201 protein-coding genes and 1 other RNA gene (2 of these 202 cut by a window edge) are annotated in these 230686 nt (G+C 48.8%); 104 read left to right on the plus strand and 98 right to left on the minus strand.

Annotated features, from left to right (window positions below):
• Positions 1-211: the start of an NUDIX hydrolase gene (locus AC2T0J_RS12175; protein ID WP_489806090.1), read on the minus strand. It extends 347 nt beyond the left edge of the window; only the first 211 of its 558 coding nucleotides appear in the window; the start codon lies at positions 209-211; its stop codon lies beyond the left edge, outside the window.
• A 65-nt stretch (positions 212-276) separates the two neighbouring features.
• Between AC2T0J_RS12175 and AC2T0J_RS12180 the strand changes: the two genes are divergently transcribed.
• Together AC2T0J_RS12180 and AC2T0J_RS12185 are read left to right on the plus strand one after the other, a co-directional pair.
• Positions 277-1344: an efflux RND transporter periplasmic adaptor subunit gene (locus tag AC2T0J_RS12180; RefSeq protein ID WP_489810329.1), complete on the plus strand. Its 1068-nt coding sequence runs from the start codon at positions 277-279 to the stop codon at positions 1342-1344.
• Positions 1345-1347: 3 nt separating this feature from the next.
• Positions 1348-4449, plus strand: a complete 3102-nt coding sequence (locus tag AC2T0J_RS12185; protein WP_489806091.1) for an efflux RND transporter permease subunit — start codon at positions 1348-1350, stop codon at positions 4447-4449.
• 537 nt (positions 4450-4986) lie between these two features.
• Here the strand turns inward: AC2T0J_RS12185 and AC2T0J_RS12190 are convergent.
• Complete coding sequence (locus AC2T0J_RS12190) at positions 4987-6549, minus strand: sodium:solute symporter family transporter (protein ID WP_489806092.1); 1563 nt, start codon at positions 6547-6549, stop codon at positions 4987-4989.
• Positions 6550-6728: 179 nt separating this feature from the next.
• Between AC2T0J_RS12190 and AC2T0J_RS12195 the strand changes: the two genes are divergently transcribed.
• Both AC2T0J_RS12195 and tsgA read left to right on the plus strand, forming a co-directional pair.
• On the plus strand, positions 6729-7262 hold the full coding sequence (locus AC2T0J_RS12195) for a DUF3750 domain-containing protein (protein WP_489806093.1): 534 nt from the start codon (positions 6729-6731) through the stop codon (positions 7260-7262).
• A 31-nt stretch (positions 7263-7293) separates the two neighbouring features.
• Entirely contained in the window at positions 7294-8505 is a 1212-nt protein-coding gene (gene tsgA, locus AC2T0J_RS12200) for an MFS transporter TsgA (RefSeq protein WP_489806094.1), read from the plus strand.
• A 20-nt stretch (positions 8506-8525) separates the two neighbouring features.
• Here the strand turns inward: tsgA and AC2T0J_RS12205 are convergent, their stop codons facing one another.
• The 4 genes from AC2T0J_RS12205 to AC2T0J_RS12220 all read right to left on the minus strand — a co-directional run bounded on the left by AC2T0J_RS12205 (position 8526) and on the right by AC2T0J_RS12220 (position 14116).
• Positions 8526-9266, minus strand: coding sequence for a gluconate 2-dehydrogenase subunit 3 family protein (locus AC2T0J_RS12205; protein WP_489806095.1), 741 nt, complete (start codon positions 9264-9266; stop codon positions 8526-8528).
• 1 nt (position 9267) lies between these two features.
• Positions 9268-10941: a GMC family oxidoreductase gene (locus tag AC2T0J_RS12210; protein WP_489806096.1), complete on the minus strand. Its 1674-nt coding sequence runs from the start codon at positions 10939-10941 to the stop codon at positions 9268-9270.
• Entirely contained in the window at positions 10941-11636 is a 696-nt protein-coding gene (locus tag AC2T0J_RS12215) for a 3-keto-disaccharide hydrolase (RefSeq protein ID WP_489806097.1), read from the minus strand. The genes AC2T0J_RS12210 and AC2T0J_RS12215 overlap by 1 nt, the downstream gene beginning before the upstream one ends.
• A gap of 65 nt (positions 11637-11701) precedes the next feature.
• Positions 11702-14116, minus strand: a complete 2415-nt coding sequence (locus tag AC2T0J_RS12220; protein WP_489806098.1) for a S9 family peptidase — start codon at positions 14114-14116, stop codon at positions 11702-11704.
• Between the two features lie 246 nt (positions 14117-14362).
• Between AC2T0J_RS12220 and AC2T0J_RS12225 the strand changes: the two genes are divergently transcribed.
• Positions 14363-15187 carry a hypothetical protein gene (locus AC2T0J_RS12225; protein WP_489806099.1) on the plus strand — a complete coding sequence of 275 codons (825 nt, stop codon included), beginning with the start codon at positions 14363-14365 and terminating at the stop codon, positions 15185-15187.
• 58 nt (positions 15188-15245) lie between these two features.
• Here AC2T0J_RS12225 and rpoD read toward each other — a convergent pair whose 3' ends face one another.
• The 4 genes from rpoD to rpsU form a co-directional block, all read right to left on the minus strand.
• Complete coding sequence (rpoD, locus tag AC2T0J_RS12230) at positions 15246-17084, minus strand: RNA polymerase sigma factor RpoD (protein WP_489806100.1); 1839 nt, start codon at positions 17082-17084, stop codon at positions 15246-15248.
• 416 nt (positions 17085-17500) lie between these two features.
• Positions 17501-19291 carry a DNA primase gene (dnaG, locus tag AC2T0J_RS12235; protein WP_489806101.1) on the minus strand — a complete coding sequence of 597 codons (1791 nt, stop codon included), beginning with the start codon at positions 19289-19291 and terminating at the stop codon, positions 17501-17503.
• 110 nt (positions 19292-19401) lie between these two features.
• The gene (locus AC2T0J_RS12240) at positions 19402-19845 is read right to left on the minus strand and encodes a GatB/YqeY domain-containing protein (RefSeq protein ID WP_489806102.1); all 444 of its coding nucleotides are present in this window, start codon (positions 19843-19845) and stop codon (positions 19402-19404) included.
• Between the two features lie 87 nt (positions 19846-19932).
• Positions 19933-20148: a 30S ribosomal protein S21 gene (rpsU, locus tag AC2T0J_RS12245; protein ID WP_012517258.1), complete on the minus strand. Its 216-nt coding sequence runs from the start codon at positions 20146-20148 to the stop codon at positions 19933-19935.
• A gap of 250 nt (positions 20149-20398) precedes the next feature.
• Between rpsU and tsaD the strand changes: the two genes are divergently transcribed.
• Genes tsaD through AC2T0J_RS12265 form a run of 4 tightly spaced genes read left to right on the plus strand, consistent with a single transcriptional unit; the run spans position 20399 to position 23890 of the window.
• Positions 20399-21412 (plus strand): tRNA (adenosine(37)-N6)-threonylcarbamoyltransferase complex transferase subunit TsaD, encoded by a 1014-nt coding sequence (gene tsaD, locus AC2T0J_RS12250; RefSeq protein WP_489806103.1) that lies wholly within the window; start codon positions 20399-20401, stop codon positions 21410-21412.
• Between the two features lie 47 nt (positions 21413-21459).
• Positions 21460-22674 (plus strand): alkaline phosphatase family protein, encoded by a 1215-nt coding sequence (locus AC2T0J_RS12255; protein WP_489806104.1) that lies wholly within the window; start codon positions 21460-21462, stop codon positions 22672-22674.
• Between the two features lie 17 nt (positions 22675-22691).
• Complete coding sequence (locus AC2T0J_RS12260; RefSeq protein ID WP_489806105.1) at positions 22692-23042, plus strand: carboxymuconolactone decarboxylase family protein; 351 nt, start codon at positions 22692-22694, stop codon at positions 23040-23042.
• A 23-nt stretch (positions 23043-23065) separates the two neighbouring features.
• The gene (locus tag AC2T0J_RS12265; RefSeq protein ID WP_489806106.1) at positions 23066-23890 is read left to right on the plus strand and encodes a redoxin family protein; all 825 of its coding nucleotides are present in this window, start codon (positions 23066-23068) and stop codon (positions 23888-23890) included.
• 3 nt (positions 23891-23893) lie between these two features.
• Here AC2T0J_RS12265 and plsY read toward each other — a convergent pair whose 3' ends face one another.
• Positions 23894-24496 carry a glycerol-3-phosphate 1-O-acyltransferase PlsY gene (gene plsY / locus AC2T0J_RS12270; protein WP_489806107.1) on the minus strand — a complete coding sequence of 201 codons (603 nt, stop codon included), beginning with the start codon at positions 24494-24496 and terminating at the stop codon, positions 23894-23896.
• A 196-nt stretch (positions 24497-24692) separates the two neighbouring features.
• Here plsY and folB point away from each other — a divergent pair, with 196 nt between their 5' ends.
• The 5 genes from folB to AC2T0J_RS12295 all read left to right on the plus strand — a co-directional run bounded on the left by folB (position 24693) and on the right by AC2T0J_RS12295 (position 27553).
• A complete protein-coding gene (gene folB / locus AC2T0J_RS12275; protein WP_489806108.1) occupies positions 24693-25049 on the plus strand; it encodes a dihydroneopterin aldolase in 357 nt (118 codons plus the stop codon).
• Position 25050: 1 nt separating this feature from the next.
• Complete coding sequence (folK, locus tag AC2T0J_RS12280) at positions 25051-25557, plus strand: 2-amino-4-hydroxy-6-hydroxymethyldihydropteridine diphosphokinase (RefSeq protein WP_489806109.1); 507 nt, start codon at positions 25051-25053, stop codon at positions 25555-25557.
• Positions 25554-26354 (plus strand): undecaprenyl-diphosphate phosphatase, encoded by an 801-nt coding sequence (locus AC2T0J_RS12285; protein ID WP_489806110.1) that lies wholly within the window; start codon positions 25554-25556, stop codon positions 26352-26354. Before folK ends, AC2T0J_RS12285 begins: the two co-directional genes overlap by 4 nt.
• Before the next feature lie 29 nt (positions 26355-26383).
• A complete protein-coding gene (locus AC2T0J_RS12290) occupies positions 26384-26752 on the plus strand; it encodes a histidine triad nucleotide-binding protein (RefSeq protein WP_489806111.1) in 369 nt (122 codons plus the stop codon).
• A 531-nt stretch (positions 26753-27283) separates the two neighbouring features.
• A complete protein-coding gene (locus tag AC2T0J_RS12295; protein ID WP_489806112.1) occupies positions 27284-27553 on the plus strand; it encodes a hypothetical protein in 270 nt (89 codons plus the stop codon).
• A 374-nt stretch (positions 27554-27927) separates the two neighbouring features.
• Here the strand turns inward: AC2T0J_RS12295 and AC2T0J_RS12300 are convergent, their stop codons facing one another.
• Complete coding sequence (locus AC2T0J_RS12300; protein WP_489806113.1) at positions 27928-29598, minus strand: DUF8614 domain-containing protein; 1671 nt, start codon at positions 29596-29598, stop codon at positions 27928-27930.
• Positions 29599-29985: 387 nt separating this feature from the next.
• Between AC2T0J_RS12300 and AC2T0J_RS12305 the strand changes: the two genes are divergently transcribed.
• Positions 29986-30822, plus strand: a complete 837-nt coding sequence (locus AC2T0J_RS12305) for an HDOD domain-containing protein (RefSeq protein WP_489806114.1) — start codon at positions 29986-29988, stop codon at positions 30820-30822.
• 37 nt (positions 30823-30859) lie between these two features.
• Here the strand turns inward: AC2T0J_RS12305 and AC2T0J_RS12310 are convergent, their stop codons facing one another.
• Positions 30860-32038 carry a benzoate/H(+) symporter BenE family transporter gene (locus tag AC2T0J_RS12310; RefSeq protein ID WP_489806115.1) on the minus strand — a complete coding sequence of 393 codons (1179 nt, stop codon included), beginning with the start codon at positions 32036-32038 and terminating at the stop codon, positions 30860-30862.
• A gap of 288 nt (positions 32039-32326) precedes the next feature.
• Between AC2T0J_RS12310 and AC2T0J_RS12315 the strand changes: the two genes are divergently transcribed.
• Entirely contained in the window at positions 32327-33559 is a 1233-nt protein-coding gene (locus AC2T0J_RS12315) for a DUF418 domain-containing protein (RefSeq protein ID WP_489806116.1), read from the plus strand.
• On the opposite strand, the gene rdgC is transcribed toward AC2T0J_RS12315, so the two are convergent.
• Positions 33560-34468 (minus strand): recombination-associated protein RdgC, encoded by a 909-nt coding sequence (rdgC, locus tag AC2T0J_RS12320; RefSeq protein WP_489806117.1) that lies wholly within the window; start codon positions 34466-34468, stop codon positions 33560-33562.
• Between the two features lie 99 nt (positions 34469-34567).
• Complete coding sequence (locus tag AC2T0J_RS12325) at positions 34568-36295, minus strand: sensor histidine kinase (protein ID WP_489806118.1); 1728 nt, start codon at positions 36293-36295, stop codon at positions 34568-34570.
• A 600-nt stretch (positions 36296-36895) separates the two neighbouring features.
• On the opposite strand from AC2T0J_RS12325, the gene phoB reads away from it, so the two are divergent.
• The 13 genes from phoB to AC2T0J_RS12390 all read left to right on the plus strand — a co-directional run bounded on the left by phoB (position 36896) and on the right by AC2T0J_RS12390 (position 54421).
• Entirely contained in the window at positions 36896-37585 is a 690-nt protein-coding gene (gene phoB / locus AC2T0J_RS12330; RefSeq protein WP_105932924.1) for a phosphate regulon transcriptional regulator PhoB, read from the plus strand.
• Positions 37586-37652: 67 nt separating this feature from the next.
• Positions 37653-38957, plus strand: coding sequence for a phosphate regulon sensor histidine kinase PhoR (gene phoR, locus AC2T0J_RS12335; protein WP_489806119.1), 1305 nt, complete (start codon positions 37653-37655; stop codon positions 38955-38957).
• A 1-nt stretch (position 38958) separates the two neighbouring features.
• A complete protein-coding gene (locus tag AC2T0J_RS12340) occupies positions 38959-39912 on the plus strand; it encodes a PstS family phosphate ABC transporter substrate-binding protein (protein WP_489806120.1) in 954 nt (317 codons plus the stop codon).
• Positions 39912-40715: a prolyl hydroxylase family protein gene (locus AC2T0J_RS12345; RefSeq protein ID WP_489806121.1), complete on the plus strand. Its 804-nt coding sequence runs from the start codon at positions 39912-39914 to the stop codon at positions 40713-40715. Before AC2T0J_RS12340 ends, AC2T0J_RS12345 begins: the two co-directional genes overlap by 1 nt.
• 214 nt (positions 40716-40929) lie before the next feature.
• A complete protein-coding gene (locus tag AC2T0J_RS12350) occupies positions 40930-44988 on the plus strand; it encodes a hypothetical protein (protein ID WP_489806122.1) in 4059 nt (1352 codons plus the stop codon).
• A gap of 105 nt (positions 44989-45093) precedes the next feature.
• Positions 45094-47847: a TonB-dependent receptor domain-containing protein gene (locus AC2T0J_RS12355; protein WP_489806123.1), complete on the plus strand. Its 2754-nt coding sequence runs from the start codon at positions 45094-45096 to the stop codon at positions 47845-47847.
• A gap of 153 nt (positions 47848-48000) precedes the next feature.
• Positions 48001-48756 (plus strand): DUF3450 domain-containing protein, encoded by a 756-nt coding sequence (locus AC2T0J_RS12360; RefSeq protein ID WP_489806124.1) that lies wholly within the window; start codon positions 48001-48003, stop codon positions 48754-48756.
• Positions 48757-48769: 13 nt separating this feature from the next.
• On the plus strand, positions 48770-50134 hold the full coding sequence (locus AC2T0J_RS12365) for a MotA/TolQ/ExbB proton channel family protein (protein ID WP_489810330.1): 1365 nt from the start codon (positions 48770-48772) through the stop codon (positions 50132-50134).
• A 5-nt stretch (positions 50135-50139) separates the two neighbouring features.
• Complete coding sequence (locus AC2T0J_RS12370) at positions 50140-50655, plus strand: MotA/TolQ/ExbB proton channel family protein (RefSeq protein ID WP_489806125.1); 516 nt, start codon at positions 50140-50142, stop codon at positions 50653-50655.
• Positions 50656-50711: 56 nt separating this feature from the next.
• Positions 50712-51119: an ExbD/TolR family protein gene (locus tag AC2T0J_RS12375; RefSeq protein WP_489806126.1), complete on the plus strand. Its 408-nt coding sequence runs from the start codon at positions 50712-50714 to the stop codon at positions 51117-51119.
• 13 nt (positions 51120-51132) lie between these two features.
• Positions 51133-51744 carry an energy transducer TonB gene (locus AC2T0J_RS12380; protein WP_489806127.1) on the plus strand — a complete coding sequence of 204 codons (612 nt, stop codon included), beginning with the start codon at positions 51133-51135 and terminating at the stop codon, positions 51742-51744.
• A 1-nt stretch (position 51745) separates the two neighbouring features.
• Positions 51746-53065, plus strand: a complete 1320-nt coding sequence (locus tag AC2T0J_RS12385) for a tetratricopeptide repeat protein (protein WP_489806128.1) — start codon at positions 51746-51748, stop codon at positions 53063-53065.
• A 195-nt stretch (positions 53066-53260) separates the two neighbouring features.
• Complete coding sequence (locus AC2T0J_RS12390) at positions 53261-54421, plus strand: energy transducer TonB (RefSeq protein ID WP_489806129.1); 1161 nt, start codon at positions 53261-53263, stop codon at positions 54419-54421.
• Positions 54422-54485: 64 nt separating this feature from the next.
• Here AC2T0J_RS12390 and AC2T0J_RS12395 read toward each other — a convergent pair whose 3' ends face one another.
• Entirely contained in the window at positions 54486-55796 is a 1311-nt protein-coding gene (locus AC2T0J_RS12395) for a DUF2254 domain-containing protein (RefSeq protein ID WP_489806130.1), read from the minus strand.
• 126 nt (positions 55797-55922) lie between these two features.
• Here AC2T0J_RS12395 and AC2T0J_RS12400 point away from each other — a divergent pair, with 126 nt between their 5' ends.
• The 3 genes from AC2T0J_RS12400 (at position 55923) to AC2T0J_RS12410 (ending at position 59976) form a co-directional block, all read left to right on the plus strand.
• On the plus strand, positions 55923-56711 hold the full coding sequence (locus tag AC2T0J_RS12400) for a hypothetical protein (protein ID WP_489806131.1): 789 nt from the start codon (positions 55923-55925) through the stop codon (positions 56709-56711).
• 153 nt (positions 56712-56864) lie between these two features.
• A complete protein-coding gene (locus AC2T0J_RS12405; protein ID WP_489806132.1) occupies positions 56865-58187 on the plus strand; it encodes a hypothetical protein in 1323 nt (440 codons plus the stop codon).
• A 139-nt stretch (positions 58188-58326) separates the two neighbouring features.
• Positions 58327-59976 carry an alkaline phosphatase D family protein gene (locus AC2T0J_RS12410; RefSeq protein ID WP_489806133.1) on the plus strand — a complete coding sequence of 550 codons (1650 nt, stop codon included), beginning with the start codon at positions 58327-58329 and terminating at the stop codon, positions 59974-59976.
• A 6-nt stretch (positions 59977-59982) separates the two neighbouring features.
• Here AC2T0J_RS12410 and AC2T0J_RS12415 read toward each other — a convergent pair whose 3' ends face one another.
• A complete protein-coding gene (locus AC2T0J_RS12415) occupies positions 59983-60498 on the minus strand; it encodes a hypothetical protein (protein WP_489806134.1) in 516 nt (171 codons plus the stop codon).
• Between the two features lie 174 nt (positions 60499-60672).
• On the opposite strand from AC2T0J_RS12415, the gene AC2T0J_RS12420 reads away from it, so the two are divergent.
• From AC2T0J_RS12420 to lysC, 4 genes are all read left to right on the plus strand, one after another.
• Positions 60673-61809 carry a PQQ-dependent sugar dehydrogenase gene (locus AC2T0J_RS12420; RefSeq protein WP_489810331.1) on the plus strand — a complete coding sequence of 379 codons (1137 nt, stop codon included), beginning with the start codon at positions 60673-60675 and terminating at the stop codon, positions 61807-61809.
• A gap of 209 nt (positions 61810-62018) precedes the next feature.
• A complete protein-coding gene (gene acnB / locus AC2T0J_RS12425) occupies positions 62019-64631 on the plus strand; it encodes a bifunctional aconitate hydratase 2/2-methylisocitrate dehydratase (protein ID WP_489806135.1) in 2613 nt (870 codons plus the stop codon).
• A 118-nt stretch (positions 64632-64749) separates the two neighbouring features.
• A complete protein-coding gene (locus AC2T0J_RS12430; protein ID WP_489810332.1) occupies positions 64750-65169 on the plus strand; it encodes a DUF192 domain-containing protein in 420 nt (139 codons plus the stop codon).
• Between the two features lie 34 nt (positions 65170-65203).
• Positions 65204-66553, plus strand: a complete 1350-nt coding sequence (gene lysC / locus AC2T0J_RS12435) for a lysine-sensitive aspartokinase 3 (RefSeq protein ID WP_489806136.1) — start codon at positions 65204-65206, stop codon at positions 66551-66553.
• 103 nt (positions 66554-66656) lie between these two features.
• Here the strand turns inward: lysC and AC2T0J_RS12440 are convergent, their stop codons facing one another.
• Both AC2T0J_RS12440 and AC2T0J_RS12445 read right to left on the minus strand, forming a co-directional pair.
• Complete coding sequence (locus AC2T0J_RS12440) at positions 66657-68339, minus strand: diguanylate cyclase domain-containing protein (protein ID WP_489806137.1); 1683 nt, start codon at positions 68337-68339, stop codon at positions 66657-66659.
• Position 68340: 1 nt separating this feature from the next.
• On the minus strand, positions 68341-69849 hold the full coding sequence (locus AC2T0J_RS12445) for a bifunctional metallophosphatase/5'-nucleotidase (RefSeq protein ID WP_489806138.1): 1509 nt from the start codon (positions 69847-69849) through the stop codon (positions 68341-68343).
• Between the two features lie 155 nt (positions 69850-70004).
• Here AC2T0J_RS12445 and arfB point away from each other — a divergent pair, with 155 nt between their 5' ends.
• On the plus strand, positions 70005-70418 hold the full coding sequence (gene arfB, locus AC2T0J_RS12450; protein ID WP_489810333.1) for an alternative ribosome rescue aminoacyl-tRNA hydrolase ArfB: 414 nt from the start codon (positions 70005-70007) through the stop codon (positions 70416-70418).
• 32 nt (positions 70419-70450) lie between these two features.
• Here arfB and AC2T0J_RS12455 read toward each other — a convergent pair whose 3' ends face one another.
• On the minus strand, positions 70451-72871 hold the full coding sequence (locus AC2T0J_RS12455) for a porin family protein (RefSeq protein WP_489806139.1): 2421 nt from the start codon (positions 72869-72871) through the stop codon (positions 70451-70453).
• 384 nt (positions 72872-73255) lie between these two features.
• On the opposite strand from AC2T0J_RS12455, the gene AC2T0J_RS12460 reads away from it, so the two are divergent.
• A complete protein-coding gene (locus AC2T0J_RS12460; RefSeq protein WP_489806140.1) occupies positions 73256-73855 on the plus strand; it encodes a hypothetical protein in 600 nt (199 codons plus the stop codon).
• Positions 73856-74337: 482 nt separating this feature from the next.
• Here AC2T0J_RS12460 and AC2T0J_RS12465 read toward each other — a convergent pair whose 3' ends face one another.
• The 7 genes from AC2T0J_RS12465 to AC2T0J_RS12495 form a co-directional block, all read right to left on the minus strand.
• Entirely contained in the window at positions 74338-76362 is a 2025-nt protein-coding gene (locus tag AC2T0J_RS12465; protein WP_489806141.1) for a methyl-accepting chemotaxis protein, read from the minus strand.
• A 319-nt stretch (positions 76363-76681) separates the two neighbouring features.
• Complete coding sequence (locus tag AC2T0J_RS12470) at positions 76682-77488, minus strand: symmetrical bis(5'-nucleosyl)-tetraphosphatase (protein WP_489806142.1); 807 nt, start codon at positions 77486-77488, stop codon at positions 76682-76684.
• A gap of 9 nt (positions 77489-77497) precedes the next feature.
• The gene (apaG, locus tag AC2T0J_RS12475) at positions 77498-77896 is read right to left on the minus strand and encodes a Co2+/Mg2+ efflux protein ApaG (RefSeq protein ID WP_489806143.1); all 399 of its coding nucleotides are present in this window, start codon (positions 77894-77896) and stop codon (positions 77498-77500) included.
• On the minus strand, positions 77871-78689 hold the full coding sequence (gene rsmA / locus AC2T0J_RS12480; protein WP_489806144.1) for a 16S rRNA (adenine(1518)-N(6)/adenine(1519)-N(6))-dimethyltransferase RsmA: 819 nt from the start codon (positions 78687-78689) through the stop codon (positions 77871-77873). The genes apaG and rsmA overlap by 26 nt, the downstream gene beginning before the upstream one ends.
• The gene (pdxA, locus tag AC2T0J_RS12485; RefSeq protein WP_489806145.1) at positions 78686-79669 is read right to left on the minus strand and encodes a 4-hydroxythreonine-4-phosphate dehydrogenase PdxA; all 984 of its coding nucleotides are present in this window, start codon (positions 79667-79669) and stop codon (positions 78686-78688) included. Before pdxA ends, rsmA begins: the two co-directional genes overlap by 4 nt.
• 15 nt (positions 79670-79684) lie before the next feature.
• Positions 79685-80968 carry a peptidylprolyl isomerase SurA gene (gene surA, locus AC2T0J_RS12490; RefSeq protein WP_489806146.1) on the minus strand — a complete coding sequence of 428 codons (1284 nt, stop codon included), beginning with the start codon at positions 80966-80968 and terminating at the stop codon, positions 79685-79687.
• A 56-nt stretch (positions 80969-81024) separates the two neighbouring features.
• Positions 81025-83253: an LPS-assembly protein LptD gene (locus tag AC2T0J_RS12495; RefSeq protein WP_489810334.1), complete on the minus strand. Its 2229-nt coding sequence runs from the start codon at positions 83251-83253 to the stop codon at positions 81025-81027.
• A gap of 376 nt (positions 83254-83629) precedes the next feature.
• Between AC2T0J_RS12495 and djlA the strand changes: the two genes are divergently transcribed.
• From djlA to mazG, 11 genes are all read left to right on the plus strand, one after another.
• Entirely contained in the window at positions 83630-84463 is an 834-nt protein-coding gene (gene djlA / locus AC2T0J_RS12500; RefSeq protein WP_489806147.1) for a co-chaperone DjlA, read from the plus strand.
• A gap of 8 nt (positions 84464-84471) precedes the next feature.
• Entirely contained in the window at positions 84472-85374 is a 903-nt protein-coding gene (xerD, locus tag AC2T0J_RS12505) for a site-specific tyrosine recombinase XerD (protein ID WP_489806148.1), read from the plus strand.
• A gap of 196 nt (positions 85375-85570) precedes the next feature.
• Positions 85571-86302, plus strand: a complete 732-nt coding sequence (dsbC, locus tag AC2T0J_RS12510) for a bifunctional protein-disulfide isomerase/oxidoreductase DsbC (RefSeq protein WP_489806149.1) — start codon at positions 85571-85573, stop codon at positions 86300-86302.
• A gap of 97 nt (positions 86303-86399) precedes the next feature.
• The gene (recJ, locus tag AC2T0J_RS12515) at positions 86400-88130 is read left to right on the plus strand and encodes a single-stranded-DNA-specific exonuclease RecJ (RefSeq protein ID WP_489806150.1); all 1731 of its coding nucleotides are present in this window, start codon (positions 86400-86402) and stop codon (positions 88128-88130) included.
• 9 nt (positions 88131-88139) lie between these two features.
• Positions 88140-88409: a hypothetical protein gene (locus AC2T0J_RS12520; protein WP_489806151.1), complete on the plus strand. Its 270-nt coding sequence runs from the start codon at positions 88140-88142 to the stop codon at positions 88407-88409.
• Between the two features lie 2 nt (positions 88410-88411).
• A complete protein-coding gene (gene recO, locus AC2T0J_RS12525; protein WP_489806152.1) occupies positions 88412-89110 on the plus strand; it encodes a DNA repair protein RecO in 699 nt (232 codons plus the stop codon).
• Positions 89111-89165: 55 nt separating this feature from the next.
• The gene (gene pdxJ / locus AC2T0J_RS12530; protein WP_489806153.1) at positions 89166-89912 is read left to right on the plus strand and encodes a pyridoxine 5'-phosphate synthase; all 747 of its coding nucleotides are present in this window, start codon (positions 89166-89168) and stop codon (positions 89910-89912) included.
• Positions 89913-89930: 18 nt separating this feature from the next.
• A complete protein-coding gene (acpS, locus tag AC2T0J_RS12535; RefSeq protein ID WP_489806154.1) occupies positions 89931-90311 on the plus strand; it encodes a holo-ACP synthase in 381 nt (126 codons plus the stop codon).
• A 9-nt stretch (positions 90312-90320) separates the two neighbouring features.
• Positions 90321-91679: a 23S rRNA (uracil(1939)-C(5))-methyltransferase RlmD gene (gene rlmD / locus AC2T0J_RS12540; protein ID WP_489806155.1), complete on the plus strand. Its 1359-nt coding sequence runs from the start codon at positions 90321-90323 to the stop codon at positions 91677-91679.
• 9 nt (positions 91680-91688) lie between these two features.
• The gene (relA, locus tag AC2T0J_RS12545) at positions 91689-93869 is read left to right on the plus strand and encodes a GTP diphosphokinase (RefSeq protein ID WP_489806156.1); all 2181 of its coding nucleotides are present in this window, start codon (positions 91689-91691) and stop codon (positions 93867-93869) included.
• Complete coding sequence (mazG, locus tag AC2T0J_RS12550) at positions 93847-94659, plus strand: nucleoside triphosphate pyrophosphohydrolase (protein WP_489806157.1); 813 nt, start codon at positions 93847-93849, stop codon at positions 94657-94659. The genes relA and mazG overlap by 23 nt, the downstream gene beginning before the upstream one ends.
• A 17-nt stretch (positions 94660-94676) precedes the next feature.
• On the opposite strand, the gene AC2T0J_RS12555 is transcribed toward mazG, so the two are convergent.
• Positions 94677-95579 carry a hypothetical protein gene (locus AC2T0J_RS12555; protein WP_489806158.1) on the minus strand — a complete coding sequence of 301 codons (903 nt, stop codon included), beginning with the start codon at positions 95577-95579 and terminating at the stop codon, positions 94677-94679.
• Between the two features lie 271 nt (positions 95580-95850).
• Between AC2T0J_RS12555 and rplM the strand changes: the two genes are divergently transcribed.
• The 10 genes from rplM (at position 95851) to AC2T0J_RS12605 (ending at position 103367) form a co-directional block, all read left to right on the plus strand.
• Positions 95851-96279: a 50S ribosomal protein L13 gene (gene rplM, locus AC2T0J_RS12560; protein ID WP_489806159.1), complete on the plus strand. Its 429-nt coding sequence runs from the start codon at positions 95851-95853 to the stop codon at positions 96277-96279.
• A gap of 12 nt (positions 96280-96291) precedes the next feature.
• Positions 96292-96684, plus strand: coding sequence for a 30S ribosomal protein S9 (rpsI, locus tag AC2T0J_RS12565; protein WP_105936543.1), 393 nt, complete (start codon positions 96292-96294; stop codon positions 96682-96684).
• Between the two features lie 414 nt (positions 96685-97098).
• Complete coding sequence (petA, locus tag AC2T0J_RS12570; RefSeq protein ID WP_489806160.1) at positions 97099-97731, plus strand: ubiquinol-cytochrome c reductase iron-sulfur subunit; 633 nt, start codon at positions 97099-97101, stop codon at positions 97729-97731.
• Position 97732: 1 nt separating this feature from the next.
• The gene (locus tag AC2T0J_RS12575) at positions 97733-98998 is read left to right on the plus strand and encodes a cytochrome b (RefSeq protein WP_489806161.1); all 1266 of its coding nucleotides are present in this window, start codon (positions 97733-97735) and stop codon (positions 98996-98998) included.
• Entirely contained in the window at positions 98995-99729 is a 735-nt protein-coding gene (locus tag AC2T0J_RS12580) for a cytochrome c1 (RefSeq protein WP_489806162.1), read from the plus strand. Before AC2T0J_RS12575 ends, AC2T0J_RS12580 begins: the two co-directional genes overlap by 4 nt.
• Before the next feature lie 120 nt (positions 99730-99849).
• Entirely contained in the window at positions 99850-100482 is a 633-nt protein-coding gene (gene sspA, locus AC2T0J_RS12585) for a stringent starvation protein SspA (RefSeq protein ID WP_489806163.1), read from the plus strand.
• Positions 100479-100922: a ClpXP protease specificity-enhancing factor gene (locus tag AC2T0J_RS12590; protein WP_489806164.1), complete on the plus strand. Its 444-nt coding sequence runs from the start codon at positions 100479-100481 to the stop codon at positions 100920-100922. Before sspA ends, AC2T0J_RS12590 begins: the two co-directional genes overlap by 4 nt.
• Before the next feature lie 187 nt (positions 100923-101109).
• Positions 101110-101823 carry a spondin domain-containing protein gene (locus AC2T0J_RS12595; protein WP_489806165.1) on the plus strand — a complete coding sequence of 238 codons (714 nt, stop codon included), beginning with the start codon at positions 101110-101112 and terminating at the stop codon, positions 101821-101823.
• Between the two features lie 8 nt (positions 101824-101831).
• On the plus strand, positions 101832-102542 hold the full coding sequence (locus AC2T0J_RS12600) for a spondin domain-containing protein (protein WP_489806166.1): 711 nt from the start codon (positions 101832-101834) through the stop codon (positions 102540-102542).
• Between the two features lie 111 nt (positions 102543-102653).
• On the plus strand, positions 102654-103367 hold the full coding sequence (locus AC2T0J_RS12605; protein ID WP_489806167.1) for a response regulator transcription factor: 714 nt from the start codon (positions 102654-102656) through the stop codon (positions 103365-103367).
• Between the two features lie 72 nt (positions 103368-103439).
• Here the strand turns inward: AC2T0J_RS12605 and AC2T0J_RS12610 are convergent, their stop codons facing one another.
• Both AC2T0J_RS12610 and mgtE read right to left on the minus strand, forming a co-directional pair.
• The gene (locus AC2T0J_RS12610) at positions 103440-105635 is read right to left on the minus strand and encodes a prolyl oligopeptidase family serine peptidase (protein ID WP_489806168.1); all 2196 of its coding nucleotides are present in this window, start codon (positions 105633-105635) and stop codon (positions 103440-103442) included.
• A 113-nt stretch (positions 105636-105748) separates the two neighbouring features.
• The gene (gene mgtE / locus AC2T0J_RS12615) at positions 105749-107107 is read right to left on the minus strand and encodes a magnesium transporter (RefSeq protein ID WP_489806169.1); all 1359 of its coding nucleotides are present in this window, start codon (positions 107105-107107) and stop codon (positions 105749-105751) included.
• 242 nt (positions 107108-107349) lie between these two features.
• Between mgtE and AC2T0J_RS12620 the strand changes: the two genes are divergently transcribed.
• The gene (locus AC2T0J_RS12620; protein ID WP_489806170.1) at positions 107350-109365 is read left to right on the plus strand and encodes a cache domain-containing protein; all 2016 of its coding nucleotides are present in this window, start codon (positions 107350-107352) and stop codon (positions 109363-109365) included.
• A gap of 13 nt (positions 109366-109378) precedes the next feature.
• Here the strand turns inward: AC2T0J_RS12620 and AC2T0J_RS12625 are convergent, their stop codons facing one another.
• On the minus strand, positions 109379-110113 hold the full coding sequence (locus AC2T0J_RS12625; RefSeq protein ID WP_105936555.1) for a helix-turn-helix domain-containing protein: 735 nt from the start codon (positions 110111-110113) through the stop codon (positions 109379-109381).
• A gap of 115 nt (positions 110114-110228) precedes the next feature.
• On the opposite strand from AC2T0J_RS12625, the gene AC2T0J_RS12630 reads away from it, so the two are divergent.
• From AC2T0J_RS12630 to AC2T0J_RS12645, 4 genes are all read left to right on the plus strand, one after another.
• Positions 110229-110570: a hypothetical protein gene (locus AC2T0J_RS12630; protein ID WP_489806171.1), complete on the plus strand. Its 342-nt coding sequence runs from the start codon at positions 110229-110231 to the stop codon at positions 110568-110570.
• 25 nt (positions 110571-110595) lie between these two features.
• Entirely contained in the window at positions 110596-111387 is a 792-nt protein-coding gene (locus tag AC2T0J_RS12635) for a DUF2145 domain-containing protein (RefSeq protein ID WP_489806172.1), read from the plus strand.
• 14 nt (positions 111388-111401) lie between these two features.
• Positions 111402-111860, plus strand: a complete 459-nt coding sequence (gene yiaA / locus AC2T0J_RS12640) for an inner membrane protein YiaA (protein WP_489806173.1) — start codon at positions 111402-111404, stop codon at positions 111858-111860.
• Positions 111861-112643: 783 nt separating this feature from the next.
• Positions 112644-113678 (plus strand): mechanosensitive ion channel family protein, encoded by a 1035-nt coding sequence (locus AC2T0J_RS12645; RefSeq protein ID WP_489806174.1) that lies wholly within the window; start codon positions 112644-112646, stop codon positions 113676-113678.
• Between the two features lie 711 nt (positions 113679-114389).
• On the opposite strand, the gene AC2T0J_RS12650 is transcribed toward AC2T0J_RS12645, so the two are convergent.
• The 11 genes from AC2T0J_RS12650 to AC2T0J_RS12700 all read right to left on the minus strand — a co-directional run bounded on the left by AC2T0J_RS12650 (position 114390) and on the right by AC2T0J_RS12700 (position 122177).
• Positions 114390-114662, minus strand: a complete 273-nt coding sequence (locus AC2T0J_RS12650) for an HPr family phosphocarrier protein (RefSeq protein WP_123323583.1) — start codon at positions 114660-114662, stop codon at positions 114390-114392.
• On the minus strand, positions 114662-115507 hold the full coding sequence (gene rapZ, locus AC2T0J_RS12655; protein ID WP_489806175.1) for an RNase adapter RapZ: 846 nt from the start codon (positions 115505-115507) through the stop codon (positions 114662-114664). Before rapZ ends, AC2T0J_RS12650 begins: the two co-directional genes overlap by 1 nt.
• Before the next feature lie 24 nt (positions 115508-115531).
• Positions 115532-115990, minus strand: a complete 459-nt coding sequence (gene ptsN / locus AC2T0J_RS12660) for a PTS IIA-like nitrogen regulatory protein PtsN (protein ID WP_489806176.1) — start codon at positions 115988-115990, stop codon at positions 115532-115534.
• A 15-nt stretch (positions 115991-116005) separates the two neighbouring features.
• Entirely contained in the window at positions 116006-116293 is a 288-nt protein-coding gene (gene hpf / locus AC2T0J_RS12665; RefSeq protein ID WP_489806177.1) for a ribosome hibernation promoting factor, read from the minus strand.
• Positions 116294-116317: 24 nt separating this feature from the next.
• Positions 116318-117796 (minus strand): RNA polymerase factor sigma-54, encoded by a 1479-nt coding sequence (locus tag AC2T0J_RS12670; RefSeq protein ID WP_489806178.1) that lies wholly within the window; start codon positions 117794-117796, stop codon positions 116318-116320.
• A gap of 67 nt (positions 117797-117863) precedes the next feature.
• Complete coding sequence (lptB, locus tag AC2T0J_RS12675; RefSeq protein WP_105936567.1) at positions 117864-118589, minus strand: LPS export ABC transporter ATP-binding protein; 726 nt, start codon at positions 118587-118589, stop codon at positions 117864-117866.
• On the minus strand, positions 118586-119158 hold the full coding sequence (gene lptA, locus AC2T0J_RS12680) for a lipopolysaccharide transport periplasmic protein LptA (RefSeq protein WP_489806179.1): 573 nt from the start codon (positions 119156-119158) through the stop codon (positions 118586-118588). The genes lptB and lptA overlap by 4 nt, the downstream gene beginning before the upstream one ends.
• Positions 119127-119690, minus strand: a complete 564-nt coding sequence (gene lptC / locus AC2T0J_RS12685; RefSeq protein ID WP_489806180.1) for an LPS export ABC transporter periplasmic protein LptC — start codon at positions 119688-119690, stop codon at positions 119127-119129. Before lptC ends, lptA begins: the two co-directional genes overlap by 32 nt.
• The gene (gene kdsC, locus AC2T0J_RS12690; RefSeq protein WP_489806181.1) at positions 119687-120241 is read right to left on the minus strand and encodes a 3-deoxy-manno-octulosonate-8-phosphatase KdsC; all 555 of its coding nucleotides are present in this window, start codon (positions 120239-120241) and stop codon (positions 119687-119689) included. Before kdsC ends, lptC begins: the two co-directional genes overlap by 4 nt.
• Complete coding sequence (locus AC2T0J_RS12695; RefSeq protein WP_489806182.1) at positions 120241-121221, minus strand: KpsF/GutQ family sugar-phosphate isomerase; 981 nt, start codon at positions 121219-121221, stop codon at positions 120241-120243. The genes kdsC and AC2T0J_RS12695 overlap by 1 nt, the downstream gene beginning before the upstream one ends.
• Complete coding sequence (locus AC2T0J_RS12700) at positions 121221-122177, minus strand: calcium/sodium antiporter (protein WP_489806183.1); 957 nt, start codon at positions 122175-122177, stop codon at positions 121221-121223. Before AC2T0J_RS12700 ends, AC2T0J_RS12695 begins: the two co-directional genes overlap by 1 nt.
• A gap of 650 nt (positions 122178-122827) precedes the next feature.
• Between AC2T0J_RS12700 and mlaF the strand changes: the two genes are divergently transcribed.
• The 7 genes from mlaF to murA all read left to right on the plus strand — a co-directional run bounded on the left by mlaF (position 122828) and on the right by murA (position 127477).
• Positions 122828-123628, plus strand: a complete 801-nt coding sequence (gene mlaF, locus AC2T0J_RS12705) for a phospholipid ABC transporter ATP-binding protein MlaF (RefSeq protein WP_489806184.1) — start codon at positions 122828-122830, stop codon at positions 123626-123628.
• A complete protein-coding gene (gene mlaE, locus AC2T0J_RS12710) occupies positions 123625-124401 on the plus strand; it encodes a lipid asymmetry maintenance ABC transporter permease subunit MlaE (RefSeq protein WP_489806185.1) in 777 nt (258 codons plus the stop codon). The genes mlaF and mlaE overlap by 4 nt, the downstream gene beginning before the upstream one ends.
• A gap of 15 nt (positions 124402-124416) precedes the next feature.
• Positions 124417-124887: an outer membrane lipid asymmetry maintenance protein MlaD gene (gene mlaD / locus AC2T0J_RS12715; RefSeq protein ID WP_489806186.1), complete on the plus strand. Its 471-nt coding sequence runs from the start codon at positions 124417-124419 to the stop codon at positions 124885-124887.
• Positions 124888-124949: 62 nt separating this feature from the next.
• Positions 124950-125624, plus strand: a complete 675-nt coding sequence (locus AC2T0J_RS12720) for an MlaC/ttg2D family ABC transporter substrate-binding protein (RefSeq protein WP_489806187.1) — start codon at positions 124950-124952, stop codon at positions 125622-125624.
• The gene (locus AC2T0J_RS12725) at positions 125624-125917 is read left to right on the plus strand and encodes an STAS domain-containing protein (RefSeq protein WP_489806188.1); all 294 of its coding nucleotides are present in this window, start codon (positions 125624-125626) and stop codon (positions 125915-125917) included. The genes AC2T0J_RS12720 and AC2T0J_RS12725 overlap by 1 nt, the downstream gene beginning before the upstream one ends.
• A 21-nt stretch (positions 125918-125938) precedes the next feature.
• Positions 125939-126196 carry a BolA family protein gene (locus AC2T0J_RS12730; RefSeq protein ID WP_489806189.1) on the plus strand — a complete coding sequence of 86 codons (258 nt, stop codon included), beginning with the start codon at positions 125939-125941 and terminating at the stop codon, positions 126194-126196.
• A gap of 18 nt (positions 126197-126214) precedes the next feature.
• Complete coding sequence (murA, locus tag AC2T0J_RS12735; RefSeq protein WP_489806190.1) at positions 126215-127477, plus strand: UDP-N-acetylglucosamine 1-carboxyvinyltransferase; 1263 nt, start codon at positions 126215-126217, stop codon at positions 127475-127477.
• 14 nt (positions 127478-127491) lie between these two features.
• Here the strand turns inward: murA and AC2T0J_RS12740 are convergent, their stop codons facing one another.
• The 5 genes from AC2T0J_RS12740 to AC2T0J_RS12760 all read right to left on the minus strand — a co-directional run bounded on the left by AC2T0J_RS12740 (position 127492) and on the right by AC2T0J_RS12760 (position 131383).
• Positions 127492-127965, minus strand: a complete 474-nt coding sequence (locus tag AC2T0J_RS12740; protein WP_489806191.1) for a hypothetical protein — start codon at positions 127963-127965, stop codon at positions 127492-127494.
• Positions 127966-128045: 80 nt separating this feature from the next.
• Entirely contained in the window at positions 128046-129086 is a 1041-nt protein-coding gene (locus AC2T0J_RS12745) for a trypsin-like peptidase domain-containing protein (protein ID WP_489810335.1), read from the minus strand.
• A gap of 35 nt (positions 129087-129121) precedes the next feature.
• A complete protein-coding gene (locus AC2T0J_RS12750; protein ID WP_489806192.1) occupies positions 129122-129307 on the minus strand; it encodes a hypothetical protein in 186 nt (61 codons plus the stop codon).
• Positions 129308-129494: 187 nt separating this feature from the next.
• Entirely contained in the window at positions 129495-130862 is a 1368-nt protein-coding gene (locus AC2T0J_RS12755; protein ID WP_489806193.1) for a DegQ family serine endoprotease, read from the minus strand.
• A gap of 80 nt (positions 130863-130942) precedes the next feature.
• Positions 130943-131383: a ZapG family protein gene (locus tag AC2T0J_RS12760; RefSeq protein ID WP_489806194.1), complete on the minus strand. Its 441-nt coding sequence runs from the start codon at positions 131381-131383 to the stop codon at positions 130943-130945.
• Between the two features lie 444 nt (positions 131384-131827).
• Here AC2T0J_RS12760 and zapE point away from each other — a divergent pair, with 444 nt between their 5' ends.
• The gene (zapE, locus tag AC2T0J_RS12765; protein WP_489810336.1) at positions 131828-132928 is read left to right on the plus strand and encodes a cell division protein ZapE; all 1101 of its coding nucleotides are present in this window, start codon (positions 131828-131830) and stop codon (positions 132926-132928) included.
• A gap of 105 nt (positions 132929-133033) precedes the next feature.
• Positions 133034-133756, plus strand: a complete 723-nt coding sequence (locus AC2T0J_RS12770; RefSeq protein WP_489806195.1) for a YebC/PmpR family DNA-binding transcriptional regulator — start codon at positions 133034-133036, stop codon at positions 133754-133756.
• A 49-nt stretch (positions 133757-133805) separates the two neighbouring features.
• On the opposite strand, the gene AC2T0J_RS12775 is transcribed toward AC2T0J_RS12770, so the two are convergent.
• A complete protein-coding gene (locus tag AC2T0J_RS12775) occupies positions 133806-134711 on the minus strand; it encodes a LysR family transcriptional regulator (RefSeq protein WP_489806196.1) in 906 nt (301 codons plus the stop codon).
• A 110-nt stretch (positions 134712-134821) separates the two neighbouring features.
• Between AC2T0J_RS12775 and AC2T0J_RS12780 the strand changes: the two genes are divergently transcribed.
• Both AC2T0J_RS12780 and rnpB read left to right on the plus strand, forming a co-directional pair.
• Positions 134822-135526, plus strand: coding sequence for a pirin family protein (locus tag AC2T0J_RS12780; RefSeq protein ID WP_489806197.1), 705 nt, complete (start codon positions 134822-134824; stop codon positions 135524-135526).
• Positions 135527-135566: 40 nt separating this feature from the next.
• An RNA gene (gene rnpB / locus AC2T0J_RS12785) (RNase P RNA component class A) lies at positions 135567-135923 on the plus strand.
• A 91-nt stretch (positions 135924-136014) separates the two neighbouring features.
• On the opposite strand, the gene AC2T0J_RS12790 is transcribed toward rnpB, so the two are convergent.
• The 4 genes from AC2T0J_RS12790 to AC2T0J_RS12805 all read right to left on the minus strand — a co-directional run bounded on the left by AC2T0J_RS12790 (position 136015) and on the right by AC2T0J_RS12805 (position 141698).
• Positions 136015-137430 carry a DUF945 family protein gene (locus AC2T0J_RS12790; RefSeq protein ID WP_489806198.1) on the minus strand — a complete coding sequence of 472 codons (1416 nt, stop codon included), beginning with the start codon at positions 137428-137430 and terminating at the stop codon, positions 136015-136017.
• 232 nt (positions 137431-137662) lie between these two features.
• A complete protein-coding gene (locus AC2T0J_RS12795; protein WP_489806199.1) occupies positions 137663-139591 on the minus strand; it encodes an alpha-amylase family glycosyl hydrolase in 1929 nt (642 codons plus the stop codon).
• Positions 139592-139712: 121 nt separating this feature from the next.
• The gene (locus AC2T0J_RS12800; protein ID WP_489806200.1) at positions 139713-140456 is read right to left on the minus strand and encodes a sulfite exporter TauE/SafE family protein; all 744 of its coding nucleotides are present in this window, start codon (positions 140454-140456) and stop codon (positions 139713-139715) included.
• A 102-nt stretch (positions 140457-140558) separates the two neighbouring features.
• Positions 140559-141698 (minus strand): HD-GYP domain-containing protein, encoded by a 1140-nt coding sequence (locus AC2T0J_RS12805; RefSeq protein ID WP_489806201.1) that lies wholly within the window; start codon positions 141696-141698, stop codon positions 140559-140561.
• A 218-nt stretch (positions 141699-141916) separates the two neighbouring features.
• Here AC2T0J_RS12805 and AC2T0J_RS12810 point away from each other — a divergent pair, with 218 nt between their 5' ends.
• Together AC2T0J_RS12810 and AC2T0J_RS12815 are read left to right on the plus strand one after the other, a co-directional pair.
• The gene (locus AC2T0J_RS12810; RefSeq protein WP_489806202.1) at positions 141917-143215 is read left to right on the plus strand and encodes an aminotransferase class V-fold PLP-dependent enzyme; all 1299 of its coding nucleotides are present in this window, start codon (positions 141917-141919) and stop codon (positions 143213-143215) included.
• Positions 143216-143398: 183 nt separating this feature from the next.
• Positions 143399-145744 (plus strand): TonB-dependent receptor, encoded by a 2346-nt coding sequence (locus AC2T0J_RS12815; RefSeq protein ID WP_489806203.1) that lies wholly within the window; start codon positions 143399-143401, stop codon positions 145742-145744.
• 184 nt (positions 145745-145928) lie between these two features.
• Here the strand turns inward: AC2T0J_RS12815 and AC2T0J_RS12820 are convergent, their stop codons facing one another.
• Positions 145929-146660, minus strand: coding sequence for a queuosine precursor transporter (locus tag AC2T0J_RS12820; RefSeq protein ID WP_489806204.1), 732 nt, complete (start codon positions 146658-146660; stop codon positions 145929-145931).
• Between the two features lie 413 nt (positions 146661-147073).
• Between AC2T0J_RS12820 and AC2T0J_RS12825 the strand changes: the two genes are divergently transcribed.
• Together AC2T0J_RS12825 and AC2T0J_RS12830 are read left to right on the plus strand one after the other, a co-directional pair.
• Positions 147074-147598, plus strand: a complete 525-nt coding sequence (locus tag AC2T0J_RS12825) for a PolC-type DNA polymerase III domain-containing protein (RefSeq protein ID WP_489806205.1) — start codon at positions 147074-147076, stop codon at positions 147596-147598.
• Between the two features lie 67 nt (positions 147599-147665).
• Positions 147666-148376, plus strand: coding sequence for an aspartate/glutamate racemase family protein (locus AC2T0J_RS12830; RefSeq protein ID WP_489806206.1), 711 nt, complete (start codon positions 147666-147668; stop codon positions 148374-148376).
• Here AC2T0J_RS12830 and AC2T0J_RS12835 read toward each other — a convergent pair.
• On the minus strand, positions 148373-148885 hold the full coding sequence (locus tag AC2T0J_RS12835; RefSeq protein ID WP_489806207.1) for a hypothetical protein: 513 nt from the start codon (positions 148883-148885) through the stop codon (positions 148373-148375). The two genes, AC2T0J_RS12830 and AC2T0J_RS12835, sit on opposite strands and share 4 nt — an antisense overlap.
• 479 nt (positions 148886-149364) lie before the next feature.
• Here AC2T0J_RS12835 and AC2T0J_RS12840 point away from each other — a divergent pair, with 479 nt between their 5' ends.
• Complete coding sequence (locus AC2T0J_RS12840) at positions 149365-149865, plus strand: CYTH domain-containing protein (RefSeq protein ID WP_489806208.1); 501 nt, start codon at positions 149365-149367, stop codon at positions 149863-149865.
• Positions 149866-149915: 50 nt separating this feature from the next.
• Here AC2T0J_RS12840 and metK read toward each other — a convergent pair whose 3' ends face one another.
• Positions 149916-151061 carry a methionine adenosyltransferase gene (gene metK / locus AC2T0J_RS12845; RefSeq protein WP_489806209.1) on the minus strand — a complete coding sequence of 382 codons (1146 nt, stop codon included), beginning with the start codon at positions 151059-151061 and terminating at the stop codon, positions 149916-149918.
• 457 nt (positions 151062-151518) lie between these two features.
• On the opposite strand from metK, the gene tkt reads away from it, so the two are divergent.
• From tkt to AC2T0J_RS12870, 5 genes are all read left to right on the plus strand, one after another.
• Positions 151519-153510 (plus strand): transketolase, encoded by a 1992-nt coding sequence (gene tkt / locus AC2T0J_RS12850; protein ID WP_489806210.1) that lies wholly within the window; start codon positions 151519-151521, stop codon positions 153508-153510.
• Positions 153511-153540: 30 nt separating this feature from the next.
• Positions 153541-154557 carry an erythrose-4-phosphate dehydrogenase gene (epd, locus tag AC2T0J_RS12855; RefSeq protein ID WP_489806211.1) on the plus strand — a complete coding sequence of 339 codons (1017 nt, stop codon included), beginning with the start codon at positions 153541-153543 and terminating at the stop codon, positions 154555-154557.
• A gap of 37 nt (positions 154558-154594) precedes the next feature.
• The gene (locus AC2T0J_RS12860) at positions 154595-155770 is read left to right on the plus strand and encodes a phosphoglycerate kinase (RefSeq protein WP_489806212.1); all 1176 of its coding nucleotides are present in this window, start codon (positions 154595-154597) and stop codon (positions 155768-155770) included.
• A 200-nt stretch (positions 155771-155970) separates the two neighbouring features.
• A complete protein-coding gene (locus AC2T0J_RS12865; RefSeq protein WP_489806213.1) occupies positions 155971-156867 on the plus strand; it encodes a fructose bisphosphate aldolase in 897 nt (298 codons plus the stop codon).
• Between the two features lie 701 nt (positions 156868-157568).
• Positions 157569-158720, plus strand: coding sequence for a GGDEF domain-containing protein (locus tag AC2T0J_RS12870; protein WP_489806214.1), 1152 nt, complete (start codon positions 157569-157571; stop codon positions 158718-158720).
• Between the two features lie 11 nt (positions 158721-158731).
• Here AC2T0J_RS12870 and ppx read toward each other — a convergent pair whose 3' ends face one another.
• From ppx to AC2T0J_RS12885, 3 genes are all read right to left on the minus strand, one after another.
• Complete coding sequence (gene ppx / locus AC2T0J_RS12875) at positions 158732-160267, minus strand: exopolyphosphatase (protein WP_489806215.1); 1536 nt, start codon at positions 160265-160267, stop codon at positions 158732-158734.
• Complete coding sequence (ppk1, locus tag AC2T0J_RS12880) at positions 160268-162337, minus strand: polyphosphate kinase 1 (protein WP_489806216.1); 2070 nt, start codon at positions 162335-162337, stop codon at positions 160268-160270. It lies immediately after the preceding gene.
• Positions 162338-162448: 111 nt separating this feature from the next.
• Entirely contained in the window at positions 162449-162955 is a 507-nt protein-coding gene (locus tag AC2T0J_RS12885) for a glycine cleavage system transcriptional repressor (RefSeq protein ID WP_489806217.1), read from the minus strand.
• Positions 162956-163071: 116 nt separating this feature from the next.
• On the opposite strand from AC2T0J_RS12885, the gene AC2T0J_RS12890 reads away from it, so the two are divergent.
• From AC2T0J_RS12890 to AC2T0J_RS12925, 8 genes are all read left to right on the plus strand, one after another.
• A complete protein-coding gene (locus AC2T0J_RS12890; RefSeq protein ID WP_489806218.1) occupies positions 163072-165222 on the plus strand; it encodes an ABC transporter permease subunit in 2151 nt (716 codons plus the stop codon).
• Positions 165215-166807: a phosphate ABC transporter permease PstA gene (gene pstA, locus AC2T0J_RS12895; protein ID WP_489806219.1), complete on the plus strand. Its 1593-nt coding sequence runs from the start codon at positions 165215-165217 to the stop codon at positions 166805-166807. Before AC2T0J_RS12890 ends, pstA begins: the two co-directional genes overlap by 8 nt.
• Positions 166808-166810: 3 nt before the next feature.
• Positions 166811-167617 (plus strand): phosphate ABC transporter ATP-binding protein PstB, encoded by an 807-nt coding sequence (pstB, locus tag AC2T0J_RS12900; RefSeq protein ID WP_489806220.1) that lies wholly within the window; start codon positions 166811-166813, stop codon positions 167615-167617.
• 23 nt (positions 167618-167640) lie between these two features.
• Positions 167641-168357: a phosphate signaling complex protein PhoU gene (gene phoU / locus AC2T0J_RS12905; protein ID WP_489806221.1), complete on the plus strand. Its 717-nt coding sequence runs from the start codon at positions 167641-167643 to the stop codon at positions 168355-168357.
• A 343-nt stretch (positions 168358-168700) separates the two neighbouring features.
• Positions 168701-169969, plus strand: a complete 1269-nt coding sequence (locus AC2T0J_RS12910) for an inorganic phosphate transporter (protein WP_489806222.1) — start codon at positions 168701-168703, stop codon at positions 169967-169969.
• 306 nt (positions 169970-170275) lie between these two features.
• Complete coding sequence (locus AC2T0J_RS12915) at positions 170276-171478, plus strand: porin (protein WP_489806223.1); 1203 nt, start codon at positions 170276-170278, stop codon at positions 171476-171478.
• Between the two features lie 585 nt (positions 171479-172063).
• Positions 172064-173047, plus strand: a complete 984-nt coding sequence (locus tag AC2T0J_RS12920) for a universal stress protein (protein WP_489806224.1) — start codon at positions 172064-172066, stop codon at positions 173045-173047.
• A gap of 62 nt (positions 173048-173109) precedes the next feature.
• Positions 173110-173406 carry a GIY-YIG nuclease family protein gene (locus tag AC2T0J_RS12925; RefSeq protein WP_489806225.1) on the plus strand — a complete coding sequence of 99 codons (297 nt, stop codon included), beginning with the start codon at positions 173110-173112 and terminating at the stop codon, positions 173404-173406.
• A 227-nt stretch (positions 173407-173633) separates the two neighbouring features.
• Here the strand turns inward: AC2T0J_RS12925 and AC2T0J_RS12930 are convergent, their stop codons facing one another.
• The 4 genes from AC2T0J_RS12930 to AC2T0J_RS12945 all read right to left on the minus strand — a co-directional run bounded on the left by AC2T0J_RS12930 (position 173634) and on the right by AC2T0J_RS12945 (position 176792).
• Complete coding sequence (locus tag AC2T0J_RS12930; RefSeq protein ID WP_489806226.1) at positions 173634-174590, minus strand: coiled-coil domain-containing protein; 957 nt, start codon at positions 174588-174590, stop codon at positions 173634-173636.
• 20 nt (positions 174591-174610) lie between these two features.
• On the minus strand, positions 174611-175273 hold the full coding sequence (locus tag AC2T0J_RS12935) for a hypothetical protein (protein ID WP_489806227.1): 663 nt from the start codon (positions 175271-175273) through the stop codon (positions 174611-174613).
• A complete protein-coding gene (locus AC2T0J_RS12940; RefSeq protein WP_489806228.1) occupies positions 175266-175808 on the minus strand; it encodes an RNA polymerase sigma factor in 543 nt (180 codons plus the stop codon). The genes AC2T0J_RS12935 and AC2T0J_RS12940 overlap by 8 nt, the downstream gene beginning before the upstream one ends.
• Positions 175809-175883: 75 nt before the next feature.
• Positions 175884-176792, minus strand: a complete 909-nt coding sequence (locus tag AC2T0J_RS12945; RefSeq protein ID WP_489806229.1) for a hydrogen peroxide-inducible genes activator — start codon at positions 176790-176792, stop codon at positions 175884-175886.
• Positions 176793-177405: 613 nt separating this feature from the next.
• Between AC2T0J_RS12945 and AC2T0J_RS12950 the strand changes: the two genes are divergently transcribed.
• Positions 177406-177594 (plus strand): hypothetical protein, encoded by a 189-nt coding sequence (locus AC2T0J_RS12950; protein WP_489806230.1) that lies wholly within the window; start codon positions 177406-177408, stop codon positions 177592-177594.
• Between the two features lie 20 nt (positions 177595-177614).
• Here the strand turns inward: AC2T0J_RS12950 and AC2T0J_RS12955 are convergent, their stop codons facing one another.
• Positions 177615-177803: a hypothetical protein gene (locus AC2T0J_RS12955; RefSeq protein WP_489806231.1), complete on the minus strand. Its 189-nt coding sequence runs from the start codon at positions 177801-177803 to the stop codon at positions 177615-177617.
• 22 nt (positions 177804-177825) lie between these two features.
• Here AC2T0J_RS12955 and AC2T0J_RS12960 point away from each other — a divergent pair, with 22 nt between their 5' ends.
• Positions 177826-178137 (plus strand): hypothetical protein, encoded by a 312-nt coding sequence (locus AC2T0J_RS12960; RefSeq protein ID WP_489806232.1) that lies wholly within the window; start codon positions 177826-177828, stop codon positions 178135-178137.
• A 184-nt stretch (positions 178138-178321) separates the two neighbouring features.
• Entirely contained in the window at positions 178322-179329 is a 1008-nt protein-coding gene (locus AC2T0J_RS12965; RefSeq protein ID WP_489806233.1) for a hypothetical protein, read from the plus strand.
• Positions 179330-179381: 52 nt separating this feature from the next.
• Here AC2T0J_RS12965 and AC2T0J_RS12970 read toward each other — a convergent pair whose 3' ends face one another.
• Positions 179382-180239 (minus strand): PEP-CTERM sorting domain-containing protein, encoded by an 858-nt coding sequence (locus tag AC2T0J_RS12970; RefSeq protein WP_489806234.1) that lies wholly within the window; start codon positions 180237-180239, stop codon positions 179382-179384.
• Between the two features lie 406 nt (positions 180240-180645).
• Positions 180646-180990 carry a hypothetical protein gene (locus AC2T0J_RS12975; protein WP_489806235.1) on the minus strand — a complete coding sequence of 115 codons (345 nt, stop codon included), beginning with the start codon at positions 180988-180990 and terminating at the stop codon, positions 180646-180648.
• A gap of 75 nt (positions 180991-181065) precedes the next feature.
• On the opposite strand from AC2T0J_RS12975, the gene AC2T0J_RS12980 reads away from it, so the two are divergent.
• Positions 181066-181518, plus strand: coding sequence for a GDP-mannose mannosyl hydrolase (locus AC2T0J_RS12980; RefSeq protein WP_489806236.1), 453 nt, complete (start codon positions 181066-181068; stop codon positions 181516-181518).
• A 100-nt stretch (positions 181519-181618) separates the two neighbouring features.
• On the opposite strand, the gene AC2T0J_RS12985 is transcribed toward AC2T0J_RS12980, so the two are convergent.
• From AC2T0J_RS12985 to AC2T0J_RS12995, 3 genes are all read right to left on the minus strand, one after another.
• Positions 181619-182758, minus strand: a complete 1140-nt coding sequence (locus tag AC2T0J_RS12985) for a hypothetical protein (RefSeq protein WP_489806237.1) — start codon at positions 182756-182758, stop codon at positions 181619-181621.
• 277 nt (positions 182759-183035) lie between these two features.
• Positions 183036-184133, minus strand: coding sequence for a hypothetical protein (locus AC2T0J_RS12990; protein ID WP_489806238.1), 1098 nt, complete (start codon positions 184131-184133; stop codon positions 183036-183038).
• Between the two features lie 212 nt (positions 184134-184345).
• Positions 184346-184771 carry an organic hydroperoxide resistance protein gene (locus tag AC2T0J_RS12995; protein ID WP_489806239.1) on the minus strand — a complete coding sequence of 142 codons (426 nt, stop codon included), beginning with the start codon at positions 184769-184771 and terminating at the stop codon, positions 184346-184348.
• 105 nt (positions 184772-184876) lie between these two features.
• Here AC2T0J_RS12995 and AC2T0J_RS13000 point away from each other — a divergent pair, with 105 nt between their 5' ends.
• Together AC2T0J_RS13000 and AC2T0J_RS13005 are read left to right on the plus strand one after the other, a co-directional pair.
• Complete coding sequence (locus tag AC2T0J_RS13000; protein WP_489806240.1) at positions 184877-185317, plus strand: MarR family winged helix-turn-helix transcriptional regulator; 441 nt, start codon at positions 184877-184879, stop codon at positions 185315-185317.
• 185 nt (positions 185318-185502) lie between these two features.
• Positions 185503-185685 carry a hypothetical protein gene (locus AC2T0J_RS13005; RefSeq protein ID WP_489806241.1) on the plus strand — a complete coding sequence of 61 codons (183 nt, stop codon included), beginning with the start codon at positions 185503-185505 and terminating at the stop codon, positions 185683-185685.
• 46 nt (positions 185686-185731) lie between these two features.
• Here the strand turns inward: AC2T0J_RS13005 and ccoG are convergent, their stop codons facing one another.
• The 29 genes from ccoG to AC2T0J_RS13150 all read right to left on the minus strand — a co-directional run bounded on the left by ccoG (position 185732) and on the right by AC2T0J_RS13150 (position 222835).
• The gene (gene ccoG, locus AC2T0J_RS13010; protein WP_489806242.1) at positions 185732-187090 is read right to left on the minus strand and encodes a cytochrome c oxidase accessory protein CcoG; all 1359 of its coding nucleotides are present in this window, start codon (positions 187088-187090) and stop codon (positions 185732-185734) included.
• Positions 187091-187164: 74 nt separating this feature from the next.
• Positions 187165-188586: an aminotransferase-like domain-containing protein gene (locus AC2T0J_RS13015; protein ID WP_489806243.1), complete on the minus strand. Its 1422-nt coding sequence runs from the start codon at positions 188584-188586 to the stop codon at positions 187165-187167.
• A 210-nt stretch (positions 188587-188796) separates the two neighbouring features.
• The gene (locus tag AC2T0J_RS13020; RefSeq protein WP_489806244.1) at positions 188797-189501 is read right to left on the minus strand and encodes a hypothetical protein; all 705 of its coding nucleotides are present in this window, start codon (positions 189499-189501) and stop codon (positions 188797-188799) included.
• 14 nt (positions 189502-189515) lie between these two features.
• Positions 189516-191213 (minus strand): assimilatory sulfite reductase (NADPH) hemoprotein subunit, encoded by a 1698-nt coding sequence (gene cysI, locus AC2T0J_RS13025; protein ID WP_489806245.1) that lies wholly within the window; start codon positions 191211-191213, stop codon positions 189516-189518.
• A gap of 236 nt (positions 191214-191449) precedes the next feature.
• Entirely contained in the window at positions 191450-192199 is a 750-nt protein-coding gene (locus AC2T0J_RS13030) for a SapC family protein (RefSeq protein WP_489806246.1), read from the minus strand.
• Positions 192200-192340: 141 nt separating this feature from the next.
• Positions 192341-195397, minus strand: a complete 3057-nt coding sequence (locus tag AC2T0J_RS13035; protein ID WP_489806247.1) for a TonB-dependent receptor — start codon at positions 195395-195397, stop codon at positions 192341-192343.
• Positions 195398-195957: 560 nt separating this feature from the next.
• The gene (locus tag AC2T0J_RS13040; RefSeq protein ID WP_489806248.1) at positions 195958-196428 is read right to left on the minus strand and encodes a protein-tyrosine phosphatase family protein; all 471 of its coding nucleotides are present in this window, start codon (positions 196426-196428) and stop codon (positions 195958-195960) included.
• A gap of 24 nt (positions 196429-196452) precedes the next feature.
• Positions 196453-197088, minus strand: a complete 636-nt coding sequence (gene trhA / locus AC2T0J_RS13045) for a PAQR family membrane homeostasis protein TrhA (RefSeq protein WP_489806249.1) — start codon at positions 197086-197088, stop codon at positions 196453-196455.
• Positions 197089-197227: 139 nt separating this feature from the next.
• Positions 197228-197827, minus strand: a complete 600-nt coding sequence (locus AC2T0J_RS13050; protein WP_489806250.1) for a YigZ family protein — start codon at positions 197825-197827, stop codon at positions 197228-197230.
• Between the two features lie 42 nt (positions 197828-197869).
• Positions 197870-198577 (minus strand): sulfotransferase family 2 domain-containing protein, encoded by a 708-nt coding sequence (locus AC2T0J_RS13055; RefSeq protein WP_489806251.1) that lies wholly within the window; start codon positions 198575-198577, stop codon positions 197870-197872.
• Between the two features lie 11 nt (positions 198578-198588).
• Positions 198589-199800: a rhamnosyltransferase WsaF family glycosyltransferase gene (locus AC2T0J_RS13060; protein ID WP_489806252.1), complete on the minus strand. Its 1212-nt coding sequence runs from the start codon at positions 199798-199800 to the stop codon at positions 198589-198591.
• Positions 199801-199928: 128 nt separating this feature from the next.
• The gene (locus AC2T0J_RS13065) at positions 199929-200759 is read right to left on the minus strand and encodes a sulfotransferase family protein (RefSeq protein ID WP_489806253.1); all 831 of its coding nucleotides are present in this window, start codon (positions 200757-200759) and stop codon (positions 199929-199931) included.
• A gap of 13 nt (positions 200760-200772) precedes the next feature.
• Positions 200773-201654 carry a glycosyltransferase family 8 protein gene (locus AC2T0J_RS13070; protein ID WP_489810337.1) on the minus strand — a complete coding sequence of 294 codons (882 nt, stop codon included), beginning with the start codon at positions 201652-201654 and terminating at the stop codon, positions 200773-200775.
• Between the two features lie 5 nt (positions 201655-201659).
• Positions 201660-202520, minus strand: a complete 861-nt coding sequence (locus AC2T0J_RS13075; protein ID WP_489806254.1) for a hypothetical protein — start codon at positions 202518-202520, stop codon at positions 201660-201662.
• A gap of 288 nt (positions 202521-202808) precedes the next feature.
• On the minus strand, positions 202809-203270 hold the full coding sequence (locus AC2T0J_RS13080) for a RidA family protein (protein WP_489806255.1): 462 nt from the start codon (positions 203268-203270) through the stop codon (positions 202809-202811).
• A 127-nt stretch (positions 203271-203397) separates the two neighbouring features.
• A complete protein-coding gene (locus AC2T0J_RS13085; protein ID WP_489806256.1) occupies positions 203398-206550 on the minus strand; it encodes a CHAT domain-containing protein in 3153 nt (1050 codons plus the stop codon).
• Positions 206551-206562: 12 nt separating this feature from the next.
• A complete protein-coding gene (locus tag AC2T0J_RS13090; RefSeq protein WP_489806257.1) occupies positions 206563-207060 on the minus strand; it encodes a hypothetical protein in 498 nt (165 codons plus the stop codon).
• Positions 207053-208606 (minus strand): peroxidase family protein, encoded by a 1554-nt coding sequence (locus tag AC2T0J_RS13095; RefSeq protein WP_489806258.1) that lies wholly within the window; start codon positions 208604-208606, stop codon positions 207053-207055. Before AC2T0J_RS13095 ends, AC2T0J_RS13090 begins: the two co-directional genes overlap by 8 nt.
• On the minus strand, positions 208606-209238 hold the full coding sequence (locus tag AC2T0J_RS13100; RefSeq protein ID WP_489806259.1) for a hypothetical protein: 633 nt from the start codon (positions 209236-209238) through the stop codon (positions 208606-208608). Before AC2T0J_RS13100 ends, AC2T0J_RS13095 begins: the two co-directional genes overlap by 1 nt.
• A 95-nt stretch (positions 209239-209333) precedes the next feature.
• Positions 209334-209960 carry an RNA polymerase sigma factor gene (locus AC2T0J_RS13105; RefSeq protein WP_489806260.1) on the minus strand — a complete coding sequence of 209 codons (627 nt, stop codon included), beginning with the start codon at positions 209958-209960 and terminating at the stop codon, positions 209334-209336.
• A 165-nt stretch (positions 209961-210125) separates the two neighbouring features.
• Positions 210126-211835: a M1 family metallopeptidase gene (locus AC2T0J_RS13110; RefSeq protein ID WP_489806261.1), complete on the minus strand. Its 1710-nt coding sequence runs from the start codon at positions 211833-211835 to the stop codon at positions 210126-210128.
• 154 nt (positions 211836-211989) lie between these two features.
• A complete protein-coding gene (locus AC2T0J_RS13115) occupies positions 211990-212634 on the minus strand; it encodes a GntR family transcriptional regulator (RefSeq protein WP_489806262.1) in 645 nt (214 codons plus the stop codon).
• 329 nt (positions 212635-212963) lie between these two features.
• Positions 212964-213647 (minus strand): DUF2202 domain-containing protein, encoded by a 684-nt coding sequence (locus AC2T0J_RS13120; protein WP_489806263.1) that lies wholly within the window; start codon positions 213645-213647, stop codon positions 212964-212966.
• Between the two features lie 182 nt (positions 213648-213829).
• The gene (locus AC2T0J_RS13125; protein ID WP_489806264.1) at positions 213830-214522 is read right to left on the minus strand and encodes a cupin domain-containing protein; all 693 of its coding nucleotides are present in this window, start codon (positions 214520-214522) and stop codon (positions 213830-213832) included.
• A gap of 138 nt (positions 214523-214660) precedes the next feature.
• Positions 214661-215644: a FecR family protein gene (locus AC2T0J_RS13130; RefSeq protein WP_489806265.1), complete on the minus strand. Its 984-nt coding sequence runs from the start codon at positions 215642-215644 to the stop codon at positions 214661-214663.
• Positions 215634-216203, minus strand: a complete 570-nt coding sequence (locus AC2T0J_RS13135; protein WP_489806266.1) for an RNA polymerase sigma factor — start codon at positions 216201-216203, stop codon at positions 215634-215636. Before AC2T0J_RS13135 ends, AC2T0J_RS13130 begins: the two co-directional genes overlap by 11 nt.
• A complete protein-coding gene (locus tag AC2T0J_RS13140; protein WP_489806267.1) occupies positions 216187-217500 on the minus strand; it encodes an aminotransferase class V-fold PLP-dependent enzyme in 1314 nt (437 codons plus the stop codon). The genes AC2T0J_RS13135 and AC2T0J_RS13140 overlap by 17 nt, the downstream gene beginning before the upstream one ends.
• A gap of 91 nt (positions 217501-217591) precedes the next feature.
• A complete protein-coding gene (locus AC2T0J_RS13145) occupies positions 217592-220012 on the minus strand; it encodes a TonB-dependent receptor plug domain-containing protein (protein ID WP_489806268.1) in 2421 nt (806 codons plus the stop codon).
• 147 nt (positions 220013-220159) lie between these two features.
• Complete coding sequence (locus tag AC2T0J_RS13150; RefSeq protein WP_489806269.1) at positions 220160-222835, minus strand: TonB-dependent receptor plug domain-containing protein; 2676 nt, start codon at positions 222833-222835, stop codon at positions 220160-220162.
• A gap of 415 nt (positions 222836-223250) precedes the next feature.
• Here AC2T0J_RS13150 and AC2T0J_RS13155 point away from each other — a divergent pair, with 415 nt between their 5' ends.
• Positions 223251-224888 carry a Na/Pi cotransporter family protein gene (locus AC2T0J_RS13155; RefSeq protein ID WP_489806270.1) on the plus strand — a complete coding sequence of 546 codons (1638 nt, stop codon included), beginning with the start codon at positions 223251-223253 and terminating at the stop codon, positions 224886-224888.
• 3 nt (positions 224889-224891) lie between these two features.
• Positions 224892-226310, plus strand: coding sequence for an MBL fold metallo-hydrolase RNA specificity domain-containing protein (locus AC2T0J_RS13160; protein ID WP_489806271.1), 1419 nt, complete (start codon positions 224892-224894; stop codon positions 226308-226310).
• Positions 226311-226738: 428 nt separating this feature from the next.
• Here AC2T0J_RS13160 and AC2T0J_RS13165 read toward each other — a convergent pair whose 3' ends face one another.
• Positions 226739-228838, minus strand: a complete 2100-nt coding sequence (locus tag AC2T0J_RS13165) for an EAL domain-containing protein (protein ID WP_489806272.1) — start codon at positions 228836-228838, stop codon at positions 226739-226741.
• A gap of 685 nt (positions 228839-229523) precedes the next feature.
• Here AC2T0J_RS13165 and tnpA point away from each other — a divergent pair.
• The 3 genes from tnpA to tnpC all read left to right on the plus strand — a co-directional run.
• Positions 229524-229838, plus strand: coding sequence for an IS66 family insertion sequence element accessory protein TnpA (tnpA, locus tag AC2T0J_RS13170; RefSeq protein ID WP_489806273.1), 315 nt, complete (start codon positions 229524-229526; stop codon positions 229836-229838).
• Positions 229835-230185, plus strand: a complete 351-nt coding sequence (gene tnpB, locus AC2T0J_RS13175; protein ID WP_489806274.1) for an IS66 family insertion sequence element accessory protein TnpB — start codon at positions 229835-229837, stop codon at positions 230183-230185. The genes tnpA and tnpB overlap by 4 nt, the downstream gene beginning before the upstream one ends.
• An 86-nt stretch (positions 230186-230271) precedes the next feature.
• Positions 230272-230686, plus strand: partial view of an IS66 family transposase gene (gene tnpC / locus AC2T0J_RS13180; protein WP_489806275.1) — the start only. The gene runs 1088 nt beyond the window's last position; the window shows 415 of its 1503 coding nt (coding positions 1-415); it begins with the start codon at positions 230272-230274; its stop codon lies beyond the right edge, outside the window.

A 230686-nucleotide genomic window follows, 5' to 3' on the forward strand; every position in this document is an offset into this window, starting at 1 on the left:
TCATCAAAACACTATTCTCGATGCGAATAAGGCATGCCGCAGCATTGGCTTTAAGTGAGTCGGGCAACTGTCTGGCATTTTCAGTAATTCTGCAACTCGTGGCAGACGGAGGGAGGGGCTGACAACCTAAAAACGTTAAAACACAGATTATTGCTGTTAAACGCGCTCTCTTGGTGAGGTTATCGGGTAAAATTAAGCCGTTGGTTAACATTTATTATTTAATTCCGGTGCCCGCTGATGACAACAATGTTGGGTACCAGTATAGCAGGATTGATTATGGCATTGGGTAAAAAGCTGTCGCCGCTGTTGTTGGGGTTGGTGTTACTGGTTGGGTTGCTGGCTTTTTTAAACTGGCCTCAGGAGCAGGTCAGTCAGACGATGGCAAAAAAACTGACACCGGTTAAAGTCCACAAAGTCAGTAAGAAGTTGTTCCCGGTCACGATTGATGCGTTGGGAACTGCTACGGCAAACGAATCCGTCACACTTACCGCTCAGGTCACCGACACAGTGACCCGCGTCTTATTCAATGACGGTGATGAGGTAGAAGCTGGTCAACTGTTGGTACAACTGAATAATACCGAAGAAGTGGCACGTGTGGCTCAGTTACAGGTAAGTCTTGAAGAAGCCAGGCGTCAGCTTAGCCGGATTAAAAACCTGGCCAAAACCAGTGCGGCTTCCGAGCAATTACTGGACGAACAGCAGGCGCTGGTAAATTCGCTGGAAGCGCAAATAGCGGTGGCCAATGCGCAGTTGGATGATTTGCAAATCAAAGCGCCTTTCAATGGCCGTCTCGGTATCCGTCGGGTCAGCGTTGGCTCACTGGTTCGCCCTGCTGATGAAATTACCACGCTCGATGATATCAATGTTGTTAAGGTCGATTTTAATGTCGCCGAAAATCATTTGGCCAGTATTGCACTGGGCCAGAAAATAACGGCTACATCGGTGGCTTACCCGGGTCGCGAGTTCAGCGGTGATATTGTGGCGATAGACTCACGTATCGATCCGGTAACCCGCTCTATTTTATCGCGTGCAGTTATCAACAACCCAGAGTCGGAACTGCGCCCGGGCATGCTTCTGCAGGTGACTATTGAAAAACAGGTACTCGATACTCTGGTGATCCCGGAAGAAGCGCTGGTACCCAACGCCGATAAACAGTTTGTTTACGTGGTGGCCGAGAATAACGTGGTTTCCGAACGCGAAGTGATCGTAGGTGAACGCCGTCCGGGCTGGGTACAAATAGTCAGTGGCCTGAATGTTGGTGAGCAAATTATTGTGGAAGGCACGTTGCGGGTACGCGACGGTTCAGAGGTAAGAGTGCTTAATCGCGATACGCTGGAGAGCTAAATCATGTGGTTATCAGACGTATCGGTAAAACGCCCGGTTTTTGCCTCGGTAGTCAATTTGCTGTTGATTATTTTTGGTATCGTGTCTTTTTCTATGCTGTCACTGCGGGAGTATCCGGATATCGATCCGCCCATCGTCAGCATTAATACCAACTATCCAGGGGCCTCGGCCAACATTGTCGAAACCCGCATTACTCAATTGCTTGAAGATCGTATCAGCGGCATTGAAGGGATTAAAAATATTACTTCAACCAGCCGTAACGGGCGCTCTGATATCACCATCGAATTTGAATTGTCGCGGGATATCGATGCCGCATCAAATGATGTGCGGGAAAGGGTCAGCCGTGCCTTGAACAATTTGCCGGATCAGGCCGATCCGCCTGAAGTGTCCAAGTCCAATTCCGATGAACAACCCATAATGTGGTTTAACCTGCGCAGCACCAACCTTAACACCATGGAGCTGACCGATTACGCCGAGCGTTATCTGGTCGACCGTCTGTCGATTGTGAATGGCGTAGCACGAGTGCAAATTGGTGGCGGCAGGACCTATGCCATGAAAGTGTGGCTAGACAGAACTGCTATGGCTGCCAGAGATGTAACCGTGGCCGATGTTGAATCGGTGATCCGCTCTGAAAACGTGGAGTTGCCAGCAGGACAAGTAGAATCGCTAAATCGGGACTTTGAGGTACGGGTAGCCCGCAGCTTCCTGACCCCGGAGGATTTTGCCGCACTTACCGTAGCCATAGGTGCCGACGGCTACCTGGTGCGTTTAGGTGATATCGCCAAGGTTGAACTTACCGCGGTAGAGGATGAAACCGAGTTTCGCGGCGATGGCGTTAATATGATTGGTTTGGGGATCATTAAACAGTCGAAGGCTAACACGCTGGAAGTGGCGCGCTCCGCCCGCGAGCAAATTGCCCGCATTGAACAAAGCTTGCCGGACAATATTTTTATTGTGCCAAGCTACGACTCATCGGTGTTTATTGAACAGTCTATCTCCGAGGTTTATAACACTCTTGGCATTGCCATGTTGCTGGTGGTTGTGGTCATCTACCTGTTCTTAGGTAACGTGAGTGCCACACTGATCCCGGCGGTTACCGTGCCGGTTTCCCTGATTGCTGCGTTTATTGTAATGCTGGCGCTCGGGTTCTCTATTAACCTGCTGACCCTGCTTGCCATGGTGCTGGCAATTGGTCTGGTGGTGGATGACGCCATCGTGGTACTGGAAAACATTCACCGGCGCATCGAAATGGGCGAACCAGCCATTCTGGCGGCATACCGCGGCACCCGTGAAGTGGGATTTGCGGTTATTGCTACAACGCTGGTACTGATATCGGTGTTTGTGCCACTGGTTTTCCTGGAAGGGAATGTGGGCCGCTTGTTTACCGAGTTTGCCCTGGCTATTGCTGCTGCGGTAGCGTTTTCCAGCGTTACTGCACTGACGCTTTCGCCCATGCTGGGCTCCATTCTACTGAAGAAAAGTGAGCGCTCCGGGTTTGGCAACTGGCTGGATAACAGCTTCAGAAAACTTGAGGGTAGCTACTTTAACAGCCTGGGTAAAACCATACACCAGCCGATAATGATGATGTTGCTGCTGGCGGTGGCTGTGGTGCTGATTTACCAGTTTCAGCAACGTATTCCTGCCGAGTTTACCCCTAAGGAAGATCGCAGTAATTTCTTTATTATCATGCAGTCTCAGGAAGGCGCGAGCTTTGAAAGTAACTCCCGCAACCTGAAACAAATCGAAGATATTGTCATGGAATACCGTGAGGCCGGTGAGCTCGACCGTGTGCTGGTGCGCGCGCCAGGCTGGGGTGGTCGCGCGGGTATTGTGGTGGTGGGGGTTGTTCCCTGGGATGAACGGGATCGTAGCTCTTTTGAAATCATGGACGAAATCAGCGAACGGCTGAATGTCATCCCCGATGTACGCGCGTTTGCCATAATGCGGGCTGGCATTGGTGGGGGCGGGTTTAACCGCCCGGTACAATTTGTATTACAGGGTGATACTTACGAAAATCTTGCCGAGTGGCGCGATATTCTTATCGAAAAAGCTTCAGAAAATCCAAGACTTGTGCGAATCGACTCGGATTACAAGTCGACCTCGCCACAGTTACTGATAGAAATAGACCGCGATCGCGCGGCCGATCTGGGCGTGTCCATCAGCGATGTGGGCCGCACTCTTGAAACCATGCTGGGCCAGCGCCGGGTCTCCACCTTCCTTGACCGTGGCGAAGAATACGATGTGATCATGGAAGGGGTGGAATCTGAATTCAGGAGCCCCAACAGTATTGAAAACCTCTATGTTCGTTCTGGTTACACCGGCAAGCTTATCCCACTGGATAACCTGCTTTCCTTCAAAGAGCAGGCGACCTCGGCACAGCTTAACCGTTATAACCGTATGCGCTCGGTCACCATATCGGCGAATCTGGCTGGCGATTATTCGTTAGGCGAAGCGCTGGCTTATCTGGAAAATATTGTTGAGACAGAACTACCTGATTCCGTCTCTATTGATTACAAAGGTGAATCCCAGTTGTATCAGGAGTCAGGCAATTCTTTTGTGTTTGTCTTCTTACTGGCATTGTCGATTACCTATCTTATCCTGGCCGCCCAGTTTGAAAGCTGGGTGCATCCACTGGTGATCATGATGACCGTGCCGCTGGCCCTGCTAGGGGCATTTATCGGGCTGTATTTCGCTGGCATGACGCTCAATATCTATAGTCAGATTGGTTTGGTTATGCTTATTGGTTTGGCGGCCAAGAACGGTATTCTTATTGTCGAGTTCGCCAACCAGTTACGTGATGCCGGTGAGGAGTTTGAGCAGGCTTTACGTAAGGCGTCAGCGATGCGCTTGCGGCCCATTGTGATGACCGGGTTTACCACCGTATTCAGCAGTATACCGCTGGTTATAGCCAGCGGTGCCGGGGCGGAAAGCCGCATGGCCATAGGTATGGTGATCTTTGCCGGGGTTCTGGTCTCAGCCTTTTTGACGTTGTACATAGTGCCTACCGCTTATTACTGGATGGCGCGTCATACCGGATCACCGCTTAAGCGTACTCACAAGCTGGAAGAGTTGGATGAAGACATTCCGTATGTAAAAGGGGAGTGATACGGCAAATTGTCGTATCCGCATTTTGTCGGGTCGTCCGCCGACAGTGACCAGGGGTGCAGTGAGACCACCTCTGGACCCCACTCAGTTCTACATTGCGAAAAGCCTATTGAGAAACAAAAAGGGTAAACTTAACGATGCAGAGCGGGCGGCCAGCCCGCGCTGCCCTGGCTCGTCGTCCGTGATGGGCCTGCGGATTATCGGAAACGTTTTGTTTCTCAATCGTTCGCAATAACCGAACGGGTAAAAAAGCAGTTGTATCAAACCGATAAGAAGTCCCCAAAATTCAGTCATACCCGCCGCCGAGCCGGTATCTCTCAAACCGGCTGTCGCACTACGCCCCTTAGTGCAGTCGGCACCCCGACAGTATGTAGAGATTACCGAAGATGTTGATATCAATCTTTTTGACTGAACAAACCTTTTCAAGAGCTACCGGATAGCTGCCGAGGCAGCTTCCGGCATGACAGTTTCTTTTTCGTCGTACCTGCTCGTGGGCCGATGAATGACATTTCTTTTGATGATGCAAACTCTCTATCATCAGGCCAGCCAGTCGGATAAATTGATACAGATGAATAATAGTATTGCGCTCCAACCTGCCAACACCACTATCATCCGGGGATTTAAACCGGCATAACTGGCCTGCGGTGTGGCTTTATTACTGGTGGGGATTAAGCGGTTCGCCAGATGACCGCTGACAACCGTGACGGCAAACCCAATCGCATTCCACCAGAACCAGAAAATGGGGTTATCGCTGAGCCACAAAAAGGTATTACTGAAGACGCCGAGTAATAAACCAACGTTGGCCGCTTTGGCGGTAATGGTTTTACTGTGGATCCCGAGTAAAAAGGTAGCCAGTACCGGGCCGTAAAATACGGATCCGATTTTATTAATGGCCTCAATGATGGTGGGCGCAATGTCACCGGCAAACAAGCTTAACACCAGTGTTACCAGCCCCCAGCCGATGCCGGCAGTGCGAGCGAAGTGCATGTATTCATCATCACTGGGTTCGTGGCCTTTGTAGCGGCAGAAATCTTCGGTAGTAACCGCTGCCAGGCTATTAATGGCTGAACTTAAAGACGACATTGCAGCCGCCATAATGGCCACTACCAGCAAGCCAATAACGCCTTCAGGCAGATAGTTAATAATGAAAACCGGCATCATCCAGTCGGGTTGCTCAGGCGGGATCTGTGCTGCCAGTGACGGCGTATTCAGCACCAGTGCGCCTATCACTAAACCTGTAGTGCAGTAAATGACCGTGATGGGAAAACGGCTGAGCGCAACGGTATACATCACCTTACGAAGGTCCTTTACGCTATGAGCGGAAAGCGAGCGTTGGGCCTCTGACTGGTCACAGCCATAATAAGAAGCGTACAGCACAATCCCGCCAAAGAGCATGGGGAGGAGCCCGAAATCGTTTCCGCTCAGGCCCAGTGAGTCGACGTTTACTGCTTTCATACGATCACTGTCGATAAGCGTCAGGGCGGCATCCACACCACCAATCACATCCAGTGCAACAAACAAACAGGTAAGAGCGCCAGCCAGAATAATCATCATCTGTATCGCATCGCCGAATACCACCGCTTTCATGCCGCCCATGGCAGAATAAATCAGCGTTATTACCCCAATCAACACAATACTGTGCCATTGCTCCAGCCCCATTGTGCCCTGCAAAATGAGTGAGATAGCGTAAATCATAATGGCAGTGGCAAAGGAACGGCTGAGCTGAAACACAAAACTGATAAGCAAACGGGTTGAGCGTTCAAAACGGCGTTCGAGGAAATCGTACACACTCACCACGCCGCTTTGGTGCAATGTGGGTAGTAAGCGCCATAACATGAGTAACACTGCAATGGGCAAAGCCAGTTCGTAGGACAACCAGATAAGACCACCGCCTTCTCTTAATCCGACAAATGCCGGGGCAGAGATAAAACTGATGGCAGAGAGCTGCGTGGCCATAACCGATAGTGATAACGCCGGCCAGGGAATCGTCCGGCCGCCCAGGAAATACTCCCGGCTGTTATGCTGATGGCGAAAAGCCAGTCCCATAGCGAGTAAACCAACAAGATAAATAGCAATGATTGTGTAATCAATCCAGCCCAAAGCGTGCTCCCTGATTTGCTGTTTGTTAAACCAGTATGCTGATTTACCAGTACAAATTCCAGTTGTGCTGATTAAAGTTTATCCTGAGCAGACGGTGTTTGGTCGGCACTGGCTTGCATAACCTTATGGCGGCTGATTAGATAGCTAGCGAATTATTGTAACCACTAAAGGTATAAAGAATGGGCAGGCAACTGGCCGCTGTTTTATTGATACTGTTTGCCACGACTTCCTGTAGCAACAGTGACTGGCGCACCGCCAGCCGGGAGCCTGCGGGTATCGCCCCATCGCCTGAATTGGTTCAGGATGCGGTGATCGAAGTTTATGCTGCCGATGCCTTTAGCTGGCGTGGCTGGTTTGCCGTGCATACCTGGCTGGCATTTAAAGAGCAGGGCGCCAAAGAATACCAGGTATATGAAGTGGTTGGCTGGCGCGTTAGAAGTGGCCTTCCGGCACTGCGCAACTTTAAAACCACCAGTCCGGACCGTTACTGGTATGGGGCAAAACCAGAAAAGGTGTTGTCGATTCAGGGCGACAAAGCGCGCCGCCTGATCCCAGATATTGTTGCGGCTATCGACAGATATCCCTGGGCTAACGAATACACTGTCTTTCCAGGTCCTAATAGTAATACTTTTCCTGCCTGGATAGGGTTGCAGGTGCCCGAGTTGGAGCTGGATATGCCCTTTAATGCCATCGGTGCCGGCTATGCTGACTAACTTTCCCGATCAACAACAGGATAACGCTTAATTGAGCAGCCAGATTCGGTTAACCCTGATAGCGTTTATTAGCTATATGATCATGTCTGGACTGTTAACGCAGGCCGGGGTAATTCTCAACGCTATCGCGGCGCAGCTGGGCATGTCGGCAGCCCAAACGGTGAGTATTTTTTCCTGGTTAACCGGCGGAGCCCTTATTGGTACGCTTTTTTCTATGTATTTGTATACCCGGTTTAGTGTGCGTCGGTTGCTGATAACCACATATTCTGTGTTGTTGCTACTGGGTATGGCGTTACCGTTATTCACCACGGTTGGCTACTCTGCACTGGCTGCCGTATTTATGGGTTTAGGCGTTTGTTGTGGTTGTGGCTTATCCGGTGGCGCAGTCATTATCTCCCGAATCTACCGGGCACAGCGCAGGGCATCGGCCTTTATCGCCACAGACTGTGCGTTTAGTGCCGCCGGATTTATTTTTCCCACACTGGCAGGCTGGTTGCTGCTAAAAGAGATAGACTGGACGCTGAGTTATCTGGCGGTTGCCTCACTGGCTGTTGTCATATTGTTTCTGGCGGTAACCACGACTTTTCCTGACGGACATCAGGCGACAGATGCAGCGAATGCCGGACAGCCTGAGCGAGAACCAGCGCTGGTGCAGTTAAAACGCATTCTTACCCCTCGGGTGCTGTGTTTCGCGGTGGGCGTTTGCCTTTATTTGATTGCGCAAACGACTTTTTTAACCTGGGCGCCGAATTATCTGATGGCCTACTTTGAGGCAAAGCCAGAAGTTGCCGGCCAGGTAGTCGGCAATTACTGGGGATTTTCCATTTTTGGCTTGCTCACGTCGGTGGTGCTGGTAAACCTTATTCCAACCCGGCTTATGTTGTTGGTGGTCTCGGCTATAGCCATTGCCTGTACTTCTGCATTTTTGCTTATTGAGTCTGTGGGCGTATTTCTGAGTCTTGGTCTGGCTTTTGGGTTACTGACCACCTGTATTTATAAAATTGCGATTTCGGTTGGCACCCAGCAGATTGCTGATTCACCACCGATGCTGGTAACACTGATGTTATTCAGCGGCAGTATTGGCAGCACGCTGGCACCGGTTATTTCTGGTATGGTAGTCGATAGCAGCAACGAAAAAGGGGCGCTGATGCTTTCATTAGCTGGTTTCATTACCATGCTGTTGTTGTTTATCACTGCAATGCTATTGGAGCGCCGGGCGAAATGCCAGACGCTCCCTGCATAGCGCACGAGTTGAAGTCGTGCTTATTGCTGATAGGCGTACTCACTTAAGCCTAGTTCATCGAGAATGTCGACGAGGTGGGCTTTAGCTTCTGGTGTTGGGCCCGGGTAATCGCCGCTGATAGCCACATTCCCCTGATATCCAATCTCGCGGCTGCCTGCTTCAGAGCAAAAGTACGCGGCAAGTACCAGTGAGCGCAAACGGTCGAATACCGCTGCCGGTTGTTGCAGGCGCTGTTCAATATTGTCTCTGTCGTAGGCAATGTCATCGAGCAGGGCAAATTGCCGGGTGCTGTTAAGCGCCAGAAACGGCTGGCCAAAACGTCGTACCGACTCTTCATCAAGCCAGATCAGCAAGCGCAGGATACTGTCCCGATCGCGCTGTTGTTGAGCGTAAGGTGCACTGATCCACTCATCAATAACATCCGCTGCACCTATTTGTAACGCGCCCGGCTGATCGTTGCTCGCTGGCACCAGAATATCCGTCAACCGTGAGACCAGGGCAATCTGCTCCTGAGTCAGGGTTTTTGGCCACGGCGAGGACGGTGGCATAATTAAATTGGGATCCTGCCCGTAACCGGCCACTTTAATCGGTTCGATGTGCAGCGTTGGCCAGTCGGAGGTAATGCCACTGACTTTGCTTTCGCTGGTGGCACATCCGCTAAGCGCAGGTACGGCGGCACTGGCCAGCATCATGCCAAAAAGCTTTAACGACTGACGACGGGTTAACCCGTGAGAAAGATTGTTTGGGTTACAATTTGCCATATTACAAAGCTCCTTGTTGGATCTGGCCTGCCAGCCAGTTAGCGTTTCGCATGGCCAGCGTCATAATAGTGAGCGTGCAGTTTTTATGCGGGTTGGAAGCAAATACACCGCCGTCCATGACAAACAGGTTAGGGCAGTCCCAGGTTTGCCCCCATTGATTGGTTACCGAATCTGTCGGTGAGCTGCCCATTCTGGCAGTGCCCACCTCATGGATAATCTGGCCACCTTTGGCGATAGCTTGCTCTGGTGGTGGCAATTCACCCACAGTTGCGCCCATGGTTTCCAGCAGCGTTTTAGCGGTTTGCAGGCCGTGAGCGACCTGATTAAGCTCGTGTTCGGACCATTGCCAGTGAAAACGGGCAACCGGAATGTCCCATTTGTCGGTGACAGCTGGGTCAATATCCATGTAGCAGTTATCATTAGGTAGCATTTCGCCACGCAGGGCGAAGTATACACTGGCGCCGTAATTGGCCTTGGCTTCGTCTTTTAACGTCTCGCCATACCCCGAAAAATCGCCCGACACCCAGGCGCCGGGCTCTCTGAAACCGATACCCAGCTCAAAGTGATAACCACGGGGAAAGTTCAGTTTATGTTGTTCTTTGTGGCCCCACCACGGAATAAACAAGTGGTTAGCGGTATGGCCATCTTCGTTGTAGCGCGGGCGGTTTTTTAACGCTGGAATGGTGGCTCCCAGTCCGGCGCCGGTAGAGTCCATCAGATTACGGCCCAACTGACCGCTTGAATTGGCCAGGCCATTGGGATGACCGGGCGATGCCGAGTTCAGCATAATTCTGGCAGACTCACAGGCGCTGGCGGCCAGAATAACCACTGCCGAGTTCAGGAGAACCTTTTTACTGCTGGCTTTATCAATGTAAGTGAGTCCGGTGACCTCGCCTTTGTCGTTGGTATTTACCTGTTTGACCATAGCACCGGTGATCAGCTTGAAATGCCCGGTTTTACGGGCCATGGGAATCAACGATGTGGTAGTTTGAAACGCCGCGCCTATTGAGCAGCCATGGCCACAGGGCGTGGCATAGAAACAGGCTGCACGGTCGTCTTTAGGCCGGGTAAGTACCGCACGGTGCATGGGAACGGCGGTAATGCCATGCTTTTTCGCGGCCGCGGCCACCAGTAATTCCGGGATCCGTGGCGTGGGCGGCGGCTGCAACACGCCCGGCGCAGAATCGGGCATGTCGTCGAGCCCGGTATTGGTGCCACAAACCCCTACCAGGCTTTCGGTTTTATCGTACCAGGGAGCAATGTCTGCATACTCAAAGGGCCAGTCTGCACCCAGGCCGTCGCGGCTTTTGCCTTTAAAGTCATGCTCGCTGAAGCGCAGGGAATAGCGGCCCCAGTGATTTGTGCGGCCGCCAAGCATGCGAGCCCGCCACCATAAAAAATCGGAGTCATCATCGGTGGTATAGGGCTCATCGGGTACCGACCAGCCACCATCCACGGTTGCATCATAGTAGCCAAAGTTTTTATCGGTCGTGGAAGCCCCCATTAATGGCGCGTCGGCATTGCGCTTAAACATGGGAGTTTCGGTTTTAGGGTCATAATCACGGCCGGCTTCGAGCATTAGTACGTTAATGCCTGCTTTGGTCAATTCATAGGCGGCCATAGCACCGCCTGCGCCTGAGCCAACGATAACCACCTGATGAGCGAATTCTGCCATTAGCGTAACTCCCGTATTTTTATATTTTTAAACCACACTTTGTCACCGTGATCCTGGAGCCCGATATGGCCTTTGGTTTGTTCACCAAAACCGTCCCACTTGGCAAATTTACTGGCTGCGACAAGTTTGTTCCAGGTCGACGAATGCATCACGATGTGGACGGTCATCACGCCGTTTTGCCAGACTTCCAGCACATCATTGTGCAGCTTAATGCGCAGGTTATTCCATTCTCCGGCGTTTTTATAAGCCGCAGGCGGTGCAACCACCATATCGTACAGCGAACCTGAACGGTGCGAGTCGAGCTTACTGTCGGGATGTTTTTCGTTGTCGATGATTTGGATTTCAGGTGCATGGAAGAAAATGTACTGTTCACTCTCATCAGCCAGAAAGAAAACACCGCTATTACCGGCCTCGGAAATCTTCCAGTCCAGGCTCAACTCGAATTCGGCATACTGTTTTTCTGAAATCAGGTCGCCACTGCCCTCTTTGGTGAGGGTGATGGTACCGTTAATGACCTGCCAATTGTTGCCGGCTTCATCCTGCTGATAGTTCCGCCAGCCTTTAAGTGATTTACCGTCGAACAAACTTTCCCAACCCTGTTGCTGTTCTATGGCTGAAACTGTGTTATCGCCGGCGAAGACCGTATTGGAAACGCTTACAAGTAATCCGGCGAATAGAGTAATGAGTGCTTTCATCGTTGTTTTCCTGTAGCAATATGCTGCTGAGCACACAGACCCACCGGGCCTGTGTAATGCAGGGGTTACTTAGCTTTTACGTGTTGTTCCAGCCACTGATCCTGTTCCCATAGCATGTGCAGGATACTTTCTTTGGCGCGATAGCCGTGGGATTCTTTAGGCAGCATCACCAGTCTTGCCGTGGCACCAAGCCCCTTGAGCGCATTAAAATAGCGCTCACTTTGCATGGGGTAGGTACCACTGTTGTTATCGGCCTCGCCATGAATAAGCAGTAACGGGGTTTTCATTTTGTCGGCATGCATAAATGGCGACATGGCGTAATACACCTCAGGGGCTTCCCAGTAGGAACGCTCTTCAGACTGGAAGCCAAATGGGGTGAGGGTACGGTTGTATGCACCGCTGCGTGCTATGCCGGCAGCAAATAAATCAGAATGAGAGAGCAGATTAGCGACCATAAAGGCACCATAGCTGTGACCACCCACTGCCACGCGCTGTCTGTCGATAAGGCCGCGGGCATCTACGGCATCAATGGCAGCCTTTGCGTTGGCCACTAATTGGCTGCGGAAGCTGTCATTGGGCTCTTCGTCACCTTCGCCTACAATGGGAAAGGCCGCACCATCGAGTACTACATAGCCTTTGTTTACCCAGTAAATGGGCGATCCCCAGAATGGATAAGTAAACTCATTAGGGTTACTGGTATTCTGTGAGGCGCTGTTTTGATCTTTATACTCTCGCGGGTAAGCCCACAGGAGCATCGGATATTGCTTACCTTCCTGGTAGCCAACCGGTAAATAAAGCGTGCCGGAAAGTTCCAGCCCGTCGTCACGCTTATAAGTGATGACTTCTTTTTTAACGCTCTGAATGGCCTTAAACGGATTTTCAAAGTCAGTCAGCTGCGTGAGTGTTTGGTCGGTCAGGTATCTGAAATAGCGGTTAGGGTATTCACTTTTCGACTCAATACTCACGGTGAGTTTTTGCTCATCTACCTTGTAATCGTAAAGCTCTTCCAGTTTGTCGGTATAGGCTGACTGGTATAGTCGGTTCTTTTCCAGTGTTTGCAGATTAAGACTGTCGAGGAAAGGGAATTGTCCTTTGTCAGAATAGCCATCGCCGAGTAAAAAGACCTTAGCGCCATCCATTGCCAGCACGCTTTGGCCAAACTCATTTCGCTCAGTTACAAAGGCGCCCGGATCGCTGTACGCATCCTGGTAATTGCGATCGAAAATAACCGTCGGCGCAACACTGCTATCGCCTGGGTTAAACGCATAGGCTTTGGTATTACGGGTATTCCACCAGTAATCCTGGGCGATAGCATGGCTGTCGTTACCCCACATGACGCGTGAAAAACGATGATGGGTTTTAAGTAGTAGCGACGGGTTGCCATCAAACGGCGGTTCTAACGAGTACACGGCATCGCGATATTCAACCTCGATAGCCGGATCGCCTTTATCCTGCGCTTCGGCAAAGACCAGCGTAGCCGGCTTATCATCGCGCCACTGGACAGAGCGACGACCTTCACGGGTCGCCATAAAGCCCTTGGGCAAATCCTCAATCAGCGGAACCGAGACGATGTCATTAACGAATTTGCCCTGTTGGGTATACACACTGGTGACCGATGGAAAACGGTTGTATTGCACCAGATAGCTGAACGGCTTCTTGTAGCGGGTAACCAGTACATACTGGCCGTTGGGGGAGACATTAATATTGCCGTACATTGCGGGCGCCAGCCAGTTGGAGGTGTTGCCGTTAAGGTCTACTTTTACCAGCGTGGAGCGGGTTAACTGCTCAAAGTTAAATTCGTCATTTTTGTTTTTCAGCAGGTCCTGATAGGTGCGGTTCTGGGCTTTTTTACCGTCACTTATCGATACTGTGGGGCCGGTCGGAGTAGCAGATTCGGTATTAATCAGCGGCTGGCGATCCTCAGGAACCACTTTTACCAGCAATGCCGAGCCGTCGGCAAACCAGTTAATTACATCACGCATGTTGGCGTTGAGGGTAGCTTTGGTCAGACGTTTCGCTTTAGCCGTTTTTAAATCCACAACCCACAGCTCTATGCCATTCGGGGTTTTATGGGTCATGGCCATTTTCTGTTGATCTGGCGACCAGGCAAAATTGGATAAGCGTGGGCTATCGGGTAATCCGGCTATTTCTACCGTTTGCTGGCTGTTGATCCGCTGAATTTTAAGGTCGTTATAGAAGGTATCACGACTGCCGATATTGGCTTTGGGATCAATACGTAACCCGCCCAGTCGCAGCTCCTCCTCGGATAACTCGGCGATAGTTTTATACGTATCGCGGTATAACATCAACGCAGTATCCTGACTATCATTCATCAGAAAATAGGGCGCGCGCTTGACATCGACGAGCTGGAGAATTTCCTCTGCCGGTTTTTGATATTCGGTGGCAGCCGGGACGGTGGGAGAGAGGATAACTGCAAAACAGAGTGCAGCAGCTCTCAGGTGTAACCTGTGAAATGGCATGTGATTCCCTTTTCGTTATTAGTTCTTCGTATCTGTCGTTATTCTTCGCGGTAAAGTGACTTTAACCACTGTGTATCTTAGCCTGATTTATTTATACAGGCGAATAGGCCAAGGCTGAATAACATTTACATACGGTTAACTTCTCCTTCGACGCAGACATACAAGTGACTTGGTGTTGAAATTATATACAACGATGATTATATTTTAGGGTGTTTTACGTTGAAAATTATTCAAGGACGAATATCCATGAGACGTCATCTTACCCGCAGGCTTGTCTTTATTTTGCTGGCCACTATAGCCGTAGTTAAAGTGGTTTATGCAGGCGATGAACCCATAACCCTAAAGTTTGAAACCAACCCTTATGGCCTGATATTTACAAATGTTGAGGCTAACGGTGAGCCATTGTTAGCGATGATTGATATTGGCGATCAGCAAAGGCTGCAAATCGCTGCGACAACTGCTGAAGGGTTGGCTATTCCACTTGAAAAAACAGGCTTTAGAGCCGGTGACATCAATGGCAATCAATGGGATGTATACCGCGGCACGTTAAACACATTTAAGCTGGGGAAGCAGATATTTTCTGACGTCAGTTTTACTAGTTCCCGTGGCGATATCGAAGGTGTGGCAGAGCAAATTTCTACAGACTTTGAGGCTGTTATAGGCTGGGGCTTTCTTCGAAATTATATCGTAGAGTTTGACTATACGAACAAGCGCATCCGCCTATACGAACAGCAACCGCAAGCATTCCAATCCACCATGACAGTGGCCTATGAAGACCAGTACGGCCCGCTTATTTTCGATGTGTTGCTGGCGGGAAAAATACAGCGCGTTATGCTTGATACCGGTGCCAGCGTATCGGTATTCGATCCGCAGTGGGTTGAATTCAGCAAAGACAACGAAGTGAGTTTTACCCTTGGCGGTGAGGCAATTACGCTGACCGGCTACGAGCAGAATTTGGCGATGCTGGCCGATCTTAAGGTAGTTGGTATCCTGGGCAGTGATTTACTGCATCTTTATAAGGTTATCATCAACCCGTTTAGTCACCAGGTGCACTTTGTCAAATACGGTTAGGCACACAAAAAAGCCAGTCGCGAGGACTGGCTTTTGCTAGCTATCATTACGAAACGGTTTATTCGTCCAGGAAGCTGCGTAGCTGTTCAGAGCGGCTTGGGTGGCGTAGTTTACGCAGTGCCTTCGCTTCAATCTGACGGATACGCTCACGGGTAACATCGAACTGTTTACCCACTTCTTCCAGCGTGTGGTCGGTATTCATATCGATACCAAAACGCATACGCAGTACTTTGGCTTCACGGGCAGTCAGACCAGCCAGCACTTCCTGGGTAGCGTCTTTCAGGCTGCCGCCAGTCGCTGAATCGAGAGGCTGAATAATGGTGCTGTCCTCGATAAAGTCACCCAGATGCGAATCTTCGTCATCACCGATGGGGGTTTCCATCGAGATAGGCTCCTTCGCAATCTTCAGTACCTTACGGATTTTATCTTCTGGCATCAGCATGCGTTCAGACAGTTCTTCTGGCGTAGGTTCACGGCCCATTTCCTGCAGCATCTGACGAGAGATACGATTCAGCTTATTAATAGTTTCAATCATGTGAACCGGGATACGGATAGTACGCGCCTGGTCGGCGATTGAACGGGTAATAGCCTGACGGATCCACCAGGTTGCATAGGTTGAGAATTTGTAACCGCGACGGTATTCAAACTTATCCACTGCCTTCATCAGACCAATGTTACCTTCCTGAATAAGGTCGAGGAACTGCAGACCACGATTGGTGTATTTCTTAGCGATTGAAATAACCAGACGCAAGTTTGCTTCAACCATTTCTTTCTTGGCACGACGGGCTTTTGCCTCACCAATCGACATGCGGCGGTTGATATCTTTTATGTCGGCAATCACCAAACCGGTTTCTTGTTCAACCTGAGAAATCTTGCTAACACTACGCTCGATTTCTTCTTTATAAGACTGTAACACCTGGGCATAAGGTGCATTGCCAGCGAGGATCGTTTCCAGCCATGCTGTAGACGTTTCATTACCCGCAAAAGCTTTGATGAAATCTTTCTTCGGCATCTTTGCGTGCATGACGCAGTACTTCATTACCAGACGTTCCTGGATCCGCACCCGATCCATCATCTCGCGCATATTGCGAACCAGACGATCGAACTGTTTTGGTACCAGGCGGAATTCTTTAAAGATATCGCTCAGGGCATTAATTTCTTTGCGCGAATCGGCATGACTACGACCTTTCGTTTCGATGACATCGCGAGCAACCTGATACTGAGCGCGTAATTCTGCAAACTTCAGACGCGCTTCTTCCGGATCAATACCGGTATCGTCTTCGTCATCATCGTCATCGTCGTCATCATCGTCATCATCTTCGTCGTCCAGTTCTTCCTGTGAAAGTTCCGAACCAACATGTGTGGCGGTGGGGGCGAGATCTTCTTCATTATTCGGGTCAACAAAACCAGAAATAATATCGCTTAAGCGAATTTCTTCTGCTTCGTAGAGATCCCATTGATCGAGCAGATAGGTAATTGCTTCAGGATATTCTGCAACAGAACACTGAACCTGATTAATACCGTCTTCGATACGTTTGGCGATTTCAATTTCGCCTTCACGGGTAAGGAGTTCAACGGTCCCCATTTCACGCATGTACATGCGGACTGGGTCAGTAGTACGACCAATTTCGCTTTCAACAGTTGCCAGCGCTTGTGCTGCCGCTTCTGCAACTTCTTCGTCAGTGGTGGTTTCCTGCATTAACAGTTCATCGGAATCCGGGGCTGATTCTGCTACCTGGATACCCATGTCATTGATCATGCGGATGATATCTTCTATCTGATCCGAATCGACAATGTCTTGAGGCAGATGGTCGTTGACTTCAGAAAACGTCAAATAACCTTGTTCTTTACCTTTCGCAATCAGGAGTTTAATCTGAGACTGCTTGCTTTGCGCCATATACCCTACACTTTTCAAAAATTAACCATTGCAATATGACCCGCCTGGATGTAAATCTATGACGGACCGAGGTACTAACGTTACAACTTACCTACGGTATACTGCTTTTGCTGGTTTACGTTTAATTGCCTGCCCATTGCGACGACGGCAGCGAATTACACAGTATAACAGAAACACGGTTATTTTGACTACTATGCGGGCTACTTTTACCGCATCTAATTTGCCGATAAGCCTTTCAAATCTTGCCTGTTCTGCTTCAATTGTGGTGTTAATTCGCCGTTTATTTTGTTTGCTGGTCGCAAACCCTTTGCTTGCGACTGATGCCGAAGTCGGTTCCGGAATCGTTGTTGCTAAGGTTTAAAGCCTTCATTGCAACTTTCAATACTTGTTACTAATGCTTATGTTGCTGCGATGATTTAACTGCTTTGCCGTTCCCGCATGAGCATGTTTAATTCCTGTTTTTCGTCGCTGCTAAGCGCCTGAATTCTTGATTTTGACAACAATTGGTCAATGCGGCTATCGAAATGCCAGTCTAACAGGCGGGCAAAACAGTCCCGAAAAACTCTTTGTGCATCGGCCTCATCAATAAAGTGCTCCTGCACAAGCAACCGACCCAGACTCTTTGAATAGGGGTGCTCGCGGAAGTTTTCAACCACTTGTGCGGTTTTTGCCTGCGGATGTGTGGCACAAAAACTGAACACGTCCTGTAAAACATTCAAGCCAGCAATCCCTGAACCGTTGAGAAATTCAGGTTGCACGGAATCGGCACACTCTGATGCCAGCGACGGATGCTCCAGCATCAATCTAATCATTACACTAATCGGCGACAGGCGGGTTTTATTGACATTGCTACTGGCATTTTTTTGCTGTCTGGGTGGTGCCAAGCCTGGGCTGGCATTGGCTGCGCGAATATCCCGATCAAGTTTAAAACGATCGTACTCACCCACGTGTTTGCTGAGTTCTTCACTGAGCATCAGCTTTTGCTGTTCGCCTGCTACCTGATCTATCAGTGGCTGAGCAGCTGACTTCAAGGCAATTTTGCCTTCCGGTGTGCCAACGGAATGTTGTTTGAGTAACGCATCAAAGAAAAATGTCGACAGCGGGGTTGCTTTGGCGACCATTTCCTCAAAGGCCTCCTGACCAATCTGACGCACCATGGTATCGGGGTCTTCGCCATCCGGCAAAAACAGGAATTTTAACTGTACGCCATCTTTCAGGGCTGGCAGGGCATTTTCCACTGCGCGCCAGGCCGCGTCTCTACCAGCCCGGTCACCATCGTAACAACACACAATTTCCTGAGTGCCACGCATTAGCATGGTCATATGGTCCTGCGTTGTCGCGGTGCCAAGCGCAGCAGTCGCGTACTGGATACCATACTGACTTAGCGCCACAACATCCATGTAACCTTCAACCACCATGATGCGTTGTAAGTTACGTTGCTGGCGGGTCTGGTAGTAGCCAAACAGCTCGTAGCCTTTGTGAAAGATACGGGTTTCCGGTGAGTTCAGGTATTTCGGGCCATTGCCTTCCATAATCCGGCCGCCAAAACCACACACCCTGCCTCGCTTATCTCGAATGGGAAACATGATCCGGTCGCGAAAGAAGTCATACTGCTTGCCGCTGTCGTTTTGGTTTACCAGTTTAAGGTCGAGCAATTGTTTCCTTAACGAGCTGTCGGTGCCAAAGGTTTTTAGTACCGCATCCCAGTCGGGCGGCGCGTAGCCAATTTCCCATTGTTTAACAATTTCCCCTGACAAACCGCGCTGTTTAAGATAATCCACCGCTTTACTGCCCTGGGCATGGTGTTTAAGCTGGTGCTGAAAAAAGCGTGTAACCTTTTCCATTAACTGGAAATCAGACTCATTTTGCTGCTTGTTTTTATCACTGGTAAAACGACCTGAACCTTGCTCTCTTGGCACTTCGAGGCCGTGCATTTTAGCCAGTTCTTCTATGGCCTCAACAAATTCCAGTCGATCGTAATCCATCAAAAACGAAATGGCATTACCGTGTTCACCACAACCAAAACAGTGATAAAACTGTTTATCCTGGCTGACGGTAAAGGAGGGCGTTTTTTCGTCGTGAAACGGACAGCAGGCTGAATAGTTTTTTCCCGCTTTTTTGAGCCTGACCCGGCTATCAATAATTTCAACGATGTCGGTACGGGCCAACAGATCGTCGATAAATTCGCGAGGGATTTTACCTGCCATAGATTGTACTACGCTGCCATGAAGTATTGGATTGCGGATACTTTATCAGGATATGTGGTTAGCGCAATGATCTGCGCCATAACCATAAATGCCAGCGTGTGTTGGGAAATTTACCCTAAACGCTGTTTGATTTGGGCGCTCAGTGCGCCCATATCGGCCCGGCCTTGTACCTGGGGTTTTAACACGCCCATTACCTTACCCATGTCCTGCATGCCACTGGCACCGGTTGAAGCCATGGCTTCATCGATCAGCGCAGCAATTTCCTCTGCAGTGAGAGGCTGGGGTAAGAAAGACTCGAGTTCGACAATTTCTGTGCGCTCAGTTTGCGCCAGGTCATCACGACCTGCCGATTCGTACTGCGCGGCAGCATCCTGACGTTGTTTAACCATTTTAGTTAAGATTGCCAGGATATCAGAATCGCCTAACGTTACCTGTTCATCGATTTCTTTTTGCTTAATAGCTGCTAACGCCATGCGAATAGTGCCAAGACGGACCTTGTTTTTTGCCCGCATTGCCTCTTTTTGTGCATTTTTTAAATCGTCGATTAGCGCCATAAGTTACTCAGTCGATAGTTGCTTACAGGTTAATTGCTGCATTTCATTGCAGCTGTACTGTACTAAGGGGTGCCCCTAAAGGCTATCCTAGTACAGTTTTACGCGACGTGCGTTTTCGCGAGCCAGCTTTTTCAGGTGACGCTTTTTAGCAGCTGCTTTCTTGCGCTTACGTTCCCAAGTTGGCTTTTCGAAAAATTCACGACGACGAACTTCTGACAGAACACCGGCTTTTTCACAAGAACGCTTAAAACGACGCAGTGCTACGTCAAATGGCTCGTTTTCTCTAACTTTAACGATAGGCATTAAAAATTCACCTCAAAACTTAACAGGATGTCCGGGTTAAAATAGGTACTTTTAAACCACCCGGGTTAAAAATGGTGCGAAATTCTAATCATTCACGCCCACGATGTAAAGCCTTAGTGTTAAAAAAATAGCCAAAACGCCTTTGTAATACACCCTGATGCACCGCAGTGGCCTGAATTCACCAATTCGGGTAAACTTCGCAGCCAGTCACCCCGGCTAAATCAGATTAACTAAAGGCAAACAGAACACTATGCGCGTATTAGGTATTGAGACATCCTGTGATGAAACCGGTATTGCAGTTTATGATGACAATCAGGGGCTTTTGTCGCATACCTTATACAGTCAGGTTAAGTTGCACGCCGATTATGGTGGCGTGGTGCCTGAGCTGGCATCTCGAGATCATGTGCGCAAAATTGTCCCGTTGATCCAAAAAGCGCTGAGCGATGCAAGTTCCTCCTCTGACGATATCGATGGCATTGCTTACACTCGTGGGCCCGGCCTGGTTGGTGCATTATTAGTGGGGGCATCGGTAGGCCGGTCTTTAGCCTATGCCTGGGATGTGCCTACGGTAGGAGTGCATCATATGGAAGGGCACTTGTTAGCGCCAATGCTGGAAGATAGTCCACCGCCTTTCCCTTTTGTGGCGCTGCTGGTTTCGGGCGGTCATTCCATGTTGGTGCGGGTAGATGGTATTGGTAGTTATCAGTCGTTGGGCGAATCCATCGATGACGCAGCCGGTGAGGCCTTTGATAAAACGGCAAAACTGCTGGGGCTGGATTATCCCGGTGGGCCGTTACTGGCAAAACTGGCTGATCAGGGAGACGCCGGGCACTACCGTTTTCCGCGCCCTATGACCGACCGCCCCGGCCTCGACTTTAGCTTCAGCGGCCTGAAAACGTTTGCCGCCAATACCATTCGTGATGCAGACGGCAGTGAGCAAACCAAAGCTAATATTGCTTTTGCTTTTCAGGAAGCGGTCATTGATACCTTGATCATTAAGTGTAAACGGGCGCTCAAGCAAACCGGACTGAAGCGGTTGGTGATTGCTGGCGGGGTTAGTGCCAATACTTCACTACGTGCTGCCATGACACAATTAATGCAGGATATTAATGGTGAAGTGTATTACCCGGGGTTAAGTTTTTGTACCGACAACGGCGCAATGATAGCTTATGCGGGGTTGCAGCGCCTTAAATCAGGCGAAACCACGCCTCTGTCAGAATCAGTGATTCCTCGCTGGCCACTTGATTCATTGACACCAGTGTAATAAAAAAGGTGCTATATTAAGCTTTTTAATTAATATCAAAGCCTTTTATGACACTTTTTTTCTGGCGCAGCCTGCTTAGTTGCCTGATTCTTTTAAGCCTGAACGTATATGCTGAACGCCCTGAGCAACATTTGGTATTAATCTCAATCGACGGTTTTCGCCACGATTATATCGAAAAACATCAGGCCCGGGCGATAGCCGACATTGCTGCTCAGGGCGTGCGGGCTGAAAGCATGCAGCCAGTGTATCCGGCCAATACTTTTCCCAATCACATTTCTTTACTTACCGGCCTGTTGCCGGTCAATCACGGTATAGTGAACAACCGTTTTTACGACAAAACCCGACATGCATACTACTCCATGGGCGACGCGTTTAAAGACAGTACCTGGATCACGGCGATGCCGTTCTGGAATCTGGTTGAAAGCCATGGTTACCCGGCAGCCACTTATTTTTGGCCGGAGTCAGATGCGCGTATTGGTGGTCAGCTACCTTCTTATCATTTTCACTATTCCAAGTATTCAGATTATCAGCAACGGATAGATCAGATTATTGAATGGCTGACCTATCCTGAAGCATCCCGACCAGTGTTCATTGCCGGCTATTTTTCTTTGGTGGACACCATGGGGCACGATTATGGGCCGGATGCACCGCAGACGTTTGCAGCAGTGCAAAAAATCGATGCACTGCTTGGCCAGTTGTATGAGCGTATTCAGGCTTTACCCATTAAGGTCAATCTGATTCTGGTGTCTGATCACGGCATGATTGCGGTAGATAAAAGCCGACTGATCTATCAGGACGAACTGAATATCAGCGATGATTTTCTGGTGCTTAACGAAGGGGAACAAATTCTGCTTTACGCCAAAGACGGCGTAAGCGAGAAAGCGGTTCAGGCTCAGGAGGAAGTGCTTCGAGCGTTGGCATTGCCCGGTGTCAGAGTGTTTGACGAAAATCAACGAAACCACTATCACATGCCGCGTAATCCTCGCACCGGTGATATTATCATTACCATTGATGCGCCGGCCCGGTTTGCTACGAATAAAAACAGCCGTATCGGTCCTGGCGGCCATGGCTATTTACCTGAGCATCCGGATATGGGAGCCATCTTTGTGGCTGCGGGCCCTGCTTTCAAGCAAGGTAAACGACTGCCGCGATTCAGTAATCTGGAGGTGTATCCGGCACTGGCTAAAGTGTTGGGGCTTGAGTTAGTCAGCCCCATCGACGGCAAGCTGGATGTACTTAATCAGGCGCTGGCTGAACAATAACCTAAGGAGTCATGAAAATGAGTAAGTCTTACCCTGAAATAACCCAACGTATTTCCAGTAACTTAAAAGCATTGCGCAGTGATATCAGCGATACCATGCAAGGCTTTTCAGCTCTGGCGCAAGCCGCTACCAAAGACGGTGTGCTGGATAAAAAAACGAAGGAGCTTATTGCCCTGGCCATTGGTGTATCCACTCGTTGTGATGGCTGCATCGGCTTTCATGTAAAAGCATTGGTAGAATTGGGTGCCACTAAGCAGGAAATTGAAGAAACGCTGGGCATGGCCGTTTATATGGGCGGTGGCCCGTCACTGATGTACGCCGCAGATGCCATGCTGGCTTACGAGCAGTTCAGTGAAGCGAGTGCTTGATCACCCTTGCCGGTTGAGCCGGCTTGCATAGTTTGTCGATAGGGCCGGTGGGCCTGGCCATTGATTATGTGCTGGTGTGGGGAGCCTTGTTCCTCGCGCTTGTCTGGCTGCGCCTGTTAGTAAAAGAAAAGCCGTTACGCGCCCGGGTGGAAAACACTTTGTTTAGTGTTTTTGTGGCGGCACTACTTGGCGCGAGGGGCGGGTTTATCTGGCATATGTGGTCACAATACCAATATGACTGGCTGGCTATGCTGGATATCCGCGACGGGGGCTTTTTACCCCAGGCCGGACTGATAGCCGGGATACTGGTACTGGTTTGGCGCATTCAAAAATTGCCCCTGACCCGCAATCCTTCAGTGAAAGTTGTTCTGCTAACTGCAGCTTGTATGCTGCCGATCTACATAGGGGTTAACTGGGTTAATCGTAGCGCGACCATGCCGTTGCCGGTGGTGCATAATACCGCTCATCAGACGGTGGACTTTGCCTCCTTTACTGATAAGCCGATTGTGCTGAATGTTTGGGCTACCTGGTGCCCGCCATGTCGTCGCGAAATGCCGGTGCTTGAACTGGCCCAGCAAAACTATCCCAACATGCATTTTATTTTTTTAAATCAGGGCGAGTCGGCCGTCGACGTCAATGATTTTCTCACAACCCAAGGCCTTAAACTCGAAAATGTACTGCTTGATACCAGCGGGGCAGTGAGTGAAGCCTTCGGCGTGGCCGTATTACCCACCACGCTATTTTACTCTCCTGACGGTCAATTGCTGTATCGCCATGTAGGCGGCGTCTCGGCGGCAAGCCTCGATTACGCGCTGCAACAACTGACACAAAAAACGCCTGAAGGTTAAAGCTTACTCGTTGGCTTTACCTTTATCCCAGACTTTACTCTCTTCACCTTTGCGCAAACGCTGAATATTTTCTTTGTGCCTGAAAATGATCAGTACCGAAAGCATGGTCACCGGGATCGTATACATAGGCTTGATAAACCAGGTAAACACTGGCGCCAGTACCACGGTAACAATAGCGCCCAATGAAGAATATCCCCAGATAAATACCACAACCGCCCAACTGGCAATCAGCGAACCGGCCAGTGCCGGACCAATCGGTAACATGGCGCCAAATGCCGTAGCGACCCCTTTGCCGCCGGCAAAATTAAAATAGAGCGGGAAGATATGCCCCAGACAGGCAGCAATAGCAATGAAACCAAGGGCAACCGGGGCAAGCCCCATAAAGTAGGCAGAATAAACCGGAATGGTGCCTTTCAGTACATCAATGACTAGCACCAGCAGGGCGGGTACCCGACCACCGAGGCGGTAAACATTGGTGGCACCGGGATTGCCTGAGCCATGGCGACGGGGATCGGGCAATTGAAAAGCACGGCTGACCAATACTGCACTGCTAACAGAACCTATCAGGTAGGCAACGCCAATCATCAACAGACTGAGTGCAATCAAGCCAATGCTCCAATTATGTATGAAAAGTGTGCACACACTACTAGAATATCGCCCGCAAAGCCAGATATTGTGATGCTATGGGGGGCAGCTACAATGCGTCCTGAAAGCTGGCCGGACTGGCTATGATTGCCGGGATCGCGTAATCTGCAACGCCAATGCTATACTCGCAAAAAATGTGTTTTAAGGTGCAGTAAATATGCAGCAAATATTTATCGAAGGGCTGGAAGTGCCTACGCTGATAGGCGTATACGACTGGGAGCGTACGGAAAATACGGTGCTGATCGTCGATCTGTTGATCGATGCCGATTTAAGCGCGGCCATGCAGTCGGACGATGTGGCTCACACCATCGATTATGCAGCGGTGGCGGAAACCGTTAAACAGGTGGGGAGTGACTCCTCCTTTGAGTTACTTGAAGCATTTGCCAATGCCATTATCACAGCGGTTTGTCAGGCGTTTCCGATACAAAAACTGCTACTGACGGTTGAAAAGCCGGGAATATTACCGGATGCCCGCAAGGTCGGCATCCGCATTACCCACGAGGCAGGCCAATAAAGTGAGCCTGCATCAGGTTTTTATTGGTATAGGCTCGAACATTGAGCGTGAGTTTCATACCCGCGAAGCTTATCGGGTGCTTCATCAGTACTTTGACAACGTTGTGGTATCACCGGTTTATGATTGTCCGGCTGAGGGCTTTGATGGGCCGGGATTTTATAACTGGGTTGCGCGAGTAGATACCAGCTTATCGCTGGAGGCTATTTATCAGTTATTCAAACAATTAGAAGCCGAATACGGGCGAAAAGACTGGTATAAAAAGCACTGTTCACGCACAATGGATCTGGATTTATTATGCTTCGATCAAATGGTGTGCGATGCTCCGGTAACGTTGCCTAGAGCGGAAATTCTGCAGCGGGCATTTGTCCTGCGACCGCTGGCCGATATTGCCCCTGATATGCGCCATCCGGTAGTAGGAAAAACTTTCTCGCAACTTTGGCAGGCCTTTGATCACAGTGAGCAGCTAACCACGCCTATCGATTTTAAATGGAGTTCACCCCAGGGATGACGCTTTTCGAAATAATTGTTCTGGCCATTATCCAGGGCCTTACCGAATTTTTGCCTATCAGTAGTTCTGCGCATTTGATTTTACCTGCCGAAGTGCTCGGCTGGCGCAATCAGGGCCTGGCATTTGATGTGGCGGTGCATGTGGGCAGTTTGCTGGCGGTAATGATTTACTTCCGCAATGATATCCTGCAAATGACAGGCGCTTTTTTTAAGCACGGGTTCAGCAAACAGCAAACCACCGACAGTAAGCTTGCCTGGTTTGTGGTTATTGGCACTATTCCGGCGGTAATAGCCGGCTTTTTACTCAAAGACCTGATTGAAACCCAAGCACGCAGTGCCGCCGTGATTGCCACTACGACAATCCTGTTTGGCTTGCTCCTGTGGTACGCTGATGTAAAAGCTAAACATGTGCAGAAACTTGAACAGTTAACACTGCGTCAGACAATCATTATCGGACTGGCTCAAATGCTGGCATTAATTCCGGGCACATCACGTTCTGGCATTACAATGACGGCTGGATTGATGCTCGGATTAAACCGCGAGAGCTCAGCACGCTTTTCGTTTTTACTGTCTGTTCCGGTGATTCTTGGCGCCGGATTGTTAGCAGTAAAAGACCTTCTGGAAGCCAACCAAGCGGTAGATTGGTCGGCATTAATTTACGGGGCCGGTTTTTCCTTTGTCAGTGCTTATCTGTGTATCTTTTTGTTCCTGAGCTGGATAAGCCGCATCGGTATGTTACCGTTTGTGATATACCGCTTACTGCTTGGCGCCGTGTTGATTGCCTTTATATTCTGGTAAGCCCTGTATCGATTTGATGGAGATGATAAATGGCTGAAACTATATTTGATAAGATTATTGATAAGTCTATTCCGGCTGACGTTCTGTATGAAGATGACAAAGCGCTGGCCTTTAAAGACATTAACCCGCAAGCCCCGATTCATTTTCTGGTGATCCCTAAAAAGCAGATTGCCACCATGAATGACATCACCGAAGAAGATGAAGCGTTGGTTGGCCACCTTTATACGGTAGCAGCCAGGCTGGCGCATGATATGGGCTTTGCCGAAGAAGGTTACCGGGCGGTTATGAACTGTAATGAGTTTGGTGGTCAGACCGTTTACCACATTCATTTACATGTTCTGGCGGGAAAAATGATGGGCTGGCCGCCGTACACAGATAAGCCTAAACATTTGGAGTAACTTCACGCCCTGTCGTGACGTTATCCTGGAAGCGCCACGGGTGCTATCCGGGATCGCCTTAAACGATATTGGGAATTAAAAAGTGCCACTCTCTGATTATCCACAAGGTGAAGGCACTTCGACTGCTATTCATTTCTTCACATTATGTCGGGGTGCCGACAGCACCCAGGTGGCAGTGAGGCCACTCCAATTTAGCACTCTATAACAGCTTCGCTCAGTTCTATGTGGCGAAACAGCTTACTGACAGACAAAAAGGGGAACCCTACGCTTTCCCAGATCTTTTTGTCAGTCCGTAATTCGCTACAACAGAACTACATAAAAAGCAGGTTGTTTGTCAGCCAATAGCCTTATCAGAAGATAGCGGCTCGTGGGCCGGTATGACGATTACTTTTTGAGGCTACAAAACACCGTGTCATCCCGCTCACAGGCCAAAGAGAAGAATCTCCAAAGCTACAGTCAGCATTATTACGCCTGGCATCGAAAAACAAAGCGCTTGCTTGATATTAACCCGTCGTTGTGCGTGGAATAGTAATGGTTAATTTGGTGCTTAACCTTGTCGATAGCCCGAGTGCCAAAGCCGCCCTTAAAGTGGAGCTGAACTGTGTCGTTAACCCCTCTCTTTTGACATTCAATGCTTCCCTGTATCGCCGGTACTTCAATGGTATAAGGATGCTCGAGATAATTGAGATGGCTGCTGGTTCAGGCATGTTTCAAAGCGTATGTAAAACGATGGTGCGCTCCGATACTGAAGTAAATGTGTCTTTGCTGCCAGCACTTAATCACAAGAAAAGCACCAATTAATACTTTTATTGCCGGCAACATATAAACTGCTATTCCCTCAAGCTTGGTTTGCGATATTAATGAGAATGTCCATAATCCAGCCGCTGCATAGACTAACAGAACGAAAACCAACAATAGTGATGACGACACAAGAAAGGGTTGCCCGGTTTTAATAACCCGCCAGCCTACAAAAATCTGATAGGCAGACATAGCGAGCTATAAAAGTGCACAGAGTTGACTCATATATTGATTCCTTGTCAGATGAAATGGGCCTGAACGATCAGGCCAGATATTAAAGAGCAGACTGTGTTCGTTGTCTGCCTGAGTGCGAGGCGATAGATCACCCCGGTAGATTCAATACTACCGGGGTGATTATTTGTGCCTGGCGCTTTTTCTTATAAACCGAGTTGTGTTTTTCCCTGTTCAAACACAATATCAACCGGGATACTGGCTGCTTTTAAACGGGCTAAATCGGCTTCTAATTGAGGTTTAATAATCCCTTTATCGGCAACCAGCTCAGCTACGCCATCGTAATCGCCGTTGCCTTGCAGGGTGAGAATGAGTTCAGATAAGGAAGAAACCGCTTCCGACATTTTTTCCATATTCACGCTGTAAAGGCCGTCGTTATTACGATCAAAAGCGCCCATGGTGGCAAAATAGTTAAACCGGATCATATTGGCTTTACCGTGTGCGCTGGATGCACCAAAGCGCACTGAGCGGAAGATACCCGCCATAAAGGTAACGTAATAATCTTCCAGGGTTCCCTCGGTTATTTCACCTTTCTCCAACAGGCTTTGCACCATGTAAAGACCAAGAATATCGGCTTTACCTTCTTCCAGCGCCGACGCGTGTTCTTTGAGTGCAGCCCGAACGGTGCCTTTATCGGTAATGGTATTTTTAATCCCCAGGCCATGGGCTACTTCGTGAAACATGGTGTTCGCGAAAAACGCATTAAACGTAATGTGGTCGCGTTGCTCAGGGGCAATAAGCACTTCTGAAATGGGTTTAAGAATATGATCAAACTTGGCCCGCATCGCATTTTTCAGTTGCAGTCGGCGGGTGCCTTTAGCAAGCTGAACCCGCTCATCATTGGGCAGATTGATGGCAATAGTTTTGCTACCTGCATTAGAGTGCCCGGCATAATAAATCACATCATAAGCATTAAGGTCTGCATCCGATCCTGGTGTTTCCTGCTTGTAGGCCTCGTCAACCGGCAATCCTTGTTGCAGTTCAGGCAGGAACTGAGCATATTTCGCTAACCGCTCACTCCAGGCCATGTCTTTGATCAGCACGTAAGATTCGAATGCTGCGCGATAACCATAGAGTTGGTCTTCATAGGTTTCGATGGGACCAATAACCAGTTCAATGGGATTAGTCTTCATATCCATCCAGGCCATGTCTGAGGCGTAATAATCGTCGCTGAGCAGCGCTGCGGCACGCAGTTTCAGGTACTCTGCGAAGGTCTCGTTGTCAGCCAGTTCAGATGCTTCATTAAGTATATCCGCTGCTTTAGTTAGTTCTGCCTGATACTTCTTGGAATAAGGCGTAGCAGTTAGATCCCCGCTTTCAGTACGTTCGACTACAGAGTAGAGGCCATCTTTGTCGGCGAATTCGGCGGCCGCGAACTCCGTTTTGGTCATGTCGTGAGGGTAAAATTCAGCGCCGGTGGCTTTTTCTCCGTAGCCACTCAGGAATGGAGCATCGCCGTTTAGGCGGTCCCAGGGACCATAATTAATGGCTGCAAAAGCTCTGAGTTTCTCATCGGTAAACTGTTGCAGAAACGCTTTTTTGTCGTCAAAAAAAGCCTGTTTCCAGAACAAATCGTCCATAATTTGGGAGGCGTCTATTAATTTGCTGAGCATTTGTTTTTGATTATCATTCAAATGGGATAAATCAGTCGTTAGGGGAACCTGGTGATAAATTTCCAGGCGACTGTCATTAACCAGCGATTTAGGAGCGCTATCCTCGACAATGGATTGTGGCGACTGAGGTTCGGAGCAGCCAGCGAAAAGAAGTGAACTGGCCAGGGCGGTAAGGGCAAACGTTTTTTGCAGTGCTTTGCGCATATAAATTCGTCCGTCGTTTATTAAAAGTTGTTGTTATTGTTTAGCATTTTTATCCGTGATACGGGTTTTTACTGCTATCTTTTATTCCGGCGGGCACTATTGAATGACTGCCCGGGCGATAAAAACAGAAACTCTTTCTAGCATAACCAAGCCGTAAAGCAGATGCTATACTCAATTAAGCAACAAAATTTCTTTTGTCGACCGTACGAAAAAACCAGAAAGTCATTTTTCTTTATACGGGCTGGTCGCATGACAGAAATTTGAACTATGTTATGGTTATACAACAACAACAAACTTTGATTTTCAACAATATAAAAGACAGCGCGCTCCGTTACTGTTAACCGCAACGGATGCGAGATCACACTGACCATCGACAAAGGTAGGAATATGTCTACACAAAATGCGCTACTCACCATTCTGGTTGAAAAGATTAAAAACGATACGTTGGTGCTGCCAACGTTACCCGCTGTGGCGTTAAAAGTACGGAAAGCCGCTGACGATCCGGATATTAACTTACAGAGTATGGGGGAGGTGATTGGCCAGGATCCATCGCTGAGTGCGAGGATGATCAAAATTTCCAACAGCGCCTACATGGGGCGATCGGTTAAAGTGACATCCATCTCCCAGGCGGTAACTCGTATAGGCCTCAGACAAATTAAAAATATTGCAACGGCGTTGGCAATGGAACAACTGTTTGTTTCGAAAAACGAGCTGGTTGGCGAATACATGAAAAAAGAGTGGTCGAATACAGTTGATGTGGTAGCCAATGCCATGGCTGCATTGCAAATGTACACTGCCCGGACCAAAAAACGCGATCTCAGCATCGACACTATGACGTTGATGTCGTTAATTCACAGCATCGGCGTACTGCCTATTTTAACCGAGGCGGAGCGTCACACCGAGGTCTTTGCCAGCCCAAGCTTCCTTGATGATGCCATTGACAAACTAGCCCCTAAAGTGGGCGGTAGCATTATGCGTAGCTGGGAGTTTGGTGATGACTTTGTTGTAGTGGCTGAGCGTTGGCATGATCTGGCTTACATTCCTGAAAAGCTCGGCTATATCGACTTTGTAAGAGTTGGCGCTGCATTAGCCGGCCAAATCGACAGTAAGAAAGATGCAGTGCTTAACCTGGCCATTCAGCGTGGTGTGGTGGAAGATGTTAATTCACTCCTATCTGACGACTTTGCCGAAATGCGGGCTGCCGCTAAACAAATTTTTGCCTGATCCCTCCAGGGGCTGCTCAACGGCCCCGTTTATATTTTTATGGCTTCATCGGCTGTTTCCATTGGGGATGCAACCACAGGGTTACCATTCCAGCTAGTAACCCCCAAACGGGTGCACTAATCCCCGCCAGGCTTAACCCTGATGCACTGCACAGCAACGTTAGAATAGCGCCTTGCCGAAACGGCGTATCCTGCAGACTTCGCAACAAGCTCGACTGCAGGGTGGATAACAGCGCGATGCCCGCCAGCAGGCTGGTTACCACCTGCGGCATCTGCATAAAAACCAGTGTAATGGTTACGGCAAACAGGCCGGCGAGACAATAGCCAATCCCGGCCACGACACCGGCCAGGTAGCGTTTAGCCGGGTTTTCATCCACATTGTCGGCCATGCAAATAGCCGCGGTAATTGCCGCCAGGTTAATCATAAAACCGCCAAAAGGGGCACTGAATAACTGCACCAGCGCGATCCCTGTTAATACAAACCGGTTGTCCGGCTTATAGCCATGGCTATGCTGTATACTGATGCCGGGCAGGTTTTGCGACAAGGTGGTAATCAGATAAAGCGGCAGGCCGACACTTATAAGCGCTGCGCCGTTGAAAGCCGGCATAACCCACTCGAGTGCAGGCAGGGAAAACCGAATAGGTTTGGCGCTGGTATCCGTTAGCATAAGCGCTGCCAGTGCTGCAATCACCAGTAACACCAGCATCAGGTAGCGGGGAAACCAGCGACTGCCAAGCAAATAAATCAGTACAAACAGCATACTTAGCAACGGGTAGTCCTGAGCGCTGGTAAACACACCCAGACAGTAGGGCAGTAAGATACCCGCCAGCATGGCTGCAGAAAGCGCCGGGGGAATACGTTCAATGCCGCGCATCATCAGTCGGCTGCGTGCGGAAATCAGACTCAGAATACCGGCAAATAAAAATGCACCGGTTAACTCGGCAAGAGAAAAACCGTCTGCGGTAGAAATTAAAAATACTGCGCCCGGTGTAGACCAGGCGGTGATCACCGGCATTTTAAAGCGCCAGGAAAAAAACAGGGTGCTCAAGCCCATTGCCAGACCAAGCACCAGTAACCAGCTGATTAACTGAGATTCGCTGGCACCTGACTGTCTGGCCGCTTCCATGACAATCACTACCGAGCTGCTGTAACCCACAATAACAGAAGTTGAGCCAGCGGCTACGTGACTAAGCTGAAGAGAGTGATTGTGTTTCATGGTCATATTCACCTGCATATCAATTCCAGTTTGTGCGTTATAACGTACGCGCTGGGTTAATATAACATTGTACGTTATAGCGCACAATTGGCGGCCTGCCATTAATTGCCATGGTCAAGCCCTTAACAAAAGCCGTTTCTATTCGTAGGGGCAGGGTTTACAGTGACTGATTGATGTATACTGTCGCCACAGGTAACAGCTATGGGCCGGCAGACTGTGTAACTATCACCAGTGCCAACAACACCTAATCGAACCAAAAAAGAAACCGAAAATGCTTGAAGACAAGCAATGAGCCAACAAATACCACCAGCCACCCGCATTATAAGTCTTGATGCGTTACGGGGCGTAGCCTTGCTCGGCATTCTGATGATGAATATTATTGCTTTTGCGTATCCCCGGGCGCTTTATGATAATCCTTTTGCGCTGGGACCTTTAAGTACAGTAAACGAGTGGCAATGGTTCCTGTCGGAAGTGTTTTTCGCAGAAAAATTTTACGCTTTGTTTGCCACTTTATTCGGTGCAGGTATTGCCATGATGGCGCAGCGGCAGCCGGACCCGATAAGCGCTAAGCAGGTGCACTATCGTCGTATGTTCTGGCTACTGCTGATTGGCCTGTTGCATGCCTATAGTTTGTGGTGGGGCGATATTCTGGTGACCTATGCTATCGGCGGACTGCTGATATTCAGGTGCAGAAACTGGTCGGTGAAAAAATTACTCGGCTTTGGTTTGTTTCTGCAAAGCATTCTGATGCTGCTGTTATTGCTGGTGTACTACTCCTGGGGAGGCATGTCTGAAAGTGAACAACTGGAAATTATTCAGAGTATCAGCCCATCAATGGCACAACTCCAGCAAGAAATAGCTGCCTATCAGGGGAACTGGTGGCAAAGAGCGGCGATGCGGGTCGACACGACACTGGATTTTCATGTTAATGCTCTGATCGCAGTAGAGTTTCGAATGTGCGGCCTAATGTTAGTCGGTATGGCGCTCTATAAGCTCGGTATTCTGACGACGAACCGGTCGCTTAAGTTTTACCGGTTAAATGGTTTACTGTGTATATTTATTGGCACTTTGATATGTGGTGCCGGCGCTGCGCTAATCAAACAAAATGGCGTGGTGATACCAGAGTTTATGACCGTCTATCGTTTTCCCAATTACTGGGGGGCACTGGTTTTAGCCTGGGGATATTTGTGCCTGGTGATGTGGCTGGTGAAAGTGGCCGGTAATAACTGGCAAGGGGCGGTGGTGCACTATTTAACACCGGTAGGGCAGATGGCGCTAACTAATTACCTACTGCAAACGGTGCTTTGTTGTGCCATTTTTTATGGCTGGGGGCTTGGTTTATTTGGTGAGTTACAGCGAAGTTCTCTTACGTTAATTGTTATAGCTCTATGGACAGTGCAACTGAGTCTCTCACGCTGGTGGCTTAACCGCTTCAACAGCGGGCCCATGGAGCGTATCTGGCGTAACCTGACCCAACGCCGCTGGCAGCCAGTGCTGCAGCGCAGGGTCAGGCAAAGCTGATTAATTGTCTTTATCGAGGTCCAGCGCTTCGCTCAGGAAATTAACAAAGGCACACATCTCGGCAGACATCAGGCTGAACTCCGCGTCCAGACGCGCTGCAACCTGATCCTTGGGAATATCCTGGGTTTCTTCTTTAATCCGGTCAGTAAATTTAATGCGTTTTACCGAACCGTCTTCCTGGATAATCGCTTCCAGAGTTTCGTCGAAATCGAAAGCGACTTTTTGCACTAGCTTGCCGGCATCCAGATGGAGTTGAATTTCTTCGCTATCCAGCGGCTGGTTTTTACAGCGAATAACGCTGCCTACTTCATCCGTGGATTTAAACTCGGCTTCTTCGAGTAATTCAATTTTGGCGGGTGGCTTGTCGGTTAACCAGTGAGTCAGTTCACTTTGCAGACTGTGGCGAACCAGTGGAACTACCGGCAGTGACCCCAGGGCTTTTCGTACCATGGCCAGAAACGCTTCTGCTTTGCCATCGGCGCTGGCATCCACAATTACCAGGTTATCAGCAATTGAGATAAAGCCGTTGGTATAAGAGTTCTTCACAAAGGCCTGAGGTAACAGGCGGGTAATAATTTCCTGCTTCAGATCTGATTGGGCTTTTTTGCCCACCGGTGAGCCGGTTTCTGCTTCAATCTGGGCCACTTTGTCGGCCAGCTCAGAATTGACAACCGAAGAAGGCAGCAAACGTTCCTGCTTCTTCAGCGTGATCCAGTAACGCAGTTGAGTCTGGTGGAACAACAAGGTGTTTTGGCCAGCGTCGTGTAGCGGCGATACAAAGCCCATTGTTGCGCTTTCCTGGCTGCCACAGGGGCGAAAGGCGAGCTCATTTAACGCCGTTTGTAATTCATCATCATTGAGGGCCAATGGCTGGGTGAGCCGGTAGGCTTTTATATTCTTAAACCACATAAAGAAGATCTGTCATTTTGAAAAGGCCGAAAGGTTAGCAGTGCGCTGGTATCTGCGCAACTATTGTGGTTGATATTGCCGGTCTGCGGAAAGTGCGTATCAGGTTCTGGCCGGGAAGCGAATCTCGTAGCGCAGGCCCTGGCCTGGTTCACTGCTGGCTTCGATATTGCCGTCAAGTGCCTGGGTAACCAGGTTATACATAATGTGGGTTCCCAGGCCGCTGCCGCCCTGCCCGCGTTTGGTGGTAAAGAACGCATCAAAAAGGTGGCCTAGGTGATCGGCCGGGATACCGCAGCCATCGTCCTGGTAGGTGAGCAAGACGTCTTCACCGTCCTGCTGCACGGCAATATCAATATGGCCACTGGGTTTGTCTTCAAAGCCGTGGATAACGGAATTCATAACCATATTGGTGACGATTTGGGCAATAATGCCCGGCGCTGAGCGAATGTACAGGTCATCGGGGCAGTTCACATTTACCTTGTGCTGAGTGTGTTTAAATGACGGGCCGAGAGATTGCAAAATCTCATGCAGGTAATTATTTAAGTTAAATACCCGTTCTGCTTCACTGGTTTGGTCTACTGCCACCTGTTTAAAGCTGGTGATAAGGTCGGATGCCCGGTTTAAGTTAGTCAGTAGCAGATTGGTGGTTTGTTCAGCCTCATCTAAAAAAGATGCCATGGTTTTATTCGTGAGGGATTTATCCTCATAATTCTTACGTACTTCCGTCAGGCGCTCATTGAGAAAGCTGGCGGCGGTAACTCCAACGCCGAGTGGGGTATTCACATCGTGGGCAATACCGGCTACCAGGCCACCAAGAGAGGCCATCCGTTCAGACTCAAGTAGCTGATCCTGGGCCAGCTTGAGGTTTTCCATGGACTGGGCCAGTTCTTTGTTTTTATCCCGCAGCACGTTTTCGATGTACTGACGGTTTTCGTTCTCCTGGCGAAGCTCCCGCTGATTAGTAATCAGTTCATCCTTCTGGCGCTCCAGATCCAGCATAATCTGACTGAGTGAAGCGGTTTTCTTGGCCACCTCCTGTTCCAGCAACAGGTTCTGGTCGTCGAGTTTTTTATTCACCCGCTGTAACTCACTCTGAGTGTTTTTGAGTTGCTGCTGGGAGACAATCAGGTCATCAATTACCTGGTTGTAGGAATATTGTAATAAGCGCAGTTCATTTTCATCGTCGAGGGTTAAATAAATTTTCGATCGTTCCGGATGCTCCGGGTTGAACGCACTCATTTTTTGCGTTACTTCCATCAACGGATCTGACAACATGCGGCGGAAGGCAGTCATAAACAGAAACACCAGAAACGCCGTTTTAACAATTGCGTTGCCGATTAAAAAGAAAATCCCCACTTCGATACGGCCGAAAATAATATCGAAGTTGGAATACAGGGTGACATCGCCCACAGTGGAGGCGCGGTTGGAGAACTCAAAAATCAATGGAAAGCTGTAACTGAACAGACCTCCGTCATGATCTTCCAGTTCGCCACTGGTAAAGGGGGCTCGAATTTGCGCAATGGTTACGCCCAGGTCGGCTATGTAATCACCATTCTCATCGCGAATTTGTACGCCGGTAACAATGGGCAGTTCCATTAACCCTTCGGCAATCGATTGCGCCTGGAGAATGTTTACTTCCCAAATGGCCCGCGTAAGGCTGGTCGAAAAGGTATTCTTTAAGGTTTGCAGTTCAGATTCAATGTGACTTTTGGTGCTGAGATATTCAGTAAAGATCTGGCCAACGGTCACAATGAAAGTCAGAAAGAAGTACACCGACAACACGCGTGTAAGTAGCTTTCTCGACAACCCTGTCTGAACCGACGCCATCTGATACCTATCTAATAATACTGGTGAGTTTTTGAACTCTATCAAGAATATGTGTTAATTACTGAATAGACAAGTTCTTAGCTCGACTTCTTGATGATTAGCGCAATACCTTAATTACCTTTATACAGGGGCTGTTGACCTTTGGTGTACGAATTTTGTTCTAAATGGGAGCCTTTTAATCGAGGAATCGTTCTGCAGGCCCAGTGGACTAAGTCAAAGAACGGTGACAAAGAGTAAAAGGTTCCCATGACGAACCCTTGGGCAGCGTTTGTCGCGCATTTCTGCTACGTCAAGTCTCGTTCGTGTAGATGGCTACACTTCTCAAGCCTTTCCTTGCATAAATACACGACAATTCGCTGCAAAAATGAACACCAAAGGTCAACAGCCCCTAGGTCACGCTTCTCTATATTCAAATTTTCTTTATAATTTCGCTAACCATTATTGGCTCTGGTAAGATGCCGGGCATGTTTATTTACGCAATCATCCTATTAAATCCGATAATCGTAGTCACAAACTTGACATATAAATGTAATCGTTTAATAAAATTGTCACACACCCTGATAATAATAGCGGCGTTTTGTAATGAGCTGGAAAAAATCTATGTCAAGAAGAGTCTTGTTGGTAGAGGATGAAGCGCCTATTCGCGACATGCTATCGTTTGTGCTGGAACAGTCGGGATTCGAGACTATCGAAGCAGAAGATTACGATATCGCGCAACAAAAGCTGGTAGAACCTTATCCTGATTTAATTTTACTGGACTGGATGTTACCCGGTGGTAGCGGCGTTCAATTGGCCAAAAGCCTGAAGCAACATGAGTTTACCCGAGATATCCCGGTAATCATGCTGACGGCTCGCGGTGAAGAAGACGATAAAATCCGAGGTCTGGATGCTGGTGCGGACGATTACATAACCAAGCCGTTTTCGCCCAAGGAGCTGGTGGCTCGCATTAAAGCAGTGATGCGTCGCGTTACGCCAACGTCAAATGAGCAACCCATTGAGTTCAATGGTCTTAAGTTAGAGCCCATCTCTCATCGGGTGATGGCCAATGACGAAGCGCTGGATATGGGGCCTACTGAGTACAAGCTACTGCATTTTTTCATGACTCATCCGGAGCGGGTGTATAGCCGTGAACAACTGCTCGACAATGTTTGGGGTACCAACGTCTACGTTGAAGATCGCACGGTGGATGTGCATATCCGTCGTTTACGCAAAGCCATTGGTGGTCAGGGACACGACGCCATGATCCAAACTGTCAGAGGCGCGGGTTACCGTTTTTCGACTAAGCTTTAATTTGATTTCATCTTTGGGGTAGGTATAGTCTGCCCCATTGTCAGCGCGCAAGGAAGGAACATTCGGGATGTATTACCCCTTTTCGTGGATAAAGTCAGTTGCGCGACTTGTCCTGTTTCTTATCTTCTTTGCGATCATTGGCTGGTATGTGGAAGACATGCTGCTGGCTGTGGCCATGGGCGCTACGGGCTTGTTGCTGGTTAACTACTGGCAGTTATTTAAATTAAACCGCTGGCTATGGCACAGCCGTAAAATGTCGCCACCGTCGGTCAGTGGATTATGGGAACATATCTACGAAGGGATTTATTACCTGCAGCGGCGCAACCGCAACAAGCGCAAGGAGTTGGGCGCGCTGGTTAAACGCTTTCGTGAAGGTTCTGAAGCCTTGCCCGATGCTGCCGTGGTGGTCGACTCCAAAGCCTGTATTATCTGGTGTAACCGCCTGGCTCGGCTGGAACTGGGATTGCGCTGGCCATCAGATGCCGGGCGGCGCCTGGATAATCTGATCCGTCATCCTGAATTTATCGAGTATTTTCATGCCGGTAAATACCACTTTCCCATCGAAGTACCGTCACCGCTCAACCCGTTAAAATCTTTCGAGTACCGGATCATGCCTTACGGTGAAGAGCACCTGTTGCTGATTGCCCGGGATGTCACTCGCCTGAGTCAGCTAGAGGAAATGCGCAAAGACTTTGTCGCCAACGTCTCTCATGAGTTGCGCACTCCGCTAACGGTCATTAATGGTTACCTGGAAATACTGCCGGATGCCGATGAACAGCTTAATCCGTTTGTGAAAAAGGCATATCTGGAGATGAGCACCCAGACCCAGCGAATGCAGAGTCTGATTGAAGACTTATTGGTGCTATCGAGAATTGAAGCCAGTTCAGAGCGCGTGTATGAAAATACGGTGGATATGGCGATGATGCTCAATCAGGTGAAAATTGAAGCCGATGCCCTGAATAAAGACAAGCATCACACCATTGCGTTTCACCTAACGCCCGGGGTGCGCATTTACGGTATTGAAACCGAATTACGCAGCGCCTGCTCCAACCTGATTTTTAATGCCATCAACTATACGCCGGAGGGCGGCAAAATCGATGTGTACTGGTCGGTTACCAAAGCCGGCGTGCGGTTTGCTGTAAAAGATAATGGCGACGGTATCGAGCAACGTCACCTGTCACGCCTGACAGAACGTTTTTATCGGGTGGATAAAGCGCGCTCACGAAAAACCGGCGGTTCGGGGCTGGGCTTATCCATTGTAAAACACGTGCTGAATCATCATAATTCAAAACTTCAAATCACCAGTCGGTTAGGAGAAGGCAGCGAATTCTTTTTTGAATTTGATGCCGAGATGATTGCCAGCCAGGAGTAATATGCACAAGTTTGCTTTTCTGTTACTGCTTATCGGAGTTACCGCAAGTGCTGCGGCCAGTGAAACTGGCTACGAGCGTAAGCCTGGTGTGGCAGGCAATATTACTTCTGTAGGATCAGACACCCTGGCTAACTTAATGACCCTGTGGTCCCAGGAGTTTAAAACGCTCTATCCCGATGTGACCTTTCAGATCCAGGCGTCAGGCTCCTCTACTGCTCCACCGGCGCTAACCGAGGGCACCGCAACTATTGGCCCCATGAGCCGGGACTTAAAGCCCAGTGAGCGGCGTGCGTTTATTCAGGCCCATGGTTACCCGCCAACGGTGATCAAGGTGGCTATCGATGCGATTGCTATTTTTGTTGAGCACCGTAACCCGCTTGAAGGGTTGACCTTGCAGCAGGTAGATGCAATCTTTTCCGTCACCCGCTATTGCGGCGCTGAGGAACGTATCACCAAATGGTCGCAACTGGGGATCAGTGATTATGGCGATTCGGCGCCCATCCGGCTATTCAGCCGAAACTCGGTATCAGGCACCTACGGCCTGTTTAAAATAATGGCGCTGTGTGATGGCGACTTTACCAAATCGGTTAACGAGCAACCTGGCTCTGCGTCGGTAGTATTATCTGTGGCTTCGAGTAAGGGCGGCATGGGCTATGCGGCTTACGGTTATAAAACCGCTGGGGTAAAAGCCCTGCCACTGGGACACTCTGCGGATAAGCTGATCCCGCTGACCAGTGAAACCGTGCAGAATGAAACCTATCCGTTTTCTCGTTTTTTGTATCTGGTGGTTAACAAAGCACCCGGCGAGCCACTACCCAAGCTGGAACGGGAATTTTTGCGTTATGTGTTGTCCACGCGCGGCCAGCAGCAGGTGGAGCGTGATGGTTATTTTCCCATTCGCGAGGACATGTTAAAACGTCAGCTTCGGGTTGTCGGTGAATCTGAGGCACACTGATGCAGTCACAGTGGAAGCAGTGGGTACTAACTAACCTATTACGAACTGTCCCGGTAACGCAGATTTATACCACGTTGCTTGGCGAGGGGTTTGCCCACGCTGAGATCATGGCACTGCTGGGAAATAATATGCCACCCGTCCAGCATCAGACGCTGGCCCGGCAATACGCTGCGCGCTATCCTGAGCCGAAATTTATAGAAAAGGGGTTGCCCGATAACGTTCAGGTTGTTGAATCAGGCCAGGCACAGCTGTATGTGGTGAGGAATTTTCTGGCGTTGTCTACTTGTGAAAACATCGTGGCGCTGAGTAAACAGCATCTCAGGCCATCCACCATTACCACAGCGAACACTGAGGCAGATACCGCGTTCAGAACCTCCAGCACCTGTGATTTAGTCAGCCTCGACAGTGATATCGCCCATCAGGTATCTGCGCATATTATTAATTATTTTGGTTTTGCAAAAGGCAACAACGAGCCAATTCAGGCTCAGCATTATGCGCCTGGCCAGCAATTTAAAGCCCATACGGATTATTTTGAACCCGGTACCAGTGAGTACCGCCAGTTTGCCAGTCTGCTGGGGCAGCGTACCTGGACGTGCATGGTGTATTTAAATGAAGTGGAAGCGGGCGGCGAAACAGAGTTTGTTACACTGGATAAGTCATTTACCCCACACAGTGGCACGGCGGTGATCTGGAACAATTTATTGCCGGACGGGCGACCTAATGCTAATACCCTGCATCATGCCCACCCTGTCATAAAAGGTGAGAAAGTGGTTATCACCAAGTGGTTCAGAGAGGCGCTCTGACCACTGTCATAATTCTCCCTAAAACCGCTCCCAAGCCTGCTAAAGGGGCTCTGTCGACGGTTTTACTGCCTTGAGCTAGTGTTTGAAAAACAATCATCTACTGAAAAGTAAGAAACTTTTATTACAGTCAAATAGTGTAACAAAAGTGTCATTCAAGTCCGGTAGTCTTCTCAGCCATTGAAATAATGACATAAAGTGGTTTTGGAGAATTTTAATGGCTATAAAGCACACATTCAGAGCGTCAGCCATTGCAACTGCACTTATTCTGGCAGGTTGTGGTGGGGATATTAATATCAATGAAGGTGATGTGGTAACGAATCCGGCACCAACACCTACGCCAACCCCGACACCAACCCCAACGCCTACACCAACTGGTGCGGAAAATCCGTTCGACCAGGGGCTTGCCACTGATGTGTCTTCAGAATTTCCTGAAATCACCGACAAACCGGTTTATCGCCTGACTGAAAACGTTGAGTTTAACGAAGAAACCACGCTGACTGCCAATGCACACTGGGTGCTGGACGGTCGTGTTGCTGTCGGTGGCGATGATGAAAACTCTACCGTTCTGAACATTGAAGCGGGTACTACTATTTTTGGTGAAGAAGGTGAAGACTTCTTAGTCGTACGTCGTGGTTCACAGATCAAGGCCGAAGGTACGGCTGCTGAGCCTATCATCTTTACTTCTGTACAGGATGTGACCGGTCAGGAAACTGATATCGGTCAATGGGGTGGTCTGGTACTGCTGGGTAAAGCGCCTGCTAACTCTTGTGGTGATACAGAAGGTAACGCTACCCAGGACGAACTGAATAACTGTGGTGTCTCTGCAGAAGGTGACGCGGGTCAGTTCGGTGGTAACAATCCAACTGATAACTCGGGTGTACTGCGTTACATTGTAGTTAAACACGCCGGCCGTACTTTAGGTAACGGTGATGAATTGAACGGCATCAGCTTTGCGGGTGTGGGTTCAGGTACCGAAGTTGACTACATTCAGGTTCACCAGAACCTCGACGATGGTGTTGAGTTCTTTGGTGGTACCGTAAACGTTAAACACGTTGTTCTGACTGATAACGGTGATGATAGCTTTGACTGGTCTTTTGGCTGGACAGGTTCTGCCCAGTTCGTTTATATCCAGCAAAACACCGAGAATGGCGACAACGCCATTGAAGCTGACAACAGCGAATTTGATGCCACTGCCACGCCATTAACTCAACCTAACATTGCTAACGTCACTATCGTTGGTGATGCGCAAACCAACGGTGTGCGCTTACGGGCGGGTACTGCCGGCTTCCTGACTAATGTGCTAGTGACCGGTCCAACTGGTTATCAAAACTGTCTGCGCGTAAACGGTTCTGAGTCTCAGGAACTGGCTGCTGACGGTGAGCTGGCTATCACCAACTCAATTGTTGCCTGCGAAGATGCCAACAACAACTTTGGTAGCGACACTATCGGTACCATGACCACCGCTGAGTGGTTTGCGTCTCAGTCTGGCAACCAGGTGATGACACCTGCCGAACTTGGCCTGAGCGATGACGGTTATACGCCGGCTCAGGGGTCTGTTCTGCTCACTTCAGGTTCTGATCCTACTGCACTGCACAGCAGCTTTGATTCAGCTAACTACGTAGGTGCTTTTGATGGCGCAACCAACTGGATGTCTGGCTGGACTACAGGTGTTAACGGTGGTTTCCCTGCGGATGTGGATAACGCTTTTGAGCAAGGCTTAGCCCAGGACGTATCTGCCAACTTCCCGGAACTGACTGACAAGCCGGTCTATCAAATCGACGAAGACGTGGTATTTACGGCTGATGTTACCCTGACTAACGATGCGCACTGGGTATTAACCGGTCGTACCGCGGTGGGAGGCGATAACGAAGATTCAGCTACTTTGTATATCGAAAATGGCACCACTATTATCGGTCAGCAGGGTGAAGATTTCCTGGTAGTTCGCCGTGGTTCCAAAATTGAAGCGCTGGGTCTGCCAGGTTCTCCTATCACCATGACGTCTGTTCAGGACGTAACAGGTCAGGAAACCGGTATTGGCCAATGGGGTGGTCTGGTATTACTGGGTAACGCACCGGCGAACTCTTGTGGCGACACTAGCGGTGCCGCTACGGATGATGAACTGGCTAATTGCGGTGTAGCGGCTGAAGGTAACGCAGGTCAGTTCGGTGGTAACCAGCCTGAAGATAATTCAGGTACTATCCAGTACGTTGTGGTTAAGCACGCAGGCCGTACCCTAGGGAACGGTGATGAGCTAAACGGTATCAGCTTTGCGGGTGTGGGCTCACAAACCAACGTTCATCACATTCAGGTTCACCAGAACCTCGACGATGGTATCGAATTCTTCGGCGGTTCAGTAAATGTTCGTTATGTTGTACTGACTGATAACGGTGATGATTCTTTCGACTGGTCATTTGGCTGGACCGGTAAAGCACAATTCGTTTATATCCGTCAGGACTCTGAAGGTGGTGATAACGCCTTTGAATCTGATAACAGCGAGTTCGATGCCTCGGCAACGCCGCTGACTAACCCTACTGTGGCTAACGTAACTATCCAGGGCGCAGCAATGACTAACGGGGTGCGTTTACGTGCTGGTACTGCAGGTGCGCTGTATAACTTCGCAATTACTGGTCCCGAAGGTTACAGCAACTGTCTGCGTGTGAATGGCGTTGAGTCTCAGGCACTGGCCACGGCCGGTGAGCTGTCAATCGCTAACTCAGTAGTCGCTTGTGCTGCGGCCAGCAACTTCAGTGATGCGTTCGCTGAGTCGTGGTTTACCGCTGGTAACAACAACCAGATACTGACTTCTGCTGACCTTAACTTAGGCACCATGGGCCGTATGCCTGGTGCAGGTTCTGCTCTGTTAGGCGCTGGTGCCGACGTGGCAGACGTTGAAGACGACAACTGGTTTGCATCAACCGATTACATCGGTGCCTTCGACGGCGAAAACGACTGGACTGAAGGCTGGGCTTACGGCATGGATCAGTCACTGGTTAGCAATGCTTTTGAACAAGGACTGGCGACAGACGTATCTTCCAGCTTCCCGGAAATTACCGATAAGCCGGTTTATCAGTTAGATGCGGACGTTGAGTTCAACACTGACGTTGCACTGTCTAACGATGCACACTGGGTATTAACTGGACGTACTGCGGTAGGTGGCGATAACCAGAATTCAGCAACCCTTTATATTGATGCAGGCACTACTCTTATTGGTCAACAGGGTGAAGACTTCCTTGTCGTACGTCGTGGTTCGAAAATCCGTGCCATGGGTACCGCTGATGCGCCAATCGTTATGACCTCGGTTCAGGATGTAACGGGTCAGGAGACTGGCATTGGCCAATGGGGTGGTCTGGTATTGCTGGGTAATGCACCGGCTAACTCTTGCGGTGACACAAACGGTGCCGCAACTGAATCTGAACTGGCTAACTGTGGTGTAGCGGCTGAAGGTAATGCAGGTCAGTTCGGTGGTAACCAGCCTGAAGATAATTCAGGCACTATCCAGTACGTAGTGGTGAAATACGCGGGCCGTACCCTGGGTAACGGTGACGAATTGAACGGTATCAGCTTTGCTGGTGTGGGTTCAGGTACTGCGGTTGACTACATTCACGTTCACCAGAATCTGGACGACGGTATCGAGTTCTTCGGTGGTACGGTAAGTGTGAAGCACGTGGTACTGACGGCTAACGGTGATGATTCCTTCGACTGGTCATTCGGCTGGACGGGTACTGCACAGTATGTACTGATTAAGCAGGATTCAACTGGCGGCGACAACGCGTTTGAATCAGACAACAGTGAATTTGATGCATCGGCTACGCCTTTGACTAACCCGACGATTGCTAACGTGACTATCGTGGGTGCAGCCCAAACCAATGGTGTCCGTCTGCGTGCCGGTACGGCTGGATCACTGCACGGTTTTGTTATCACAGGCCCAGCTGGTTATAGCAACTGTTTGCGGATTAACGGTGCCGAGTCTGAGGCGCTGGCCACTGCCGGTGAGCTGTCAATTGCTGACTCAATCGTTGCCTGTGAAGCGAGTAGCAACTTTGGTAGCCAGTTCGCTGAAGACTGGTTCCTGGCCAACGACACCAACGTGACGACTACCGTTGACCAGTTAGGTTTGGCTGATAACGGTTATATGCCAACGGCTGGATCGGTACTGTTAGATTCTTCGTTAACCTTTACCGGCAACGACCTGTTGGAAGACACTGACTTTATTGGTGCCATGGACGCTAGCAATGACTGGACGCAAGGGTGGGTAACTGTCGGTCTCGATTAATCTGCACCGCGCTTAGGAAAAGTCATAAATTAGGAAGGGCGCCGCATGGCGCCTGACCTGTTGAAAATCCAGCAAAAAATTTGAGTTTCAGTGGAGTTTTAAATAATGAGTTCAACAGACCGTCCAATGCCGTCGAAGTCACGGCTTTATAAATCGGTTGCCTTTGCGCTCTGTGCAAGTTCATTACATCCTTTCAGTGCTGTGATTGCGCAGCAGAGTGAGCAGGAAGAAGCGCAGGCTATCGAAGAAGTTGTTGCGACGGGTACACGTTTAAAAGGTACGGCAGCAGCGGTACTACAGGAACGTCAGAATCAGGCGTTTGTCGCCGATATTATGGGCGCAGAACAGATTTCACGTACCGGTGACGGCGATGCCGCTTCCGCCCTGCGCCGGGTAACCGGCCTGACCCTGGTAGACGGCAAGTTCATCTACGTTCGCGGTTTGGGTGAACGTTATTCCAGTACCCAGCTGAACGGTATGGGTGTACCGAGTCCGGATCCAACCCGCTCGGTTGTACCGTTAGACTTATTCCCGTCTGACATTATCGAAAGTTTGAATGTGCAGAAATCGTTTTCGCCGAATATGCCTTCGCACTTCGGTGGTGGTAACGTTAACATTCGTACCAAAACCATCCCGACTGACTTTATTTTCCGCTTAACTGGCGGGTTAGGGTACAACACCAATAACTCTGATGATGGTTTCTTCTATTCTGGCGGCGGTGACGACTGGACCGGCCGCGATGATGGCACTCGTGAACTGTCATCGCTAATTTCAGACAGCCTCGACCGGGCGCAGTCTGACGCCGGTATTCAGGGCTCTAACAGTTACCGTTTAAGCCTGGAAGATCGTAAAGCCATGCTGAGCTCGATGTTCTGGGATATCGGCCCAGATCCAAAGAGCGTCGATCCGGATTTCAACCTGGGCATGACCTTAGGGGATAACTACGATACCGATTACGGTGTATTTGGTTTCCTGTCGGCAGTATCTTACGAAAATGAATGGAACATCAATCAAGGCAGCCAAGGCAATAACCTGGGTACCGTGGGTTGTTCTGACCTGCCGGATCGTTACTCCAAAGACGGCAAGTGTTTCGCACAATTCTTTGAAGGCGTAGATACCGAACAGCAGGTACGCTGGAGCGGCATGCTTAACGTTGGTTGGGAAATTAACAGCAATCATCGTATCGATATGACTAACCTGATCCTGCATGACATGAGCGACCGGGTGCGGGTACGTGAATTTATCGATATTAATGAAACGGTATTTGGCGAAACTGAGTTGCAACGTGTGGACATGCTGTTTGAAGAGCGCCGCATGAACTCAAATCAGATTAAAGGTACGCATAACTTCCCTGAACTCAACTTCCTGTACCTTGACTGGTACGCGGGCACCAGCCGGGCGCGTCGTTCTGCACCAGGTAGTCTGGATGTGACTTATCAGCAAAATTTTGCTGATGGTGCATTTGTCGATCAGCAATTACAGCCTATTGCCGCTACCAGCGTCAACAGGGGTTACCAGGACCTGCGCGACGTAGTAGAAACCTGGGGTTGGAATGTAGGCTACCCGATTATGGCTGAAGGCCTGGAACTGGAAATTAAAGCCGGTGCGGACTTTTTTGAAAAAGCGCGTAAGGCTGAGAATATTCCAATTAATGTGACACACCGGGCGATCTCAAACGATTACCTGTTTGGTAACCGCATTGATGAGATTTTCTCAGATGAAAACATCAACAATGATGATTTCTACCGCAGCGCAACCGGCGCGAATATTTTAGAGTCGGGCATGGCTGACGGTGATGAATTTGCTGCAGGGACTAAGATAGACGCTTACTATCTGATGATGGATGCGTTTATTAATAACACCTGGCGGGTGAGCGGTGGTGTCCGCTACGAAGACTTCCGTCAGGTATCGGTACCTTTTGAGGCGCACTCGAATCAGTTTTCAGTGAGCCCGGAAGAAATCGAACAGTTATTCTTTGAAGAAGACGACTTCTTCCCGTCACTGGCGTTAACCTACATGATGGATAACGACATGCAGTTCCGTTTGAATATGAGTCAGACGACCATTCGACCGGACCTGCGTGACGTAAGTGTCACCTTCTTCATCGACCCGCTCACCGAGTTCCTGGTGCGTGGTACGCCATTGCTGCAAAGCTCCAAGCTGGACAATATCGATTTCCGCTGGGAATGGTATCGTGAAGCAGGCAACAACTTGTCGGTCGCGGTGTTCTACAAGGACATTGAAAAGCCAATCGAACTGATTGAGCTGAACACGGTGGGTGGCGCTGCACCTAACCTGTTAACCGCCAACGGTGAATCGGGTCAGTTGTACGGTCTGGAGGTAGAGTTCCTGCAGGATCTGAGCATTATCAGCAGTGACTTAAGCAATTTCTTCATTACCGGTAACCTGACCATTTCAGACTCTGAAGTGACCTTAGGTGCGGTGGAAGATGATGTGACCAGTTTGTTTGAAACCCAGTTGCTCGATGCCCTCAATGCAACCTCTGCATCGATTACTGTGACCAACAATAAACGTCGTCTGGTGGGTCACTCTGAATGGGTAGCCAACCTGCAGGTGGGTTATGACTCAGATAACGGAGAGCACTCTGCAACCCTGGTTTACAACGCCTTTGGTCCGCGAATTATCGTACCTGGTACGCGTGGGAACGAAGACGCTGAAGAGCAAACTTACCATTCATTGGACATGAACTATACCTACTATCCGGACTTCAATACCCGGATTAAATTTAGTATCAAGAATCTGCTTGATCAGTCCAAGCAAATTCAACAGGAAGGGTTAAACCTACTGATACAGGAAGATGGCGTAGAATTCGGCTTAAGCTACAGTTACCAGTTCTAAGCGTAATCAAAAAGGGGGCCTGCAAGGCCCCTTTTTACTGCCATATTTACATGACAGATATGTAATAAAACTGTCACAGAAACACCCTATCCTACCCGCAGCTAATTTAGTGGTCGGTATTACCGATTTCTTATAAACAAAAGGTTTGAATCTATGAAGCTTTTTAACACCTTGCTGGTGAGTACGGCGTTATTGTCCGCATCAGCCTTTGCTCAGGAGCAGGGGCTAGAACCTGCTATCGAGTCTGCCAAGGAAATCAATGAGTCAGCTGCTAAATCGCAGCAGAAAATTGACGGCATCACCGATCAGATTGACAGCAAACTGCAACAGTTTAAAACGCTGAACAAAGAGATCGAAGGTCTGGAAATTTACAACAATCAGTTGCGTAAGCAAATTGCTAATCAGGAACAGGAAATGGCTGACCTGAATGCGGCAATTGATGAGGTATCCGTTATCGAGCGTCAGATTACGCCGTTAATGATCCGCATGATTGATGGGTTAGAACAGTTTGTACAATTGGATGTACCTTTCTTACCAAGAGAACGTGCCGACCGTATCGCTGGTTTGAAAAGCATGATGGACCGTGCTGATGTTGCTGCTTCTGAAAAATTCCGCCGCGTGATGGAAGCTTATCAGGTAGAAATGGACTACGGCCGCACAATGGAAGCTTACACCGGTATTCATGAAATCAACGGTCAGGAACGAGACGTTGAGTTTTTACGCCTTGGTCGTACTGCACTGATTTACCAAACTCGTGATGCGGGTTTACAAGGTGTTTGGAACAAGCAAACCCGTCAGTGGGAAGAGTTAGACAGCTCTTACCGTACCCAGGTCACCAAAGCATTACGCATGGCCAAAAAACAACTTGCGCCTGATCTGTTAATGCTGCCAGTCGCGCTTACAGACTAAGAGGACGAAGATGATGTTGAAATCGTTTAAGAATATCGTATTTGGTCTGGTTGCTGCGAGCATCAGCGTTAGCGCTGTCGCACAGAATGACCGTGCATTAGATTTAGATGCATTATTACAGCAGCTTGAAGAAGGCAAGTTCGCGCAAACACAGCAGAACAAGCAGCGTGAGCAAGAGTTTATGGCGCAGCGCGCCGAGCAGGAGCGCATTTTGCGAGAAACCGCGCAACTGCGGGATCGCACGCTGGCGACTTCAGAGCAGCTGGAAACTACCTTTGAAGAAAACGAATTTAAACTGGCAGACTTAAACGAAGCGCTGACCAATCGTTTAGGTTCATTAAAAGAGTTGTTTGGCGTACTGCAACAGGTTGCCGGCGATACCAAAAATAAATTTTATAACTCTGTTGTGTCTGCTGAAATACCGGGCCGTGCTGCGTTTTTAGACCAGCTGGCGCAGGACATGGGCTCCAGCTCAAAACTGGCCTCTATCGATGAAATCGAGCAGGTCTGGTATGAAATTCAACGCGAAATGACCCAGTCAGGCAAAGTGACCAGGTTCACTACTGATGTAGTAGAAGCGGGCGGCGCCAAAGTGTCTAAAGAAGTGGTTCGCGTAGGGCCGTTTGCGTTGGTTTCAGATGGTAAGTATCTTGACTTCAACGGTGTTACCGGTACGGTTGCCGAACTGGTTCGTCAGCCGCCTGCACGTTATGGTGAGTCGGCTGCAGAACTCCAGGCCTCTAATGGTGAACTGGTTAAATTTGGTATCGATCCAACCGGTGGTTCAATCCTCGGCTTACTGGTGCAGGCACCTAATCTCAAAGAGCGTGTTGAGCAGGGTGGTGTAGTGGGTTATATCATCCTGATTGTGGGTGCAATCGGTCTGCTACTGGCACTTGAGCGCTTGTTTACGCTGACGATTATTCGTACCAAAGTGAACGGTCAGCTGAAATCCAAAGACATTAAAACGTCTAACCCGCTGGGACGTGTATTAAAAGTGCGCGAAGAGCATCCAAATGCCGACACCGAAGCACTGGAACTGCACTTAACCGAAGCCATTCTGGCCGAAGTGCCTAAGCTGGGTCGTAATCTGGGTATTATTAAGATCATCTCTGTGGTTGCACCGCTGATGGGTCTGTTGGGTACCGTAACCGGTATGATTAACACCTTCCAGGCAATTACCCTGTTTGGCACTGGTGACCCGAAGCTGATGGCAGGTGGTATCTCCACCGCGCTGGTAACTACTGTACTGGGTCTGGTGGTAGCGATTCCGACTACCTTACTGTACGCGATGCTGAATACGCGTAGTAAAAACATTGTTTACATTCTGCAGGAACAAGCTGCCGGAGTAATCGCTGAGCGCGCTGAGAAAGGCTAATCATCATGATTGAGTTTCTGGAAGCAATTCGTGATTTTACAGAAACCGGAGGCCAGGTACTTCTGGTCATCGGTTTGCTGATATTCGTCATGTGGCTCTTGATCCTCGAACGTGCAATGTATCTGCTGGTTTCACACAAGAACTTAAGTAAAACGGCTATTGCTGAGTGGAAAGCCCGGGAAGATCGCACTTCCTGGTACGCTGAGCAGGTTCGTTCAAAGATTATTTCGTCGCTGACCATTCGTTTAAATGGCAGTATCCCGATTATCCAGGCGCTGGTGGCATTGTGTCCGCTGTTAGGTCTGATGGGGACAGTAACTGGAATGATCGAAGTTTTTGATGTAATGGCTATCTCAGGTTCAGGTAATGCCCGTTCGATGGCGTCAGGTGTATCTAAAGCAACTATTCCAACTATGGCTGGAATGGTGGGAGCTCTATCCGGTGTCTTTGCGTCAAGTTGGTTAAATCGTAAAGTCAAAACCGAGCGAGCGCATTTAGAAGAAGCCCTGAGCAAGCGCTAACAACTATTCCGAGAGGGCGGTGTTCATAGCCGCCCGCTAGAAAGGTACGAAAAATTATGAAACAACATTTTCAAAACCTGGTGGATGAAGAAGAAGCCACAATTGATATGACGCCCATGCTGGACGTGGTATTTATTATGCTGATTTTCTTCATCGTTACGGCCTCTTTCGTTAAGGAAGCCGGTATTGATGTAAATCGCCCGGAAGCTGCTACTGCGGTTAAGAAAGACCGCGCTAATATTCTGGTTGCGATTTCTGATACTGGCGAAATTTGGATTAACAAGCGACGTATCGATGTCCGTGCCGTACAGGCGAATATTGAGCGTCTGCACGCAGAAAATCCGCAGGGTACTGTTGTGATTCAGGCTGATAAGCTGGCCACAACAGAAACTTTGATTAAAGTGATGGATGCATCCCGGGCAGCTGGTGTATTTGATGTGTCAATTGCGGCACAAGAGCCATAAGCGAGCATAGACCATGTCACGATTTTTAATCGCATTTGTTGTATCACTGGCGATTACGTTGGGTTTGTTCTTTCTGATGCAGTCGCTAATCAAAATGGGCGGAAGCGCATTAACAGAACCTCCTAAAGGCAGCGTGCTTGATTTCGTGCGCGTTAAGCCTGAAGAGCAGGTGCAGAAGAAAGATCGTAAACCTCGTAAGCCGCCTAAGCCCGAAGAACAGCCGCCACAGATGGATACGCCGCAGATGGATTCACCGAGTCCCGATGCCGATAGTAGTGGTCTGGCTTTTGCCGCCGATGTTGGTGATAGTATGGCACTGGATGGTGGTGGTCTGGCGCTTGAAGGCGGAGATGGTGAGTATCTGCCTATTGTTAAAGTAGCGCCAGTTTATCCTCGTCGCGCATTGCAACGCGGTATTGAAGGCTTTGTTATCGTTGAGTTTACCGTCTCCAAACAAGGTGCCGTGAAAGATGTGTTTGTGATTGAAGCGAACCCGGAAGGCATTTTTGAACAGGCGGCAATGGATGCAGCGAAGAAGTTTAAGTATAAGCCTCGGGTTGTAAATGGTGAGCCGGCAGAAGTTTCCGGTGTACAAAACCGTATTACGTTCCAGATAGACGGGTAAGGTGAGTATGAAACAGACACTTTCTAAATCCCTGTTGTCATTGGCGGTGGCTGGTTTGTTAATCACTGGCACTACCTCGCTGGTGGCAACACCTGCGGCTGCGCAGGAAGAACAAAAAGCCAGCGAGCGACCTACCCGTCGCACACCGGCATTACGCTCGAAGGTTTACGAGCAGTTAGCCCGTGCCCAGGAACAAGCCGACGCCGGTAATATTGCCCAAGCGGTCGGTATCCTCGATGTTGTTAAGGATAAAGCCAGTTCTATGAACAGCTATGAGCTGGCCATGATGTACAACTTTTATGGCTTTATTTACTACAACGATGAGCAGTACGACAAAGCGCTGGAGAACTTTGCCAAAGTGGTCGAGCAACAGCCCATCCCGGAAAGCTTCGAGATGAGCACCTTGTTCAGCCTGGCACAGCTTCACCTGATGCAGGGCAATTACAGCGATAGTATTGCCTATCTGGAGCGCTGGGAAGCGTTGAATACCGGTAAAATCCCACCCAAGAATCTGGTAATTAAAGCCCAGGCTTATTATCAGAACAAGCAGTATGCTGAGGCGTCTGAATTCATTAATCAGGCCATTAAAGGCCATGAAGATGAAGGCATGATCCCGGACGAGGGCTGGTTGATTTTACAACGGGCCATTTATTACGAGCTCAAGCAGCCTGAAAAGGTCAAAGACGTGCTGGTAAAAATGGTGAAGTTGTTTAACGAGCCTAAATACTGGATCCAGCTGGCGGGTATGTATGGAGAGCTTGGCGAAGAGAAAACACAACTGGCGATCATGGAAGCGGCGTATCAGCAAGGTTACGTGACCAACGGCGGTGATATCTTTAACCTGGCACAGCTCTATTATTATCATAAGGCACCTTACAAAGGCGCCCGACTGATGGAGCAGGCCATAAATGATGGCGTGCTGGAAAAGAACCTGCGTAATCTCAAGTTCCTTGGTCAAACCTGGACCCTGGCTAAAGAACAGGAAAAAGCGGTACCGGTCATGGCTCAGGCGGCGGATCTATCCGACGATGGTGAGTTGGATGCTCAACTGGCGCAAATCTACCTGAACATGGAAAGCTGGGATAACGCTATTGAGTCAGCCGATAATGCGTTGAGTAAGGGCGACTTGCGTAACCCGGGTATTCCTTACCTTATCAAAGGCATGGCGCTGTACAACAAAAAACAGTTTGCCGCCGCGTTGGATACTCTGGCCGAAGCTGAAAAATTCAGCTCAAGCAAAGGGATGGCGCAGCAGTGGTCGAAGTTTGTTGAGTCAGAAAAAAGCAGCAGCGAGCAGATTCAGGCAGAACTCGGCTCATAAGTTGTTCATCGCGTAATCGATTGAAAAGCCAGCGATATGCTGGCTTTTTTAGTTAATAACTTAACTTTATACTTAAGTTTGATATTCCTGTTCAGGATGTCGGTAGTTGAGGACTAAACGTGATTAACTGACATGGAGAAAGCTATGCTAAAACGTTATCTCTGACTGGCGACGGCTGTTGCCTTCAGTCTGGGGATGTCTGCTCAGACTCACGCCAGCGAAATGACCAGTGCTTATCAACAGTATCAGCAGGCAGTTAGTACCGGTGATACCACGCAGGCTTTTAAATATGCTTCGCAGGCGTTTAATGCTGGTCAACAGGAATATGCTGCTGATTCTGATAACCTGTTCGCTCTTCAATATAATTACGCTGTCGCGGCCGGACAAGTCGGTAAGTATGATATTGCGGTTGATCAGTTTGAAACACTTGCCAGTAATGCGGCGCAGCAATTCGGAACGCTATCTGCCAAAACGTTGGCAACCAGATTGGATTGGTATAAGGCGCTTATGCAAAAAGAGCAAACACGAAAAGTAAAGTTAAAAGTGAGTGGCGCAACGCTGCTAATGAGAGATATGCTTGATGACCTTGAACAAGCCGCCACTGCCTATCCTGCAGATGCCGCTAACATGTATTACATGGTTGCAAGTACATTACTGCAATATGGCAGTGCACCGTTTTCACAACAGCGTGTAACCGACACGGTCAATCAGGGGCTAATGTTGGCGATAAAAAACTGGGGTGAGCAGGACATGCGTACCCTGGAGCAACGATACTTGCTTGGCCGCCTGAGTTACGCAGCCGGTGATTTTAATCGGGTGGTAGCAACGTTGGAGCCTTTAACTGACACGCTCGACCAGCATCTGGACTATACCCATCCGCTCACATTGCAGGCTCGTGCACTGATGCTAGAAGCTTGCGAGCAATTAGCACAACCAGAGAAAGCGAAACAGCATAGCCAGCATATTGCGCAAATGAAGCCCTGGCAAGCACACCTGGAGCCGGTACTATTAGTACGTAAGATGCCACGGCATCCTCAGGTGGCCACAGACTTAACCGGTGACCCCTCAGTAAAAGTGACCTTTGATATCAGTTCTGCGGGCAACGTTGAAAACGTTCGGGTAAGTGATGATAGTGCCGGTAGTAAAGTGTTCAGGCATTCTGCGATGGAAGCGGTACAGCAATGGCGCTATATGCCGCGGTTTGTTGATGGAAAAGCAGTGGAGACCGAAGGCATGACAGTGTCAGTGGATTTTGATTCAAAATTTGCCGGCTATGATTACCGCTTTAATCATGCCTCGACCGATTACGTAAAGGCTGAAGAAGCGCGTCTTCGCAATCAGTCGAACTCGAAATAAGAACATTTAGAAAGGATTGTCTTTCATAACAAAGGAAAGACAACCCTATCCCGATCCTTCCATTTCAGTCAAAAGGTAACATTGCCTCATTGATCGCTTTTTTATCACAGTCACTGATGGTTATTGTGTCAATTTGTTCTGCAATACTGCGGGCATGAGTCGAAATGGTTTTCTGCTCTGTGGCAGCGCAGCATTGCTGTAATTTTGCCAGACTTTTGAGTAGGTGGATAAGCACCGCAATCTGGTCATTCGCTGATTGCCGGACCTGGCTGTACGCTTTATCGACTACCCCGGCAAAAGTGAATGTGCGGCGTTTCAGCCACACCCCGGACGAAGTGTGAATAAGGTTCTCTGCCGGAAACTCGCGGGTAGCCACCTGCACACAAATGGCCGTTAGCTTATCCACACAGGTAATCGCCGTATGGGGATCATTGATCCCCGGCGACAAAGCTCGCAGCGCAATTTCAACCAACTGACTGATAGCAAACTCCGGATCCTGAATGGGGGTGCGGTTGGCACCAAGCACCACCGCTTGTCGCAACGTCGTAAAATCGGCCTCGCTGGCGGGCTGTTGGCAGTGGACGGTAAACAGTTCTTCACCACATAAAACATGGTCGCCGCTACGAACATGTAACTCACATCCTGCAACTTCAGTGGCATTCTGGTTCAGAAAGCTGGCATAATTGATGGTTTGTACATAGCCGTTCTGAACCGCATTCACACGAACCAGAAAGTCACCTTGAGGTGCAGCCCATTGCTCAGCAATGGCCCGGAATGACGAGCTGGCCTCAGGTACCGGCAATAAAGAGTCAATGTTGCTTTCGAAATGCAGTACACAATTGGCGATCACCTGGTCGGCCTGAATGGAACGGGACACGTGGTGAATAAAATAAATAATGGTGACACAGTCGATGAGTGCCAGAAACACGGTGGCACCGGCTAACATGGAAATAGCATCCTGATTACTGTTTATCGACGACAGGTGGTGCAGGGAAATCAGGCAGAACAAAAAGGTCGAGACCAGAATACCCAACACCATTTGGGTGTTGCGATCCTGCATAAAATTACGAATTAAGCGCGGGCCAAATTGATTGGATGCCAGGGTCAGCGACACCAGAGTCATTGAAAATGCAATACTGGTTACCGTTATCATCGCGCCGGCGACGGTGGAAAGCAGTTGCTGAACGCTGTCCTGGGTGACCAAGGGGATCAACGGCCGCAGCACATCCGGCAGAAAAGCCCGCTCGATAACTGATAAACAGGCATAACAAAGCGCCACGCTAATACTCATCATCAGCAATGGAATAAACCAGTAGCTGGTAGACAATGATTCCCATAGCACCCTGACGCGGGTAGCAAGCAGCCGTAAATTCATCCGTTTTCCTGTGAGCAGTGAGCTTTCCGGTAAAATACCAGTTTAGTACGAATTAACCTATTGATTTGGATTGATTAGTTTTTTTATACCCGGTCGTGTATCGTATTGAAAAGGATAGCCGGTAAGGTGAATGGATTAGTGACACCAGATTACAGTCGTTACACCAAAGCAGAACTCGAAGAAGCCCTCAGCACTATTGATAAGGCGCGGTTTCCTAAGCGGGTGAAACAAATACATCATGCGCTGGCGGCAGTTAATGCCAATAAAGACGACTCACCGACAGCAGAGCCGGAAATACTGCTGCCAGAACCGGAAACACCTGAACAAATGCAATACAAGCTGCTCGGGACATTAGCGCTAGTTTTTGGCGGTTTAATTCTCGGTGCCATGTTACTACCGGTTTACTTTCACTCTTTCCTGCTGAATAACGAAATGGTTACCCCCTTTAAGTGGGTAGCCTTAACGGCAGGCCTGGTGGTATTTGTGGCAACTTGCAAAAAGTTGTTACATAGCAATCATCTGCGTAAAGCGAATGCAGACCGACTGGCGAAGGGCAAGCAGCCCATGAAGGTGGATTCTCCGCGCCGTTTTTTTGGTGCGATTGGCACAGCGTTGCTGGTCGCTTTGTTCGCTGCCTTCGCGGTTTACCGCGGCGCGCCTGTGGCGTTGCATCTTTATATACTGGATGCCAGAAATGCCACCCAGCAGGTGACCATCGCTAAATTACCCCGTCGCTTTCGTAAAAAGCACTGTAACGGTAAAATCTATCTGGCTGAGTACAACGCACAGTTTTTTGATTATGTGTGTCAGGTAACACCCAGAGCGCAGTGGGAGAGACTTCGTCCGGGGCAACCAATCTGCCTGCATGGCAGTCGTTCTGCGCTCGGCTTTCTGGCCCGAAAGACCTCGTTGTAACATCAATAAATCAGGCTCGTCGGCCGTGTGGCCTGCTTATCAATTATTTTGGCGCAGGGCACCGTTACAGGTTAGACTTTAGTGGTGTTTGCCGGTGATTTAGCAACTTCATGATTATACGACCGGCACTTTCTTGATTTCAAAGGATTGGATATGAAATTACTGATTGGTTTGCTTTGGATTGCGACCGTACTTTGCGCCTATTGGTATGGCACATCACAAGTAACACCCTATCAGCCAACCGGCCACACTTCCTCAAACACTGCTGCAGACGCAGCTGAGTCAGACAGGCAAAATGTTGCTGGCAGTGCAGCGTTGCGGGGTTACCCGCAGGAGACTGGCGCGGCGCCTGTTGCAAACGCCGGGAGTGCCGACAGGCCGATAACGGTAGATGACGCCGTAGTGCAAATCCGGGCGTTGTTAGGCGAAATGGGGTGGTCGCCCACCATGGCGAGTATTGCCAAAGCATACGCTATTGTGTCGCAACTTAATTTAGAGCAAACCATAGAGGCGCTCAATCAGCTGGAATACGGTGACTCGCCGGAAGGTCTGCAAATAACCATGATGTTTATTAACCGCCTGGCAGAGCTGTCGCCACTGGAAGCCGTAGATTATGTGAACCTTAATGTGACCGACAAGATGCAAAAAGGCGGTGTGATGGCGTCTGTCATCGCTACCTGGGCAAATGCGGATCCCCATGCAGCGTTGCGGTGGTATTTGAGCCAGCCCGAGGAAAACCGCCAGCAGGGTATGGGCAGATTTGCCCTGGTGGGCTTGTTTTCCAGTCTCGCCAAACAGGATCTGGATGCGGCCATCAGCAGTATTGAAACGGATTTCGATGCCAATGATTTTGAAGCGATTGGGTATGCCGTAAGCAGCACCGCCAGGAACCTGCAAAATACCGAAGATTTTGAGTATTTACTTGAGCGGGTTCAGGCCATGGATAACGACAGGGCGTTACAGGCCGTGTTCTCCCAATGGATTATTCAGCACCCGGATGAGGCACTGGCCAGGCTCGATTTGATGAGTGATCCTAAGCAAAAGCAAGACGTCGAAGAGCGTGCGTTTCGCAGCTGGCTGATGAGAAATCCAGAAGAAGCGGCCGATCGCTTTATGCAAAGGGCGGCGCCGGATCAACGTCAGTCACGGGCCAAAGTGGTAGTTGAATCGATGAGCTTTAATCAGCCCGAACAGGCGCTAAGCTGGCTAAACAGGCAAACCGACATTGACACACAACCACTGACTTCTGATCTAATTAGTCGTTCGGCTTTTCGTAATCCGCAGTTTGCTGACCAAAATCTGCACAGGATCACTAATCAGGATAATCTGATCCACCTGACGTCACGGGTATATAACGGTTACAGTCGCTACAGCCAGGCTAAGGCCGACGAGTTTTTATCCCGTCAGTCGCCGGCAATACGCGAACAGGTATTAACCAGGTTGAAGAAGGGGGAAAAAATCCGATCCCGTGGCTAACCGGTTGGCGTCGGTATTTGGCAGTAATATTACTTAGTAAAGCATTTTCAATGCCTTAGCAAAATGTTCATCGACACTTCATAGGAATGTCACAGAGCTATTGCATAGTCAGGCTCTATTTTGTTGTGCGGACCTTACTATGATTTTCTCTCGTCGCCAGTTTTTAAAAGCCACTCTTGCCTCTGGCGTATTAACCCCTTTTGCTTATCAGGCGGCTGCGGCACCGGTAAATCCACTGTTTGATTGCGGTGTAGCCAGTGGCGACCCCACTCACGACAGCGTTATTCTGTGGACCCACACCCGTGAACCGGTTGCCCTGGCATGGCAAGTGGCCAGGGATCTGGCATTTAAGCAACTGGTGAAAAGTGGTCAGGGGGAGACTTCGCTAACCCACGATTGTACCTTTAAAATCGATGTAACCGATCTGGAGCCGGGAACCACTTATTATTATCGTTTTATGACCAGCAATGGCCAGAGTGAACCCGGGCGTACCAAAACTTTGCCAGTCGGCGAGCAGGATTCGTTGAGCATTGCCGTGGCGTCCTGTTCAAATTACCCGTTTGGCTATTTTAATGCCTATCATCATATTGCCGCGGATGAATCTGTTGATTTTGTATTACATCTGGGCGATTACATTTACGAATATGGTCAGGATGGCTGGGGTGATGATGAAGGACGTAAGCTTAACCGCCGTCATCAGCCCGCCAATGAGATTGTGTCGTTAATGGACTACCGAACCCGACACCGCCAGTATAAAACTGATAATGGTTCGCGGTTAATGCATGCATCACATCCGTTAATTCCCACCTGGGATGATCACGAATCTGCCAATAACCCCTATATGGATGGCGCGCAAAATCACCAGGCCGATGAAGGTGACTGGGCGGCCCGACGAGCAGCGTCGATTAAAGCTTACTACGAGTGGATGCCACTTAGGGAACCTGGTAAAAATACTAACAAAGCGCAATTGTGGCGGCATTTTGAATTCGGTAATCTGGCCACACTGACGACTTTGGAAACCCGCCATACAGGACGCGGCAAACAAATCGATTATGCCGAATACCTGCCACAAATAAAGTCAGAACAAACCTTGCGGCATTTCATTGAATCGGTGTTGGGCGATCCAGGACGCTCGATGTTGAGTGTCGCCATGGAAAATTACCTAAACGAAAAGCTCGCGACCTCTGTTGCCAGAGGGGCTAATTGGCGGCTGATAGGCAACCAGATCCCTATGGCCCGCACCAATGTACCGGACGCCAGTGATTTAACCTTGCCCGAGGTGCTGGCTGATAATGACGCGATTGCCCAGCATTTTGGTTATTTTATGGCGTTAGGTAAGTATGACTTACCTATCTATCTTGATACCTGGGATGGCTACCCTGTGGCCAGAGAGAAATTCTATCAGCTTTGTCAGTCGGCGAAAGCCACCGATTTAATAGTGTTAACCGGTGATAGCCATGCGTTCTGGGCAAACCAGTTATTTGCCGGTGATGGCGATGCCATGGGAGTTGAGCTAGGTACGGCCGGCATTACCTCGCCGGGCGACTTTGAAACCTTTGGGCCGGCGCTGGCAGGGGAGTTTGATCAACGGGTAGCGCAGCATAACCGGGAAATTCTGTGGACGGATTGTCAGCATCGTGGTTATGTGAAGCTGGAGCTTGCTCCTAAAACGGCAATCGCCAGTTTTATTGGCGTATCCAACATTACCAGTGAGCACTATAGCGCGAAAAACCTGCGTCAGTATCAGATAAGCAAAGCGGGTTCGTCGCTGGCAATCGAAAAGATTTAGTTGCAGTTACAGCAGCGCATTCTGGCGCGGCCGCTGGATTACCCAGCGCGCCACGTCCTGGCGTAAAAACTTATACGTTAAACCGCCGGTGACGCCGGCGACTACCTGCCAGAGCTGGCCTTCAAAGGAGCGGGTGCCTGCGATAAGGGTAACGTTTAGCAGCGGTTGCATGGCTATCAATATCAGGGCCATAGCTATGCCACCAGCCAATGGGTGCAACCAGTTGCTGCGGAGTTTGAGCATCCGGCCCGCACGGCCACTCATATACAGCGCAATGCACAAGGCAGCAAACACCGCGGAGCCATATTTGGGCAATAGCCCCCACCAGTCCAGTACGGTATGTTCAAGCCATTGATTACCTGAAATGGTAACGCCGAGTGATTCAAGATCCGCGAGGACAAATTGAGACTGAGACACACTGGCAATGGTGTAGGTCACCAACCAGGTCACCAGCATCGCACCGATTTTGGTAACCGGCCTGATGTCGGACTGAACTTCGTAAACGACGACTTTTTCAGACATTACGGCATACTCTCTTACAACAAGCTTGATTTGTACTCATCTTGCACAGATGACAACACTGCTTACAATAAAGCGCAACACAAATCGTATAATTTCATGCTAAGCTGCCAAGTACAAGTTGTTGATAGTCTAATCGATATGTGCAAAGCGTTACATCAGCGAAGTCAAAAGTTGATGCCCCTTCTGGTGGGGATAGTAAGCCTGTTCGGGGCCTTGTCTGCACAGGCCAATGACCCGCCGCCGTTAACCGGAAATTTCCATCAAACCCAGATTGCCGGCTATCTTGCCTCGCCCTGGGCGGCTGCCGAAAACCCACTCGGCGGCTGGCTGATCACTGAGCGCGGTGGCACTATCATTGAGTATACCAATGCCGGGCAACGCCTTGAGATCCCGCTGCAAATTGAGCAGCTCTATGTAGCCGGGCAGGGCGGCTTGTTGGACATTGTACTGGCGGAAGACTTTACCGAAACCCGGCGGGTTTATCTGAGCTTTGCGGTGGGTACTGACAGCGAAAATTACCTCGCTTTCGGCACGGCGAAGCTGGTAGGCGAAATGCCTGAAGTGAAGCGTTTATTTACGGTTAAATCGGCTAAGGATACGCCGGTACACTTTGGCGGACGACTGCTGAAACTGGCCGACGGCACGTGGTTGATGACCAGTGGCGATGGTTTTGACTACCGCGAGCAGGCACAGCAAAAAAGCAGCTTTTTAGGCAAAGTACTGCGCTTTAACGAAGATGGCAGTGCGCCATTGGATAATCCGTTTTATACCACTCCCGATGCACCGCAAAGTTATATTTATACGCTTGGCCACCGCAATCCGCAGGGGCTGGTCCAGGATCCTGTATCCGGCACGATTTGGCTGAATGAACATGGCCCGGACGGGGGCGACGAGATCAACTTACTGGCGGCTGGCAATAACTACGGCTGGCCGGTGGTAACGCTCGGTAAGGACTACTCTGGGGCAAAAATTTCGCCGTTCACCCATTATGATGGCATGGTGGATCCCATGTTAAACTGGACTCCCTCAATTGCGCCTTCCTCGATGGTGGTTTATCAGGATTCTGCTTTTCCTGAGCTGGCCAATCATCTGCTGGTGAGCAGCCTGAAAGACAAAGCGTTATATGCGGTGGCATTAGACCAAAATCCCATGTCTGCAAGGCAAATCTTTGCTACTATAAATGAGCGTTTACGGGATGTGATAGTGGGTCGTGACGGATCAGTATATGTACTGACGGACGGCGAGCGCGGTCGGTTAATGCGTTTTTCGCCGTTGCGGGCAGAAAACGTACCTGAACACAGTTTGCGCTAACCCAGGCAAAATCCCCGTAAAAGCTAGCAGAAGTGCGGTTGTTACCTCGGCGGTTACAACAATAGTCTGGCTGAATAGCGGCTATAAGTCTGCGAAACTGCATAAAAATTCAAATTCGTTATACATGCCGTTATAATTCCGGCGTTTAAATAGTCACTTCCTGCTCCGGGACCGTTCGAATTGGCAGGAATAACCATGAGGAAAACATCGTGTTAGAAGAATATCGCAAACACGTAGAAGAGCGTGCTGCTGAAGGAATCCCACCAAAACCGTTAAACGCGGAACAAGTGGCCGGATTAGTCGAATTACTGAAAAATCCACCTGCAGGCGAGGAAGAGGTTCTGCTGGAACTAATTTCTGAGCGTGTACCTCCTGGTGTTGACGAAGCCGCTTACGTAAAAGCTGGTTTCTTAAGTGCCATTGTAAAAGGCGAAGTAAGCTGCGACCTGATCAGCAAAGAAAAAGCAGTTGAGTTGCTGGGTAACATGCACGGTGGTTACAACATCGCCACTTTAGTCGAGTTACTCGACGATGCAGCACTTGCGCCACTGGCAGCCAAAGAATTGAAGCACACGCTGCTGATGTTTGATGCGTTCCATGACGTCGAAGAAAAACACAAAGCAGGCAATGAATTCGCCACTGACATCATTAAGTCATGGGCCGAAGCTGAATGGTTCACTTCTCGTCCGCAAATGGCTGAGAAAATAACTTACTCAGTGTTTAAAGTAACCGGTGAAACTAACACCGATGACTTATCTCCTGCACCAGATGCCTGGTCTCGTCCGGATATCCCTCTTCACGCTTTAGCGGCTTACAAAATGACCCGCGACGGTCTTGAGCCGGAAGAGCACGGCGTTAAAGGCCCGATGAAGCAAATCGAAGAAGTGAAGGCTAAAGGCCATCCGGTTGCTTTCGTGGGTGACGTAGTAGGAACCGGTTCTTCACGTAAATCAGCCACTAACTCTGTACTGTGGTTCTTCGGTGAAGACCTGCCAGGTGTGCCTAACAAGCGCGGCGGCGGTGTATGTATTGGTAGCAAAGTCGCGCCAATTTTCTTCAACACCATGGAAGACGCCGGCGCCTTAGTATTTGAAGCCGACGTTGAAAAAATGAACATGGGTGATGTGATCGACATCTATCCGTTTGAAGGCAAAATCACTAACAGTGAAACTGGCGAAGTACTGGCTGAGTACAACTACAAGTCTAAGGTAATCCTGGACGAAGTACGCGCTGGTGGCCGTATCAACCTGATCATTGGTCGTGGCTTAACTGAAAAAGCCCGTGAAGCGTTAGGCTTAGGTCCGGCTGAGCTGTTCCGTAAGCCTGAGCAACCAGTAGATTCTGGCAAAGGCTTCTCACTGGCACAGAAAATGGTGGGTAAAGCCTGTGGTGTTGACGGTATCCGTCCAGGCACATACTGCGAGCCGAAAATGACTACCGTTGGTTCTCAGGATACCACTGGCCCTATGACCCGTGACGAACTGAAAGATCTGGCGTGTCTTGGTTTTACTGCCGATTTAACCATGCAGTCTTTCTGTCACACTGCCGCGTATCCTAAGCCGGTCGATATCGATACCCAGCACACCCTGCCTGACTTCATCATGAACCGTGGTGGTGTTTCACTGCGCCCTGGTGACGGTATTATCCATAGCTGGTTAAACCGTATGTTGCTGCCTGATACCGTAGGTACCGGTGGTGACTCGCACACCCGTTTCCCTCTGGGTATTTCGTTCCCGGCGGGTTCTGGTCTGGTTGCCTTCGCTGCGGCGACTGGCGTTATGCCACTGGATATGCCTGAATCAATTCTGGTTCGCTTTAAAGGCGAGCGTCAGCCTGGTATCACCTTACGCGACCTGGTACACGCGATTCCTTTATACGGCATCAAGCAAGGCCTGCTGACTGTTGAGAAAAAAGGTAAGATCAACGCCTTCTCTGGTCGAATCCTTGAGATTGAAGGTCTGGAAGACTTAACCGTTGAACAGGCATTCGAGCTGTCAGACGCGTCTGCTGAGCGTTCTGCAGCCGGTTGTACCATCAACCTGTCTGAAGAGTCTATTGCTGAGTACCTGCGTTCTAACATCACCATGTTACGCTGGATGATTAACGAAGGTTACGGCGATCCGCGTACCCTTGAGCGTCGTGCACAGAAGATGGAGGAATGGTTAGCTAACCCATCACTGATGCGTGCCGATGCGGATGCTGAATACGCAGAAGTGATCGAAATAGACCTGTCTGAAATCAAAGAGCCAATCGTTTGCTGCCCGAACGACCCGGATGATGCCAAAACATTGTCTGACGTAGCGGGTGACAACGTAGATGAAGTATTCATCGGTTCTTGTATGACTAACATCGGTCACTTCCGTGCTGCCGGTAAACTGCTGGATAACTTCGGTAAGACCCTGCCTACCCGTCTGTGGATTTCTCCGCCGACCAAGATGGACAAAGCCCAGCTGATGGAAGAAGGTTACTACAACATCTATGGTCGCGTAGGTGTACGTACTGAAATGCCAGGTTGTTCACTGTGTATGGGTAACCAGGCACGTGTAGACGCCGGTGCGACTGTACTGTCTACCTCTACCCGTAACTTCCCTAACCGTTTAGGTGATGGTGCTAACGTGTACCTGACTTCTGCTGAACTGGCAGCAGTAGGTGCTATCGTTGGTCGTATTCCTACGGCTGAAGAGTACATGGAATATGCAGGTAAGATCGACTCAATGGCTGCTGACGTGTACCGCTATCTGAACTTCGATAAGATGGATAGCTTTAAGAAAGCAGAAGAAGAGGCGAAGGCTAAGATCATTCCAACGTTGAATGTTGCCTGACTTGACGTATAAACTAGCAAGCCGGGCACCGTAAGGGTCCGGCTTTTTTTATGTCTGTATGTAAGGTAACTAACAAGGAATATAAATGGGTTTGCGCACTATAATAAAACCAAAACTGATGGCGTCAGGCCTCCTGATAGCTGGTTTGCTGCTGAGTGCCTGCAACGTAAACGCTGTTGATTTTGAATCCGCGCGAATTGAAATAAACGACATTGCACTGCAGGTGGAGTTTGCCCAAACATTCGAACAGCGGGCTCAGGGCCTGATGTTTCGCAAAACCCTGTGCGAAAGCTGCGGCATGTTGTTTGAATTTAATCCCGCAAAACAAGCAAGCATGTGGATGAAGAATACCTTTATTCCACTGGATGTGGCATTTATCGACAGAAACGGCGTTATTACTGATATAAAGCCACTGCAACCACAGGACTTAACGTCGGTGGGGGCTTCAAAAGTGGTGAAATACGCGCTAGAAATGAACCAGGGCTGGTTTGCTAAGCATGATATCCATGTTGGCGACCAACTGATTGTCAATCCATAACGCTGATTTGAACAGCGTACAAACGGAGAACACCGTGAGTAACCCGTTAACCATTGCAAAATTTGGCGGCACCAGTGTTGCCAATTATGCTGCTATGCAAAACTGTGCCCGCATTGTTGCTGGCAACCCAGGCACTCGTATTGTTGTGGTAAGCGCCGCAGCGGGCATTACCAATCATCTGGTGGATCTGGCGCATAAAGCCATGACCCAGGAGCAAATTGGTGAAGTTTGTCAGGCGATTACGGATATAGAATTCAGAATTCTGAATGAGTTAAAAGATAAAGACAGCGTATCGGCTAAGCTGGATGATTTGCTGGACGAAGTGAAGAAACTCGCTTTCCACGAAGAGATCCTGCATCGCGCCGATCTGAAAGATCAGCTTTTGTCCATGGGCGAGCGTATGTCATCACTGATGTTCAGCGCTGTGCTGGCGGAACAGGATGTGACTACCATGAACTTTGACGTCCGCAAGGTTCTGCGTACCGACAGTGAGTTTGGTGCCGCTGTACCACAATTGGACGTCATTGCTGAAAACGCCCAGGCGTTATTAAAGCCAGAAATTGAAGATGCCATTGTGGTTACTCAGGGCTTTGTAGGCGCCGACGAAGAAGGCCGCACCACTACGCTTGGACGCGGTGGTTCAGACTTTACTGCAGCCCTGCTGGCTGAAGCGATTGGCGCTGAAGTTTGCGAAATCTGGACTGACGTGACCGGTGTTTACACCACTGATCCACGTATTACCGCTGCCGCTCATCCGTTACCGGAACTGAGCTTTGAAGAAGCCGCGGAAATGGCCACTTTTGGTGCCAAGGTGCTGCACCCGGCCACCATGGAGCCTGCTGTTCGTAAAGATATTAAGGTATTCGTAGGTTCCAGCAAAGAGCCTGAAAAGGGCGGTACTTGGATTGTTAAAGACTGCGAAAATGAGCCGCCATTCAGAGCGCTGACCCGCCGTAAAGAGCAGGTGATGGTAACGGTGAAAACCCCGAAGATGATGTATGCTCAGGGCTTCCTGCAGCAGGTGTTTGCGATTATCGCCAAGCATAGGCTGAGCGTTGATCTGGTCACGACCTCTGAGATCTCGGTGTCTTTTACCCTGGATAACCCGGCCAACTCTGTTGCGCAGCGGTTAAATCGTGAAACCATTGCTGAACTGGAAACCATCTGTAACGTTACCGTGGAGCACGGATTTGATTTGGTTACTGTCGTAGGTAATCACATGCAAACCAGTAAAGGCGTATCGAGCCGGATTTTTGCGGCCGTGTCTGATTACAACCTGCGAATGATTTGTTTCGGTGCTAACCCGCACAATATCTCATTTCTGGTGAATGAGTCAGACAGCACTGAGATTGTAACGGTATTGCATAAAGAGTTATTTGAATAACGTTAACCGTAGCTAAAACCCAACCCAAATAAACAAATAAAGGGGTCAGAGTTAATTAATCTTCATAAATTAATTAACTCTGACCCCTTTATTTTCCTTTATTTTACTGCTGTTCGTCTATATCTGAATCATTCACCCAGCGATTGCGGCCCGTACGCTTAGCTTTGTACAGAGCGTTATCGGCTGCTTCCACCGAGGGCAGGGTGATCCGGCCATCCTGTTGCTGGCCAACAGAAATACCAATGCTCACGGTAACGTGGTCGGCAACGCCACTAAAGTCGTGAGGAATTTGCGCATTTTTAAATGCATCCAGGATATTCCGGGCCACCGTTCTCGCCCCTTGTGTGTCAGTATCGGGTAGCAAGACGGCAAATTCCTCGCCACCGTAACGAGCCAGAATATCGGTTTTACGGGGCATCTGCTGTTTAATTAATGACGCCACCTGTTTTAAACATACGTCGCCCTGACTGTGACCGTAGTTATCGTTGTACTGTTTAAAATAATCCACATCAATCATTAACACGGTCAGTGGCCAGCGTTGGCGGCTAGCGAGATTGAGCGCCTGGGAATAGTAGTCGTCGAAGGCCCGCCGGTTTGCTACATCAGTAAGCGCATCGCGCAGACTCATTTCTTCAAGGGTGTTCTTTTGTAACTCGATAGTGGTGGCAAACCGTTCAAAGCTCTGTGCCAGCTCTGTAATTTCATCTTTGCCACTCACGGTTATGCGGTGGCCTTGTCCAGAGGAGCGTTGTTGTACCTGCTTGTTGAGGGTTTTTAACCGGTTAACCACCACGCGCTGGATAAACACGGCAAATCCAATGTAAGCAAACAAAATGATGATAAACAGCAAGCTGGCTTGCTTCACCTGCTGTTCAACCAGTCGGGATGTCTTCGCGGCCTGGCCCAGCACTGCCTGGTTTAGCTGGTGAGATTCAAATTCATTTAAGCGGGCATAGTCGGCAATCAGGTTGCGAACAAAATTACTCCTGCCCTGCACCCGCCCGAGGATCTTTAACTGTAACTGTCGCAGTGCAATTAACCCGGATTTGGGATGTAATACGGTTTCAGACAACGCCGCAATGGCCTGCTGTGCACTTTGTTGTTGGTCTGCTGGCAGCGTATCGGCTAGTGCGGAGAGTGAGGTGAACAGATTATCCAGGTTACTCTGCCGTTGTCGTATTTCGCTTAACTGGTCGAGGCTGGTAAGTTCAGCTGAGAGCAGCATTATACGGGAAAACAGTAAAGACCAGGATATGCTGGCAGTTGTTGGGTTACCAACAGTCAGGTCGGCATTGATCTGGCTTTGCAGATCGTAGAGTTTTGCAGCCAACCGATCGATTCTGTTATTGATGGCAATGCGTTGCTCTACTAACACATTGAGTTCATCCAGTTCCCGCTCAACGGAACTCAGTTGTGACGTGTTATGGTTGGTTTGCTCATATTCCTGTGACAGTTTGTGTAAGCCTTCTAACTGTCGTGTAATGGCATTCGTAGCAATTCTGCGCATGGCTTCTGAATTGGCCATGGACAATTGTTCGGTGCCGCTTAGTAAGAGGTTCATTTGCGAATACAGTTTGCCTGATTGAATAACGCTGGGCAGCGATTTATCCATCATTGAATTTAATGACTGTTCGAACGAAGACAGTTTCGAATAGGTGGTGTAGGCCAGGATCATGACCGCAATGATTAGCGTAACCAAACTTAAATTAATGATCCCGGATAACGAGTACAATCTCCTCAGCTTAAGCTGTTTGCTGGCGGGCGGCCGTCCCTGTTGGCTATTCATCTCAGCTGTCCCTGCCGTTTATAAAGCTGACTCTGCCCGTTGCGGTAGCAGACAACGTAGACTGACGTCGTAAAACACTGATCACAATGTCGGCAATCAGAGGGGTAACCTGTTGGCTGAAAGGGACTTCCGTTCCTTGTTTGAGGCTGTCATAACCATCACCACCATTTGCCAGGTAATCGGAAGTGGCAAGAGAATAGATACGACCGGGCTCTATGGGCGCCCCGTTAATGGTGAGATCTCTCACGCGATTGCCTGGTGCAGCAGAAAGCTGCACACTAAACTGCATACCGGAAACGTGCGGGAAGCGGCCTGAAACGTCTTCAACCCTACTCACCCCGTTTTCCAACGCCGATTTTAAATCAGCCCCGGTTATCCTCAGCACCCGGATATGATTTCGAAACGGCAGTTCGCTGGTAATATCCTTACGGGTTAACAGGTGTCCCTCACGATAGCTGCGCTCGCCCCGGATAGCACCGCCGTTGATGATTGCCACATCGGTGTGGCTGGCCTCTTTTAGGGCATCGCTTACCAGGTTACCAAAGCCATTCTCACGCGTGCGCACAGCTGTCCGGTTGGTATCCATTTCGGTGGTGAGACGGGCAATCTGTTCGCTGAGCAGCGCGGTAATTCGGTTATCATAAGTGGCTACCTGCTCGGCAATAACCGGATCTACCGGGTAATCCCTGAGTGGCAGTAAGTCCACGTCAAATCGTGCATCAGATGGATTGCCTTCCGGCCATTCAATGTTCACTTTAGCTGCCGTGGCTTCACTGGTTACGATGACGTAATTTGCCCGTGGTTTTTCATCGGCGGCCACTGGCTCCACATAGTAGGGATCGCTGCGTAGCACCAGATCGACTTGCGATTGTCTCAATAGCTTATTAATAAAAGGTAATTCGTCTGAAATCATCAGCACTATCAATTCTGCGCCGCGTTCGCGCAGCGCGCCGGCACGGCTGACAATGGTGTCGTAAGGAGAGTTAATTTGCAGTCTGTTCATTAAGTACTCTTCTGAGGAAACGCTGGCTATCACTGTGAGTATGCCAACCCTGACGCTTCCCCTTTCAAGAATGATATCTTGCCAGGTACCTTCAAGTTCATGCCGGGAGAGTGGATCGGTCACATTGCTTAATACTAACGGGAAAGCAGCTTCATAGGCGCGTAACGACAGTTCATCTTCAAAGTAACTGAACTCCCGCTTAGCTATGCCCATAGCATCCGGTTCGATAGTGTTGAGAATATCGATAATATGCGCACCGCGATCAAAAGATGACAACATGCTGGGTGCCAGGCTACCACCGCCAAATAAAAACAGATTGGGCTGTTGAGCGTTTCTGGTTTGCTTAACCAGCGTAGCGAGATTGGCGTAGCTGCCATGAGGCGGGTTTATGATCAGGGGCAGTTCAGCCGCATAGAGCACGGTAAGTTGTTTAGACTGACACGCAGTAGTAATAAACAGTAAGCTTACACACATCAAACCGACAACAATGGTATAGCAGCGAAACACGTAAAGCTGACCTCTTTGGAGACTTCTTAACCGTTTTCTATCGTAACACTGTTATTTTTATGCTGGGTAGCTAAAAAGCCATAAGGTATAAAAAATAACGCTTTCGCGGTATTATTCGGTATGGATTTATTACAGTTGATGGATATATGAGCAATATGATTGAGATCACGTCGACACTGGCTGTTGCCGAAACCGAAATAGAGCTGCAGGCTATTCGGGCTCAGGGCAGTGGTGGGCAGAATGTTAATAAGGTCAGCAGTGCTATTCATTTACGGTTTGATATCCACAACTCATCCTTACCCGATCCAATTAAGCAAAAGTTGCTCAACTGCAATGACGGCCGGGTGAACTCCGATGGGGTGATGATTATAAAGGCGCAACAATTCCGAACTCAGGAGCAGAATCGAGAAGATGCCATTGCCCGTTTAGTGGAATGGATTAAGGACAACACCAAAGTGCAGAAAAAGCGCCGCCCAACCCGGGTCAGCAGGGCCGTTAAGGCCCGCCGCAAAGATGCCAAACAGGCCAAGAGTCAGCGTAAACAACAGCGTCAGAAAGTGCGCTGGTGATCCCTCAACCAGTCGAACAATCTGATGAGATTTTAAAAGGTATAGCGCAGGCTCAATTTGGCTGTTGTGCCGCTGTACAGATTATTGATAACCCGCTTTTGCTCGGTCAGATAAGAACGGTCCGGGTAGTTTAGAATATTGTTCAGGCTGAATTTTGTACTGAGGTGTTCATTGAACCGCCAACTGAAAGACTGGTTCCATGCTAGGACTTTTTCTCTGATGGTGTCCTGTTGGGCATCGGCGCCTACATCGTCCAGAGCTTCACTTTGCCAGGCCAGATTGGTGGTATATTGCCACTGATCGTTCTTTATCAGCAGGTTGATCATCAAGCGGTGCTCAGCACGTTCAGGCATGGCAATTGAACGGTCGGTCAGATTGGCTTCAGTATCTGAGTAGGTGTAAGACGCTTTAATATCAACCAGTGCCAGCCCTGTATCAGTAAACTGCCTTGACCAGTAGGTCTGCACGCCACGGATAAAACCATCCTTACCATTTTCCACCCGGGTAACATCGTAAACAATGCCGTCGAGTTCTTCAGTGACCCTGGAATCATAAAAGAAATCTGAGATGTCATTGTAGTATATTCCGGCATAGAGTTTACCTACCTGGGTGTGGGTATATTCAAGTCCGGCAAACCAGTTAATAATGGTAGTGGCCTCCAGATCCGGTGAGCCTTCGGTAATGGTGCGGGTAGGAGGATTAATGCGACGGTAGCGCACCGTATCAAAATACTGCGGGCGCATTAACTGCTCAAAATAATTAAATTTTAAACGGGTGGAGGAGGATAACTGATAGCGCAACTCCAGTGACGGCAACAGGTGCTGATAGCTGTTGCCGCCTTCCACAAATGCCGCATCAAAGTGGCTGAAGGTTTCCTCGATACTAAGGCCAGCAACGTCAACGCTGGTGATTTGATCGCCAAGGTTGGCAATACCGGCTTCCGTGGGCCCACTTACTGCACCACGAGTACTGGTTTCGGTTTTTTCATAGCGCAGGCCAAGGCGCCAGAACCAGGATGCCCGTTGCTGGTAAGCATCGATGTAGGCGGAACTCACCGTTTCTTCACTGGTATAAATATCTTGAATAGACTCTAAAAAGGATTGTGCCGGATTAAAGTTAAATTGCTCCGGGTTAGCGGCCAGATAGGGCTCACCTAATAATAAGTCCATACCAGCGGGAATGGTGGTACGGCCTTCCATAATGGCGACCGGCTGATTACTGCCCAGTACCTCGGTGAGGCTGAAACGGTTGTCGGTAGCGGTATAAACCGAGCGGTAATTGTCGTTATCACGTTCTTTATTGCGCCACGTGATACCGCTGCCAACCCACACCGGCCGCCCGGCAACCTTAAACTGCTGGCTCCAATCGGTAACGAATGCATAATCGGTATCTGTTGTGGTAGTCAGGGTCGGCCGGTAGTTGGCAAACAATGACTGATTGGTATCAAATACGTCGGCATTGGTCACGGTGGTAGCTGGCAGATAAGGACTATCAATTGAATAATTAGCCGTCAGCCCCTGATCAACAAAGTTCCAGGGCAGCCAGAGTCGCTCGTTTACCCAGCGGCTGAAGTAGATACCGGCTTCAACAGCGCTGGTATCGGTTTCGTAATTGAAGCCAAGGCGATGGCGATGAATATCCCTGGCGGTTTCCATACGGTGAAAGTAACGACGGATCCGCGAGTCGAACACGCTGACATCGCTTAACGTGGAGCCATCATTACTCAGTTCGGCATTATCAATGGACCCAGCGCCAATTTGGTATTCAAGCCGGTTACGGGTGGCGATATCGTCGTAGTTGGTCGACATGCCTTCGTAGGTAAAAAAGGTGTGCTGTGAAAGTACGTAGTCAGCACGCCATTGCATATTGGTGCTGGTGGTATCAAACTGATCCTGACTGTAGCGTGGGAAGCCCAGCAATAATGCCCGTTGTTCAGGTGCGTCAGGGGCATCAATGGACAGCCAGCGGGCCTCGTAAAAATCGACTTTTCGCTCCAGACTGTTTTTCTGTGCGTTAAACTGCAAGCGCCAGCGGTTAACACTTTTAGCCAGTTTCAGACTGCCGCCAGGCGTAGACTCCTTGGCTACGTCCTGATAACTTACGTTGGCCTCAAGCTCTGCATTGTGGGCTTCGGCCCTCCCTTTTGATAAACGAAACTGACCTCTGAAATCCACGCCTTCGGCATCGCTCACCGCGCTGAAAAAGCGCCCGGGAGCCTCGTTACTCTGATATTCAGAAGCAATGGGGTTGCGTTTGAGTAAGATCCGGTCGCGCTCTCTGGCGCTCTGATTGGTAGCATCATCAGAAGGTCTTGCTACGGGCGAAGCCGTGGTTTGTGCACACACGGTGCCGGTAGCCGACAACGTGGTCAGAATGACAGAGAGTAACGATAGTTTTAACGGTGTACCGACTGCCTTAAGGCTTCTATAGCCTGTTCGGGTATCACTAGACATTAATTTCCCTTCAAAGAAGAACAACAATAAAAATAACGGTCGTTTTCAGGCAATAGGTACTTAATCAGTGGGCGACTGGGCGTGAGTAATTTTTAACTACGCAGCCAATGACCAGTTCTGCTCTATGCGGCAGATTAAACGCGTGGACGGATCGCATTATTATTGTGTTGTTGCGTGCCCGACACTGCACCGATTAGTGGCGTAAAGGTAGCGATTTATCAGGTGAAAAACGAGCTTAATAAGATAAGCACACTGTGAATAACGCTCAATGGGGGTCTGCTTTGTGTAAATTATACGATTGGTTAAGAGTTTTGGACGCCCGGTGCAACGTACCTTTGTGTAAGGTCGTAAGCTGACCAGCATCAATTCGCCACGGAAAATTACATGATGCGATTTAGTTATAAACCTGGTTACCGCGCAGCAGAATTAGTCATTGTCATGGTGTTGTTAGTGAGCAGTCTGAACCAGTTTATCTCGAACAGAGTGAGAGCGGCGGTGGTGCCGGAAGAACCTCATTTTTGTGGCCCGTATCGCAGTGAAGCCGAGGCCTTGTCCGACATTGTGCCGGCTTTATATGAAGTGGTGTCTGGTGCACCAGGGGAGGAACGTAACTGGCAGTTGCTCCACGACCTGTTTGCCCCCACTGCGACTATTACACTACTGTTTCATCGCGAGGGAATGCCGGATATTTCAGTGCTGACACCCCGTGAGTTTGTGGCACTCAATAAATTACTATTTAAGGATGTCGGGTTTTATGAAACCCAAACTCATAATCAAACGATTAAGGTTGGCCATATGGCTATGGTTATCAGCGCTTATGAATCCCGGGAAGCGCCGGATAAATTAGTTTACTCCAGGGGGATTAATACTTTCCAACTGGTGAACGACGGCCGTCGCTGGTGCGTGATCTCGGTAACCTGGGACAGTGACAAAGGCGGTCATGATATTGCCGGGCGTATTGCTGAAGTGTTCGGTACAAACTAGAGGGTGTGCGTGGTGATCTCATTCAAAAAATTGTCATGCCGGCCTTTGAGCCGGTATTTCCTGAACGGTATGACTCATTTATAACAGCTTGCTCTATATTTGGTTCTTTGTATCGCGAAATACTGGTGGCTGGCAGATCAAGTAAAAGCGTAGAGCCGTCATGGATGTCGGCACCGGCCAGCGCGGGCAAGGAAGTCCCCTTTGGGTGCTGTCGGCACCCCGACAGAATGCTGATGCGGGAATTTAGCGCAATTTTTACTGCGTAGCTAAATCGCTCGAAGATTTTTTTGAGTATACGATAACAAGCAAGGGGGTCCCGGATAATTGCTTCGAAAATTCCGGGATGACATTGAGACCCCGGATATCGTTTTCAACGATTCCGGGGTTTAAAAAACGCGCGAGCGATGAGGTTAGTCGGGTGATTTAGGAAATCCCGGGTAACGCCCTTGGCGTTCCCGGGATATAAAAACATTAAGGTGCTTTTAAACCTTAAACTGTCGGATAGAGCTTTGCAGTTCTTCGGCCAGGCGAGCAACTTCTTCGCTCGATTCTGACGTTTGTTGTGCACCCACGGTGGTTTCTTCTGCGATGCCGACAATGGTTTCCAGCTTCTCAGAGATATCCTGTGATACCAGGTTTTGTTCACGGGCTGATTGCTCAATCTGGCTACTTACATCGTGAGCCTGTTTAACGGCTTTAGAGATAATGTCCAGAGCCTGGGTGGCCAGTTCGGTTTGTTCAACACACTTGGCGGTTTGCTGTTTGCCTTGATCCATTACCGATACCGCTTTTTCTGCTCCTTCCTGCAGAACTTCGATCATGGCGTTGATTTCCTGCGTCGATTCCTGCGTGCGGCTAGCCAGTGTGCGGACTTCGTCAGCTACCACAGCAAAGCCACGGCCTTGCTCTCCGGCACGGGCTGCCTCAATAGCGGCGTTCAGTGCCAACAGGTTGGTCTGGTCGGCAATGCCCCGAATAACATCGAGGATGCTGCCGATGCTGGCGCTGTCCTGGTGAAGCTTATGAATTACCAGCGCGGCGTCTTCTACGTCGCGCGCCAGTACTTCAATGGTGGCTTTGTTTTCCAAGGAAATATCACGAACCTTGTTAGACTCCTGATCGGCATTTCGGATTTCAAGCAGAGTATCTTCAGCATTTTGCGAGACCATCTGTGAAGTTGAATGCATTTCTGTTGTCGCCGTTGCTACCAGGCCAATTTGCGCTTTTTGATCCTGGATAGACTTGGTGGTCTGCAAGGTAACGGCTGACGTTTGCTCTGACGCAGCGGCGAGTTGTTCGGCGCGCACGTTAATGCCGCGGATGAGCTCTTTAAGACTGAGGATCAGTTTATTACAGTTTTTCGCCAACTGACCAAACTCATCCTGACTGGAGTCATCCAGGTTATGAGTCAGATCACCGGAGGAGGCGATGTTAAGCAAGTCGTTGACTTTCTTAAGCGGAATAGTAATGGCATTAACGGTTTTATAGCCGGTGAAGAAGGCCAGCACCAAAGAGCCAACAACTATACCGAGCACGATTGTTGTACCAAAGCTAACGTTGCTGTTGACCTGTTCTTCCAGGGTTTTTACCTTGGCATTGGTCAGGTTAAGCAGTTGCTCAAGTTCGCCTACCGCACTGTCCGCCATTTCTTCAGATTTGCCAAGGGCTTTTTCAGTCTGGTTACGCAGTTCCAGGCGGGATACATGCAATTGTACCACGCCATCGCTGCCTGTTACCGCATCGATGGCATCGTTGACCATGGACTCAACTTCTTCCAGCGAGCCGGATGAATCCTCACCATTGGCAGCACTAAGCATCGCGTCGAGCTGTTCACGAATGGCATCCACGGCAAATTTGACTTCGTTGCCCAGTGTATCGGCACGCACCAATGTCTGGGTTTTGATGTAGTCAGACGTTACCGTGATAAGAGTAAGCAGGCGGGTTTCCAGTTCGCCACCCAGTTCTGAGGCGCGACGCAGATTAGCATTGCTTTGTACTTCGCGTAAGTCGCTAAAATCGAGCAAATAAGTAGAGGCGTCGTCGGCGTTATCCTCGACGTCCATTAAGCGGTCTTCGACATCGTTGCGACGGGATAAATAGCTGTTGTGGCTGGCATATAAACCGTTGACCGTGGCCAGGTATTCCTTCGAGATACTATTTACGTTCTGTAACGCCGAACTCAGTTTAGGGTCATTCTTTACTGTTGCTGCCAGCGCACTATAAGCATTCGTAAAGTTCTGACTGGCTTCCTCAAACTGTGTTTGTTTTTCTTTGACTGTTGACAGTTCATCTGACACATAAGCTTCGAAAACCAGACGGCCCATATTTAAAAATGAGGCTTTGAGCGTATTGCTGCCGATAACTGTAGGCACTGCCACGGTGTTAACTTCGCCCACATCATGTTGCAGTGAACGAAGATTAACCAGAGACACTGCGCTGATGATTAGCAGCAGTACACTTATCGTGAAGAAGCCGAGAATAACCCGTGCTTTTACCGTTAAATTCATTGTAGCTCCCAGAGCATTATTATAGTTTTGGCGTTCCAAACAAACAGGAACTGTGCCTGTTCGGAGTCTGGTGTTAACCGGTTTCTTCGGTATTGCAGCGTTGCATCCCCTCAAAGCGAGCAATAAACCGGATAATCTGTTGCAGAGGCGCTTTTTCCTCCGCAAGATTAGTTATACCAATCTTTTAAAACTGATACAAAAGTATTAGAACCTTTTAAGCGGTTTTTTCTATCAGCTATCACTTTCTTATCGGACGGTTCAGCCAATAGTTAAGTGATTTAATTAATGGTTGCTCATGATTATAGTCGCTGAGATGTGGTTACGCAGAAACCGAAATATATTCGCCGGTTTCTTTATGCCAGAGGGTCATGGTATTACCCCACACATAGCCGGTATCCAGCGCGATAAATTGCGGCGAAGAGGTGATGCCCTGCAGGGCTGCCCAGTGGCCAAACAGAATACGTTCATCGGTTTTTATCTGCGGGTTGGCGATGTCAAACCAGGGAAGCAAAGAAGATGGCGCGTCTTTCGGCGCAGATTTTACCGATAAATTAAGTGCCAGTGAGGGGCGGACAAAGCGCATTCGGGTGGTGGCATTAATGATAAATCGTTGACGTTGTTTACCGCTCAGTTTCTTGTTCCACTTAGGTGGACCGTCACCGTACATATTGTCGAGCAACTGACACCATTTTACACTTTTGAGTTGGTCGGCGATTTCCTGACTGTACGTCAGTAATTGTGCCGTCGACCAGCCCGGATATAAACCGGCATGTACCATGGTGTGCTTATCATCAATGGCCATTGCCAGTGGCCATTGCCGCAGCCAGGCGGTAAGCTCCGCCATATCAGGGGCTTTCATTAGCGGCTCAAGGTTATCACTGCGCTTGGCTTTTTTTATCCCTTGCGATACCGATAAAAAGTGCAGGTCATGATTACCCAGAACACTGTAAAAACTACTGCCTAACGAACGCAGATAACGCAGGGTATTCAGCGAGTCCTCACCACGGGCGATCAGATCGCCCACGGCATACAGGCTATCGCGGCCAGGCTCAAAGCTAACGCTGTCGAGCAAACGGCGAAGCCCGGCGTAACACCCCTGAATGTCGCCAATTACATATGATGCCATTACTATAAGTTAGTTGATGATATTGGGTAGCGCGAGGCGAAATGGTTCTATGGGTACCCTGAAAACATCGCCGTCGGCGGTTTTCATGTCGTAATACCCCTGCATAGTGCCTACTTCCGTATCAATGACGGAGCCACTGGTATATTGAAAGCTGTCACCTGGTTCAATGGTGGGTTGTTTACCTACCACGCCTTCACCGCTGACCTCGGTTTGCTTGCCATTTGCATCAGTAACCAGCCAGTAGCGATGAGTAAGTTTTACCGCGAAGCTGTTGTGATTAATCACGGTAATCTGATACGCAAAGGCATACTTATCACTGTCTGAGGGCAAATGTTCTGGTAAGTGCCGCGTTACTACTTTAACGGTAACCAGATCGGCCGGATTATGTTCGGTCTTCGGTGCTGTCATGTTCACTTACCCAATTCGCAATGGTTGCAAAATCATCGAGCGACAGTGTCTCAGCCCGTCGGGTTGGATCAAGGCCAAGCGCTTCTAACTGTGCTTCGTCAATACAGTCTTTCAGACTATTACGTATGGTCTTTCTGCGTTGATTAAACGCCATCGTGCAAACTCGTTCAAGCATTTTTACATCACTTACCGTTACCACCGGGGTTTGATGGGGGGTAAGACGGACAACGGCCGATTCCACCTTTGGTGGCGGCACAAAGGCTCCTGGCGGCACATTGAGTACCGGCTGAACCTTGCAGTAATACTGTGCCATTACCGACAAACGACCGTAATTTTTATTGCCCGGGTTGGCAGCTAAACGGTTAACCACTTCCTTTTGCAGCATAAAATGCATGTCACCAATAATGCCAGCGTGGGAAAACAGGTGAAACATGATAGGTGTGGAAATGTTGTAAGGCAGATTGCCAAATACCCGTAAAGGCGCTTCGGGCTTTGCCAGATCATTAAAATCAACGGTCAGGGCATCCTGTTCAACAATGGTGAGTTTGCTGCCATGAAACGGGTGATGACGCAGACGTTTGGCCAGATCCCGGTCCAGTTCAATGACCGTCAGTGCATTAACCCGCTCACAAACCGGATCAGTCAGTGCTCCCAGACCAGGGCCGATTTCAACAAGATTCTCGCCATCCTGGGGATTAATGGCATCGACAATTTGCTCAATGACAAAGGTGTCGTTTAAAAAGTTCTGGCCAAACCGCTTGCGCGCGGTATGGCCTAAATGGGTTTTATTCATTGTTGATGATGAGCCAGTTCAATTGCTTTATTCAATGCTTTGGTAAAACTGCCGCTGTCGGCCTGACCTTTTGCGGCCAAATCCAGCGCGGTACCATGGTCTACTGAGGTGCGAATAAACGGCAGGCCAAGCGTGATATTCATTGCCGCACCAAAGCCTTTATATTTTAGCACGGGAAGTCCCTGGTCGTGATACATGGCCAGTACGACATCTGCATCCTCCAGATATTTTGGCTGGAAGATGGTATCAGCAGGCAAAGGCCCGGTAAGGTGAATGCCTTCTGCGCGTAATTCGTCCAGTGCAGGAGTAATCGTTTCGATTTCTTCACGGCCAATGTGGCCGTCTTCACCGGCATGTGGATTAAGACCACAAACATAGATATGCGGATTGGTGATATTAAATTTCAGCTTCAGATCGGTATGAATAATGTGAATGACCTTGTGCAGGCGCTCGCGGGTAATCGCTCGGGAAACATATTCCAACGGAATGTGTGTGGTGGCCAGGGCGACATTCAGACCTTCCGTTGCCAGCAGCATAACCACATCAATGGTATTGGACTGATGGGCAAAAAACTCAGTATGGCCACTAAAGGAAATTCCCGCTTTATTGATAATGCCTTTGTTTACCGGTCCGGTGACCACTGCATCGAAGTCGCCTTCGATGTTGGCCTGGCAGGCCTGACGCAGGGTTTCTACCACATAGTGGCCGTTATCGCTGTTCAATACACCAGGCGCAACCGGCACGGCAGTGGGAATAGCCTGAATAAACAGCTCGCCTTGCGCCTGAATTCGTGTCTCGCCATGGGTGTAAGGCGTTAGCTTAAGCGGCATGTTTAATGCCGCGGCGCGTTCCTGCATCATGACTTCGTCGGCAAAAATAACCAGCTGAGCGGGCCATTCCTGTTGAGCCAGTTCGATAACCAGATCGGGGCCAACGCCAGCAGGTTCACCTGGTGTGATGGCAATTTTAAGCGGTGTCATAGTCAGACCTTAAGTTTAATCACTAAGGACTTCGATATAAGCCGAGTCACGCATCTCACGTAACCAGTTCTCACTCTCTTCCGCAAATTTACGGTTAAACAGCAGTTGGTAGGCTTTATCTTCCTTGCGTTGTTCTGTGGCATCATCGATACGACGGTCGAGCAACTGAATTAAATGCCAACCGTGTTGCGTACGTACCGGTTCACTGTACTCTCCGGGCTCCAAATTAGCCAGTGCTTCTTTAAATTCGGGCACATAGATGCTGGGGTCTGACCAGCCCAGTTCACCGCCACGTAATGCTGAACCTGGGTCCGCTGAGTACTCTTTGGCGAGTTCGGCAAAGTCGGCGTCGCCAGCCTGAATCTGTTCTTTAAACTCAACCAGCATGCTGCGGGCGCGTTCTTCACTAAGGATAATGGATGGCTGAATCAGAATATGTCGGGCGTTGACTTCTTCCACTTCCACCACCTCAATACCGCGGGTATCAAGAATCTTAAGGATGTGGAAACCTGCGCCACTGCGGATTGGCCCGATAACTTCACCTTTACGTTTACCTTGTACCGCTTCGGCAAACAGAGTAGGCATGGCGTTAATGTTCATCCAGCCCATGTTACCACCGTCCAGGGCTTCAGAGCCTGATGAGGCCGCAATGGCCAATCGGGAAAACTCAGAACCTTCATCAAGCAGCTTAAGGACTTTATCGGCACGCTCACGGGCATCGGTCACGTCGGCATCGGTAGTTTCCGGCGGAAAACCAATCAGAATGTGACCCAGTTCATACTCTGCCTGAGCAGAACCCTGTTGTTCCATCAGATCAACTAGGTTATCGACTTCCTGCGAGGTAATATAAATGCGACGACGCACGTTTGCACGGCGTACTTCGCCCATAATAATTTCTTCGCGAACCTGTTCACGATAGTCGTTATAAGCAATGCCCTGACGGGTAATTTCATCCCGCAACTGCTCAACGGTTGCGCCTTCTCCGGCGGCTATGTTGGCAATGGTTTGGTCGAGTTGTGGATCACTTACCTGGATCCCCATGCGCTCTGCCATTTGCAGTTGCAGGTTTTTCAGAATCAGGCGCTCAATGGCCTGGGTGCGCAGGGCTTCGTCAGAAGGCAAACGCTGATCCTTGGCAGCCGCATCTGCTTTTACTTCATTAACCAGTGCCTGTACTTCACTTTCCAGTACCACGCCCTGATCAACAATCACCGCTACTTTGTCGAGTAGCTCGGTTTGGGCCATGACTGGTAAGCTCATTACCAGACTTAAAAACAAACCCCGAATAAAATACTTCATAAACTCTCTTGCTTGTTGTTAATACTGCCGTGTTCCTGTGCGGGATAACGGCGCATTTAATTTAACACGTATGGCTGTCGATAGCCGAACATGCCGTCCTCGAGCAGAACCCGATTCGATCGGGATGAACCGATCCCTTTAAAAATAAATTGCAGAGCAATACTTGAGTCAAACTCATTGGTATTTTGCTGGCCCGTTACATCATAACGGTTACTCAGGCTTCGTTGGGCAACAATTCGGATTGCCCAGCAGCAGGACTCATACTGTAACCCAAAATAGTTTTCGATGCTTCTGTCTCGCTCTAAATCGCGATAAGAACGCCCGACTACCTGCCAGTTTTCGCCAATCGGCCAGCTCGCTGATACCCCGAATTGATCAATGGTTTCACCCGACAAATCGCGTACAAACCGGTGACTCAGTTGCACCAGCCGTTTGGCGTCAAGGCGATATTCGAGCGCCATACTGCTGCGTTCAACTTTGTCATTATCGGTGGCAATTTGCACTGCTGAATGAACAAACCAGCTGTCGTCAAAACGCCAGTCCAGTTCTCCGGCCAATGCCGAACGGTTGCGATCGTCCACTGCCGTGGTGACCTGCGAGTCCGACAGGTAGAATATCTGACCCAGGCTGATCACAAATTGTTCCCGGTTGTTGTCATCAATTATTCGTGAGGTTGCCCCCACCGTGATCTGATCATTGTCACTGATACGGTCAAGACCGGTAAATTCCTGGCCGCGGAACAGACCGTTTACATCGGTTAACAGGGCGGTGGTGTCGTATAAGCCGATATTGCTCTGGTCCTTATATGAGGTGTACAGATACTGGACTTTGGGCTCAAAAGTAATGGTTACGTCATTACCAAACAGCCGGTCGTTCTTTTCCAGATACAGCGTACTGAACAAGCGGCCCTGATAAAGGGTTCGATTCACTTCGTCGTCCAGTTCGGTATCGGCTATATTGGTTTGTTTGTAATAGGTATTCATGGCGGTTAATTCGGCCGTTACCTCACCCCAGTAACGCTGATAGGGCAGTGCTACCGTGGGTGCAAGGTGCCAGCGCAGGGCGTCCGGTCTCGACGCCTGGGCGTTATCAAAGTACGCCAGTTCAGAGTCCACCTTAAATGTCAGCAAATCACCGAGGCTGTTGCGCCACTGAAGTTTTGCTTCCGGCAGGGCGCGGTAAATGGCATCAAAATCGCCCAGGGTTTCAAAGTCACGTAAATACAGGCTCATATCGAGCGACGGGCTGTAGTAATCCAAACCAATAGTACGGTTGATGGTAGTATCGGAACGGTTGTAAAAATCGGAACCAAAGTCAACGATGTAGTTGTTATCACTGATACCATTAAAATCTACGTTTAGCTGCCAGTTATCCGACAGCATGCCGTGATGCTGGTAACGGTAAAAATAGCGGCTGTCATCGCTGGCCAGACGCGTATCATTGTTGAGGTATTCAAGGTGCATCTGACCACCGGAGGCGGCAGTCAGATAACGGAATTCCGTTTTTAACTGCAAGCCACGGTTGGTCATCAGCCGCGGCGAGATGGTCATGTCGTAATTCGGCGCAATATTCCAGTAAAACGGCTGCTCATAATCTACCCCGGTAGAGCTGGAACTGCTGATGATCGGAAACAGTAAACCGGTTTGGCGTTGATTACTCACCGGAAAAGCGAAATAGGGTAAATACAGCACCGGCATATCGCCCAGATAAAAGCGGGTATGGCGCGCCTCCCCGAGAGTGTCACCGGGTTCAATACTGATTTTGGAGGCTTCCAGCCGCCAGTCCTGCTGGTCCAGCGGGCAGGTGGTAAAGCTTACATCACGCAGGGCAATACCCTGCTGGGTGCTGATATCAATCTCGCCAGCAGCGCCATGACCTACAAAACCGGTGAGCTGATACTGCGTATTTTCCAGTTTTAAGCTTTGTTGAACCGAATCAACTGATAGCAAGTCGCTGCTCACCGTAAGGTCGGGACTGCGATAGCTTACGTCACCACTGGCCGATAGCGCGCGGCCATTATCGGTAACCTCGGCCGTTTTAGCGTGAATAATGGCACTGTCAGTAACAATATCCACATTGCCCTCAAACAAGGCAAACTTGTTTTCGCGGATCTCTGCGGAGTCGGCGGTTACCTGAACCTGTTTTTTTTGTAGCAGTTGCGAGCGGTCAAAGGGGGCCGGTATGGCCATACACAGTGCATTGTTATCAATAGCGGTCTGAGCATTTGCCCGCCATGCGAGACTGTATAAACCTGCTATAGCAACCCAAACCAGGGCGCCATTCATGCGCCGTTGGCGGCTGATTGGTTGCTTGGGAGCCCGGATGTTTCGTTGGCCATGCTGCTGAGCAAGTTGTGTAGTTTTCGACAGCAAATTATTATTCTCGGTGCTTCAAAGGATTATTCGGCTGGTAGGGGCGCCGATGTTTGTTCTTATAAGGCGCTAATTCTATGCACTTCGCCGCCAATTACCAACAGCAGACCTTAAAAAAATCGAAAAATTCATATCTTATCCTCATTTATTTGCTTTAAAGCAATGGTGTGGGCGACTTCTCAAGCGCATAACCATTGGTTATAGTGCTTAACATCGAGTCTTTTTACTGGTTGGTGCGTCTGTTTATTAACCAGTCAGACGCCGGGCGTCTTAGTTGCAGGGGGAATGCATGCCGATTTGGGGCAGATTACTGGGTTTAATTTTCGGAATGATGTTTTTAAAAATACCGGGTGCCATTCTGGGGTTTTTTGTCGGCTATATGTTTGACAAAGGCTACAGTCAGGATTTCGGCCGTATGGGCGGCTTCGGACGCTTTTTCTCCAGTCAGGATGCGCTGCAACAACAGGCCATTTTTTTCCATAGTCTGTTTGCGGCCCTGGGTCACCTGGCAAAATCGGATGGTAAAGTCACAGAATCAGAAATAAAAGTCGCCTCACGTCTGATGGACGACATGCAATTGCAGGGGCAGGCTCGTCAGGAAGCTCAGCAGGCTTTCCGGGAGGGAAAATCGCGGGATTTTCCAATTGCCGATATTCTTAAACAGTTATACGAGTCCTGCCATGGCCGCCGAGACATTCTACAAGTGTTTCTGGAAATTCTTATTCAGGCGGCATTTGCCGATGGTCGGCTGGCCAATGAAGAATACCGGGTGCTGGAGAAAGTCGCTAAAGCGCTGGGCTTTGTCCGTCGCGATCTCGATTATCTTATTGCCATGTTTGAGGCTGAGGTACGGTTCAGAAGTCAGGGGCGTGGCAGCCACCAACGTCAGGGTAATCAGCAGAATGGTCCATCGTTGGAAGATGCTTATGCGGTGTTGGGCGTGTCGGCCAGTGACGACGAAAAAGCAATTAAACGGGCTTATCGTAAACGTATGTCTGAGCATCATCCAGACAAATTGGCCTCAAAAGGGCTACCGGAGCAGGCCATGGAGATCGCCAAAAATAAAGCCCAGGATATTCAGGCTGCCTACGAGCTGATAAAAGAGCGGCGCGGCTTTAAATGAGTCAGAAAATGCCGGCACCCAGCGTGGCCGACCTTGACCTTATAGAAGCTTTTATCGAAATGCTCTGGCTCGAAAAAGGTTTAAGCGATAATACCCAGCAGAGCTACCGCCGGGATCTGTGCCATGTGGCGGGCTTTCTCACCAGCCGCTCCATCAGTTTGAAGCAGGCCAGCCTCACCGACATGCAGGATTACCTGATGTTTCGTGAGCAACGAGGGTTATCTGCGCGCAGCACCCAGCGCAATATTAGTGCTATGCGTCAGTTTTACCGGTATCTGGTTACCGACAATCAGCGTAAGGATAACCCGGTGAGTCAACTGGCGACCCCCAAAGCGGCCAAAAAGTTACCGGATACACTGAGCGAGGCTGATGTTGAAGCGTTGCTGGAAGCGCCGGAGGTGGAAGAGCCCATTGAGTGTCGTGACAAATGTATGCTCGAAGTGCTTTATGCTACCGGCCTGCGGGTCAGTGAGCTGATCGGCCTGCGGCTGTCTGAAGTCAGTCTGCAGCAAGGCCTGGTGCGGGTGATGGGGAAAGGCAATAAAGAACGCCTGGTGCCATTAGGTGAAAATGCGCTCGATGCGCTGCAGGACTATTTACACAGCGCTCGTCCGCAATTGCTGAAACATCAAACCGACGTGGTGTTTGTCAGTAACCGTGGGGTACAGATGACACGCCAGACATTCTGGTATCGCATTAAACACTACGCAGTGAAAGCCGGGATTGGCGCCGAATTGTCTCCTCACACACTGCGTCATGCGTTTGCGACTCATTTACTCAATCATGGTGCCGACCTGCGTGTGGTGCAAATGCTGCTGGGCCACAGCGATCTGTCAACTACGCAAATTTATACTCATGTTGCCACAGAGAGACTTCAAAACCTGATTACAGAGCATCATCCTAGGGGGTAAAACAATACATCGGCAGGACCGATTCGATGAGCGCCGGGGTAATTGTCGATGGCAATCATCGCCAGGCCGGGATTTTTTGATACACTAGAGCGAATTTTACGGTTAATTTCCGGTCTTAAAGAAAACAATGTGCTGAAAATTCAGCACCCCATAGGCCTTTTAGACCCTAATCAGAGTGGTTTTCAGGAGTGATTAAATGAAAGTGTTTCTTCGCAGTTTACTGGCAGTACTGAGTGTTGTTTCGGTGGCTGCAACTGCAAATGTACTGGCCGATGCGGCAGATAAAGAGAGTGTTAAAGCGAAAATCGAAACCACGCTGAAGTGGCGGGTAGATGCCATCGCCGACTCACCTGTTGATGGCTTGCTGCAAATCAGTACCGAAAACGGCCTCTTTTATGTCAGTGCAGACGGCACTTATTTATTGCAGGCGCGGGTTTACAACCTTGACGAAGAAATGCGTAACGAAACTGAAAGCGCTCTGGCTGAAATGCGTCTGGAAGGTTTAAAGCAATTTGATGATTCCTACATCGAATTTAAAGCCGAAGACGAACAATATGTGGTGACAGTGTTCACCGACACAACCTGCGGTTACTGCCGGAAGCTGCACGAGCAGATTGCCCAGTACAACGAAGAAGGCATTACCGTAAGATACCTGGCGTATCCTCGAGCTGGTTTGAACAGCCCGGTATATCGTCAAATGGTGTCGGTCTGGTGTTCTGCCGATCCGAAAAAAGCCTTGACCAACGCCAAATCGGGCAGCAGTGTAAGCCCTAACAGCTGTGATAACGATATTGCCGAACAATTTCGCTTTGGTCGTAAGATTGGCGTTAATGGTACGCCTAACATCGTGCTCAGCGATGGCAGTATCATTCCCGGCTATCAACCGCCAGAACAGCTTCTTTCGGCACTGAAACAGATCGCCGGTTAATTTATTATCCATTCACCGGGTACCATACCGCACAGGTATCCGGTTGTTTTACCAACCTGATTTCTTTTCAGTTCCAGCAACGAATCACAGTTAAAGTATGAGTTTACACATCAGGCGCCGGCCGTTAACCGATACCTTTGACACGGCACTACATCCGGTTCTTGAGCGGGTTTTCCGTGGACGTCACATTCAGTCTGCCGAGCAATTGAACACCGGTGCCAGAGCACTACTGCATTATCGCGATTTGCTGGGCTGCGACAAAGCCGCTGCGCGCATTGCGGATGCCATTATTGAACAGCAACCTATTACCATTATCGGTGACTTTGATGCTGATGGCGCTACCAGCACGGCGTTGTGTATGTTGGCGCTGGGGCAGATGGGGGCTACCCGACTGGATTACCTGGTACCTAACCGGTTTAATTTTGGTTACGGGCTATCGCCACAAATCGTCGAGGTGGCGGCCGAACGGGGAACACCGTTAATCATTACCGTCGATAATGGTATTTCCTGTCACGCAGGTGTCCAGCGAGCCAATGAACTGGGCATGGAAGTGATAGTGACTGACCACCACTTACCCGGCGAGACGTTGCCTGCGGCCACCGCTATCGTTAATCCCAATCAGCCTGACTGTAGCTTTGCGTCGAAAAATCTCGCCGGGGTGGGCGTGGCGTTTTATCTTATGCTGGCGCTGCGAGCTGAACTGGAAGGGCGCGACTGGTTTACCCGCCAAGGGCTTCAGATGCCTAATTTAGCCAATTTACTCGATATTGTGGCAGTAGGTACGGTAGCGGATGTGGTACCGCTTGATCAGAATAACCGTATTCTGGTGCACCAGGGCTTACAGCGGATCCGCGCCGGGCAATGTCGGCCGGGGATTACCGCTTTACTGGACGTGGCGCAGCGCCACGCGAGTCGCCTGACTGCAACGGATTTGGGCTTTGTGATTGGTCCCCGGCTGAATGCCGCTGGCCGTCTGGATGATATGGCTGCCGGGATTGAATGCTTGCTGTGCAGCGATACCATGGAAGCCCGGTCACGGGCTACCGAACTTGACCGACTCAATCAGCAGCGACGAACCATCGAACAGGAAATGAAACAGCAGGCACAGGAAACGCTGGCTTCGGTGCAACTCGACAGCAGTGCACCACCAGATGCTATCGTGCTCTTCGATGAGCACTTTCACCAGGGCGTCATCGGGATCGTGGCAGGCCGACTTAAGGATGAGTATAAACGACCCACTATCGTGTTTGCCAAACAGGACGATAACACTATTAAAGGCTCGGCACGCTCCATTGCCGGGGTTCATATCCGCGACATACTGGAAGCCGTCAGTGCCGCTCAGCCAGGGCTGATTGAGAAATTTGGTGGTCACGCGGCAGCGGCCGGATTGTCGATTCAGACAGAAAACCTGTCGGCCTTTACCGCCGCATTTACCGGTCATGTTAAAACGGCCCTGGCGGACATCGACGATCCCAATATAATCCTCAGTGATGGCGAACTTGAGCCACACAGACTCAATCTGCCCACTGCGCAGGTTTTACGCCAGGCAGGGCCGTTCGGACAGGGCTTTCAGCCGCCTGTATTCGATGGCATTTTCCAGCTTGTTCAGCAGCGGATCGTGGGTGAGCGTCATCTTAAGATGGTGCTGGCTCATCCTGACAGTGGCGAAGAGTTTGACGCTATCGCGTTTAATATTGATCCGGATGTTTGGCCTGATCCTAATGTGAAGCAGGTACAGTTGGCTTATCAGCTGGATGTGAATTACTATCGGGGCAGGGAATCGCTGCAACTGCTGGCGGAAGCAATGGCTCCTTGGCCTGACAGGTAATGGTTTGATATGAGTGTCGATAAACTGCTAAAACGTCATCAGTCACTGACCCACAGTGAAAATATGAAAGTCGTTTCTCATGTGCAGCGTCAGGATGGCGACTGGGTTCGCCATACCGTGATGATAGAAAATGTCGACGCGCCCTTTGTTTTTAAACGCACCAAACCTTATCAGTCACTGCAGGGAGCACGGGTGAATATGACCTACTACCGCTCGGTGGAAATGGTTGCCGGCATGGAGTTTGAACAAATGAAAGTTGTGCGGATCAAGCGGGCATAATCATGGCTAACAGCTGGTTGAATGCCTATGTTTTGCATCGTCGCCCGTATCGAGAAACCAGTTTTATTGTTGATTTTTTTACTCTCGAACTCGGCCGTGTCAGCGCAGTAGCCCGCGGCGTTCGCAGCGCCAAATCCGACCGGCGAAGCTTGCTACAACCCTTCCAGGCATTGCGGGTACAGTTAAGTGGCAAAAGTGATTTAAAAAACCTTACTCAACTGGAGAGCAACGGAACCCTGCGCATGCTCACCGGTCATGCACTTTATTGTGCACTGTATGTTAATGAAATCACTAACCGGGTATTGCCTGCGGGGGTCGAAGCCACAGAACTATACCGCGCATACGCCGCCGCCCTGGCAGCATTGCAACAGGAACAAGCGGTCGCTGAGTTTATACTGCGTCAGTATGAACTGGCGCTGTTGCAGGAACTTGGCGTCATGCCGGATTTCAACACCGATGCTGCTTCCAATGAAGCCATCGAACCTACTTTTCACTATGAACTGGTGCCTGAGCTAGGCTTTTGTCAGGTTAAACAGCCAACCAGGTTCACCTTTTCCGGTAACGAACTGCTTATGCTGGCTGAGCACGACTTCAGCCCGCCGGGACTAAAGGCGGCAAAGCGCTTATGTCGGCTGGCTCTGCATCCCTTTGTGGGTGACAAGCCATTGAAAAGTCGCGAGCTCTTTTTGGCCTCCCGTTGAATCACTGCTACAATACGCGCCACTTCAGTTTGTAATGTAATCCAGGACCCTGGGAATGAAAGATATTCTGCTCGGCGTTAATATTGATCATATTGCTACGCTGCGTAATGCGCGTGGTACCTCTTACCCCGATCCGGTGCATGCTGCGGATATCGCAGAACGCGCAGGTGCAGACGGTATTACCGTACATCTGCGGGAAGACCGCCGCCACATTAAAGACCGCGACGTCACCCTGTTGGCGCAAACCATTAATACCCGCCTGAATCTGGAAATGGCCGTGACCGAAGAAATGCTCGGCATAGCCGAACAGGTCAAGCCCACATTTTGTTGCCTGGTGCCTGAAAAGCGTGAGGAATTAACCACCGAGGGCGGGCTGGATGTCGCCGGTAACCTTAGTCGCATGACCGATGCGTGTCAGCGCCTGGCCGACGCCAATATCCTGGTATCGTTGTTTATCGATGGTGATGAACGTCAGCTCGAAGCGGCTAAAGCAACCGGTGCTCCGTACATAGAAATTCATACCGGTCATTATGCTGATGCTGCCAGTGAAGCCGAGCAACTGGCGCATCTGGCGCAACTCCGCCGAGGTGTTGAGTATGCCGACAAGCTGGGGCTGCAGGTAAACGCCGGCCATGGTTTGCATTATCACAATGTAAAACCGATTGCGGCTATCCCACAGCTGATTGAACTTAATATTGGCCATGCCATTATCGCCCGAGCCGCGTTTGACGGGTTGCACAAAGCCGTGGCGGATATGCGCAGCCTGATGCAGGAAGCGCGTTTGCAGGCACACATTGGCTAATCATCACCGGAGCTGACCATGGCCATTGCAGGCTTGGGAACTGATATTGTTGAAATTGCCCGTTTTGATATGGAAGACGGCTCCCGGGATCGCCTCGCGCGTCGGGTGCTCACGCCGGATGAATGGGACATTTATACCTCCCATAATCAGCCGGTGCGCTATCTGGCCAAGCGGTTTGCCGCTAAAGAAGCGGCGGTGAAAGCGCTGGGCACCGGTATTGGCCGTGGCATTAGCTGGCAACAGTTGCGTGTCAGCAATGATGAAGCAGGTGCGCCGATCCTGCACTATAGCGGTGAATTTGCCGAGAAGTGTAAGTTAAAAGGTATAGTGGCTGCTCACTTAAGTTTATCTGATGAACACCATTACGCCGTGGCAACGGTGATCCTCGAGACATCGTGAGGCAGGGAAATGGTTAGTATTTATCAAGGCAATGGCAAGCGTCGTGCCGGGAGAAAGCAAAAAAGGCCCGGGCAGATTTCTTCTGCCACCGTGACGCTGGAAAAGTGGGATCCTCGTGGACGTGGTGTCTGCCGAGCGCATCAGCCCGTGCTGTTTGTGGATGGCGCGCTGCCCGGTGAAACCTGTCAGGTAGCTATTACCCGCAGCAAGAAACAAGTCTGTGAAGGTCACGTGACCAAGGTGCTTGAACCGGCGCCGGCGCGACAGACGCCTTTCTGCCCGGTATACGAGCAATGTGGCGGTTGCCAGTTACAGCACGTAGAACGCGACGCGGCGTTAGCCTGGCGACAGCAGGCGCTGGATGAACAAATTCGGCTTACTCATTCGTTAAATGACTTACCCTGGGTCGCGCCGGTAAGCAGTACCCGCGACCAGTACCGGCGAAAAACCCGCCTGGCCATTGATGCCCGCAAGGGCAAACCCATGGCTCTGGGATTCAGGACACAAAAAAGCGATAAGGTTATAAATGTTGCTCACTGTCCGGTGCTAGAGCCCGCACTCAATGATCTGCTACCGCAGTTACACGAACTGACTGAACAGCTTGCAGGCAAGGCCGCGATTGGTCATATCAGCTTACTGAAAGCCCAAAATGGTATCGGCGCAACATTTCGCTGTACTAAGGCTTTGTCGACCGGTGATCGCGCTTTATTGGGATCATTTGCCGAGGCTCACGGGCTCACGCTGAGACTCGACTCAGGAGAGCACAGTGAAACACTGTATGCGACGGTAGATGAATTACTTTGCGCCACAGCAGATAATTTATCATTGGCGGTGACCACCGAAGATTTTATTCAGGTGAATGCTGACGTGAACCTGGCCATGATTGAGCAGGCACTGGACTGGCTGGCACCACAAACCTCACACAAGGTGCTGGACTTATTCAGCGGATTGGGTAACTTCTCATTGCCATTAGCGCAACGTTGCGCCAGCGTCACAGCAGTGGAAGGGGTTTCCACAATGGTGCAAAGAGGTGAAAAAATTGCCCGCCAACAAGGCATTACTAACATTCAGTGGCGCACAGCCGACTTAAGTGATGAGGCAGAACTTAACGCACTGGCGATTAAAAAATACGATAAAGTGTTGCTGGACCCGTCTCGGGAAGGGGCTTTTGAGGCTTGCCAGCAAATTGCCAAAGCCAGGGTTGAGTCGGTCGTGTACGTATCTTGCAATCCGGCAACGTTTAATCGCGATCTGGCACCGCTGCTGCAAGCCGGGTATCGGATTGTGAAACTCGGCATAATGGAAATGTTCCCGTATACCCAGCATATTGAATCGATGGCGTTACTCGAACGCGTCGGTAAAGGGTAAGAGGTAAATATGGTTTCAACCCGCACAGTGCATGAAGAACACCGGCCGCCTTTTGAAGAATGGCTGGCCAGTCTCAACTTGTCTGAAAGTACCGCCCAGAAGCTGCGCGATATTTCGCACATGCCGGATAAACTGCTGGTCGGGCAGGAGATGGTGGAGATCCTTCACCAACTCAATATGGACGATGCTACGCTGCAGGCCGCGCTGGTTTACCCCTATTGTCAGCAGCATGAGTTGTCTGATGCAGAGGTAACGGAAAACTTTGGATCTGAAATAGAGCAACTGGTGGTGGGGGTTCGTCGCATGGAAGCGATTCGGATGCTGCATAACCGCAAACAATCCGAGAGTAAGCTTTCTGCACCCGATGAACAACATATCGACAGTATCCGCCGTATGCTGCTGGCCATGGTGGAAGACGTGCGTGCGGTTGTGATCAAAATGGCTGAGCGGATTTGCGCCCTGCAACAGGTAAAAAAAGCTGATGAAGAAACCCGGGTTATGGTTGCCCGGGAATGTGCCACCATCTACGCACCGCTGGCTAACCGCCTCGGCATTGGTCAGTTAAAATGGGAGCTGGAAGATTTAGCCTTTCGCTATTTACACCCAACCACCTATAAGCAGATAGCCAAACAGCTTGATGGCAAACGTCGAGAACGGGCAGAATATATCGACAATGTGGTGGATTCCCTGCAGGAGCTGCTTAATAACGAACACATCAAGGCCGAGGTTTACGGGCGGCCAAAACACATCTACAGCATCTGGAAAAAGATGCAGAAAAAGCGCCTGACTTTTGAGCAGCTGTTCGATATCAGGGCGGTGCGGATCATCGCCGAGCGGTTGCAGGATTGCTATGCGGCGCTGGGCACCGTGCATGCCCACTTCAAGCATATTCCCAAGGAATTCGATGACTATATCGCCACCCCTAAACCGAATGGCTATCAGTCGATTCATACGGTTATTGTCGGCCCGGAAGGTAAACCGGTTGAAATTCAGATCCGCACTCAGAAAATGCACCAGGATGCTGAACTGGGTGTAGCGGCTCACTGGAAATACAAAGAGGGTAGTGCTGGTAAGGTTTCTGGCTACGATGAACGTATTAACTGGTTACGTAAAATCCTGCAATGGCAGGAAGAGGTGGCCGAGTCGGGTGATTTTGTTGAAGAACTGCGCAGTCAGGTGTTTGACGACCGGGTATATGTCTTTACGCCGCGCGGTGATGTGATTGATTTACCGCAGGGGTCCACGCCGGTAGATTTTGCCTACTACATTCACAGTAATGTGGGGCACCGCTGTATCGGCGCTAAAATTAACGGCCGTATTGTACCATTTACCTATCAACTGCAAAGTGGCGATCAGGTGGGTATCCTGACCGGAAAAGAGCCCAACCCTTCGCGTGACTGGCTGCATCCCGGTTTGGGCTATGTCCATTCGTCACGGGCCCGTGCAACGATTCATAGTTTCTTTAAAAAACAGGATAAAGAGAAAAACCAGCAGGCGGGGAAAGAACTGCTGGAGCGTGAACTTCAGCGCGCTGGCCTGCCGGTTAAAACGGCGGCCGATGCCTGTGAACGCTTCAACGTGCCCAGTACAGACGAGCTGTTTGCTGCAATAGGTGCCGGCGATGTGCGGGTAATGTCGGTGGTGCATCATCTGCAACAGTTACTGGCGCCGTCACCAGAAGTTGAAGAACTGAGTCCCAGGGTCAAAACCCGTAAAGCCGCGCGAGGCAAAAATAAGCCCGATAGCGTGGTGGTGCAGGGGGTTGGTAATCTGATGAGCCAGTTGGCAAACTGTTGTCAGCCGGTGCCAGGTGATCACATTTTAGGTTACATCACTCAGGGGCGCGGGGTTAGTGTGCACAAAGACACCTGTGAGCAATTGCAGAACCTGCTCAATCAGCATCCGGAACGGCAAATTGAAGTCAGCTGGTCAGAAGACCTGAAAGTAGGCTACGAAGCAAATCTGGATATTGAATGTAATGATCGCACGGGCCTGCTCCGTGACATTACCACTGTGCTGGCCAATGAAGGTGTAGCGCTGTTGGGGGTGAATAGTCTGAGCGACAAGAACAGCCATACTGCACTGATATCCGTGTCGGTAGAAGTCTCCGACGTAGAGGCCCTAGGCCGCCTGACGAATCGCTTACGACAACTGAAGGACATCATTGATGTCAGACGAAAGACCAACTGAGCCGGGAGCGGCGTTAGCCCGTTTACTCGATATCATGACGCGCCTGCGTGATCCGCAATCAGGCTGTCCATGGGATGTGACACAAACCATGCAGTCGCTCACTCGTTACACCATCGAAGAAGCCTATGAGGCGGTTGATGCCATAGAGCGGGGGACTCCCGATGAGATTAAGGATGAGCTGGGCGATCTGCTGTTTCAGATCGTCTTTTACGCGCAAATCGGTAACGAATCACAGCAGTTTGATTTTACTGACATCGCCAACGCAATCAGCGATAAGATGGTGCGCCGCCATCCCCATGTGTTTGGCGAGGCAACCACCGATAATGCTGGATTAACGGAACAATGGGAAGCGATTAAGGCGCAGGAGCGTAAGCATGCTTCAGGTGCATTACTGGATAGTGTTCCCACCGGGTTACCAGCGCTCATGTATGCTCAGAAAATTCAAAAGAAATGCGCGCGGGTTGGATTTGACTGGCCGGATGTTGCCCCGGTGGTCGACAAAGTACGCGAGGAAGTGGCGGAAATACAGGCGGAGCTGGATGCGCCAGTGCGCGACCCGCAGGCGCTCGAAGGCGAAATTGGTGATGCATTATTTGCCATGGTAAACCTGGCACGTCATTGTAATGTGGACGCTGACGCCGCCCTGCGCAGGGCCAGTAGCAAGTTCGCCAGCCGGTTTGCTGCCGTTGAAGCGATGGCAATAGTGGAAAAGGGGGGGCTTGAAGCGCATTCGCTTGATGAACTTGAGGAATTATGGCAGCGGGTAAAACGTAAAGAAATCAGCGCCTGACGGTGCGTTTACCTCTGTTACTCGGCAACCCGGGCTTCAAGATAAGCGCGCATGGAGGCCGGACTCACGCTCCAAAGTGGATTTTCAAAGATCTGGGTAATGCCTGGGTTTTTCAGATCGAAAACTTTGCGCGATTCCAGAGTGGCTAACTCCAGGGCCCGGTGGTGGTTATAATGCTTGTCAAAAAGCGTTTTCAGCTCACCACTATCCAGCATTCTTAGCAGTCCCGTATACAGCCGTTTTAACAGCTCCGGATGTTTGGGTGATACAAAAAAATACTCGTAGCTGGGATAGCGCAGCAGTACGTTATCTTCGAGTTTGACTAACTTATCGGCATGGCGCTCGAGGTCGTTGGAGACTTCGATAACATTCCGCGGGAAGTAGTCCACCAGGCCCTTTTCCAACGAAATAAACATATTGGCAAACCATAAACTCCAGGGCAGGCCTTCCACCTGATAACCATTGTGTTTAAGAACCGTTAAATCAGGCCAGTCTGCCCCTTGTACGCCAAGGTAGGATTGCAGGGTCTGTTCACTAATATCTGCCGGATAGTTACCTTGTTTATATTTGTGGATCACCAGCACCCGGTAGCCGGCAAGGCCCTGTAATAATGGAAAACGCACAGTGAGTAGTTGTTCTTCACGCGCTGCTGAGGTCGCGCTCCACATCACCTGCGCCTCGCCGCTCTGAAGCTTAATAATTTGTCTGGCCTGGGGCATGGGTTGGGGGTGCGGTTCTGCCACTGCATCACCAAACTCCGGCGTTAGTTCCAATACCCTTGAAAGGATCTGCGCGTGATAATACCCGTAGGCTTCATCAGCAAAGGCGCGAGTGAAAATAACTTTTTCAGGCGCGTCGTTAGCGAGGCCTGTGGGGCTGAACAACAGTGCAAACAGGAGTAAAAATGAAAAGGGTTTCATATACAACAATGTATGTTTGATTTCGCTTTCAAGACTAGTAGACGAATCGGGCTTGCGCCAATTTATTTTTTTGCTTTATAGGGGGTATGCTTTTTGTGCAAATGCTGTATAATTCTCGCCCTGCCCAGTTACACCCACCTGTGGGAAGGTGGAAGAATCGCCAGACTCGAAGGGGTCAAAAGGTTGATTTTAGGTGGTTTAAGGTAGTTTTAAACAGATTAACTGGTTTTAAACCAAGTAACGACGAATTATTTTCGGGTGAATTTTAAAAATGAAAACTTTTGTTGCAAAGCCAGAAACGGTAGTCCGTGACTGGTATGTGGTAGACGCCACAGACAAAACTCTGGGTCGCTTGGCTTCTGAAATCGCACTGCGTTTACGTGGTAAGCATAAGCCTGAGTATACTCCTCACGTTGACACTGGTGACTACATTGTTGTTATCAACGCTGAGAAAATTACCGTAACGGGTAACAAGGCGCAGGGTAAAATGTACTACGCTCACACCGGTTATCCTGGTGGTCTGAAAGAGACTAACTTTGAGAAGCTACTCGCTCACAAGCCAGAAATGGTTCTTGAAAAAGCGGTTAAAGGTATGTTGCCTAAAGGTCCTCTGGGTCGTGCAATGTTCCGTAAGCTAAAAGTTTACGCAGGCACTGAGCACAAGCACACTGCTCAACAACCTCAAGTATTGGACATTTAAGGAGCTAATCACATGGCAGATACTCAATATTACGGCACTGGCCGTCGCAAAAGTTCTACTGCTCGTGTATTCCTGCGTCCAGGTTCAGGAAACATCACAGTAAACTCACGTGCTCTTGATGAGTACTTTGGTCGTGAAACCGAGTGCATGGTTGTTCGTCAGCCACTCGAACTGGTAGAAATGACTGAAAAGTTCGACCTGTACATCACTGTTAAAGGTGGTGGTTCAAACGGTCAGGCTGGTGCAATCCGTCACGGTATTACCCGTGCATTGATGGAATATGATGAAGCACTTCGTCCGGCGCTGCGTAAAGCCGGCTTCGTTACTCGTGACGCACGTCGCGTTGAACGTAAGAAAGTGGGTCTTCATAAAGCACGTAAGAAGCCACAATTCTCAAAACGTTAATTCGTTTTTACAGAATACAAAAACCCGGTTTATACCGGGTTTTTTTATGTCTGTTGTATAGTGATTTTTACGCTTTGAGATAAACCTCAAAGGGAGTGGTGCATAATTATGATAATTAATTGTAAAAATATTGTGTAGAGTCGGATGTCAGACTACGACTTTCGTCTCAAGCAGCTTTCCCGGCCTGATTTGACGCAAATATTTATCCAGTTAATTCCAGTAATTCCTTGTGTTTTGAGGGGGTTTTCTTTTATCATTTTCGGTCGAAAATTATGACAATCTTTCGTGCTAAATCGCCATATTGCCGAAACGCTATGGTGATACAGACACGACAAGTTTAATGAAAGCCTGTCAAACCTGCCCGTGGCGGTGGTTTGCGGGTTTTCATATTATCCAAAACCTGGAGAAAAGTGGATGAGCAATGTATCTGTAGATGCAAAAGAGTCTGCGCTGAGTGATAACAAACCGCAAGATAATCCGCGTCGTCGGTTTTTAACCGTTGCGACGTCGGTTGTCGGTGGTGTGGGTGTAGTAGGTGCGGCTGTACCTTTCGTTGCGTCCTGGAATCCGAGTGCAAAAGCGAAGGCGGCAGGTGCTGATATTGAAGTGGATATCAGTGCAATAGAACCTGGCCAGCTGATTCGAGTCATGTGGCGAAGCAAACCAGTGTGGATCGTACGTCGTACACCTGAGATCCTGGCTGAACTTGGCAAACACGAGGATCGGTTACGTGATCCTAACTCTGAGAATGAGCAACAACCCGCTTTTGCGCAAAATCAGTATCGCTCAATGAAAGAGGAATACCTCATCCTGGTAGGTATTTGTACACACCTTGGTTGCTCTCCACAATACAAGAAAGAAGGTGCCTTTGAAGAGTTTGTAGAAGGCGTACCGGATGGTTTCTTCTGCCCGTGTCATGGATCTAAATTCGATATGGCGGGCCGGGTTTTCCAAAACGTTCCTGCGCCATTAAACCTGGTGGTACCACCGTATCAGTTTGTTGATGACACAACAGTGATCATTGGTTCAGAAGCGGAGGTTGCGTAACATGCAAGCATTTTTAGCCTGGATTGAAGCACGTATCCCAATGATGCGTGTCGCCAACATGCACGCCATCCAGTATCCGGCACCCAGAAACATGAACTTCTGGTATGTGTTCGGGTTCCTGGCCACTATTGTACTAGTAAACCAAATTGTCACCGGTATCTGGTTAACCATGAACTTCAACCCAACCTCTGAAGGAGCCTTCGCGTCGGTTGAATATATCATGCGTGAAATCGACTACGGATGGATAATCCGTTACATGCACAGTACCGGCGCATCAGCGTTCTTTATTGTGGTGTATCTGCATATGTTCCGTGGCATGATTTACGGGTCTTATCAAAAACCACGCGAACTGCTGTGGATCTTTGGTATGCTGATTTACCTGGCACTAATGGCCGAAGCCTTTATGGGTTACGTACTGCCATGGGGTCAGATGTCTTACTGGGGCGCACAGGTAATCGTATCGCTGTTTAGTGCCATACCGGTGATTGGTCCGGATCTGGTTCAGTGGATTCAGGGTGACTACGTTATTTCCGGTGCCACGCTTAACCGCTTCTTTGCGTTACACGTAATTGCCTTACCTCTGGTCATTGTTATTCTGGTCTTCCTGCACATCATTGCATTGCATGAGGTAGGCTCTAACAATCCTGATGGTGTGGCTATCAAGCACAAGAAAGGCAGCCTGTCAGAAGACGAAAAAACCAAGTTTGAAATCCACGAGTACTACACCAGCAAGTACGACATTGCCGATGACGTCGTGCCATTCTTCCCGCATATCGTGCTGAAAGATTTAGTGGCGTTTTCTATCTTCCTGGCGGCGTTTACTTACATCATGTTCTTTGCGCCGGAAATGGGCGGTAAATTCCTTGAACATCCAAACTTTGAAATTGCTAACCCGCTGAAAACGCCTGAGCATATCTTCCCGGTATGGTACTTCACGCCGTTCTACGCGATTTTAAAAGCAGTTCCGGATAAGCTGTTTGGGGTTATCGCCATGTTTGGTGCCATTATCTTCCTGTTCCTGTTGCCTTGGTTCGACCGCGGTACCGTGAAGTCATGGCGCTATCGTAGTGGCCTGCACAAGCTGAACCTGCTTGTATTTGCCGGCGTGTTTATTTTCTTAGGTTATTTAGGCGGTACGCCTCAGGAAAACTGGAAAATCACGGCGTCGCAAATCTTAACGGTGATGTACTTCGGTTTCTTCATCCTGCTGTTTATCTACAGTAAAAATGAAACAACTAAGCCTGTACCAGCGAGGATCCCTAAATGAGAAAACTAATTTGTGTACTGGCGTTGCTGTTGCCTGGGATAGCTCTGGCCGCTGGCGGTAACGTTCATCTCGACAAAGCAAACTACGACTTAAGCGATAAAGCGTCGTTGCAACGTGGTGCGAAATTATTTATGAACTACTGTCTTGGCTGTCACGGCCAGCAGTATCAGCGCTACCAGCGTACGTTTAATGATTTGGGGATTCCCGAAGAGCTGGCTCAGGAAAATCTGCAGTTCACCGGTGATAAGATCTCTGACTACATTGAGCGTTCAATGCCGGCTGAATCTGCAGCTCAGTGGTTTGGTGCGGCACCGCCGGATCTGACCCTGGTTGCCCGGGTTCGTGGTGCAGACTGGATTTACACTTATCTGCGCTCTTTCTATGTGGATGAGTCGCGTCCGTTTGGTGTAAACAACACCGTATTCCCTGAAGTAGGTATGCCGCATGTGCTGCAGCCTCTGCAGGGCACGCCTCGCATGGTTGAGGAAGAAGCGCTGGTAGATGGTGAAACAGTGACTCGTCACGCTGGTATTAAAACCGATGGTGACGGTGCGCTGACAACCGAAGAGTACGACCAGGCGATTCTGGATCTGGTTAACTACCTGGAATACACCGGCGAACCGTTCCGTCTGGAGTCTGAATCCATTGGTAAATGGGTACTGATCTTCATCCTGGTACTGTTTATATTTGTGTTCATGCTCAAGAAAGAATTCTGGCGAGACGTTCACTAATCGTCAGGGTTTTATAGTATAATAAATGACAGGGGGCCTCTCGCCCCCTTTTTTTAGTTTATGTTGGCCGCAAATTAGCGTTCAACCATGCTCGATTTAATGTATCTCGGAGGAGAATGAATGGCCGTAGCCGCGAATAAGCGTTCAATCATGACGTTGTTCTCAGACACGATTGACATCTATAGTCATCAGGTTCGTATTGTATTGGCCGAAAAAGGCGTTGGCGTTGAGATCAGCTATACTGATCCCACTAAGATGCCTGAAGACCTGATGGAGCTGAACCCCTATGGAACAGTGCCCACCTTGGTTGATCGTGAATTAGTGCTGTATAAGTCTCACATCATCATGGAATACCTTGATGAGCGTTTTCCTCATCCGCCACTGATGCCCGTTTATCCGGTATCCCGTGGTCAAAGCCGCCTGATGATGCACCGCATCGAGCAGGACTGGTACAGCCTGGCAGCGCAAATTTTCCGCGGTGAAGGGAATGTGGAAACAGCCCGCAATGATCTGCGCGAGGCGCTGTTAAGCCTGGCGCCGGTGTTTGCTGAAATGCCTTACTTCATGAGTGAAGAGTTCAGTTTGGTAGATTGCTACCTGGCGCCGCTGTTATGGCGTTTACCTGCGCTGGGTATTGAGCTTAACGGTGGTGGTGCCAAGGACATCCACGCTTATATGAACCGCATCTTCTCAAGAAGTTCGTTCAAAGCGTCACTGACTGATCAAGAACGCGAAATTCATAACCCGTTATGAGTCAAATGACCTCCAACCAACCGTATTTGTTAAGAGCGTTTTTCGACTGGATTGTTGATAACGATCTCACGCCCTACATTGTTGTAGACGCCACAAATAATCTGGTTGATGTGCCGCAGGAATTCGTTAAAGACGGTCAGATAGTGCTGAACATCTCGCCGTCTGCCTGTGTAAATTTCTATCTGGATAAAGATGGTTTGTCGTTTCAGGCCCGTTTTAGTGGCCAGCCTCGTAGCCTGAGTATGCCATGTGAAGCGGTTCTGGCTATCTATGCGCGTGAGAATGGGGCCGGTACGGTATTTGCCCCTGAAGGCATGCCGGCTGATGAGTCCGAAGCAGACAGTGCCCCGGTTCTGGAAGAGGCCAAAACAGACGCTGAGGTGCCGCCTCAGGCGCCACCAAAACCTCGTGGTAAACCTAATCTGAAGGTCATTAAATAATCTGGCGCGAAAGTGTAATCAGAAAAACCGGCTTAATCGCCGGTTTTTTTATGCCTGAAATTTGTGATTTTTCTGTGAAACTTTTGCGAACTTTGTCCGCCATGCTTAGGGCTATGAAGACCTGAGCCGCTGCTGATTCATCCGGCTTCTGGTGTTCAATGTCTTACTAAGCGCAAAAGGAATCTTTATGAAACTAAAGCAACTCACTACTTTGATGGTCGCCAGCGGCCTGACAGCACTAAGCGGATATACACAAGCTGCTGAACTTGAAATTACCGTCCAGAACTTAACCCGTGGTATTTATTTTACGCCCATCATAATCACGGCTCATAGTCCCGAGCAGCCGCTTTTCAATGTTGGTGAGGCAGCCAGCACAGAGCTACAGGCAATGGCCGAAGGGGGCGATATTTCCGGCTTGGAAACAGCCCTGGATGCATTAAGTGCCGACACAGCAGCTAACCCTGCCGGCGGTTTATTGATGCCTACCGCAGTAACTACAACCTCACTATCCACTACGGACGGGAACACCGCATTGTCCATTGTTGCCATGATGCTGCCGACCAATGATGGCTTTATTGGCCTTAATAGCTGGAAGATTCCCGAAGAGCCCGGCACTTACACAGTTTACCTGAATGCCTATGATGCCGGTACCGAGGCAAATGATGAAATTCGCGGCGGTGGTGCTCCGGGAGCGCCTGGTTTACCAGTACCGCCACCGCTGGAAGATTTGGTGGGCACCGGTGGTAGTGGTGTTACCAGCGAAATAGCCAACGCAACGGTTCATATTCATCCCGGTAGCCTGGGTGATGACGATGCCGCGGGAGGTATGTCTGATATTTCCAATACTGTCCAGCGCTGGCTAAACCCCGTTGCAATGGTTACCGTTACAGTATCTGAATAGGAGGTCCTATGGTTATACAACAACGATTCGGACTTTCACTGCTGGCATTAAGTTGCCTTGGACTATCAGCCTGCGATTTTAACGACAATGATGGTGCTCTGGCGCCGGTACCGCCAGCAGATGTCTCTTATAGCTATGAGATTACAGTACTGAACATGACACACGGACAACCGCTGTCACCCGTAGGTGTGACATTGCACGGCGAAGCTGTGATGTGGGAAATTGGCATGCCAGCCTCTGAGGCGCTTGAAGTGTTGGCCGAAGGAGGGGATAACAGTGATTTTACTGCAACTGATGGCGTATTGGCATCGACTTCAGGTGTTGCACCGATTGCCCCTGGTAGTAGTGAAACCATCACTGTTACAGTGGTCAATGAACCCGATACGTTTATTAGCGTAGCCACCATGCTGGTAAATACCAATGATGCGTTTGCCGGCATTACCGGCCACGGCCTGGGTGAACTCGAAGTTAACCAGACCATAACGATGGTATTGCCAGTTCTTGATGCGGGGACAGAAGCCAACAGTGAAGTTGCGGGTACTATTCCCGGACCTGCCGATGGCGGGGAAGGCTATAATGCTGAACGGGACGATGCCGATTTAGTGAGTTTTCATCCTGGCGTGGTATCGGCAGAAGATGGTCTGACGATGTCAGTACTGTCTTCCGCTCATCGCTTCGATAATCCGGCGGTAAGGCTCACCATTACTCGTATTGAATAAAAAAGTGGAATAAAGTGTCCTGTCTTCCGGTCTGTTGATTAATAACAGGTACGCTGACTACCATGATTGTAATCACTACAACGGTAGTCAGACAACAGACCGGGAGAGGGAATGATTCTAATTGTCAGCGATAATCGTCATCATTGTCGGCCGCTGCTCACTTGCGTTGAGCGGGTTAGCGAAAACTATGAACTGGTATGCACCTCATCCGGGGTTATTCAGCGATGCCTGCAAAAACGCTACCCGGTAATTATTATCGACAGCTACAGTAAGCTTGCCGAACACTTTGAGCTGATCGCCCAGCTTCAGAACAAGTTACCCGGCAGCGCGATTATCGTGATGGCCCATCAGGGGTGTGAAGCAGAACGTATTGTCAGCCTTGAACTCGGTGCCGAGGACTACATTGAGTATCCGTTTAACCCCGCCGAAGTGCAGGCCCGGATAAGGGTTCAGTTGCGTCGCGCAGCCGGTCGTGCCGGGGAGGATAAAAGCAGTGAACAGCCGGTTCGTATCGGTCGCTTTTATATTGATAACAGCTATCATCGGGCCGAGCTGGACGGTCAGACATTACCTCTTACTGCAAAAGAATTCTCGTTGCTACATTTCTTAGCCAGTCATCCGGATCAGGTCTTTTCCAGAGAGCAATTATTAACGTCAGTCTGGGGGTATCATTATGGTGGCTTTGAACACACGGTGGCCAGTCATGTGAACCGTTTGCGTGCTAAACTTGGCAAAACCAAAGCCGGCGCACACCTGGTTGAGACCGTGTGGGGCGTGGGGTATAAATTTAACAGTGACTGTTTGCAGCTATCCCAACCTGCCTAGGGCATAGTTTCGCGCATGTGAAATAAAAAAAGCCCGTCACAGTAACGGGCTTTTGGGGCGCTGTTACAAGGCTTAATTAGCGCTTTTAGCCATGAGTTTCTCTGTCAGGTAGGTGAACTCGAGCGCCACCCGTTTAGCGGTTTCCTGCTGGTTTGCTGCCGCTGAGTGACCACCGTCAATGTTCTCGTAGTACAAAAAAGGCTTGCCCGCGGCTTCAAATAACTTAGCCATTTTACGGGCGTGTCCGGGATGTACCCTGTCATCCTTGGTAGACGTCACAAAGAAAGGTTCCGGGTACTCAGTATTGACATCGAAGTTGTGGTAGGGCGACATTTTTTCCAGCCATTCGCGTTCTTCGGGCACTTCCGGTGAGCCATACTCGCCAACCCAGCTGGCCCCGGCCAGCAGCAGGTGGAAACGCAGCATGTCGAGCAGCGGTACCTGAACAATCACCGCATTCCATAGATCCGGGCGTTGGGTGAGCATCACGCCCATTAACAGGCCACCGTTAGAGCCACCTTGAATTCCCAGGTGTTGGGGAGAGGTTAGCTTGTGCTCAATCAGCCACTCGCCAACCGCGATAAAGTCGTCATAAATCACCTGACGATTGGTTTTCAAACCGGCCTGATGCCATTTAGGCCCAAACTCACCACCACCACGGATATTAGCCAGCACAAAAGCACCGCCCCGTTCTAACCATAGTTTGCCTCTTAAGCCACTGTAGCTGGGTCGCATGGAAATTTGAAAGCCGCCATAGCCATACAGCAGGGTAGGTGTTTTGCCATCGTGCTTAATGCCTTTTTTGTGGATCACGAAAAAGGGGATCATGGTACCGTCTTTTGATTTAGCTTCTTTTTGCTCCACCACCAGATCGTCTGCATTAAACCAGCTCGGCAGGCTCTTTAAGGTTTTTACCTCACCGCTTAATGGTGAATAACTCATTAATGAATCAGGCGTGAGGAATCCCTCGTAATTAATCAGAACGGTGGCTTCATCCTTGTCGGCGAAGGAAACAGAAAGCGTACCATTGGCTGGCAGGTCGAGTTGGTTAAGTTGCCAGTTGCTATCGCGCTTGGTAATCGCAAACACTTTGCCTACCACGTTGTCACTCAGGGTCATCAGCAGTTGCCCCTGAGTTATCGCAACAGCTTCAATGGCCTGCCGGTCGTTTGGCTCAAAGATTATCTCTGGCATGGTGGCTGGGGTAATTTCGCTCTCGCCGGTGAATGGCATGGCCAGCAGGCTGCCTGTTGAATAATCGGAGGTCGTGTTGCCTGCCTCTACGGTCCAGTTCTGTTTGATGGTAAATACCAGTTGTCCGTCAAATAAACCTACAATATCGGCTTTTTCCGGCAGTGGTAAACGTACAGCATTGCTGCCGCCATCCGGGAAAATATAAGTTTCGCGAGTAAAAAAGGTGGGGGCGACCACAACTCCTTCTATGCGAGTGCCATCATCCTGCTCCTGTGTATAAGGGAATGCGCCAACATCGGTATTTTTGCCGCTAAACAGAGTTGTAGCTTCGTTCAATGCTGTGCCTCGCTGCCACCGTTTCACGGTAGATGGGTAGCCTGATTCGGTCAGGGTACTGCCATCACTGCCCCAGTCTGTTGCCACCAGAAGGGTATTGTAATCAACCCAGGCGACGCCGGATTTAGCTTCAGGCAGGGTAAAGCCTTCTTTTACAAAACGTTTGGTGGAAAGATCAAATTCACGGATCACCACGGCGTCTTTGCCGCCATTTGACAGGCTTATCAGGCATTTGTAATCGGCTTTTGCTTTGGCGGTGTAACAGCTAGCGCCTTTATAAACCCAGTTTTTACCTTCGGTTTCGGCCAGTTTGTCGAAGTCCAGGATAGTTTCCCATTGAGGCGCTTCAGTGGCATAACTTTCGAGTGTGGTGCGGCGCCACAGGCCTCTTACATTAGTCGCATCCTGCCAGAAGTTGTACACATAGCCATTACGGATGGTGCCGTAGGGAATACGTTCAGAGGAGTTAACCACTTCCAGCGCTTTAGCATTCAATTCGGCATAGATTGGATTAGCCTGAAGTGAGGCCAGGGTGCGCTGGTTCTGGCTACGTACCCAGTTGAGTGCTCTGTCGCCTTGAACTTCTTCCAGCCACAGGTAAGGATCTTCAGTAGTGGCAGAGGCGGTTGGGGTTGCCGCATTGGCGGTGTCCTCTGTAGCGCTGTTTTGCGGCGTCATGCAACCACTCAGCGTGAGTGCGGCGGCCACAGCAATGCTCAAAGAGCGGATCAGTTCCATGTATTCTCTCCTTTGACAGGTGCGCCGGTCACAGCTCAGCAACCGGGGTGATAACGGCGCACTTTTCTATTTATTGGTTGTTACACTTTAAGCGTAGACGGGGTGCGGTACCGCTACACCAGAAATAGCGTTGCGGTGCCTAAAAAGGCAAAGATACCCACCACGTCGGTGATGGTAGTCAGGATGACACTACCGGCCAGCGCGGGATCTATGCGCAGCTTTTTCATTACAATGGGTAGTGTAGCGCCTGACAGCGCCGCGGCAATCATGTTCATGAGCATCGCAAAAGCAATGATAATACCGAGTGTAAGGTCTTGTTTCCACGCGGCAATTACGGTGGCAATCAGTACTGCCCAGATCACACCATTGAGCAGCCCGATGGCAAACTCCTTGGTGATTAGCCAGCGCGAGTTAGACGGATTAACGTGGCCCAGCGCCATACCGCGGATCACCAGGGTGAGGGTTTGGTTACCCGCTACGCCACCCATACTGGGCACAATGGTATTGAGAATGGCCAGGACAGCCAGTTGACTTAGCGTCGCTTCAAATAAATCGCTCACCGCGGCGGCCATCAGTGCGGTAAGCAGATTTACGCCCAGCCATACGGAGCGCCGACGGGTACTTTGCCATACCGGGGCAAAGGTATCTTCTTCATCATCCAAACCGGCCATACTCATCATGGAGTGTTCGGCGTCTTCACGAATAATGTCCACCACGTCATCAATAGTGATCCGGCCGACCAGACGGTGTTTATCGTCGACTACTGGTGCCGATAGCCAGTTATACCGTTCAAACATGCTGGCCACTTCGTCATCGGGCATATTCACCGGGATGGCTTCTGGCTCTTCGTCCATGACATCAGATACCTTGGCTTCCGGATCGGTCGTGAGTAGCCGTGTTACAGGCACAATGCCCACCAGATTATCCGTGCGGCTGACTACGTAGAATGTATCAGTGTTTTCCGGCAACCCGCCCTTCAGGCGCAAATAACGCAGCACCACATCAATGGAAACTTCCGGGCGCAGTGTTATGGTGTCGGTGTTCATGATGAAACCGGCAGTTTCCTCACCGTAAGACATGGCTTGTTCTGCGCGATGGCGGTCCTGGGCATCCATGGACTGCAAGACATCCTGTAAGACTTCTTCCGGCAGACTCGACAGGGTTTCAGCGAGATCGTCGGTGTCCATGTCTTCGAGGGCATCGACCACCTTGGCGGGCATCATCTTGGCAATGATGCCGTTACGGACTTCTTCGGAAAGTTCTTCGATGACATCGCCGTGAAAATCACTGTCGAGTAATTCCCACAAATCATCACGGGTTTTAGTGGGACTGGATTCAAGGATCAGGGCAACGTCGCTGGGGGGCATTTCGTGCAATTGCTTTCGCACAGAAACAAAGCGACCCTCAGACAGCGCCTGATTGATGGCACGTAACTGCCCACGCGCATAATTCGCTTCAATCGCTTCTGCCACCCGTAGTCCTTAAGAATATCGCTCTGTCTGTAAGGGTAACTCAGAGGCTGATTTCTGTCATGGATTAAAATGTTAAGTGACGCTTTTTTATTCTATCTGACAGGTTTAAATGTGATTGTTATAGCTAAAGGTTATGGTTTTTGACATAAATTATACGATATTTTATTTTTCCATCTGTTATAAAAGAGTGTTGATATTCTATGTAAAACAATCATTTATACTAAAGTTGTGGGTGCTGCGCCGTGGAAACTTTAAATACCAGGAATAATAATGCGCTGGCAGTGGTCTTTCCTTCTGTCAGAGAACATCAAGCCAACCTGATAAACCTCAACCGCTGGTGGGATAAAGTTGCTCTGGTCGGCAAAATTAATAGCCTTAATGTGCCTCAGAGTTTGTTAGCCAACATGCTGGATACCAAAGGAGAATTTGCTGACCTGCAGGCGTTACTTATTGAAAATCTGTTGGCTGAACAGCTACAACAGCTGGGTCGCAAACACCGCTCCATTGCCCAAACCTTAGTTGACATTCTTAACCGCAATTTATTTGAACGTACCGCAGATGTGGGCTTTCTGGCCACTGATGCCCGGTTTGTTCGTTTTTTAAAAGCGCAGTACAACGCAGCCGATAACCAAACCGCAGCCGATACCCAAATCATCGTACAACACATGCAGGAATACGCGGCGAAATATTCCGTGTACGATGATGTGATATTACTCGATCCCCAGGGCCGCGTAAGAGCCAGAATGAATAGCACGGTAGCCGGGCAATTAGGCACAGATCCGGCAATTCAGGAGTTGCTCACCAGTGGTAAAGACTACGTCGAGATTTGCCGGTATTCTGCACTGTGTCCACATAAAACGATTGCTTCATTGTTTCTCGCGCCGGTCAGGGAGCCTCACAGCAAAGAGCTGCTTGGTGTGCTGTGTTTAAGCTTTAAACTTGAAGGTGAAATGGCTTCGCTGTTTGCTGATTTGGACGATGGCAGCGGACTGGTGATGGCGTTACTGGATGCCCGCGGCAAAGTTCTGGTGGCCAGTCAGCCGTCGCTATTATCGCGGGGAGAGTCGGTCGTCAGAAACGGTAAGGAGCAGCTAATTACGCTTAATAATCAGCAGTATTTTTGCACTGTGGCAGCAACTCGGGGTTATCAGGGGTATACCGGTTTATCCTGGCAGGGTTGCGTGTTAATGCCTTTTTCACATTCCGCTAATCAACATGATCAGGCAGATACAGCACCGGCTGAGCAGGACGTCGTCCGTTGGCAGGGATTTTCTGCCACACTCAGCAATATTCAGCACCGTTCCCGGGTCGTTACGGATGATCTCGATCTGGTGGTACTAAACGGCCGTATTGCGGCGGCCCGCACCGGTGCCGATGAGTTTATTCCGATACTGGAAGAAATTCGCCAGATTGGCCGCCAGATGCAGAGTATTTTCAGCCGTTCCGTCAGTCAGCTAATGACGACCGCATTTACCACTCACTACACTGCGCTTAGCGCGCAGGCGGCATTAGCCATCGATATCATGGATCGCAATTTATACGAGCGGGCCAATGATTGTCGTTGGTGGGCATTAACCGAAACCTTTACTCAGTTACTGTCTGCGCCTGATGTTTCGTCCGAGGCAGCCCAATCAATAAGCGATACCCTTGCCTACATCAACGATTTATATACGGTGTATCAAGGCATATACGTGTTTGACAGTACTGGCCGGATCACCGCGGTGTCGAAGGCTGACTTAAAGGACTGGCTGGGAACTCAGGCAACAGCGCAAAGTCAGTGGCAAAGCGTAATGGCTCTGAAGGACACACAGCAATACTGTGTGTCAGCTTTTCATCGCAGTGATTATTATCAGCAGCGGCCCACGTATATCTACAGTGCAGCAATTCACGGCAATCATCGTGTAGTTGGCGGTATTGGTCTGGTGTTCGACAGTGAACCAGAGTTTCGTCAGATGCTAGATGATGTGCTCAATAACAGTGACTCGAAACGGATGGGGATTTTTGTTGAGCGTAGCGGTAAGGTGCTCTCCACCAGTAGCAACGCGCTCTGGCAGGTGGGCAATCAACTGACACTCCCTTCGGACATCGTTAGTCATCGCAGCGGAGAACAGGGAGCGGGTCTTTATACTCTTGATGGGCAGCAATACGTGGTTGGTTTTGCCGTATCCAAAGGTTACCGTGAATATAAATCCATGGATGGCTACAACAATGATGTTGTGGCGCTGATTTTTGAAAAAAATAGCGCCCGGACCGGGTGAAGGAAGTGGGGGCTTACTCCCGGCGCATCGCTTCGAACAATGACGGCTCCCAGGGGCGCATGGCCATCAGAAGCCCCATATGGGTCCGTTCACTGATCGGTAAGCGGGCATCCTCTTCATTGAGTTCGGCCGCCTCTCTGGTTAGCTGATTGAGCCGGCGCTGGATTATTTCCACGGAGCTCGCCGAATAGCGCCCGCGTAGGTAAAAGCGAAAGGCCCAGGGTTCGTTTTTCTTCGGTGCCATAAATTTCACCATCACTTCCTGCTCCATAAACCTTTCCAGGGGACCGCCCGGGATCCAGCGAAAATCCTGCGCAATCAACAGACGGTAGCGATTACCGGGCAGGAACTCAATCAGTTTCAGGCGATCCAGTTTTACCATCAGGCGCACGGCTTCAGGCTCGCTGATAGCGTAGTAATCAATGATCTCGTTAAATTGCCAGCCGTCGCGCACGCACACAGCGGCGAGCAGCAGACGTGGATTTTCCAGCAGTTCGCGCTCCTGAGCTTCTGATAGCTGGGAGACCCGTGGCTGGGTCTGCGCGACCTGAATAAACACATCACTCAGGGTCAGCCCCAATGCTTCACAAACCTGCTCCAGGCGCTCCAGGGTAAAACTCTGTTGTGAGAAGCACCGTTTGATACTGGCTTCACTTAACTGCAACTGTTCAGACAGGGATTTATAGGTCATTCCCTGTTCCTTGAGTAATTGCTTTAAACGCTGTGTTACCTGCTTAATCTGACTCATAGTATTAAAATCCGATACCTTTAGTGTAGGAATATACTACAAATTTTAATTTGGTTTACTTATTTTCTACCGAGGCTTAGCTTGAAGGGGAACCAACCAATGAAGGATTATGACCATGAAGAAATTAGTTATCGCGTTACTTACCAGTGTTGTAGTTACCCAGGGAGCTATGGCTGCTGATTCAGTTGATCACAGTGGCCAGGCGAGTAAGCACAGTGTGCTGGCCAGTGTGGAGGGGGTGGCAACCACGGCTTCAGTTGCCAGTGCCGTCGTTGCTGCTCCGGTTATTCTTACCGGTATCAGTGTGGTGGCGGTAGCCGATTCTACTCACCAGTCTGTGAAATCGCTGCATGCCAGGCACGAACAAAATACCAAGCCTCTTACCATTACTACCCGCGTGATCACGCGCGATCCACCGCCTTCAGAGGTCGTGGTAGAGCAAACGGTAAAACACTAAGTATTCACCAGACAAGGAGTAGATTATGCGAGTTATTATTGCAGCATTATTGATTTTACTGACTGCCGGCGCCCAGGCCGGCAGTCAGGCCCCGTCAAAGTCGGTATTCAAGCCTGAGCAAATCATCGACTTTGCTAAGCAGGTAGAGCGGTATGCGGCAGAGCATCAGGCCCATGCCTTTATTATCGGGCGTGTGGGGCGCCCGGAAAAAGAGTTGCCGAAAGGGATTCATTTTACTCACACGGCGGTAGCGGTTTATTCAGCCATTACCCTGGATGATGGGAGTACTGAATACGGTTATGCTATCCATAACCTGTATCAGCGCGCAGACGATCCCGGTCGCAGTGATATCATCGTGGACTATCCGGTAGATTTTTTCTGGGGCGCACAAACCCTGAAGGCCGGAATTGTCATACCCACTGCGGCGGTGCAGGCACGGCTAATTTCGCTAATCAGTGAACAAAAGCACCTTGATTTGCACAATCCACGTTATTCAGTAGTGGCCAATCCATTCAACAGTGAGCGCCAGAACTGTACAGAATTCACTCTGGATATGCTGCAGGCGGCCATGTATCAAACTGAGGATAAAGCGCGGATTAAAACCAACAATGCCGCGTATTTTAAACCTCAGCGAGTCTATATCAGCCCACTAAAACTGGCGGTAGGCAGTATGGTGACAGACGGGGTAACTACTTCTGATCACAAAGGGCGTGTACACACGGCTACCTTTACCACCATTGGCCATTACTTAGCGCAGTTCAACTTATCTCAACATGCCGTGGTGTTGTATGCCAACGGCCGCACGCAAGCCATTTAATCGAGGGTATCAACATGGAATTATCTGCTCAAACGATCACAAACGCACCAACCAAGGCATTTCGTATTGCTGCAGTAGCGGCGCTTATCATCGGTGTCGCCAGTTACCTGATTGGTTTATTTAACGCTTATATGCAACTTAATGAAAAAGGCTATTACCTGACCGTAATGTTACTGGGACTGTTTGCGGTGGTATCCTTACAGAAAACCATCCGCGATAAAATGGCCGGTATCGAAGTTACCCGGGCATACTTTATCGCTTGTGGGGTAGCAACTGTGGCTGCCATTGCGCTGTTAATTGTGGGGCTCTACAACGCGGAACTGGCGCTCAGTGAAAAGGGCTTTTTCGGGATGGCCTTTGTATTAAGTATGTTTGCCGCTATCACCGTGCAAAAAAACGTGCGGGATTGTGCTGAAGCCAAGGCCGGGGCAGTGAATCACCCGTCAGCCACAGTTGTTCCTGAAGCAGAATAAGTAGCCCCTGTGGCTACTTATCCACTATCGCTGTTCAGATTATAAAACAAATAAAGATTGTGTTATGCGTAAAAGGTTTCTGGATAGCGTTAATAGCCGCCTTCATTGTTATTAATGAAACCCTGGTGGACTGAATATTCGCGATATCTGTTGGCGGCTATGGTGCGGCAGAGGGGTTGCGAAGGTTACACGCTTTTTAACAATCGACAGCCTGCTATTTGCTGTAGGTTTCAGAGCAATTCGGGGCTTTACAGGTGGTGGGGCTAACTACCAGCCTGAAGCGCTCCACACCAGGCAAGGCGGGTGGTTGCAGGTTTAGTGGGCCTAAATCAAAAACATCCAAAGCAGTATAAATGGCGCACAAGCGCTGCCCGAAGGGGTCGTCATGAAAGCATTTTACTCTTTGTCACAGCCCTTTTACATAGAACCACTAGGTCTGCAGAGTTGTTTCGCATTAAAATGCTTTCATATAGACCAAAATTCGTACAACAAAAATCAACACGCCCTAGCAGTTGCGGTCATCTATTTTTAGGGATATTGGGGCATGCAACACTCTCACTTTATACACCGGCCCACACCTCCTTAACGTATGCTATGGCACTTATTTTTGTACCGATCCACGTGGGATGGATGGGCGCGCTAACCGGTGGGGCTGCATTTGTGATGACGAAGCTAGGGTTAAAGGTGCTGAAACGCTAAATCACCGGAGAGCCCCCGGTGTTTCTGATCTATTCGGCGCTAAACCGATTATAATTAACAGGATTTGCGCAAAGGAAAAAGACAATGGAATCCTCTACCAGTGAACTGGTTAGCTCTTTAGATACGTTCTGGCAGGCTTTTATGGTTAAGCTGCCCGCCATTGCTCTGGGCTTGTTAGTATTGATGCTGACCGTATGGTTGGCCGGCCGGCTCTCTGCTGCGCTTATAAAACCAATAGGGTATCTTTCTTCAAGTCCGCTATTGCGCTCGGTGAGCCAGCGGGCGTTAAGCCTGGTTTTCATTCTGTTTGCGCTTTACGTTTTTTTAAAACTCTCTGGCCTTACTGAATTTGCGGTAGCCATAATGAGCGGTACCGGAGTGTTGGGATTAATCCTTGGTTTTGCTTTTCGGGATATTGCAGAAAACATGATAGCCAGTTTGTTACTAACGGTGCAGCGCCCATTCCGCATTGATGATGTAGTGCAAATCAACAGTTATACCGGTGTAGTGCAAAAGGTGACCACGCGGGCCACCACGCTGGTGGACTTTGATGGTAATCATATTCAGATCCCCAACGCCGTGATTTACAAAGGTACCATTAAAAACCTTACCGCTAATCCCAAAATGCGCGGCCAGTTTACCTTAGGTATAGGTTACGATGCCGACTGTCAGCGGGCTCAGCAGTTGGCGTTGCAGCTCATTGGCGAACACCCTAATGTACTTAAAGAGCCGGAGCCGTTAGTACTGGTTGATGAACTTGGCTCGGCAACAGTAAATTTGAAGGTGTATTTCTGGATCAACGTAGAAAATACCAGTGTGATTAAAATGGCGTCGGTACTAATGCGCGATCTGGTAAAACGGTTTACTGACGAGGGAATTAGTATGCCGGACGATGCCCGTGAAGTGATATTCCCGCAGGGCGTGCCGGTAACTATGGTGGATATTCAGGATCAGGACACCCCCCCTGAACCGGTCAAACCAAGCCCTGTCAGCAAACCTAAAGCCGTTACAGAGGACACCGCTGCTGCTCATGATGATGTCTCCAGCGAAAATGATGATATCCGCCGGCAGGCAGAAGAAGCGAGAGCGCCGGAGCAAGGCGCTAATATTTTGTCCTAGTGCTTTCCAGCCCCTTATCGTATTAAAAATCCTCTCACAAGGGGCTATGAGACCTGCCAGGCTTCTGCTTTTAATGTTCTGTTAATGTTGCTGCAAAGTTTTATTCATCCTTTCGAACTATAGTTAAATCAGTCAACCAGCAGGAGTTCGATATGACAATTACGCGATTCGTGCCAAACTTTATGACATTGACTATCCTGATGACCTCGTCAGTCGCAGCATCGACTATGAATGGGCGAAACGAACAGCTCATACCACAAGGTGCAGTGGATCTCACTATCAGTCAACAGGCCAGCGGAATTCAGGCGAGCGACGTATATGGAGCGCCAAAGACAGTTTTTGCTGCGCCTGTCTGCAATCCAAATAGTTTCGCAGTGGGCAAGCTAGTAGAGCCATATCGGTTAGTTTGTGAGTACTTTAGCCCCGTGCAGACGCACAGTAAACAGACTTCAATTACAGAGTTCCAAATATCTCCCAGCATAGGGAAAACGGTAACATTCAGAGGCTGGTCTGCATGGAGTAGGGATGGCAATGCTCCACCTCCAGGCCACTACGATACGGATTCAGCGGATAATCGTCATGTGAGACTGGAATTTAGATTTGGATTCCATGTGAATCAAAACGGCCGGCTGCAAATGCAATTAAATGATTAGTCTTCGTCATTCGCAGAGAAACCACAGATAACCACTTCACAGTGGTTATCTGTTTGTGCTACTCATCTTCGTTAAAGCGTCCGACAATCAAATTTTCCACCGCCGCCATGGCGGCTTCGGCATCCGGGCCTTCGCTGATCACATCAACCTGTTCACCCTGATGACTTTCCATCAGCATTAAGCCCAGCACGCTGTTGGCATTGGCTTCTTTATCGCCTTTTTTTAGGGTGATTTCGGCATCAAACTGATTGGCCAGTTGCACTAACTGAGTAGCGGCCCGTGCATGCAGGCCAAGCTTGTTAACAATGGTAAGGGTTTTTTCTACGCGCATTATCGGTTTAACTCCCGGTGACGAATTTGCACATCAGGGTGTTTATCGCCGTATATTTTGGCCAGTGACTGCGCGACAAATACGGAACGATGCTGGCCACCGGTACAACCAATGGCAATGGTGACATAGCTGCGATTATTTCGCTCCAGATGCGGCATCCAGGTATCCAGCAGGTTTTGAATTTGCCAGATAAATTTAGTCACAATGGGCTGTGAACCCAGAAAAGCTTCTACCGGTGAATCCAGGCCGGTAAGGTGCTTAAGATCCGGCTCCCAGTGCGGGTTGGGGAGAAAACGAACATCAAACACGTAATCGGCATCTTTGGGAATACCATGCTTAAAGCCGAAAGATTCAAATACCAGCACCAGCCTGGAACTCTTTTTACCCAGAATACGCTCGCGGATAAGCTCCGCCAACTGATGAATGGATAAGCGGTCGGTATCAATATAGAGGTCAGCCCGCTCGGTGATGGGCGCGAGGAGTTCTTTTTCTGCCTGTATTGCATCAGCCAGGGATTTATTCAGTTTGGCCAGCGGGTGCAGGCGGCGGGTTTCACTAAAGCGCTTCACCAGCATGTCATCACTGGCATCCAGATAGACAATGGTCATCGACCAGGATGAGGGCAGATAGTCGAGAATCTCGACTAATTCATCGGGATCCTTTGGCAGGTTACGCACGTCGATACTCACGGCTACCTGATCGTATTCGTCGACTACGGTATGGGTGAGCGTTGGGAGCAAGTTTACCGGAATGTTATCAACGCAGTAGTAGCCTAAATCTTCCAGGGCCCTTAGCGCAACGGATTTGCCGGAGCCGGAGCGCCCGCTGATAATAATGAGTTTCATGGTTGTGTCAGACTCCCTGCCGGACTATTGTTCAGCCTGGTCGCATAGTGCGGCGATAACCTGTTCCTTCGATTCGGCGTTACGGATCGTTTTTACAATGCTTTTCTGGCTTAACTTACCGGCGATAGTTGCGAGCGTTTGCAGATGCCCTTCGGTTTGGTTTTCTGGCACCAAAATGGCAAAAAAGATATCCACCGGTTTATCATCAATGGCGTCAAAGGCAATAGCCGGGGTGGTTGTTACTACCACAGCTGTTACTTTGGAAAGGTTAGCCAGTCTGCCATGGGGCAAGGCTATGCCATTACCAATGCCGGTGCTACCCATTTTTTCCCGGCTGAGCAGGGCATTGAGGGCGTCTTCTTTTTGAATTTCGGCGTTGGTTTCGGCAGCAATATCACTGATGATTTCTAAAATTCGTTTTTTACTGTTGCACTGGACCGCACATTCAGTGCGATCCAGGCTAACTAAGGCTTGAATATTCATAAGGTTAAATTGGGCCTAGTGCTTTTTGAGCTTTTCCTTATGCTTTATTACCTGGCGATCGAGTTTGTCGATCATACTGTCTATCGCAGCATACATATCCTGATTTTCTGACGAGGCAAATACTTCCGCTCCACTTAAATGCATCGTGGCTTCGGCTTTTTGAGTAAGCTTTTCCACGTTGAGGATCACATGCACATTGGATATGTGATCAAAGTGGCGCTCCAGTTTAGTAAACTTGGTATCAACATAATTACGCAAAGAATCGGTTATCTCGATGTGATGACCTGTAAGATTTATTTGCATAGTTCGTCTTCCTTATATTTCGGCCTAAATAAGGCTCTTGCGTTGGTTAGACGGTGGAATCGACAAGGATTCCCGGTATTTTGCTATTGTTCGCCGGGCAACTTTAATACCTTGATCGGCCAACAATTGAGCAATTTTGCTGTCGCTTAGTGGTTTACTGGGCTTCTCGGCGGCAACCAGTTTTTTGATCAGAGCGCGGATGGCAGTGGATGAACATTCTCCGCCAGACTCAGTGGCTACGTGGCTGGAGAAGAAGTATTTCAACTCAAAAATACCGCGAGGGGTGTGCATGTACTTTTGGGTAGTAACCCGCGAAATGGTGGATTCATGCATATCGACCATCTCGGCTACGTCATTGAGGACCATAGGCTTCATCATTTCCGGGCCGTGTTCGAAAAAACCCATTTGCTGCTGCACAATGCAGTTAGCTACCTTGAGCAAGGTTTCGTTACGCGACTCCAGACTCTTAATGAACCACTTGGCTTCTTGCATGTGCGAGCGAATAAACTGGGAATCTGAACTGTTACGGGCCTGGCGGCTCATGGCAGCGTATTGTTGATTTACGCTCAGTTTTGGCAGACTGTCCGGGTTAAGTTCAACCACCCAACGACCTTTTTTCTTGGTGACCGATACGTCAGGAATAACGTACTCAGGTTCCTGGGTAATTAGCGCACTACCTGGACGCGGATTAAGGGTTTGCAATAAGCGCATCGCTTCTCGCAAATCGTCTTCCTTCAGGCGTGACTTACGCATTAAGGTGCGATAGTCCTTGCTGCCCAGCAGGTCGGCATAGTCTTCGATAAGGATCTTTGCTTCCTTGAGCCATGGCGTGTCGGGAGCAAACTGTTTTAACTGGACCAGTAGACACTCCTGAGGGGTACGTGAACCTGAGCCAATGGGGTCAAACATTTGAATCCGCTTTAGTACGCATTCAATTTCGTCGGCTTCAACCGGCTCTTCCATATCTTCAGTATTGACGCTCTGCAGGATATCTTCAACTGTTACCGTTAAATAGCCTGATTCGTCAATTGAGTCGATAATCGCAATGGCGATTGCGCGGTCTACATCACTGAAGGGCGTCAGGCGCATTTGCCAGAGCAGGTGGTCCTGGATGTTGTCGGTAGTTTCACCCTGAAAAACCTGGTCATCGTCATTTGAAGCCGGGCCAGGCGCAGGCGCCGATGATGCTGAGTAATATTCATCCCAGGTGCTGTCGATAGGGAGTTCATCGGGCAGTTCGTTTTTCTCGAGCGCCTCGTTGGTGTCCATGCTGGTCTCGGTACTGGCCGTTGCGGCGGCATCGGCTTCAGCATCAAGCTTGCTTTTCTCTATAGTATCGTTGTCGCTGGTGTCATCAACTTCCAGTAACGGATTCGAATCGAGTGCTTCCTGGATTTCCTGTTGTAAATCCAGGGTAGAAAGTTGCAGCAGTTTAATCGCCTGCTGCAATTGTGGCGTCATAGTAAGTTGTTGACTAAATTTGAGCTGTAAAGATGGTTTCATCTACTTCTGTTCTTAACGCCTTGCTTGTTATTGATGGGGACAAAACATGTTGTCTTTATGTATCTAACTATAGCCTGAATTGCTCACCCAGGTATACATCCTTGACCTTTTGATTACTCAAAACCTGTTCCGCAGTGCCTTGGGCGATTAATTCACCCTGACTGACAATGTAGGCTTTTTCACAGACGTCAAGGGTTTCCCGTACGTTGTGGTCAGTAATCAGAATACCAATTCCACGGTCACGAAGATGTTGTATGATCTTCTTTATATCATTAACCGAAATTGGATCAACTCCCGCAAAGGGTTCATCGAGCAAAATAAATTTCGGATTGGCTGCCAACGCCCGGGCAATTTCTACCCGACGCCGTTCTCCTCCCGACAAACTCATCCCTGTACTATTACGTATATGGTTGATATTGAATTCATCAAGTAGGGCATCCGCTTCATTTTGCTGTTCGGCAGACGAAAGGTCCTTGCGTGTTTGCAATATTGCCATGATATTGTCAAAAACCGTTAACTTTCTGAAAATAGAGGCTTCCTGGGGTAAATACCCAATCCCATTGCGGGCACGTTCGTGCATGGGCTGACGGGTCAGATCCATCTCGTCGATGCGAATATCGCCTTTATCCAGCGCCACCAGGCCCACAATCATGTAAAACGTGGTAGTTTTGCCGGCGCCATTGGGGCCCAGCAGGCCAACTATCTGGCCGGCAGACACCTCAACACTGACATCCCTTACTACCTGCCGGGACTTATACGACTTAGCTAAGTGGGTGGCGGTTAGGGTGGTCATTCGTTTTCATTATCCTGTTGGTCGCCCGTGTTGTCACGGGCCTTGCTTTCGTCGCGCACGGCTTCAATGTCTTCCAGACTAAATACGGTGCGCACCCGGCCATCCTCACTGCCGCTGCCGTCACCGGTGGCTTTAAGTTGTTCTTTTTCCATGTCGTAAACGATGGTTTCACCTTTTACCACACTGGTATTCTGATTTAATTCGGCATCGCCAGCCAGAGAAATGGTGCGATTAGCTACTTCATAACGGATTTCAAATGCGCGGGCTTCAACTACCCGGCCATCGTCCAGGGTCTGGCTGTAGACAGCAGGTTTTCCGGTAGCGATAAATACTTCCTTGCCTTTGCCGCCGCCGGCTTCTACTTCAACCCGGTCGGCCTTAATGCTAAGTGAGCCCTGGGTAACCTGCACATTATCAATCAGAATGGACTTTTTATTTTTACCATCCAGGAACTGCGACTCGGAAAACACCTCGATGTCTTTTTTGAAATCAGATTTGGCTGCCAGCACCACGGCCGGCGATAGTGCCAGCGACAGGCTAGTTAGCAGGGGAATAAGTCGTTTGCACATGATGATTCAACTCATAAGTTTTATTCAATAGGTTGGCGCGAAGTCCGTTACTCAATATCAGGAAATCAGGCCCCGAAATTTCCACCCTGGCTTCGGACACCATGGTTTGTTGGTCCAAATCTATCTCAAGGTAGTCAGTGGTTACCCGCTGCACAAAGTCAGCCTGGTTTTTACTTACAATAACTACGTTATTTTCCAGTTGTATCATATTGTTATCATACAACGTACCTTCGTCGGCGACTACCTGCCAGGGCGGCTCGTCAGACTCCTGGTAAATCGTATATTGCGGTGCTAAAAACAGCACAAAGCCTAACTGCTCGTAGTTTTCCATGGTGGATGAAAATACTTCATGCACGCGCTGACCTTGTTCATTATATAATGTGGTGGTCAGGTTACGGGCTTTATAACTCGGTGTAATGGCCAGCACATCCTGATCCGGGGTGATCACCGGATCTTCGGCCAGAAAACCGGGCAGGTAAAGCAATGTGGCCAGAATAAACAGGCAGGCAATGCTCAGGCCTACTTTACTCATACACTGGCTCCTAAAATACCGTGTAAACTATCATTGGCTTGCAGCAGGGTGTCACACACTTCCCTTACCGCACCAAAGCCGCCCGGTAGGGTGGTAACCCAGTTTGCCTGCATAATAACCTGTGGATGGGCATCCTTCACCGCAATGTTAACTGCGCTGTGCGTAAACATGCCGGTATCCGGCATATCATCACCAATTGCTGCCACCTGTTCCCGGGTAAGTCCCAGTGAGGCGATTAATTCAGCCAGCGCGTCGGCTTTGTTTTCTTCACCCTGGATAATGTGAGATACCTTTAATGATGTCATACGGTCCTTAACGATAGCTGAACGTCGGCCGGTAATTACTGCCACTTCGACGCCGGCATTAACCAGTGCTTTAACGCCGTAGCCATCGCGGGTGTGAAAGGCTTTTAATTCTTCGCCCTGGTTACCCAGATAAATGCGACCATCTGAAAATACGCCGTCGACATCGCAAACCAGCAGCTTAACCTGTTGCAACTGCTGGTAAAAAGCCTCAGGAAGTTCAGTATACAGGGTTTTTACCAGGCTCATCACAGTACTCCGGCTTTTAACAGCATGTGCATGTTAAACGCTCCCACTGGCTGGTTGTTTTCATCAACCACCAACAGGGCGCTGATTTTATATTGCTCCATTAAATTGAGTGCTTCTACAGCAAGGTCTTCACCATGGGAGGTGATACAACCACGGGTCATCACTTCTTCTACGCGCGTATTATGAATATCCGCCCGGGCATCCAGCAGGCGGCGTAAATCGCCGTCGGTAAATACACCCAGCAGGTTACGCTGCGTATCGGTGATACCGGTCAGTCCCAGGCCCTTGCGGGAGATTTCCAACAGTGCCTCAGACACCGTTGCCTGCTCGGGGACCAGCGGGATTTCATCACCAGAGAGCATAATGTCCGCCACGGTGAGCAGCAATTTGCGGCCCAGGCTGCCACCAGGGTGAGATAGAGCAAAGTCATCCGAGGTAAAGCCGTTGGCGTCCAGCAGAGCAACAGCCAGAGCATCGCCCATTACCAGCGTAACGGTGGTGCTGGTGGTTGGCGCCAGGCCCAGCGTACAGGCTTCCTGTTCTACACCAATGTCGAGTACCACGTCGGCATGTTTGCCCAGGGTACTGTCGGCGCGGTTGGTCATGGCAATCACCGGGACATTCAGGCGTTTCACTACGGGCAACAGGTTGAGTAGTTCACCGGTTTCGCCTGAGTTAGAAATGGCTAACAACACATCGTTTGAACCCAGCATCCCAAGATCGCCGTGATTGGCCTCACCCGGGTGCATAAAAAATGCGGGCGTCCCGGTACTGGCAAGAGTGGCGGCAATCTTGTTACCCACGTGACCGGATTTACCCATGCCACTGACCACCACCTTGCCCTGACAGTCTTTAAGTAGCTCGCAGGCTTTCACAAAGCGTTCATCAAAGCGCTCGCCCAGCGCGGCAATCGCGGCTTGTTCGATTGTAACAACGCGCTTGGCCGATTCTATAAAGGAAGATTGTTGTTGTGACGTCATTAGGCAAATAACCAATACTGATAAACCAGGTAGCAGCCTGCTAGCAAGGCCGCCTCGACACGATTGATTTGTCGTGTCCCACGGAAATTAAAACTAAACACTAATAATAGCAGGGTCAGTCCCAGCATCACCAGCGCATCCCGGTGGGCGGCATTTTCATCAAGCACACCCGGCGCAATAAGCCCCGGCATACCGAGCACCGCCAGCAAATTAAAGATGTTCGACCCGATAACGTTACCCAGGGCGAGGTCGTCTTCTCCTTTCAGCACACCGGCCACACTGGCCGCTAATTCTGGCAGGCTGGTGCCCAGAGCAATTATGGTTAAGCCTATTACCAGATCGCTCATGCCGAAATGTCGGGCGATATGAACGGCGGAGTCTACCATAAACTGGGCGCTCAAGGGCAACAGGACCAGCCCCAGGCCTATCCACATAACGGCATGGGAGGTTTCTACTGCGTCAGGAATTTCATCGCTGGTCTCATTCATCAGCGGATCGCCTTTATCGACCAGTAGAGAAATCCAGGCCATTCCGGCTAACACAAAAACAAACAGTAAAATAAGAATAATGCCTTCCAGGGAGGATAATTCGCCGTCAGACAGGAAATAAACGGCAATCAGGTTGATGATCAGTAACAAAGGGAATTCGCGTTTCAGGGTAGTCGACGACACCAGTAAGGGCTTTATAAGGGCGGTGATGCCAAGCACCAGGCCAATATTGGTAATATTCGACCCCAGTGCATTGCCTACTGCGGTATTGGGGTTACCGTTGATGGATGCCACCGCAGAGACCACAATTTCTGGTGCAGAAGAACCCATGGCCACAATCGTCAGGCCAATCATCATGGGAGATATGCCGATGTTCTTGGCCAGGGCAGAGGCGCCGAAAACAAATTTGTCGGCACTCCAGCTTAGTACCGCAAGTCCGGCCAGAAAAATAGCTATCTGAAGTATCACAAAAAAGCCTGCATCCATCGAAAGTTGTATTCTCGCAAAAAAATACGCTTATTCCTATGTTTAGCCTGCGAGAAAAACGCCTAAACACGGTCTTATTAAAAGTAGAGCGGTAATTAACCCGTGAACTTTATAAACGCCCAGGGCGTTTTAATGACTAAAGAGGAAGCTTTTCTATACGGAAGTCGCATCGTCATGGAACGTATGCTTGTGTAGAGTGTCACAGAGATAGCTGCGGTTACATCTGGTAGCAGTTGGCAAGTAATTGATTAGTCTTCGAATTAAGCACTATGTATAGCTGGTTATTAAATATACCTACATGAATGTATGTAATCAACTTATACTATGGTAGAATCCCGACTCACAGTGAGCAGTACTAGTTTCAGCGAAGATTCAGCATTTATTCTACAGCATAGAACAATGTGATTCGTTAAATAAAACGGAATTTCCGGACGAATAGCGGATAATGAAAACCTAATATACTTCGCTGGCAGGCTGTATCCTGCAGTGGCGTTCGTGATATAAATTGTAACTTTTTCGGTTTAGGCAGATTAAGCAAACCGACATACAATGAACGCACAAAAGATAAACCGGAGTCGGGCAGTGTAACCGGACTTCCAAGGCTAAGGCCTGCACAGGAAATGCAAAGTAACATGGACTATTTAGTCGACGTAAACAATATGACCTTTTCCCGCGGGGAGCGCGTTATTTATGACGGTATCTCCCTACGTGTACCCAAAGGTAAAATCACTGCTGTGATGGGCCCGAGCGGAATAGGCAAAACCACGTTGCTTAAGCTGATAGGCGGACAGCTCATACCTGACGGTGGGGATATTACCTTTGACGGTGAGTCCATCCCGGCAATGAGTCGCAAAGCGCTTTATCATAATCGTCGTCGTATGAGCATGCTGTTTCAGAGTGGCGCGTTGTTCACCGACATGACAGTATTTGATAACGTCGCTTTTCCGCTGCGCGAGCACACAAAATTATCGGAATCTATCATCGCTACCATCGTTGCTCTTAAGCTACAGGCTGTCGGGTTGCGTGGTGCTGCTCAGATGATGCCCAGCGAGCTATCCGGCGGTATGGCCCGGCGGGCCGCGCTGGCCAGGGCAATCGCGCTGGATCCGGATTTAATTATGTACGATGAGCCGTTTGCCGGTCAGGACCCGATTTCCATGGGCGTGCTGGTAAAACTTATTCGCGAGCTTAATGATGCCCTCAACCTGACCAGTATTGTGGTAACGCACGATGTTACTGAGGTACTGACCATCGCTGATTATATTTATATTCTCGCCGACCAGCGGGTAATAGGGGAAGGCACCGCCGAACAAATTAAAGGCAGTGATTCCGAGCTGGTACAGCAATTCTTGCAGGGAAAAGCCGATGGCCCGGTGCCGTTTCATTATCCGGCGGACGATTTGCGCAAGGCATTTTTGGGAGAAAGTGATTGAACTGGATACAACAAACCGGTCGCAACACGCTGGAACGGGTAGCCGCCTCAGGTCGAGCGGGATTAATGCTGTTCGGGGCGCTCTTTGCAGCCCCCAGTCTGAAGAACATTCCACTCACCATTCGTCAACTTTATGTAGTGGGCGTGCAGTCACTGGCGATCATCATTGTGTCAGGCCTGTTTATTGGCATGGTTATGGCGTTGCAAGGTTACACCATTCTCACCGATTACGGTGCGGAGGGCAGCCTGGGCCCTATGGTGGCGCTTTCGCTACTGCGTGAGTTAGGGCCTGTGGTAACCGCCTTATTATTTGCTGGTCGTGCAGGTTCTGCGCTGACTGCTGAAATTGGCCTAATGAAAGCCACAGAACAATTAAGCAGCCTGGAAATGATGGCGGTTGATCCGCTGCGCCGCGTGGTCGCGCCCCGCTTTTGGGCCGGTATAATTGCTATGCCAATGCTGGCGCTCATTTTTTCGGCAGTCGGTATACTTGGCGGGCATCTCGTTGGCGTTGACTGGTTAGGCGTGGATGCCGGCAGTTACTGGTCAATCATGCAATCAACGGTCGATTGGGACAAAGATGTCATAAATGGGGTGATAAAAAGCCTCGTATTTGCCCTGGTTGTGACCTGGGTTGCCATATTTAAAGGATATGATTCGATACCAACCTCAGAAGGTATCAGTCAGGCAACCACACAAACCGTGGTGTTTTCGTCATTGGCAGTATTAGGGTTGGACTTCGTGCTCACCGCCCTGATGTTTGGTATTGAATAAAGGGGGCTGGGTACGATGAATCGTTATAAAACGGAATTAATGGTAGGCGTGTTTGTCTTAATGACAATTGCGGCCTTGTTACTACTGGCATTAAGAGTGGCTAATCAGACGGTGGTAACCGATGGTGATACCTACACCCTGTATGCCAAGTTTGAAAATATCGGTGGTTTGAAAGTGCGCTCACCAGTAAAAGTAGGCGGCGTCACCATTGGTCGTGTGAATGCAATCAAGCTGGATAAAGATGATTACAGCCCGGTAGTGGAACTGACTATCCAGAGCGAATACAACGAGTTTCCTGAAACCAGTTCAGCGTCTATTTTGACCTCAGGTTTACTCGGTGAACAATATATTGGTTTTGAACCCGGTTTTACCATCGATGGGGTTGAGAATCTGGCTGAAGGTGACTATATCGAGGACACCAGCTCAGCGTTAGTGCTGGAAGAACTGATTGGTCAGTTCCTGTTCAGCCGCAATAGTGAAGAATAGTGACAAACTGCCGGTCTTTAATAACAAGATCCGCCGTTATTTGTCAGGTTAGGAGAAAGAAGTTGAAAGCAAAATTTGCCGCATTTTTTACATTACTGATTATGGTTGTTGCGCCAGCCAGTGCCCAGGATACTCTGCCTGAGGTTAACAGCCAGGACCCGTATAAAATGGTGGAACAGGTAGGTAATCGTACCTTTGAACGGATTAAAGCCTCAAAGCAGGAAATTGCCGCTAATCCTGAAATCCTGCGCGAGATCATGGATGAGGAGCTGTTACCCTATATCGATTATCAGTACAGTGCCTTTAAAGTACTCGGCAAGTATTTCGATATGAAGAAAACCGATCGGAAAACTCTGATTGAGTATATTCGCGTGTTTCGCCAGTATCTGGTAACCAGTTACGCGGACGCGCTGAGTTATTACGATGATCAGGAAGTCCTGTTTTCGCCACCACAGGATTTTGACGGTGATAAAACAGTGACTGTACGTGCACTTATCCGGGATGGCGAACGTCCGGACATCAAAGTGGCTTTCAAAGTGCGTAAAAAGGACAAAGAATGGAAGGCTTACGACATGGTGGCCGAAGGTATCAGCATGCTGCAGAATGAAATTAAGCAATATGAGCCGGTAATGCGCACTGAAGGCATTGAAAAAGTGATCGAAATTATGCGCGAGCGCATCGCCAAGCCTATCCAACTCAAATCACTGGATGGCAATACTCGCGAGGCGGGTGAATAGTGACCGATAAACAAACCATCAAACTCAACGGCGCTCTGGATCGTCAGACCCTGAGTCAGGAATGGTGGTCTTCGCTGGGCAATAGTGAACAGCAGCGCCTGCGCGCTGCCAAACATTGCGAATTCGACTTTCAGGATGTACAGCGCGTCGACAGCGCAGGCCTTGCATGGACACTCAACGCCATTCGTGAGGGAAATGCACAAGGGGTTAAAATTACCTTGTGCAACCTGCCGGAAAAAATGCTTAAATTGGCAAAAATCAGCGAACTCGACGACGTATTGCCGGTCGGGTAAAAATCATACTGCCGGAGAGTCATGGATACTAAAGAAATTGAAAGCATGCTGAAAGAAAAACTCGATTTAGCCGAAGTTTATGTAACAGGTGACGGCTCTCATTTTACCGTGATAGCGGTGAGCGATGCCTTTGCAGAAATGAGCCGGCTAAAACGTCAGCAAGCCGTATACGCTCCTCTGAATGCATTCATTGCCAACGGTTCAATGCATGCTGTATCAATTAAAACGTTTACTGAGAAAGACTGGCAGCGCGAGCGTCAGTTTAATATGCCGCAATAAACCACGCAGGATTCACCAGTGGATAAACTCATTATTAAAAAAAGTCCGCCGTTGAATGGCGAAGTGGTTATTTCTGGTGCTAAAAACGCCGCCTTGCCATTGTTAATGACCAGCTTGCTAACGGCGCAGCCCTGCCGTTACAGCAACGTACCTCAGCTTAAAGATATCAGCACCACCCAGGCGTTGCTGAAAGGTTTAGGCGTGGGCGTAGAGCAACAGGGCACCAATACCGTGCTGTTGCACGCTGCCGAACTCTCCAGTGATACCGCTTCTTATGAATTAGTGCGTACTATGCGAGCATCCATTCTGGTGCTCGGCCCACTACTGGCCAGATTAGGTAAGGCTAATGTGTCTTTGCCCGGAGGCTGTGCCATTGGTGCCAGACCGGTTAACCTGCACCTTGAAGGCCTTGAAAAAATGGGCGCGGTTATCAATGTGGACGAAGGCTATGTGCGGGCCAGTGTAGAGGGCCGTTTGAAAGGCGCGCGTATCTTTATGGATATTGTGAGTGTTGGTGCCACCGAAAACCTGATGATGGCCGCGGCACTGGCCGATGGCGAGACCATAATCGAAAATGCCGCCCGGGAGCCGGAGATTGTTGACCTGGCGAATTGCCTGAACAGCATGGGGGCGCGCATCTCCGGTGCCGGCACTGATAAAATTCGTATTCACGGTGTTGAAGCCCTGAACGGCTGTGATTATGCCGTGTTACCAGACCGTATTGAAACCGGTACATACCTGGTGGCCGCTGCGGTGACCGGTGGTCATATTAAATGCTTAAACGCGGCACCCGAAACCCTCGACGCAGTGTTATCTAAACTACAACAGGCCGGGGCTGTTATCACTACGGGTAAAGACTGGATTGAACTGGATCGCCGCACTACGCCATTAACTGCGGTGACAGTCAAAACCGCACCTCACCCGGGGTTCCCCACCGATATGCAGGCCCAGTTCGTGGCACTTAATGCAGTAGCGAAGGGCACCGGGGTGATTACGGAAACCATCTTTGAAAACCGCTTTATGCACGTACCTGAGTTACAGCGCATGGGCGCGGAAATCGCGCTGGAAACTAACAGTGCGGTAAGTAAAGGTGAGTCTTCGTTGAAAGGCGCGCCAGTAATGGCCACCGACTTGCGGGCTTCCGCCAGCCTGATAATTGCCGGACTGGTTGCCGAAGGCGAAACTCATATTAGTCGCATTTATCACCTTGATCGGGGCTATGAAGCCATCGAGCACAAATTAGGCGGTTTAGGCGCAGTGGTAGCGCGGGTTAGTGAATAACCCGGGCTACCCCGTTAGTCACACCGGCCATTGGCCGCCAGAATATGCCGTACCCGCTGTTCATCAAAGTGAATTGCATGATGTCTTAGGACGGGTAGGAAATCATCCAGTGAAGTGCCGGTAATCGCACCGGGAAAAGCTTTTTCAACATTTTGCCGGGCAATATGCAACGACAGGTGGTTGTTACCTTCAGTAAGAAGACATTGCGCCACCATGCCCATTTCAGCGCCCCGGCGGATCACATTAGAGACCATATTAATCGCTTCGGGTGTGCCCAGTTGCCATTCGCTGATAATGGCTATGGATGCAAAATGATTGAGGCCTTGTCCCAGACGAAAACGTGACACGTCGCGAATATAATCTGCCGCACACTTTTCTGACCAGGTGCCCCGGAAAAACAGTAACAACAGGTTACCGCTTATATGAATGGAGTAACTCCCGTACTTAAGGCTTGGGCTGGAGTCGACTTTGGCAACCACTTCTACCATTAAAGTTGTTCCTGAACTGCAGATCAATTACCTCAATAATAGATGACGAATTCGAAAACAACACAAATTTTTACAAAACACTACTGAAGTTGAAGTTCAGCCACGGTAACCTGTATGGTAAACAGGCTGGCATTGCGGCTGACTTCCAGTTCCAGTACTGTGCCGGGTTGGGTTTCCGCAATCATGTCCAGCGCCTTAGAAGCGCTCTCAAGGCGAATACCATCAATCGACATAATAATATCCCCAGGGCGTAAACCGGCCTGAGCGGCGGGAGAATTAGCTGCTACTGCTTTGACTTCAATGCCGGGGCCGCCGCGCAACTCTTCACCGATAAAGCCTAACTGACCGCGGGTGACCTTGCCGTTGGTAATGATAGATTCCATTACTCGTACCGCGAGTTCGTAAGGTACCGCAAAGTTGATGCCGTCGACGATGTAAGTGCCGCGACGCTCATCACGCACCTGGAAATTGGCGTTAGTTATGCCTACCAGGTAGCCGTTACTGTCGACCAGTGCGCCACCAGAGTTACCCTGGTTGAGTACCGCGTCAGTCTGAATGAAATCGACATAACTGTTGGACAGGCCGGTTCTGCCAGCTCGGCTAACAATGCCCTGGGTAATGGTTTGACCGAGATTGTAAGGGTTACCAATGGCCATTACTACATCCCCCACGCGTAAGTCGGGCTCCTCCAACTGGGGAATGACATGCAGGTTGTTTTCGTTCACTTTCAGCACGGCCAAATCGGTTAGTTGGTCGGAACCGATAATTTGCGCTTCGGCTACCCGATTATCCTGTAGCGCCACAAAAATACTGCTGGCGTCTTTAATCACGTGATGGCAGGTAAGAATGTAGCCGGATTCGGTCATGATAACGCCAGAACCCAAACTGGTGCGTTGCCGCGCCTGATTATAATAATTGGGATTGTTCTCAATACTAACGCTGTAGATGTTAACCACAGCGGGAGCGGAGTGACTCAGGGCCGGATAATAGGTCTCCCGCTTGGCACTTTGGGGTGTTGGCGCCAACCAAGTGGTGCCGAAACCGGTACCCTGGCGTAAATCCGGCACCAGAAACAGGATCAGTAAAGCGACTACCAGCCCTAAAAAGACTGAACGAAACATAAATGAAAAGAGTTGTCTGCTCGCCACGTTAATTCTTATTCTGCTTGACGTTGGGCCTGCCACAACCCAGGGAAATTGATAATGGTAATAAGCATAACATTTTCGTCACGAAGGATATAAGTAGTTTTGCCAAACAACTCCAACATCGAGATTTTAACCAATCCTGCAGTCACGGAATTTCCGCAGGAAATATCCGCGATCTCCTGAGCAGCTCTGCTCATTCAGAAGAACCTTTACCGGTAGTCAGGTTGGTAAGCAGGTTCCGGCTCGGAGGGCGGGATGACGTTATTATTTGGGGCCGGGGTGATGCTATTATTTGGAGCCAGTATAACGGCACTCAAAAATCCACAAATTGCAGACACAAAAAAGGCGACACGAAGGTCGCCTTTGTATCAAGTTAAACGTAAATTACTGACGAATTACCACGTAAAGTGATGCATTGCCCCGACGGACGTTCATAGCGATAACACCTTTGGTGTTTTCGATGGCGTCACGGAATTCCATCACGTTGGTTACCCGTTGGCGGCCAACTTGTAATATTACGTCTTCTTCGCGAAGGCCAATGCGCAGCGCCGGTGAACCTTCAGCAATTTCGCTAACCAGTACGCCTGCATTACCGTCGGCATCTTCGCCATTGATAAGTGTTGCACCTTGCAGAGCCGGATGGATTTGCTCGGCAACCACTTCGTTTTGCGTTGCATCGTCCAGGATGACATCCAGTTCCAGCGTCTTACCCTTGCGGATCACGGTGAGTTCTACTTCAGCACCCGCTCCCATACTGGCTATTTTGGCACGTAATTCAGCAAAGCTGTGCAGTTCTTTGTCGTTAACCGCTACAATGATGTCACCAGCCTTAACACCGCCTTTGTCGGCTGCGGAGTCGGGTTGTACTTCACTAACGAATGCGCCTTTGTTCACTTCTGAATTCATCGCTTCGGCCAGGCCCTGGTCTACATTACTGCCCAGAATTCCCAACAAGCCGCGGCGAACTTCACCAAACTCAGTGATTTGATCTACCAGACTCTTCATCATGTTGGCGGGGATAGCAAACCCGATGCCGACATTGCCACCATTGGGACCGAAGATGGCTGTATTAATCCCCACTAATTCACCGTGTAAGTTAACCAGTGCACCACCAGAATTTCCGCGGTTGATCGCTGCGTCGGTTTGAATGAAGTCTTCATAGCCTCCGATGTTCAGACCGGAACGACCAAGCGCACTAACGATACCTGAAGTTACGGTTTGTGACAGGCCAAACGGGTTACCAATGGCCACCACAAAATCGCCGACACGGGCTTTGTCTGAATCGGCCAGTGGCAGGGCAGTGAGGTCGTCGGGTTCAATTTTTAACAGCGCCACGTCACTTTGCTCGTCGGCACCTAGTTTCTTAGCCGTAAACTCACGGCCATCGGTTAGCTTAACGGTAATTTCATCTGCGTTGGCTACCACGTGGGCGTTTGTTACTACATAACCTTTGTCGGCATCGATAATAACGCCAGACCCTAAGCCCCGGAACGGGCGCTCCCGAGCTTGCTCTGAGGGCCCGCCGAAGAAATAACGGAACATTTCCGGCACCTGCTGGCGTGAGGTTTGAGTACCTTCCACGGCGATGCTTACTACCGCAGGCATCGCCTCTTCCAGCATAGGCGCCAGGGTCGGTACTTCTTGTTTACTGTCACTAAAAAACGGAAGAGCAGCTTGCGTGGAAACAGACATACCTAATGTACTGGTAACCACCGCTGATACCAACACAAGCTTTCGAAAAGACTTATTCATAGACACATACACTCCTAGTCTCATTGCGAATCGCAATTACCTATCCACAGACTGTATGTTTGCCTGAAAAGTTCCGTGAGTTATTTTTTCTCATCGGCAGATGGCACAGTATTGCCGACGAATAACCCCGAACTGTGGTTAGCAAAATCCAGTGGCTGGGTATCACTGTTCGCATTTGGTTTGTTTTTCTCCGCACCTTTAAGGTTGTTCCGTAAATAGGCGGTGGTGTGTTCGCCAAAAAACGGTACCGCCGGTGCAGCGTCTGAATCCGTTGTTTCAAGCAGGTCTTCGTATTCAGATAAACTCTGTTTAAGGCCATTACATTGTTTTTCAATAGCCTCGATGGATTGTTTTACCTGAAAAATATGGTGCTGAGACTGCTGTGCGAGCAATTCCTTAATGGCCTTTTCAACGGCCTCGTTGGCTTTAACTGCCCCTTCTTTGGTGTACATAAACCGGGCAACAAAAAAACCAATAATTAAACCAATTGCCAGCATTGCTAAGGGGATAACCACTTCCATTATTTTCTCCAATGTAACTGTTAACCGGAACATCCCGACAGGTTTCATCGTGACTTTCCGCTGCCAAACTTCGACAGTAAACGCATCGTATGCTGCATACTATGCATAACTGAGACTATAGCAAGAGCTAACACACTTTGCCCTGACTTATTGTGGCAAAATGTGTCGTTAATGGCCTTCTTTCGGGCCATCGCTCAGGCTTTGATCGTTCCATTTATCGCACTATCCGTTGCTTTATACGGTGTTGCGTTGGTGTTAGTGCAAATTTAAGGCATAATATCATTCCATTCGGGGCTGAGACGCCCAACCAGTCAGTGTGGCAAAACACTGAGTTGTGCTGGCAAGTTAAAATCACTCTTGTGTTTGTCCCTGTCAATGCAACGTTGATGGTCTGCTACCGGGCCTTATATGAACAAATCAGTCTCTACAGGAGAACAGCAGGCGATGACGCCTTGGGAAAAATATCAGCAAGACCTGACCCGCGAAGACTTTAAACACGATCCGGCTCAGGAAAATGCCGTACGTGAGTTACAGCGATTATACGAAGATTTGCTTCGTCAGCCGGCTTCACAAGGTGGCTTTGCCAGCAAGATAAAGTCGTTGTTTGGTGGTAAGCCGGCCACAACACCAGTGCAGGGCATTTATTTTTACGGTGGCGTTGGCCGCGGTAAAACCTACCTGGTGGATACCTTTTTTCAGTGCTTGCCCTTTGAAAACAAAATGCGGGTGCATTTCCACCGTTTTATGCACCGCGTGCATGAAGAGCTTAAGTTATTAGGCGGAAAGCAGGACCCGTTGGATATTATTGCCACTAAGCTGGCCAGCGAAACCCGGATCATTTGTTTTGATGAGTTTTTCGTCTCCGACATTACCGATGCGATGATCCTGGGTACCCTGATGGAAGCGTTGTTCGCCCAGGGTATTGTTCTGGTCGCGACCTCCAACATCGTGCCTGATGAGTTGTATCGTAACGGACTTCAGCGTGCACGATTCCTGCCAGCCATTGCGCTGATCAACAAACACTGTAATGTGGTGAATGTTGATAGCGGCGTAGATTATCGGTTGCGTACTCTAAAACAGGCCGAAATCTACCATTATCCGCTGGACGAGCAGGCCCTGGTTAACCTCAATAACTATTTTGTGCAACTGGCCCATGGTGAAGGTGACCCGCATGCGACCATTGAGGTGAATCATCGTACCTTGCAAACCCTGCGTGATTCCGACAGCGTATTAATGATCGACTTCAAAGTGCTGTGTGAAGGCCCGCGTAGCCAGTCTGATTACATTGAACTGAGTCGTTGTTACCATACCGTATTACTGGCTAACGTAAAGCAAATGGGGCAGGGCAATGACGATGTGGCGCGACGGTTTATTGCCATGGTTGATGAGTTTTATGAGCGCCATGTTAAGCTCATTATGTCAGCAGAAGTTACCCTGGAAGCTCTCTACACTGAAGGCATGCTCAATTTTGAGTTTAAACGGTGTCTGAGCCGCTTACAGGAAATGCAATCCCATGAATATTTGGGCAGAGAACACTTACCTTAAATCATAAAAGTCGTTAAAATCGGGGCATTAGCCCTGTATAAATGCATTCGCCAGCCTGGGCGCAATGCGTAGCGATCAAGCTGGAAACAACAAGAGATACCTAAGATGGGAAGAGCATTCGAAGTAAGAAAAAACGCCATGGCCAAAACGGCCGGCGCTAAAACTAAAGTCTATTCTAAATACGGTAAAGAAATTTACGTGTGCGCCAAAAATGGTGGCCCGGATCCGGATACCAACCTGTCGCTCAAACGCCTGATGGAAAAAGCCAAAAAAGATCAGGTTCCCAGCCACGTTATTGAAAAAGCAATCGATAAAGCTGCTGGTGGTGCGGGTGAAGATTTTGTGCCGGCTCGTTACGAAGGATTTGGCCCGGGTAACTGCATGGTGATCGTGGACTGTCTGACCGATAACAACAACCGGACTATTACCGATGTACGTAACTGCTTTACCAAAACCGGGGCTAAAATTGGTGCCCAGGGTGCGGTAGCGCATATGTTTGAACACCAGGCGATTTTCATTTTTGCCGGTGACGATGAAGACGAAATCCTCGAAATCCTCATGGAAGCCGATGTAGACGTGACGGATGTGGAATGTGAAGACGGCAAAATCTCGGTTTACGCGCCACACACGGAGTTTTACAAAGTAAAAACTGCGCTGACAGACGCTAAGCCCGAGCTGGAATTTGAAGCCGAAGAAATCAGCTTTATTCCGCAAACCGAAGTCGAAATCAGCGAAGATGACATGCCCATGTTTGAGAAATTCATGGAAATGCTCAACGACTGTGATGACGTCCAGGACGTGTATCACAACGCGATCACGCCAAGCTAAAACGGTTTGCCAATATAGAAGAAGCCCGGTCAACCGGGCTTTTTTGTGCTTACTCGAGCAGAAAATTCTCTTGCTCAAAGGCCGTCTGAATATACTTCACAAACACACTCAGGCGCATGGCCATATGGCGATTAGGCGCATACAGTAACGAAATTAATAACGGCGCAGGTTGCCAGGCCTGGAGTACCGGCACCAGTTGTCCTCTGGCTATGGACTCGCCCACAATGAAGGTTGGCAGCAGTGCTAATCCCATCCCTTTTATCGCCGCCTGCCTTAACACGTCGCCGTTATTGGAACTCAACACGCCGTTAATGCGCACACGCTGTGATTTGTTCTGGTACAACAGATCCCAGTAATTGCCATGCACCAGGTTGCCGTACTGCAGGCATGGCAGTTCTTTTAGTTGATCCGGTGAATGGAGCGTCCCGTGGCGTTGTAAAAACGCTGGCGCTGCGCAGATGCAGCGGGAGGTATAAGTAATATCATGTTCAATTAGGGCAGGATTGGTCTCTGGCGGGCCAATACGTAGCGTCATATCAAACTGGTTCGACAGCGGATCACGTTTTTCATCCGATAGGTCCAGTTGCACCTGAATTTGCGGATACGCCTGCATAAAATCCAGTACTACCGGGGTCAGGTGAGTCAGACCAAACGACATTGGGGCATTAATTTTAATAGTACCGGAGAGGGTTTGCTGGTTTTCCTGCAGTTGTAATTCGGTGTCATCGAGATTTTCCAGCAGCGGCAGGATATTGGTCAGATAGGCTTGCCCGGCATGGGTTAAATCCACTTTTCGGGTAGTGCGATTAAATAAGCTCACCCCCAGGTTATCTTCCAGCCACACCACCTGGCGGTTTATTTGTGAGCGGGACAAACCCATTTGTCGGGCGGCGCTGGCGAAGCTGCCCTGACGAGCAACATTAATGAAGGCGCGCATGGCACCAAGCTTATCCATCTTTTTACTCTATTTTGTTGCATGATATGCGACAGTGTATCTTTAATTTTGGTTATTGTCCTTATTATGGCTGCTGATAAGATCTTCATATCACAATTAAGGAGCCTGTTATGGAAATTCGTAAAGCGGCTGCAAGAGGCCAGGTTAATTTAGGTTGGCTACAGTCACAGCATTCGTTCTCATTTGGTCATTATTATGACCAGCGTTATATGGGCCATGGCCCGCTGCGCGTTATTAATCAGGACGTTGTGCAGCCTGGTAGCGGGTTTGGGGAACATGGTCACGCCAACATGGAAATCATTTCTTATGTACTAAGCGGTGAGCTGGCGCACAAAGACAGTGAAGGCAACGAATCGGTTATCCGCCCCGGTGATGTGCAAAAAATGACAGCCGGTACCGGCATTCGTCATAGCGAGTTCAACCACAGTAAACAGTCGCTGGTGCAGTTTCTGCAAATCTGGGTGGTGCCAGACCAGGCCAATGTCGCACCAGGCTATGTGCAAAAACATTTTGCCGGGCTACTTGAGCCAGCTAAAGCGCCCACCCTGATATTTTCGCGACACGGCGAAGGTGAATCGCTGCGGATTTATCGGGATGTGTCGGTACTCGCCGGAAAACTGCTTGATGGCAGTGACTGGCAATATGCAGGCAATGAAAGCCGCATCGGCTGGTTACAGGTAATCGGTGGTAGTGCGGTGGTCAATGACGAAACCGTATCAGCCGGTGATGGCGTTGCCTTTGCCGCTGGTGAAACCGTTGAGGTGAGCCAGACTAACGATTTGCATATCCTCTATTTTGATCTGCCGGTAAATTAAACCATGGCGTGTGGTGGCGAACTTAGCTACAATGCGCGCCGGAGTTGGCCAGGCAATCGCCGCTTTCGTAAGAAAGGGGAGGAAAGTCCGGGCTCCAGAGGGCAGGGTGCCAGATAACGTCTGGGCGGCGCGAGCCGACGACCAGTGCAGCAGAGAGTAAACCGCCTAAGCGCTTCGGCGCCGGTAAGGGTGAAAGGGTGCGGTAAGAGCGCACCGCGCAACTGGCAACAGTTTGTGGCACGGTAAACTCCACCCGGAGCAAGACCAAATAGGCCTCCTACACGTGCGGCCCGCACGGGAGGCGGGTAGGTTGCTTGAGCCAGTGAGCGATTGCTGGCCTAGAGGAATGATTGCCACTCGTAAGAGAACAGAACCCGGCTTATGGCCAGCTCCCCCTCCTAAATTAAAGGGGTCAGAGTACATTAATCGACTAATTAATGTACTCTGACCCCTTTGTTTCCTTCTTCCTTTTAGGGAAGGGGATGTCGCTAGAAAGGCAGTCCCATGGGCTGACCATTCAACATAGCCTCAGCGTTTTCCATACTAAAGGTGATTTCATAACCTTCATCAGTCTCGCTCAGGATGCCTTGCTGAATAAACGCATTAATGGTTGCCTGAGTTTGCTGTGCGATTAAGGCTTTTTGCTCTTCATCACTCATAACGGCAAATTGGGGGTTAGCCGCCAGCTGGCTTTTTAGAATCAGTTCAGCGATGAATAACGCTGCACCTTCCTCAATGGCTAACTTAGCGTCTACCACGGCGTGCTCAGCCCAAAACCTGGCGTCTTCCATGGTGTCTGGCAGGGCCTTTATGCCTACCAGTTTGCTGTTTGCGTATCCCTCAAATTTCGACTCATTAATAACGCCTTTAATCACCGGTAGATTGATTTCAGGGTCAGCCTGTAACTGAGCAAGACCGGCGTCTTTTAAAAACGCCTGCATTACACTATCAGCCTGTTCAGGCTCGTTCATAATGTCTTCTGTCATTTTTTGATAGGCTTTTAAAAAGCTGCCTTGCAGTTTTGCCATCTCAAAATCAAACTGGATGTTCTGCATTGCAACAGTATCGTTAACAAAGCTGGCTACTTTTGTTGAGAGCAGCACATCACCCAACCCGGCGGTTTTATCGAAACTGGTTACAGAGTCCATAACGATATTGTTCAGCTTGGTTTCTTCACTGGTAGTTGGATCCACAATGATCACTTTACCGATGGTAAAAGAAGCCACACCGTCATACAGAGAGTTGTTCCAGGCCTGCATCAAGCCGGTCTCTAAATCGGTAGCAACAGAGACGTTTTCGATAGTCGCTATTTGGGTACCCTGAACAGATAACGCTAAAGACATCGCCTCAACGGTTTCTGAATCTATCGTGTCTGAGCTTAAACTTGCATAGCCCTGCCAACCGGTGGTTGAGACCGTTAACGCCATTTCAGGATGGGTGAAGGTAAACGCAGGCATCACATCATGGTAGGAAACGGTACCAAACAGGTTCACAATCCCCGTGGCGGAGTAGATATACTCTTCACCCTCGGGCAGTGTAAAGCGACCCTCAGGATCATCGATGGCCATATTCACTTGCCAGTCTATCCAGCCCACGCCTAATCCCGACTGGGTTAACAATGGGCCGTGCTGGGCTTCAATCGGAATGGTCAGGGAAAGCTTTGACTTCTCAACCTCATCCGCCTGAGGGCCAAATGCCGCACCATCCAGACTAATAACTAAAGAGGCGGTGGTTGAAAACCAGCTTTGTTCGCGGCTTACAATGCTGGCCTCATAAAAGGGCTGTTCGCTGATTTTTGCTGCGAAGTCGTCTAACTGCTGGTTAAACGAGTTGCCCGCAAAGTGAGGGCCTACCAGGCCAGCGACGAGCACTAACAGCAAAACTATAAGGGAAATTTTCTTCATTGTACTTCCTTGTTTCATCTACAAATAAAAATATGCAACATTGATAAGACAGCCTGACTGAGCTTAATTCAATGTTAATAACCAAGACTGCTTAAACAACAAATCCATGTGCGTGCACTTTATCGTAAAACTTCACGAAATCAAAAAGGTAAAGTAAATTAAAGGGGTCAGAGTACATTAATTAGAAGATTAATGTACTCTGACCCCTTTAATTTTAGGTTGTGTAATACGTTTAGCGATCAACGGTATACACCACGGAGCCCAGTGGCGGTAAGGTGAGGTGTATCAGGCCGGTTTCGCCATCGACAATTAATGTATTAGTTGTTTGAGGTAGATTGAGGTGTTCTGTTAAAGCAACTTCACCCTGTGTTAACTGCCACTTTAAGAGCAACTTCTTTGGCACGGTGAGCTCAATAGTTGCTGGTGTGGTGGCATTAAAGTTGGCGGCAACAATCATGTGTTGTGTGTCTGACCAGCGGGCAAAGGCCAGCTGTGCCGATGAATAATCGCTGTGGTTGGCGAGGCTCGGTGAATGCAGGCTGGAATAGTTACCTCTCATGGCCGGATAGTGTGCCGATATAGTGAGAACCCGGCGGTAGAAGTCACGCAGTGCGTGCTCTTTTTCTGTTAGTTGGCCGCCATCAAAAGCACCGTTATTCATCCAGCGCTGGTGGGCGGGTACGCCGGCGTAATCAAAGATAGTGGTGCGGGACGGATCACCAAAGCCCATGTCTTCACTGCCATCTTCGCCCACTTCCTGACCAAAGTAGATCATGGTTGGTGAGCGGCTGATTAGCGCCGATACCACCATCGCCGGTTTGCCTTTGTCGGCATCCCCGGCAAATGCAGGAGCGGCAATTCGCTGCTCATCATGATTTTCCAGAAAATGCAGCATATGACGCTCGATATCCTGCATGTCCGTCTGTATGGATACCAGGTCTGCAGTATCGCCCCGGCCCTGCATAACGGCTTTTAGCGAATCATAAAATGCCACTTTATCGTAAAGATAGTCCACTTTACCCAGCTGAAGATAATCACGGTAAAGGTGCGGTTGATATACTTCAGCCAGTAAAAAGGCATCAGGGTTGCGTACTTTAATCGACGAATTTAAATAAGACCAAAACTCAACCGGTACCATTTCGGCCATGTCGTAACGAAAGCCGTCTACGCCTTTATCGAGCCAATAGTGTGTGATATCCCGAAATTTCTGCCAGGAATCAGGCACGTCTTTGTCTTGCCAAAAGGCGGCGTGGGCGGCATGGTTTAGTTGTTCAAAGCCAGTGGGCAGCAATGGAAAGTCTTTACTGCCGTCCGGCCGGATACCGTAATTGACCTTTACGGTTTCATACCAGTCATTGGTATCGGGTTGGGCCGCCCGCGAACCGTTGCCCGTCCACTTAGCCGGGTTTTCATCGAACTTACCGTCAGCTAGTGGGTGGGGCTCGCCACCAAGAGGCTGATATCCGTTATCGGCGGCGGGGACCTTGAATGATTGGCCTACCACGTAATAGAAATTATTGTCCCTGGCATAAGTGACCGCGGTATTATCTTCTGTACCGAAGTCGCTGACACCACCCGGACGCGAAATAGAATGATAGTTGCGCGCCACATGGTTAGGCACAATATCAATGATCACTTTCATGTCATGGGCATGGGTTCGTTCGATGAGCGCTTCAAATTCAGCCAGACGGTTGGCTGGATCAACCGCTAAATCGGGATTTACATTGTAATAATCTTTTACCGCATAAGGCGAGCCAGCACGGCCTTTCACCACATCCGGGTCGTCATCGCTGATACCATAGGTGCTGTAATCATTAATCACCGCGTGGTGAGGCACCCCGGTATACCAGATGTGCGTGATGCCCAGTTCTTTAATGCCTTGTAGCGCATCGTCGGTAAAATCAGCGAATTTACCTACACCATTTTCCTGAAGCGTGCCCCACGGTTTGTTAGTGGTATTTTTATTCCCGAATAAACGGGTGAAAACCTGATATACCACCGGCTTGCCTGCTGCCAGGGAGGCTTGCTGATGCGGTTGTTTGTGGCTGGCAGTCACGTTGGCCTTATTCGTCGTTGGGGATGGATTACACCCTAACAATAACGCAGCCAGAACGCTTAAAGAAAGGCCTTTTCTGGCTTTGCTTCGGTAACAATGGAGCATGGGCTAGGCTCTCTCAATTGACTTTTCCCCAAGCATAGCGGTTGATTTTCCGTAAAAACACATACATACGTATTCAACGATGCAAATCTCTTTTGTGAGATCATGCCAACCATGGTAACAACTAGCCGGGCAATAATGCTGCCGCAGCCAGTAATGTCATGCCAATTACCAGCCAACGATAGTGTTTTTCGTTGATCCGCTTTACCAGCCAGATCCCTAAGTACACACCGGCAATTATCAGGGGTAAGGCGATAAGGTTTAAAGTAAAACTTGGCCAGGAGATGGTTTCCCATACATACACATGGAAGGGTACTTTGAAGATATTGATTACCAGGAAAAACCAGGCAGCGGTGCCAATAAATTCATTCTTAGGCAGGCGCATACTCAGTAAGTAAACGGCCATTACCGAGCCGGCGAGGTTGCCTACCATGGTGGTAAAACCACCAAGCACCCCCGCCAGAATGGCGAACCAGGTATAGTCTGGTACCGCAGATTTATTGCGCTCTAGCCAGAGCATAAGGCCCACACTGGCAAAAATAATCACCGCCATAATTTGCATAAACAGCGCATCGTTAATGTGGTCGCCCAGCCAGGTGCCAATAACTACCCCGACAAATGCTGACGGGAAGAGTTTCATAAGGAACTGCCAGTTAGCATGGCGGTGATAATGATGCACGGCAAAAATATCGGCCATGATCAGCATAGGTAACATTACGCCAGAGGAATGCTTACCGCCAAATAGCAAGGCAAGCAGTGGCACTGATAACAATGTCAGACCGTGGATCCCGGCTTTGGCCAGGCCAACCATAAAACCAATAGCCAGCACCAACGCTATGTCAAAACCAGTGAGTGAAGCAAAAATCAACAGTATATATCCTAAATTAACAACAAGGCCCCGGCACTGCGCCAGTACCAGGGGCCTATTGAACCACAAAGCAAACGGGGTTAGAAAGTGCTTAAATTGCCATTAGTTGGAATGGCGGGCAGGCTCCTGGCTATCACAATATGCGGTAACAATATGCATTGCTTCATTTAATGAGTTTGCCAGTGCAGCTACGCAGTCTTTATCCAGCTTACCCTGCTCAGCCATTTTATGCAGTTCGGCCAGTGAGTCTTCAACCGACCAGGGTTTCTTGTACGGCCGTTTATGGGTCAGGGCATCAAAGATATCGGCCACGGTGACTATCCGGGCTTCAATGGGGACTTGCTCGCCCTTAAGTTTGAAGGGGTAGCCGGAGCCGTCGGGATACTCATGATGAAAAGCAATAATATTGCGCATGATCCGCGCATCATTAAATTCGATCAGATTAAATTCTGCGAGGATGGAATCAATCATATCCACGCCTTTTTGTACATGAGTTTGCATGGTTTGACGTTCGCTATCCGTAAGCTTGCCAGTCTTCAATAATATGGCATCGGGAATGCCTATTTTGCCAATATCATGAAGCGGCGAAAACAGATAAATGTGCTCAATGTCTTCATCGGTGAGACCAAAGTGAGTGGGTAAATTACGGGCAATGAGTTTGCTCAGTTCCGCCATTCTGGTGAGATGCATGCCCGTTTCAAAATCCCGCAGATTGGCAATGCTGCGAATAGCCGATGCGGTGGCAACCAGTAGATGGGCGGCAGCGAGTTCATTGGCAATAGCATCACAAATGCTTGCGCAGCGCATGAGAAGGTCGCGCTGGATACCGGGCGTAAAGCTGTCTCTTTCGAGGCTGTCGATAAATACAAAGCCCAGAAACTGACCCTGACGCAGGATGGGAATGGTAAACGAACTCAAATATCCTTGCTCAAGCAACCAGTCAGAATGCACCGAACCCCCATGAATTTCAGCATTGATATCATCAATGACACGGCTTTGTTGATGATTGGCCAGGTGCAGTAAAGAGGGTGTGTCGTGCAGCTTTACCTCGTAACCGGCAATGGCATGACCCTCACGGGTGCTGTTAATGAAGGTTTTAAGAACATCTGTGGATTTATCATAAATAGCGCAGGCCAGTCGGCAAATATGCGGATAGTCGGCTAACAGTGCTTCGTGAAATCCTTGTAGCTTGCCGGTAAGCGACTGGGAAGTAACAGAATGCAAGGGCTGAAATGAAGTCAATTGAGGATCTCTGAGTAAATATGCACATCTAAAGTATAAAATTAGACCACAATAACGACTCCCTCAAATTTTACCGCACTTTCTTGGCTTTTGTTAGGTTGTAATGTATCTGTAAAATTCGTCGTTTTACCTTAATGGGCTTTTAAGCGATTGTTTTAAGAACGCAACAGTGTAATCGTATAAAAAATACAAATTTAAATTACTCTGGAGTCTCTTACATGTCAGCCCCTTTACTATCCCGGCGCAAACTTTTACAGCAGTCTCTGTTACTTTCTGGCTCTTTAGTTACTGCCCGGGCCCTCGCCGAAACCTGGCCCACCTTGCCGCAATCTGGTTTGCCTGCCGTTGAACTGGCCGGTGATGAAGCCTACTGGCGGTCGGTAAGCGCATTTTATAAAAAGACCGAGGGCATTGTTAACCTGGAACACGGCTACTGGGGCAAAATGTCGTTACCTGTGGAGCAGTCTTATATCGAACTGACCCAAATGGTAAACCATCAACTTTCTTATTACGCTCGTAAAGATTGGTATGCCGATGCAAAACAATCGGCCAGCGCGATAGCAGAGGCATTAGCGGTGTCTGATGAGGAAATTGCGCTCACCCGCAATGCCACCGAAGCCATGCATAATCTGCTGTTTCAGTATAAGGGGATAAAACCCGGCGACACACTACTATGGGCCGATATTGATTACCCTGCATTTAAGCGCACCATGGCGGCACTGGCTGAACAACGCGGTGCAACCGGAATAGAAATCACCTTGCCTGCGCAAGTCTCTAAACAACAATTGCTGGAAGTCTACCAGGAAAAAATCCGCAGCACGGCAAACCTCAAACTGATGATCCTTACCCATGCCTCCAATCAACACGGGATAATATTGCCGGTGGCTGAGATAGCTGCTTTTGCCAAACAGCATGGCGTTGATGTGATCTGCGACTGCGCTCAGTCCTGGGGCCTCATCGACTTTACCCTGCCGGAGTTGAATGTTGACTGGGCGGTATTTAACCTTCACAAATGGATTGGTTCACCGGTGGGGGTTGGCGCTTTATATATGCGTAAAGGCACGCTGGACAAAGTAGCGCCTTATCCTGGTGAGTCCGATCCGAGTAACACCCTGGTACATAAGCGCGTGCATATGGCTACGTCTAATTTTGCTGCTTTTCTTGCTGTACCAGATGCTATCCGTTTTCACAATAAGGTGGGGCCGGCAGCGAAAATGGCCCGCCTCAAATACCTGCGGGAACGCTGGGTGGGCCAGGCCCGTAACATGCCGCACATTGAAGTACTCGGTGCAACGGATGATGCAAGTGCCAGTGGGATGGGGGCTTTTCGCATTGCCGGTGAAACCAATGCTGAGCAAATAAATCAGTTGCAGAAACGGCTGGAAAACGACTTTGGCGTGTTTACCGTGGGTCGTCACGATCTGGTCAGCGGCAGCTGTATTCGGGTTACGCCGCAGGTTTTTACCACCCTACAAGAGATTGATGTTTTGGTAGAGGCACTATCCCGGCTAGCCTGAAACGAGCAGTAAAAATAACCTTATATTGTACGTCTTTTAATCCGGTGTGACTGTTACAAATAGGTGAATTTTATAAATTTTTTGATTCATCTAACTGTCAGAGAATGTTCATGGGTTTGTCATTGTGTGGGGCTAATCTTGCGCGCCAAATATCCCTATAAAATCACACAGGAAAACACACCCATGAACACAACTCAGTTTAAGCAGCGTTCGCTGCTTGCGCTATCGGTTATTGCTGCATTCGCTTCTACCAGCGCGTCTGCTGAAACCCCGCTTGCAACCCCCGAGCCTGCTGAAATTGAAGAAGTCACCGTTGTTGGCCGCAGCGTTTCTTATGCAAACAATGCGACCGAAGAATCTATGCTTAAACAGCAAACCAGCATGACCAGTGTGCTGGCAACCATTGATAACCTGCCTGGTGTGCTGATCAACGAAGGCGATACTTTTGGTTCCGATGACTGGTCTACCAGTATCTCAATTCGCGGCTTTTCGGTTGATATTGACCAACAACAAATTGGTATGACCGTTGACGGCATTGCTAACGGTAACTCTAACTATGGCGGTGGTGCCAAAGCAAACCGCTATATCGATACCGAAAACCTGCGCGCCGTAGAGGTATCACAGGGTACCGCAGATATTGCTTCCCGCTCACACGAAGCGCTGGGTGGTACCATTAACTTCACTACCATCAACCCTGGCGTGGAAGAGCAACTAACCGTTAGCTCAACGTTTGGTGACTATGACGCGCAAAAACTCTTTATGCGCTACGAAACCGGCGAACTGGCTGCCGATACCTATGCGTGGATCAGTATGTCTACCCAGGAAAACAGCGATTGGATGACTAAGACCGGTGAAGCTGAACGCGACCATATGGCAGCTAAGTTTGTCAGTTATATGAGCAATATGGATATTACCGGGTATATTTCTTACGACGATACCCATGAAGACAACTACCAGCGTATTTACAGTCTGGCACAATTTGAGCAAAGTCCGGCGTGGGACGAGCTGACGGCCAACTGGACCGGTACCCCTTATATCGACCAGTCTTACCGTCGTGGCTGGTCAACCCTGCGCGAAAACCTGTTTGCATATCTGGAAGCTAACATGACCTTTGGGGATGTAGACGTGAAAGCGAATGCCTACATGCATAAAAATGAAGGTCGCGGCGACTGGGTACCACCTTATATAGTTGACGTGAATGATGATGGTAGCAACGGCCACTCTGAACTGGTCCATGGTAATACCTATGAAGGCGGTGCGCCTTTAGGGCAAATCTACTTTGTGGATGCTAACGGTAATTCTTTATCGCCTGTGGCCGACTGTGAAAGTTCTCTGACATTCCCTTATGGTGGCGGCGGTGCCGAATACGACCCTGCTTGTTATCCGGCAAACGCGATTCCGGTGGGGTCTTATCGCCATACCAACTACAAAAAGGACCGTGTTGGTATCAATATCGATGCCGTATGGACAGCGCAGATTGGCGATTTTTATAATACCCTGCGTGCCGGTTTATGGTACGAAGACTACGAGCGTAAGGAAAATCGCAGCTGGCAGAAAATCATCGATTCACGGGTAGGCTTCGAGTTTGATGAAACCCCTTATTGGGTGCAGTACAGCAGCGAATTCCCGGTTGAAACGCTGATGTACTATCTGGAAGACGAAATTGATTTAGGTATGGCGACCCTGCGTGTTGGCGCTAAGAAATTTAACGTCGATATCGAGAAAAAAGACCGGTTTGTTCCGGCTAACAGCCTGTCGGTTGAGTCTGACTCTGATGTACTGTTTTCTGCGGGTGTAGTTGCGCCGGTTAATGATGAAATTGAAGTGTTTGCCGGTTTTGCGCAAAACTATGCTGCCATTAAAGACGGCGTACTGGAAAGCAGCTCGGTAGATATCTCGTCGGTTGAACCGGAAACGGCTGACAATATCGACGTAGGTGTGCGTTATGTGGCTTTTGATATCAGTGCCAGCATCACTTACTACAACATCGATTTCGATAACCGCATTACTTACCAAAGTGCTGAAGAGGCTGATGGGGTCGATTACTTAGGCGAGCTGGATGGTACTTACGTTAACGTGGGCGGTGTAAAGTCCGACGGTATTGAGGTCGCCATGGATTATACCATTACCGATAAACTTGGCCTGTATTTCTCGTACACCCATAACAATTCAGAGTACAAGGATCCGGCTGCGTCGACCGGTTTTGTTGATGGTCAACGCGTAGTTGGCTCAGCTGAAGATATGTTTGTGGTAAGTCTGGACTATACCGCAGATGTTTACAATATGGGCTTGTCGACCAAGTATGTGGGTGAGCGCTCAGCCGGCTCTTTTGATGTTGATTCTTACACTGTCGCCGACTTCTATCTTGGTGCGGTGGTCGATTCGCCGGTTCAGGGGATCAGCAATATTGATGTCCGCTTAACTATCAACAACCTGTTCGACAGCAGCTATTTAGGTACAGTGGTTAATGGTGGGGCCTGGATTGGCGCCCCGCGTACGGCAGCCCTGAATTTAAAAGCGAGCTTTTAATTGCGCAACAGCCTGGGGAAGTCGTCTGGACTTCCTTGAATAGGCTACTTCATCAAGCGCCGGTATTTGCCGGCGCGTTTTTTGCTTTGCACATAATGAAGTGCTCCGTTCTGTCAATCTTTGACACAACTGAAAAATGCACGCCTTTAATCGTCAGAACAACAGGCCTTGGGCAACCCGCTGACTATTTAATGGAGAAAGGCGTAAAGTTAGTGTGTTCATCGTATACATCAACGCCCTCTGCACGTTTCAGGACCGCAATAATTTTGTAGGTGACTGGCGTTAACAACACTTCCCAGAGTACTTTTAGCGCATAATTGGTGGCCATTACCGTAAAGATAAGCTCGGTACTCCAGATCCCCCAGAACGCCACAGGATAAAATACGGCGGAATCTACCGCCTGGCCAACAATGGTTGAGCCGATGGTGCGCTGATAGAGTGCCTTTCCTTTGCTGAGCACTTTCATTTTGGCCATCACAAACGCATTGGCAAACTCACCTAACCAGATTGCCAGTACTGAAGCGAGCACAATACGTGGCGCCTGGCCAAAGTTCATGGCAAAGGAATCCTGACGGCTGAGTCCGCCGCCGAGGTCTTCATTCCAACCTGGCGCCGGTGGCATTTCAGTAATAAACCAGGCCATAAAGGCTGCAAACCCGGCGGCAAAGAAGCCCGCCCAGATTGCCCGGCGTGCCCGTTGATAACCATAAACTTCCGTCAATACATCGCCCAGTACATAGGATAAAGGAAAGAAGATTACGCCGGCACCAAAGGTAAAACCGGCAACTTCGGCCACTTTACCCGCGCCGATAATGTTAGAGCACACAATTAAAATACAGGTGGCGGCCAGTACAAAATCAAAAAAACGAAAATGACGGGTGGAAGTGTCGGTAACTTTATTCAGTGACGCTGTCATAAAAGTTAAAGCTAAGTAATGGAAAGGCAATCCAGTGTGGCACAGTCTTCATTACCCGTGCAATACGCAGTGCAACGCAAGCCGGTGTGAGATGCCCGGTATTATTGAAGTGTTGGTCATTACGCTGAAATATGCGGCAGTCATACTGAATCTATAAGCGGGACGTTGGTTTGCATCACCAAGAGGACATTATCGATAGAAAACATGATCCTCTGTTCATTTAAATCGATTGTTTGTACTGGCATGGTAATTGATTGCTTCTGGTATTGAACGTATACCCGGACGCGATGCCAAAGTGCGTTCAACAGCAATGTTGCGCCGGGGCGGACTAAATAAGTACAGCTATATCAGGGTTTACATTTGCATCTGACAAATAACAAACTAGCTTTAAGATACAGACAGGAAAAAGTGGCATGCAAATACCAACCATCATCGACGTGGAAGCCAGCGGTTTCAGCTCTTACAGTTACCCCATCGAGGTAGGTGTGATCAGGACTGACGGTGCGCGTTTTTGTCGATTGATTCGTCCTTACCCCCAGTGGTCACACTGGGATAAAAAAGCCGAGGCGCTTCATGGGTTAAGCCGCGCCCACCTGCAAAAGTGGGGAAATGATGGCCGCGACGTGTGCTTGGCGCTTAATCAATTTCTGGCCAATGGTACTGCCTATACTGATGGCTGGGTAGTGGATCACCCTTGGCTCATTAAGCTGTATGCCGCAGCCGGCCTGGATATGACGTTCAATGTCAGAGCGCTGGAGTACGTGCTTAGCGAACAGCAAATGGACCTCTGGATGCGCACCAAAAACCAGGTGGTGTCGCATTTCAATGGCTGCCGTCATCGTGCCAGTACTGATGCAGAAATAATCCAGCAAACCTTTATACGCACACTCCCCAAACAGGACACCGATCATCACGTCCGCGCCGTTAGTAATGGCTAAACCGGGCTGAGGTGGGTTAACCTGTTCATCACTCATAGCAAACACTTCATTCAGGTAAGGAAGCGAAATGAAAACAGTGGGCCTCATCGGCGGGATGAGCTGGGAATCTTCCCTGACTTACTACCAGCGTATTAATCAGCAGATTAAACAACGCAAGGACGGCTTGCACAGTGCACCACTGATCCTTTACAGCGTGGATTTTGCCCATATTGCCGCGCTGCAGCACAACAATGACTGGCAGCAACTGGCGGAATATCTGGCATCCGTCGGCGAAAATCTCGAGAAAGCCGGAGCCGAGGCTCTGGCGATTTGCACCAATACAATGCATAAAGTGGCGCCCCAGATAGCAAATGTGGTGCGCATTCCGCTGTTGCATATCGGTGACGCCTTGATCGCCGAAAGTCGCATCCGGGGATATCGACGTTTGGGCTTGCTTGGTACTGCCTTCACTATGGAGCAACCTTTCCTGCGCGACCATTTAACCAAGAGCGGGTTGTCAGTACTGATACCTGATGCCGAAGCACGAGCAGATGTGCACCGGGTGATTTATGACGAACTTTGTCAGGGCGTTATCCGTCAGCAATCGCTTAACCGTTACCTGCAAATTATCGATAATCTTAAAGCGAAAGGAGCTGAGGCCGTCGTTTTGGGCTGTACCGAAATAGGTTTACTGGTGGGCGCCGAAGACAGTGCTTTGCCAGTGCTGGATACGGCACTGTTACATGCCGACAGTGTCGCTGACTTTATTCTTAGCGAGCAGACAACAGGACCGGGCTAAAAATAGTAATGCACGCCCATAACCAGCGAATTGATATCAATCTGACCGGTGTCGCGGTATTCGTAGCCCACGGCCACGCCGAAACCGCGCATTTCACCAAACTGCCAGCCCACGCTGGCTGCTCGGTCGCTGTCGCTTACCAGCGGCATAGCACTAGCCTGCGGTGTGAGCGAATACTGAGTTGAGCGAATGGTGGCGTATATCCATTGAGCGGAGTTAACCGGCAACGCCCGACGGGCCGATAAACTTACTGCTTCCAGGCTCACCACAGATAACGGCACAGTGCGCGCGTCGCTGGCAAATCGGGTCGCATAAGAACGATTTATCTCAACACTAAAATTCCACTTGGGCAGGCGCTTACTTTGATAAGCAATAAAATACTGAGTATTTCCCACAGGCTGAGTGACCAGTGAAGAATCTGGCAACATGGCAGCTTGATTGGCCAGTAGCGGACAACTAAACATCGCAACCAAACCAAGCAAAAACAAGCGGAAAGGGGGCTTGTTCATTGTGAGGTCTTCCCATGTGTGAGTGCAAGTAAAGCGTACAGTTTCTTTACGCTGTGTTATTCCAGTATTTTTATAACTGCTTAACGATTTATCCTGCGCATCACGTTACTTCTTGTCGCGAGTTGTTGTGAGCGCCTGAGAGTAAATCGCCGGCTAAAAAGCGCTGCGGGCTTTTACGGCAGCATAGTATCAATATAGACCTAATCAGAGCTGATACCAAGCGTGAAGAGCAGTTTTTTTACCCTCGAATTTTCGTCGATTTGGCTGGCGAAATGGATGCATATCAGCTAGCTTTAAACGTAACAACAGGGATAAAAATGACGCCCTTAAAGGCACATTTTTTCATAAAGATGAATTTTTAATTTTATATAAAACAATAGGTTATTGTAGTCGTTGATGAACATTGTTGCTTTCGGGATTCAATCAATACGGAACCACTGATAAGGCGGCCACGGACGTTGCCCACTGAGGATCAAATAATGCGAGCAGACTGGGAAATTGAACGAAAATTTGTTGTTACTTACTTACCTGAGGGATTACTGGAAACACGGGTGCCAGTGGTAGTCAGACAGGGTTATATTGTTGCAGAAGGTGGCCGGCATATAACAATACGAGATGACGGTGGTGATTACACTATGACAGTCAAACAGGGGGTTGGTTTTAAACATCACGACACTGAAATTTCCATTAGTGCAGAACAGTTTAATGAATTATGGCCACTTACCCAGCACATGCGGGTGGAGAAAAAACGCTATCGAATCGGTTTTTCTGGCCATAAGTTGTTATTAGATGTGTTTACTGGTCATCTCGAACCGCTGATCCTGGTAGATGTGGAATTCGACAATGAAGTGCATAGCCGGCAATTTTTACCGCCGGATTTTGCTGAGCTTGAGGTAACGCACCAGCGTGAATACCAAAATGTTCACCTGGCCAGAATGGGGTTGCCAGATGCGTTAGCGCTGGCGAGTGTGTATTCGTGAAAACAAAAACGCCAGACATGGGTCTGGCGTTTGAAGCAACAGCGCAGAGCTTAAACCGAAGCGCGTAAAGCTTCGGCTTTATCGGTGGCTTCCCAGGGGAAGCTGTCACGACCAAAGTGGCCGTATGCTGCCGTAGGCTGGTAAATTGGGCGTTCCAGGTCGAGCATCTTGATAAGACCATAAGGACGTAAATCAAAGTGCTCTTTAACCAGTGCTACCAGGGTTGCCTCGTCATACTGGCTGGTGCCAAAGGTATCAATGCTGATAGACGTTGGCTCGGCCACACCAATGGCATAAGACACCTGAATTTCACAACGCTTGGCCAGACCCGCTGCGACAATGTTTTTCGCTACATAACGACCAGCATACGCGGCTGAACGGTCTACCTTGGAAGGATCTTTACCCGAGAAAGCGCCGCCACCGTGTCGCGCCATACCACCGTAGGTATCTACAATGATCTTACGGCCAGTCAGACCGCAATCGCCCATGGGGCCGCCAATAACAAAGCGTCCGGTTGGGTTAATATGAAATTTTGTATTGGTCGTAATCCATTCTGCCGGTAACACTGGCTTAATGACTTCTTCCATTACTGCTTCACGTACAGTTTCAGTAGAGACGGAATCACAATGCTGGGTAGACAGTACCACCGCATCGATACCCACCGGCACATTATCTTCGTAAATAAACGTTACCTGGCTTTTCGCATCCGGACGCAGCCATTCGAGCTTGCCCGATTTACGCATTTCTGCCTGACGCTGCACCAGACGGTGAGAATAGGTAATGGGAGCAGGCATTAACACTTCGGTTTCGTCGCTGGCATAGCCAAACATCAGACCCTGGTCGCCAGCGCCTTGTTCTTCCGGGCGAGAGCGGTCTACACCCTGATTGATATCTGGTGACTGCTTACCAATGGCATTGAGTACTGCACAGGAATCTGCATCAAAGCCCATATCGGAATGGGTGTAGCCGATTTCGCGCACAGTTTGGCGGGTCAATTCTTCAATATCCACCCAGGCTGAGGTAGTGATTTCACCTCCAACCAGCACCATGCCGGTTTTTACATAGGTTTCGCAGGCGACTCGCGCCTGGGGATCCTGCCGCAGGATCGCATCAAGTACCGCATCGGATATTTGATCGGCAATCTTGTCCGGATGGCCTTCTGAGACTGATTCGGACGTAAATAAATGGGCTGCCATTACATGCTCCGTGTTTATTTAAATTTATATTCGGGGCGTATTGTTCACCACAACACCGGTAAAACAGTAAACTCACCGCTCTGGGGCAGTTTTACGAAGGCTATGGTCGTTGTAGATCAATACACAGGCGACTATTGTAGCAAGCTAGTGTATAAATACCAGTCTTTACTTCTGGACGTCTAAAAGTCTATTTGTTACGTTTACTTGACAGTCCGATGCTGAGTGCCGGTCAGCACTCAGCGGTGTCGGCATTATTAAATGCTCCGACAAGACCAAAACACATTGAACTGCACTGGCCGGTGGGTAACAATATACAGCCTGAATGTTGTTATGTTTGTTGGGATGCTATGGCGATATAGCCTTCAGCAAACATAAGTACATTTGCCAAACGCTTATGTGTCAATAATAAGAGTTAAACGCCACCAACTGGCACCCAAATTACAATTCAGGAGTTAACATGCCGTCTCGTCGAGAACTCGCTAATGCTATCAGAGCATTAAGTATGGATGCTGTTCAGAAAGCCAAATCAGGTCACCCTGGTGCGCCAATGGGCATGGCTGACATCGCCCAGGTCCTGTGGTGCGATCACCTGCAACATAACCCGGCTGATCCAGCCTGGGCTAACCGCGACCGCTTTGTGTTGTCGAATGGTCACGGCTCTATGCTGCTGTATTCACTGCTGCACCTCACCGGCTATGAACTGCCTATCGACGAACTCAAGCAATTCCGTCAGTTGCATTCTAAAACCCCTGGTCACCCTGAGTATGGTTATGCACCAGGCGTTGAAACCACCACGGGCCCGCTGGGGCAGGGCATTACCAATGCTGTTGGTATGGCGCTGGCTGAAAAAGTACTGGCGGCGCAATTTAACCGCGATAACTTTGCGGTAGTCGACCATTACACCTACGCGTTTTTGGGTGATGGCTGCCTGATGGAAGGCATTTCTCACGAAGCGAGCTCATTGGCTGGCACGCTGGGTCTGAATAAGCTGATTGCGTTCTGGGACGACAACGGTATTTCTATCGACGGTGAAGTTGAAGGCTGGTTTACCGATGATACGCCAAAACGTTTCGAGTCTTATGGCTGGCATGTGATCACGGATATCGACGGTCACGATCCGGAAGCGATTAACAGCGCCATTGAAGCGGCGAAAGCGGAGACCGGCAAACCGACGCTGATTTGCTGTAAAACCGTTATCGGTTTTGGTTCGCCTAACAAGCAGGGTAAAGAAGACTGCCACGGCGCACCATTAGGCGATGACGAAATTGCCCTGACCCGCGAAGCACTGGGCTGGAGTCATGCGCCGTTTGAAGTGCCCGCTGATATTTATGCCGGTTGGGATGGCAAAACCAAAGGCGGAGAAGCGCAACAGGCCTGGAACCAGCTGTTTGCACAATACGCTGAAACTTACCCGGAGTTGGCGACTGAATTAAAACGCCGTTTAAGCGGTGACGTACCGGCAGACTTTGTCGCCAAAGCCGACGAATATATTGCTAAGCTGCAGGCTAACCCGGATACCATTGCCAGCCGTAAAGCATCACAAAATGCGCTGAATGCGTTTGGGCCGCTGTTGCCTGAGTTATTAGGCGGTTCGGCAGATTTGGCCGGTTCAAACCTGACCATCTGGAACGGTTGTAAAGGCATAGAAAAAGACGATGCCAGCGGTAACTATGTCTACTATGGCGTACGTGAATTTGGTATGTCTGCGATGATGAACGGGATTGCACTGCACGGTGGATTTAAAGCCTACGGTGCAACTTTTCTGATGTTCATGGAATATGCCCGTAACGCAGTACGTATGGCGGCATTAATGAAGCAGCCGGTAATCTTCGTATATACCCACGATTCAATTGGTCTGGGCGAAGATGGCCCGACTCACCAGCCGGTAGAACAGGTGGTGGCAATGCGTGCTACGCCAAATCTTGACAACTGGCGTCCTTGTGACCAGGTCGAATCAGCGGTTGCCTGGAAAGAAGCCATTTTACGCACTGACGGTCCGACTTCCCTGATCTTCAGCCGTCAGGGGCTGGCGCAACAGGAACGTACTGAAGCGCAGGTGGCTGATGTAGCCAAAGGCGGCTACGTACTGGTGGATTGTAAGGAGACGCCAGAACTTATCCTCATTGCCACCGGCTCTGAAGTACAGCTTGCAGTGGATGCTGCCGTAAAACTGAGCGAGCAGGGCAAAGCAGTGCGTGTGGTATCCATGCCATCGACTGACGTTTTCGATCGTCAGGATGCTGCATACCGCGAGTCAGTACTGCCACCTACAGTGATTAAACGTGTTGCCGTTGAAGCACTGTCAAAAGAGAGCTGGTATAAATACGTTGGCTTTAATGGGGACATTGTGGGCATGGACACCTTTGGTGAATCTGCACCGGCCGGCGAGCTGTTCAAGCACTTCAACATTACTGTTGACGCCGTGGTAGAAGCTGCGCTGGGGCTTTAATCTGCCCCGGCCTTTAGGCTGCATAAAAATATGGTAAGACTTGCCATTAATGGCTTTGGCCGCATTGGCCGAAACGTACTGCGGGCACTCTATGAGAGTGGCCGCAATCAGTTTATCCAGGTCGTCGCTATCAACGAAATCGCTGATCCCGACGGCATGGCTCATCTTTTAAAATACGATACTTCCCATGGCCGTTTTGCCTGCCATGTGGAGCGTCAGGGCGAACAGCTCACCGTGGCCGGTGATGTGATCCGCCTTTGTCATCAAACCGAAATAACGGGCCTGCCCTGGGCCGAACTGGACGTGGATATTGTGCTGGAATGTACCGGTCAGTATACCGATAAGGCCAGTGGCCTGGCGCACATTGAGGCCGGTGCTAAAAAAGTGCTGTTCTCTCAGCCTGGTGCGCCGGATATGGATAACACTATTATCTATGGGTGTAATGAAGACACCCTGCTGCCAGAGCACAAAGTGGTGTCTAACGGCTCGTGTACTACCAATTGTATTGTACCGGTGATCCAGGTACTCGACGACGCCTTTGGGGTGGAAAGCGGCACCATAACCACTATTCATTCTTCCATGCACGATCAGCAGGTTATTGATGCTTATCATCCCGATCTGCGCCGTACCCGTGCTGCCAGTCAGTCGATTATTCCGGTGGATACCCGATTGGCCCGGGGGATAGAGCGAATCTTGCCTAAGTTTGCCGGGAAGTTCGAAGCTATTGCAGTCCGTGTACCTACAATTAACGTGAGTGCCATGGATTTGAGTGTGACGTTGGCTAATGAAGTCACCATCGATAAAGTGAATCACGCCCTTAGTGCGGCCCGCACCGGTCGCTTGTCAGGTATTCTTGATTATACCGAAGAGCCCCTGGTATCGGTCGATTTTAATCACGATCCCCATTCGTGTATTGTAGATGGTACACAAACTCGGGTGAGTCACCGCCAGTTGGTTAAAACTCTGGTGTGGTGTGACAACGAATGGGGTTTTGCCCATCGAATGCTGGATACCGCGTTGGCGATGTATCAAATGGGCAACGAATAATTTAATTTTGAATTCAACAGGATGAGAAGGAAACCTTATGTCAATCCCAAGCATGTCAGACATTGAGTTGTCAGGTAAGCGCGTACTGATCCGTCAGGATCTCAATGTACCGGTAAAAAGCGGTAAAGTGACATCAGACGCGAGAATTAAGGCGTCTTTACCGACTATCAAAGCGGCGCTGGAAGCAGGCGCTGCGGTAATGGTGATGTCTCACCTTGGGCGTCCGACTGAAGGCGAGCCCGCGGAAGAATTTTCACTGCAACCAGTGGTTAATTACCTTAACGACGTACTGGATGTAGAAGTTAAATTGGTAAAAGATTACCTGGATGGCGTAGACATTGAGGCGGGTCAATGCATGATCCTGGAAAATGTGCGATTTAACAAGGGTGAGAAAAAAGACGATGAGGCACTGTCGAAGCAGTATGCCGCATTATGTGACGTATTTGTAATGGATGCCTTTGGTACGGCTCACCGTGCCCAGGCTTCAACCCATGGCGTGGCAAAATTTGCCCCTCAGGCGGTGGCAGGGCCATTGCTGGCAGGTGAACTGGCAGCGCTGTCGAAAGCGCTGGATAACCCGGCTCGCCCAATGGTGGCCATTGTGGGTGGCTCGAAAGTGTCGACCAAATTAACCGTACTTAAATCTCTGGCAGATAAAGTGGACCAGTTGATTGTTGGTGGCGGTATTGCTAATACCTTTATTGCGGCCCAGGGTCACAATGTAGGTAAATCGCTGGTAGAAATGGACTTAGTTGATGAAGCCAAGCGCTTGATTGACCAGGCGCAGGCGAGTGATGGTGATATTCCGGTACCTACTGATGTGGTAACCGGTAAGGCCTTTGCGGAAGATACCCCGGCAGAACTCAAGCCGGTAAGTGATGTAGCTGACGACGATATGATTTTTGATATCGGTCCGGACAGTTCAGCCGCGCTTGAAGATATCCTTAAAAATGCCGGTACCATTGTATGGAACGGCCCTGTGGGTGTGTTTGAATTTGATCAGTTTGCAAGTGGAACAAAAGCGCTGTCAGAGGCAATTGCCGCCAGTGATGCATTTTCAATTGCCGGCGGTGGTGATACGCTAGCAGCAGTAGATAAATATGAAATTGCAGACAAAGTATCGTACATCTCAACCGGTGGCGGTGCGTTCCTGGAGTTTCTTGAGGGCAAAACTTTACCTGCAGTAGCGATATTAGAAGAAAAAAACCGCTAACAGAATAAGTATGTCCCGGCGCCGGAATAGCAGTATTCCGGCGATACCTGCATAAGGATACGCAGGCTGAATGATCGTTTTTTATAGCGCTGTAAGCACTGCTAAGGCTCTGATATAACGTGATTTCGCATGCCTAATAAATGATTTCTCTTAACCCTACAACCGTTTACAAAACGGATAAGAAATAAGGAGTGTTGCACATGGCATCACAGGCTCAGCAAGCTATGCTGGATAAAATCATCACCCAGAAGGGCTTTATTGCCGCCCTTGATCAGAGCGGTGGTAGTACCCCAAAAGCACTTAAACTCTATGGTATCGAAGAATCAGAGTACTCAAACGACGAGGAAATGTTCGACATGGTACATGCTATGCGTACCCGCATCGTAACCTGCAACGCCTTTTCAGGTGAGCGTGTGCTCGGCGCAATCCTGTTTGAAAACACTCTCGATCGCGAAATCGAAGGCTTAGCCTCTTCTCATTACCTGTGGCAGAAAAAACGCGTAGTACCGTTTTTAAAAGTCGATAAAGGGCTAGAAGCTGAAGCCAACGGTGTGCAACTGATGAAGCCCATGCCACAACTCGATGAGCTACTGGCTAAGGCGAACGCCAAGGATGTGTTTGGTACTAAAATGCGCTCGGTAGTAAAACTGGCTAATCATCAAGGCATTAAGGCGATCGTTGAACAACAGTTTGCCGTTGGCAAACAAATTCTGGCTGCCGGTCTTGTGCCAATTATTGAGCCTGAAGTGGACATCAACAGCCCGGAAAAAGCCGAAGCGGAAGCGTTGCTGAAGCTGGAAATTCTTACCCAGCTGAATCTACTGGGTGACGAAAAAGTCATGCTTAAGTTAACTATTCCAACCGAAGCGAACTTCTATAAAGAGCTGGTAGATCACCCTAAAGTGATTAAAGTGGTTGCTCTGTCAGGTGGTTACTCTCGCGATGACGCCAATGCCAAGTTAGCCGAGAACCACGGGATGATTGCCAGTTTCTCGCGCGCCCTGACAGAAGGTGTGTCTGCGCAGCAAAGTGACGAAGAGTTTGAAGCCACTCTGGATGCTGCAATCGAAGGTATTTATCAGGCATCTTTGACTTAAGGTTTAGTTAAACCAGGGACCATTGTGTCTGAGATTTAAAATATTACAAGGCTGCTTCGTTTGACGCAGCCTTTTTCGTTATAGCCCTGTCATCTTTGTCACCTGCCCTCGTCATCCAGGTTAAATAATCAGTCATCCGTTAATTTCCTCTCTCCCGTCATCCCGGAATTTTCGCAGAAAATATCAGGGATCTTCAGAACAGGCTGGCTCATTCAATGAAGCCGTTATCGTTAGAAAGGCTTCAAGGAGATACCGGCTCGCTGGCCGGAGTCGTCATCCATGACGCCTCTACGTTTTTACTGGATCTGCCCATTTACAGTATTTCGCGATAATAAGAACCAAAGGAAGAGCCAAACGCGCAGGCGCGATCATACGCCAGTCATTTCGTCACCCGCCATTTCCTCTCTCCCGTCATCCCGGAATTTTCGCAGAAAATATCAGGGATCTTCAGAACAGGCTGGCTCATTCAATGAAGCCGTTATCGTTAGAAAGGCTTTTAAGAAGATACCGGCTCGGGAGCCGGTATGACGACTCTATTTATGTACCTAATTCATTACAGCAATCGTAAGCACGCCATATCGATAACTCAATAAGGTATGGCTATCGAACAGATATTAGTCTATATTTTGTAACTAAATTTTTACATAGCCAACAATGATAATAACTGTGTGTTGTACATTTAAACAAGGATATTTAGCCTGATGCAGGACGTGCATATGTATATTCAGGTAGGCGTTATCGCTATCGTGGCAATGATAGGGATTAGTTTCACCTTCGCACTTCCAAAGCCGCGTCATCGTCTTAAGGCAAAATCTGCCAGCTATGCCCGCTGGTTTCTGGTGGCGTCCTGGCTGGTGGTTTTCTGTCAGGCAATTTCTCACATAGGCTACGTTCAGATTGGTTTGCCCGGCGTTTACACGTCAGCGGTAACCGGCGCTTATATGTTGTTGATGTCGGTGTTTAAACGTTATGGCATGGAAGTGTCCCAGCGCAAAAAGTTCGCGGCCGTAATACATATTGTTGGGATTTTTGTGGTTACGTCGGTGCTGGTGGCAACCCAGGCCTCAGCGTGGGTTGCGCACAGCCTGGCATTAAGTAGTGTGGCGTTCCCGGTATGGCAGGCGCTTCGTTGTGTGAAACAACACTTCAGTGCGGAGAACATTGGTGGCCATCTGTTGTTTGGCGTGCTGTCTCTGGTAATTACACTGATACTGCTTGGTGTACCGGCTTATCTGACTATTGCGCCGGCAGACAGTCATTATCACCTGGCCACTACGTCGGCATTTATGCTGGTGATCATGCTTATCTTTATGCTGGCTTTTGCGGTGAATATTCTTCAGTCGCTATTGCTTAAACTACGCTCTCAGGTGCATACCGACCCACTCACCGGTGCAAAAAACCGTCACTTCTTTTATGAAATAGCTCCGAAACTTGGGGCGCATGCACAGCGAAAACATGAAACGCTGTCATTGGTAGCGTGCGATATCGACTATTTTAAAGCCATCAATGATGAGCATGGACATGTGGTTGGCGATATCGCTTTAAAACGTTTTTGTGAAATTATTCAGTCCCAACTGCGGCAGGAAGACACGCTGATTAGAATGGGCGGCGAAGAGTTTTTAATTTTATCGCCGCAGTACGACGGTGATAAAGCCCGTCAGATGGCCGAACGTTTGCGTAAAACTATTTTTGAGAGCACCATCTCAGCACGGGGTGTCAATCTTTCACTCACCGCCTCTTTTGGGGTCATTCAGATGCCGCCGGATGCCGACCTTTTCGCTACGGTAAAAAGTGCTGATCAGGCGCTGTTCGACGCGAAAGCGAATGGCCGTAATAAAGTAATAATGGTGTAATTGCTGACGGATTAGCTTACCGCCAGCACAATATCCACGGTGTTGAGATAACTAATTTCCCGTTCTAAATCCGCGGCCATTATCGGCTTGGAATCTAACCAGCCATCCGGAAAGGCCAGGGTTAGGCCGTCTTTTTTAGCGCTGACCTCAAATTCAGGCAAAAAGCCTTCCTGGCGTTTAATGTTGAGGAGCACAGCCAGGCGCAGCAGCGCAATGAGTTTATAAATATCCTCTTTGCTGTACTGGGTAAAACCGGAAATATCCTGCACGCGTATTTTCTTGCGGTGAAAACGCACCAGGGTGGCCAGTAACTCTTGTTGAGATTGAGTAAAACCCGGCATATCCACATTTTGCAGAATATATGCAGAATGACGCTGTACCCGGCGGGTATTTATCTGCAGTCCCACTTCGTGCAACAGGGCTGCCCAGCTTACAATGGCGCGGTAATCGGCATGTCTGAGTTTCCAGGTTTTCTGACATACATCATAAAGGGTTTTAGTGGTGTTCAGCACCATATTGGCTTGTTCGGTATCTACGTCATAGCGGGCGGCCAGACTGCGTGCCGTGCGGCTGCGAATATCGGTATGATGCAGCTCATCTTCCATCTGATACAGCACCCCCTCGCGCAGGGCCGCCGGCGAGTAGTGTAGTGACTTAATCTTTAAGGCTTTAAAAACGCCTATTAACACCGATAAACCTGCAGGGATAACGGCACGGCGGTCTTCACTGATAGCCGGATCGTCAAGGTTATTAATATGCCCGGCTTCAATAAACTGCTTTTGAATTTGCTTCAACCCTTTAAGGGTGACTTCGGCATCATCGGTAGGTTCACGCTGCCCTTCATGGACCACCAGGTTGCACAGGGTTTTAATGGTGCCGGAGGTGCCTATACAACGTTGCCAGCCAAGCCGGCGATAACGTTCTTCAATTGGCTCCATTTCCTGTTCGGCTGCGGTAATGGCTCGCTCAAAAGCTTTCGCCGACAAATTGCCGGTTTTAAAAAAGCGCTGAGTAAAGCTTACGCAGCCCATTTGCAGGCTGCGACACAGTTTGGGTGTTAAGCCTTCGCCAATAATAAATTCGGTTGAGCCACCGCCAATATCCACTACCAGGCGTTTGCCGTTATCATGACTCGTATGTGCTACACCGGAATAAATTAAGCGCGCTTCCTCCGGCCCGGAAATTACTTCAATGGGGTAGGGCATAATCTCCAGAGCACGCTGAATAAACACCTGGGCATTAACCGCTTTTCTAAGTGTGTAAGTAGCCACTATTCTTATAGAGTCTGGTTCAAAGCCTTTCAGGCTCTCTGCAATGACTTTCAGTGTCGCTAACCCGCGCTCCATGGCCTCTTCAGACAGCACATTGTTGCCATCGAGTCCTTCGGCTAAGCGCACCTTTTGTTTTACCCGATGCAGAATTTGCACCGAGCCGGCCACAATGCGGGCTACTACCAGGTGAAAGCTGTTAGAACCGATATCCAGGGCGGCAACCTTACTGGCTTCGCGACTGTCTACGCTGTCGAAAGAGGCGGGAGTCGGTGTCATTTATTTTTGCTCAAGTTGTTTTAAATAGGCGTAGATTTCTTCCTGCGAACGCAATTTCTTGCGGTTGCCCCTTTTAACATATTGGTTCAACTGGTCTTTGTCGATCTGACGGGCTTTCAGCGTGTCTTTAAACTGAATTTCCATGATATCAACAATGCGTTGTTGCAGGGTTTCATCGTAGATGGGCGCGCCCACTTCAATGCGGTTGTCCATGTTACGGGTCATCCAGTCGGCTGATGAAATATACACTTTGCGGTTACCGCCGCCGTTGAAGATCATGACCCGAGGATGCTCGAGGAAACGATCGACAATGGAGATCAGCTCAATGTTTTCACTGAGCCCTTTAATACCCGGACGTAAACCACACATGCCACGCACAATGCCGCGGATTTTAATGCCAGCCTGACTGGCGCGGTATAAGTCGTCAATCAGCTCTTTATCTACCAGATTATTTATCTTAAACAGAATTTGAGCATCGTGACCTTCTTTTAAGAACTGAATTTCCTGCCGGATTAACGACTGGATCTTGGTACGCGCATTGAGCGGCGATATTTGTAAATGCTGGAACTTAAACCGGCGGTACGGGTAGGAGATCAGTTCAAACACCGAATTGGCTTCTTCTGCCATTTCCTGATTCTTGGTAAACAAGCTGTAGTCGGTATAAATTTTCGCGGTTTTTTCGTTAAAATTACCGGTACCAAAATGGGCATAGTGCATTAACTTACCGCGCTCCTCGCGCGACACAATGCACAGTTTGGAGTGGATTTTAAGTGATGGGATCCCCAGTACCACACGAATACCGGCGTCGGTCATGCGCTTAGACCATTCAATGTTGGCTTCTTCGTCGAATCGCGCGCGCAACTCCACCACCACGGTGACTTTTTTACCGTTGTCCACGGCATCAATTAACGAGCTGACTATTCGTGAGTGGCTGGCAACCCGGTAAATGTTAAGCCGAATCGATTTTACACTTGGATCGAATGCCGCCTGGCGCACAAACTCGGTAAAATGCAGAAAACGGTGATAAGGGTAGTACAACAGAATGTCGTGGGCCGTAATGGCATCAAATACGGTGTTGTAGCCGGAAAAGTCTTTGGTATCGATAGCGGGCAGTTTACTGTTTTCCAGATACTCCCGGCCTACGTTAGGAAAGCCGATGAAATCTTTAAAGTTGCGATAATGCCCGGCCGAATGCAGGGTATCAAGCTTGGTAACCTTCAGGCGCTTTTGCAGATCTTCCACCATGTCTGCAGGCATATCCTGATCGTGAATCACCCGAACCGGCTCGGCAATCAGGCGCTGCTTCATACTTTCCGACATTTTCTCTACATAACTTTCGTCGATTTCGTCGTTAATGGAATACTCCGAGTCGCGAGTCATCTTAAATGAGTAGGACTCCAGGGAGTCAAATTTCACAAAGCCACGGAAGATGTCTTCCATACACAGCTGGATCATGTCGTCGAGCATGATGATGTGTTTGTTTTTGCGGCTCTTCTGCGGCGGGATCAGATGAAAACGTGAAATTTCCCCGGTTGGTACCTGCACAGCGGCAAAGCGCGGATTTTTGCCTTCGCGACGTAATGCCACATACAAATACACCGCTGTGCCGTTTAAGCGGCTTAGCAAGTCGGTTTTCTTGTCGATCAGAATGGGCGCAATATGGCGCAGCACCTTGTTAATAAAATAGTTACGAACCCAGTCGCGCTGATATTCATCCAACTGACTTTTGGGCAGAATATAAATATTGTAGCGGGCGAGGGTTTTCACCACCTCTTTGTGAATAGTGTCGAACTTTTTCGACAATTCCACTACCTTACGCTGGATCTGAATCAATAACCGGCGCTGGTGCTCCGCTTCTTCCTCGTTACCGGCATTATGGGCAATCAGAATTTGGCGCTTTACGTCTGCTACCCGGACCCGGAAAAACTCATCCAGGTTATTCGAGTAAATCCCCAAAAAGCGAATCCGCTCAACCGCCGGATTGTTTTTATCAGCAGCTTCCTGCAAAACGCGTTCGTTAAACGCCAGCCAGCTTAATTCTTTGGGGTAATATAAATCAGTGGATTCCATATTGATAAATCACTATTTCTGCAATCAAAAAAATAGGCTATAGCCTGCCAGCAAAGTGTGACAGACAGTTGACGACACGGCGAATAATCGCCGCTGATGGCCACAGGCAAATTACACAGTGGTAGTAATATCAACAACCAGATCGTTGGCTACCGCTTCCAGCGCGTCCTTCACGTCGTCGCGGTCGACATCAGCTGGAATAGCTACCCGTACGCGAGCTTTAAACATTTCGCTACCCCAGTTAGGCGCACTCTCACAGGTAGAGTTAAAGTGAATAATATTGAGCTCGAAGCGGTTAAGCACATTGGTGAGTTCCTGCACGATTCCTGGGCGATCATTACCCATTACTTCAATGGTGAGTTCGTCCGTATCGGTGGAAGTGGAGTCACTTACCGACTGCGACTGCACCTGCAAGCCGTCGAGGGTGTTAAGAGCGTTAATCAGATCCTGGTGTTTATCTGCCGGCACCAGGGCTTCCACGAAGCCGGCAAACTGTCCGGCCATATGGGCAAAACTGCTGCCCTGCCAGTTGCCGCCGTACTCATATACTTTTTTGGCCACAGCATCAACCAGGCCCGGTTTATCGTTACCGATGATAGTGAAGATGACAGGCTTCATCCCCTTACTCCTTTATTATATCGTGAGTTGGCACGGGTATATTTCACTTGACCTTAAAATATCACAACTTACACTGCTGGGCAGTGCAAATTCACGTAAATCGTTGTTCTATACTCATGAATGTAGCAGACCAGCAGGCAACCTACCTGAAAAAGCGTCATCGCCGCGATCGGATCGCCCGCTCGGTGATTACGGTGTTTGGTTATATTGTGCTGCTTACCATGGTCATGATCATCTGGCATCTGTTTTCCCAGGCTATGGGCATTGCCGGCTCGCCCGACCTGACACCCAAAAAGCAGATAACAGCGTTACCTGAAGGGCGCTTTTTATATGTCGGCGACGTCGCCAACGGGCAGGCCGCCGTTATTGAGGAGCCGGGTTGCAAACTAACGCTGGCTCGACTCGAAAATAATCAGATGACACCAAGCCAGTCGTTACGACGTCCCTGTTCGCATAGCATGGCAGTCACGCTCTCTTATGGCCTGCCTTACGTTACCGATATCTCGGCGACCGGTCAGGTGCGTCTGCTACCGGTGCCAACGGTTAGTCAGCCGCTGCGGCAAACCGGGTTTATCGACACACCTTTAGCCAATGAATTGTCTTTTGCTTTGCCTGAGGAAATATGGGAACAGCAACAAAGCTGGGACTTACAAGTGGGCGAGCTCTGGGTCGCCATGCGTGTGACTACCACCGACACCACCCTGGTACAATGGGTAAATCGCGTCAATCCGGCAGTTACCCGCCGTTTTTATTACGCCCCGACACAGCCAATACTGTTGCTGCCGGATACCCGCCAGGTCATGCTTTTTAATAAAAACACCCTGACGTTTATCGATAACGAAAATCAGCGGTTACACCAGCTAAGCGTTGCCGGAAATGTGCGCTGGGCCGGTACCATAGTGAAAAACCGTTCGATATTTGTTGCCCAGGATAATCAACAGCTCCTGCGGTTAAGCCTGTATAACCAGGCCGGGATTTTACGCTACCAGCCTGCCTTTACACTCCCCCTTAACCCAACAGAAATACCGGTAGCGATGTATTCCCATGCCAGCGTGAATGGCCTTGCGATGATTACCAGTGAGCGTCGATTGCTACTGGTAAACCGTATTAGTGGCGAGGTCGTTGAACAGGCCACTTTGCCTTGGCAGCCACTGGGCGTAAGCTGGTTCGATTCACGGGTATATGTGTATACTGATTCGGCGTACCTTCAGCATGACGTGCACAACATGGCGGGCTTAAGCACTGCCAACAGCTTATTGATGCCGCATTTATATGAAGGCTATCCCAGTGCCGACCAAATCTGGCAAACCAGCAGTGCCTCGGATTATCAGGAAACCAAAATGAGCCTGGTACCTTTATTAGTCGGCAGTTTAAAAGCATCGTCGCTGGCGTTATTAATTGCTATCCCTTTGGCGCTTGGGGCCGCGGTGTACACGGCGTATTTTGCCCGGGCCCGGGTTCGCGACAGCATAAAACCGGTGATTGAGATGCTTGAGGCAGTCCCCTCAGTACTCATTGGGTTTATTGCCGCTATATGGCTGGCACCACTGGCTGAACGTTTTTTATTTTCCTTTGCGGTGTTTATTATCATGCTGCCGGTGATCCTGTTGCTGATAGCGCTGGTTCAGCACCGGCTGGCGCAACTGGTTAGCAGCCGATTACAATATACGGCAGAGATGCTCTTTCCGGTATTGGGGGTACTGCTGTTTGGCTACATTTGTATTGTTTTAGCACCAGATTGGTTACTTAGCGCAACCAGCGCAGAAGACTTCACGTTTTTGGCTCATACCACCGATGTACCGGTAGGCAAAACCACTATTCTGGTGGCCATTGCTCTGGGACTGGCCATTTCTCCCAGCATATATTCACTGGCAGAAGACGCCATTACCGGAGTGCCTCACGGTTTACGGCAAGCCTCTTATGCACTGGGCGCTACGCGGCTGCAGACATTGCGTAGGGTGGTTCTTAAAGTTGCCCTGCCGGGTATTCTGGCGGCCATTATGCTTGGTTTTGGCCGCGCGTTTGGCGAGACAATGCTGGTGCTGATGGTGACCGGCAATACACCTATTGCCGACTGGGATCTCTTCGCCGGGCTTCGGGCTCTCACGGCCAACCTCGCGATCGAACTGCCCGAGGCAGAAGTAAACAGTATTCATTATCAGGTGCTGTTTTTAACGGCCTGTGTGCTGTTCACTTTCACTTTTGTGGTGAATACCCTGGCTGAGCTGCTGCGCCAGCATGCCCGTAAGGTAAGTGGCAATGGGTAGTAGGTGGTCGTTACGGCAATTTTTGAGTAATCGCCAGCAACAGTCGTTTGTGATCAGCCTTGGAGCATTTTGTGCCAGCCTGTTAGTGGTGGTTCTGGCCGGTGTACTGTTACTGATAACTCTGCGTGGGTTGGATTATTTCTGGCCCCGGCCAATACAGAGCATTACGTTTACCACGCCTGATGGCACGCAACAACAGGTGTTCGCGCAAATCAGCGAGCGCCAGATCAACACGTTTGACGATAATAATACGTCTGAGGCGGTGATGTTTCGTTATTCTGATCCCCGCTTTCCTTACGGACGTCAGATGCTGGCAGAGACGGAGGATATCACCAGTATCAGCCTGGCCACTGAGGCTGCCGATATATTGCTTAGCGATGGAACCCGGGTATTCAGCGAACCGGTGGCTATTCATTTACCCGGTGATACCATAGCAGCGTTAAAGGAGCTAGATGTCATCCAGGCCAGGGTGAGCAGCATCCGCGAACAGATTGAAACGGTCAGGTCGCAGCGATTAGCCAGTGTTCATCGCGAACTGTCGAGCCTGGATTTGCGTCAGGTGGCCGAGGATGCGCCTGCCAGGTTACGCTTGTACGAGGCCTTTTCCCGCTGGCAGGCCGAGGTACTCAAGCTGGAAGCTGAGCTGGCTGATTATCAGTTGGTCACCCGCTTTAAAAATGGTAGCGAGTTTTTGCTGCCCATGGATAGTATCGACCGCCTGAGTTATCCGGGACGTCTGGATACGCTGGGCAAACTTATGGTGATGGGGGCCGGTATCGCCGATTTTCTTACCGATGCGCCCAAACAGGCGAATACTGCCGGAGGCGTCTTTCCTGCCTTGTTTGGCACGGTGCTGATGATTTTCGTGATGACCATTCTGGTGACACCATTTGGTGTACTCGCCGCACTGTATTTAAACGAATACGCGCCTAATTCATCGTCTACTGCCGTGATTCGAATTTGTGTCAGCAATATGGCCGGTGTGCCCTCTATTGTGTACGGTGTGTTTGGGCTGGGATTTTTTGTCTATACCGTGGGCGGCAACATTGATGCGTTGTTTTTCTCTGACAGCTTACCCGCTCCCACCATGGGCACCCCGGGCGTATTCTGGGCGTCACTGACCATGGCTATTCTTACCCTGCCGGTGGTGATTGTGGCCGCGGAAGAAGGGCTCAGACAGGTACCCAAAACCCTGAGATCCGGCAGTTATGCGCTGGGGGCAACCAAACTGGAAACCATCTGGTATACCGTACTGCCTATGGCCAGCCCGGGTATAATGACCGGCGTGATTCTGGCCATTGCACGCGCCGCGGGTGAAGTGGCGCCGCTGATGCTGGTGGGAGCGGTAAAATTTGCGCCGAATCTGCCCTTCGACGGCGAGTTTCCATATTTTCACCTGGACCGCCAGTTTATGCATCTGGGTGTATTGATTTACGATGGGGCATTTCACAGCCAGACCGACGTACGCAGTGCGTCACTGATGTTTGCCAGTTGCCTGCTTTTGTTATTGGTGGTGTTTTTTCTTAATATTGTAGCGGTGGTGCTGCGGCGTCGTTTACGTAAGCGTTATTTAAGAGGCTTCTGAAGCATGTTAAAACTGTTCGACAGAGAACAACTCGATTTGGCTAACCTGTCGCCACTACAAACGGCGATAGAGGTGCGCGATCTGTGTTTGCGCTTTGGACAAAAAGAAGTCCTGCATAACATTACCATGCGGATCCCCAAAAATCGGATCACCGCGTTAATTGGCCAGTCCGGGTGTGGAAAATCTACCCTTATCAGCTGCTTTAATCGCATGAATGATTTAATCGATAGCAGTGTTACTTCTGGCGATATTATGATTGACGGCCGCAATATCAACGCTAAAAAAGAGAATCTGTCGGTATTACGTTCGCAGGTAGGCATGGTGTTTCAGCGACCCAATCCGTTTCCGATGACCATTTACGATAATGTGAGTTATGGATTGCGGTTGCAGGGCATAAAGCAACGCCGCATGCTCGACGATGCGGTGGAGCAGGCACTCAAAGAAGCGGTATTGTGGGATGAGGTGAAAGATCGTTTATTTGAATCGGCCACCACTTTGTCGGGCGGGCAGCAACAGCGTTTGGTGATTGCCCGGGCGCTGGCGCTGAAGCCTTCAATACTGTTGCTGGACGAGCCCACTTCCGCGCTTGATCCGCTGACAACTTTAACCATTGAAGAGCTGATGGCGGATTTAAAGAAGCGTTGTACCATAGTGATTGTTACGCACAATATGCAGCAGGCGTCACGGGTGTCAGATTACACCGCCTTTCTGCATCAGGGAGAATTGGTGGAATACAGCGATAGTGACACGCTGTTTACCATGCCGGTGAAGAAGCAAACCGAAGATTATATAACCGGCCGTTATGGCTAAGACAGACCAACGGGGATAATAACATGCGACAGTTTGCCTTAAATACCCATATTTCCGGCCGGTTTAATATTGAGCTGGAAAACCTGCGCAACTCGGTCATGGCTATGGGCGGTGAAGTAGAGCAGCAAATGGCTGACACTCTCAAAGCCATTGGCGCCAATAATCCCGGTTTGGCCGAAAACGTGATTCTCAACGATCTAAAAGTCAACTCGATGGAGATTCAGATAGACGAGGAATGTGTGCGCATTATTGCCAAGCGGCACCCTACGGCAAGCGATTTACGCCTGATTATGATTATTTCCAAGGCGATTACCGATATAGAGCGGATGGGAGATGAAATAGAGCGCATAGCCCGGCTGGTAACGAAAAATAAACTCCCTGCAGATGTATCGATTAAGAGCAGTATGTTGTCGATTGGCCAGCAGGCGCTGGTGATGATGCGTGGTACCTTTGATGCCTTTGCTCGCCTCGACGAGGAGGCGGCGCTGGATGTGTATGATCAGGACAACACTATCGACAGTGAATACAAAAAGCTACTCAGCTATACCGCCGGTGAGATGTCGCGTTCCGAAGAGTCTATGGAAGACTGGCTGGAAATACTGTGGGCGCTACGCTCGCTGGAAAGAATCGGCGATCGCTGCAAGAATATTTGTGAGTACGTAGTGAGTCTCACCCGTGGTACGGATGTCAGACACATGCCGCTGGAAAACATGCAGCAAAAGCTTGAGAATTTATCTTAACACCCGTGCTGGCTTGGATGAAGTATGGTGTGACCGATTTAAGACGGCCCCGATAGCAAAAAAAGACTAAACTGTCATAAAAATGAAATATATGACGAAATTATCAGCGAACAGAACGATTAAAAGCGCAAAATCCGTTAAACATTAAAAATGCGCTATTGCATCGCGTCGTATTAGGCTATCATGCGCCGCAACGACGAAAGTTAGTACGAAAATTGTTCTAATTTGGGTGCTAAACACACATCGTCTGCCAGTAATCCCATATCTGGCAGGCGCTATAAAACCAGCGGCACAAAGCAGTAATGTATGGCACGCTGATAAGTAGAACCAGGAGCATTTGACTGTGGAATTTCTTCAAAGTTATGGCATGATTTTGATAATCATGGCGGCCGTTGTAGGTTTTGTGATGGCATGGGGAATCGGTGCGAATGATGTTGCTAATGCGATGGGTACATCGGTTGGCTCGAAAGCGCTGACGATAAAGCAGGCGATCTTTATTGCTATGATCTTTGAATTTGCCGGCGCCTACCTGGCTGGCGGTGAGGTAACCTCTACAATTCGTAAAGGTATTATTGATTCGGGCTACTTCATTGATATTCCGGAGTATCTTGTACTGGGCATGATCTCGTCATTGTTTGCTGCCGGTATGTGGCTGGCTGTGGCTTCTTATTTAGGCTGGCCGGTCTCAACGACTCACTCGATTATTGGTGCGATTGTTGGCTTTACCGCAGTTGGCGTTAGCGTAGATGCTGTAGCCTGGGGCAAAGTGGGCGGTATTGTAGGTAGCTGGATTATTACACCTGCTATCTCTGGCGTGATTGCCTACCTGATTTATCAAAGCGCACATAAACTCATTTTTCAAACCGATAAACCGTTTCAGAACGCGCAGAAATATGTGCCCTTTTATATGGCGTTTGCCGGTTTTGTAATGGCGCTGGTTACCATCAAGAAAGGCCTTAAGCACGTCGGCCTGGAGATGAGTTCAAGCAATGGTTATCTGGTGGCTATTGCCGTTGCAGTGGTCATTGCCTTTATAGGTAAATGGCTGATTGGCCGTCAAAAGTATAGCCACTCACACGATGCCGAGCTGCAAAAAGCAAACGTAGAAAAAGTCTTTGCTCTGCTGATGATTGTGACTGCCTGTTGTATGGCCTTTGCACACGGCTCAAACGATGTCGCCAACGCCATTGGGCCATTAGCTGCGGTAGTAAGCGTAGTGTCATCAGGTGGTGAGATTGCCTCCAAAGCTGATCTGGCATGGTGGGTGTTGCCGTTAGGTGGTCTCGGTATTGTTGCGGGGTTAGCGCTGTTTGGCCATCGGGTAATTGCTACCATTGGTGAAGGAATTACGCATTTAACGCCAAGCCGCGGATTTGCCGCTGAAATGGCTGCTGCCTGTACTGTAGTAATTGCTTCTGGTACTGGTTTACCTATCTCCACTACGCAAACGCTGGTTGGTGCTGTACTGGGGGTGGGTCTTGCACGAGGAGTATCTGCGCTTAACCTGGGCATCGTGCGTAACATCATTATTTCATGGATTGTAACGCTGCCTGCAGGCGCGGTACTGTCGGTGCTTTGCTTCTTTGCTCTTAAAGCAGTATTTAGCGTTTAACACCTGATACCTAAACCGGCAATAATAGCGCAACGCATTATTGCCGGTTACTTCCTACCTTATTCTCTCTGTCTATTCGCAGCATTATGCTGCCTGACAATATCTCCCGATCCATATTTGCGATTTACACTTCCGTAAACTGTTGCGTGAGTACAATAAGCGATACTCTGCAGCGAAATTTCGATGGACGCATCTTGAAATATTAAACTTTAGTGAATTTTATATGAATTTTATTTGACACTGATAGTTTGGTGCGTACACTTGCCGACCCTAATGATGGCTAATTTATTAGGGTCTACATTCGAGATGATTAAAAACGTTCTGCACACCACGTGCAAAGGCATTTTGATTGGTGCAATAGGATGCGCCAGTGTTAACGCAGTGCAATTGGATGCAGACATTTCTTATCAGGATAAGGGGTTTACGTTCGAAACCTCTGATGACCGTTTTAAGATGCAAATTCAGGGACGTATTCAGCCACGGTTTGCTTCGCCTTCTGACAGCCAGCCAACCGCACTCGACGATTACTATACCTATACCGAAAACGGTAACGAAATGGGTATTAACCGTGCGCGATTAAAAATTAACGGCCACGCCTATCAGCCCTGGCTGAAATTCCAGATTGAGCATGATTTTGTCAACAGCACACTGCTGACCTACGTGATAAAACTGGAAAAGTTCGACTGGCTAAAATTTAAAACCGGCCAGTGGAAATTTGAATATTCCCGCGAGCGCAGTATCAGTAGCGGTGGCCAGCAAATGCTCGACCGTTCTATCATTAACCGCATATTCACTATCGACCGTCAACAGGGCGCGGCTATCTACGGGAATGTGGGAAGCAATAGCGTTGCGAATTTCAGCTATTGGTTAGGTATTGGTACCGGTAACGGCAGAAGCGCAAATTCCGATGATGGTGGCGATCCGCTTTACTACGGTCGTTTACAATGGAATATAACCGGCTCGGAGTTTGGTTTTAAGGCCAGCGATTTAAAATACAGCGAATCGCCAAAGGCCGCTGTGGCCGTGGCATACTCAACTAATGAGAGTGCGTTTACACGCTTTTCATCGTCTGGTGGTGGCCAGTTGGAAGGCTTTGCTCGTGGCACAAACAACCGCTATAAAATAAGTCAGTACAATGTGGACTTTGCACTGATGTACCGTGGCTTAAGTGCTCAGGGTGAATACCACGAAAAAACCATCACTATTAACGCGTCGGGCGATCCGGATGTAGATTATCGTGGATACTATATCCAGGCCGGTTACTTTGGTTACAAGGCGTTTCGCTGGTGGCCGAAGCCGCTGGAAGTAGCAGTGCGCTATGCAACTTACGAGCAGGTAGATAACGCTCTGGATGAAGAGCATTTCGAAAATGCCATTGCGGCCAACTGGTTTTTCAACGGCCATCGAAACAAACTTACTGCCGACGTGACCCGTTTCAGTATGGATCAGACTGATATTGGCTCAATCAACGAGACTCGCTTCCGTTTACAGTGGGATTTATCCTTCTAAACCCGCGCGCTCGGTTTATATGCTGTGGGGCAACCCCAGCAGCAATATAACACCAGATCGTTTACCGGGTTATCATAAATAGTACAGACATAAAAAAAATCCGGTGACGTAAATCACCGGATTTTCTTTGTTGCGTTACGCGTGGCCTGTACCACCTAAGCGGGATACCCTTACCGGGATCCGCTAAAGCTTAATCGTGTGCCAGAAGTTTAGACTTCTTCTCGATTTTGCAATCCAGAATACGTTGCGCATTTTTACGACCAACGTAAGCTGCTACTGCGTACGGGTGCTTGCGTTTAAAGAATTTTGTGAACGTTTTAAGCATTTTTAAGCCCCCCTAGATATTTTTTCACTCTTTAAATTTATATTATTACAGTTATGTGATCAAGCCCTTTGGGTGAGCTGTTTAATGGGAGGAATAGCTTCTTATCTTCCTGTTTTAAGTTAATATACTGATTTTATTAAAAATAAATATTTAAATAAAATTCAAAAATAGTCATTATTTTTTTTCGATAGACTGGATCCCATCGGATCCAGCGATCATAATTAATAGTAAGTAGGACCGATTTTGCAGGAGCGTTTGTAATGCAAGGGCACTTTAATAACATTCTTTGTGTATTGGGCAGCACTCAGGCGCAACAGCCTCTAATAGAGCAGGCGCTGCATGTTGCTGTTAGCCATCAGGCTGAAATTACCTTTCAACTTGCACTGGAGAACCTGCCACCGAACGCCGGGCTGGTTATGGCGTCGTTTGCGTACCTCGAATCAGAGCAATCGCTGCTTGCTAATGCACAGCAGTGGCTCGATGAAACACTCGCCAAGCTCGAATTTAGCGAAAAACCACAAACAAGAGTGACTGTTGGAAAGCCCTTTTACGATGTAATTCAACAGGTACACAGTGGTCAGCATGATTTAGTGATAGCCCAGGCCCGAAGTGGAGTAAGTGGCTTTTTATTTGGGGCCGATGCCATGCATCTGGTGCGTAAATGCCCTTGCCCGGTGTGGCTGGTGCACGAGGCGCAGGTGCGCAATTACAAAACCGTTATGGCGACTGTCGATGTAAACTATCATTTCACTGATGATGAAAATACCATACGGCGACAACTTAACGACGATGTGCTGAAAAGCGCGGCGGAAGTCGCTTTACTCGAAAACGCCTCATTACACATTGTGCATGTGTACGAAGCTGCACCCGAACATATGGTGCGTGACGGGTTAATGCGTATTAATCGAGAACTAATGGATACCGCTCTGGCCGAGATTAAGCACGAGCGGGGTGAGGCGTTGCAGCAGTTAGTGGCGGGTTTACGCAAAGACTTCGACGAAAAAAGCCTCGCGTATCTTAAACCCCAGATACACTTGGTTGAAGGTTATCCTGGCGCTATGATTTGTCGGACAGCTGAAATGCTTAATGCAGATGTAGTGGTAATGGGAACGGTGGCAAGGACAGGGCTCCCCGGCATTTTAATGGGCAATACAGCCGAAGACACCATTCAGAATCTGGGTTGTACATTACTGGCACTTAAACCCCGAAACTTCGAAAGTATAGTACCCAAGGCGGAAAACTAACCTTTTGAACAGTTGAGTTAACTGACGGGATTTATCATTAATAGCCTCAACGGAGGCTACGTATGATTGATAAACACCCAGCGGTTTATATTCTCACCAATTCACATAAAAGTGTGTACTACACCGGTGTAACCACCAATTTGTTGCTCCGCATCTACCAGCACAAAATGCATCTTGCCGACGGCTTTAGTAAAAAATACGGCTTAAAACTGTTGGTGTACTTCGAAATGCACGAAGACATTGAAGCTGCTATTCAACGTGAAAAACGCCTCAGGCACTGGCGCAGGGATTGGAAGATAAAACTGATCGAAAAACAAAACCCCAACTGGCAGGATTTGTACCCTCTGATTCAGGGATGACAATTTATTTTTCGTCATCCCGGCACTGAGCCGGTATCTCCCAGGTATACTGATTAGTCTAATCAGGGGATTTTTTTGACAGAGGACTGTTCAGTAGATCCCGGATAGTTTCTAAGAAACATCCGGGATGACGGGGAGGTACGCAACTTCCGGGCTGACCGGGAAGAATAAATATCCCGGGTGACAGGGAGATAGCTAACTTCCGGTACGTGGGAAGTGAGAGAATCCTAAAAAGTATATACCTGAGCTTTGGCTAGCATATCATCAGCCGACAAGTCTTCGGTTACGCACCGCTTAACGTCTTTTTTGCTGAAGATATATACACGATCAGCGCTTTTCCCTTCTTCACTACGGCCAAAATCATCGAGCACAAACGTAATGTGTTCGCTATCTGGCAATTCTCTTAATCCGGCGCCAAAGCTACAAAGGGTATCGCCAATACTGGCTTCAAAGTTGGCCAGGAAGGTTTTATAGGACTCTTCCTGGGCCTGCTTTTGTTTTTCCAGTTCCGCTTTCTTTTCGGCGGCGAGTTCTTTGGATTCCTGGGCGATCGCCTGTTCTTTTGCTTTAAGCTTTTCGAGCTCTTTTTGCATTTCTTTCATTTCTTTTTCCACTTCTTTCTGGCGCTCTTTGTCGGCCGTTCGAAGTTCAAACTCCAGATCGCGGTTACGGCGCTCCAATTCACGTATTTCCCATTCCACTTCGCGGTGGTCGCTGCGATACTCACGCAGGCGATCGTCGGTTTCCCTGATAATGTGCTCCACTTTGCGTATTACTTGATGGGCAGTGTCTTCCCAGTCGACCGACTCGAAAACAACGTCATAATCACCGTCGGTTTCTACGTGCACCCCATCGGCTACAACGGTAACCGAAGGCGCAGGCGGTGCGGGTGGTGCGCCGGGAATATTGCTTAAAAACTCACCAAAATTAAAATCGAACACCCGGCTCATACCACCGGTGCGAATGGTAAATACCACGCCCTGTTTAGCCAGGTAAGTAGACTCAATACTACGAAAGCGCACTTTGTCTTTACGGGTGTCCTGTTTTAGTGCTGTTTCGATCACGCCAGACATAATAGTGAGTTGACGGTCGAGTTCGGGTAAGTCCTGTGCCATAGCAACAGTGCTTAACGTAGCGCTACCGATTAATGTGCCCAATAGCGTGGCAATAGTGGTCATTTTCATAATAGTGTCCAATAGGTTGGTTATTCGGTAACGGCGGTGTAACCGTCGTCGATGGCGTTAATTTCACGCTGCAACTGGGTGAGCTGACGTGTGTAGTAGCGCTGATCGTCGTCGCGCTGTTGGTTAATAAACTGCACCAGTTCGGCAAAGTCTTCGCGACGCTCCTGGCGGCTCGACTTCAACAGATACTGGGCTAACTGCGCGCTGCTGTCCTGCTGTTGTTGCTGCAGGGCATTGACATACTGGGTAAACATGGCCTGATTAGCCTGTTGGTAATCATTAATACGGTCGGCTACCAGTGCGGCCACTTCGGCTTCAGTAGGGCCTGCTGGTGCACTCTTAGCAAAGCCCATGGTAACGCGGCCCTCTTCTACCTGAACTGAAAAGCCACTCAGTACCATTACCATGGCCGCTGCGGACATGGCCATCGACATTGCGGGCAGCCCTTGCCATTGCCACCACTTAGGTTTATCCGGGGCAATAAAGGTTGCGTTCTTATCCCAGGCGGGCATGGGCGGTGCGCTGAACTGCTCGGTCGCCACATTAAGCTGGGTAGCTGTGGCAACTTGCGTGGCAAACTCGGCATCGCTGATGCACAACGCCTCAAACGCGCTGCGTTCGTTTTCTGTCAGGGCATTATCGAGCCACTGACCAAACAAATATTCAGGGGATTGATTAACCATGTTCTACCTCCAAATCCAGTTTTAACTTCGACAGGGCGCTGTACAGGCGCGACTTTACCGTGTTGCTGGAGAGTCCCAGTTGTTCGGCAATTTCCTCAAAAGTAAACTGGCCAAAAAATTTCAGTTCAATCACAGCCCGTTGGGCAAGCGGTAAGCGCTGCATGGCATGGGTTAACGACTGGCTGGTAATGTCGGTCATTAATGAATGCTCAGGCGTTGGGCGTTCGCAACTTAGCTCTTCGCTATCTTCAAGTGGGGTATCCGGGCGTTTACGCCGGTAAAACTCAATACAACGAAAGTGCGCAATGCGATACAACCAGGCTTTAAAGCTGCCTTCACCTCGAAAGTTCGACAGGCTTTTAAATACCGCAATGAAAATATCCTGCATCAGGTCGGCCGCGTCGTGTGGCGTGCCCGTCATGCGAATACCGTATTGATAAATACCGGTTTCGTAGCGTTTGATTAGCGTGAACCAGGCTTTCTTACTGCCTTTTAAGGCCTGTTCAATAAGTTGTTCATCACGCTTTTCAAACACCGGATATTCCCATTTTTATGATTGTGTTGTGGGTATAGTCGGGGGACAGGACAAAAAAGTTTGCCCTGTTTTAAATTAATTTAGCGTAGGTACTGGTAATAAGGGAGAAAGAATTTCACCTACCCGGCGGAATAGCCGCATCCGCGTGGTACCCGAGCGCCATACCAGGCCTATTTCCCGAAACGCATTATCTTCCGAAGGAAACGACACCAGATTGGTGTTGTTTAACAGATCCTGATTAAGCGCCAGCTCCGGTAAAAAGGTGTAGCCAAGCTTGCTGTTAGCCAGTTGCACCAGGGTGTATAATGAACTGGCGGCCAGAGAGCTAATTTGATCGCTGTGTTGCAAGTTACAGGCACTCACGGCATGGCCGGTCATGCAGTGCTCTTGCTGTAACAGAAAAATACTCTTTTTCGGCAAGCTGGTAATATCCAGCGGCTTAGGTAACTGCCTGGCCAGCTCGCTATGAGCAATTAAATGAAACGGATCGTGCCCCAACACCATTTGTTTGCAGCCTGGCGTTTCCATGGGGAGTGCCAGTACCAGCAAGTCCAGGCTGCCATCGGTTAATTGTTGCAGCAGATTAGCGGTGGTATCTTCCTGTAACTCCAGCTGAATTTCAGGCAGGAAGGCATTAAATGCACCCAGCATGGATTCAAACAAAAATGGCGCGATGGTGGGAATAACCCCTAGCCGCAGTTTACCCCGCTGCCAGTTTCCGGCGTTTTGCGCATATTCAACCAGCTCCCCGGCTTCCTGCAAAATAACCTTGGCACGCTCCACCACATCCAGGCCCAGTGAGGTAAACACAAAGGTTTTATGTTCCCGCTCCAGCAACTGACTGCCAAAGTGCTCTTCCAGATTCTGGATAGCCGTACTGAGCGTAGACTGGCTCACATTACAGCGCTGCGCGGCACGATGAAAATGCTGTTCCTGATGGAGGGTAACCAAATAATGAAGATGTTTTAAATTAGGCCATTTCATGCATTTTACTCGATTGTTATTTCTATTTTTAATCTAGTATATAGATAAAAAGGAAAAATGCATCTTAATATTAAAGTCAACCAAGGCTCCAACTTTGTCATACCGGCCTCTTCATCTTTCCGCTATTCCTGAAAAGAATGGCTCATTTAACATTACCAATAAACCAAGGTATAACTGAAAAGGAGAGCCCGGATAGTTTCTGGGAAACTTCTGCATAACGGTGTCAGACCAAAACCACTTATAAAAACCAATACCTGCTAAACGTCGGTAATAACTAACATCAGAAATTACACTGTATAGTAACTAAACAATGGATAGGTTGTTGTGCCCTCCAGGCAACAATCAGTGTTCCTTCCATTTCTGTGTTGTGTGAACCCTCTATAGCCCCGTTAATCACGGGGCTTTTTTATGCCATAGAACCTGTTATTGCATACCAAATGAACCTCAGGCGCCTGAAAAGCAATCAAAATGCACTAAAAATAAGCGGTTCGCCTATGTCATGTGCATGTCATTAATTTGTATGCTTCGCCATTGTGCAGTTGTTATAGTATGGAGAATGAATATTAAAACTATTAATTACAATTGCTTATAAATAATAAGGAATAACTAAAGCTTGATTAGCCAAAAAGACTTGGTGAAAAATTCGGTGTTACGCGTTACTGAAGCTGGTACTAAGGTTGACGGCGTTATTCTAAACGGGGTGGAGGTCAACAGTAAAACCTCTCAGTATTACGGTTGCTACGATTATTACGGGTATACCGATGAGGGCAGCTCAGACATAGCGAAAGCCAGTCAATTTTAGATAAGAGATTTACATAACCATTAATTGCCGGGTGTTGATGATGGGCAGAGCTTGCCGGCAGTATCGAACTGCTGGAAGCGGCTGAGGATGATGGAATTATCCACTTTAAGGCCACGCTGCATATAAATCCTGGCACGTTTGATAACGCCACGATGGGTATTGCAGGTATTGCGCTGCATTTTGCTGCCGAAGTGCGCCGAACTACCCATTATGTTGCAAACCTGAGTCAACATGATCACCATTAAGGTACGCCTTGATGCGTTCCATAGTGAACTGCAGGATTATATGCAAAAGGCCACTCAAAAGGGCCCGTACAATGAACCTGTAAACTCAGGTATTGCCAAGATGTTCTTATATAACTTGCGTAAGTTTAATGCCGAGATGGCAGCGTTGAGGTTAACTAGCGTTGAGCGTTCCCTGCAGAGCAATAATGTGTTTGAGCTGTACGAGTATTTCAAGCTCACCGGTCATCAGGGTTTACTTTGTCAGCTTATTGAAGTACAGCAATTTGAGCTTAAGGCTGAGATACCCTGCGCGGGGTAAGTTATTTTTTAGGTTTTTGTTTTTAAAGTAATTAAATCTGAAATCCCTGGCCAGAGACTGAGCGAAAATTATCGCCTGTCAATCCCAACATTTTTGCATTCATATTTACTCACTGGCACTATCGTTTATATTATAAATAGCAACCAAGCTGCTTGTGGTGCTTGCGTTTATTTGAGAAGTATAGATGTTAAAGAGTGCCCAGATTGTGGCCCATCAAACCCGACTGTTCCCCAAAAATCAGGGGGCCGATAAGTACCTTATTAACGGCATTGCCGCCCGTTGTGACTGGGTGGTGTTGTCGGATCTACAGGCGCCACAAACTGCGCTGGTAAAGCGTACATCCCATACGCCTAAAACCGTGTTTTTGTCGCTACGGGCACCGTTTGTAGCGATTAAGTATTTTTATGATGAGGTACTGCCACAGCTCACTGCACCTTTTGTGCTGGTGAGTGGTTCGGAAGATATCACCGTGCCCAACCAAACGGATAAGCGCTGGCGAGCCTTTAATGGCCAGGAACAGGCGATGATCGAAGGGATCCTCGCACACCCCAATCTCATTCACTGGTATGCCGAGAATTTGGATGATAGCAGTCAGGCTGGTATGAGCCCGCTACCGTTGGGTCTGGTTCATCATGAGTCAGATGCCACGCCAGACCTGGTTGATCCCACCCCGATACCTTTAAGACGCCGCACGAATACGGTGCTTTGCGCTCACCGTATTCGCAAGGGAGAACAATGGGCTCCTCGCCAGCGCGTCAGCGAGCTGGCAAAGTCTGACTGGGCAGGCTTTTGCCATGTGATTGAAGAGGAGGTCAGCCTGGCGGATTACTTTACGGCACTGCATCAGCACAGTTTTGTGTTGTGCGTGGAAGGCGGTGGTGTGGATCCCTCTCCCAAAGCCTGGCATGCCTTGTTAAACGGTACCATTCCTATTATTTGCTCGCCGGGTTTACGGGCGGCTTACCAAAAGTTTCCGGTGGTGTTTGTGGATGACTGGTCGGCCAACAGTCTAAATGATGCCATGCTGGCTAAGTGGAAGGGAGTACTGCAGCCCTGGTACGATGAACCGGTTTTGCGCCAGCAGGTAATGTACAAGCTGGGGTTAGATTACTGGTGGGATAGCATTAGCAGTCACTATATGCGCCATGCGGTTGCTGTATCGGCCTTCACTGCCTGTTCAGTGCAGGTATAAAAAAACGGCGCTTTAAAAGCGCCGTTTCTGGTATCGGGTAGTTTTTTCTGAGTTATTTCTTAACGCGACGGGCTGCGCCAACACCTATTAAGCCCAGCACGAAGAGCAGTGCAGTAGCCGGAGCAGGAACGCTAACCTGACCAATCGGCTGACCAGTAATACCCACAACAATGTTGTCGAATTCGCCAGCAATACCCGAAGTGGTGACTACCATACGGTCAAACTGTTCTTCGAGTGTGAAATCGATGTTAACGTAAACGTTTGAGCTGTCACCTGTTCTGTCGCCTGCGCTACCGTTTAATTCAGTCAGTAGTTCGGTACCAGTCAGTGAGCCAATCAGGTCCTGACCTGAGTAGAACGCAAAGCTGTTATAGGTATCAACTGAACCCCAGTAGAAGCCCAGGTAAGTAATACCGAATGGGGCTTGTGCGCTGTACATGTTATCGAAGAACGCCAGCATCGGCGAGTAATCGAAGGTTACACTGGACACGCCTGAACCATTATTGGTCAGGTATCCATAACAGGTGTTATCACCTGCTGGTGCTGCAGCAACACGTTGCTTAGTGCCTTTACGTACATTAATCTCGCCAACGTTACCATCGATATTAATGCCCAACGGACTATCGTTAATACTGTTAACCGCACACTCATTTTCGAATCCAGATACAGTGTACTCAGTTGAACCAGGGGATCCTGGAACACCAGTGGCCGCGTCAAAGGTTTCGATCAGGTAATTACCTGGAGTCGATGCGCCGGTGATAGGATCGATGTATTGACTGGTTAAACCTGAACCGTCTGTAGCGGTTGCACCACCAAAAGAGATAGTTGCAGCCTGAGAAAAGGTTGCAACACTGCTTAACAGCAATGCGCTGATTGTTAAAACTTTACGAGATGAAAATAACTTACACATTTTACTACCCTTGTGTCTGTTGACTGCTTTCTTCTCGTTAATAAGCGAATTCCGTGCCATTATTTTATACCATTGATTTTCAACATGTTATTTTGTTTTAGAGACAGGGTCTCATAGCAGTTGTAAAAAAAATTGACTGTATTAACTTTGTACAGGCTAGGCTTTTTCACGTTATCATTATGGCGCTGACTGAACGACTTTTAAGCATGTTTACCCGTGTTATGGTATTAAATATGATAAGTGTGATGAGGCAAAGCCCGCCAGTTGGGCTATTAGGTATGATGATGCATTAGTTCATGTATCAGTGGTATGTGTTCGATAACGATGGCTATCGTTACTAAGAGTAACCAGGTGAGGCGTAAAGATAACTGACGGCCGTTGGAAACAGTAAAACACCGGCACAATGTTAAGCCAAGTAAGGTGCCCAGTTCATTACGCTACGCAGAATATCCCCCCGCTGAATAGCTCGCCCCACCATACTTTGAATACTCTCTACGCTGAGAGTGATGGCAAACACCGCAATTAAAAACAATACAATGCGATATATCAGCGTGGCGTTGGTAAACCGGGAAAAGGTAAAACCAAACAATCCGAAAAAGAGAATATGGCCGGTATTGAGTATGGCTGCGCCTAGGCTTTGTTGTAACAGCTTTGGCACCGGAATAAACAAGAGCACTGATAGCAATAAAAACACCGCGACTAACCCCATGACAGGGCGGATCCGGGAGTGTTGTTCGTCCTGAACTGCCATCCCAAGTCTTGCATTAATAAAGGGAAGGAGCTGCTACTATAGCCCTATAAAAGCCAGTACCACAAGGAGAATCACTTGGCATTTTTAAGCGAGAGCACGTTTCAAACCATTATCGGTGCCACACCGCTGGTTTCTATTGACCTGATTGTGAAAAATGGCAAGGGAGAGGTGCTACTGGGCTATCGCACAAATCGCCCGGCACAGGGCTATTGGTTTGTGCCCGGTGGTCGGGTGCAGAAAAACGAGCGGCTGGATAACGCCTTTTTACGTCTCACCGAGGCCGAGCTGGGTATGTCAATCGAGCTTTCTGCCGCTTCGTTTAAGGGGGTGTTTGAGCATTTATATGAAGACAGCGCCTTTGATGAAACGGTGTCTACTCACTATGTAGTATTAGGCTATGAACTGGTGCTGGATATTGCGCTGGATGAGTTGCCTAGAGAACAGCACAATCTGTATTGCTGGATGGCATGTGATGAACTGCTAAGCCGCGATGACGTGCATGTGCATACTAAATGGTATGTGGAATAGCGGGGCGTAAGTCAAATTTTACCCGGCATACTTTTGATGCACAATAAAGATACTCTGCTGCATGACTGGCCTCCGCAAGGAGGCCGTATCAGTATTGTTCTTATTTAACTGTTGCTTTGGCTCGCGAATCTATGGTTCTGAATATAAATTCCATAAGCTCGGGTTGCCAGATATCGTTGTGGCCTACCATGATACCGTCTTCGGTAAATATATTCATATAAGGGTTGTTCCGCTGTACGCGATTTTTAGAGGTTAATTGTAAACAGGGAGTAACCTTTGTCGATTCGTTCTGAGTGATTGTATTCATAGCGTCAACAGATTCGCAATTCTCGGTTCGGTTCAGAAAGTGGGTAACGTAGGCATCATAGTGCCCGATGCCTGTCATATCAGCCCGCCATTCTTTTACTAAATGGTGGTTAGCCTGGTTGTTGGTCGTCTTGGTTTTAAAAGGGCGGCAGTATTTAGCAGTTGTTTTCTCATGGGTTTCAAACAATACGTTAGGAATTCGTCCCACCGGAAAAGTCCACCTTACCGCCCAGTCTTCTGCTGCGCTCAGCAGCATCAACCGAGGGGGTTGATAGGCTGGATAAGCTCGGCACCCATCTTGCGCAAGATCGTAAAGTGAATGGTATAACATGGCTTCAAATGCGGGATTGATTAACACCACCAGATCGCCAAATCCTGCAACCGCATTAGTTGTGTTAAAAGGCCTGCTTTGTATATATCGCTCGGCTAAAATGCTCTGGATTGAAGAGAATAAAGCAGCGCCACCAAAACTGTGACCAATGGTTACCATAGTATTGTTGGGAGACTGATGCTTAACAATATCTTCCAGCTCCAATAAGGCAGTGATCATGCCGTTTCGGCCTACCTGATGAGCGGTTTGTTTTCTGTCCCAGAACGTCAGGAGGTGGTTAAGGTACCAGGGAAAGCGTCGTCCATGCCAACCAAGGTAAACACCTACCACCTGTTGCTCTGAGTTTTCCTTAGCAAGACGGGTAAGAAGCTGGCGAAGTTTAATAATATCGCCGTCTTCATCGTCGCCATTGGCATTATGGTTCCAGCCGTGAATATAAGTGACTAATAATATGGGTTGGTTTGCGTTGGTAAGCGTTCGTAACTGGTTCATTACGGTCTTTTTATTGGCGGTGCTATAGGCTGCTCCCTGATCGTCAAATTCAACAAAATGCAGCTGATACGTTTCAGTGGAACTCGCACTCGTAGAGGCTGATTTAGTCATACCTGAGTTGGCGCAGGAATTCTCACCTTGGTAAGGGCATATTCGACTATAGTCGTTTCTGAATGCGCCAGAGTTCATGCAGCCTGTGCTTATGAGCGTTACGATTAGTACGCTTAAGGATTTGAAAGTTTTTTTGTGGCGTTGGAATAGGTTGAGTAATCTGGTCATGGAGCGATTCTTATTTTTAATGTAGTTAGAAGTGACTTAACAGTTGGGTATGAGCGAAAAACTGACCGCGTTATTTCACTCATGCCGATACAATTTGTTGTTAATACTATTAATTACCGGTAATAAACGAGCGGATACTGTCGAAGCCTGAACGGTACGCGAAGAATATCCCTACATCATCTGCCCCTTTGCCCAGATTCGCTTTGAATCCCACCACAAAACGGCCTTCGTCCGGATCGGCATCCGGGGCGTTATTTAATTGCCATTCGCCACGTAGTAGCCAGCGTTTTTGATCTTCCAGGCCACCGTATTCCTCAAAATTGAGATAACTTACCCACACCTTGCCACGGGGAATGCTGTTTTTGGCATTGCGGGTACTATTGCCAAAGTATAAGTACTCGCCCAGCAAACCGTAGTAGTGGACTACGGCATCTTGTTCGTCGGTAATGCTGTCGCGGGTTTTAAAGCCCGCCAGCGCCCCAACCGTAAAATAATCCCTAAGCGCATCATCTTTATCGGCCCAGAAGTTGGTGGTCACTTTGGTGTAGATATCTAGCGAGTCGGATACGTCATTGAAGGTGGGTTGACTCGGTTTTGAGGTTTCGTCTTGGGGCATTTCTTCAGACTGGTCGCCTTCAGCTTCACTGGCAGGTTCCGCAGGCGTGCTGTTATCTTTTGATTCGCTGAGAGTCGGGCTGCTGGCAAAGAGTCCGCCGATTTCCCAGTGCAGTGTATTACCGCTCTCAGAGCGCCATCGGCCATCAAAGCCAAATTGGGCAAAAGGGGTTTGTTCTTCCAGACCTTCATGTTCATTATTATTGTTGTAGGATGAGTTAAGTGAGTAGCCCACCATAAATTGGTTCGTCCAGCTTGATCCATCGCTCGGGGTGTAATAAGTATTTGCGCAATTTTTAGTTAAGCTGTTTATCCAATCTTTACGGTTCGTTTCTATTACCGGGGTTGCGGGCGAGCCTGGGTGTTTCTTCACTGCAAAATGGCTAAGGTCAATTGTATCGATCTCCCGGCCAGCAGAGCAGGTATCAAAACTGGCTTCAAAGCTTTTGATCTCTGTTTCTACACAGGTTTGTTGGTCTTTGTCTGCGCAGCGAACAATCAGAGTGGAACTGGCGTTAGCTTTTGTTATAGGTACCGCGGTTAACAGCGTGGTTGTTAGTATAATTAATGGGGAGTATTGAGATTTTTTCATTGCCTTTCCTTGTATGTTTTTTATACAGGTAGATGCAATGGTCGGTTTCTCTCATACAAATTTTAATAATTTAGAATTTGGTGGTGTTAGGTACAAAAGGCAGGTTAAGTGCGAACGGGCGGACAGAGAGTAAATTGGCAAGTCAGATGACCAAGCCTGAGTTTGGTAAAGGCAACGCTTTAACAAAGCGTTGCCTGAATGTAAGCGGTTATTTAAACCACTTCAAACTCTACTTCTACATTACCACGGGTGGCGTTGGAGTAGGGGCATACTTCGTGAGCCTTGGCTACCATGGCTTCTTTATCGGTATCGATATCACCTAAATCCACAATCAGTTTTACTTTAATCGCAAAGCCTGTGGGAATTGGGCCAATGCCTACCTCACCGGTTACTTTAACGTCTGCCGGTAATTTTACTTTTTCCTGGCCGGCCACAAAACCCAGTGCGCCAATAAAGCACGCTGCATAGCCAGCGGCAAACATTTGCTCGGGGTTTGTACCCGGGCCATCGTCGCCGCCCAAACCTTTTGGTACAGAGAGGTCGGTTGATAAACGGCCATCATCTGATTCCGCTTTACCGCCACGACCGCCGGTTGCTGTTGCTACGCCAGTGTAAAGTACATCATCTAACTTATGCATATGGTGTCCTCCTGAAATTTACTTTGCATGCAAAGTAAAAGTAGCAAACCTACAGTTGCCTGACAACTATTTTGTATGCAAAATAATGGCAGAGGTATTTTTGTTATGACAGATGACGATCTGCTAAAGCTGGACAACCAGTTGTGCCACCGTTTTTATTCCGTATCCAATGCATTCACCCGGGCTTATCGGCCGTTGTTGCAAAAAATGGATATTACTTATCCGCAGTATCTTGTGTTATTGGCACTGTGGGAGCATAAACAGCTCACTATTTCTGCGCTGGTAGAAAAAAGCCGGATCGATCCCGGTGGTTTAACGCTTATCCTGAAAAAGCTGGAGCAAAAGGACTATGTTGTTATTCAGCCTTCAGAGCAGGATAAGCGAGTAAAACAGGTTGTACTGACTGCGAAAGGAAAATCTGCAAAGGCCGATGCTGTTGCCATTCCTAAAGAACTGTTATGCCGGATTAAAAACCTCGACATGAATGAGCTGAAGTTACTCAGTGGACTTATTGATAAGCTGTATTGTGATTTAACCCATTCCTGAGGCTTTATATCTGTTCTGTTATCCTGGAAGGCTCCCCTTCCTTTGTCATCCCGGAAGTTTCAAAGAAACTATCCGGGATCTCCCTGGTATGCCTTGATTGTTTGAATGTCTTCTAGGTTAGCTAACCTGTTCAGGAGCTCCCGGAATAAATACTGTGTATTTTACGGGATGACGGGGAGCGGGTTGTGATGGAGGGAGTAGGTTCGAAACCGGTAGAGCGAGGTTGGGGCCTTTGGGTAGCAGCAGGAGCCTCCCGCTATGTTGCCAGCACCGAGCTTTGTACCAGCAAACTGTTGTCGTTTGATTTTTATAGGCTGATTAAAAATACAGAGGTGTTCGACGCAGGTGAAGCCACCTTATATCTGTGATTCACTGCGTCGACAAATTGATGTCACCGTGTATAACGGCACTACACTAGCCAGAAAAAAAGACGGTTGATTTGCTTATTTGTTCATTGCCGGTGTTATCCGTTATTACAAAATTAAAGTGGCTGCGTTTTGCATCAGGCGGATTTGCTGCGGCTACTGATACAGATATTACCCGCTTTTCGCCAGGATATACCTCAATCGGCCCCGTTGCCGAAATAGTGGCTGAGGGTAACCCTTCCAGTGACAACATAAACGCTTTTGGGCTGCGGGATTTATTTAGCAGCGATACAGTAAACGTGTTTTCAATATTGCCTGCGATATTTTCCCGGTACAGAGCATTACGATCTCGGGTTATCCCCACCTCTATGTCACTTCGAATGTAAGCCCAGCCGAGCATCGCGGCTAAAATGGCTACTATGGCAAATCCATACAGCAGGTTGGTGACGTGCCGCCCGGAGTCTTTACCTGCTCTGGTATAACCGATGAGGTTAGGTTGGTAATTAAACTTATTCATTACCTTATTGCAGGCATCAATACACAGACCACAGTTAATGCAGGCGTACTGCAGGCCATCACGGATATCGATACCGGCCGGACACACCTGAACACAAAGTTTGCAATCTATGCAGTCGCCCTGACCGGCTTTAGTTGCATTACGCTTTCTTGGTCCTCGTTTTTCGCCTCGAGCAGCATTATAAGTCACCAGCGACGTATTTTTATCAAACATTGCAGCCTGAAAACGAGAATAGGGGCACATGTGTAAACACATTTTTTCTCTGATCCAACCTGCATTAACATAGGTGCAAGCAGTGAAAAAAAGCGTCCAGCCAGTAATTAATACAGGTGCCGAAAAAGTCAGCAACTCAGTGTATAGGGCGGTAGCCGGATAAAAATAAGACATGAAAACAGCGGCGGTCACTAAGCTTAAAAACAACCACAGGCTATGTTTTGTGGTTTTAAGGAGGCCTTTTTTGAAGGTCAGTGGTTGACTGTCTAATTTACGACTCTGGTTGTGGTTGCCTTCGATTCGGCGCTCAACCCAGTTGAAAGCCAGTGTCCAGACCGTTTGAGGGCAGGTGAACCCACACCACACCCTGCCATAATGGCGGGTTACTAAAAATAATCCAAAAGCGGCTAAAATAAACAGCAGCGCAAATATCATTAGATCCTGCGGGTAAAGCACGTAGGCAAAGAAGGTCAGTGTTTGCTGCCCCACATCAAATAAAATGGCTTGTTCGCCGCCGTAGCGGATGAAAGGCAGCAAAACAAACATCCCTACCAACAGGATATTAAGATAGCGCCGCCACTTTTGATAAAACCCGGTTTCTTCACGAATATAGATCTTACTGTTTTCTGCGGGCACTACGGTGATGATGTCTTCAGGTCTGACTTTTACGGTTGTCATAACATTACTCCAAAATGATTGGGGTAATGGTAAAGCCGCTCAGAATTGTGAATAGAAACAGTTTGAGGGTTTCTTTATAGAACAGAAGCCGTTTCGTTTGGCGTGGTACGTCGTATAAAGTCAGCCAGCTTTATTAGTTGGTTTTTCTTAGCGTCGTTTAACTCAAAAGACGCATTTACCCTGAAACAATGTGTAAATTCGTCATTAAGGCTAAATAAGGTGCCTGGCGCAATCGTCACCTTAAGGCGCAATGCCTCGTAATAGATATCCATTACTTCCATGTGTGGATGACACTCTACCCATAGAAAATATCCGCCCTCGTGGCTATGCACTGTGGCAATATCCTTAAGCAGATCACTTAAAAAACTATGCATTGCTTTTTTTCGGGTTACCAGTTTCTTGCGCAATTGTTTTAAATGTAGCTCATAGTTTTTGGTTGTCAGGTAATCAACCAGCGATAGCTGAATTGGCGCACTGGTTTCAAAAGTACTCATGAGTTGTTGCTTCTGAATGTCCAGAGCACGAGTACCCGCCGCAACCCAGCCAATGCGAAATCCGGCAACCAGTGATTTAGAAAAGGATGAGCACAACATGCTGTTGCCATGTTGGCGGTAGTGTTTTATTGGTAAGGGGGCCGAACTCCCACTATACAGCTCGGCATAGACATCATCCTCAATCAGCGCTATCTGATATTTGTCGAGCAACCCGGCAATTTGTTTCTTTTTCTGCTCAGACAACGAGTACCCCACTGGGTTCTGAAAGTTTGACATCAACCAGCACGCTTTTACGGGATGGCTTTGTATGGCTCGTTCGAGTGCTGCTGGATCGAGACCAGTGGTAGGCGAAACTTTTATGGTAATGGCTTTAAGGCCAAGTCTTTCCAAGGCTTGCATACAACCATAAAAAGTGGGGGATTCGATAACAACCCAGTCACCGGGTTGGGTACAGGCCTGCAAGCTTAAACTTAACGCCTCAAGCGCACCGGCGGTAATGACTATCTCATCCGGCGCAATACTGATCCCCCGGGCTGCATACCGTTTGGCGATCAATTTACGTAAATCAGCATTGCCCGGCGGTAAATTATCGAGTGCGCTGGTGAGGGATATCTGCCGGGCGGCAGCCGCTACCGATTTGTTGAGGTGCTGCCTGGGATAGAGCGACGGATCGGGATAAGCAAAGCCCAGGCTCAACATATGTGGGTTCTTTGATGCCTGCAGGACTTCAAAGACAAAATCGTTAATACTGACTGCCTCGGAGGTTTGTACCAGATTACCTGCGTCAGATTGTGTTTTGGCTGTCACAATGTAACCGGAGCGTTCCTGAGAACTAATATAGCCCTGACTTTCCAGAATTTGATACGCATGAAGTACCGTCATCAAACTGTAACCGGATTGTTCCGATTTTTTACGCAAAGAAGGCAGCTTGTCTTGTTCCATCCAGACCCCGTTTTCAATTTGGGTCTTGATTTGTTCTGCTAGTATTTCGTACTTGGCCATGTTGGATGTCGCTTATTTGCCATGCATCCAAGTATAACAAGATGTCATTAAATCTGTTATGGAAATACTATAAAGTCCTTTGCCTTGACCTTAGTCACGGGCTGTCTATTAGTCGGCTTGTTTGTTGTGTTACCAGCTCGGCCCGTTTTTACGTTGGTGATGGTTTTTGGTTGGTAGCGCATAATGTGCCTGGTACGTTTGCTAATCTGACTACTGAGGGCAATCGCACGGTCCCCAAATTCTTAAAAAGTAGTCAAGAATGGTTAAACTATGCCCGGTATCCGGCCTGTGCTCGAGGATGCTTTCATTACCGGTTAAAAACGCCGAATGGTGATGTAGCCATAACGTCATCCCTGACCATCCCAATGATAGGGATAACGGGGTTGAATAGGTTCGCGCGTCAAACCTGACCAGCATAGGCTCAGACTGCGCTGTGAACGCAAGAATTTCGCTACCATATGGCAGGCTACTGGTTCTTTTGGTGCAAACTGACCAACTCAAAAAACGCGCTGGTAGAACAGATGTCAGAAAGTCATTTGTCTGGTTGTTTTTATGGACGTATTTAAGACCTGGATACTGCGATTTGGTGTTGAGTCCACCGAAAGCCGCATTTAAGACCAAATGCGCAAAGCCGAATGCAAAGATTGGGCATTTGTTTCGCCGTGCCTCCTGTAACCACAGAAAAACACGTGAGGGCAGCGTGCCAAATACCCGACAGTCCCAGACGCCGGATACAATAATGACCGGGCGATGTTTGGTACAGGGCAGGTGCAGAGCGTTATCGGCCAGTAAAAACTGATCGGTGTGCAACGATATGCCCAGGTTCTCGGTTAGCCAGTCTTGTGGCTCACCAATAACCCGGGTTGCTTCTTTGGGCACCGTATCAAGCTGAACAAAGAGTAATGGCGCGTTCAAACCACACTCCTTAGTTAAGCTTTTACATAGAAATCATCCGGCGCATGCACAACCGGTTTTACCACATTACTGTTAATGCAGAAGTCACCAAAGCCCATGGTGTTATCCGGATAAGCGGCCCATTGTTGGATGATGGTGTCCAGTGAAGCCAGGATATCTGCAATCGGCTCATTGGTTTTATACAACCGCGGGATGCGTGTGCCAGTCGCATCACCACCGAGATAAAGATCGTATCGTCCAATAGCTCTGCCAACCAGACCAACCTCAGCCAGCATGGCTCTGCCACAGCCATTTGGACAACCCGTAATGCGAAAGATAAAGCTTCGGTCAGTCATGTTATGCTTTTGCAGCAGCTTATCTATTTCCGCACTTATGTCTGGTAAAACCCGTTCTGCCTCGGCCATTGCTAACGGACAGGTTGGTAATGACACGCAAGCCATAGAGGCTTTGCGCTGCGCAGTGATTGTTTCATCAATGAGATGGTATTTTGTTGCCAGCTTCTCAATGCGTGCTTTATCTGCTTCCTTCACATTGGCGATAATGAGATTCTGATTTGGCGTTAAACGAAAATCCCCCTTATGTATCCTGGCGATTTCTGCAATACCCGCTTTGCGGCGTTTTGCATCCTCGTCGGTCAAACGGCCGCTGGGAATAAACAGAGTTAGATGGTAGGCGTCATCAACACCTGCTACCCAGCCAATGCGATCACCACGTCCGGTAAATTTAAGCGACCGGGGAGGTTCAAAAATGATGCCGGCGCGCTGTTCAACTTCAGCTTTGAAAACCGCCGGACCTACGCGTTCTAAGGTATATTTGGTTTTTGCATTGCGGCGATTGGTTCGGTCTCCCCAGTCGCGTTGGGTCGACACTACCGCTTCAGCAACCGCCAGGACTTTATCGGTTTTCACAAAACCAAAATCGTTTGCTGTTCTCGGCCAGGTTGTCTGATCGCCATGAGTCATGGCCAGCCCACCGCCCACCATTACATTGAAGCCCGCTAAGGCGCCGTTTTTTTCAATCGCGATAAAGTTGAGGTCGTTAGCATGAATATCCACATCATTTTGCGGCGGGATCACCACTGTTGTTTTAAATTTTCGCGGTAAATAGGTATTGCCCAGAATCGTTTCGTTTTCATTGCCATGTTGTACTTTTTCGCCATCCAGCCAAATCTCTGCGTAGGCGTTCGTTTTTGGCAACAAGTGCTCGGAAATACGCTTAGCCCATTCGTAGGCTTCCTGATGTAACTGACTCTCAACCGGATTAGATGTACATAAGACATTTCTGTTGACATCCCCGGCGGTGGCTTTGGCATCCAGCCCAAGAGTATGTAGCAGTTGATGCACGGGTTTAATGTTGTGTTTTAATACCCCGTGTAATTGTATTGCCTGACGATTAGTGATCCGTATTGAGCCGTACTCGGTGTGTTCAGAGGCAAATTTGTCTATACCCAACCATTGTGCGGGAGTCACTATGCCGCCCGGCAGACGAATGCGTAACATAACAGTATGCAAGGGTTCGAGTTTCTGTTTGGTTCGTTCCTGGCGTATGTCTCGGTTATCCTGCTGATACATGCCATGAAAGCGGATGAGTTGAAAGTTATCCCCCTGAAAACCGCCGGACAGTGGATCCTGAAGATCATCACTGATGCTGCCTCTGAGCAGGTTACTTTGTTCTTTTAATCGTTCGTTATCCGACAGTTTTTGCTTACTCATAATGACGCTTCCATCCAATATCAAAGCGCTCATTGTTACTGAGTGTGTTTTTTATAACAGGTACAGAAAACGATTTATATCTGATAACAGATCAAGGGGACATCGTTACATTCAGCCCCAGTTTTTATCAACTAACCCGGGGCGTTTTCGTCAGAGCTGTACTTACTCAACAGTGCGCAAAGAAAGACTCCCTTTGCTGCTGATGCAAACCCTGATGTTTAAAACGTATGCTGAGATTAGTTTTGTACAGCAAGTAATCGGGCATTTTTCAGGTCGACCAACTTGCGAATATTGGCTAATGAAGACGCCGCCATAAAGGCTAGTTTAAGGTAACCTGATTGATTGAGCTGATGTAATTGATTAGCGTCGAGGTTTGCCAGCTTTTCTTCACTGATAGTGTAGTGCCCTGCAATCTGTAGTGCTTCGCCATTTACTAACTCTACATCAACGGAAATTGGTTCAAACAACCCCATATTGTTGAGCATGCTGTACATGCCGTCGGCCTGTTGAAGTCCGTTATGTATAACCATGAGAGCAGTACTGATATGGTTTAAATACTCGCTGTTACCACCCTGTGGGAGAAACAGTTTCTTACCCGATTCAATGCCCACCTTGGGGTGATTCATGTCGATATGTACCATCGGGTTATCATTACCTTGTTCCCGGTGCAGGCCGATCACGAAGGGCCCTTTGGCGATCATTGCGGGAACATAATCGGCCAGCCAGCTGCCCAGATGGTTTGTGAAAGGGGGAACTTCCGATAAAAACAGGTTTTCATCTTTTTGTAGCCCCATTAACACTACTGCCTGAAATTTGTTAAGGTTTTCATCATAACGAAACAGAATAGGGTAATGACGGCTGACACTGACAAACTCGGTGGGAAACGTTAGAGTGCTGGTAATATTATCACCAAACTCATGGCTGTAATGGGCGGCAACGACCGTATCGGCGTGTGTCACATTATCCAATAGTACTGTTGAAACCATGTTTTAACTCCAGATAAACAGGGATTTTTTGTGCGCGTAGAAAGCAAAAACAACCCACGGTAGCAATATAATGTACATTATTTTATCGCTACGATGGGTTGCGTAAAGTGGCATTAACCTGTAGCTAATGCCGGGCTTTCTTTAGAAGGTATATCGTGCACCAATATTGTATCGTGCACCCAGATCCAGCATGTACCACAACTGGTTTTTGTTTCGTGCGTGCTCGCGGGTGTTTTCATTGGTCAGATTGAGCCCTTCAAAAAAGACCGACAAGTTTTCAGTAACATTGTAACTGACATTCATGTCGATTTGTGAGTAGGCTTCAATGTATCCGGGGTTATTCGAACCACCAACGTTGACCCGATTAAGGAACTCATCACGCCAGTTATAAGCAATACGGGCAGTGAGATCGTCTTTTTCGTAAATCAACACGAGGTTGGCGGTATCACTTAGTCCCACCAGTGCAAACTGGGAAACGTCCGGACTACCTTCGTTATCAAAAGAAATGTCACCCCGTACAATAGTGTAGTTGGCCTGAACACCAAATCCACTGTCGCCAAAGAAGTGTTGCACGGCTAACTCCGCACCATACAATTTTGCCTCTTTATTATTTTGTGGCAAATCGGTGCGGAAGACCATTTCCGGGTCGTCTGCATTCGGAACCAGATCCCATCCGGGAGTTTCACCGAGTTGCAGCAGCTGTTCATTGGTACCCGTGTAATCATCTGCGCCATTCGGGAATGCCTGTGGTTGCTCAAGTAACACCATCATTGCAAACAGCGATGTATCATCTACGGCAAATCCACGGTCGCGCAGTGCCTGCGCTGCCGCCTGGGCTCGTGGCCCGACAGTTTGGTCTCGAATACCAAAGAAAGTCATGTCCTGATTACCGGTACCGATAAAGTTAGCGACTCGTTTTTCAAAAAAGCCGATAGACGCATAACTGGTATCGTTGTAGTAATACTCAAGGGACAGGTCGAAGTTATCCGACTCCAGCGGCAGCAGGCCCGGGTTAGACATACTGGCTCCTGGTAGGGCACCGTTTAAAGTAGACCCGGTGGTACCAAAACCTGAGGGTGAGTTACGAAGCGAACCATAGGGGGCTCTTGCAATGGTTTTACCATAAGAGAAACGTCCTTTCACTTCATCGGTCAGCATAATGTCAAAGTCGAAGCTGGGTAACAAGTTATCGTAACTGGACTTAGCTGACAGAGGGATCGTCTCGGTCGCCGGATCGGTATATACGCTAAAGTCGTTGTTGTTTTCCCAAATCAGATAGCTCGGTGGCGTTACCAGTGACGTTGAAGTGACATCGGTGGATTCATATCGAACCCCGGTCAGAATGTTCACCGGCATACCACCCAGTTCACCTTCAAGCTTAACCTGGAAGTACGCTGCGAGGGTATCTTCTTCAACAATATCGTTGTTGGCAATAATCGGGCTAACCCCAAAGAAGGTGCTGTCCGGATACAGTGCCATCGCCTCTCGGGCCAATGCAATAGCATCGCCGGTAAAGCCTAATCCCTGACTCTCACCAATGTCGTAGTCGTCAAACTCTTTATCAAAGTCGATGCGACCTAACAAGCCTTCTGAAAATTCGCCAGGGTTTGCTATCCCCCAGTTGCCTAACGTTTGGTTATCCCCTGCTGTTTGACGTGCATTCATTTCCATGGCACGGCTTTCTACGCCCACGTCAATCGAACCTGCGTCGAAGAAATAGGTTGCATCCAGTTTATACTGGTCGATTTCTGTCACCTGGGAAGCATGTCGGAAGCGCATAATTGACGAGCCAACATCCGCAGCATCGAGTACGCCGTTATTATTGCCTTTGACGCTGTCGTCATACACATTGCGGTAAGTCGGCAGCGTTGGATCAAACCACCACTCCCGTGAAGTAACCGTTGGCGAACCGATACCTACACCAATCTCACCGCTGGCCATATTGCTGCTTGGACCGGCGGGCAAACTTTCCATTTTGGAGTTATGGGCGTCAAAATTGATGCGCAGGTTATCTTTGGCAAACCAATTAATATTTAAGCCGATAGAGTTGAGCGTGTTTTCTTGCTCGCGATAAGCCTGTTCATAACCTTCATCCACAGTCCCAACGTAGTTTTCTGCAACATAAATAGGGGTTGCAACTGCTGAGTCATCAAAAACAACCTTGGTGATGTTAGACCCATTCTGCATCCAGTTACCAATTTGTCCCAGATTTTCTTTGATATGATTCTGAGCATAGAAGTAGTCGAGTGTGGCAGTCACATCATCGTTTGGCGCATATTGAAGTGATAACTGCGCGTTGGTCCGCGTGCGATTGGTGTCTGAAAATTCATAGCGCAAATCGTTAGGGCGCGCATAGAGCTGACCATCTTCCGGTGTATTTTCGAACACACCCATATTTTCTGTATCGTATAGTGTATTCGAGTCGTTAGGATCACCCCAGGTACCAATGTTCCAATCGTTTACGGTTGCACCAATGTAACCTGAGTCACGCTCTTGAATGCTGGCAGCCGCCGAGACGCCAAACGTTGCATCATCGTCAGTCCAGTTGATAATGCCTGAAACTTCTGGTGTGACATCGTTGCCGACTCGATTTGTCGTATCATGTACCGCTTTAATGCCGACACTGGAACGAAATCCTGGATTGTCTAACGGACGGGCAGTCAGGATATTTACTGTTGCGCCAATACCACCGGTAGCAATGTTAGCTTTACCTGTTTTATAGACTTCTACTGCTTTTACACCTTCTGAGGCCAGGTTAGCAAAATCGAAGGCCCGGGTGGCTCCGCCCCGAGTGTTGGTACCACCGCTACCACCACCATAGGTTTGTGCTGCAGGCATCATACGGCCGTTCAGAGTGATCATGTTGTTTGAACCACCAAAGCCGCGGACCGTTACTTCGTTACCTTCACCGTTTGTACGGCTGATGGATACACCTGTGATGCGTTGGAGTGACTCAGCAAGGTTAGTGTCTGGAAATTTACCGATATCTTCGGCGGAAATCGCATCTACTACACCCGAGGAATCGCGTTTAATAGCAGCAGCTTCCTGCAAGCTCGATCGCAGCCCCTTTACCTCGATAACCTCTACGGGTTCATTGGAGTTTTCCTGAGCGATAACGGGTAACGCAAGGCTGGTGCCAAGCACGGCAGAGATTGCCGTAGTCATCACCGATTTATTGAATTGCTTATAAGTTTTCATATATGTGCGTCCTAAATTGATTACCGTTGTCTGTTTAGCGGGCAGTAAACTTCACTTTCCGCAGACGGTGACAAGCCGTCTGAATTTAAATCCATATATTTGTACTATAAATGTTAATGATTTGTGATGATTGCTCTATTATTTTTATGCGTAACTGGGGTGTTATTTCTGGTTTTTATTGCCAAATTTGATTTTTACGACCTCAGTTTACGTCTGAACTGGTGAGTTCTTTTTGGGGATAGAACAAAGGGATGGTTGTCAGACCGTCATATTCTGAATGTAAACAGATCATGGTTTGGTCCGCTTTCCGAGAGCTGCTATCAGTGAGCAGGGCACGTAAGTGTGTCTGATTATGAGTATGGTAACGTTAATATGAAACCTTACTGAACCGTAAAGGCTGTAAAAATCTCTTCTTGGCATTCTGGGAGTTTCGCAGTAATTATCCGGGATCGCCTGGGTTAATTTCGGTATGTATACTGCTTAACAGTGATTGGGAAATCCCGGCTCGGAAGCTTGGAAGACAGCCGTGCAGGGCCGGATGACAGGATACGGGTAATACGTTATGCCACTATCGCTGCGGCCTGCTGGAGTTCGCGGCGGGAAAGCTGATTCGCTTTATCACCACCGAAGCTGTGAATAATGTTATAGGCGCTGCTAGCTGGGATCCTTTGGTGAATACACAGTGCGTAAAGGAATAAGCGGCAGCGCTCGCAGTTGCCATCGCAGTGCAGGTAAACTTTGCCGCCTTCGCGCAGGGTTTCTGCCACTTCCTGTAAATACTGCTGCATAAATGCTTTTTCAGTATCGTTGTTAACAAAAATATCGGCGATGTTGAAAGGAAGCCATAACCAGTGTAGGCCTGCATTGGCTACATCGCTTTTGAGCTCAGGTTTGTTTTCTTCTGATGTCTGAATAGTGGCAATATGAGTAACGCCTTGCCGGCGTAATTGAATGAGATAGTCGGGTGTTGGCCTGGCGCCAAGCGTAATGCGCCCATTGCCGACGGTAAACCAAGAAAGGCTGGTTGTCATAACGAAATACTACGGTTAAGTGCTCTACATGACATAATAGTAAATTGAAAAGTAATGGCAACTGCAGCCGCCAATAACAAACAGGTGCCAGATAGCGTGGGTAAATTTTTTCGATTTAGCGACGTAAAATACTACACCAATACTGAAGCACAATCCTCCGGCCACAATCAACCACAACCCAGAGCCGGGCAGCGCCTGATAAAGGGGGTAAATTAACCCCAGCGCTATCCAGCCCATGATCAGGTAAGTGACTACCGAGACCTTAGGAAAGCGGTGTTTGGCTATTATCTTAAATGCCACGCCGGCAATTGCCAGTACCCAGATAAAGGTCGTGGCTATAACGCCAAGCGTGCCGCCAATGGCTACCAATGTCAAAGGCGTATAAGTGCCCGCAATCAGCAAATAGATGGCGCTGTGATCAAACAGTTTTAACAGGCCTTTTACCTTTTGATGAGTAACCGCGTGGTAGATCGTTGAGGCCAGAAACATAAAAATCAGTGTGCTGCCGTAGATAGCTGAAGCGGTAACACTTACCGACGTTTCTGCACGCAATAACATAAATACCAATCCCACAATGGCCGCCACACAGGCGAGGCCGTGGCTGATGCTATTGAGCCATTCTTCAGCAACAGAATAAGCACGTTTGGGTATTGAAGTCATAACTATCCTCTTATTTCACAACTCAGTGTAAAACTTCAGCGAACAGTTGTACACTGAAATATGTATGACAGTTTTGCTACATAAGCCCGATTTTAGTTGCTATATCTGTGCTAAGTCTTAAGTGGTCTGAGGTCTCTGGTTAATTATTGTTAGCGATGGAAATGCCTTGGTTGCGGCACATCTCGGTGAATCCGTCGATTTCCGGGGCAGGCAGGGCTACTGTCATAGTGACCTGATGACTGTACTGACAATCGCTCACTTCGCCATGCTGCTGTGCAACCCAGTGGCGAATAAACTGTTCGTGCTTAAAGTCGGCATTTACCGTGATTTCATCCAGTGAGACGTGTTGTGTGACTTTGAGGTTTTCCATTACCTGGTGTGCAGCACTGGAGTAGGCCCGCACTAAACCGCCAGCGCCCAGTTTGATGCCGCCAAAGTAACGGGTAACAATGAGCATTACGTCGCCCACGTCTTTGTGCTGTAGTACGTTTAATATTGGTTTGCCTGCGGTGCCGCTTGGCTCACCATCGTCCGAGCAGGCCACGCTTACCGGCATGTCCGGGCGACCCAATAAGTATGCCCAGCAGTGATGGCGGGCATCGGGATATTGTGCTTTTTTTTGAGCGAGCAGTGCCATAGCGGTTTCACGCTCGGGCGCACAGGCGGCAAATGCGTGGAATTTGCTTTTCTTGATTTCGTAGAGCACTTCAAGAGATTGGCTGGGAGTTTGATAAGACATATGGAAAATACGAATTAGAGGTTTAATTTCACGACTAATTTTCTAATAGTTTAATAGCTGATAATCCCTAGTGTAATGTGCCTTGATTTGTCGCCGGATACTGTCATCAAGAATGATATCGGCACTCTTTTTCATTTGGTTTTTCCTGGTTAACTTTGCTTCAACCGTTTTGCCCACCAATTGAGGGCACTTTTGTTTCAACGTAGGGATTAGTGAATCGAGTTCCTCAAAACGAAAGACATCATCAACTAATAGTTGATCCTCATTATTAAAAATAAATTCTGACTGAGGAATGAAATGTTGAAAGTTTTGTATTTCTCTACGTGGTAACCATTCGTAAACGAATTCTTCAAGGGAGTGACAAGGTGAGAGTATTTCCTGATATCTCAAATCAAGAGGTCGCCCCCGGCCACCATTTTTCAGGTAGTTATAGGCAGAGAGTAACCTGTCAGCAGGTTCACGAACAATCGAAAACTTATAGAGTTTATCAAGGCGTTTTTGTCCATAAGCATCTTTGTAGGCCTTGATAGAGTGATGTCCGAATGAATCATCGCCAAAAAGTGACTCAAACAAAGAAACACCAGCACACTTTGGGATATGGATGAACATTGCTTGCTTCTGTGTAAACAAATGCATGCTCTGGTCAACGTTTGTCGCATTCGCAGCTTTTACAATACCGTATCGTCGATAATTTTGTATAAGGTTAGTGATCTTCTTATCGTAATAAGAAGGTGATAGCAAATTCGGCATATGATTATCTATTAAACTGTCTTTGGTTTTAATAAAGCGACGACTGATTTGACTACGGTACCTAAATCTTCCGCATTTGCATCTACTTCAAAGGCCGCCCCTTTGATTCTTGACTCCATATCGTTGCACTTTTGATAGGCCTCTTGCAAGGCGAATTTGATGTGTTCGGCTGAAGGCTCGCAAGTTACGAAGTTATCACTTAATAAAGATAAATCCTTGTTTGCGAATGTATTGGTCACTGTAACGAGACCGCTGGCGGCCATTTCTAACGGGGGATAGCTGGGATGAGGAGACAGCATTAGGGACAGTCCAATATCGTACTGGTTTAACGTTGCCCAGTATTTTTCTGCATCCATTTTACCAAGGCTACGAATTGACCATTTTTCAAACTTTATCTCTTCGTGTGGTTGCCCAGCAGTAAAGATCTCCACATCCGGTTGATATTCATGTAACCAGTCTATGATTCCCTGCAAACCAACCTCGTATAGATTGCGAGGCCTTTTAGGGCGAGCATAAAAAAGCAGTTTTGGGGTTGCGTTTATGCTTGTTCTTGGTTTAAGGCGGTGAAGCTGCAACTGAGGCTTAAATGCGAATGACTGATTCTTATTTATGTAGTCATGTTTAATAAAAAAGTCTCTTAGCAATGATGAATTGAATACCGGATAAAAGTTTTCGGCTTTAAAGCTGACAAGGGCTTTTGCGTATTCATCTGACCACGGAGTAAAGCCAGGAGTAAAATCCTGAATGAAATAGATAAATTTTTTTTGTTCAAAGGGATTGTTGCTCAGTACACTCTGAATAAATAAGGCTGTGTAATACATTGTTGCAATGAAGATTTCTTTCTTCAGCGGGGTTCGGTTCTTAAATTCGCCAATAACCTGAATGTCTTCGGGTAACAATGCAAAATCCAACTGTCCGGAAAGAAGTGTTATTGCCTCTTCTTTTTCTTTTGAGGACAGCGAATAGTCGAACGTAGTGATCTTAATTGGGAAGCCTAAGTCTTTGACTTCTTTTATAAAAGCAAGAGCGGTAAAAATACCTCCAAAAATCACCTTTTTATCTAAAGAAGGAATAAAAATATTGAAGGTAACTGGCCCATCAGCAAGCTCTTTAAAAATGACCTTCTCTGAAGGGGCTGGGATATAAGCATCCTCGAACTGTTGGTTAAGTCTAATCGATGCGTGCTTTAATTTACGCTGAATAGAGCGCTTAAATTGTTTCATTCATGCTACTGCTAAAAATAAAAAATATATTTTGATTGAAATATACTCAGTTAAAGGTGGGCAAAAAGCAACCTGTTGATGTATTTATTTGGTTGTTATTGCGGTGTCCTTTCGCTTGGGTTGTTCCGTTACTTCCAGGAAGGCGGTACCTTTTTATCAATCAGCGATTCCAACAAAGCCAAATCCTCTTTGAAGTATGATTTGTATGCAGTGAGGTCGCGGCTGTTGCTTTGCTTTCTGGCAATAAGCTTATTTTTAAATGCGGTAAAAGCAGCTGTCTTTTTAAGTCTTAGTAACTTTAACCCCCATGGTCGCTTATAGAGATAATTTTGTATTCCCGTAAGTGTCCTATTTAACTTTGCGTTCTTGAAAGCAACCGATGAAGAGTTAAAGTTCTTACCGAAGCTTGGTGGCACAAATGAAGCATCAACGCCAATAAACTCGAACACTTCACTGAGCAACCCCTGTGGATCGCTGGTAATTTGATCATAAAACACGACTTTTACGTTTTTTGGATCAATCAGATTGAATAGGTGTTGTAATTGCTGTCCATAAAGGCTTTTATTGAAAGCTCTATGTTTTTGTTGGTAAACATCATCCAGGCAAGAAATCTCACTTTCCAATGTTTCCCGTTCGCGATAAAGGTTATAGGAGCTCTCAGTTCTGGCAGCCGGTTCGCGGAGAATGACTATAAGTTTAGCCTGCGGGCAATGTCTGGCGATTCGCTCAATGGCGGCTGGATCAGACAAATAATCCGGCGTAAATTCACCCTGTATTCTGCGCTGGTCACTAAATTTGGCATAGTAGCCATCGATATCACTTTCGTTTCCCTGATCAAAAAAGTGTAACTCCTTCCCAGGCATAAATATATCAGGATGTTCCCAGAAACAACTGGCCATCCAACTGGTGCCTGAGCGCTGGGCACCAATTCCAATAAAGTCCGGTCCTTTTTTTATCATTTTATCGGTACTCTTATCTTGCTATGTTCAGATAGTAAAAATAGTAAGCTTTTACGTATAGATAGCGCAGAAGCTGCAGCGGGTAACTATCGTCTTTAGCATGTCTCAATGTTCCCTGATAATACTGTCTGAACAGATTTACCAGTGGATGTGGGTCAAATTTGTCCCATGGCTTTATGCCAGATGAATAGTGAACGATTGTCGCGTTTTTCATTATGTTTCTATAATAGCGGCGTTCTTCAGGAGTAAAACGATGTATTTTACGAATGAAAAAAGTCTGGAAATTGTATATTTCGTTTAATTTTACAAACTGCCCGTTAACCAGGTGGTTAAAGACATCCTGATCGTGAAACATCAGCTTGTTACTCGATTGCTCAATATAGTCATGCGCTTTTTGATAAAAGTTGTCCTCGCGCATTTTAACCAGGTTCAACAATAAAATCCCGGCATTGAAGTAAATGGCATTGGAGTCCATGTCGAGCGCATTCTGACGATTGGAGAATGGATTTTCCACTGCTGCTAAATAACAATCTTGGATCTCAGTTTGCCACAGGGGAGCCAGATTACCATTTACTACAATATCACCATCCAGATACAACACCTTATCGAGTTCAGGCAATGCATTTATAAGTTCAAATTTTACAAATGTCGCTTTGGAAACGTGATTTTTGGGTCCAACACCATCAACAACTACATTGGTGGGTCTGCAATAAATAGTCAGGTTTTCCGTTTCCACTGTTTTGAAGCGGGATTGGTTTTGCTCATTTAAATCGTTAAACACTAAGTAGATATTGATATCTTGATCAGGATTAGTACGAGCTATCGAGCGAATAACAGCAAGAATTTGCTCGACATAATTATTATCTAAACAAAAAGCAATGTGCATCGTTTCCATACTCACTAATTGTCCTTAGTGGGGTAGGGTTTACTAAATTTAGCCAGTATTACAGCGTGATACAGCGCGCTAAAAAACAATATTTTTATGCTGGGAAGCAGCGTTGAAAAAATACCGGGTGATTTTTTACTACCGTATTCTATTTTTTTATAATTACGCTCAATGCCCAGCTTTGCGGCTTTTACATCCCAACTCTTCATGCGATCCTGAAAACTGATAGCAGTGTCAATTTCTCTCACGCCGCCTTTGGCTATTTGATCCCGAGGATTACAGCAGGGGATAATGTCAAAAATGGCAATTTTTTCTTGCGATTTATCCAACTTGGATATGAGATCTGAATACCAGTAATCGACACCGATTCCTGCAACCTCGGCGTCATAAACGTTTAGGAACTGAAGGAGTATGTCGATATTAAATAAAGGCGAATTTACTTCAACGAAGTTGGTATAACGTAAATAACTGAAGGGCCTTGCAAGGTTAATGTAGTGATTTACCTTGCCTCTGTGGTGAAAAGCTAATTGTGATAACCACAAATTCTCGTCGGCATGCAATGCAAAGTGACGATTAATGTTGTCGGCAGTTAATAGCAGATCGTCATCTAAAACTAACACCCGTTCGTACTGCTCAATCAGTTCCGGCCAGTTTTGGTAAACCCAGAGTAGGTTAGGAAATTTCGCACCTTTGTGACATGCAAAATAGTCACTAAGTGCCAATAACGGTTGTTCTTTGCCAGATGCATAATAAACGCAAAACAGGTCAAAATCTCTTTGTCCGTTAGTCCACAGTGAGAGTGCCGATTTATTGCCCGCTGAAGTGAATACTAAATTTTTCTTTGGGCGAACTGTTTTTTTCAGTAACTCGGCCAACGGTAACTCCTTTAATAATATCCTAAACAGAAAAATTCACCGCGCAAAATCCGAACCAGCAAAGTAAAGATGTTTTGAGAGCGAAACTGTTTAATAGTGAACCATTTTTTGTATTAAAAAGATTCAGTTTTTAGCAGGTTGAAGCGTAAACCAGTTTTCTATAAGAATGCAAGGTGATATCGAGCCCGGGCCCTGGGAATGAAGCAATTGATTGAGTTGGGTTAAGCCGTTTAGTGTAGCGTTACTTGAAATAATGATGGCGCAATCAATACGCCATCCTCACAAAGCTTACATGCGGCGCATATGGGCCATACACTCTACCTCGACCATGGCGCCCATTGGCAGGCCGTCTACGCCAAAAGCGCTGCGGGCTGGTAAGGCACCCTTGGTAAAAAAGGTGGTATAAACGGCATTAAAATCGGGCCATTTGCTAATGTCGTCGATCATTACCGTGCACTTGAACACATCCTCCATACCGAGCCCCAGCGAATTAAGGGCCTGCTTAACGTTAAGCATCACCTGCTTGGATTGAGCCGGCATAGTGGCAGGTATCTCGCCGTTTTCATCCAGCGGGATCTGACCAGAAAGATACACAATATTATCTACCTGTGTGGCCAGCGAATAAGGGGCGTTTTCATTGGGATGGGGAAAGTATTTTAACTTTGCCAGCGCGAACTGGCTGAAGCTTATCAGTACTGCAATCAGGGTTAACTTAGTTAAGTTCACCACAATCTCCTGTTTATCTGTCATTAAATTATTTTTATACAAATCTATAGTTACGTAGTAGCGATTAAACAACAAGTCCTAGGATTTCATATCAGTCCAACTAACCTTTTTTTACGATCAGTTTCGGTTACATCTGTCCTGTTGATACAGGCTACTGTAGCGAGAAAAACTCTGCTTCACGCTTAACCACTGTGAGCGTAAAGCCTGCCCAGTGCATGGGGTGTTTAAAGCGTGGGTGGCGTTGCATCTGTTGGCGCGCCAGGCGTAGCGCTTCAACACTGCTACCGGTTTGTTTAAGCCCGAGATAAAAAAACTGCATAAAGGTGGCGGTGGGTTTATCTGATACTTTCCAGCGGGTACTGATTACCGAATTGGCACCGGCTGTTAATACGCCGTAGGCCAGGCTTTGCAGGCCGTCGTGGGCCATCATTTTGCCCAGCGAGGTCTCGCAGCCGCTGAGCACGACCAGTTGATTATAAAACGGCTCGCCCAGTAGTGCGCTTTGCGATAAGAAGCCGTTGCCTTCGAGAGTGGTTGAAGTGTTTCTGGCAACGGCAAGTCCCACAATAACTGGCTCTTCGGGGTCAAAATAGCTGTGGGTGGCGATATGCAAAAGAGGAGCTTCACGCAAGTCTGAACTCAGTAAAGCTTGTTGTGTGGCTTGTTCTGCTGAGTATCGTTTAACCGGATAGTTCGGGAAGAGCGAGGCGAGGTGGTCGCCCTCACGCTTTGCCCAGGGCAATGCAGGCAGTTTGTTGCGCCAGCCAGCATTGGCCGTGGGCAACTTACTTTCAAACGCGGGCGAGTCAAAAATACCAATTGCTATGGGCGTTGAGGCTTGCTTTGCGGTGGAGGATAGATATTCGCTTAAGGAAGGCGTCTGGCGCAGTGTATATCTGCCCCCCGCGTACTGATTATCAGGCAGGCGCAACTGGGCCATGGGCAGTGAGAAAAAGCGTCCGTCAGCTTGCCACACTATGTCGGTGATGTTGCGGCTTTTTATGACCCACGGCGGAATAAAGTCGCTTGCCCGGGCATCATGATAGGCCTGCACGATCTCAGCCCCTGATAATCCATCTGGCAGCGCTGGTGGGCAATGAATGGGGGATACCTGATACCGCTTTGCAGTAATAGCCAGTACATAACATTGCTGGCTGGTATGCAGATAGCGAAGCACAACCTGATCCCCATTCAGCGCCGTTTGCACGGCTGCCAGGGTGAGGGGCTTTTCATTAACCAGGGTTTTATTAGAGAGGCGTGGGTTAACCAGCCGCAACCACTGCTCTTTGACGTTATCGAGCTGTTGTTGCTGGCGCAGTTTCTCGTTCTCAGTGGTTGCATTGACCAGCCTGCCTTCCAGCATTAACCGCTGTTGCCAGAGGCTTTCAAGCTGCGGCTGTTTAAGTAAGTGTTGGCGTTCACGGTCTTGCCGTTTACGCAAAAATAGCTGGCTTTGATAGGTTTCCAGTAAGGCCAGGGCGTGTTCGGTATTCGCCGCGGAAGGATTGCTGAGCAGCGTGCCCAGGTGAGCGTCGTAGAGCTCTCTGACTTTATTAAACCAGTGCGGCCCCATTTGATAGGCGTCCAGTTCGCGCCCTAGTTGCAGAATATGCTGATTAGCCTTGCTAAAAGTCGCCGTAAGTGTGGCTTCGTTTTGTGGCTCGGTGGCCTTGAGCAGCTGGTATTGCAATGAGGCGAGGGCAACCTGCTGCGGATCATCATCGGCTATTAGCCCGGTGAGCTGCGCTATTTGTGTGGCAGCTTCGGGATAATCGCCAAGCTGAATGTGGGTGTCGGTTAGCGCTATGAGCGCCTGGATGCGCTCGGTCATTTTTACCACATTATCCAGCGTATTAAGCGCTGTATTCATTAGTGCGGTAGCCTCTGCTGATTGCTTGTTGTACGCTAAAGCCCGGGCCTGCAGGGCATAAATTAACGGCAGACGGTCGGAGCGCAGAGTGTCCGCTCTTTGTTCCGCCTGAGTCAGGGCATCAAGGGCCGCCGTCCAGCGTTGCTCGGCCATGGCGATTTTGGCTAACGCAATATACAGGTGGCTGGTATCGTCATCGTAAGTGCTACTTTGGTTGAGTGTTAGGGTGCGTTGGTAATAGCGCTCGGCAGTGCCGGTATCGCCGAGGTAGCTGTAACTGCTCGCAAGGTTGGCGGTAAGCACGGCAGCAGTCATAGTGGTATCGCCGTCGATAAGATATTCTGCGGCCTCGCGAAACGTTTGTTGGGCTAACTCCCAGCGACCAGACCATAAATAAACCAGCGCGAGGTTATTCATTAACTCAACCTGGCCCTGTGTATCGCCGGTTTGTTGTTTGTTATGAATGGCTTCATCCAGGAAACGGGCCGCAGCCACATAGTCGTTGGCCAGCGACCAGTAGGTTGCCAGGCCGTTGTAGATATCCGGGAGCAGTTTAGTATAGCCTTGCTCGATGGCGTGTGAACGGGCTTGTTCCAATGAATATTTACCCGCTTCCATCAATGTTTGTGACGATACCACCGAGCCATGCAGGAGGTTACTGAAGCCCAGTGAGGCAACCAGTTGGGTTGTCTGGTAAGTGTTGGCAACCGGCGTGTGGCCGAGCAGTTCAGGTATCAACGAGGCTGACGTTGGCTGCCAATCAGCTGGATTTATTACTGTTCCGGCATGCGCCAGAGCGTCATTAAACTGCCGGGGGAGTAGTGCCATGCCGGCATGACTGGCGTCGGCAAAATGGTAAATGTCAAAATTAGCCGACATGGCAAGCGCCGCCAGTTGCCAGCAGGAATAGCCATTTGCAGCAGGTGCAAGTAGCGCTGAAGCCTGTTCGGCATTTCCTTCAATAAGATACTGGCGAGCGAGTAAGGCGGTGGCAAAACAGGCTGTTTGCGCGTCACTCTGGCGGGCAATTTGTTCGGTAAGTACTGACGTATTAACGGGTTCAGCGTAGGTAGCAGTGAACCACGTCAGCCAGTCCCACAGCGCATTTAGCGGCTGTGTATAAACGGTAAACTCTGAGGCTGTTACTGACGGCTCGCTGTTACTGTTTACCGCAACGGTGATAGCATATTGTGCACTACTTTCAGGCTTCATGGCGGCAATATGCGTGTAGGCATAATGACTGAATGCCTGGCCGCTGGCAGTATCTGAAAGGGTAATGTTGAAAGCCATGGTAGGCGATTCAACAATGATCACCTCATTTTCTGCGGCGGTAACAGTAAACTGAAACTCTTCGCCCGCAGCACGTTGCCCGGCAACCATTGTCAGGCACAAAAGGAGCAACCCTGATGTTAACGCGCGGCGGATACGTTCCATGTCTTGCCGGTATTAATGGTTTTTCCAGGCGTAGGCCGGGGCTTTTGGTACCGTTACCCGACTGCCATCAACCTCTTTGTTCCAGTGACTGGCGGTGGTGTACTTAGGCGTGCCATCGGCATCAACCGAGTAGTTTATGGTGAAGTACACATCGGTGTATTTTTCTTTAAAGGCCGGTGCGCCTTTAGGGTAGCCGCCGTCTTTTACAATGGACAAATTGTTGGAACACAGCATGTTCGGATCGTCAGTGGGAAAGAACCTGGCTTTGCTAAGCAGTTTTGCGGTAAGGGATGGCCAGGTGCCCCGGGATTTTACAATGGTAATGGTTACCAGAAACGATGAGCCAAGTACCGGCGTAAACACCCGGGTGCGCATTTTTAAGGCATTGTCGTTGTAGTCGCGCTGACCTTTGGGCAGGTAGGGGCGAAATTCAGGCGCCCAATCGTCGCGGTTATAGTCTGACACCCAACCTTTGGGAACGTACCATTTACTTGCTGACTGGTTACTCATCACTTTGACTCCTTGTGGTTAAAAACGTGGTGATGTCGGCCATAGTGGAAAGCTCTTTGCCTAAACACGAAAAGGCCTGATGGATGGTTTTGGTTAAATTGTCGGCCAGTTGTGCCTGGCTGTCCTGCTCGCTGTGGCGGTAACACTCATACATGGCGCTGCGCAGCACGTCGCAGTTGATGGCGCTGGCAATAAGCCCCAGTTTGAACTGATTATTGTCGGGGTAGTCGGTCAGGTTTTCCTGCAATGTGTATAGCCATAGCGGGGTGCGTTGTTGCTCCTGCAACACGGCCAGCAGCGCATAGATAAAATCGGTTTCCTGCCCGGGAGAAGTTACCATTAGCTTACGATGGTTTAACCGCTGGCGAAAATGCTCGGCGAACGGCTTAAAGTGCGGCTCGGTGGTGATGGCCCGGAGAATATATTCGGCACTGTTGAGGCCGAGTTTAATGCCAGCCAGCAGGTTTAGCTGGGCAATATTACGCCCCGCTTTCGGGTTGGTAGGATGCGGCACCGTCGCCATGTCACTGGTGATGAACAGGTCAATGGGGCTGGCAATCTGCTGTAGTCCGTCGTTCTCCAGCGGATCGAAAAAGAGTGCCTGCCAGTCAACAATATGGGCTTCATCAAGTGGTTCAAAAGGCGGGCGCCGCATGATTTCATCCAGTGAAAATGACTGCGAGTGCTCGGTTTTAAGGTGATACCGCGGGCGCAGCATGCTGTGACCAAATCTGAAGCTTGCCAGCTTAAATTCGGCTGGCACCTGGGTGTATGGCCTGCTGGTACCGTAATAAAACGGACCGAGCTTTTTAAAAAAGTACTCGTGGCAGTCGTCTAGTACTAGCTTTGGCAGTAAGTCGTTGATCACAATGTGGTGAAACATAGCCACGGTATAGCGCCTGGCGGTAATGATGCGTTCGGTGATATCTGCTTGCGCGGCTGGCAGAGCATGGATAAACGCGTTATGTAAGCCCTGAAACAGGCTGTGTAACTGCAGTACAATGGCGTTCTCGTCGTTGCGCTGTTCTGGCATCCATGCGGTAGCCCACGGCGCATTATCTATGGTGGCCGGTGATACCCGGTGAACATCGTGAGTCTGGGTTAAAAAACGGCCGCTTCTGCTGTCGAAATAGTGAGCTTCGATACTGCGGATAGGATCGTCCAAGCCATTATTGCCATACATGCTGTCAAGGTTTAGCAGTGCACTGGTCTGGCGTCCTCCCACGTGAAAATGCGAATCGGTAATGATGTCGTGGGCGATAAACTGGCAAATATAGGTGTAGCCAGCGGGTATGGGCCGCGAGTTTGTGTCGTCCGGGGTATAGCCTGCTTCGTCGAGAAAGGCTGGGTCGGCGTCGTCTTCGGGATCTTCTTGCACTGATGAAGTAAACGATAGCCCGGGTGGCGGTGTCTGAAGGGGGGGATTCTCCGGACTGTTATTTTGTGTCAAACCCGGCAGCATCAGGGTAGCCAGGCTGTTTAATTCTACCGGGCTTAGCAGCGCCTGGTCACTGGCCGGGAACATGCTGTGAGTGGAAGAATGCACTAGTCTGAGCCCGTAATGATGGTAGCGCTTAAGACGACTTCTGAGGTGTTACTTTCGCGAACCGCAATGATAGTTGATGGTGCATTAGCAGATTGCAGGGCGGCCAGAATAACCAGTTCACCCTGGGCATTTTTCTGAAGGGCCGGCCAGCTTTGCAGGGGCTGGCCGTTTGTTGCCTGCAATTCAACGTCAAACAGCTGGCCGTCGACCATGCTCACGTCCAGTACCAGTATTTGCTGCTGACTGCCTTGTTCCAGCACTGCGCCAACTGGCGGTAGTTGAGAGGTACTGGCGCCGCGCATCTCACCAATGTAGATCACATCGGGACTAATGGCCGTAGCCACATGCTTGGGCTGCTGATAGCTCAGCAATAACCAGGTAGCGGCGCTGCCAATCAGCACGCCACCCAGTGGCCAGAACAACCGCAGCAATTTGCTGGCTGATGCGTCTGCACGGGATGTTTTAGCCGCCTGGCCGAGTGTTTTTTTGAATATTGCACTGAGTTCAAAGTCTTCTACCATGTCAGGGTGCATCAACAAATATTCTTCAAACTCAATCATTTCAGCAGCGGTGAGCTTGCCGTGCAGGTAGCGCTGAATTATATGATTAGCCTGGATGTACTGTGTATTCATATCACTTAACTTCTGTAACCTTGTCGGTTAACGTTAATAACTCCGTATTAGTAGTGCCGCCACAAGCTGTTCCCTCTCAAGCAGCACCAGAGTGTTTACACCCGGGTGCCCAGCCAGCCTATGACTGCAACCACCGACAATAAGGTAAACAGCGATTGTTTATTGAGTTCAACATTGCATTTAAGCGCCAGCGCCTGTTTTAACCGTGACTTGGCCCGGTGCAGCACTTTATCGAAATGTTCGGTGCTTAAATCCAGCTCTGTACACAGCTCTTCTTTGTCTTTGCCTTCAAAAAAATAGGCACTCAGCAACCGCCTGTCGCGTTCTACGCTGAGTTCTGACAGTACCTGAGTGACGGTTTCAAGTAGTTTCTCTGAACCGACCTGGTTTTCGGTATGGTTGGCTGTATGGGCATGCACATCCATCTCGTCGCTGCAATCGGTGCGTTGACGCTTGTTTTTGCGGTAGGTAGCAATCAGCAGGTTTTCTGCCACGCGGCGTACAAAGCCGGCTATAGCCTCTGGATTGTCAATTTCTGAGGCCCGGGCCTTCTGGATAACAATGAGCAGGGCTTCCTGCACAATATCCTGCGCCAGAGCTGGATCGTCACATTTATAAGCCACAATGGAATACAGCGGTCGGGAGAAGTGACTGAGCAGAGCTTGTTCTGCCTGTTTATTGCCACTGGCGATTTGCGTCACGAGTACAGCAGGTTCATCCATTATTCAGCGCGTTGTGGATTGTTATTAGAGGACAAATCTACCGGCGTAAGGCGTTATTTACAAGCATTAAGCGATTATAAAACAGACTTTATAAGACCAATAGACTATCAGCAAGGGTGCACAGCTAAAGCATTGTGTTTAGCCAGTGCACATATCTATCGCTGTTTATTTTGCGGTGGCGTCGTAGCGTGCTTCCAAGCGCAGGAGTTTACTGTTCGGATCGACTATCACCACATCCTGCGCTGATACTCTAAGGGTGTTTTCTGCGGGCAATTGTAAGGTGGTGATATTGCCGTTAACCGATACTTCCACCGGCATCGGAAACGGCAAGTCTTCGGGTACCAGCCAGGTAAGTGTCAGCGCATCGCCTGTGCGTTGCTGGTGCAGCTCCGGTAGCCGGGGCTGATACAGATAAACGTCGAAAAACCAACTGAAATCCTCGCCGGTAAACTCGTTAACCAGCTTTATAAAATCCCCGGTATTGCGATATACGGTGGTAAACTGGCCGGGTTGAGGCGTAGCCGTGCCGTATAGCAGTGTGGTGACGGAATCAAAAAATGCCTGATCGCCGATCAAATATCGCAGGGAGTGCATGATCCATGAGCCTTTGTAGTAAATATCCAATGCCGGGCCAACGCCTTTTTCATAAACCTCTTCCACTTCCATCGGTTTATTTGACACGATGGGATGCGTGTTGATCAGGCCTTTTCGCTGCTTATTTAAATACGCTTTGTAAGCGATATCACCATGCAGGTACTGGGCAAATAAGGGTTGCATGTAGCTGCCCAGGCCTTCGTGGATCCACATGTGATCCCAGTTGTCGTTAGTAACCTGGTTGCCAAAATATTCATGGGCAAATTCATGCTGGAGCAGCCAGTCGAAGCCGAATTCGTCTTTTTTATAGTCGTTGCCATAAGCGTTGATGGTTTGGTGTTCCATCCCCAGGTGTGGGGTTTGCACCACGCCGACTTTTTCATCGGCAAATGGGTAAGGCCCAATCAGACGTTCAAAGAAGGTCAGCATGGCAGGAATTTCGTCGAACAACGCCTGCGCTTGTTGTGCATTGCCCGGCAAGTGATAATAAACAATGGGGTAGCTGTTACCGTAAATGCTCTGGTAGGTGTCTTCGATTTTTTCATAGGGGGCTATATTCAGCGCAATGCCATAGGTGTTGTGTGCTGAACGGGTTTGCCAGTGATAGGTGCTTTCGTTGGCGGTACTGGTGGTTTCTACCAGTACACCATTGCTTGCGGCTACCAGGTTGTTGGGCACGGTAACATAAATATCGGCAGTTTCGGGCTCTCCCATGGGCTGGTCGATACAAGGCCAGAAGATATCGCAACCTTCGCCTTGTACTGCGGTAGCCAACCAGGGCGAGCCATCTGGTGTTTTATCCCACATGACACCGCCGTCCCAGGGCGCATTGGGTGGCGTGCGCGGATGACCATGATATTTCACCTCAACCGATACCGGAAAGTTCACTTCGGTAACGGGTGTAATAATTAGTTCACCCTGGGTATTGGTGTACTGCTCCTGATTCAGTGCCTCGCCATTGAGCCAGACACCTTCAATAGTAAATACCCGGTCTAAATCCACCGATACTGCTTTGGCCGGTTGCGCAGCATTCAGGGTTAGAATGGCATCGCCAAACAACTGCTCAGTGTCGAAATCAAAGCTGAAGTGCAGCTCAGCATGTTCAACACTTACGCCTTGCTGATAGCGCGGGATTTGTCCGCCACTTTTCAGAGTATAGGCTGAGGATAATTCGATGGGCGATACTGGTTGTGTGCTATTGCCTGATTGCGTCGTAGTACAGGCACTTAAGGTAACTGTAGTTGAAAGTAAAAGGCCTTGCCAGGCATGGATACATTCCATGTGTGAGCTCCGGATACACCGTCGTTGTTATTGTTACTGCGATTATAGCGTTAAACGACGTGAAATCCTGATGGGAAGCCTGTGTTGATCGTATTTTCAGGGTGTTAAACGAAAAGAGTGGCGGTGCCACTCTTTTTATCATTACCCGCTGGGGTTATTCGAACAACTCACCACGCAAATCTTCTAATGTGCTATGCGTATGTTCTTTAAGTAACTTTTTCACCAGTTTGGGTTCTTTGTTCATCCACGCTTCATAAATTTCTTGATGTTCGCGGTAAGCATCGGCTTCACGATCGGGTGGCTCAAGGTGCTTACGAACATAACGTTCAGAGAGCAGGTGGATCTTGAACAGCAGTTCTTGGGTGATTTTGCGGCCAGCGGGTGCTGACAGCGCCAAATGAAATTCCCGGTTTACGGTAACCGCTTCCGGCGATATTTCATTAGCCATGCTTTGCAGACGTTTAAAAATCTCGGTAACCCTGGCTTTATCTTCTTCAGTGGCTTTTTTACAGCCCTGAGCGGCCGCCTCAGGCTCCAGCGTGGTCCGCAGATGAAAAACATCTTCGGCTTCGGCCAGGCTGAGTGGACGAACGATAAATCCACGGTTTGGGTGAGAGACTAATAAGCCGTCTTGCTCCAGCCGCGTGAGTGCTTCACGCAGCGGGATCTTGCTTACTCCCAGGTCCTGGGAGAGAGCGTCCTGACGAATGGGTTTTGCCGGGAACATATCGTTGGCGAGGATACGCTCACGAATAATTTCGTAAGCCTGTTCCGACAAAGTTTTTACCACAATTGACATGTATAAATGACTCCTAAGAAGAAGTTTGATGTTTCGTTATTTTTGGTATTTTATTGTTGTTATAGCGATAGTCTGGCCGATTTTAGCGGTAGACTCCATGTCATACAGTATACTATCTGAGCGATAGCTGATAGCGTTGGTCAGTCCAAATGCTTTCTTTTTATACAGTAGTGAATGTTAAAGTTTATCCTTAACGGTTTTTGGAATCGATGTGTGGCTTTTTGATTTTATTTAGCGATTAGTTTTTGGCGAGTTGAGGCGAGACAGAATCAGCAGCGAGTGTCTGAATCTGTCCTGAGGTTATGAGTTTAGAGCATAAAGTGAGGCAGTTAGCCTTTCTCTATCGGACTGTTAACGATTTCGTCAAACAGAGCCTGACTGATATATTGGGGGCGATAGGCGCCATTATTAGTCAGGATCTGTTTATAGAAGGCGCGTAAATGATTACGGGAGCCCTTAAGCAGGTTGCTGTAAACCAGTTCAATATCCGGATTATCAATAATGTCTTCACTCAGACGCATAAGATCGTAAATATCCAGTTCCTCTACCTGGGCACCAACATAAAGCCCCTCCAGCAGTGATATAGCGCCATTTTCGGTCAGCATATTATACAGGTAAGTAAACTCGGGGTTACTGAAGCTGCCCACAGTATTGTCGGTAACCGGATCGGTGAGTTGATAACGTTCCAGCAAGGCCAGGACTGCCTCGGTATGCGTGAGTTCGCTGCTGGCAATGTTATCGAAGATGAGCAGGCCGTGCTGCGCGTACAAGGTGGTGTAAACATCGTGAGCGAGCTTTTCTTCCTCGCGCATCATGAGCAGGCCTTCTTCTTCAAGAGCGGTTAATGAGCCGATGGGAAACGTATTAAGCTGGCTGCGAAGCTGATTCAGCTCGAATGTTGAAACGCCGTCAGCGTTGACCATAAATGGTGCTTGCCTGTTGCTTTTATCGCCGCCACAGCCACCTGTTAACAGGGTAATCCCCAATAAAATAAAAAGTAAAAACCGATACATATTCTGCTCCTGAACCATAAGATATTTTAGGTGTCTCTTCAGCCCCAGGGGTGCAAGTACAATGCCTATATTGCGTGCCTTTTTTCATTGAAATATAAAGGATTTATTTGCGCTGTAGCGGGTTTGTGTCACAGTTGGCAGTCACCGACTGATGCACTGACAACAATGACATAACTTTGGGATTAGTTTTCGGTGATAAATTTATCGCCGAGTAAGTTAGCGCCCATATAACCAACTTTAACGTAGATCAGCGCGCCTTCTTTGCCGGTAAATGGAGTATGCTGACTATATCGGGGGTTGCGGATCCAGCTACCGGCGGGATAGCTACCATGCTCGTCGTTGAAAACGCCTTCCAGCACCAATATTTCCTCGCCACCGGGGTGTATATGTCCGCCAAACCGAGTATGCGGTGCCCATTTCACCAACGCCGTGCTAACGCCATTATGCTCATGCAAAGGTAGAACGCTTAAGCCCTCAGCCTGACCGGGCAACCATTCGTTTTGCACAGTGTTAACGGTTAACTGTTTCATATCGTTACGGGCAAACTGCCAGAGTTTAACCAGAATGGTGCATCCGTCAGCGGAAAATGGTGTGTGTGAACTGCCCGGCGGATTGCGCAGATAAGTGCCGGCAGGGTAGTCGCCGTGTTCATCACTGAACGTACCGTTTAATACATAAATCTCTTCACCGCCATCGTGGGTGTGACCACTGTACCCCGCACCGGGTTCGTAGCGGACTATGCTGGTGGCTCTTGCTATCTCATCACCAGCGCGGTCGAGCATCATACGGCCCACGCCTTTAAGTGGTGAGGGAATAAACTCGTACTCTTCGGGCCGGATTACCACTCGCTGACTAAAATCGCTGTTTATTTGCATAACTGAAATACTCTGTAACGCTGATGTTGGGAGATTGTACGTATTTTTGAATAAAAAGCTCAATCTCCCATTGCCGATCTATTTGAACGCTATTTAAGCTATATGTCGTGATATCGCAGTGCCCGTGAGCAATATTAGTCAAAGTAATTTAAGTACTAATTCGCCCTCATTATCGACTACCACAGCACCGGTTAAGCTGCTCACGCTTTGGGCGAATTGCCGGGGGCTTCTTAAATCAAATACACCGGAAACCTGAACAGTGGCTAGCGCCTGACTATCGATTCGAATAGCCGTTTTTGCATATTGGTTAAATTTATCAACCGCCTCGGCAAGACTTTCGTTAGTAAACCTCACCTGCATACTTTGCCAGTCTGGCAGTCCCGGAGTGAGCGCTTCTGCTAACCTGAATAGTTGCAGATTTCTGTGGTGGTAACGCAGGCCCCACCCAGCTTCTACCTGAGGGTGGGAGACTAATGTGCTGGCGACACCTACGACGCCTTCATACACCTTTAAGGTCCAGTTTGCTTCCGATTTTTGCACCGAATAGGCCGTTCCCAAGGCCGTAAATGCCGTAGTATCGTCGATGGCTACACGAAATTGGCGGGTGGGGTCATGGGCAACGTCAGCAAATAAACGCCCTTGAATTAAGCGGACCTGGCGTTGTGTTGAAGACAGCACCACTTCAGCCTTGCTGGCCGTATCCAAATGTAGCACTGAGTTGTCAGGCAGGCTGAAGTGGCTCACTTCACCGTGTTCCGTGGAGAATGCCAGTGGTGCATTGCTAGTTTTTTGTGGTGGCGAAATAACTACCCATAAAATGGCACAAAGTAACATTGAAGCGGCCGCCGCAAGCCAATAATTAAGCACTTTGGTCGTGGTGTTTTTCGTCGTCACTGATGCAGAACTGCCGGGAACAACCGTTATTTTGGGTAACTCCACCGCAAGCTCAAAGGTTTTTGCTGTTTGTTCAAAGGCATATAAATGCATGGGATCAGCATAGAGCCATTGGGTAAAAGCCCGGTTGTGAATAAGATCAGGCTTGGCCTGAATATCAATGATCCAGTCTGCAGCGTGTTCCAGTACTTCTGTGGATACCGTGGAGGAGTGAAGGTTAGTTGTCACGTTCAATTCGCTTTTGTGTTAATAAAACTAAAGAGTCTCGCAAGTGTTTTCTCACAGCGGCCACAGTAAGGTTAAGCTCGCTGGCAATGTTGTCATAGGAGCTGCCATATAAGCGATGTTGCAGAAATACCTGCCGGGCCTGGGCGGGCAACGACTTAAGATCTTCTTGCATTAGCCTGACAGCTTCATTCTGCACCAGGTGGAGTGCCGGGTTGGCGCCCGGCGTGCTCTCAGGTTCGTCAATATCGTCGATATCCAGCATGTCGGGATGCCGGGCTTGCTGGCGGTACTGGTCTTTCAGTAAGTTCATGATAATAGTACGCATGTAGGCAAATATGTTTTGCACTGACGCCAGTCGCTCCTGTGCACTTAGCCGAATAAACATTTCCTGCACGACCTCTTCGGCATCTTCACAACTGGCGCCCCGGGCACAGGCGTAGCGTCGCAATGATTCTGCATGGGTCAGGTACAGCGTATTTAAAAACGCTGAGGATGGTAGTGCAGTGGATGGTTGATGAGCGGCAGTGGTCTCCCACTTGGCGTCAGACTGAGAATTCACGAATGGCACCTTTTACTGCGCGGGCTGCCAAAAGCATATCCTCGGCAGAATTGTAATAACCCGGCGTAATGCGTACGCAACTGCCCTTGGCAACGCCATTTCGGTGAACAGCGAACACCTTATACTTTTCCAGCATGTAGGTTGCAATTGCACTGTTCGACTGACTGGTTTGCTGCCCCTTGATACGAAACGATGTGATACCGCCATACAGTGCACTATCTTCAGGGGTTAGCAGGGTAATGCGGTCATCTTCTATTACTTCGTTTACCCAACACTGACGTAAATAAGCCAGTCGTTGTGCTTTGGCTGTGGCACCAATCCAGTCATGAAAGCGAAAGACATCGTTAATGGTTAAAAAAGCAGCGAAGTTGCTGGTGCCGGAATGTACACGCCCCCAAATTGAATCCTGCTGGGCAGGGCTGGCGGACATATTCGGTGCAATATCTTGTAACCGGCTTTCGCGGATATACATAATACCAACGCCAATTGGTGCGCCCATCCATTTATGTAGGTTATATCCGACAAAATCGGCACCGAGGTCGTCGGCAACAAAGTCAAGCTGCCCCCAGGAGTGCGCTGCATCAACAATCACATCGACACCATACTGACGAGCCATGCGGGTAATGTCGGCAACGGGCAGGACTAAGCCGGTGCGGTGACTTAAATGGGTAAGCAATAGCAACCGGGCGTTACTATTATGTCGCAGCGCCGCTTCATAGGTGCTTATGATGGCTGCCTTGCTGGCCGGCTCAGGCAGTTTCAATTTAATCACATTAGCCCCCACTGAGGCGGCTTTGGCGTCCATCGCGGCTTGCATGGCATCGTAGTCCAAATCACTGTATATCACCGCTTCGTTGGCTTTAAGCAGACGGTAATTGGCTATCAGATTTTGCAAGGCCTCTGTGGCGCCTCGGGTTAACGCTATTTCTTGCGAATCTACAGCTAAGCGGTTGGCTACTTGTTGGACTAACGGGCGAATCCGGGCACCAAATTCACGACGGGAAAAATAGGAGTTATCCCGGTTGACCCGGTTGGTGTGTTGAAAATAGGCATGCATCACCGGCCGACTCATAATGCCCCAGTTGCCATTTTCGACATTGATAATATCGGTTTTAACGTCGTACTGGGCTGCTACCTGTTGCCAGTAATGTTCATCTTCGGCCACGGGGATGTCTTTATTTCTTTTTAACGGGGCCGGAAAGTCACTGACATTACCTGCGCGTGATGGTGGTATAGCGGCTACTGAAGTGGCCGCCAGACTGCCGGCAATAAATTGTCGTCTGCTAACTGAATGCATTGAAACCTCAAAATGAAATGCAAAATATGAGAAGTCATAACCCAATAAACCCAGGGCAGTCTGCCCGGGGTTTATAACAGGATTATGACGCTTAGAATGTAACGTCTACGCGCAGCGAATAATTGCCGCCGTCGGTGTCATAAGGCGCATTTCGCGAGTAAACCAATCCCCGGTTAGCCTGAAAAGTCGCTTCGTCGGGATAGGTATCGAACAGGTTTTCAATGTTTAAGCTGACGCTGATATGGTCCGTCACCTGATAGTCCGCACCGACATCAACAAAGGCCTTGGCGCCAAAGGTTTGGTATATATCACCGTCGGCATTGCCAGAATTATCCGTCCACTCACCGTAATAGCGCAGGCGGGCTAAATAGGTTAGGTCGCCAACGCTATAGTTTGCTGTAAAGTTGGCGCTGTGCCTGGGTAAGCGGTCTTCAAATATAGTGCGCTGCCTTTCATTTTGCGCAATGCCACCGCCGGTGACTTCTGTTTTATTGTAGTTGTAGGCTAAGACAAGGCTGAGCTCACCGGCACCAACCTCGATGGACTGACTAATGACCGCATCCAGGCCCGTTGTTCTGGTATCAAAATCGTTCTGATAAAAACTCACACCCGTAATACTTTCGGCGCCAGTTACGCCAAGCGCCACGAGCTGAGTTCGTTCATCGGCGGTAAGTGTATAGGTATCAGAACTGCCAAAGCGATCGCTGATCTCGGCGCGGTAAAGATCGAGACTGGCATTTAGTCCCTCACTGTTCTGGTAGGTCAGGCCCAATGACAGGTTGTCTGATTCTTCCGGGCTCAATGACACAATATTGGCATCTGCACGTTTATTAATGATCCGGGCAATGTCGCCCTCCGGGCTGTATCGACCACGGGTAAACACTTCTAGTGAAACTGTATCAAGCCCTTGTGACACGCGTTCACTAAATAGCTGGCCCGGTGTGGGGGCGCGAAACCCGGTTGAGTAGGTGCTACGCAGGGCGAGTTGATCACTCAGTGCATAACGGGCTGAAATTTTCCCGTTAGTAGTATCGCCAAATACCGAGTAGTCTTCGTATCGGCCGGCGATACCCAGTGTCAGGGCCTGGGTAATGTCAGTTTCGATATCGATATAGATGGCTTGACTATCCTGGCTAAATTCCCCGGATTGCGAAGGACTAAAGCCAAAGAAGCCATTGGAGCCTGAAGGCAGCCCTTCGCGAGCGGCGGGCCCCACTTTATAGGAGGCTTCCTCGCCCGGAGATACGGTATAGGTTTCTTCGCGATATTCTGCCCCAAAAGCAATGTTGATATCACCTGTAAACATGTCGGTGGCCAGAATGTAGACCCCATCTGCATTGATATTGGTTTCCTGTTGCTCCAGGGTACCAGCAAAAAAAGCGGTAGGACTGTCACTGCCTAACGAAGCGTTGATAGTATTCGACAGGTAATAATCAATGGTATTACCGCCCACACTGGCTGATAAATCCCAGCTCAGGTCGCCCTGCATGCCTTTAATTCCGGTGTAAGCAGAGTAGTCGGAGTCCTCCTGGCCAAACTGAGGTGAAAAACCGGCCGGATAAACCTCCAGCAGATTAAAATCAGGGTAAGCCTCGCTTTGATTAAATACACCTGAGTCTGGGTTGCGCCAGTTAAAATCAGAAACGCCGTCAGCATCATTGTAAGTGCCATATAAATAAACTGCCGTATCGTCAGACAGATCATACTGACTGTTCAGCGCGAAACGGGTTGCCTGGCGCTCCGGCTGCCCCCAGTCTTGTACCGGGTTGCGCAGCGTGACTTCCGGGTGGGCTTCCTGATAGGCAATGGCATCGGGGCGTTGGCGCGATCGAGCAGTACGGTCTGAGTCAAAATATTCAGCCGTTATCGATACATAGCCTCGGTCATTGAGATTCCAGCCGGCCTGACCGCCTGCTCGCCAGCCAGTGCCATCTCCTTCGTAATACTGGGAGAACTGACTAAACGCTTTGTACCCTTCACGATCATCCAGGATAATATTAATCACGCCGGCGATGGCATCAGAACCATATTGGGCTGACGCACCATCACGTAACACTTCAATACGTTTAATGGCAAAGGTTGGAATGGTGGCTAAGTCGGCCGCCTGTGCGCCGTTTGAGCCAAGCAAGGCCGAGCGGTGCAAGCGTTTACCATTAACCAATACTAAGGTGTGATCTGACGACAACCCTCTGAGGCTGGCTGGACGCACAAATACCTGACCATCTGCCATGGGCAGTCGTTGTACCTTAAAAGAAGGGACCAGTTGCGCAACACTGTCAAGTAAGTCTTCGGAGGTGGTGCTGTTGATGGCGTCGCCGCTAATCAAATCAATAGGCGCCATTGAATCGAATACCGTACGGTTTGCCTGACGTGTACCGGTAACGATAATATTTTCAACCTCTTTTGCTGCGCTTTCACTGTCAGTAACTTGCTGTGCAGAAGCAATAGGATTTAGGGCAAATGATGCCAGCGTGACCAGGCCGCCAGCCGTAATACGTTGTTTATTAATCATCGTGTTTCCAATAGTGAGTGTGTATAAACAGGTTCTCTGGTGTAGAGAACTAAAAAAACAGTACTATGGGAAAAGACGAAAATGGGCTGCTGATCTGCGCGTTTACTGCAAGGTTTAACAAAAGGTTCATGATTGACGGGTATTTGTTCAAAAAGCGTATTCGGCCCGTAAATACGCGAATCCTCCGTCAGTGTCATAGGGCGAGTTGCGGGAGTATTTTAACCCACGATTTGCTTGCAACAGGGCGCGCTCAGGATATCGATTAAACACATTTTCGAGGCCAAACCTGAACGTTAGGGAAGGGGAGGGATACCAGGTTGTACTGATATCGAACAGGGACATGGAAGAAAATGTTTGAAAAGTAGTGCTGCCGGGTTCCGTGAGATCCTGCCAGCTTCCGATGTAGCGCCAGGTCAGTTGAAAATCAAACTGACTGGCTTGCCAGGTGAGCGATAGTTGAGCGCGGGTTCGCGGTAAGCTGCGCTCTTGTAAGGTTTTTTGTGAGGTACTTGCTGAAAGGCCATCATCGGTGACCTTCGTGCGGTTAATATTCAGCGCGCCACTTAAACCTAATGTTTCAGTATAGAAAGCAATGGGTAAATGGCCTACCAGATCGATACCTTCAGTACGGGTATCGAACAGATTTTGAAAAAAATTCACCGTATCTACCGGATAATTAAGTTGGTATTGAGGCTGAGCAAGCAGTGCCTGCTCGGCTTGAGTTAACTCATAGACCGGCGTAGTGCTGAAGCGATCGGTGAGTGCAATGTGATACCAGTCGAGGTTCAAAGTGGCACCCTGCGCATTTTTCAGGCCGATGCCTGCGCTCATGTTGACCGAGCGTTCGGGCTTGAGCTGTGCGATGGTTACGCCCGGCCTTTGAGAGAGTACCCGAGCAACCGGGCTAAGGGGCGACAAGCGTCCGCTGGTGGATACACCATTAAAATCGGCATTTAAACCTTGCGAGGTACGTTCACTATGCATCTGACCGGCAGTAGGAGCACGAAAACCATTCGATAGTGTTGCCCTCAACATAATATGCTCACTGGCGGCCAGACGGGCGGATACCTTGCCCCGTACTATATCTGTAAACAGGGAAAAATTTTCATAACGGAGCGCTACGTTGGCTTCCAAGCGAGCGGTGAGCGGCAGTGACAAGTCCAGATAGGCTGCCCCATTATTTTGAGTATAAGTGCCGGCTTGAGAATCAGTATAACCGGGAAAGCCGTTCGAACCGGCTGGCAGACCATCCAGCGCTGCCGGGCCAACGGCCCAGGAGGCCTTGTCTCCCGCCGTAATGGTATAGCGCTCCTGGCGCAATGTTAATCCCGTGGCCAGTGTTGCCGGGCCGTTTACGGTTGCAGCCAAATGGGCTAAATAGTCGATATCTACACTCATTTCTTGCTGGGTTAAGGTGCCTGGTTTAAAGGAGGTAGGGCTGTTAGGACCGAGTGAAGCGTTAACGGTGTTATCAATAAAATAGCGAATTTTATTCTGACCGGCACTGGTGCTGATATTCAGCGTGTTGTTGGCAACGTCTGCTCTGATACCAACGGTGAAGGAGAAGTCCAGTTCTGTTTGGCCGAACAATGGTGTAAAGCCGGTTTCAAACCAGTCAGTCAGGCGAAAATCCGGGAATGTGGCAGAAGGTTCAAATAGCTTATTGGTATCCGGATTACGCCAGTTAAAGTCGGAGCTCCCGTAAGTGCGTGAGGCCGTACCAAAGCTATACAGGTGCTCCCTAACATTTAATCCGTACTCAATGTTAAAGGCCATTTGCACCCCTTGCCGACGAGGTTGGCCCCAACGCTGGACTGGGTTGGGAAGGTCTAATTCTGGGTGAGCGGCTGCAAATATCAGGGCATCGGTGGGTTGCTCTGCTCGAGAAGAAGGGGAGTCTGAATAAGCACTCACTGTTACAGTGCCACCAGATTGCTCAGGAGTCCCCCAACCATTGCGGTAATTGAGTGAATAGGTTTGACCATCGCCTGCATAATACTGTCCTGTCTGAGCCATCAGGCTACCCTTGCGGGAGTCATTGAGAATAACATTGATAACGCCTGCGATGGCGTCTGAGCCATACATGGCCGAGGCACCATCGCGGAGAACCTCAATTCGCTCAACCGCATACATGGGAATATGGCCAAGATCGGTGGGCTGCCCGTCTGCGGTTTCTAAAAAAGCAGATCGGTGACGGCGTTTGCCGTTGACTAAGATTAACGTGTGATCAGAGTTTAGGCCTCGCAACCCCGAGGTACGGTTAAATATCTGGCCATCGCTCAGTGGCAGGCGAAAGGCGGTATATCCGGGCAGTTGTGTGGCTAAACTATCAATCATCTCTACGGAACCCACTGCCATGGGATTGTTTACAACATCCACGGGAGACAGCGACGAGAACAAAGTACGATCTGTCTGGCGGGTGCCGGTGACAATGATTTCGTCTACAGACGGCTGCTTTAACGGTGAAGGTTGAACAGGGTTAGTCTGTGTGGCTGCGGACACCTCGGATTTTAGCACAAAGGTGTTTGGTGCTATCTGATGGACACTAACCGGAGAGTCAGAAAGTAGTGCTTGCAGGGATATTTGCGGATTTGAACTGAGTTTTACCGCTGAATGTGACAGGCCCTTTAGTGTCTCGGACTGATAGAGAATACTGATTTGGTAATGCGCTGCCAATTTATCTATGGCAGCGTTAAGGGGGCCTTTATCAATAAAAAAAATTTGACCGGGTTGTGTTAATAAAGGCGTGGTGGATTCTTTATTACTTAACTGCTTGGCTATTACCGACGAAGACGTGACATACCCTAGCCATATAACTAACACTATTTTAGGTATTCTCACACTGCCCAAACTCAAAACACTTTAAACGGAACTAGTCTAAAGTAATACGCCGGACGCTGTTGCTAATTTTTTATGACAGTCGTGAGGTATGTTGGTCACGCTAATCTGGCTACACGACAGGGTGAATGTTAGTCGTTTCTAACTGTTAGCTTGCAAGGTTTTGTATAAAGACCGACAGTTTTGGGGCTTGACCAAATTACACTATGATCAACAGCTAACGACACGGAATATCTTACTATTTCGTAGGTGGGCATCGGCTAATGAGTTGTGAATAGTACTGGGGTATTCATTTATGACTACACTATTACTAACAGATGAAAAACTATTGATCTGGTGCAGAACTGCGTTAAGGCTTGTTGTTCATAATGTTGTTTTGCATCTCAATATTTAGGGTGTTATGAGCGATGTAATTGGCATAATTGGCGCTGGTCTTGGAGGTCTGGGTTTATTTATTCTTGCCATTGGCTTGATGACTGATGGGCTTAAAATGGCAGCAGGTTCGAGCTTGCGGCAATTTTTGTCGAGTTGGACTAAAACACCGGCGCGAGGCATTTTTAGTGGCTTTCTGATGACTGCTATTGTGCAATCGTCCAGCGCAGTAACCGTTGCATCATTGGGCTTTGTGAATGCCGGCCTGCTCAACCTGTATCAGGTTCTGGGCGTTATCTTTGGTGCCAATGTCGGCTCCACCATGACCGGCTGGTTAGTGGCGATACTCGGCTTTAACCTCAATATCGAAGCCTTTGCCTTACCCCTGGTTGGAATAGGCATGTTCTTTAAATTAATCCAGCAGCAGGGCAGATTGGCGGCCGCAGGCCAAACGCTATTGGGGTTTGGGTTATTTTTCATTGGCATTGGTGTTTTAAAAGAAGCCTTTGATGGCGTGATGCAGACTCTTCCCATCAGCCAGTTTGCTGCTGATGGCGTTGGCGGAATACTTATTTACTTGCTGGTAGGTATTATTATTACGCTGCTTACACAGTCTTCCAGCGCCTCTATCGCCCTGATTATCACGGCGGCAGGCAGCGGTATGATCGATATGTACTCAGCCGGCGCGATGGTCATCGGGGCGAACATTGGTACAACCTCTACAGCAGCTTTGGCCGCTATTGGTGCAACCTCGGCAGCTAAGCGGGCGGCGGCTGCTCAGGTGTTGTTTAATCTGGCAACGGCTGTTATTGCGCTATTAATACTGCCGGTTTTGTTTTATCTGATCCATCAGATCAGTGAGGCACTGGAACTGAGTGCCGATCCCGCACTATCGCTGGCTTTATTTCATACGCTGTTTAATTTTATGGGGATATTGTTGGTGTTTCCTTTTATCGGCAAGCTGGCTAACTGGCTGGAAAAGCGTTTTCGCAGCCGCGAAGAAACGGAATCTAAACCTTTATACCTTGATAAAAACATTGCTCAAACACCAGCACTTGCGGCTAATGCGTTACTGAATGAATTGGTGGCGCTGCAAAAACGTTTGTTAAAGCTCTATCAGGAGGCGGTGTATACGGGTCATCATGATATCAAGCGTTTTCAGCAGCAAGTGACAGTAATTAAATCGCTGTCCGGGCATATTTCCCGGTTTATCGTAGAGCTGGAAACTGCCGCGTTATCGGATGAAACCACCGCCCAACTGGCAACAATGATGCGGGTTGAAGGGTATTTGATGGATTGCGGTCAGGCCAGTGATACCCTCGCCAGTCAATGGTGTAATCGCGAAGCGCTTAAAGAGCCCGAACTTGAAACGCAGCTAAAAAGCTACCTGATTCAGGTATTCGATTACATGCAGCAAAGTGCCAACTTGTCGGTCGGTGATGCGCCGATGACACAAGAGATGTTACAGCACGAAAAAGATCGCATTAAAGATAATTTAATTATGGCGGGAACACTTCATCATATTGAAGTGGCGCAAATGTCAGTAGCAATAGATTGTTTGCAGGAAGCCTGGCATATTGCCAAAACCTGGTATAAAGCCGCAACGCGATTGAACACCCTGTCAGCGGTGTTAATTCCGCCATCTTCGGGTAATGAAGGAGAATAAGCCATGGCAACACTAACGTTTTATGGTGCAGTTACCGGTGTGACCGGCTCTATGCATTTGCTGGAAACTCAGTCGGGCAGAGTGTTGCTCGACTGCGGGTTATATCAGGGCGGTCGGGAGGAAGAGTCGCATAATGAAGAGCCTTTTCCGTTTTCGGTAACATCAATTGATGCTGTGGTGTTGTCTCATGCGCACCTGGATCATTGTGGCCGACTACCGCTGTTGGTGAAAGACGGGTTTCGTGGCCCGATTTACATGACATCAGCCACGTTGGACCTTATCGAGGTGCTGTTAAAAGATGCCGCGTCGTTACAACTACGGGACATCGAGTGGGAAAACAAGCGTCGTCGTCGAGCCGGCAAAGCAGAGCTTGCGCCGTTATATACTATGGAAGATGTGGATGAGGCGTTATCGTTATGCCAGGGGGTGGGTTACAACGCCCAGAGAACGATTATGCCTGACGTGGACATTGTATTGCGTGAAGCCGGGCACATCTTGGGCTCTTCTATAGTAGAGCTCACCACCAACGAGTCTGGCAAACAAAGAAAGCTGGTGTTTTCGGGCGACCTGGGAAACTCTCAGGCGGCGTTATTGCGCGATCCTGCAACGATTGCTGACGCCGATGTGGTCTTGATGGAATCGACCTACGGGGATCGTGAACACCGTTCTATGCAGGACACGCTCGATGAATTTGAAGAAGTCATTACCAGTGCGTCGCAAAATGGCGGGAATATCCTTATTCCGTCGTTTGCGGTGGGGCGCACACAGGAGATTATTTTTCGCTTGGGCGAGTTGTATCAGCAGGGCAAGCTCCCCCAGCAACTGGTATGTTTAGACAGTCCGATGGCCATCGCTGTAACGGAGATTTATCATCGCTATCAAAATGTGTATAACCGGGAAGATAAACACACTATTGAGCAACACAGTCATGGTGTTAGCCCTGATCAAAAGAGTCTGCACACTTTTTTACCTACTTTACGTTATTCGGTGAGTACCGAAGAGTCGATGGCGATTAATCGTATTGCCAGTGGAGCAATCATTATTGCCGGCAGCGGCATGTGTAACGGTGGCCGTATCCGGCATCACCTGAAACATAACTTATGGCGCAGTCAATCCCATGTGGTGTTTGTAGGGTATCAGGCCATTGGCACACCGGGGCGTATTTTGGTGGATGGCGCAACGCATATCCGCATGGCCGGCGAAAACATTGCTGTTAAGGCACAAATTCATACCCTCGGCGGATTTTCGGCACATGCCAGCCAGGCACAGCTCGTTGATTGGTTTAGCCATTTTAAAGATCCCAAGCCAAGGTTGTATTTAGTACATGGTGAAGATAACGCCAAGCAAACGTTAAAAAATGCACTGTCCAAACATCAGTGGCGAGCGGAAATTCCAGGTTATGCTCACACTATTACGCTTTAGTTAGCTGACAAAATACAAGGGTTTTATGGGTCGCGACATTTCTTGCAATATGCAACAACAGGGATTAATGGCTTTAAGCAATACCACAGTATGGATAAGGTGTTTAAGCAGTTGGTGCGTGTAGAAATAGTGGCCCACCTGGACTCGAACCAGGCTCAGTATTCAGAATCGCTCTTATCAGTGTATATTTCCTGGCGGCAAGTTCGTTGATTGGCTTAACTGCCTGGCCCTGTTATGGAAGGGATGATGATCTATTTTCAGGGAGGAGTGGTGTAATTAAAGCATTTACTCAATGAAATTACCGAAAATTCAAAAAAATTCTTATTGAGATATGATATGCAGCCTGAGAATTTAATCTGTGATTGAATATAAGATACAATTTTCTTTCAAAGTGACGTTTTTGATGTTTTACACCTCTTCGTTTCCCACTAAGACAACGATTCAACGTTATCCTCTAGCTCTTCTAAAAAATTAGCACTCAGTTCTTTCAAGCTTTCCAATTCTTTAATAATGAAGTTGTCATCTACGGAGTCTTTTACAGAATACAAATTTTTCGCGCGCTCATGAATTCGCTGATGCATTGAGAAAACTTGCTTATACCTAAAGTTGCTGTTGGCGTTAAGTTCAGAATGACTGAACCAGACGCAAAACAAGCATCTTTCGTGATTCAACTCGGGTAGAGTGTCGTTCTGATTTTGAAAATATCCAATGACATTTTTCATCCACCCTCTGTGTTCAACAATAGCGTAAGTCAGTAACATTGAGTCTTGATTAAGTTTATTTTGGTACTGCCATGTTGGGATTTCCTTAGCGGTACTAAACCACTCCAAAAACTCTTCACTGGGCATTGGCTTCGCGATAAAAAAACCCTGTACCTCTTCGCAGCCAAGTTTCATTAGCAATTGTCCTTGCTCTTCATTTTCTACGCCTTCCGCAATAACATTGCAATTAAAGGCTGATGCTAATGTAATCACTGCTTCAATAATACTCAGGTCACCGGTGGATGTGAGAATATTCTGGATAAAGCTTCGATCAATTTTTAATTTTGAGACGTTTAGTTTACGAAGGTAGGGAAGCGAAGAATATCCTGAACCAAAATCATCCAAAGAAACGGTGATACCTAACTCTCGGCATTTTTGTATTACTTTTGCAACCTTATCGACATCATGAATTACCGAGCTTTCAACAATTTCCAGTTCAAGTAAATGACTATTGGAGCACGTATAAACTGTTAACAGTTGCATTAAATTTGCAATAAAATCATCCTGATGCAACTGCAAACTGGTAACATTCACACTTATTGGTATTTCAAAGCCACGTTTTCGCCATTCTGAGATTTGTATTAACGCTTCCTCCAACACCCAGTAACCGAGTTCTATCGATAACTGATGTTCTTCGATAAGAGGAAGGAAAAGGCCGGGTACCAACAACCCCTGTTCGGAATGACGCCAGCGAATCAGTGCTTCTACGCCGGTAATCTCGTTGGTCACCATATTCATTTTTGGCTGATAAAATAAAACCATTTGGTCATTTTTAATGCTGTTGGCCAATTCAGAAAGTATTACGTTACTTTGGAAAAGTTTTGCTTCACCTGCCTCATCATACAATTGAAACGTGTTTTTTCCTTTTTGTTTTGCCTGGTACATCGCAAAATCGGCTTGTCTAAGCAATTGCTCACCATCGAAAACACAGTCAATTGAGTAGAAAGCAATCCCGATACTTGCTGACAAGCTGATGAGGTTCGTCTGAATTTTGATAGGCTTTGCGGCAGCCTGTAACATTCGATGCAGGACGGGTAAGCAATCATTTCTGTTGTCCACGTTGAATATTACACCTGCAAACTCATCACCTCCGAGTCTGGCAATCATGTCTTCATCGCGTAAACAGTTCTGGAGGTTTTTCGATATCTCAATGAGTACTTTGTCGCCAATGTCGTGCCCTAATCTATCGTTGACGTCTTTAAACCCATCAAGATCTAAAAAGAAAACTCCGGCAATCTTATCGTTTGTCTTGGCGAACTCAGTAGCTCTTTCTATTTTTTCAGAGAGCATTTTCCTATTCGGCAAATGAGTTAAAGGATCATACATGGACTCTTGCTTTAACTTTTCCTTACGCAGGCGTTGCTCGGTTATATCTTTTAAAATACCAAGATAATATGCATGGTTACCGTCTGTATCCGGAATAACTGTGATGGCAAGATTCTCGAAATACATAGAACCGTTTTTATGTCGATTCCATATATCGCCTGACCAGGCTCCCTCTTTATCCAGAACGTCATTCATTTCACTGTAAAATTGCTTAGAATGAACATCCGATGATAAGAGATTGGGTTTTCGCCCAATAATTTCATCACGATTATAGCCGGTTATCTTTTCGAAAGAAGGGTTAACGTCTATGATAGTTCTATTGCTGTCTGTAAGCATTACACCATCATTCGCAAGGCGAAAAACGGTAGACGGTAATTTGGTTAGGAAAGCAGAATTCTGAGTATTGACGGAAAACTTTTGAGTAGAAGTATCTCTTGTCATACGCTCCCTCAAGCAACATATTATTCCGTAAACATTGGAAAAATGTTAGTGGAAATTCAGTATATTAGATTCGCGCTAGTTATGTAAAACTTAAATGAAAACTTTTAATTAGAAGCAAGCGCGCGTATCGAATAGACATTTTTCTTTCTATCCTTAAAAGAAGATAATTAAGTTTTTGCCTGGATAATTCACTAAAATGTAGAGGGCAACATAAATTCCAGCCTGTTGTTATTTCGTTTAGAAATCTTCAAGTCGTATTTTACCATCGTAGATGGTCAATGTATTGCAAGCGTCTATGCGGCTGAGCCAATGAAAAATACGTTGATAAGGCGCCATGTCACCAATCTAAGGTGGTTTCACAGTGCCGGTTAATCATGTTGATATTGCTCCAGGGCAAACTACATTAGTACGCACACATTGTTTTAAGCATTCAACAACGGTGATGGCATTATTCCGCAATGAAGAATGTCGTTCTGTTTAAAGGTCGCATCTTTGCGTTAGGCTGTCAACACATCGTTTGTAAGATTTTAACTTTGATGGTTTTGGTTAATTGCACGACAGTGCCTTTGTTAGCACTAAATGCAGTGTCAATCTCCGTCAGTTCGTCGTGAGCGTCCGGTAATCCCCACATTCAATTCATAAGTTAGCTACGGCATGGTGTTCTTTTATGCAAAGGAGAATGATCATGCAGCAACGAAGAGAAGTGCAAGATTGGCTCAATCTATTTGAGCAACAAAAACAAAGCGGACTCACTGCGGTGGAGTTTTGTCGCCAGCAGCAGATTAACGTTCAAACCTACTATACCAGGCGTCGTGATATTCTGCTTCAACGAACAAGCAGCAAGTTCGTTCAAGTGAAACGCGAAGTCACGAAGATTGAGTCATACACCGAAGAAATGGGGGGCGACCTTCTCCTGCAACTCGGAGACGCTCAATTGAGCGTGCCAACGAACATGAGTCCTCATTGGGTTGCTACTGTGATGAAGGCATTGGCCGAATGAAGATGTTCGTTGAGCCTGCCGATATTTATCTATACATGGATATCGTCGACTTCCGCAAATCCATTAATGGCTTGATTGTAGTGGTCGAGCAAGACATGAACCTTAATCCGTTTCGCGATGCACTGTTTGTGTTTTGCAATAAAAAGCGCGATAAAGTCAAAATACTCTACTGGGATAAAACGGGCTTTGCACTCTGGTATAAACGTCTCGAGAAGCATCGGTTTAAGTGGCCTGTCGAGACGGAATTGCAACAACTGCACGTGAGTGAACAACAGCTACAATGGCTGTTATCGGGCTACGATGTCATAGGCCATCAGCCATTGCACTACAATACATCCGGCTTATAACCTGTGATCATAAGTCGCGATTATCGATCACCAAACGGTCTTAATAATGTCGGGTAATCAGTGGCTTATTGCATGATAATAACGTCATGAATATTGATATCGAAAACTTACCCGACGATCCAGCAACATTGAAAAAGATGTTGTCGCAAGTCATGTCTCGTAATCAATACCTTGAAGAGCAGTTTCGTATTGCCCAGCATAAGCAGTTTGGTAAAAGCACCGAAGGCCACCCTGGGCAAGGTGAGTTGTTCAATGAAGCGGAAGAACTGGTTGTTGAGGCTGAAACCGCCGAAGAAACGATTAGCTACACCCGTAAAAAGCCGGTACGTAAACCGCTACCCAAAGACCTTCCCCGTGAGGTTATCGTTCACGATATTACGGATGAAGAAAAAATCTGTGGCTGTTGTTCGGGTGAATTACATCGCATCGGTGAAGATAAGTCAGAGAAGCTTCAGTTTATCCCTGCTCAGGTCAAAGTGATTGAGCATGTTCGCCCTAAAT

This window comes from Alteromonas sp. ISO5, assembly GCF_058105165.1.

What these genes read in the sequence shown, in the direction of transcription:
- AC2T0J_RS12180 (WP_489810329.1), top strand. Translation starts at nt 277, where the DNA reads ATGGCATTGGGTAAAAAGCTGTCGCCGCTGTTGTTGGGGTTGGTGTTA.
- AC2T0J_RS12185 (WP_489806091.1), top strand. Translation starts at nt 1,348, where the DNA reads ATGTGGTTATCAGACGTATCGGTAAAACGCCCGGTTTTTGCCTCGGTA.
- AC2T0J_RS12195 (WP_489806093.1), top strand. Translation starts at nt 6,729, where the DNA reads ATGGGCAGGCAACTGGCCGCTGTTTTATTGATACTGTTTGCCACGACT.
- AC2T0J_RS12205 (WP_489806095.1), bottom strand. Translation starts at nt 9,266, where the DNA reads ATGGCAAATTGTAACCCAAACAATCTTTCTCACGGGTTAACCCGTCGT.
- AC2T0J_RS12210 (WP_489806096.1), bottom strand. Translation starts at nt 10,941, where the DNA reads ATGGCAGAATTCGCTCATCAGGTGGTTATCGTTGGCTCAGGCGCAGGC.
- AC2T0J_RS12215 (WP_489806097.1), bottom strand. Translation starts at nt 11,636, where the DNA reads ATGAAAGCACTCATTACTCTATTCGCCGGATTACTTGTAAGCGTTTCC.
- AC2T0J_RS12220 (WP_489806098.1), bottom strand. Translation starts at nt 14,116, where the DNA reads ATGCCATTTCACAGGTTACACCTGAGAGCTGCTGCACTCTGTTTTGCA.
- AC2T0J_RS12225 (WP_489806099.1), top strand. Translation starts at nt 14,363, where the DNA reads ATGAGACGTCATCTTACCCGCAGGCTTGTCTTTATTTTGCTGGCCACT.
- rpoD (WP_489806100.1), bottom strand. Translation starts at nt 17,084, where the DNA reads ATGGCGCAAAGCAAGCAGTCTCAGATTAAACTCCTGATTGCGAAAGGT.
- dnaG (WP_489806101.1), bottom strand. Translation starts at nt 19,291, where the DNA reads ATGGCAGGTAAAATCCCTCGCGAATTTATCGACGATCTGTTGGCCCGT.
- AC2T0J_RS12240 (WP_489806102.1), bottom strand. Translation starts at nt 19,845, where the DNA reads ATGGCGCTAATCGACGATTTAAAAAATGCACAAAAAGAGGCAATGCGG.
- rpsU (WP_012517258.1), bottom strand. Translation starts at nt 20,148, where the DNA reads ATGCCTATCGTTAAAGTTAGAGAAAACGAGCCATTTGACGTAGCACTG.
- tsaD (WP_489806103.1), top strand. Translation starts at nt 20,399, where the DNA reads ATGCGCGTATTAGGTATTGAGACATCCTGTGATGAAACCGGTATTGCA.
- AC2T0J_RS12255 (WP_489806104.1), top strand. Translation starts at nt 21,460, where the DNA reads ATGACACTTTTTTTCTGGCGCAGCCTGCTTAGTTGCCTGATTCTTTTA.
- AC2T0J_RS12260 (WP_489806105.1), top strand. Translation starts at nt 22,692, where the DNA reads ATGAGTAAGTCTTACCCTGAAATAACCCAACGTATTTCCAGTAACTTA.
- folB (WP_489806108.1), top strand. Translation starts at nt 24,693, where the DNA reads ATGCAGCAAATATTTATCGAAGGGCTGGAAGTGCCTACGCTGATAGGC.
- AC2T0J_RS12285 (WP_489806110.1), top strand. Translation starts at nt 25,554, where the DNA reads ATGACGCTTTTCGAAATAATTGTTCTGGCCATTATCCAGGGCCTTACC.
- AC2T0J_RS12290 (WP_489806111.1), top strand. Translation starts at nt 26,384, where the DNA reads ATGGCTGAAACTATATTTGATAAGATTATTGATAAGTCTATTCCGGCT.
- AC2T0J_RS12295 (WP_489806112.1), top strand. Translation starts at nt 27,284, where the DNA reads ATGGTTAATTTGGTGCTTAACCTTGTCGATAGCCCGAGTGCCAAAGCC.
- AC2T0J_RS12300 (WP_489806113.1), bottom strand. Translation starts at nt 29,598, where the DNA reads ATGCGCAAAGCACTGCAAAAAACGTTTGCCCTTACCGCCCTGGCCAGT.
- AC2T0J_RS12305 (WP_489806114.1), top strand. Translation starts at nt 29,986, where the DNA reads ATGTCTACACAAAATGCGCTACTCACCATTCTGGTTGAAAAGATTAAA.
- AC2T0J_RS12310 (WP_489806115.1), bottom strand. Translation starts at nt 32,038, where the DNA reads ATGAAACACAATCACTCTCTTCAGCTTAGTCACGTAGCCGCTGGCTCA.
- AC2T0J_RS12315 (WP_489806116.1), top strand. Translation starts at nt 32,327, where the DNA reads ATGAGCCAACAAATACCACCAGCCACCCGCATTATAAGTCTTGATGCG.
- rdgC (WP_489806117.1), bottom strand. Translation starts at nt 34,468, where the DNA reads ATGTGGTTTAAGAATATAAAAGCCTACCGGCTCACCCAGCCATTGGCC.
- AC2T0J_RS12325 (WP_489806118.1), bottom strand. Translation starts at nt 36,295, where the DNA reads ATGGCGTCGGTTCAGACAGGGTTGTCGAGAAAGCTACTTACACGCGTG.
- phoB (WP_105932924.1), top strand. Translation starts at nt 36,896, where the DNA reads ATGTCAAGAAGAGTCTTGTTGGTAGAGGATGAAGCGCCTATTCGCGAC.
- phoR (WP_489806119.1), top strand. Translation starts at nt 37,653, where the DNA reads ATGTATTACCCCTTTTCGTGGATAAAGTCAGTTGCGCGACTTGTCCTG.
- AC2T0J_RS12340 (WP_489806120.1), top strand. Translation starts at nt 38,959, where the DNA reads ATGCACAAGTTTGCTTTTCTGTTACTGCTTATCGGAGTTACCGCAAGT.
- AC2T0J_RS12345 (WP_489806121.1), top strand. Translation starts at nt 39,912, where the DNA reads ATGCAGTCACAGTGGAAGCAGTGGGTACTAACTAACCTATTACGAACT.
- AC2T0J_RS12350 (WP_489806122.1), top strand. Translation starts at nt 40,930, where the DNA reads ATGGCTATAAAGCACACATTCAGAGCGTCAGCCATTGCAACTGCACTT.
- AC2T0J_RS12355 (WP_489806123.1), top strand. Translation starts at nt 45,094, where the DNA reads ATGAGTTCAACAGACCGTCCAATGCCGTCGAAGTCACGGCTTTATAAA.
- AC2T0J_RS12360 (WP_489806124.1), top strand. Translation starts at nt 48,001, where the DNA reads ATGAAGCTTTTTAACACCTTGCTGGTGAGTACGGCGTTATTGTCCGCA.
- AC2T0J_RS12365 (WP_489810330.1), top strand. Translation starts at nt 48,770, where the DNA reads ATGTTGAAATCGTTTAAGAATATCGTATTTGGTCTGGTTGCTGCGAGC.
- AC2T0J_RS12370 (WP_489806125.1), top strand. Translation starts at nt 50,140, where the DNA reads ATGATTGAGTTTCTGGAAGCAATTCGTGATTTTACAGAAACCGGAGGC.
- AC2T0J_RS12375 (WP_489806126.1), top strand. Translation starts at nt 50,712, where the DNA reads ATGAAACAACATTTTCAAAACCTGGTGGATGAAGAAGAAGCCACAATT.
- AC2T0J_RS12380 (WP_489806127.1), top strand. Translation starts at nt 51,133, where the DNA reads ATGTCACGATTTTTAATCGCATTTGTTGTATCACTGGCGATTACGTTG.
- AC2T0J_RS12390 (WP_489806129.1), top strand. Translation starts at nt 53,261, where the DNA reads ATGTCTGCTCAGACTCACGCCAGCGAAATGACCAGTGCTTATCAACAG.
- AC2T0J_RS12395 (WP_489806130.1), bottom strand. Translation starts at nt 55,796, where the DNA reads ATGAATTTACGGCTGCTTGCTACCCGCGTCAGGGTGCTATGGGAATCA.
- AC2T0J_RS12405 (WP_489806132.1), top strand. Translation starts at nt 56,865, where the DNA reads ATGAAATTACTGATTGGTTTGCTTTGGATTGCGACCGTACTTTGCGCC.
- AC2T0J_RS12410 (WP_489806133.1), top strand. Translation starts at nt 58,327, where the DNA reads ATGATTTTCTCTCGTCGCCAGTTTTTAAAAGCCACTCTTGCCTCTGGC.
- AC2T0J_RS12415 (WP_489806134.1), bottom strand. Translation starts at nt 60,498, where the DNA reads ATGTCTGAAAAAGTCGTCGTTTACGAAGTTCAGTCCGACATCAGGCCG.
- AC2T0J_RS12420 (WP_489810331.1), top strand. Translation starts at nt 60,673, where the DNA reads ATGCCCCTTCTGGTGGGGATAGTAAGCCTGTTCGGGGCCTTGTCTGCA.
- AC2T0J_RS12430 (WP_489810332.1), top strand. Translation starts at nt 64,750, where the DNA reads ATGGCGTCAGGCCTCCTGATAGCTGGTTTGCTGCTGAGTGCCTGCAAC.
- AC2T0J_RS12440 (WP_489806137.1), bottom strand. Translation starts at nt 68,339, where the DNA reads ATGAATAGCCAACAGGGACGGCCGCCCGCCAGCAAACAGCTTAAGCTG.
- arfB (WP_489810333.1), top strand. Translation starts at nt 70,005, where the DNA reads ATGATTGAGATCACGTCGACACTGGCTGTTGCCGAAACCGAAATAGAG.
- AC2T0J_RS12455 (WP_489806139.1), bottom strand. Translation starts at nt 72,871, where the DNA reads ATGTCTAGTGATACCCGAACAGGCTATAGAAGCCTTAAGGCAGTCGGT.
- AC2T0J_RS12460 (WP_489806140.1), top strand. Translation starts at nt 73,256, where the DNA reads ATGATGCGATTTAGTTATAAACCTGGTTACCGCGCAGCAGAATTAGTC.
- AC2T0J_RS12465 (WP_489806141.1), bottom strand. Translation starts at nt 76,362, where the DNA reads ATGAATTTAACGGTAAAAGCACGGGTTATTCTCGGCTTCTTCACGATA.
- AC2T0J_RS12470 (WP_489806142.1), bottom strand. Translation starts at nt 77,488, where the DNA reads ATGGCATCATATGTAATTGGCGACATTCAGGGGTGTTACGCCGGGCTT.
- apaG (WP_489806143.1), bottom strand. Translation starts at nt 77,896, where the DNA reads ATGACAGCACCGAAGACCGAACATAATCCGGCCGATCTGGTTACCGTT.
- rsmA (WP_489806144.1), bottom strand. Translation starts at nt 78,689, where the DNA reads ATGAATAAAACCCATTTAGGCCATACCGCGCGCAAGCGGTTTGGCCAG.
- pdxA (WP_489806145.1), bottom strand. Translation starts at nt 79,669, where the DNA reads ATGACACCGCTTAAAATTGCCATCACACCAGGTGAACCTGCTGGCGTT.
- surA (WP_489806146.1), bottom strand. Translation starts at nt 80,968, where the DNA reads ATGAAGTATTTTATTCGGGGTTTGTTTTTAAGTCTGGTAATGAGCTTA.
- AC2T0J_RS12495 (WP_489810334.1), bottom strand. Translation starts at nt 83,253, where the DNA reads ATGAATGGCGCCCTGGTTTGGGTTGCTATAGCAGGTTTATACAGTCTC.
- djlA (WP_489806147.1), top strand. Translation starts at nt 83,630, where the DNA reads ATGCCGATTTGGGGCAGATTACTGGGTTTAATTTTCGGAATGATGTTT.
- xerD (WP_489806148.1), top strand. Translation starts at nt 84,472, where the DNA reads ATGCCGGCACCCAGCGTGGCCGACCTTGACCTTATAGAAGCTTTTATC.
- dsbC (WP_489806149.1), top strand. Translation starts at nt 85,571, where the DNA reads ATGAAAGTGTTTCTTCGCAGTTTACTGGCAGTACTGAGTGTTGTTTCG.
- recJ (WP_489806150.1), top strand. Translation starts at nt 86,400, where the DNA reads ATGAGTTTACACATCAGGCGCCGGCCGTTAACCGATACCTTTGACACG.
- AC2T0J_RS12520 (WP_489806151.1), top strand. Translation starts at nt 88,140, where the DNA reads ATGAGTGTCGATAAACTGCTAAAACGTCATCAGTCACTGACCCACAGT.
- recO (WP_489806152.1), top strand. Translation starts at nt 88,412, where the DNA reads ATGGCTAACAGCTGGTTGAATGCCTATGTTTTGCATCGTCGCCCGTAT.
- pdxJ (WP_489806153.1), top strand. Translation starts at nt 89,166, where the DNA reads ATGAAAGATATTCTGCTCGGCGTTAATATTGATCATATTGCTACGCTG.
- acpS (WP_489806154.1), top strand. Translation starts at nt 89,931, where the DNA reads ATGGCCATTGCAGGCTTGGGAACTGATATTGTTGAAATTGCCCGTTTT.
- rlmD (WP_489806155.1), top strand. Translation starts at nt 90,321, where the DNA reads ATGGTTAGTATTTATCAAGGCAATGGCAAGCGTCGTGCCGGGAGAAAG.
- relA (WP_489806156.1), top strand. Translation starts at nt 91,689, where the DNA reads ATGGTTTCAACCCGCACAGTGCATGAAGAACACCGGCCGCCTTTTGAA.
- mazG (WP_489806157.1), top strand. Translation starts at nt 93,847, where the DNA reads ATGTCAGACGAAAGACCAACTGAGCCGGGAGCGGCGTTAGCCCGTTTA.
- AC2T0J_RS12555 (WP_489806158.1), bottom strand. Translation starts at nt 95,579, where the DNA reads ATGAAACCCTTTTCATTTTTACTCCTGTTTGCACTGTTGTTCAGCCCC.
- rplM (WP_489806159.1), top strand. Translation starts at nt 95,851, where the DNA reads ATGAAAACTTTTGTTGCAAAGCCAGAAACGGTAGTCCGTGACTGGTAT.
- rpsI (WP_105936543.1), top strand. Translation starts at nt 96,292, where the DNA reads ATGGCAGATACTCAATATTACGGCACTGGCCGTCGCAAAAGTTCTACT.
- petA (WP_489806160.1), top strand. Translation starts at nt 97,099, where the DNA reads ATGAGCAATGTATCTGTAGATGCAAAAGAGTCTGCGCTGAGTGATAAC.
- AC2T0J_RS12575 (WP_489806161.1), top strand. Translation starts at nt 97,733, where the DNA reads ATGCAAGCATTTTTAGCCTGGATTGAAGCACGTATCCCAATGATGCGT.
- AC2T0J_RS12580 (WP_489806162.1), top strand. Translation starts at nt 98,995, where the DNA reads ATGAGAAAACTAATTTGTGTACTGGCGTTGCTGTTGCCTGGGATAGCT.
- sspA (WP_489806163.1), top strand. Translation starts at nt 99,850, where the DNA reads ATGGCCGTAGCCGCGAATAAGCGTTCAATCATGACGTTGTTCTCAGAC.
- AC2T0J_RS12590 (WP_489806164.1), top strand. Translation starts at nt 100,479, where the DNA reads ATGAGTCAAATGACCTCCAACCAACCGTATTTGTTAAGAGCGTTTTTC.
- AC2T0J_RS12595 (WP_489806165.1), top strand. Translation starts at nt 101,110, where the DNA reads ATGAAACTAAAGCAACTCACTACTTTGATGGTCGCCAGCGGCCTGACA.
- AC2T0J_RS12600 (WP_489806166.1), top strand. Translation starts at nt 101,832, where the DNA reads ATGGTTATACAACAACGATTCGGACTTTCACTGCTGGCATTAAGTTGC.
- AC2T0J_RS12605 (WP_489806167.1), top strand. Translation starts at nt 102,654, where the DNA reads ATGATTCTAATTGTCAGCGATAATCGTCATCATTGTCGGCCGCTGCTC.
- AC2T0J_RS12610 (WP_489806168.1), bottom strand. Translation starts at nt 105,635, where the DNA reads ATGGAACTGATCCGCTCTTTGAGCATTGCTGTGGCCGCCGCACTCACG.
- AC2T0J_RS12625 (WP_105936555.1), bottom strand. Translation starts at nt 110,113, where the DNA reads ATGAGTCAGATTAAGCAGGTAACACAGCGTTTAAAGCAATTACTCAAG.
- AC2T0J_RS12630 (WP_489806171.1), top strand. Translation starts at nt 110,229, where the DNA reads ATGAAGAAATTAGTTATCGCGTTACTTACCAGTGTTGTAGTTACCCAG.
- AC2T0J_RS12635 (WP_489806172.1), top strand. Translation starts at nt 110,596, where the DNA reads ATGCGAGTTATTATTGCAGCATTATTGATTTTACTGACTGCCGGCGCC.
- yiaA (WP_489806173.1), top strand. Translation starts at nt 111,402, where the DNA reads ATGGAATTATCTGCTCAAACGATCACAAACGCACCAACCAAGGCATTT.
- AC2T0J_RS12645 (WP_489806174.1), top strand. Translation starts at nt 112,644, where the DNA reads ATGGAATCCTCTACCAGTGAACTGGTTAGCTCTTTAGATACGTTCTGG.
- AC2T0J_RS12650 (WP_123323583.1), bottom strand. Translation starts at nt 114,662, where the DNA reads ATGCGCGTAGAAAAAACCCTTACCATTGTTAACAAGCTTGGCCTGCAT.
- rapZ (WP_489806175.1), bottom strand. Translation starts at nt 115,507, where the DNA reads ATGAAACTCATTATTATCAGCGGGCGCTCCGGCTCCGGCAAATCCGTT.
- ptsN (WP_489806176.1), bottom strand. Translation starts at nt 115,990, where the DNA reads ATGAATATTCAAGCCTTAGTTAGCCTGGATCGCACTGAATGTGCGGTC.
- hpf (WP_489806177.1), bottom strand. Translation starts at nt 116,293, where the DNA reads ATGCAAATAAATCTTACAGGTCATCACATCGAGATAACCGATTCTTTG.
- AC2T0J_RS12670 (WP_489806178.1), bottom strand. Translation starts at nt 117,796, where the DNA reads ATGAAACCATCTTTACAGCTCAAATTTAGTCAACAACTTACTATGACG.
- lptB (WP_105936567.1), bottom strand. Translation starts at nt 118,589, where the DNA reads ATGACCACCCTAACCGCCACCCACTTAGCTAAGTCGTATAAGTCCCGG.
- lptA (WP_489806179.1), bottom strand. Translation starts at nt 119,158, where the DNA reads ATGTGCAAACGACTTATTCCCCTGCTAACTAGCCTGTCGCTGGCACTA.
- lptC (WP_489806180.1), bottom strand. Translation starts at nt 119,690, where the DNA reads ATGAGTAAAGTAGGCCTGAGCATTGCCTGCCTGTTTATTCTGGCCACA.
- kdsC (WP_489806181.1), bottom strand. Translation starts at nt 120,241, where the DNA reads ATGAGCCTGGTAAAAACCCTGTATACTGAACTTCCTGAGGCTTTTTAC.
- AC2T0J_RS12695 (WP_489806182.1), bottom strand. Translation starts at nt 121,221, where the DNA reads ATGACGTCACAACAACAATCTTCCTTTATAGAATCGGCCAAGCGCGTT.
- mlaF (WP_489806184.1), top strand. Translation starts at nt 122,828, where the DNA reads ATGGACTATTTAGTCGACGTAAACAATATGACCTTTTCCCGCGGGGAG.
- mlaD (WP_489806186.1), top strand. Translation starts at nt 124,417, where the DNA reads ATGAATCGTTATAAAACGGAATTAATGGTAGGCGTGTTTGTCTTAATG.
- AC2T0J_RS12730 (WP_489806189.1), top strand. Translation starts at nt 125,939, where the DNA reads ATGGATACTAAAGAAATTGAAAGCATGCTGAAAGAAAAACTCGATTTA.
- AC2T0J_RS12740 (WP_489806191.1), bottom strand. Translation starts at nt 127,965, where the DNA reads ATGGTAGAAGTGGTTGCCAAAGTCGACTCCAGCCCAAGCCTTAAGTAC.
- AC2T0J_RS12745 (WP_489810335.1), bottom strand. Translation starts at nt 129,086, where the DNA reads ATGTTTCGTTCAGTCTTTTTAGGGCTGGTAGTCGCTTTACTGATCCTG.
- AC2T0J_RS12750 (WP_489806192.1), bottom strand. Translation starts at nt 129,307, where the DNA reads ATGAGCAGAGCTGCTCAGGAGATCGCGGATATTTCCTGCGGAAATTCC.
- AC2T0J_RS12755 (WP_489806193.1), bottom strand. Translation starts at nt 130,862, where the DNA reads ATGAATAAGTCTTTTCGAAAGCTTGTGTTGGTATCAGCGGTGGTTACC.
- AC2T0J_RS12760 (WP_489806194.1), bottom strand. Translation starts at nt 131,383, where the DNA reads ATGGAAGTGGTTATCCCCTTAGCAATGCTGGCAATTGGTTTAATTATT.
- zapE (WP_489810336.1), top strand. Translation starts at nt 131,828, where the DNA reads ATGACGCCTTGGGAAAAATATCAGCAAGACCTGACCCGCGAAGACTTT.
- AC2T0J_RS12770 (WP_489806195.1), top strand. Translation starts at nt 133,034, where the DNA reads ATGGGAAGAGCATTCGAAGTAAGAAAAAACGCCATGGCCAAAACGGCC.
- AC2T0J_RS12775 (WP_489806196.1), bottom strand. Translation starts at nt 134,711, where the DNA reads ATGGATAAGCTTGGTGCCATGCGCGCCTTCATTAATGTTGCTCGTCAG.
- AC2T0J_RS12780 (WP_489806197.1), top strand. Translation starts at nt 134,822, where the DNA reads ATGGAAATTCGTAAAGCGGCTGCAAGAGGCCAGGTTAATTTAGGTTGG.
- AC2T0J_RS12790 (WP_489806198.1), bottom strand. Translation starts at nt 137,430, where the DNA reads ATGAAGAAAATTTCCCTTATAGTTTTGCTGTTAGTGCTCGTCGCTGGC.
- AC2T0J_RS12795 (WP_489806199.1), bottom strand. Translation starts at nt 139,591, where the DNA reads ATGCTCCATTGTTACCGAAGCAAAGCCAGAAAAGGCCTTTCTTTAAGC.
- AC2T0J_RS12810 (WP_489806202.1), top strand. Translation starts at nt 141,917, where the DNA reads ATGTCAGCCCCTTTACTATCCCGGCGCAAACTTTTACAGCAGTCTCTG.
- AC2T0J_RS12815 (WP_489806203.1), top strand. Translation starts at nt 143,399, where the DNA reads ATGAACACAACTCAGTTTAAGCAGCGTTCGCTGCTTGCGCTATCGGTT.
- AC2T0J_RS12820 (WP_489806204.1), bottom strand. Translation starts at nt 146,660, where the DNA reads ATGACAGCGTCACTGAATAAAGTTACCGACACTTCCACCCGTCATTTT.
- AC2T0J_RS12825 (WP_489806205.1), top strand. Translation starts at nt 147,074, where the DNA reads ATGCAAATACCAACCATCATCGACGTGGAAGCCAGCGGTTTCAGCTCT.
- AC2T0J_RS12830 (WP_489806206.1), top strand. Translation starts at nt 147,666, where the DNA reads ATGAAAACAGTGGGCCTCATCGGCGGGATGAGCTGGGAATCTTCCCTG.
- AC2T0J_RS12835 (WP_489806207.1), bottom strand. Translation starts at nt 148,885, where the DNA reads ATGAACAAGCCCCCTTTCCGCTTGTTTTTGCTTGGTTTGGTTGCGATG.
- AC2T0J_RS12840 (WP_489806208.1), top strand. Translation starts at nt 149,365, where the DNA reads ATGCGAGCAGACTGGGAAATTGAACGAAAATTTGTTGTTACTTACTTA.
- metK (WP_489806209.1), bottom strand. Translation starts at nt 151,061, where the DNA reads ATGGCAGCCCATTTATTTACGTCCGAATCAGTCTCAGAAGGCCATCCG.
- tkt (WP_489806210.1), top strand. Translation starts at nt 151,519, where the DNA reads ATGCCGTCTCGTCGAGAACTCGCTAATGCTATCAGAGCATTAAGTATG.
- epd (WP_489806211.1), top strand. Translation starts at nt 153,541, where the DNA reads ATGGTAAGACTTGCCATTAATGGCTTTGGCCGCATTGGCCGAAACGTA.
- AC2T0J_RS12860 (WP_489806212.1), top strand. Translation starts at nt 154,595, where the DNA reads ATGTCAATCCCAAGCATGTCAGACATTGAGTTGTCAGGTAAGCGCGTA.
- AC2T0J_RS12865 (WP_489806213.1), top strand. Translation starts at nt 155,971, where the DNA reads ATGGCATCACAGGCTCAGCAAGCTATGCTGGATAAAATCATCACCCAG.
- AC2T0J_RS12870 (WP_489806214.1), top strand. Translation starts at nt 157,569, where the DNA reads ATGCAGGACGTGCATATGTATATTCAGGTAGGCGTTATCGCTATCGTG.
- ppx (WP_489806215.1), bottom strand. Translation starts at nt 160,267, where the DNA reads ATGACACCGACTCCCGCCTCTTTCGACAGCGTAGACAGTCGCGAAGCC.
- ppk1 (WP_489806216.1), bottom strand. Translation starts at nt 162,337, where the DNA reads ATGGAATCCACTGATTTATATTACCCCAAAGAATTAAGCTGGCTGGCG.
- AC2T0J_RS12885 (WP_489806217.1), bottom strand. Translation starts at nt 162,955, where the DNA reads ATGAAGCCTGTCATCTTCACTATCATCGGTAACGATAAACCGGGCCTG.
- AC2T0J_RS12890 (WP_489806218.1), top strand. Translation starts at nt 163,072, where the DNA reads ATGAATGTAGCAGACCAGCAGGCAACCTACCTGAAAAAGCGTCATCGC.
- pstA (WP_489806219.1), top strand. Translation starts at nt 165,215, where the DNA reads ATGGGTAGTAGGTGGTCGTTACGGCAATTTTTGAGTAATCGCCAGCAA.
- pstB (WP_489806220.1), top strand. Translation starts at nt 166,811, where the DNA reads ATGTTAAAACTGTTCGACAGAGAACAACTCGATTTGGCTAACCTGTCG.
- phoU (WP_489806221.1), top strand. Translation starts at nt 167,641, where the DNA reads ATGCGACAGTTTGCCTTAAATACCCATATTTCCGGCCGGTTTAATATT.
- AC2T0J_RS12915 (WP_489806223.1), top strand. Translation starts at nt 170,276, where the DNA reads ATGATTAAAAACGTTCTGCACACCACGTGCAAAGGCATTTTGATTGGT.
- AC2T0J_RS12920 (WP_489806224.1), top strand. Translation starts at nt 172,064, where the DNA reads ATGCAAGGGCACTTTAATAACATTCTTTGTGTATTGGGCAGCACTCAG.
- AC2T0J_RS12925 (WP_489806225.1), top strand. Translation starts at nt 173,110, where the DNA reads ATGATTGATAAACACCCAGCGGTTTATATTCTCACCAATTCACATAAA.
- AC2T0J_RS12930 (WP_489806226.1), bottom strand. Translation starts at nt 174,590, where the DNA reads ATGAAAATGACCACTATTGCCACGCTATTGGGCACATTAATCGGTAGC.
- AC2T0J_RS12935 (WP_489806227.1), bottom strand. Translation starts at nt 175,273, where the DNA reads ATGGTTAATCAATCCCCTGAATATTTGTTTGGTCAGTGGCTCGATAAT.
- AC2T0J_RS12945 (WP_489806229.1), bottom strand. Translation starts at nt 176,792, where the DNA reads ATGAAATGGCCTAATTTAAAACATCTTCATTATTTGGTTACCCTCCAT.
- AC2T0J_RS12955 (WP_489806231.1), bottom strand. Translation starts at nt 177,803, where the DNA reads ATGGGTAGTTCGGCGCACTTCGGCAGCAAAATGCAGCGCAATACCTGC.
- AC2T0J_RS12960 (WP_489806232.1), top strand. Translation starts at nt 177,826, where the DNA reads ATGATCACCATTAAGGTACGCCTTGATGCGTTCCATAGTGAACTGCAG.
- AC2T0J_RS12965 (WP_489806233.1), top strand. Translation starts at nt 178,322, where the DNA reads ATGTTAAAGAGTGCCCAGATTGTGGCCCATCAAACCCGACTGTTCCCC.
- AC2T0J_RS12970 (WP_489806234.1), bottom strand. Translation starts at nt 180,239, where the DNA reads ATGTGTAAGTTATTTTCATCTCGTAAAGTTTTAACAATCAGCGCATTG.
- AC2T0J_RS12975 (WP_489806235.1), bottom strand. Translation starts at nt 180,990, where the DNA reads ATGGCAGTTCAGGACGAACAACACTCCCGGATCCGCCCTGTCATGGGG.
- AC2T0J_RS12985 (WP_489806237.1), bottom strand. Translation starts at nt 182,758, where the DNA reads ATGACTAAATCAGCCTCTACGAGTGCGAGTTCCACTGAAACGTATCAG.
- AC2T0J_RS12990 (WP_489806238.1), bottom strand. Translation starts at nt 184,133, where the DNA reads ATGAAAAAATCTCAATACTCCCCATTAATTATACTAACAACCACGCTG.
- AC2T0J_RS12995 (WP_489806239.1), bottom strand. Translation starts at nt 184,771, where the DNA reads ATGCATAAGTTAGATGATGTACTTTACACTGGCGTAGCAACAGCAACC.
- AC2T0J_RS13000 (WP_489806240.1), top strand. Translation starts at nt 184,877, where the DNA reads ATGACAGATGACGATCTGCTAAAGCTGGACAACCAGTTGTGCCACCGT.
- ccoG (WP_489806242.1), bottom strand. Translation starts at nt 187,090, where the DNA reads ATGACAACCGTAAAAGTCAGACCTGAAGACATCATCACCGTAGTGCCC.
- AC2T0J_RS13015 (WP_489806243.1), bottom strand. Translation starts at nt 188,586, where the DNA reads ATGGCCAAGTACGAAATACTAGCAGAACAAATCAAGACCCAAATTGAA.
- cysI (WP_489806245.1), bottom strand. Translation starts at nt 191,213, where the DNA reads ATGAGTAAGCAAAAACTGTCGGATAACGAACGATTAAAAGAACAAAGT.
- AC2T0J_RS13030 (WP_489806246.1), bottom strand. Translation starts at nt 192,199, where the DNA reads ATGGTTTCAACAGTACTATTGGATAATGTGACACACGCCGATACGGTC.
- AC2T0J_RS13035 (WP_489806247.1), bottom strand. Translation starts at nt 195,397, where the DNA reads ATGAAAACTTATAAGCAATTCAATAAATCGGTGATGACTACGGCAATC.
- AC2T0J_RS13040 (WP_489806248.1), bottom strand. Translation starts at nt 196,428, where the DNA reads ATGACAACCAGCCTTTCTTGGTTTACCGTCGGCAATGGGCGCATTACG.
- trhA (WP_489806249.1), bottom strand. Translation starts at nt 197,088, where the DNA reads ATGACTTCAATACCCAAACGTGCTTATTCTGTTGCTGAAGAATGGCTC.
- AC2T0J_RS13050 (WP_489806250.1), bottom strand. Translation starts at nt 197,827, where the DNA reads ATGTCTTATCAAACTCCCAGCCAATCTCTTGAAGTGCTCTACGAAATC.
- AC2T0J_RS13055 (WP_489806251.1), bottom strand. Translation starts at nt 198,577, where the DNA reads ATGCCGAATTTGCTATCACCTTCTTATTACGATAAGAAGATCACTAAC.
- AC2T0J_RS13060 (WP_489806252.1), bottom strand. Translation starts at nt 199,800, where the DNA reads ATGAAACAATTTAAGCGCTCTATTCAGCGTAAATTAAAGCACGCATCG.
- AC2T0J_RS13065 (WP_489806253.1), bottom strand. Translation starts at nt 200,759, where the DNA reads ATGATAAAAAAAGGACCGGACTTTATTGGAATTGGTGCCCAGCGCTCA.
- AC2T0J_RS13070 (WP_489810337.1), bottom strand. Translation starts at nt 201,654, where the DNA reads ATGGAAACGATGCACATTGCTTTTTGTTTAGATAATAATTATGTCGAG.
- AC2T0J_RS13080 (WP_489806255.1), bottom strand. Translation starts at nt 203,270, where the DNA reads ATGACAGATAAACAGGAGATTGTGGTGAACTTAACTAAGTTAACCCTG.
- AC2T0J_RS13085 (WP_489806256.1), bottom strand. Translation starts at nt 206,550, where the DNA reads ATGGAACGTATCCGCCGCGCGTTAACATCAGGGTTGCTCCTTTTGTGC.
- AC2T0J_RS13090 (WP_489806257.1), bottom strand. Translation starts at nt 207,060, where the DNA reads ATGAGTAACCAGTCAGCAAGTAAATGGTACGTTCCCAAAGGTTGGGTG.
- AC2T0J_RS13100 (WP_489806259.1), bottom strand. Translation starts at nt 209,238, where the DNA reads ATGAATACACAGTACATCCAGGCTAATCATATAATTCAGCGCTACCTG.
- AC2T0J_RS13105 (WP_489806260.1), bottom strand. Translation starts at nt 209,960, where the DNA reads ATGGATGAACCTGCTGTACTCGTGACGCAAATCGCCAGTGGCAATAAA.
- AC2T0J_RS13110 (WP_489806261.1), bottom strand. Translation starts at nt 211,835, where the DNA reads ATGGAATGTATCCATGCCTGGCAAGGCCTTTTACTTTCAACTACAGTT.
- AC2T0J_RS13115 (WP_489806262.1), bottom strand. Translation starts at nt 212,634, where the DNA reads ATGTCAATTGTGGTAAAAACTTTGTCGGAACAGGCTTACGAAATTATT.
- AC2T0J_RS13120 (WP_489806263.1), bottom strand. Translation starts at nt 213,647, where the DNA reads ATGTATCGGTTTTTACTTTTTATTTTATTGGGGATTACCCTGTTAACA.
- AC2T0J_RS13125 (WP_489806264.1), bottom strand. Translation starts at nt 214,522, where the DNA reads ATGCAAATAAACAGCGATTTTAGTCAGCGAGTGGTAATCCGGCCCGAA.
- AC2T0J_RS13140 (WP_489806267.1), bottom strand. Translation starts at nt 217,500, where the DNA reads ATGCATTCAGTTAGCAGACGACAATTTATTGCCGGCAGTCTGGCGGCC.
- AC2T0J_RS13145 (WP_489806268.1), bottom strand. Translation starts at nt 220,012, where the DNA reads ATGATTAATAAACAACGTATTACGGCTGGCGGCCTGGTCACGCTGGCA.
- AC2T0J_RS13155 (WP_489806270.1), top strand. Translation starts at nt 223,251, where the DNA reads ATGAGCGATGTAATTGGCATAATTGGCGCTGGTCTTGGAGGTCTGGGT.
- AC2T0J_RS13160 (WP_489806271.1), top strand. Translation starts at nt 224,892, where the DNA reads ATGGCAACACTAACGTTTTATGGTGCAGTTACCGGTGTGACCGGCTCT.
- AC2T0J_RS13165 (WP_489806272.1), bottom strand. Translation starts at nt 228,838, where the DNA reads ATGACAAGAGATACTTCTACTCAAAAGTTTTCCGTCAATACTCAGAAT.
- tnpA (WP_489806273.1), top strand. Translation starts at nt 229,524, where the DNA reads ATGCAGCAACGAAGAGAAGTGCAAGATTGGCTCAATCTATTTGAGCAA.
- tnpB (WP_489806274.1), top strand. Translation starts at nt 229,835, where the DNA reads ATGAAGATGTTCGTTGAGCCTGCCGATATTTATCTATACATGGATATC.